This is a genomic window from Ferruginibacter sp. HRS2-29 (genome assembly GCF_024343615.1).
In the GTDB taxonomy this organism is placed as follows: domain Bacteria; phylum Bacteroidota; class Bacteroidia; order Chitinophagales; family Chitinophagaceae; genus Ferruginibacter.
Map to the genome: position 1 here is coordinate 1 of NZ_RJUB01000123.1, position 175,444 is coordinate 175,444.

The following is a 175,444-nucleotide window of genomic DNA, read 5'->3' on the forward strand; positions in this document are numbered from 1 at the left end:
TCTATCGGCGATTATGTACTGAGCGGCGGAGAACTGGCAGCCGCGGTACTTACAGATGCCATCGGCAGACTTATCCCCGGTGTGCTGAATGATGAAAGCTCAGCGCTAACGGACAGTTTCCAGGACAACCTGCTGGCACCACCGGTGTACACTAGGCCGGAAGTATTCAGGGGCTGGGGAATACCGGATGTGTTGAAAAGCGGCAATCACAAACTGATAGAAGAATGGCGGCACGAACAATCGGTGCAGCGTACCACGGAAAGAAGGCCGGATTTACTCTCCGAGTAAATTAATTACGAATTAACAATTACGAATTACGAATGAGTTCATTCAGGTGAAAGATATTAATTGCAAAACCTTTCTATAACTTGCACTGCCAAAAATCAATTCGTAATTCGTAATTCGTAATTCGTAATTCGTAATTCGTAATTCGTAATTCGTAATTCGTAATTCGTAATTCGTAATTTCCTTACTTACTAAATACCTTATCGTCTACCGGAATATTCGTCTCGATGGTGCTATACAGGATCGTTCCGCGATCATTGGTTACACTGTACGGGAACCAATATCCACCGGCATTTTGTTTATAGTCTGCAAATAAAAGTCCTTCTATTTTTTCTTCTCCATTTGCGGTAACGGCAGCTTTTGTTTTTGCTACGCGATAAGTATTTTTATCTATGAAATAATTCATCGTCTTGCCATTTTTATATGTAACCAGTAAATTCCAGGTATCGGCTCCCTCAACTTTTTCAGTACCTTTCAATTCTATCGCGATCCCTTTTTCTTTGTAATCAACAAATGGCCCCTGCAGGTCGAACAACACCTGTTTGGATGTTAATAACGAAGGTTCCATCGCTACCGGTTCCTCCATACGAAAGATCGGGAAGAACGTCCAACCTTCTTTATTATTAGCTACTTCGTAGTTGGAAGTACCCATTACTTCGATATCATTGCGGCTCCCTATGTTGTGCGACCTGGTACCCACGATAGATACATCGGCACCATTTACGCTCATACCACCGGTCAGTTTCACCGTTTTCAACATGAGCATTTTTTCTTTTCCGCCCATAGCATCCATATGTTTAGCTACGATCTCATCTACGGTTTGTGCAGAAAGATTGATGGTCAAAAAAGAGATGACGGTAGTCAGTAACAGTTTGAAAAAATTCATAGTATTCGTTTTATGATGATGCGTATGTATGCCTGATAAAGATATATTTTTTAGTTCAGATATTCTTTTTGCAAAATTAACTTTTACCTTGTGCCTGTACATAAAAAAACAGCAATGTCAGCAGCAACTATCAACGGGAATATAGTATCAATCATTGAAAAAAGGATCTTCTTCGGGGAAGTGACGATAGAAAACGGGAACATCGTCTCCATTATGGAACTGGGGGGAGAAAAAGCCGGCGAAAGCTATATTCTTCCCGGGTTCATCGATAGCCATGTGCATGTGGAAAGCAGCATGCTGGTACCTTCGGAGTTTGCCAAGCTTGCCGTTGTACATGGCACCACGGGTACCATCAGCGATCCGCACGAAATTGCCAATGTATGCGGAATGGAAGGGGTGAAATATATGATCGCGAATGGCAAAACTGTCCCTTTCAAATTTCATTTTGGTGCACCGAGCTGCGTGCCGGCCACAGTTTTTGAAACGGCAGGCGCTGCGCTTGACGCGGATGCGGTGGATGAATTATTGTCGTTGCCCGACATCAGCTACCTCAGTGAAATGATGAACTTTCCGGGTGTGCTGCACAACGATCCCGAAGTGATGAAAAAAATTGCTTCGGCAAAAAAATACAACAAGCCTGTAGATGGCCATGCGCCAGGCTTACGGGGTGAAACCGCCAAACAATATATAGATGCGGGCATCAGCACCGACCATGAATGTTTTACGGCTGAAGAGGCATTGGACAAACTTGGATATGGCATGAAAATATTGATCCGTGAAGGGAGCGCTGCTAAAAATTTTGAAGCGTTGATCGGCCTGATGAATGAGCATTATGAAAACATGATGTTTTGCAGCGATGACAAACATCCCGACAGCCTGGTAGAAGGCCATATCAATCTTTTGTGTGAAAGGGCGGTGTCAAAAGGGATCGATGTTTTTAAAGTGTTGCAGGCGGCCTGCATCAATCCTGTGCTGCATTATAAGATGAGCAACGGCTTGTTGCAAAAGGGAGATGCTGCAGATCTGATCGTGGTGAAAGACCTGAAGAAATTCCAGGTAACGCATACCTATATCGATGGGCAACTGGTGGCTGAAAATGGAAAATCTTTAATCACTACCAAACCTGCGGAGGTGATCAATGAATTCAACTGTGATAAAAAAACGATCAGTGACTTTGCGGTTCCCGCGAACGATCTGCAGAAAGAGATCCCGGTGATCGAAGCGCTGGAAGGGCAACTGATCACGAACAAACTGATGCTTGAGCCAAGCGTTGCCGATGGGCAGATCATCAGTGATCCTACGCGGGATATTTTGAAGATCGTGGTGGTGAACCGCTATAATAATGCGCCCGTGGCGAAAGCGTTCATCAAAAATATCGGGTTGAAAGAAGGCGCCATCGCTTCTACTGTTGCGCACGACAGCCATAATATTGTAGCAGTAGGTGTGGATGATGACAGTCTTTGCGAAGCAGTAAACTTACTGGTAACACAACGGGGAGGCGTAAGCGCAGTTTCGGAAGAAAAAATGATGGTGCTCCCGCTTCCGGTTGCCGGATTGATGAGCAATGAAGACGGATACAAAGTGGCGGCAGATTACACCGCGATAGATGCATTTGTAAAAGAAAGGCTGGGAAGCGGACTGGCCGCACCTTTCATGACATTATCCTTCATGGCATTGCTGGTGATACCGCATTTGAAACTGAGCGATAAGGGGCTTTTTGATGGAGACGAGTTTAAATTCGTATAATGGATAATGTAATAATTGATAATGGATAATGTTTTAGGCGTATCTGATTTTCTGCTATTTCACAGCACTTACGAGTGGAAGACATTGTTCATTATAACATTATCCATTGATTCAAAACTTCGCCGATAGCACTTTTATCGCCACACTATCCGTGCCCTTGGGGGCAAAATATTTTGTCTTGAAACTTTTGCTGCCACCCGGCTCTACGGTTTCATAGATGGTTTCATGGTCTTCTTCAAGAAGGGCGCCGGTTTTGCTGTAGAAAGATAATTTAAGGTCTACATCCTTATAGGAAACGATTTTTGCACTGTTGAATAAATTGCCTTTTATTACTGTCTGTCCCAGGAGATTGCGTTTATCCGAGCCCGTTACTTTAATAAACCGTTCCGGATTTTTTTGTTCGGTTACCGACAACTCTTCTTTAGTGCTTTCATATTTATCCTTCGCTTTCACATCGTATTTATTGTTGCTGGTACAGGCAAAGACCAGTATGGAGGCGCTGAGAAAAAGAACAGGCAATCGTTTCATATAACTGAATTTGGGGTGGGTTTGTAAAAAAGACATAACCAAAAATAAAGATACTGCGCTATTTTATTATAGATTTGTCGGCAGGAAAAGAAATTTAACTTATCGTTGCCGCAGGCTACATTCGAACAAAACAAAAACAGATGGTACACAATTTAAGCAAGGATCATTCATTGGTGAGTAACTGGGTGGCAGAACTAAGAAACGTAGATGTTCAGCAGGACCGGATGCGTTTTCGTCGCAACCTGGAGAGGATCGCTGAAGTGATCGGGTATGAGATCAGCAAACAACTGGAAACGGTAGATACGGAGATCACCACACCGATGGGAACGGCTACCTGCAAAATGCTGAAGGAACAACCGGTGCTGGCCACCATCCTGCGGGCGGGCCTGGCGATGCACAACGGGTTGCTGAGTTATTACGACCGTGCCGACAACGCATTCTTAAGCGCTTATCGTAAACATCATGCCGACGGGTCTTTTGATATCCAGGTAGAATACATGAGTTGTCCTGAAATTGATGGCCGGGTAGTGATCATCAGCGATCCGATGCTGGCTACCGGCGCTTCGCTGGTGAAATGCATCCGCTACCTGAAAGACGAAGGCAATATCAAAGAATTACATATAGTTTGTGCCATAGCCTGTACCGTGGGCATCGAATTTGTAAAACGCGAAGAACCCAAAGCGATCATCTGGTGCGGAGATATTGATGATGAACTTACGGCAAAAGGATATATTGTTCCGGGATTAGGTGATGCAGGGGACCTGGCTTACGGAGCGAAAATGCAGAGTTGAGTTTAGAGAACAGGGTTTAGGGGTTTAGGGCTTTAGAATATTCATGGGTTTGGATTGAAGGAGAATCTTTGTTCGCTTCCATCTAAACCTTTTGTTTTTTAATATTTCCGTATAGTTTAAAAATTTCTACTATAACAAACCTTCCTACCCCTGATCCCTGTTCTCTAAACTAATTAATAACCAGCCAATTGGCATTCCTTCCACTGTTAGCAAAAACTTTTGGCCAATTCGTGCAGCATTTTACCTCATTTCCTTATCTTTAATGCCTAAGAACTGTTTAGAAATGAGAAAAATACTATTAGTTGTTTTTGTACTACTGCTTACCGGTACCCTGAAAGCGCAAGACCCACATTTTTCGCAATTTTTTTCTTCCCCATTGACATTAAACCCTGCATTTACAGGTAAATTCGACGGTTTGTGGAGGCTCGCTGCCAACCACAGGGACCAATGGCCTTCCATACCAAAAGCATACGTAACTACCAGCGCCTCCATCGATTTCCCGATCCTCAAGAGTCGCATTCCGGAAGGGGATGTATTTGGTGTGGGCATATCAGGAGTGAGCGATCAGAGTGCAAATAACGCGTTGAAACTTAATTATGGTTCTGTTTCCATGTCGTATCACAAGGCATTGGATGAAAATGGTTACAATACGATCGGTGCAGGTTTCCAGGGAACATATTCCAGCATGAACCTCGATCTTTCCAAGCTTACTTTTGAAGATGAATTAAGGGCCAATGGCTTCGCACAAGGCACTTCACAGGATATTCCGATCATTCTTGCCAACGGCAATAAACAAAGTTATCTTGATCTGAATGCCGGTTTGTTATTCTCAGGTTCTACTAATGGGGAAAATAACTATTACCTCGGTGCTTCTATGTATCATATCAACAGGCCTAAGGTAAATTACACCGATAAAAGCTGGTACCTCAGTGGCAGGGTAACCATTCATGGTGGAGGTACTTTCCCTGTGTCGGATGTGGTTTCTGTAAATGCCTCGGTGATCCACCAGATGCAGAACAAAGCCAGCGAAACCACCTTGGGTGCTGCACTTTCACTGAATGCCGGTGGCGAAAGCACCAATCCTACAAATGTTTATATCGGTTCATGGGTACGCCTGAATGACGCAGTCATTCCTTATATCGGGCTTGAATTTGGCGGCCTCCGTATCGGCGCCAGTTATGATGTAAATATCAGCGACCTCAAAGCTGCAACCGGCAGCCGTGGTGGTTCTGAATTTTCTATCATTTACATCAAACGCCCATCGGATGTGAAGGGTATTCCTTGTCCTAAGTTCTAACTTTATTACACGAATTAAAGCGAATTACACGAATTAGCGAAGATTAAATAATTAGATTAAATGACAAACCCCACAGAAGTGGGGTTTGTCATTTAAAAGGTGGGCTACTTATAAAGCGGTCAACCTTTAAACCGTAATTCGTGTAATTCGCTTTAATTCGTGTAATAAAAAAATCAGTTTACCGGCCGCCCACTCACAAACTTATTCCCTTTGATATAAAACCTGTAAGGCAGCAACGCATCTTCACCGGCACTATCTATCCCTATTCTTTTACTTATGCCGATCTCGGCTTCTGCAACATTGGAATTCTTATCTTCATAAATACTGATCACATCATCCAGGAAGAGCAAACCCGAATGTTGTTTATTTATGCCCAATGCTTTCCCCACATTGCCGGGGCCTTTGGTAAGTGTATTGTCCGGCTTTGATTTGCCCGTACGTATCAGCATATCTTCTACTCCCTGCACCGGCTCCAGCGCCCGTATCAATACGGCATCCGGGATGCCCTTTTCATTCGTCACCACATTGAGCATCTGGTGCATGCCATAACATATATACACATATGCCGTACCCGCGGGTGAATACATATGCTCATTGCGGGCTGTCCGTTTACCCTTGTAAGAATGTGAAGCTTTGTCCGAAATAGCCATGTACGCTTCCGTTTCCACAATGCGGCCACTGGTGATAATACCTTCGATGTTGGTCACCACCACTTTGCCCAATAATTCGCGGGCAATGCGAACGACATCTTTGCGTTGGTAGAATTTGAGGGGAAGCTTCTTCATATGTCAATAGTGAATAGTCAATAGTCAAGCCTTCGAAGTTAATTCGTTTTATATAAAGTCTTTTCTGTCTGTAGTATAAAGTTCAGAGGTTTGACTATTGACTATTCACTATTCACTATCTTTATTCCCATGCTGAAGGAAATCATCATCTCCATACAGTCCTTTTTTGATGCGCACAAGTTTATCGTAAAAAATAAATTGTGGAAATGGATCATTGTTCCCGGGCTTATCTATACCATTCTTTTCATCGCCGGGCTTTGGTTGTTTCTCGTATCCAGCAATATGGCCATTGAATATATTTTTCTCAAAACAGGAGTAAAAGGCTGGCTCGATCGCAGCCAGGATGGTTTTTTAAGCTTCCTCTTCATCGTAGGCCAGGTGATGCTGCGATTGGTATTGCTGTTGTTTTATTTTTCCTTATTCAAATACCTGTTTCTCATCATCGGTTCGCCGGTATTCGCCTACCTGAGCGAAAAAACGGAAAGTATCATCGAAGGAAAAGATTTCCCGTTCAGCCTGGGCCAGCTGATGAAAGATATTGTACGGGGTATCCGGATCGCCTTGCGGAATGTGTTGTGGCAAACGGTTTACATCGTCACCATTCTGATCCTGTCTTTTATTCCGCTGGTAGGCTGGATCGCTCCGCTGGTGGCTTTCCTGGTGGAATGTTACTATTTCGGTTTTTCGATGCTCGATTATAGTTCCGAAAGAAACAAGCTGACGGCACAGCAAAGCATTCATTTTATCGGCAACCATAAAGGGTTGGCCATCGGCAACGGGCTGGTATTTTACCTGATGCACCTCGTGCCATTCATCGGGTGGTTATTTGCCCCCAGCTACGCTGTGATTGCGGCTACGCTCAGCCTGCTGAATGCCCGGAAAAACCATGTAATCATCTGACCTCCATCATGACGACAATCTACCTGATACCTTGTGTGCTCGCCGACGACGCTTTAGAAACCATTCCTCCATACATCATGGATGCGGTAAAAAAATGCACGGTGATATTTGCAGAAAACGAACGCACGGCGAGGCGTTTTTTGAAAAGTATGGACAAAAGCATCGTCATCGACGACTACGAATGGTATGCCATACATAAAGCTGAAGAAGAGCAGCTGCAACATTTCAGGCAAAAAATAAAGGAGAAAAAAACGATCGCGATCATCAGTGAAGCGGGCTGCCCCGGCATTGCCGACCCCGGGCAAATACTGATCAAAGCTGCACAGGAACTGAATTGCCTCGTAAAACCGCTTGTTGGGCCAAGTTCCATCTTACTGGCGCTGATGGCGAGTGGCATGAGCGGACAACAATTTGAATTTACCGGCTATCTTCCTATCGATAATGCTGAAAGAATAAAAAAACTGAAAGAACTGGAACTTGCTTCGCAAAAACACAACAGCACTAAGATCTTCATTGAAACTCCTTACCGCAATAACCAGCTGCTGGAATCCATCATCAAGACCTGCGATGGAAAAACGAAATTATGCATCGGTGTAAATATCACCGCTCCAAATGAAAGCATTCAGACACACACCGTTTGCGAATGGAAAAATAAAAAGCCGGAGCTTCATAAGCAACCGGCTATATTCCTGCTCTACGCAGGAAATCTATGATCTACGATGTATGATCTATGATACCTTTAATAAGTCAGTGTGTTTAATTATCGAAGACCTTCGAATTGAAGAAACCATAGATCATAGATCATCCATCTCAGATCATAGATTTATGGATTTATTTCCTTCATGTTCTTGATCTCATCCACAATGTATACCGTATAACCTCTCCAGGGCAGGGTGTGCTTGTATTCTTTGTAGTGCAGGTCAAAATATTTACCGCTGTTATTCATCAGTACAGTGGCGATGCTGTCGTTGGAAACGGAAAATTCAAATTCGTACGATTGCACCGTACCCGCCGCTTTCGACCTGAAACCTGACTGGATCAATTTGCCTTCGTATGTTTTGAAAACGTTTCCTTTTTTAACGAGATAATTCAATTCCCCGGATTTGACGCCTTCGCCAAATACATACCAGTATTGCCACCAGAGAAATACCCCGAGTATCAATACTATCACAAATGTAAATTTCCAGAAAAACCCTTTCCAGCCACTTTTCTTCTTTTCGGGCAAAGCACCTTTAAAATCTTCCATATGAATACTTTTTTATTACACGAATTTAAAATCGAATTACACGAATTACCTTAATTGGAATGCAACTTATACAACTTCCGGTTCTCTTATGACCTTCGAATATTTCACTATTCACTATTCACCATTCACTATTCACCATTCACTATTCACCATTCACTATTCACCATTCACAACCCATATTCACTTACCAGCCACATCAACGCCGCCATATTCACTGCACCCAGATCAAGCTCTCGTTTGCTCACTGCTTCAAACACATCCGTTTCAGCATGATGCAGATCGAAGTAACGCTGGCTATCCGGACTAAGCCCTGCCAGGGCCGTGCCGATATTTTTCAATGGCGCAATATCAGAGCCGCTGCCTTTGCCGGCAAAATCATATACGCCATAATCGTAAAACAAGGGTGCCCACTGTTTCACTTTATTTCTTCTGCCTTCACTCATATCCAGGTTGAACCCTCTCGGCGTATACCCGCCACCATCACTCTCCAATGCAAAAATATGCTGTTCATTTTTTTCCTTCGCCATTCTGAGATATGCCGCCCCACCGCCGCCGCCATTTTCTTCATTCATGAACAGCACGGCCCTTACCGTCCTTTTCGGGCGAAGGCCCAACGCTTTATATGCCCTGATGATCTCAATGCTTTGCATACAGCCCGCGCCATCGTCCTGCGCCCCTTCCGCCAGGTCCCAGCTATCGAGATGGCCGCCCACACTCAGTATCTCCTGCGGAAATTCGCTGCCCCTTATTTCGCCTATCACATTAAAAGACGGCACATCCGGAAACATAGTGCAGTTTGTTTTGAAATAACCGGTCAGCTGCATCTTACGCTTCAACTGGCTGCTGAGCCATTCCGCATCCTGCGTGCTGATAGCCACCGCGGGTATTTTTGGAAAAGAATCATTGTATTGGGTGGCCCCGGTATGCGGATGATCATCGATATTGCTCGCCAGCGAACGGACCATTACACCAATGGCGCCATACTTCGCCGCTTGCGCCGGACCGCTTCTACGCCCGCCACCATTGGTTCCGTAAGCCACAAACGTGCGCACATAGGTAGGGTTCATGGCGATATTAAAAAAGACGATGTTTCCTTTGATTACTTTTTCTCCCAAAGCCTGCAATTCTTCCATGCTGCGGACTTCGATGATGGAAGCCTTCACCCCATTTTTTCCTGTGCCAACACTATTTCCCAACGCAGTGAGCCTGAGGGGATATTTTGTGCCATTGGCCAGTTGAATGAACCCCGTTTCTTTTGCTCCCCGTTCCCAATGGGTCACCATACAGGGCTGGAGGTAAACCGTATCGGCCCCAGCCTGGCGAAGCATTTTTGCCGTGGCGTCAATGGCCAGTTGCGCATTGGCCGAACCGCTCAGCCTAGGGCCTATTTTTTTACAGAGATAACGCAGGTTTTCATAAGCGGTACTATTGCTCATTATTTCGTCGGAAAGTCTTTTGATAACCAGCGAATCGTTCTGCCGGCCATTTGCCATACCGGAACTGCAGAGGATGATTGTCGCGATAAGGAAAAATTTATTTCGCATAAGCGGGAATTAGTGAAACAAACTTAAACAATTAACCCTTCATCCTAATAATAAACTTATCTGATTATTTAATCGGTAAATTGCAGTCTCTTTTACAATTGAATATCATTCCTTATGAATATAGCGATCGTATGTTACCCTACATTTGGCGGCAGCGGGGTGCTTGCCACAGAACTGGGAAAAGCCCTTGCGGATAAAGGCCACAACATCCATTTTATCACTTACCAGCAACCGGTGAGACTCGGTGGTTTTCATGCAAATATTTTTTATCATGAAGTAAGGGTCCCTACTTATCCGTTGTTTGATTTTCCGCCATACGAAACTGCCCTGGCAAGTGCCATGGTGGATGTGGTGAACAATCATAAAATCGATCTTTTGCATGTGCATTATGCTATTCCGCATGCGTCAGCAGCTTATATGGCCAAGCAGATCCTGGCCAAACAAAACAAACGCATCCCGGTGATCACCACGCTTCATGGAACCGACATCACGCTGGTGGGCCGCGACAGCACCTACAGCCCTGTAGTGACATTTTCGATGGAAGAAAGTGACATACTCACCGCCGTATCGGAGAACCTGAAAGAAGAAACCTACAAAAATTTCACGATCGACAAGCCAATAGAAGTGATCCATAATTTTGTGGATGTAAAACGTTTTCACAAAAAGAAAGTGGATGCTTTTAAAAAGCTCATTGCGCCAAATGGCGAAAAGATCATTGTACATGCGTCCAATTTCCGCAAGGTGAAAAGAGTGGATGATGTATTGAAAACTTTCCTGCTCATCAATGAAAAAATACCGAGCAAATTATTACTGATAGGCGATGGCCCTGAAAGGCCGCATGTAGAGTCGCTTACAAGAGATTGTGTTCCTTGCGCCGAAGTGAAATTTTTGGGCAAGCAGGAACAGATGGAAGAATTGCTTTCTATCGCAGACCTCTTTTTACTCACCAGTGAATATGAAAGTTTCGGATTGGCCGCACTCGAAGCGATGGCCGCCGAAGTACCCGTTATATCTACCAATGCAGGTGGTTTGCCGGAAATAAATATCAATGGCTATTGCGGTTATATGAGCGACATCGGCGATGTGGAAGATATGGCGAAAAATGCCATCAGCATTTTACAGGATGAAGCCGTGCATGCGCAATTCCGGCATAATGCTTTGGCACAGGCGAAAAAATTTGATATACATAATATAGTTCCGAAATACGAGGCGTTGTATAAAAGCGTTCTGTAAATGTATGATGTGAAATGTATGATGTATGATTTCTTCAAATTTGAAGTTCGTTGTATCCATGCATAAGTCTTACAATCCGAAAGACATCATACATCTTACATCAAAGATCATACATTGCATTTATCTTCTTCTGAGCCATTTTTCTGCATCGAAACTGCTTTTTTCGTCGCTCATATAGAAGTCGATGGAGCCGGTACCATCATAGCCCGCAGCTACTTTGCCTAATACCTGGCCATATTTAACCTGTTGTCCTTTACTTACGTTTACTCCACTAAGGTTGGTATATGTGGTAAAATATTCTCCATGTTGTATTACAACAAACGGCTGCTCATCATTCGGAAAAGAAGCCACTACTTCGCCATCGAATATGGCCTTTACCGGTGTGCCAATCGCTGCCGCAATGGTAGTACAGGTTGTTACGATACTGCCTCCGCCAGGTAATGTATTCGATCCGAAATGCATGCTGACACCACCATTATCCACGGGCCATGGAAGGCTTCCCCGATTCTTTTTAAAGTTATTGTTTAACGTGATATTCTCCGCATTCAACAACACGCTCTCCACTTTTTTAGCAGGCGTTTTTGCAACCGGTGTCTTTACAGATTTGGTGGTAGTAGTTGTAGGATTACTGGTAGTTGGATTGTTTGTAGGCGTATTATTCTTTGCCGCAAGGCGGTCTGCTTCTTTTCTTCTGCGTTCATCTTCTGCAGCTTTTGCCAGTGCAGCTTTACGGGCTTCATCCTGCGCACGTTTAATAGCAGCAGTGATAGCAGAATTCACTTTTTTCATCTGCTTTTGCTTGGCCGCCATCTGGTTGCTCAATTGTTTTCCCTGCTTTTGCAATTCAGCCAGTATTCTGTCCTTTTCCTTTTTCTGTTCTTCCAGCGTCTGCATTTCTTTGCTCTGCACCTGCAGCGTACTGCTCTTCTTCACTTTTGCACCGCCAAGATCTTCAATCCTTTGCTTACGCAGATCCTGGGTACGCAAAATATTCTGTCCCTGCATTTCACGATAGTTGCGGTAACTTTTCAGATACGCGATACGTTTGATGGCATCATTGAAATTATCGGCGGAAAAAATAAAATTGAGGAAGTCGTAATTGCTTCGGTTCTTGTAAGCATACACCATGCTCCTGGCGTATTCCTGTTTCAATGTATCCAGTAAACGGTCGTACCTGTTGATGTCTTTCTGGATGCTGTACATATTGTTGTCCAGCACACGCAGATCCTTGTTCAGGTTTTCGATCACCCTGTCCTGCAGGTTTACTTTTTTGGTGATGGTCTGCCATTGAAAGAGACTGGCTTTGGTTTCCGTCTTGTTGGCCTTAAGTAATTTCTCCGTTTCATCTATCTCGCGTTTCAGATCCTGGCGCTGCTTTTCTAATTCTTCTCTTGTTTGTTGTGCAAACGAAAAAGTAGTGATCATACAAAAAAAAGAAAGGCAGAAAAAGGCTCTGAGCATAGTTGAAATTTAAATTAGGTTTTACAAATATAAATTTTACCCGCATAAGATGCCGTGTAAAATTCATACCTGCTTAAAAATAACGACTATTTCCTTTTATAATTTTTGGGGATAGTTAAACCCACCGATAAATCTTTGTTAAAGTCAAACTGTTTGTATTTCATCTGCACATCCAGTTTGTTTTTTTCGGAGATGCTGAGCTCTCTGTAAGTAGAGAAAGAAACATCATTCGACTTTTCATATTCATCATAGGAGATGTTGGCGGTCCTGTTGCGGGCCATATCCACATCATCGAGTTTGATGCGATAGAGAAGGCTATTATCAGGAGTCAGTGTCATGAGGTTTTTAAAATTCGCGTCGGATGAATTGACTAAAATATAATTATCTACTTTCTTAAACGTAGCGGATTGGTCGTTGAAAAAAATCGGGTTGCCGATCAGCAGATCCTGTAATGTTTTAAAATCGAAAGGGATCTTTGTCACTTCCTGCAGGTAATCCAGCGAACGGTATTGCACGGTCTTTTCGCGTTTGTCCATCAGTACCACACTATCCTTTGTAATGAGCGCCCTGTATACTTCTACGTTGAGGAAGGTAGCCGACAACGATATCCATATAGCACTGTCTTTTACTATACGCACCACCGCGGTGATGTCCGGATTTTTTCCTTTGCTATCCTGCGATTCCACTTTTATCTTAGCCGAAAAAGTCTTGAAATCGATGTAATTCTTCTGAAGGTTTTCACGGGTTGTCTGCGCCAGCTGGATGGCTTCCTTACTCGTCTGATCCCTGATCACATTTGTAGTGTCCTTCGGGGCTATCGCATTGTTGATCACCCGTTTTGTAGGGCTGCAGGAAAATAAAAAAATACTACTTAGTATCGTTAAATAAAAAAATGTCTTCATCTGTTGATTTGCTTGATTAATTTGTTCCTGTGTGGCCGAATCCTCCGGCACCTCTTACCGTTTCATTCAATTGTTGTACCAATATCAGCGAAGCTGTTTCCACTTTGGCCACAACCAGCTGCGCAATGCGGTCGCCGTTGACAATGGTTTGTTCTTCGTTGCTGAGATTTATCAGCAATACTTTCACTTCGCCCCGGTAATCGCTGTCGATGGTGCCTGGCGTATTAAGACAGGTGATACCGTTTTTTACCGCAAGCCCGCTTCTTGGCCTCACCTGCACTTCATACCCCACCGGAATTTCCATGAATATCCCTGTAGGTATCAACTGCCGCTCCAGTGATTTCAATACTACCGGCGAATCAAGTTTTGCCCTTATATCCATACCTGCCGATCCTTCTGTAGCATAGGCCGGTACAGGGTTTTCCGATTCATTGATGATGTTGATCCTTACCTCGTTCATTATTATTTTTTATCTGATTAATAAAACTGTTCCCTTTATTATTTGCTCAGGTCCGCTGCCCGTCCTGAAACGCATCAACCATACATATGTCCCCGTTGGTTGCTCTTTTGAGCGAGTTGTACCATCCCAGCGGATATTCTGATCATTTGATCTGAAGACCATTTCTCCGTACCTGTTATACACACTCAACTCGAATAATTTTGCTGAGGTATTTTGCAGCAATCCGAACTGATCATTCCAGCCATCCCCATTGGGAGTAAAGGCCGAAGGAAAATATATTTCACAATTACCATACGCGACTTTTATCGTATCGCTGATGATGCAATTAACATTACTTTCAAATGTAACCCAATATTTGCCAGGTTTTGTAATCGTTATCAACGGGCCTGTAGTGCCATCGTTCCATACAAACTTACTTCCCTGCAGGTTTGTTTGCAAAACAACAGGTTTTTCCACACATACGGTTGTATCGTTACCAAGATTTACATGGATGGATGGTTTTTGTGACAGGATGATCGTATCCCTGGAAATACAACCTGATAATTCAGCTTCCAGCCAATACAAGCCAGGCTGGCTCACCAATATGGAATCCGACACCTGGCCGCTACTCCAAAGATAATTTTCAGCCTTTGTTGATGGGCGGATGATGAGCGTATCGCTCCTGCACAACGCTTTGTCCTGCGGAAGTACAACTCCCGAGTTTTCGAGCACCAGCGACTGTGTATAAGTCAGTGCCTGCAATTCATTGAGGGCGCATCCCTTACGATAAATAATGAGTGTGATTGTGTAAGTGCCGTATGCCGCATATTCGTGCTGCGGATCCAGCTGGGTAGATTGCTGGCCATCGCCGAAATTCCAGCGGGCTGAATCTACATCTGCGGTATAACTGATAGTACATTGTATTTTTTTTGTAACGCAATCGTTACGTGTAGTCGAAAATTTATACTCCGCATATCGCGGCACAAGATCGCTGGCTATGAAATTAGGCAACCCGGATTCGGAAAGATAGCCTCCCGCTACATTGCGCCTGAGTATGATTGCATTGTAATTGAAATTGCAACCCGGGCCGGCTACATCCGGATCTTCTATAACAGATAATGCCGAGTCTTTCCAGAGTGTGAGGTAAATTTTCTGATCGGGGCCAAGCTGCATGCCGCCTGCAAACCAGTCGGCCCGCTGTGTGACCAATTGCCCGGATGCGATGATAGCCGCATTACCCGGCAGGGCTATATTGTACTGGTAAAGCGCCAGTGTTTGTGAAGCGCTGTTGTTGGAACTTACATACAACATATTGCCACCCGGCGAAAACTCAATTCCGTATACGCCCCTGTATGCGCTTTGTACTGGTGTTGGGTTGGGATCAAAATCCATCGAACCCGATATCACCCCGGTGGTATTATTGAACCTGGCCAGCTGAACCCGGTTAAGATTTCCGGCAAATGCCGCCGCCATCCATTGACCATCAGCAGAAAATTTTATGGCCCCGATCGAATTATTCTGAATGCCACCCACAACAAGTGATGTATTACTGATCACAGGGCTCGTGTTCAATCCGGCAGAAGTGAGCAGGTAACTGTAATACATGCTGCTGTTCCAGGCTTTGACCACTACCCACACATCTTTTTTGTTGCAATGGCGCACAGCAGCTATTTTTTCAAATATCGGTTCGTTTATTTCGATATTCTTTTCGGTTGGAATGACAGCCCCCAGACCACCATCGGATGTCATATCCACTACCGAATACGTGAGCGGCTGATAATCCACGCTGGCGGCGCTTACAATAAAAATATAATACCGGGTAGATGAGCCGGGCTGAAGTATGGCCACACTGTTGCTCGTGCTGCTCATGTCGCCATAAAGGCCATCACCATTCTGCATGACCTGATTTTTCCTGTTGTAAACTTTTACCCCATTGGTGTAAAAAAGCAGTCTGCCATTTCCATCAGAAACAGATGAACTGCCCTCGAAGCTGGACAATTGGCCATTCATGATCGCCTGAGGCGGCGATTGATTGAAAGTAATACCCGCCCTGTTGCCAAACAACCAGTTATTGGCCGTTTTTTGGGCACCCCCTTTCATTCCGGAAAACGAAAGGAGCAGGGTGGCAATATAAAAGGGCTTTTTCAATCAGAGTGATGATGACTTATTTTTTTAGCAGGATGCTTGCATAGGCAAACAATCCTTCCTCACGTCCTGCAAACCCCATCGTTTCAGTTGTTGTCGCTTTTATGGAAACATCTTCCTGCCCGATATTCAGGATGGAGGCAATGGCTTCCTGCATCTGCGGGGCGTGCTTCATGATCTTAGGCTCTTCCAGGCATACTGTACTGTCGATATTCACGATCTCATAACCTCTGGCCGCAATAAGGGCATATGTTTCTTTCAATAATATCTTGCTGTCGATATTCCTGAAGCGGTCATCCGTATTTGGAAAATGCTTGCCTATATCGCCCAGGCAGAGCGCCCCCAGCATTGCATCGCAAATGGCGTGAAGTAATACGTCGGCATCGCTGTGCCCAACGGCGCCTTTATGATGCGGTATCTTCACTCCGCCTATCCATAGATCCCTTCCTTCTTCCAGCTGATGGAAATCCACGCCTGATCCTATTCTATATGACATGTTGATTAAGTTGATTGTAAATATCGTGTTTATTATAATAAAAAAGCGCTCCGTAAATACGGAGCGCTTAATAAATATTTATTAAGTCAGCTTATTTTCCTTCGAAGATAAGGCTGAAACGCAATGTGTTTGAAAGTGGGTTACGGTTGATACCAGAACCTGAAGGCAGAAGGTATGCAAAGTTCAAACCAACAGTGTTGTATTTCAAACCAGCACCTACAGTGAAGTATTTACGGTTACCTTTCAGTGGGCTTTCGTAGAAATAACCAGCACGGAAAGAGAATTGATCTTTGTACCAGTATTCAGCACCGATAGCAGCAGTGATCTCACGGAATTCTTCGCTTCCTTTACCATCACCGAATGAGCTGAACCAGCTGCTAACAACACCTTTAGAACGGTAGTCAGCGATACCAGCGCTGTCATCTAATTGTGGAGGAGTTGGAACCAACAGTTTGTTTACGTCAGCTGCGAAAGTGATTTTGTTATCAGCATCGAATACTTTGGTGTATGCTGCACCGATTCCAAGGTTAGCAGGGATGAAATCTTTCTGATTGTCATCGCTGGTGTAACCAATTTTACCACCAAGGTTGCTCAAAGTAACACCCCAGTTCAAACCACCGCCGTTTTCTTTAACGCCATTGTGGAAGTAATGAAGGTCACCGGCAACAGTAGAACCTTTTTTATAGTTAACACCGTTTACAGATCCACCTGCGAGGTCAGAGCTGATATAACGTACCGCTACACCCAAACCGGATTTGGCACCCAGTTTCCTTGAGTAGCCGAGGTCAACCGCATATTCGCGTGGACGGAAGGTATTCAATTCTGTACCCTGGTCGTTTGTGAAAGTAATATTACCAAGACTGAAATACCTGAAACCAAGAGACAAAGCCTGGTTATCATCTAATTTATAAAAACCAGCGCCTGTAGCAAGATAAACATCTTTCAGGTCAAGATCGTTCAACCATGGAGTATAAGTAACACCAGCACCATATTTCTGAGATGAGAATGGAGTTTTTGCAAGGTTCCAGAAGCCAGAATAGGCATCAGGAGATGTTGCTATACCTACATCACCCATACCGCCTGCACGGGCATCTGGTGATATTCTTAAAAAAGGAACTGCGGTCGTTACCACGCTTGGGTTTCTTACACCTGTTCCGCTCTGTGCTTCAGCCACAGTTGCGGTGCCTGCTAATAATAACATTAAGGCAGTTAGTTTCAATGTTGCTTTTTTCATGCGTTTTGTTTGTCTTGGTTAGGTAGACTTACCTCTATAAGCGTTTATTTAATTGTTTTTGCTGTGTTTGTAAAAATAGTAGATTTCTCTTAATTAAGACAATAAAATTATAAAATCTTGTTAAAAATCACCTTCTATTATTCCTCAAATATAGTCGAATTTGCAATTGTCGGCAAAATTTCTTAAAATCTTTGTAAAATGCTGCCTGTGTTTAGAGAAACGATATTACGCAAAAAATATTATTTTAAAATTATTTTTCTTGCAATAATATCTTTATCAGGCAAATACCAAATCCTTTGCAGATTTCGTTTTTATGCTAAATATTTAAAATTGGGGATAACGAAAAACCGAAATCAATCAAAAACATTTATATTCGCAGCTAGTATTCCCCAAACAATAATAAAGAAAACCTTTCGTTAAAAGAATTGGAAAAACGAATGCACATGCAAAAAATCATTTCAGGTAAAAGTCTGATGCTGGTAGCGATAGCTGCCCTGTCTTTAAGCGCTTGTAAGAACGGTGGCTTATTTGGCAAGAAAAAAGGAAAGTCTGATGTAACAGGCTGGAACTACGATGACAAGAACATGGGTAATTTCCATGTGGCTAAAGTAAAGTACCCTAAAGCCGGGCCAGGACTTGTATTCGTACAGGGTGGTTCGTTTGTAATGGGTGCAAAAGATGAAGATGTTATGGGCGACTGGAACAATGTTCCCCGCCGTGTGACTGTTCCTTCATTCTTTATCGATGAAACTGAAGTAGCCAATGTTCACTACCGTGAATACCTCTACTGGCTGGAAAACACTTTCAGCAACGATACCAACATCATCAACAAAGCGCTTCCTGATACCCTGGTATGGAGGGAAGAGCTCGCTTATAACGAACCTTACGTGGAGTACTACTTCCGTTACCCTTCTTATAACTACTATCCGGTAGTTGGGGTAACCTGGCAGCAGGCTTACGATTTTTGTATCTGGAGAACGGATCGTGTGAACGAACTGAACCTGATGAAAAAAGGTTATCTGAAAAAAGATGCCGCGAAAAGGGAAATGAAAGGTGCAGGTGCTGATGGGTCCTTCAACACTGAAACTTACCTGATGAACCCGGAAATGATCCAGGCAAGGAACAAACCTAAAAAATCTGACCTGAAAGATATAAATGGTAAACCTCGTGCCAACATCCGTATGGAAGATGGTATCCTCAACATGGGCTACCGCCTGCCAACAGAAGCTGAGTGGGAATATGCCGCTTATGGTTTGCTGGATCAGAACCCTAATCCACGTAAAAAAGAAAACAAGTCCGGTGAAGAAAACCGTTCTAACCAGCAGATATATTCCTGGAGCAAAAACCCGAATGGCCTGAGGGACAACCGCAGGGGTTCATGGCAGGGTAAATTCCTGGCTAACTTCAAACGCGGTAATGGTGACAACATGGGTATCGCCGGTGGTCTGAATGACCGTGCTGCTATTCCAGGTAACGTAAAGACTTTTTACCCGAACGCATTTGGTCTGTATAATATGAGTGGTAACGTAAGCGAGTGGGTTGGTGACGTTTACAGGCCGATGACTTCTGTGGATGCACAGGATTTCAACTACTTCCGTGGTAACAAATTCCAGAAATACTACAAGAACAGCTCCGGCGAATACGAAAGGGACAGCCTTGGCCGTCTGAAGAAAACGGATATTTCTGATGAAGAAGTTAAGAACCGTGCTAACTACCAGCACAATAACGTGATCAACTACCTTGATGGTGATTCTTCAAGTGGTGTGTTCTACGGTTATGGTGTTACTTCCCTGATCAACGATTCATCAAGGGTGATCAAAGGTGGTAGCTGGAACGACAGGGCTTACTGGTTGTCACCAGGTGCACGCCGCTTCATGCAGCAGAACACCGGGGCCAGTACAGTTGGTTTCCGTTGCGCACAGACTTACCTCGGCCCTCCGGAAGGACCCGGGTTTAAAGAAGGTAACAACTTCGCTAAAAGAAAGCAAAAAGGTAAAAAGAAATAATATTGATCCCCCGGTTTACCGGGGGATTTTTTTGCCTATACTTTGCCGGGAAGACAGGAAGAAAAATAAATTCCTTCCTGTCTTCCCGGTATTATTTTATGTTCCTGAAATTTTTTCTTCCCGTCTTCCCGGCAAAAAAATTACTTTTGAAATATGCAAATCGAAGACCTCTATAAAATATATTTAGAATATCCCGGCATACAGACCGATACCAGAAAGATTAAACCAGGTGACATTTTTTTCGCATTGAAAGGCCCTAATTTCAATGGCAACGATTACCTGCAGAAAGCCCTGGAACTGGGAGCAGCCTATTGTGTAGGCGATGAGCCGCAGTCCGGAATCAATGACCGCATACTGATCTTTGATGACTCACTCGAGACGTTGCAGCAGCTGGCAAAATATCATCGCCAGCAATTCAAGATCCCGTTCATCGCCATCACCGGAAGTAATGGAAAGACCACTACTAAAGAACTGGTGCATGAAGTGTTGTCTGCAAAATATAAATGTTATACCACCGAAGGCAATCTCAACAATCACATCGGCATCCCGTTAACCATCCTGAAAATAAAACCCGATGCGGAAATTGCTGTAATAGAAATGGGCGCCAATCACCAGAAAGAAATTGAAGGTTACTGCCGCTATGCTTTGCCTACACATGGCAATATCACCAACATCGGCAAGGCGCACCTCGAAGGCTTTGGCGGCGAAGAAGGCGTAAAAAAAGGCAAGGGAGAGTTGTTGGTTTATCTCCGGCAAAATGGTGGCACCGCTTTTATCAATAATGATTACGCGGTTTTAATAGAATTATCAGCCGGAATCAGCGATATTATTACTTACGGCACATCCGCCGCAGACTATATTGGCGAAATCAGGCAAGACAGCGGATTGCTGGAAGTAGCCATTACAAAAGGCGCTGATCTGCCTTCCATAAAAACCCAGCTTGTCGGCGGCTACAATCTGCCGAATGTACTTACAGCGGTATGTATAGGAAAGACATTCGGCGTGCCGGATGAACACATCAGGACTGCCCTGGAGCAATATGTTCCGTCCAACAGCCGCTCTCAATTACTGCAGAAAGGAACCAACAGGATCATCCTCGATGCCTACAATGCCAACCCAACCAGCATGAAAGCCGCTATTGAGAATTTTGCAAAAATGGAAGGTGGAAATAAAGTACTGGTGCTGGGCGGAATGATGGAACTGGGTGATGCCAGCGAAAAAGAACATGCACAGATCGTGGAAACTATAGCAAAATACCATTGGACAAAAGTGGTGCTTGCCGGCAAAGACTATCAGCAACTTCCCGCCGGTTACCTGCATTTCAATAATTCAGCCGAAGCGGCGGAATGGTACAAAACGCAGCATTTTGAACATGCACAGATTTTGGTAAAAGGCAGCAGGAGCATGCAGATGGAAAAAATATTGGAGTGATTTTCCTTTACAGTGTAGAAAAGCCCTACATTTGCAACCCACAATAATAAAAGGAGACGTGTCCGAGTGGTTGAAGGAGCACGCCTGGAAAGTGTGTATATGGGAAACTGTATCGCGAGTTCGAATCTCGCCGTCTCCGCAAAAAGGTTCAATGTTGAAAGTTCAACGTTGAACCTTTTTTAGTTTTGAGTATTATCAATGCCCCCGTCAACCATCAACCATCAACCATCAACCATCAACCTTCAACCTTCAACCTCCGCTGCTTTCTTCAGTTTCCTCTCGAGAACAAAAGTGCCAAATGGCAGCAATGATGCGATAAAAGCCAGCACCACTTTGCCAAAGCTCCATTTATATTTTATCCATACCATCAGCAGCAATGCCATGAACGCAACGAACAGCACGCCATGCGCCCAGCCTACATATTTCACCGCATGAGGAAAATTGCCCCAGTATTTCAGCGGCATCGCAATAAGTAATAATACTAAATAGGAAACGCCTTCGGCGACTGCTACGGAGAGAAAGTTTTTTAGTAGGCTATTTTTCATAAAGTGAATGGTGAATAGTGAAACCGCCGAAGTTTGTAAATAGTTCTGGAAGGCTTATAAAATTGCAAGATCATATTTAACCTTCGCGAATTCCTGCCTGTTGCGGAGCAAAATTGTGGCTTTACCCAAATAGTTTCTCCGCATTTGCCGTGGTTGCCGCAATTACTTCCTCCTCTGTTATTTCTTTTGCTTCGGCGATCTTTTTTACTATATAACCGAGATAACTGCTTTCATTTCTTTTGCCCCGCATCGGCACTGGTGCCAGGTAGGGCGCATCAGTTTCGAGTACAAGATGCTGCAGATCCAAGTGCTTCAATACTTCCGCCAGCCCGGAATTCTTATACGTCACTACCCCACCTATCCCCAGTAAAAATCCTGCATCTGTTATCTGTTTTGCCTGGTCGGGTGTGCCGCCAAAACAATGAAAGATCCCGTTCAGGGATGTATCCCTATATTTTTTGATTATATCGATCGTTTCCTGCATCGCATCCCGGGTGTGCAATACCAACGGAAGGTCGTATTGAAGTGCAAGCCTGATCTGGTGTTCCAGCGCAAGATATTGTTGCTCAACAAAAGTTTTATCCCAGTAGAAATCCAATCCTGTTTCTCCGATGGCGGAAAACTTTCTTTCAGAAAGCCATTGTTCAATGATCTCCAGCTCCCGTGCATATCCTGCATTTACCGAGCAGGGATGCAAACCTATCATGGCAAAACATTTTCCGGCATATTCGTCTGCCAGCGATATCATGGCATCATGCGTGCCGCTATCGATTGCAGGAAGATAAAATTTATTCACTCCCGCCGCCTCTGCCCTCTGTATCATTTCAGTCCGGTCGCTGTCAAATTCCGACGAGTAAAGATGGCAATGTGTATCTATCATAACCACAAATTTATCAAAAGTTTTCCGTGTTGCTCGATGTCGAAACATTAAAAAATGCGGGAAACCATGTTTTCGCAAAAAAAATTTTGCTTGTATTATTTCCATGTTGTAACTTGTCGTCAGTTTTCATAGGGTACGGATTAAAAACGGGCCAGGGTTTCTACCCAGGCCCACTTTTTTTTAAGACATTTAAGCCGATAATTTTTCAAAAGAAAACCCTTTCCCCGAGAAATAATTCAACACCCGCGGCAACGCAAACTTCACTTTTTCCCCGGCTTTTTCACTATCATGAAATACGATCACCGATCCTTCTTTTGCATGTAGTACCACGTTTTGGAGACATCTTTCGTTATTAACAGATGTATCAAAATCACCGCTCAACACAGTCCACATGATCGTCTTCAATTCAAACCTGTCCGCCTTAAGTTGTTTTTGCTGAAAAGAAGATATCCTGCCGTAAGGTGGCCTGAAAAGTTTACTGTCAATATATTTTTTAGCTTCGGCTATATCATCCAGGTAAATGGCATCCCCTGTTTTCCATCCATTCAGATGGTTAAACGTATGATTGCCTACTGCATGGCCTTCGTCGAGTATCCTGCTGTAAATTTCAGGATGTGCCACCACGTTTTTTCCTATACAAAAAAAAGTGGCTTTGGCGCCCACTTTTTGCAATTCATCCAATACAAATGGCGTCACTGCAGGATGCGGCCCATCATCAAAAGTGAGGAACAATTGTTTCTCCGTAGTAGCTATTTCCCATACCCTGTCGCTGTAAATTTTTTTGAGCCAGCCGGGCGTTTTAACAAAATAAAACATGAGGCAAATTAGAATTAATAATTAATAATGTGTAATTAATAATTGCCTTACCCCTCAGGATGCTCCAACACCAATAAAAATGCAGTTTACAAAGTAATAGTTACTCTATAAACTGCATTCCCCATTTCAATTCTTAATTCTTAATTCTTAATTCAATAAGGTAGTATGTACGTACTCACAATACCGTTCGTCCCCGTCCATACGATCTTGAAGTAAAAGTTTCCTGAAGGGCACGAAACCGGGTTGCCCGCCGAATCCAGTCCGAAAGTGACTACCGTTGTCGCCAGCAGCCGCTGATGCGTCACCTGCCCGCTTACCAGCCTGAAATTGCAATCCTGGCGGATAACCATCGGCGTAGAGATGGAGGTAACAAATTCATTTCCAAACCGGTTTGTTCCCCATTCGGAAATACCGGTGATATTTCCATCCGTATGCGTTCCATTCGTAGTTATCACAACGCCGTTATTATAAGTAAATACCCTTTCTTTAGCGATCTGCCATACACGCTGCGACCCATTGTCAAATGTGATACTCATGCCCGTACTTGAAATAGTATGTTTGATAGTTCCCAGCGTTGCCAGGTCGCGAAGCCGGCCGCCCGACACGTTTGTGATGGTAGTGGTACCATTGATAGTGATACTTTTTCCATCTAAAATACGGGTGACTTTCAGCTGCTGAACATCCACTGTCAACACCGCACCGGCATCTTTCCAACGGGAAGCCAGTGGCATCGACAGCACCACAACACCGGTACGGGTGCGGGTTCCGCTGCAATTTTGTCCATTGTAAGTGATGGTGATCCTCCGTTTTCCATCGGCAGAATCCAGTACTGCCGTTGCATCGCAGATAACTCCCATGGTGCTTTCTACAAAGCCATCAAAAGCTACAAAATTGTCAATGGAGGTGTTGGCATCATTCGCCACCGCATCGATCTCCTGCGAAAAACGTGATTGATCATCTGAATGTTGCGCCAGGTCGGTGTTGTCCGCTACAGGGTTTGTATCATCTTTTTTACAGCTGGTAAAAAGTACCGCCACTGCCAGCAGGCAGCTTAAAAAGAATGGAATTACCTTTTTCATAAATTTAGTTTAAAAGTTAGTTAAATATTTCGGCCTGCTCATAGAGTCTGTTGGAGCGGGAAGGTTTAACGCTATCCGTAATTTATTTTTTCGGGGAGATCAAAAGGTTCAAAAGGTTCAAGAGTTCAACGGTTCAATGTTTGCGCCCCCCAACCTCCTGAACCTTTTGAACCTTTGAACCGTTGAACTCTTGAACTGGTGAACCTTTGAACTTTCAACCATCAACCTTCAACTTTCTTATCTTTGCCGCATGAGTAAAAAAGTAAGGGTACGTTTTGCCCCAAGTCCTACAGGCGGCCTGCATTTAGGCGGTGTGCGCACTGTTTTATATAATTATTTATATGCAAAAAAACATGGTGGCGATTTCATCGTGAGGGTGGAAGATACCGACCAGACAAGGTTTGTACCTGGTGCTGAAGAATATATTTTCCAGTGCCTGGAGTGGTGCGGTTTGCAACCGGATGAAAGTGTATTGCACGGAGGCGAATACGCCCCATACCGCCAGAGCGAAAGAAAAGAAATGTACAGGCAATATGCCGAGCAGCTGGTAAAAAATGGCCATGCCTATTATGCATTCGACACACCCGAAGAGATCGAAGAGATGCGGGAATCGCTGAAAGCCAAAGGAAGCCACAGCCTGCAATACGATTATAACATCCGCCATAAAATGAATAATTCCGTGCGCCTTTTGCCGGAAGAAACACAAAAATTACTGGATGCAGGCACTCCACATGTGATCCGTATCAAGATAGAACCTAACCAGACAGTGAGCTTCACGGATATGATCCGCGGAGAGATCACCTTCGATACCAATACGGTTGACGATAAAGTTTTACTCAAAGCAGATGGCATGCCCACTTACCATCTTGCTGTGGTGGTAGACGACCACCTGATGAAAATATCGCATGCTTTCCGTGGCGAAGAATGGCTGCCGAGTGCGCCTGTTCATATTCTTTTATGGAAGTATTTGTTCGGAGTAAATGAAATGCCCGAGTGGGCGCATCTCCCGTTGATATTGAAACCGGATGGCAATGGCAAGCTCAGCAAACGCGATGGAGACCGGCTGGGCTTTCCGGTGTATGCGATGGACTGGACAGATCCTAAAACCGGCGACCTTACCAAAGGCTTCAAAGAGATCGGATTTTTACCGGAAGCGTTCAACAACCTGCTGGCAGTGCTTGGCTGGAATGATGGTACGGAACAGGAAATTTTTTCACTGGAAGAACTCATTGAAAAATTCTCGATGGACCGGGTGCATAAAGGCGGTGCAAAATTTGATTTTGAAAAAGCCAAGTGGTATAACCACGAATGGATAAAAAAATTGCCCGCCTCCAATTATTCCGGCAGGGTGAAAGATATTTTTATCGCCAGCGGAATTGAAGTGAAAGATGAGGCATATTTCATCTCCGTGCTCGACCTGGTAAAAGACCGTTGCACCTTGCTTCCCGACTTTGTACAACAGGCCGGCTACTTTTTCTCTGCTCCGCAAACATTGGATACAGAAGCGGTAAAACCAAAATGGAGTGAAGCCAAAAATGATTTTTTCGAAGAATACATCCAACAGTTAACTGCTCTTGCAACATGGGATGTTGCTTCCATTGAAAATACCTTCAAAGATCTTGCGGCAGCAAAAAACATCAAGCCAGGTGAATTGCAACTACCGATGCGCATCATGCTGGTAGGTGGGAAATTCGGGCCCGCTGTATTTACGATTGCTGAAATGATCGGGAAGGAAGAAACGATTGCACGAATAAAAAATGCATTGGTTATATTTGGATAATTTTATGGCTTAGAGATCAGATTTTAGTATCCTCTTCATCCCTAAACCCTAATCGTTAAACTTTATGAACAGACCCATACGGATATTGGTTGCAAAAGTAGGATTGGATGGCCACGACCGTGGCGCCAAGGTGATCGCTACCGCATTGCGTGATGCAGGTATGGAAGTGATCTACACCGGCCTTCGGCAAACACCGGAAATGGTAGTGAATGCTGCCTTGCAGGAAGATGTGGATGCCATCGGCGTAAGCATACTCAGTGGAGCACACATGACTGTTTTTCCAAAGATCATGCAGCTGCTGAAAGAAAAAAATATGAACGATGTATTGCTCACCGGTGGTGGCATCATCCCGGAAGATGATATCAAAACATTGAATGAAATGGGTGCAGGAAAATTATTCGTACCGGGCACTACTACTTCTGAAATATCAGAATACATTAAAAACTGGGTGAAAGAAAATCGTAATTTTTAAATATCGGGCAGCATGATGCGTTTGCGCTTGCTGTAGATCCTCAGTGCCACTACAAATACTACACAGGTGGCAAGGTTGATATCAGAAGGAAGATTGAATCCTTTCAACAGAAGGTACACCACTCCACCCGCTGCACAAACCGTAGCATACAATTCGCCCCGTTTAAAAAGATTGGGGACTGCATTACAAAATATATCGGCGATCAGTCCCCCGAAAGTGGCAGTGATAACGCCCATCACCAACGCATAGGGATCGTTGAGCTGATTGCGCAGACTTACTTCTATACCTGCCGCCGTAAAGAGCCCTAACCCGATAGCATCTGTAAAAAATATCGTACGGTGAAATTTGTTCACGTTTGTTTTCAACAGGAAAGTAATCGCTGTACCGGCAAAAACCAATAGTAAAGCCCCATTGTTATTTACCCAATTCACCGGCCTTATCCCGATCAGCAGGTCACGCAGGGTACCGCCTCCATACGCTGTAGCAAAAGCCACCACAAGCCCGCCAAATATATCCATATTGTAGGCACGTGCTTTCAATGCGCCGGTGATAGCGAAAATGAATATACCCAGGTATGTAATGATATTTAATGCGCTCATGGACTTAAAAATACAAATTACGAATTACCAGCGAGTAATAAGGTAATCATTCGCAGAAAGCTTAAATTGCATTTCATAACTGTAATTCGTAATTCTTAATTCTTAATTATAATGTACCAGACTTTGCTATTTGATATCCGGGATTCCATCTGCACTATCACCATCAACAGGCCCGACAAGATGAATGCGCTTAATAAAGATGTATTTACCGAGCTCGATCAGGCGATGGATGAAGTGTACCGGAATGATGCTATCAGGTCGGTGATCATCACGGGGACCGGGGCGAAAGCTTTTGTGGCCGGAGCTGACATTACCGAGTTTTCGGCATTGAACAAAGATGAGGCGATGGCGCTCGCCAAACGCGGGCAGGATGTTTTTTTTAAGATCGAAAATTCTTATAAACCTGTAGTCGCGGCTGTAAACGGGTTTGCGCTTGGTGGGGGATGCGAATTGGCCATGGCTTGTCATTTCAGGTTGTGCAGCGAAAATGCTAAATTCGGACAACCGGAAGTGAACCTCGGATTGATACCCGGTTATGGCGGCACGCAACGCCTTACACAACTGGTAGGTAAAGGAAGGAGCATGGAATTGCAGATGAGCGCAAAGCTGGTAGATGCTGCTGAAGCACTGCAGATAGGCCTGGTTAATTACGTAACCTCACCCGAAGGGCTGCTCGAAAAAACAAAAGAAATACTAACCCTGATCAATACAAAAGCACCGATCGCAATCGGCAAAGTGATCGACTGCATCAACACTGCTGTGGTAAGCGACAGCGCCTATACCAATGGTAAAAGTGGCTACGATAAAGAGGTTGAAGCATTCGGCGATTGTTTTGACACAGCGGATATGAAAGAAGGAACCACTGCATTCCTCGAAAAAAGAAAAGCAGTTTTTACCGGCAAATAACCTTGATAAATGACCAAACGAATCCCTAAAACAACAATACCGGAAAACATTTCGGCACCCATTGTACATGTTCTGAATTATCTGCATCCTGTAAATCCCGGGATCATCGAATATTTCAACAAACATATTTACCCATGCAATTTTCGCAAGGGAAAAATGTTATTGAAGGCCGGCGAAAAATGTGATCACGTATATTTCATTCTCAAAGGCGCCATACGCGGATTTGTAAAAGAAGGCAACAGGGAGATCACCACATGGATTACGGCGGAAAATGAATTTGTGACTTCTATCACCAGTTACGCTCTGGATACACCCGCCATAGAAAATATGCAGGCGCTGGAAGACTGCCAGATGCTGTGTATGAAATTCAGCGATATGCAGGAGCTGTATGAGATAGAACCGGAATTCAACATCATTGGCCGAAAATTATTGCAGCGATATTACCGCGACGCGGAAGGAAGGGCCTTCATCGTACGCCTCACAAAAGCAGAATACAAATACAATTATTTCGTAAAAATGCATGGGGCATTAGCCAACAGGGTGCCTTTGAAATACATCGCTTCTTATATTGGCATCACGCTGGAAACCTTAAGCAGGGTACGAAAAAAGATCTCCATCGCCAACGGCACTAATAAAGAAACAATTTAGTTCAGCAATTGCTTTTTGAACTGGTTCGGGCTCAGGCCCGTTTCTTTTTTGAATAACCGTGAAAAATATGGAAGGTTGTCTAAACCCAGTGCGTATGAAGTATCAGCAATATTATTTTGTAATGAGCGTATAAGATTTTTCGCTTCCGAGATGAGAAACATATGAATGAGCCCGATGGCTGTTTTACCTGTTTCCTGTTTCAACACATCACTCAAATACCGGAAAGATATTCTTCAAGGGTGCCGAATAACCCAAAGCCGGCATTGTTGATCAGCACATCGATATTTGCGACATGCTCTTTCCCTTTGGCTACCGCGGCAAATGAATCTGCCCACCTGAAATAAAAATTGTCTTTGCTATTGTTATTGTTTTTAAACTTTGAAACAGAAAGCTATCAGGCCGCCGGTTGGATCATTTATACAAAAGTGGGCAATACTGATACGGAATTACGAAAACTTCAACCTGAAAGTATTGTACTTATGGGCGGAAAAATTGAGTTACGTCAATTTTGTCACAACATCGTTTTTTTAGGCAAAGAAAAACTGTTTGACTATTGTCAAAAATAAAACCCATCAGTCTACCGGTACCGCATACACGAAAAACTCTGAAACCTTTTACAATAAGGCATCACAGGAACCCTATGAGATAATATCTTTCCAGAATTAACATTCTTTGTGATTGACCCAAACATGACAAACCAATATTTATTCGTTACTTGCAGACCGGTCGGGATTAAAGCCTGGCTGGTCACAATTAATTCACTCGGGGGTTTACATATAATAGTATTCAATTGTTTAAATGCAACTATACTATTTTATAGAAAGGCTGCTTTTTTGAGCAGCTTTTTTTTTGGGGGACGCCGATGACGGACGGCAGACCACCATGGACGGACAACGGACAACTAACCACAGGCGACACACTACAGATAAACTACGACCGGCCGGCCAAGCCCACCAGCGGCGGCTGATGTTCACTTTAAAATAAATCAGTTAATTTTAAAGGAAAATGTCAGTATTAAACAATATTTTTCCTCAGCCTGAAGGTATCCCCGCCGAATGGCGACTCAATGGCTTTATCGAACAACGTGAATACTTAGTGAATGGTGAACTCAGGACCTGGCAGGGGCAGATGAATGAAGTTATCTCACCTGTTTCGCTCAACAATAGTGGATTGGTAGAAAAAAATATCATCGGCAGCACCCCTCTGCTTACAGAGGCTGAATCGCTGGAAGCATTGGATGCTGCAGTGAATGCCTATCAGAATGGTACGGGCGAATGGCCTACGATGAGTGTGGCGAAAAGGATCGGTCACATCGAGTTGTTTTTGAAAGAAATGAAAAACCAACGGGCGGAAATCGTGAAACTGCTGATGTGGGAGATCGGGAAAAACCTGCCAGACAGTGAGAAAGAATTTGACCGTACCTGCATTTACATCGAAGATACTATCAAAGGGCTGAAACATATCGACCACGGCAATTCTACTTTTGAAAACGAAGAAGGCATCATAGCACAGATCAGGCGGGTACCGCTTGGTGTGGCGTTGTGCATGGGGCCTTACAATTACCCGCTCAACGAAACATTCTCTACACTCATCCCGGCGCTGATCATGGGAAATACGGTGGTATTCAAACCGGCGAAATTTGGGGTATTGCTTTTAAAACCTTTGCTGAATGTATTCAAAGTTTGTTTCCCGAAAGGTGTCATTAATGTGATCTATGGAAAAGGAAGGGAAACAGTTGGGGCCATCATGGAGACCGGGAAGATAGATGTCTTCGCGTTTATCGGCACCAACAAAGGCGCCAGCGAAATTAAAAAGCAGCATCCGAAACCTCACAGGTTGCGTGGTGTACTGGGGCTTGATGCAAAAAACCCTGCCATCATTTTACCGGATGCGGATATGGATGTAACGCTGGCTGAATGTGTTGCCGGGTCGCTTTCGTACAACGGCCAGCGATGTACCGCACTCAAGATCATTTTCGTTCACGAAGATGTTGCGGAAGATTTTACAAAAAAATATGTGGAGGCTGTTTCAAAACTGAAGTGTGGCATGCCATGGGAAAAAGATGTGAAGATCACTCCACTACCCGAACCCGGTAAAAGTGCCTACCTCACCGGTTTGGTGGATGATGCAAAAAAATACGGCGCCGTTGTCATCAATGAAAATGGCGGTGAAGTAAATGATACTTTCTTTTATCCCGCCGTGCTTTATCCTGTGAATGCACAGATGAGAGTTTATTCTGAAGAGCAATTCGGCCCGGTTGTCCCGATCGTTCCTTATAAAGAACTGGATGAAGTGATCAACTATGTAGTACAATCTAACTTTGGCCAGCAGATCAGCATCTTCAGCAACGACCCAGCGAAAGTGGGGCACCTGATCGATGAGTTCGCCAACCAGGTTGGTCGTATCAACATCAATGCACAATGCCAGCGCGGGCCGGATGTATACCCGTTCAACGGAAGGAAAGACAGTGCAGAAGGCACTTTGAGTGTAAGTGATGCATTAAGGGCATTCAGTATCCGTTTGCTGATCAGCACAAAAGACAATGCTGCCAATAAAGCGATCGTAGGATCAATTGTACGGGAACACCAGAGTAATTACCTGCGGATGGATTATATTTTTTAACCAGGGTCTTATCGTTTCGTGGATATGGCCTGTTCACGAAACGATATTTTAAATTTCTCATTTCAATATCCGTATCACTTTTACAAAATGTGTTTTGTAATATCCCGTCAACGTATTGATGATGACGCCCACTGATCTGCCGGAGGCAGAATGAATGAATTTTAGCAGCGGGCCGCTTTCTGTTATGATGCCCATGTGGCCTACAATTCCTGATGAATTATCGGAACCTGTAAAGAGTATGATATCGCCGGGCTCAGCATCTTTCACATCGATCGTTTCTCCTTCATTGGTAAAATCGACTGAGGATCTTGGCGCTTTCACGTTAAAATGTCCAAATACATAATAGATGAATCCCGAACAATCCAGCCCGTTGGCCGGGATGGCCGACGCATATTTGTATCGTGTACCCAGCAAGGTTTTTGCGAAGCCCACAAATTCTTCCCGATCGATGTCCAATGGTTGTGTAAATGTTTTTTTACGGGTGGAAGTTGGTCTTGTAACAGCTGGATTGGTTTTCGTTGTTTCATTTTTTTCCACTGTCGTCTTACGGGAAGTGCTGCACGAAATCAATAAAAGGCAACATGATACAACAACAAGAGGTAGTTTAAAATTCATAGATATTTTTTCTCTCTGACTGATTGGTAAAACAATGGTTTAAGAGTCTGACAAATCGCAAACGATCAACAAACCCGCACCCCGCCACTCTCAACTATTTCTTTTTCCAAAGATATCAATCACTTTTACAAATCTACCCTGGTAATAATTATTTAAGGCAGTGATGGTCACCCCGTTTGCTTTACCCGAAGTAGAATGTATGAACCGTAGTGAATCGGTATTTTCAATAATGATGCCCATATGGCCCACAATACGCACCAGGCTATCCGTGCCGGTAAATAAGATAAGGTCTCCCGCAACTGCTTCCGCAGGTTTTATTTCTTTACCAACATTGGTAAAATCGACCGAAGAACGCGGAACGGTAATATTGAAATGATTGAACACATAGGTGATGAAACCCGAACAATCGAAACCCTGCGACGGATCTGAAGAAGCATATTTATACGGAACCCCTGATAAAGTTTTTGCATATTGTACCAATTGTATCCTTTCGGTAGCACCTGTGTTGATGACAGAAGTTTGCCCCGTAATGTGAGCAGAATCCGCTGGAATTTCAGCCACTGCCGTTGCAGTATCTTTTACGACAACGACTGTATCTGTTGATAACGGCTTCGTTTCCGACGGCATCCCATTGCAGCCCGTAAGCAGTATCAATGCGAAAATGCCCGTTTTTATTGACATGCCATAGTTTTTTTTCAAAAAAATCAATCCTTTAAGATAAGGGTAATTGGTGAAACTGTGATAATGCATTTTCATTTACACGTATCTTTGCACCTCAAAATCAATAACCTTTTTTATGGAATACAGAATAGAGAAAGACACGATGGGTGAAGTAAAAGTGCCCGTTGATGCCTATTATGGTGCCCAAACACAAAGGAGCATCGACAACTTCAAGATTGCACAGGACATCAACAAGATGCCGAAAGAGATCATCCGGGCATTTGCTTACCTGAAAAAATCGGCAGCACTTACCAACACGGATGCGGGCGTATTACCAAAAGAAAAAAGTGACCTGATAGGAAAAGTTTGCGATGAGATCCTGGAAGGCAAACTCGATGATTATTTTCCATTGGTGGTATGGCAGACCGGCAGCGGCACACAAAGCAACATGAATGTAAATGAAGTGATCGCTTATCGCGGACATGTTTTGAACGGTGGAAAGCTTGCCGACAAGGACAAATTTCTTCACCCGAATGATGATGTAAATAAATCGCAAAGCAGCAACGATACGTTCCCCACAGCCATGCACATTGCAGCTTATAAGATATTACTGGAAGTGACGATCCCCGGCATTGAAAAATTGCGTGATACGCTTGAAGCTAAAAGCAAGGCCTTCATGAAAGTGGTGAAGATCGGCCGTACCCATTTTATGGATGCTACGCCACTCACTGTGGGACAGGAGTTCAGCGGATATGTATCACAGCTTAATCATGGTTTGAAAGCGATCAAAAATACGCTTGCTCATCTGAGCGAACTGGCGCTGGGCGGCACTGCTGTTGGAACAGGCATCAACACGCCTGAAAATTATTCTGAAAATGTAGCGAAACACATCGCTTCGCTGACAGGCATTCCTTTCATTACTGCTGAAAATAAATTTGAAGCTTTAGCCGCACACGACGCGATCGTAGAAGCGCATGGCGCTTTGAAAACCGTTGCTGTAAGCCTGATGAAGATCGCGAACGATATCCGTATGTTATCGAGCGGACCAAGGAGTGGCATCGGTGAAATTTTTATTCCTGATAATGAACCTGGTTCTTCCATCATGCCGGGCAAAGTGAATCCAACGCAATGTGAGGCGCTTACCATGATCGCTGCGCAGGTGATGGGTAACGATGTTACAGTCGGTATCGGCGGAAGTCTCGGCCATTTTGAATTGAATGTATTCAAACCTGTGATGATCTTCAACTTCCTGCATAGCGCAAGACTGATCGGCGATGGTTGTGTTTCATTCAACGATAAATGTGCGACCGGGCTCGAACCTATCGAGGCTAACATTAAAAAACATGTAGACAATTCATTGATGCTCGTAACTGCTCTCAATACGAAGATCGGATATTACAAAGCGGCTGAAATTGCACAGACAGCCCATAAAGAAGGGACTACATTGAAAGAAATGGCAGTGAAACTCGGGTATGTAACTCCTGAAGAATTTGATGCCTGGGTAGTGCCGGCAGATATGGTAGGGAAGCTCTAAACCGTTTAACGTTCAAGAGGTTTAAAACGTTCAAAAGGTTCAAAAGGTTGTGACATTTTGAACCTTTTAAACCTTTTAAACCTTTTAAACCTTTTAAACCTTTTGAACGTTTTAAACCTCTTGAACATTTTGAACCTCTTGAACCTCTTGAACTTTAAAACCTTCTATTGAACCACAAACTTTTCCGTGGCCAGAAGCACATCCCTGCCGTTATACATCTTTATAATATAAGTTCCGCTGTTTAATTTTTCTACATTCAATTCAAAACGGTCAGTGAATTTTTTCCCTTCCATTATTTTCCTTCCGGTGATATCGTAAATGGTATACTGCACCGGTTTGGTGACATTCCGCTTATTTTCTACAAATAATATTTTGGTCGTAGGGTTCGGATATAATTTTATGGTAGACTTATCGGCTATTAACGGGGCAGGATTAGTCAGCGACAAAACCCCACCGATATAGCGGTATACCAATATGCTGCCGCGATTGTTGAGCACGTTCGTATTTCCATTGGTCGGCCCGGAAGTCTGCCCCACGCTATCGGTAATAAGATAAAAGCTAAGCCCGTCTTTGCCGATGGCAATATCGCGTATGCGGTTTTCTTCACGGAAATAACGGGCCGTATCGGAGCCGTTACTCATATTCACAAAGCCTGTTCCTGAGGCATTCAGTTTTAGTCGAAAGACTGTCCCTTCTTTCAAAGTAGTCATGAGTATTGAATTCTGCCAGCCAGGTATCCTGGTATCAAAGCCATAATAATCCATGCTCGATGGAGCCACGGTAGGATTGCTCAGCCAGTTGCAGGGAAGCGATGAGGTTGGCGTAAAAAAAGTACGCATAGGTGTTTTGAAATCAGGCAATACCGTATCCATTTCATTTTTTATTACAGCGCCTGCCGGCGGTGTCGAGCATTCAGGTTCGGAGGAAGGTGCTGCAGTTCCGCTGCAATTTATTGCCGAAGACCAGTTCTTATATTGATACCGGTTATTATCCTGGTAGCCTGAAATGTACGGCCAGCCATAGTTTTGGCCCGCTACCAATTCGTTGATCTCGTCATCTTCGGCAGGGCCGTTTTCGGCACTGTATAATTTTGCACCGGTATAATTTTGCTGAAGAAAATTCTTAGCGAATACCAGGCTGTTGGGATTGCGATGGCCAAATGTATAAATATGACTGCGGATACCTTTTACTACAGGGTTATCAGCAGGAATGCTTCCATCCATATTTATCCTTAATATCTTTCCCTGGTAAGCGGCAAAGTTATTCGCCGATAATTCCGCACTTGTTGGCACATCCTGCGAGCGGACAGGATTGCATCGCAATGAAAACTGATTGGCTCCCTGATCGCCTGCGGCGTAATATAATTTACGGTCCGGCCCTACCAATAATCTTCCGGAACTGTGATCGCTGCTGGCTGGTATGTTTTCGATGATGACCGTTTCATTTCCCGCTCTTGTAGTGATGGTGCTATTTTTTACGGGATACTGTGCAATACGGGCCTTTCGTACACCTGCACCGGCATCATATACATACACGATATAAAATGAATCGACCAATGGATAATCCGGATGTAATGCAAGCCCCATCATCCCGTCCTGGCTGATGGATGTAACGGGAGAACCCGAAGTCGTAAATTTTACCGAAGGTCTTATATCGAGAATAATTCTTCTTTTGCCTGTGGTGGGATCCACTTTGATAACCCTGCCTCTTCTTTCGCTGATCCAGAGAGAATCATCTGCACCGTATAATATTTCAAAAGGATGTTGGAGAAAATATCTGTCTCCCGGGATTGCAGGCGCCTGGTTAAGTACTTGCTTTACAGAAAACACTTCCTGCTGAGCTTTTGTTTCAGGGGCTAAAAAATATAATAAAAAAATTAAAAAAGGTAACGATTTGATCATAAATACGCATTTAAACTACAGGAATCTACGAAGTAATAATACCTTAAAACCCTTTTCAGTAAAGGATTTTACAAAACGGGCCACTTTGTAACGCATTAACAACCGGAAAAGTATATGCATATTCAAAATATTTCTTCCGGAATGAAATATTAAACATCAAACTACGTTATTATTAAGGACTATCCATCCAATCTATGTAATTTCTTTTAACTGCTTAAATCCAATACGCATGAAAAGACTTTTACGTGATGTAATTCTTTTAACTATATTCTTCCTGTCCATCGCCAAACAATCGGCCAATGCGCAGGGTGCAAACCGTGTTGACATTGGTAAAAGTTTTGCCAATATGAGCAAGCTTTCAACCGGCGGAACATTCAACCCCGGAGACACTATAGAAATTCGCGTAACCATCGCCGTAATTACACAGGGTACAAGAACGATCATTGATAGTGTACAGGTATTCGACCAGGTACCTGCCAATACGATCTACATTCCCGGCAGCATGCGGGTAGCCACCAACCAGGGGCTCACTTACAAAGGGCCTTTTACGGAAGGTATCGATGGTGATGCCGGCAGAAAAGTCGGGAGTAATATCACCATCAATCTTGGCAATGGTGCCAATGGTACCAAAGGGGGCAGAATACGTTCCGACTCCAGCCGTCCGAGTTTTTATAATTCACATTGCATCATGATGGCCTGTTACAAAGTGAGGATAGATCCGGCCGCGAATTATGGCGACACACTTTTCATCAATGGTTCTGTCAGGTACAAGATGATCACGCCGGCGAATGGCTGGACGATCACCACATTTCCTACTTACCATATCTTGCTTTTCCAAAACAACGGCTATTGCCAGAATGGCTCGAACATCAGCGCCGCATCCGATTCGTTGGGTACTTTTGCAAGCGGCAGCACGCAAAACAGGGTGGCACCATTGGCTTTCACCACGTCTTATATCAAGCAAAATGTTTCAACCGGTCAACCAAACGATTATTATTATTCGATCGTAAATAACAGCAGCGCCGATGGCTCGACCAATCCAAATTCGCCGATGCCCGAAGCTACTGTTGCACACCGGGTCTTTGGGTTATGGGATATCTGCGGCGATCACACAGGCGCTGCGAACCCTGCATTGGGCAATGCACCTGCAGCACCCGGCTCACGAAAAGGATATTTTGTGATGGTGAATGCCAGTTATAATACCAACATAGCTTATGAAGAAACGTTAACCAATCTCTGCCCGAATACTTATTACGAATTCAGTGCCTGGTTCAGAAATCTTTGTCCACGATGCAGCTGCGACAGTATGGGCAGAGGCAGTGGCAACTCCGGATTTTTGCCCTACCCGGGAAATGATTCTTCAGGTGTACGTCCCAACCTGAGTTTTGAAATTGATGGCCTCGCTTATTTCACATCAGGCGATATAAAATATGACCGTACTGCGCCATGGAAACAATATGGGTTTACATTTCTTACAAAATCCACGCAGACGACTGCACAATTTGTGATCAGGAATAATTCTCCAGGCGGTGGTGGTAACGACTGGGCGATAGATGATATCAAAGTGGCGCATTGCGGCCCATCGCTGAATATGAATTACACGCCGTATGCATCGGGCTGTAAGGAAGGCCCTTTTGTCGTCAATCTCTCTGATACCATACGTTTTATTTATAACAGCTACGTGTATTTCCAATGGCAGAAAAGTAATGTTGGCGGCACTATCTGGACTGATCTCACCGGCCCCGGCACCTCCGGAATTGGAAGCCCTGTGCTGGTAAACGGATTGTGGGAATATGTAACAAACCTTCCGCCATTTATTGCAAGCTATGCCGATAGCGGCACTTACTACCGTGTGATCGTGGCCACCACCGCCGCTAATCTCAGCAGTACCTCCTGTTCGTACCAGGATGGCAGTTCAACAATGGTAAGGGTGACCACCTGCGGACTTGTGCTCAATGGGAATTTCACCCAGTTCAAAGGATCGCTTAACGACAACAAAGGCTACCTTGTTTGGAATACTTCTAATGAAAAAGAGCTCAGTTATTTTGACATTGAAAAAAGTAATGATGGTGTACACTTTGAAAAGATCGGTTCGGTGTACGCGAAGAATACAACAGAAGCATCTTACAATTTCAGCGACCCGGAAGCAATCAATGGTAACCGCTATTATCGGTTGAAAATGGCAGACATCGATCAGCGCTACAAATACAGCAATACGATCGTACTCAATACAAACATGTCATTTGAATTCAAGAATATTCAAAACCCATTCAGTAATAAGATCACGGCTGATGTGATCGCTCCATCGGATGGATTGCTCAACATTGTTGTATATAATGATAAAGGGCAAAAGATATCTTCGCACCCAATGCTCGTAAAGAAAGGGCTGACAAGGGTTTCAACGGATAACCTTCCGGCGATAAGCAGCGGGGTTTATATTGTATCAGCAGAATTTAATAAAGAAAATATCAGGCAAAAAGTAATAAAAAGATAAATCGATGTATGATGTGAGATGTATGATGTATGATATTTTTTAAGAGAACGTACTAGTTACAAAATGCAAGTCCTTTCAACCGAAAGAAATCATACATCTCACATCATACATCATACATTTTACGAAACTTGCGTGGCATCATCCACTCTCGAATCCGTTTCCACTGTATGTACATCCGTTTGTTTGTTGCGGTCTTTGAAGAACCGTTTCTGAAACACCATGATGCTGATGATACCTGTGCTGATGGCTGCATCGGCTATATTGAAGATCGGACGGAAGAATTCGAAATCTTCGCCACCCCAGATCGGGAACCAGGAAGGGAAATGCCCTTTCAGTACCGGGAAGTATAACATGTCTACTACATTACCGTGAAGGAATGTTGCATATCCATGTTTGGAAAAATGAGCCAGCCCATTGTAGCCAACATATTCATTGATCTGCGGATCGAAGATCATTCCTTTATCGAATATCATTCCGTAAAAACACGAATCGATGAGATTACCCAAAGCACCCGCGTATACAAGCCCGGCGCAAATGATAAATCCGCGATGATATTTTTGTTTGATGATATTTCCGAGATACCAGGTACCGAAAACCACTGCCAACATCCTGAAAACAGTCAGCGCCAATTTACCCCAGTTACCTCCGAATTTCCAGCCATAAGCCATACCGGGATTTTCTACAAAATACAACTGGAACCAGTTACCTGCCACATGTTTGGAGGTGTTGATAGGAAAAGTCGTTTTGATATATATTTTCAGCAGCTGGTCAACGAGCACAACCAATGCAATGATGATGATCAGGTTTCTTTTTTTCATAATTAAGATTGCAAAGATAATGGTAATTGATAATGGTATAATGGATAATGCCAGCCGAACATTATGCATTATACAATTATCCATTATTTTTATTCTTCAAAATACACCCGCTTCACCCTCTGCGAAATGCTGGTAAGTATTTCATAAGCAATTGTTTCGGCGGCATTTGCCACAGTGTCTACCGGAAGCGCTTCCCCAAATACGATCACATCATCTTCTTCGCTGGCGGGGATATCTGTAATGTCCAGCATCGTCATATCCATACAAACATTTCCGATCACCGGCGCCAGTTGGCCATTGATATACATGTGACCTTTTCCGTTACCCAGCGAACGCCGATACCCATCGGCATAACCTATCCTTACTGTTGCTATCACTGAATCACGCAGCACAACTCCCTGCCGGTTATAACCTACGGTCTCTCCTTTTTTGATATGTTTGATCTGCGCAATAGTTGTTTTCAAAGTGGCTACAGTCCGCAGCTTTTCCTGCATGACAGGATTGGAATCGACGCCGTACAAACCGATCCCCAATCGTACCATATCCAGCTGCAATACCGGCAACCTCGCTATGCCTGAAGTATTGGAAATATGTTTGATGAAAGGCTCTTTGATCACTGCGGAGATTTTTTGCGAAATGTGTTCAAATATTTCAGCCTGCTGTTTTGTGAAAGCATCATGTTTGCTATCGCCGCTGGCGACAAGATGAGAGAACACCGATCTTATATGGAATACATCAGTGTCTTTTAATATTGTCACCAATCCATCGGCCTCATGCTCTTCAAATCCAAGACGGTGCATACCCGTATCCAGCTTGATGTGCACGGGATAATGAGTGAGTTGATGTTGCTGCAGGTACTGCCTGAAAGCATCGAGTATATTAAAAGAATAAAGTTCGGGTTCGAGGTTATATTTTACGAGACTATTGAACGTATCGCTTTCCACATTCATCACCATGATCGGCAAGCGAATGCCTGCTTTGCGCAGTTCCACACCTTCATCCGCATAAGCCACGGCAAGATAATCCACACCGGCATGTTGCAGGATATTCGCTATTTCAAAACTGCCGCTCCCATAACTGAACGCTTTTACCATTGCCATCAGTTTCACGCCGGGATTCAATTGACGCCGGTAAGCATCCAGGTTGTGACGCAATGCATTCAGATTTATTTCGAGTAAAGTCTGATGCGTTTTTTGCTCCAGCACATTGCTGATCCTTTCAAATTCAAAGACGCGGGCTCCTTTCAGGAGAATGGTTTCATCTCGGAAATTCAGCACAGGTACCTGCGCCAGGAATTCTTCGGTAGAAATAAAAAAACTATTGTTTGGGATCGTTGAAAAAAGATGTGCATTTTCCTTTATTTCCGGACCTACACCGATAAAACGATCAATGCTCTTTCCTGTTACCATGGTTGCAATCTGTTGGTACAATTCCCTTCCGTCCTGTCCGCCCTGCATCATGTCGCTCAATACTACTGTTTTCTTTTCATGCTGTTGTTGCTGCTGTAAAAAATCGAGCGCAATGCCAAGTGAATTGATATCGGCACTATACCCGTCGTTGATGATGGAACAGTTATTATTTCCCTGTTTCAGCTCCAGCCTCATCTCTACAGGCTTCAGTTGCGCCATACGCTGCGAGATTATTACCGCAGGGAATTTCAGATAAATCAATACACAGCAACAGGTAAGCGCATTATGGATGGAAGCATCGTCTGTAAATGGGATGGTAAAATCGAACACTTCATTTCCGTATGTACATTCAAGAAGAGTGTCGCCGTGCAATTTTTTTACAGATTGCAGCACTACAGATGCATCCTTATTTTTTCCCCAGGTAAATAATTGCAACCCCTGATTCTTATCCTGAACAAAAGCTTTTATCACATCATCCAGCAATTTTTCATCTTTGTTATAAAACAATAATTTACTCTTCGCAAACAGCGACAACTTCTCTTCTATTTTTTGCCTAATCCCTGAAAAGCCCGAAGCATGGGCATCTCCGATGAATGTAAATATCCCGGTGCCCGGATCGATTACTTTTTGCAGCTTTTCCATTTCACCCGGCAGGGAAATTCCCGCTTCAAAAATTCCCAGCGTATGTTCATTACTCATTTGCCACACACTCAGCGGCACACCGATCTGGGAGTTATAACTTTTCGGACTGCGTACAATGGTGTAATCACTGTTCAACAACTGGTAAAGCAATTCCTTCACAATGGTTTTCCCATTACTACCGGTAATACCGATCACAGGAAATGAAAAATTCCGGCGATGCCATGCGGCCACCTGCTGCAGTGAATTCAGTGTATCCGTAACCGTTATGAAGCGTGCTCCGGGAAATTCATCTTTTGCCACCGGCTGGCTCACCACAAAATTGCGGATACCTTTTTCGTAAAGTTCAGGGATATATGTATGACCATCTTTTACCGGCCCTGTCAAAGCAAAAAACAAGGAGGTTGCCGGAAAGTGCACTTTACGGCTGTCTATCAGCAATTGCTCGATAGGAGCATCTTCTTCAAAAATTTCTGAAGAACCTGTTGCCGCTGCAATTTGATTAATGGTGTACCTCACAAAGAAGGATTAAAATATTAATGCGCCTGGTCGTCTGATTGTCGTTGTTCCCGTCCTTCGGCTTTTTGTTTGTCGATGAACATGGAATAAAAAATAGAACCCGCCAGGCATATCATGATGATGCCAAGTGATATGAAGACCTGCGTGGTCTTGTCTACCCATTGGTTGATCCAATGTTCACCCAGCATTTTCAGCCCGATGAATACCAGCACGATAGCAATCCCTTTTGGCAGGTAATCGAATTTATTGACTGCTCCGCGAAGAAGGAAAAATAAAGAACGCAGGCCAAGCACCGCGAAAATATTGGAAGTGTAGATCACGAGTTTGGCCGTAGCGCCATAACCCGGTGTGCGGGTGTCTACAATACCCATCACCGCGGGAATGGAATCCAATGCAAATACGAGATCTATGCCTCCGAGCATCAGTACCACCACAAACAAGGTGGTGTAATGACGCTTCCCTTCGTGATGCACACTAAATTTACCATCCCCATCATGTGGTACCAATGGCAGCACACGTTTCAGGAATTTGTACCCTTTGCTTTTTTGCGGATCGAAGCCATCGTCGTCATCTTCCGATGCAAACATCTTGTAGCCGGTATATACCAGGAATACGCCGAAAATATAAAGTAACCAATGAAATTTTTCCACCAGCGTTACTCCAAGCGTAATGAAGATGATACGGAATACGATCGCCATCAGGATTCCCAGCAGCAACACCCTCCCGTAATTTTTTTCTTTCACACCGAAGGCGGAAAAAATGAGTATGAAAACAAATATATTATCGATACTCAGGCTCCATTCCATGAGGTAGGCGCTAAGGTATTCCAGCGCTGGTTTTTGCCCGTTCTCTATCCATAAAAAAATACAGAATGCCAGTGCCAGCCCTACCCAGAAGAAGGTCTGGTACAAAGCCTGTTTGATCGTGACCTTCTTGTCTTTTTTGCTCAGCAAACCAAGATCGAAGATTAGGGCCACGACGATCACGATGCCAAATACTAGGTATAATAATTCGGTTTTGCTCATGATAATTTATTTGGTATACCTGCGTTTGCGCAGCCATTGAAAAATGAATGCAAATAATAGCACCAACAGAACCGGCAAACCGATATTAATAAGCTGCCATTTCTTTTTTTCTTCTTCCACCTTTTTACTGTCCAATAACCTTACCACATAATCTTTCGATTTGGCTTCGCTGAGATCATTTTCATTGATGAGGTAATCCAGGCAGTTCTGGATAAAATCCTTATTGGCAAACGGGAAAGCCCTTTGTGTACCATATGTGTAAGGGTTCATTCCCATCGGGATCGGCTCGCCTTTGATCACGGAATTCAATACGATATCGCCATCCGACACGATCACCATTTTATTATCGCCGCTTTGCGGAATGAATGTAGCCCCATATTTTGTAATGCTGTCGTTCATCGCCTGCGTAACCCTGTTGGCATAAAGTGAACTGAATTTTCCTTCGAGCAATACCGCCACAGGTATATGCGGTTTATTGTATTTTGCATTTTCCGGTTCCACACTATTTTCTTTTCCGCTGATGATGGCAGGCGTGGCGATCGTTCTTGCATTGGGAGAAGAAGTGAGCAGGATCGTTTTTTTGATCCCTTCTGTTTCAATGGTATCAATGGAATTGACAAAACGCCCGGCTACAAAACCAAGATTTTTATTGATCGGGTTATTGGAAGGTGACTCCAGTACGGGAAAATAATTCCAGGGTAATAATTCAAACTGTCCATTGCCATTTACATCGAACGGAAGAAAATCGCATTGCAGATCCATCACCAGGTCAGGATTGATCCTTACCCCGTATTTGAACAGCAGGTCATTGAGATTCAATTCCCGATCATATGCCACCACTTCACCCTTTTGCAGACTATCCAGTTCGGCATTCAGCCTGTCTACAAACATGAGCAGTTTACCGCCACCCATCACATATTGGTCAAGTTTGAGTTTGGCTTCTTCGCTGAAACCTTGTGCTGGTTTCACCACCATCAACACTTTGAAATCCTCGGGTATGCGTGGCTGTGAGTTGGGGTCAAAAGTAAATACATCGTATTCGGGGCGGAGTATATTTTCTACCAGGTCGTAGGTGTTTATCTGAACCGGCTCACCGTTGCCGATGGCGTACCCCACGATGGGCCTGGTTTCCCGGCTGATCTTTGAGATCGCATCAGCAAATTTGTATTCGAGTGTAGCTTCGGCGCTGTTGAGCTCGCCGGAAGTGATCCGGTTTTTAAAGGAAGGATCGGCTACTGCTTTCTTTTCAAAAATCGTAACAGGAATGGTATCATTACCGTCATATACTAATGCTATCGGGTATACGACCTGCTGTTGCTGGCCTTGTTCTACCTGCGAAGTTAGATTGATATAATTGAAGCCCAGCGCAGGAAGTGTATCATTGTATGTAACCCCGGTACCCGGCACTACATCTTCCAGCGATTTAAAATTGAAGCGAACCCTGGCCCCTGCCACTTCCTTGAATTCCTGCAAAATATCGGCTGTGGAAGAAGCCAGTTTCTTAAACCCGCTCGGATAATTTCCTTTCAGAAAAACATCTATCGTTACAGGTTCCTTGATATTGCGGAGCAATTTCCTGGTAGGATGACTGAGCGTAAACCTTTTTTCATCGGTAAAGTCGAGCCTACTATGCCATACCGACGCGGCCCAGTTGAGCGACACCAATATCAGCAGTGCCACCGGCAACCATGCTTTTTTATATATGGATCTGAATATGCTCATTTATCTTTTTTGAAGATTTTTTACCGTGATCAATAAGGAAAGAAATATTATGCTGAAAAAATAGACGACATCGCGGCTATCGAGTACGGCACGGCTGATACTTCTGTAATGGAAATCGATACCCAGCATTTCAATATAATAATCAGCATTCCCCTGGAAAACAGGAAGATTGCTGAGTGCGTTGAAACCGAAATATAACAACAGGCAAACAAAGGCGCTTACCAGGAATGCTACTACTGCGTTGCTTGTAAAGCTGCTGCAGCAGAGGCTTATAGCGGCAAAAACAGCTGCCAGCAAAAACAAACCGATGTAGCTTCCGATGATGCCGCCCTTATCGATGCCCCCAGATGCGCTCAACGAACTGATGGTGATTATATAAATAAAAGTGGGGATGATGACGAATACCAACACGATCAATACCGCTACATATTTACCTGTAGTGATCTGTGCGCTGGTCAGTGGCTTTGTTTTTAATATTTCAAAAGTGCCTCCCCTGAATTCATCGGAAAACGAACGCATGGTGATGGCTGGTACGAGGAACAGGAGTACCCAGGGAGCCAGTTCGAAGAATTTATCCAGCGAAGCATACCCGTATTCAAAAATACTGCTGTCGGGCAGCATGAAGAGGAATACCCCGTTGACCAGGAGAAACAATACGATAGCGATATAACCTGTCAGGTTACTGAAAAATTGCGCCAGTTCTTTTTTACAAATGCTCCACATCAGGTTTAAAATTGCTGCAATTTACTATTTACCAAACTAATAGCGCCGTTAATCGTGGCAATACAAAAATTATTTTTTTAATACAAGCAGCGAATCCTGCCGGCGTTGTGTCATTATTCCGGACCTGATTGACACGCATACAAATTTATAACTGACCTAATTATTTGACCGGGTGGCATGCCACCTGCTTTTTGACAAACAATCGTAGTTTTCAGAAAGTTCAGATACCAAGTCGTTTACCAAACCCAACTGCCTCCCCCGTTACCAAGCGGGGGATTTTTATTTCCTTCTGCGTGGCAAAAAAATTTGTTCCTTTTCTCAAAACAGAATAACTTAAGCGTTCACAAATTTTTAACAAATTCAATTTATCTTGTATGAAGAAAATGATTGCCATTTTTTCCTGCGCTCTTGTATTTGCAGGATGTAGTAAAACTGCCGTTGAAAATATTGAAGATGAGAATCTTAGAACCAGTGAACCGCAAGGGGTTGTCATGCGTTGTGCCTCGGAGGAAGTATTACAGCAGCAGTTAAAAGCCGACCCTTCCCTTCGCCTGCGAATGGAAGCTATTGAGGAAGCCCGCCTTGCTTTTGAAAGAAATCCGGCAGCTGCAAGATTGTTGGCGGATGGTACTATCGAGATCCCGGTGGTGGTGAATGTATTATATAAAACCGCCGCTCAAAATATCTCGCTGGCACAGATACAAAGCCAGATTGATGTATTAAATAAGGATTATGCCGCAACAAACACTGATATAACCAAAGTGCCTACTATTTTCCAGGGAGTGAAAGCGGGTGATGTGGGGATTCGTTTTGTGCTGGACCAGGTGATCCGGAAGAGCACAACCAAAACCAGCTGGGGTACAAATGATGCCATGAAAAAAAACAGCGGCGGTGGACTGAGCCCTACCAGTCCTACCACAAAACTGAATATGTGGTGCTGTAACCTCAGCGGCGGAATTTTGGGATATGCACAGTTTCCTGGTGGCAGCAGTGCTACCGATGGCGTAGTGATCGACGACAACGCATTTGGAGTAACTACTGCCGGTGCGCCTTACAATAAAGGCCGTACAGCAACGCACGAAGTTGGTCACTGGCTTAACCTCCGCCATATCTGGGGAGATGCTCAATGTGGCAATGATCTTGTAGGCGATACCCCATTACATACCGGAGCTAACTACGGATGCCCTGCAAGCGGCGCCAAAAGTACCTGCTCAGGCACACCTGTAATGATGACCATGAACTATATGGATTATACTGATGATCTTTGCATGTATATGTTCAGTGCTGGTCAGAAAACAAGGATGAAAGCAACTTTTGCCTCCGGTGGCGGAAGAAACAGTTTTGCTCAATAATACTTACACATCGTTACCAATAGCCCCGCTGTATAGCGGGGCTATTGTTTTTATGGATAGTTTATGGATTTCTAAAAGGATTGCATCTCAGTGAAAAAATTATTGTTTATGAAAAAAATCATTGTTTTAAGTGCGGCGTGCATCGCGATTGTGGGTATATATGCACAAACAAAACAGGAGGGCAAAGGAAAGGGTACGGTCATTTCTTCTTCTGCCAATCTCCCGGTTCCACCACCACCACCACCACCGCCACCGCCATCCCCGATTCCTCCCGTTCCTCCAATTCCTCCCGTTCCTCCATTACCGCCGGCTCCTCCTGTTCCGCCTGTGATTGAAAATGATGGAAGCGATTACAATTATGCCGAGATCATCAACGGCAACGGCATGGAAATAAGTATCCGTAAAATAAACGGTATAGAAACAATCACCGTAAAAAAAGACGGAAATGTACAGCATATTAAAATGTCGACCTGGCAGGCAAACAGGAAATATTATGAAAAGAAGTATGGCCAGTTGCCGCCACCTCCTCCACCTCAATTACAAATAAAGGAAACCGACGAAACTCCTGCCGAAACCCCGAAAGAAAACTGACGATAAATAAAAATGCCTCCCGTTGTTACCGGGAGGCATACTTGTATAATATATATCTTAATTTAAACCGCGAAACTTTCACCACAACCGCAACTGCGGCTCGCGTTAGGATTATTGAAGTAAAAACCTTTACCGTTCAATCCGTCGCTAAACTCCAGTTCGGTATTTACGAGGTATAAAAAACTCTTCAGGTCAGTCACGATCTTGATGCCATTGTCTTCAAATACCTGGTCCATCGGCTTGGCTTCGTTATCAAAGTCAAGCTTATAGCTCAATCCACTGCAACCGCCGCCCACTACGCCTACACGCAGAAAGTAGCTGCTATCGTCCGCCACTCCGGCATCGGCCATCAATTGCTGAACCTTGGCTTTCGCCTTGTCGCTGATGTATATGCTGTTATCTGTTGCTACCATACCCCTGTCCCCTATAGGGGAACTTAGATTTATAGTGAATAATATTGTTAACCCTCCTAATAATAGAAACACTTTAATTATTGAGTCCAGTTCCCCCTTCAGGGGGCGGAGGGGGTTAATGTACTACGCTTTCTTCAAACTTAATCGCTTCCATACCATTCTTGGTACGGTAGTCGTTGATGGCGGCTTTGATCGCATCTTCTGCCAATACAGAGCAATGTATCTTAACCGGAGGAAGGTTCAATTCTTCTACGAAGTCCATGTTGTCTACTTTCAACGCTTCATCCACGCTTTTACCTTTCAGCCATTCTGTAGCCAGGGAGGAAGAAGCGATCGCGGATCCGCAACCGAAGGTCTTGAATTTTGCATCGGTGATTACGCCGGTAGCATCATCTACTTCAATCTGCAAACGCATCACGTCGCCACATTCCGGCGCACCTACCAATCCTGTGCCTACACTTTTGCTGGCTTTATCAAGCGTCCCTACATTCTTCGGGTTCTGGTAGTGGTCTATTACTTTTTCTGAGTATGCCATTGTCTTAGGTTTTAAATGTGCAAATCTGCTGATATGCAAATGTGCAAATATTTTAAATTGTTACTTTATTAATTCCAATGAACTTAATTATTCCGAGGCCTTTGCACGTTTGCAAATTCTATTAATGTGCTGCCCACTCAATCGTGCTCAGATCAATGCCTTCTTTGTACATTTCCCACAACGGGCTCATTTCCCTTAGCTTGATCACTGTTTCGCTGATCGCTTTCACAGTGTAATCAATTTCTTCTTCGGTGGTGAACCTGCTTAATCCGAAACGCAATGAACTGTGTGCGAGATCGTCGCCAAGACCAAGTGCTTTTAACACATATGATGGTTCCAGTGAAGCTGAGGTACAAGCCGAGCCTGAGCTCAGGGCAATATTTTTATTAAAGCCCATCAGCAAACCTTCTCCTTCCACGTGTTTGAAAGAGATGTTGGTTACGTGTGGCAGACGATGTGCTACACTGCCGTTGATATAAGCTTCTTCCAAAAGCATCAAAGCGCTTTCCAGTTTATCCCTCAGTTTGATGATGCGTTTGTTATCGGCTTCCATATCCAGCATACAGATTTCACAGGCTTTACCAAAACCAACGATACCCGGTACGTTCAATGTTCCGCTGCGCATTCCACGTTCGTGGCCGCCGCCGTCCATCTGTGCGGTAACTTTCACCCTTGGATTTTTACGGCGTACATACAATGCACCAACTCCTTTAGGGCCGTACATTTTATGAGCAGTAAAGGCCATCAGGTCAATTCCGTCTTTATTCACATCCACAGGTATTTTACCTACCGCCTGGGTAGCATCCGAAAACACTAACGCTCCGTGCCTGCGTGCTATTGCGCTTATCTCTTTAACAGGCTGTATAGTACCTATTTCGTTGTTGGCATACATGATGGCAACCAGAATAGTAGTCGGCCTCATGGCTGCTTCCAGCTCTTTAAGGTCGATCAACCCTTCCGCATTTACGGGCAGGTAAGTCACTTCGCCACCCAGTTTTTCAATGTGCTTACAGGTATCCAGAACCGCTTTATGTTCGGTAGTGGCGGTGATGATATGATTGCCCTTGCTGGCGTACATTTCAAATACACCCTTGATGCCCAGGTTGTCGGCTTCGGTAGCCCCGGAAGTGAAAATGATCTCTTTCGGATCAGCGCCTATCAGTTTCGCCACCTGCTCACGTGCATAGTCAACCGCTTCTTCAGCCTGCCAGCCAAAAGGATGGTTACGGCTCGCCGCATTACCGAAGTTCTGCATAAAGTAAGGTATCATCGCTTCCAGCACACGGGGATCCATGGGTGTAGTGGCATTATTATCAAGGTAAATCGGTAATTTCAACATAATCTTCAATATGAATTTAGTTCTTTATTATAATACAAAATTACTATAAAAGGTTCTATTTTAGCTATCTCATTTACAGGCCTCTCCCATTTTATCCAATTTCGTAAATATCTGGCCTAAAATTGTGATTTATATGCTAAAAGTTGAACATATCGGCATCGCCGTAAAGGATTTTGCAAATGCCGTTCCATTATTTGAAAAGCTGCTGAATAGTCAGTGTTACAAGACAGAAATGGTGGAATCGGAGCAGGTGAATACCGCTTTTTTTGCGCAGGGCGAAACCAAGATAGAGCTTGTGCAAAGCCTGACGGAAGACGGCGTGATTGCCCGCTACATCGAAAAAAAGGGAGAAGGCATCCATCATATCGCTTTCGAAGTGGAAGATATTCATGCGGAAATGGCGCGCCTGCAGCAGGAAGGATTCATTTTGCTCAACGAAACACCGAAAAAAGGCGCCGATAACAAACTGGTGTGCTTTTTACATCCCAAATCGACGAATGGGGTATTGGTGGAATTATGCATGGAAATAGTTTAGAGATTAGGGTTTAGAGATTAGGGTTTAATAGGGTCTCACGCACTAAACCCTAATCTCTGATCTCTAAACTTCTACTCAACACTCATCTCTAATCTCTAAACCATGCTCAGCATCACCACCAGCATCAACCTTCTCTGCCTTGGTGCCTGCATCCTTGCAACGGCCTATCATTCGGTGCTGTATACCTACTACCGCGATAAATTGTTGCTGCATTACGTGCTGTATCTCGCGTTCATGAGCGTTTTTATTTTTATCCGCAGTGATCTTTACGGGTTGCTTTTTGGCCAGCCGGCTGCTGACAAAACGCATTTTCTTTTCAATGAAGGGTTGCAGGTCATCTATTTTACCCTCTATATAAATTTCGGCGCCCATGCCGTGGAAGTACCTCGGATAAAGGGCTCGTTCGTGTATAAAGGCTGGGTATTCCTGAGTTTTGTATTGCTGGGATATGCTACATCCGTCATCCTTTTGCATGCCAATAACATCGTGTTACCGGTTCATTTTTTTGTGGCCATCCGCATCTTCATCCTTGCGATGAGTTGTGTGCTTTTGTGGCGTACTTATATGCTCAAAGTATCGGTGTTTCAACGGTGGATATTGTGGGGGTGCATCTATTTCCTGGTGTGCGGGCTCATGAGTTTTATCACCAACATCATTCCGGGGCAGCAACTTATTTTTTATCCCCTGGAATGGTTGCAGATCGGCAATTTCGGCGAGATCTTATTTTTTTCCTCCGCCATGGGCTACCGCCTGAAAAAGGTGAATGATGAACGTACATTGGCACTCAACCAGGCGCAGCAACTAAGGTTTGAAAAGACAAATGCCGTGATACAGACCCGGCTCGAAGAACGCAACCGCATTGCCCACGATATGCACGACGACCTGGGAAGTGGCCTCACCAAGATCGCCATCCTGAGCGAAGTGGCCAAAACACAACTCATGCAGCCCGAAAAAGCCAGGGTACAACTGGAAAGCATCGCTGTTTCTTCCCGCGAACTGGTAGACAGTCTCCAGGATATCATCTGGATCCTCAACCCCAAAAATGACACACTAGAGAGTCTGGCTTCCTACATCCGTGAGTATGCACTTAAGTTTTTTGAACCTACGGAAACAGTCGCTGTATTTGATTACCCGGATGAAATAGTGGATACAAAGCTTACAGAAGAGCAACGCCGCAATCTTTTTCTCGCGGTAAAAGAAACACTTAACAATACCGCCAAATATGCGCAGGCGGGCAAACTGAATATCCTGCTGTCGCAAACAAATGAGAAGATCCGTTTTGTCATAACCGATGATGGCAAAGGGTTTGACGTAAACAATACCCGTTCATTCGGCAACGGACTACAAAACATGCAGGAAAGGATGAAACGGGCGAACGGGGTCTTTTTGATCAACTCCGAATATGGAAAAGGAACTGTGGTAACTCTGGAGATAAGTTTAGAGTTTAGAGTTTAGGGTTTAGAGGAAGTCTAGAGATTTTAGTTTAGATGGTTAGTTGGTTCGACCTTCTAAACCCTAAACCCTTCATAACACTTTTTAGGTATTTCATCCGCATTAAAATTAAATACCTTAGCTGTATGCAAAACGACATGATCACGGTAGCGATAGTGGAAGACATCAGAGAGATCAGGGAAGGATTGAAATTGCTGATCGATAACAGCGATGGTTTTACGTGCAGCGAAGTGTATGTCAATGCAGAAGATGCCTTAAAAGGACTGGTGCTTTCGCGTCCCGATGTGGTGCTGATGGATATTAACCTGCCCGACATGAATGGCATAGAAGCGGTGAGGATACTGAAAGAAAAATGCGGCGATACACAGTTCATTATGAGTACCGTGTATGAAGACGATACCAATATTTTTGAATCGCTGAAAGCCGGTGCCAGCGGATACCTGTTGAAAAAGACCGCACCTGCCAACATTTTGCAGGGTATTACAGAAGTAGTGAACGGCGGCAGCCCGATGAGCACACAGATAGCCCGGAAAGTGATCGCTTCTTTCCAGAAAAAAGATTCGATCGACGAGAACGAAATACTCACGCCCAAAGAAAAGGAAGTACTAAAATCCCTCGCAAAAGGCTTACGTTACAAAGAGATCGCCGGTGAGTTGAACGTAAGCATGGAAACAGTACGTACACACGCCAGGAATATCTACGAAAAATTGCAGGTGCAAAGCAGAACGGAAGCGTTGAATAAGGTATACGGGAGATAATTACGAATGATCAATTACAAATTACGAATGGAGGACTTTATAAGCCTGATGACTTTCTTTGTGAAGGTTTTCATTCGTAATTAGTAATTTTTAATTGAAGAACGGGTTTTGCTTTTTTTCTTCCCCGATAGTCGTTTCTGGGCCATGACCGCTGTATACTTTTGTTGAGTCCGGCAAAACGAATAATTGCCCGCGGATACTGTTGATAAGGGTTTCATAATCGCCCCCCGGCAGGTCTGTACGGCCGATGCTACGCTTGAAAAGTGCATCGCCACTGATCACAAATCCATCTTTTTTACTATAAAAACTGAGGCTTGCAGGGCTATGCCCCGGCGTAAGCCGTATTTCCAGTTCATCTTCACCCAACCTGAGCACCTCGCCTTCCTGCAGAAAAACCAGTTCGCCGGCATAGCTATCAAAGGGCATCCCGTACATGAGCCCACGCACAGGCGAATCTTCCAGCACCACTCTCTCCCCTTCATGGATCTGCAGCGTCAATCCGTATTTTTCGGCAACAAACTTGTTACCAAACACATGATCCAGGTGACAATGGGTGTTAAGCAGCATTTTGGGGGTCAGTTCCATCTTGTTGATGAACGCGGCCAACCGGTCCTTTTCGGTATCCGAATAACATCCGGGGTCGATGATCACGCATTCGTTAAACTCATTGTAAAGTATATACGTATTTTCCTGTATTGGGCTAAATTCGAAAGATTTTACACGTAACATTTATAACTGGTTTTTATAATAAGACAGGCCTGATCATAAACTACTGTCAGGGTGAGCCTGTTGAATCCCGATTTTACCTTTGACAAGCGCAGGCTGACAACTTTTGGTTGCCCGGCAACGGTTTTCAAAATGATTTTTAACTATTAAAGCTAAACAAGTAATTTTATACTCAATATCAACATTATCAGTATGGCAAAGTTCAGTAGAATAATTTTCATTTCCTCACTTTTGATCATTGCGGCCACAGGTAGCTTTGCCCAGGTAAACGCGGTTACTTTTGGCAAGAACCGGCTGCAGTTCAAAAAATTCAAATGGCAATATTACCAGACGAAGAATTTCAATGTATACTTCTACGAGGGAGGTCAGGAACTTGCAAAATACGTAGCACAGGCGGCAGAAAAGGAATTGCCCGAAATAGAAGCCGCTACTGAATACAGTCTTCAGCGAAGGGCGAATATCATTTTGTATAATAATTATACAGACAGGAAACAAACGAATATCGGGCTTGAAACCGACATCATTGCTGCAGGGAATGTAACGAGGCTGGTGAACAATAAAATGGTTGTATTTTATGATGCCAACCATGCCAACCTCAAAAGGCAGGTAAGGCAGGGCATTGCAGATATCATTACCAAAAATCTTTTATTCGGTGATGATATAGGCGAAGTAGCCGGCAACCAGACTTTACTGGATCTCCCGGTTTGGCTTACGGATGGTTATGTAGCTTACGTGGGCGAAAACTGGAATACCGACCTGGATGATGAGCTGAAAAGCGAAATGCTGAGCGGTAATTATTCAAAATTTTCCAAATTCTCATTTGAAAAACCGTTGCTGGCCGGCCATGCTTTCTGGTATTTCATAGAAGAAAAATATAAAAAAGAGAATGTCACTTATTTCCTTTACCTGGCACGTACTTATAAGAACCTGAATAAAGCAAGTGTTCAGATCACGAAGAAAAAGTTCAACGAATTGCTGCAGGAATTCATGGAATACAATGAGGAAAAGTATTACAAGGATATCACCCGCCGCAAAGGTTATCCGAAAGGAAATTATATAGAAGGTTTCGACATCAGCAAAAGGCTTAATTATTATCGCTTCAATGTGAACCCCAATAAAAAAGATAATTCCTACGTGGTAACACAATTTAAAAAAGGAATTGTGAGGGTGATCCTAAACATTGATTATGAAAATAAGACCTTGTTGAAATACGGTATCCGCACGTACGAAAATTCCATGAACCCTAATTATCCGTTGATGGCCTGGGACCCGAAAGGCACCCGCATCTCGGTGATCTATTCCGAAGAAGGAAAGCTGAAATTATTTGTGTATGATATCATTACAAGGATAAAAACAAAGATCGACCTCACCGAACAATTCGACCAGGTGCAGGATGTGAAATACATGCTCAATAGCGGTACCCTGCTGCTTTCGGCAGTAAAGAACGGCCATGCGGATATTTTCACGCTCAATCTTCAGAATGAGAAAGTACAACAGATCACCAATGATGTGTACGACAACCTCGATGCATCGTTTGTAGCTTTTCCCAACAAGACCGGTATCATCTTCAGCAGCAACCGCCCATCGGCGAATGCAAAAAGCAGCGATACTGTTTTGCCGAGCAACAATCGTTACAATGTATTCCTGATCACAGATTTTGGCGACAAGCCGGAACTTAACCAGATATCGCAGCTCACCAACCTGAAATATGGCAATGCCCGTTTCCCGATGCAATACAACCAGAACCACTTCACTTTTGTAAGCGATGAAAATGGTATCAACAACAGGTATGCAGGTTTCTTCACCACCAAAAAAGCAGGGCTTGATACGTTGGTGCTGATCGGCGAAGAAATACTGAGGAACCCTTCTCCAAAAGATGTGGACAGCACATTGAGAGTGTATAAAAAAACAGATGTGGATTCAGTGGCGGTGGTTTCCGTTTCGGAAGATTCGGCTTATAGTTTCCCGCTCACCAACTACCCGAGCGGGCTTGCTGAAACGAGGATCGCGGGTGATAACAACCAGGTAAGTGAAGTGACCCGCCAGAGCGACGAAAAAGTTCTCTACAAGCTGAAGATAGACGAGATGACGCTCAATCGCAGGAACGTTACGGCGCAGCCTACTGAATATGCCAAAAAGCTGATGCGGGAAAGCAGGCTTACCAGCACACAGCCAGGGCCCATTACACCTAATAAACCTGTTAACAATACTCCTGAGCCTGTAAAGAAACAGGATGATTTTTTCCAGAATGAATTCTCTAACGAGAAAAAAGATACGAGCCAGGCCAATACTACAGCGAAGTCAAATGATCCGACAACAAACGAGGAAAATTTCTCCAACCTTACTCCCTACCAGGAAGAGAGTGTATTAAAATCGGCTAAGCTTTACCGTTATAAACCGTTGAAATTTTCTGCGGATTTCGGAGGTGCAAGCCTGACTAATAATATTCTGATCAACCGTTACCAGGTGTACGGTGGTGGTTCGGGCCCAATTCAGCTCACCAGTTCTTCGCCACTGAACGGGCTTTTCAAACTTGGTACATCCGATCTGATGGAAGACATAAAGATCAATGGGGCTTTCAAGATCGGGACCAACCTGAAAGACAACGAATGGCTGATGAATTACCAGAACCTCAAACGCAGGTTCGACTGGGGACTGACCTACTATCGTAATGTTCAGAATACGGATATTGGCCTTACTGACGCCAGTGGCAATCTGCTGGCCAGTTACCCTGGAAAGATCTTTACTAATCTGTACCAGGCAAATGTTTCTTATCCGTTTGATGAAGCAAAAAGCCTTCGCCTTTCAGGCGGGCTGCGGTCAGAAAATATACAGGTGCTGATCACAGATAATATCAGTCCATTCATTGATATCAGAAGGAGATTGTACTCCGTTTCACACCTTGAATTTGTATACGACAATAGTCTGAATACCGCTACCAATATCTGGAACGGCCTGCGTTATAAAGTTTATGCCGACTGGAATGTGCAGGTTGGTAAAAAAGAAACGATGGCTGGCCGCAATACTTACAATGTGGGGCTTGATGCAAGATACTACTACCCGATCTACCGCAACTTCATCTGGGCAGGAAGGGCCGCAGCTGATTTCAGCTTTGGTAATCAGAAGATCATTTATTACCTCGGTGGTACAGATGGCTGGCTGATGTTTGGCAACAATCAAAAAAGTAATGGCGGTTACCGTTATTTTAACGAAGCGAACAAACCTGCCAATGATCAGGAATATGCTTTCCAGGGACTGGCTGTAAATATGAGGGGTTATATCCAAAACCTTGCGAGTGGCAACAACGCGGTGGTCATCAACAGTGAATTCAGGTTGCCGGTTTGGTCTACGTTTTTCGACAAAACCGTAAATAATGCATTCGTAAGGGATTTCCAGATCGTTCAGTTCATCGACCTTGGTACTGCATGGAACGGAGGATATGAAGGCATCAAAAGACCAAGCAATACTTATGTTGATCAAAATGGCAGTGTAAGTGTAAAGGTGAAAGCCGGTGGTGTAGGGCCTTTCGCTGGCGGTTATGGATTTGGTGCAAGAAGCACGCTGCTGGGTTATTTCGTAAAATTTGATGCCGGATGGCCGATGGATGGTTTCTTCAAAGGAAAGCCGGTATATTATTTCAGCTTAGGGCTTGATTTTTAATTGATGTTATAAAATTTAAATCCCCGGACCAACCAGGTTCGGGGATTTTTTATTGGCCTGTATATTTCCTTTATTACAAATCGTACCTACGGAACAACATGATATTTTCAAACCTGTACCGGAAGGAGATCGTTCAGGTTACTTTTAAAATACACCCTGGCTGCGTGAATAGGCAATAAGTGAATGAATCAAAGAATTAAATTTACATATCTCCGGAAAACTTTCACAACTAATCACTAACCCCTACCCCATAAACCCTCTCCGTAGATACGGCTTGTACAAACGGATTTATCCCCGCCTTTCCTCAGACAACGCCTGCGGCAATTTTTTCAGGAAAAAATATAGCATTGTGTAAATGCCGGTAAATAAAATAGTGATCGCCCATGTGCGGTAATTGTCAACCGGCGAAATGAAATTGCTCAATATATCCATACTCAACGCCAGCGGATCCTGGATCACATCCCAACTGTTCCAGCGCTGAAACCTGCCAAGATAAACGCCAAAAGACGCCGTGAATAATATGATCGGGACCAGCGCTGTTACTACTTTTCTTGAAAAAATATTCCGCAGGTATGATTCCACTTTTGCGAGTGACACAAACGCCATCATGATGCCGATAAAAGAAGAGGCAAATAAAAGTATCGCATCATACCACACCGCGATGTCTTTATTGTCTTCAATATGTATGAGGTCTGTAACGATGTACAAGGCGTTTGGAAAAAACAACAGCCAGGTTATAAAAAGTACGGCCTGTTTCCATTTCGCTTTACGCAAGTATTCTGAAAAATACTGGCTGAGTATATATGGTATCCATGCCAGGAAAATATTCCAGCTAAGAAAAAGATGCTGCAAACTTCCGGTGTAAGCGATCCTGAAACCGATCAGCAACCCGATAAAGAACAGGAAAGTGATCAGTAATCGATTGAAAGAAGATATTTTTTTCATGGTGAAATGGATGAGTGGTTAAAAAGGTGAATGATTTTTGGAATGAAAATGATGGCTCCGCAAACCGCCGCCGCTATCGCGGTCAGCAATACCGCCCCGGCTGCCACATCTTTAATGATCTTTATCTGCGGATGAAAATCGGTTTGTTGTACATCACAAAAACGTTCGATGGCAGTATTGACCATCTCCATAGAAATAACGAGGCCAATGCTCAGCAGGATGATCATCCATTCGTTTGCAGAGCAATTAAAAAATTGCGCCATCAATATCGCGGCCAGCGCCGCAACAAGATGAATTTTAAAATTCTGTTCGTGCGCAAAACAATAACGGATGCCCTGTCCTGCAAAATAAAATGAGCGAAAAAATTTTTTCATATTTTAAATTTAAACTACCGGAATGATCTGCCGCCGTAGCCCCACCACAGGTTCTTCCAGCAATTCAAACCATTTCCAATCGCTGATGCGTACAGCAGCTTTACCCCTCCTGTATGCTTTCCGAAATAAGTGCCAATGTTCGGGCATCGTCAAAAAACAATAAACAACTGTTGCCGCCACCGGGAAGGAAAGATGCCCATTCCCCAGCATAAAACATTGCAGGCTCCCCTCGCCTTCGTCGGTGGTTTCATATTCCAGCAGGATGTGCTTTATATCGTGCCGGGCATAATAGGGCAACAGCTGTAAATTGTTTACATCTAAAAACTCCGCAAGTTGGTTCCCAAGGGTACCGGGTGCAAAAAAATGCAGCTCTTCTCCAGAGTACGGAAAAACGTCGTTCTTGCGGAGAAGCTTCAGCAAAGGCAAAGCCATATGATGTGTGAGATACACCAGTATCAACGACCTTAACTTTACGATCCGCTTGTACATTGTTTTATTATTTATTATTTAATTGTTTTATCGTTCACCCCTGTAAGGATCATCACTGATCGGTTGTCGGTGGTTGGTTGTGATTGATCTGTCGTCCGTCGTCTGCATTCGCTCCGTACCAATTGATCCGCCTGCTTGCAAACATCACCAGCGACAGCACGATGAACAAACCGATGCTTCCTACCAGCAACGCAGTATCTTCCAGGCTGATGAGGATGAATATGAATCCATAAAGGCAACCAAGTAGGGTGAAGAAAATCCCGCCCGTTTTCCAACTGTTGAAGTGTGCCTTTGCATAAAAACTGATGAGCAGTACCGTAGCCAGTGAAGCTATGATGTAGGCATGATTGAACAGGATATATTCGCTGATGGATAATAACAATGTGTAAAATATCACAAGTGCAAGTCCTACCAAAACATACTGCACCGGGTGAAAAGGTTTCTTTTGCATCAGCTCTATGATGAAGAAGAAGGCAAAAGTGAGGCCGATGAACAGGATCGCATATTTTACGCTCCTCATGGTTTTGTCGTACTGATCGGCTGTCTGTACAAGGCTTACACCAAATTCCATACTTTTAACCTGGGCCGAATTCGTTTTCATCACTTTTGCAAAAGGAAGGTTCGCCTGGTTAAAATTCCAGCTGGCAACAAAACCGCTATCGGAAATTTTCCTTTCGCCGGGTAAAGATTCTCCATTGAAAGATGCATTGGGCCACGCGGAACTCAATGTGTATTTACTGGCTGCAGCCAATGGCGTAAAATGCAGTTCTTCACTGCCTTTTATTTTTACCTGCATGGAAAATGGCATGCTGCCTGCCATCTGTTCCGCGGTCAGACTAACGGGAACGGATAGCCCAATATTTCCAAAATCATCCACAGGCAAACCCGGGCTCATCAGTAGTTTCTGCCCGTTGAAATTCACATATATCTCTTCTTCGATCCCTTTGAAATCGCTCAGTGTAAAACAAAGCCTTGCATTGGCATAATCGACGTTGGCTGCCTGAATATCCTGCGGCAGGCTTACTTTGAAGGAGCCGGCAAAACTGATATCTGTTTTATAAAGCAATACTTTATAGATCGATCTCGGACGTTGTTCAGGAATTATTTTCCCATTCACATTCAGATCATTTGCCAGCAGTAAAAGCTTTGTTTTGTTAGCAACGGCCTTGCCTTCACTATTGACAAATGTATCTGTATAGGGTACTACTAAAAACGGAGCCGAAAGTGTTTGAGCATTCGCCCATTTGCTGCTGACTTCTTTCACCACTTCTTTTTGCCTTTTCTCCCTCTCGGAAATGAGGCTGTTGATAAATACGGTCGGGATAAGCATCAGCAGGATCAGCCCACCCGTTACTAAGCCTTTGATGAGGATACGGTTGGGTTGATTGGACGCAGGAACAGGGTTGGGTGGTGTGGAATACGAAGTTTCCATGATGGTGTGTGTTTTAGATGTGTTATGAAAAAGAGTCTGACTGATAAATTGAAAGGAATCATCCGGTGCGGTATTGTCATACAGGTAATTAAAAATGCGCTTTGCAAGTAAAACAGCTGCCAGCAATGCGCTGCCAAATAGTACACCTATTACAATCACCATTGTTTCAAAAAAAGCCAGGTGGCCGGATCCATAGAATATATCTGAAATGACACTCGCTGATGCACCGAGCAATGCATAAGGTAGCGTTACCAGGAGAAGAAGTGCCAGCAGGCTGAAGCATCGTACCTGTATCGAAGAAAATATTCTTTTGATGAACTTTAAAGTTAAAACAAGGGTGATCAAAACCGGGGTCCTGCAGATGAGTGTCACCACGAATATTATCACAGGTACCCCAAGGTTGAAGTCGTGGGCATTTATCGACAGGCAAACATTGATGACCAGGGCCGTAAAAAAGGCTGTCAATACCCATATCCTTGCAGAGGTACCTAATGTTGAATATTCTTTTTTCATTTTAAAAGCACTTTGTTTTTCAAAGTATAAATACAAAAAAAATTATTTTGTAGAACGGATCATTTTTTCCAATGCTTCAATGTGCGCTTTGAATACTTTTTCACCTGCTTTGGTAATGGCATAAGTGGTGTTTGTTTTTCGGCCGATAAAGCCTTTATTGACTTTGATGATATTATTTTCTTCCAATGCCTTCAGGTGGCTGGCGAGGTTGCCATCCGTGATCTCCAGCAACTCTTTCAGCTCATTGAAATTCACCGCATCGTTCACCATGAGTGCGCTCATGATGCCGAGCCGAACACGGCTATCAAAAAGTTTATTTAAGTTGTTGATCGGATTCACTTACTTTTTATTACACGAATTTTATCGGATTACACGAATTCGCGAAGGTTAATTATCAAATTTGTGGGCTTTAACACTCTCAAAGAATGTATAAACTTCGAAGGTTTCACCATTCACCATTCACTATTCACTATTCACTATTCACTATTCACTTCTTTCATATTTATACCACATATATGTTCCGTACAAAATATGCAACACCCCAAAACCCAGTGCCCAGAAGTACAACCCATATCCTACAAATAAAAGATTGATGAGGCCCACTATGATCTGGCAATAGCCAAGGTATCGTATTTCATCGAGTGTGTATTTGCTGGCGTTGATCAGCGCAAGTCCGTAAAACAACAGGCATCCCGGGGCTACAAGCCCGAAAGTGCCAAACTGCAGCAACTTGAGTAAGAATATACCGCCCACAATCAAAGGGATACTAACGTTGAAGAGTAAACGCTTTGCTGTTTTACCCCAGATTGGAATACCTTCCTTTTTACTTTTCAGATACGTAAAGATAAAGGCGGTGATCAGGGCGGCAAAAAAAGTTCCCGCCGCTATCCAGAATAACCAGGTATTGAACAACACTTCTATCCCGGGATGAAAATCTTTATGGATATCTATGAACAGGGGGCGACAACCAAAAACATAAGGATACGCCAGCCACGCTCCTATCAATGCACAGATACCGGCACTGATACCACTAAGCCCGCTAAGGCTGATAAAACGGCTGCTGCGTTCCATCATCCTCTTGATGTCCTGCAGGGTTTCTAAAGATTGATCATGTTCGGTCATAAAAGCACTTTGAAAAACAAAGTAAATCTTTAAAATCCACATCCGCAAATAAATAAGGGGAAATTTTAAAGATTATCGAGGATTCGCAGGATCGTATTGCAGGCATCGGAAATTTCTTCTTCACTGATGTTTAACGGAGGTACGATACGAAATGCATTGGCCGCAAAAAGGAACCAGTCGGTAAAAACGCCTTGCTCTATCAGCAGGTCGATGACTTTCTTGTTGGTTTCAAAACTGTCAAACTCAACCGCCATCATCAAGCCATGGCTGCTGATATTCTGGATGGCTTTGTGTTGCAAAAGGTTGCGAAAAAGCTTTTCTTTTCCAGGAACCGTATCGATCATTTTTTCCTCCAGCAACACCTGCATGCCCGCCAGGCCGGCAGCACAGCTGACCGGGTGGCCGCCGAAAGTATTGATATGCCCCAGCACGGGATTGTTGGTAAATGAATCCATGATCTTTTTATCTGAAACGAATGCGCCCAATGGCATACCGCCACCCAATGCTTTGCCAAGTAATAAGATATCTGGTACCACATCAAACTGCTCAAAAGCCCATAACGAGCCGTTGCGCCCGAAGCCACATTGTATCTCATCCAGCACCAGTAAAGTTCCTGTGGCTGTACATCGTTCCCGCAATGCTTTCATCCAGCCATCTTTCGGTGCTATCACGCCGGCTTCGGCCTGAATGGTTTCGGCCACCACGCATGCTGTACGCTCCGTGATATTTTCAAGGCCTTCGAAATTATTATAGCACAGTTGCATCGTATCCGGCAACAACGGACGGAAAGCCTGCTGCCAGTATTCGCTACCCATGATGCTGAGTGCGCCTTGTGTGCTTCCGTGGTAAGAATTTTTGAAGGAAATGATCTGTGTGCGGCCGGTATAACGTTTGGCCAGCTTCATAGCACCTTCTGTAGCTTCTGCCCCGCTTGCCGTATAAAATACGGCATTGAGCGATGAAGGCAAATGCTCCGTAATGAGTTTTGCGTACTGCACCTGCGGGTTTTCAATAAACTCTCCGTATACCATGATGTGGAGGTATTCGTCTACCTGCTTCTTAATCGCTTCCACCACTTTCGGATGCCGGTGCCCGATATTGCAGACACTGATGCCCGCTATCAGGTCGATGTATTCCTTTCCCTCCGCATCCCACATTTTGCTACCCGAAGCTTTTACTATATTCAGGCACAGGGGAGCTGCGGAAGTTTGTCCTACATGGTTCAAAAAAAGCTGACGAAGGTTCATGGCTGCAAAATTAATGCTTAGTTTTGAGTAATGGATAATGGTATAATGGATAACGGATAATGATCTTCCGGATCTTATATCTTTCGGTAACCGAAAAACTTTCAGACGGGAAAATTATCCATTATCAATTATAAATTATCAATTATCATGAGTATAATTCTTCCTGTAAAAGGTATTCTCCCCATCATGGGTGAAGATTGTTTTGTAGCCCCGAATGCCACTATTGTCGGCGATGTGGTGATGGGCGATCAGTGCAGCGTATGGTTCAATGCGGTGATAAGGGGCGATGTGAACAGCATCCGCATGGGAAATAAGGTAAATGTTCAGGATGGCGCTGTTATTCACTGCACTTATGAGAAAACCAAGGCCATCATCGGAAATAATGTTAGCATCGGACACAATGCAATCGTACATGGATGCGTTATAGATGACAATGTTCTTATCGGGATGGGCTCCATAGTAATGGATAATGTGCATGTCGGGAGCAATAGTATAGTGGCCGCCGGGGCAGTAGTGCTTGAAAATACGGTGATTGAGCCGGGTTCGATATACGCCGGGGTACCCGCCAAAAAGGTGAAGGATATCAGCCAGGAACTGATCCGCGGGGAAATCAACAGGATTGCAGATAATTACCTTAAATACAGCGGATGGTTTAAATAGTGAATGGTCAATAGTGAATAGTCAACCCTTTAAAGGGTACAGGTTTGTCGAAAGTTTTTGCCCTTTGCCTATTGCCCATTGTCTATTGGTCGTTTTATCTTATTTTTAAATATGAAAAAGAATATTGTCGTTTTAGTGACTGTTTCTCTCGTGTTCAGTATGAGCAGTTGTTTTATTTTTCGTAAAAAAGAAAAATATGGCTGCCCCAATGATGCACGTAATATGACTGAAGAACAGATCAATGCGAAAGCGCAGAAAAGGAAATTCAAGAGTTAAGTTTCCCGGCCTGCAAAAAACAATACCCGACTAATCCTTTACCAGTAAAAACCAATAACCTATGTGTTACGAATTAAAAACCACTTTCGGTGGTGTAGAAGCTGTAATTGATGATAATTGCGGCGTTTCAAAATTCTATGCGATTGCCGACACACTCACAGAATTACTGCACATCAAATTCATGAACCAGGTCGACGACTCAGATACGCTCGACTGGGATTTCAGGTACAAAAATGAATTGCTCACTTTGCATTACAACATCTTCAATGGTGTAAGTATTTATCCTCAACAGGTAAGAAAAGCGTCCACGCAAAACCACCTGGCGATGGAAGTAGCTCATTTCCTGGAGAAACGTGCTTTTTAATAACTTTTTTCGTTGATGCTATCCCGGATGCTCAGGTAACTGACGTAGCGTTCTGCATGGATGCTGCCATCGTTTACAGCTGCCTTCACGGCACAGCCGGGCTCGTCTATGTGGTTGCAATTGTTGAAATGACAGTTGCCCATCACTGCACGCATTTCAGGGAAATAATGTGCGAGTTCCTGTTTGGAGATATCTACCAGCCCCATTTCCCTGATACCGGGTGTATCTATCACGCGACCACCAAAAGGCAGGTTGTACATTTCAGCAAAAGTGGTGGTATGCAAACCTTTTCCGCTCCAACCACTGACATCCTGTGTCTTCAATTTTTTTTCAGGGAAAAGATAATTGATGAAGGATGATTTTCCTACACCCGAATGCCCGCTCAAAAGTGTGATCCTATCTTTCAGCAATGCTTCCACTTCTTTCACCCCTTCACTTTTTTCAATACTCATCAGCTTGATGGTATAACCAATAGGTTCGTAAATTTCTTTTACCAGTTCAAATTTTTCGAGCTCTTTATCCTTATACAGATCTGATTTGTTGAAAACAATGATAGCAGGCACTCCATAAGCTTCAGATATTACCAGGAAACGATCAATAAAACCAAGGGAAGTTTTGGGATTTTTCAGCGTGGCGAAAAGCAACGACTGATCAAGGTTGGCAGCTACTATATGATGCTGGTTCTTATTATGCGGTGATACCCTGTTGATGTAATTCCTTCTTTCATATATTTCACTGATCACCGTATTCTCCTCTTCTTCTTCCTGGCTGATCTCCACGATATCTCCTACCGCAATCGGATTGGTAGACGTGATGCCATCGATCTTGAATTTACCTTTGATCCGGGCATTGTAAATCTCCCCCTTATCATTCTGGACTATATACCAGCTACCTGTACTTTTATAAACCGTTGCTTTCATTGATACGAAGATATGAGTTTAGAGACTAGAGATCAGGGTTTAGGTTTCAGATTGGTAATGCTCCCCTAAACTCTAATCACTAATCTCTGACCTTTCTATGGAAATTTTCGGAATACTAAATACCGGAACAGCACTTCCATGAACAAAAAGAAGATCGCTGCCATTACCAGCGGGAAAAATTTATCCTGGAAACGGATGGTTTTGGTGATCTCGACTTTTGATTTTTCGAGGCCGTCGATGGTAGTATAAATTTCGGAAAGCGAGTTGTTATCTTTTGCACGGAAATATTTGCCGCCGGTTTCAGTGGCGATCTCGGTCAGTAATTTTTCATCGATCGAAACTTTCTGGCTTTTCATCACTACTCCAAGAGGAGTATTTTCGGGTTGGGGCGCCATTCCATCCGTACCAACACCGATCGTGTATACTTTTATGCCGTATGTCTTCGCAATTTCCTTCGCGGTCTTGGGATCTATGAGTCCCCCGTTATTTTCACCATCAGTGAGCAACACCACCACTTTCGATTTGGAAGTGCCGGTACGAAGCCTGTCGACACTGGTGCTCAGCCCCGACCCTATCGCCGTACCGTCTTCCAGCAAGCCGTTGCGTATATTCTGGATCGCCGCTATCAATACGGATTGATCGGTTGTGAGCGGGCATTGCGTAAAGCTTTCGCCGGAAAATATTACGATCCCTATGCGGTCCGTAGGCCGCCTGTTTACAAAATCGATGGCCACATTCTTCGCAGCTTCCAACCTGTTGGGTGTGAGATCCTGCGCCGTCATGCTTCCGCTCACATCAATACAAAGGATGATATCGATCCCTTCACCTTCGGCACGTTGCTGCTCGTCCCTCGTCTGCGGCCTCGCCAGCGCTACGATGATCGCAGAAAGGGCGAGCAAACGCAATATGAATGGCAGATGTATAAAAGTTGCTTTCCACGAGCCCATTCCCTTTGCCGCCGTGGTGGATACAGTAATGGAAGCACTGCGTTTCCTGTTGGTAAGATAGTACCAGGTGATGAGTAACGGCAACAGGATGAACAGGCCAAAGAAATAGGGCTGCGCAAATTGTATATTATTGAAATAATCAAAAACCAAACTGTATGAATTAATTTTTATCGATCGACTTTTCTATTTGTTCAATGGTATTCCCCACCTGCGAAAGGCTTTGCCTGTTTTCGTCTTCGGCCGGTACATACTTTGCAAACTTCACCGCATCTGCCCTTCTCAAAGCTTCTGCAAGGCCTGATAAAGCGGAAGCGTCGAGGTTTGTTTGTTTGAGCGACAACAACACTTCCCCTGTTGTTTTATTCAAAAGATCCTGTTGTTTTTTTCTGCTGTAATATCGTTTAAAGATATTGCCCATCATCGTATAAAAAACTTTCGCTTCGTCTGAACCAACACTGGCGTGGCCCGCCAGCTTTTTCAATTCCTGCATCGCTTCTTCAAATGGCGAAAGAGCAGAATTGAATAATGGCGGTTGTCTTTTCGGCCTTCTCCTGATATAACGGTATAAAAGGAAGAGCAGTACCAAGAGGATCACTACGCCAATACCTACATAGACCCAGAACGGATCAAAATAAAACACATCCATTACCGGCTTGATATCCCGGAGCTGGCCGGTAGTATCTGCTTTCGCGTAACCGACATTGATGAGCACCTGGTCTGTATTAAGCGTATACACGGCATTGTCGGCGGTATTCCTGATCTTGATCGGAAAAGACGGAATTGCCCAGCTACCGGAATCCCAACTGGTAAGCACCAGTGTTTGCAACACCAGGTAATTGCCCCGGGCATTATTGGAATCCGATTTCACCTTGTCCATTATTTCGAAATGGGGGAAGGAATCAGGCACATTGAATTCTATTCTGTAAGTGGTGGTAGGTAAAGTAAATTGTAACCGGTAAGTTATCGGCTCGCCTATCAGGATATCCTTCCGGTCGATGGAAGTCTGGATACTTTGCCCGGCAACAGTTTGTATGCATAAAGTAAAACAAATCACTATTGCCATCCATGAAAGAGACCGCCTTAAGTTTTTGTTTACCATTAATTGTCGATTATCCTGTTATTGATTCCTATTTCCTTTTATGAAAAAACTGTTGTAAAATTTTCACGTAATCTTCGTCTGTCCTGATGTGCAGCAGATCGGCGCCCGCCTTTCTGAAATATTTTTTGGTGGCTTCGCTTTGCGAAAAAAAATGCTGTTGATAGTTATGCCTGACCAGTTCGTTGGAAGTATCGATCCAGCTGACTTTTCCCGTTTCAGCATCTTCTAGCTGCAACAAACCCGCATCGGGCAATTGCATGTCCATCCTGTCATACACTTTCAACCCGATAACATCATGCTTTTTGCCAATGATTTTCAGATCATCTTCGTAACCAGCGTCCAAAAAATCGCTCAATAAAAAAGCGATACTTTTCTGGCTGGTCGTGTTGTTGAAATATTTGATCGCTTCATCCAGGTTGGTGCCTTTTGCATGCGGTTCTATCGTCAGCAATTCGCGAACGATGTATAATGCATGCGCCCTTCCTTTCTTCGGTGGAATGTATTTTTCTATCCGGTCGCTGAAAAAGATCACTCCTACTTTATCATTGTTACTTACTGCACTAAACGTGATCACGGCGCCCATTTCGGTGATAAGGTCTTTTTTTCTCCGGCCAATAGTGCCAAACAAATTACTGGTACTCGTATCTACCAGCAGCATCACCGTAAGTTCCCTTTCTTCTTCAAATAACTTTGTAAATGGTGCCGAAAATCTTGCACTCACATTCCAGTCGATAAACCGTACATCGTCGCCTGCGCTGTATTCCCGCACTTCCCGAAAGCTCATCCCTTTTCCTTTGAAAGCAGAATGGTATTCACCGGTAAAAAGATGGGTAGTGATCTTTTTACTTTTGATTTCCAGCTCGCGGACTTTTTTTAATATGTCGTTTGTTGTCAACAAGAAAAGTAATGAGTTATAAGTGATAAGTTATAAGTTCTGTAAGTAACGAGTATAGGTTGTAAATTATAAGCAATGGTCTTTTAACTTATCACTTATAACCCATAACTTATAACTCTTAAGGTACATTCACCGTTCTCAAGATCTCTTCGATCACATCTTCCACGTTCACATTTTCCGCCTCTGCTTCATAGGTCAATCCGATCCTGTGCCGTAGTACATCTTTGCAGATATTGCGCACATCTTCGGGGATAACGTACCCTCTTTTGTTCAGGAAAGCATACGCTTTCGATGCCAATGCCAGATTGATGCTTGCCCGTGGCGATCCACCGAAACCTATGAGTGGCTTCAGTTTGGACAGATTGTATTTTTCAGGAAAACGTGTTGCGAATACGATATCAAGGATATAATTTTCTACTTTCTCATCCACATACACCTGGCGTACCAGTTCTTTCGCTGTCAATATTTCTGATGTAGAGGCAACCGGGTTGATCACCGGAGCCGCAAGGTTCATGGTATTCTGGCGGATGATCATCTGCTCATCTGATTTGGTCGGATAACCAACTACTACTTTCAGCATGAACCTGTCTACCTGTGCTTCGGGCAACGGATAAGTACCTTCCTGCTCTATCGGGTTTTGCGTAGCCAGTACAAGAAATGGCTCAGGTAATTTGTAACTCGTTTCGCTGATGGTTACCTGGCGCTCCTGCATGGCTTCCAGGAGGGCACTCTGCACTTTGGCGGGGGCACGGTTGATCTCATCGGCAAGGATGAAGTTGGCGAAGATCGGCCCTTTACGTACTACAAATTCATTTCGTTGCTGCTGGTAGATCATCGTACCGATGACATCGGCAGGCAGCAGATCCGGCGTAAACTGTATACGGCTGAATTGCGCCATGATGGTTTGGGAAAGCGATTTGATGGCAAGAGTTTTTGCCAGCCCGGGAACCCCTTCCAGCAGAACGTGCCCGTTGCTCAGCAATCCTATCAGTAATCGTTCGATCATGGTTTGCTGGCCTACGATCACTTTGCCTAATTCGTCGTTGATGCGGGTAACAAATCCGGCGGCGTTATTGATCTTTTCATTTAACAGGCGGATATCCTCTGCGGTTTGGAGCATACTTATATTATTTTTCTAATATTGCAAATTACGAACTAGTAGTAAACAAAAATGCTGCCATTAACATAAACGGCGAAAAACTATGTTAAAAGGAGTCGTATAAATTTATCATCAGTGAATTCCGAGTTGTCAACTCTTATGAGTTGTCAACTCATGGGAGTAGTCAACTCAATCTTGTGGTCAGCTTAAATACTTGGCTACGATCGGCAATCTCCTTCCCACTCCAAATGCCTTCGGCGATACCCGGATGATCGGACAAAACTGGTTACGTTTATATTCATTCATATTTACCATTTTAAGAATGCGGTCTGTAATTGCAGCATCAAAGCCTTTTGCCTTGATCTCATCAGGCCCTTTGCTTTGCTCGATGTATTGATAAAGTATTTTGTCGAGGATGCTGTAATCAGGCAGGCTGTCGCTGTCCTTTTGCCCCGGCCTTAGTTCAGCACTCGGTGGTTTGGTGATGATATTGACAGGTATGATCTCTTTTTCACGATTGATATATTTTGCCAGTTCAAATATCTGCAGTTTGTAACAATCTCCCAGCACACCAATACCGCCGGCCATATCGCCATATAGCGTTCCATAGCCGGTAGATAATTCACTTTTGTTGGACGTATTCAATAAGATATACCCGAATTTATTGGCGATCGCCATCAACAGGTTTCCGCGGGTACGGCTCTGGATATTTTCTTCCGCTACGCTGAATGGAAGATCTTTGAAGATAGGTTTCAGTTCTGCCAGGAAAGTATCATAGATATTGCGGATCGGAACGATGTCGTAAGGATTACCGAGATTGATGCTCAGTTGTTCAGCATCCTCCACCGAATGTGAGGTGGAGTATTCCGACGGCATCAGCACGGCCCGCACATTTCCCGCCCCCAGGGCTTCGCAGGCAAGCGCCAGGGTAACTGCACTGTCGATACCGCCACTGCTGCCAAGTATCGCTTTGGTGAAACCCATCTTTTTGAAATAATCGCTGATGCCCATCACCAGTGCATCATGCACCTGGGCAATGTTCAATTTTTCTTCCAGGTTTTCGGGATTAAGGTCTTTATCCCTGATCACCTGCGCAGGTTCAATTATTGCCGCATCAATAGTACCATCATCGTTGAGGACGAAACTTTGCAGGTCTTCCTTAAAACTCAGCAACCTCCCGCAAAGATTGGCATCCTTGTCAAACACCAGCGAAGTGCCATCAAACACCACTTCGGTCTGGCTGCCCACACAATTGCAGTAAAACATCGGTATCCTGTATTTCAATACATTCGCTTTTACAGCACCTTTCCTGTCTTCGTCGTGTGTATAATCAAACGGTGAAGCGGAAAGATTGATCATCACATCCGGCGAGTGATTGATAAGGTTGTCCATCGGGCAATAGGTGTACAACGGGTTATCACCGAGGTTCCAGATGTCTTCACAGATCGTTACCGCCAGGCGTTTATTTTTAAACTCCACGATATTCCATTCTGTAGCAGCTTCAAAATAACGGTCTTCATCAAACACATCATAAGTAGGCAGGCATGTTTTATGGATGACCTGCCTGATCATTCTGTTTTCGAGAAAATAAGCTGCGTTAAACAGGTCTTTTCCCTTCACCGAAGGGTTCCTGTGCGGGGCTCCTACCAATACCGCAATACCATCGGCGTATTCTTTGATCGTGTTGATGGCGGTGTAACATTTATCTATAAAATCGTTGAAATATAAAAAATCACGGGGAGGGTAAGCGCAGATGCACAGCTCACTAAAAACAATAAGATCGCCACCCTGCACTTTCGCCTGCTGTATGGCTTCGATGATCTTACGCGTATTATCTTCAAAATTGCCCACATGATAATTTTGCTGGGCGAGAAATATTTTCATCTGTTACTCTTTAAATTTTGTGATACAAAGACCTTTGCTTATCCTGTTAAATCGCGTGCAAAAATCTCATTCCCTAAAAATGATTCTTCGCAAATTCGTGTAATTCGCTTTAATTCGTGTAATCAAAAATGCATCTTTGCAAAGTTAAATCATCTCCTTATGCGCCTGTTATTTAGTTTGGTTGTGGCCTGTATTTTTTTTGCTTCCTGCAATAGTAATAATACCCCCAATGTAGACAATGTAAAAGTTAATCTTACCACCGAGCGTTTCGATAAAGACCTGTTTGCGATGGATACTACCCGCATGGTTTCCGAACTCGACAGGCTGATGGCGAAATATCCTACTTTCGGCAAGACCTTTCTTACACAGATCATCAATGTAGATCCGCTGTGGTCATCAGATACGATTGCCAATTATATCAAAAGTTTCATCGGCTCCTACCGGAACATTTACGACAGTTCGGAAAAGATCTTCGCCGATTTTTCAAAATATGAAAAGGAAATAAAGAAGGGTATGCAGTATGTAAAGCACTATTTTCCGGCTTATAAACTACCTTCAAAGGTATACACGTATATCGGCCCGCTGGACGGGACAGGCGATGGCCTGAATGAAGATGGATTCTGCATTGGCCTGCAGGCCCACCTGGGCGGCGATTTCAGCCTGTATAAAACTACCTGGGTACAGGAAACTTATCCGGATTATATGAGCAGGCGTTTTGAGCCATCCTATATCGCTGTCAATTCGATGAACAGGATCGTGGAGGATATGTTTCCCGAAAAAGGCAATGATGATAAGACGATGGTGATGCAGATGGTGGAAAAAGGCAAGCGGCTTTATTTGCTGAGCAAATTTCTGCCGGCAACGCCCGAGTTCAAACTGATCGGTTATACCGAAAAGCAGCTTAAAGAAAGTTATGATCATGAAGCTTCGATCTGGGCTTTGTTTGTGCAAAACAATATGCTGCAGACCATCGATTACAATGTGATCAAAAACTACGTTGGTGAAGGGCCCAAAACTCCCGAACTGGGCGAAGCTTCGCCGGGTAATATCGGCTCATTTGCCGGATGGCAGATCGTAAAAAAATATATGGATAAACATTCCGATACACAATTGAAGGACCTGATGATGATGGATGCGGAGAAGCTGTTTCAGGATGCGAAGTATAAACCTTAAGATGGATTACACGAATTAAAGCGGATTACGCGAATCAGCAGAGATAGAAGCGAATCATACAAACCATGCTAATGGAAGGATTTTAAATTAAGGAATGACCTTCTCAAATAAAGGTAATTCGTGTAATCCGCTTTAATTCGTGTAATAAAACCTAAGCTGCCTGCTGAGTTTCCAGCACTACTTTTTCAGGCTTTACCCCAAGTTGTCTCATCACACGGAAGTGAGAAGCCAGTGCTTCGGAGAAAGTTGGATATTGATTATAAGGCAAGCCGAATTCCTTACATTTTTGCTGAACGATCTTGCTGATCTCAGGATAATGTACATGGCTCACACGAGGAAAAAGATGATGTTCGATCTGGTAATTCAATCCGCCTACAAACCAGGAGATCACTTTGTTACCCATGGCAAAATTTGCGGTTGTTTTGATCTGGTGTTCCGCCCAGGCTGTTTCCAGGTGTTTGGTTTCATCCAGGGGAATGTGTTCAAATTCTGTATTTTCCACCACATGTGCCAACTGGAATACGAGCGATAAAGTCAGCCCCATAGCTGCATTCATTACCAGGAAACCCACCAGCCAACCCTGCCAGCCCCAAACATAAATCGGCAGCGCAATGAAAGTCACTGCATAATGCAATTTGGTCAGCCAGAAGATCACATGATTCTTCGCGGTCAATTTCCACGCTTCGGTGGTATAGATACGGCGGGTAAAATATTTGGTGAAATCCATAAAGAATATCCAGAAGATAGAAGATAATGCGTATACCGGTATCAGGTATAAATGCTGCACTTTATGGGCCGGTACCCATACCTGGCTTTCGCACTGGCGGATGATCGGGCTTTTAGCTATATCATCATCGATACCATCAATATTGGTATAGGTATGATGGATGATATTATGCTTTTGTTTCCAGAAATAAGAACTGGCTCCAAGCGCATTTGCCGAGAGACCGAGGAAATCATTTAACTTTTGATTAGGACTATAACTGCCGTGGTTTGCATCGTGCATCACACTAAAACCGATGCAGGCGCCTGTATAACCCAACACTACGCATAGCAACAAAGCAGGCAAAGCGCTCATATTTACCAGCATGAGAACGGCGTAAACTCCCAGCATCACGGAAGTCAAAACAATCGTTTTTGTAAAGAGACGCCAATCACCTGTACGTTCTATCTTATTATCTTTAAAATACGCATCAACACTGATTTTCAAGCTCGTGAAGAACTCATTATTCTTGTTGTTGAAAGTGATTTTTGCCATTGTAGATTACTGGTTTTTCCTAAACTGTGAACACTGTTTTTTAACCGGGGGTATCATATGAAAGCAGATGATGACCGATGATTTTTCTGAATGCTATATGGGTAAAAATAAGGAAAAAACGGTATAATAATGCGCTAATTCATTTTAAATGGCACGAGCAGGTTAAATGACGGAATAATGACCGTAAAAGTGGTCTTGTTCAGCACGTTTTCAATAAGATAGGTACCCGACATTTTGCCGAGCTCACTGCGTAGGTTGCAGCCGCTTACATACTGATAGGAGGTGCCGGGATTTATGACAGGTTGTACCCCCACCACGCCGTCGCCCTCCACTTCCCTTTTGCTGCCATTGCTATCGGCAATATCCCAGTGCCGGCTGATCAGTTTGATGGGAAAAATATTGTTGTTTTCGATAGTGATACGATACGCAAACATGAACTCGCTGTTCATCGGATTACTGTATTCCGGCTGGTAGAACGTTTCTACCGATACCTTTACACCTCCTGAAATTTTGCTTGTCATGTATCTTGGTTTTACTATAAAATTATTGAAATAAAGCTTATTTTTAAGCAGAAATCTTCAATTATTAAAATATTAACTATGCCGCTGGATAAACTTAGTTACCCGAAAGAAGATATAACGGTAATATGGCAACCAAAATTATGTACACATTCGGCTATTTGCTTTAAGGGGTTGCCTTCCGTATTCGATCCGAGAAGAAAGCCGTGGGTGATCACCGCAAATGCGGATAAAGAAACCATTGTGGCGCAGGTGGCGAAATGCCCGAGTGGAGCACTCAGCATAAAGGATAAATAAATCTCCTTCGTCATCCTGAGCTTGTCGAAGGATGGTTTCGTGAACGGATATCCTTCGACAAGCTCAGGATGACAGCCGTTTTACCCATCACACTTTCTTCGTCTTTGTGTACCCATTCTTCATCAGCCACTGCAGCACTTTATCCCGGTGATCGCCCTGCACGATGATCTCGCCATCCTTTACTGCTCCCCCGGTGCCGCAAAATGCTTTCAGCTTCTTTCCAAGTTCTTCTTTTTGTTCTTCGCTGCCGCGAAAATTATCTACCAATGTCACCGCTTTGCCTGCACGGTGTTTCGTTTCGAGTTTCACTTTAATAAGTTGCTGAGCAGGTTCTGGAAAGGCTTCATTGATCTCTTCTTCCGAAAAGCCCTTGAAATCAGGATCGGTGGAATAAACGAGACCGGAAGTGCTGATATGTTTTTTTGCCATCGTAAATTTTTTATTAATAAAATGGATAATAATTCAATGGATAATTGATAATGCTTACGATTCAAAATTACTACAGCAGTCTTTGAGATTTTAGGCTGGGGGCATTATCCATTATAACATTATCAATTATCAATTACCACCGCTTTCAAACTCAGGTCCAGGCTCACCGCCTGGTGAATGATCGATCCGCTGGAAATGAAATCAACACCTGTTGCCGCATAAGATTGAATGTTGTCGTAATGAATGCCCCCACTCGCTTCCGTTTCGTATTTTCCGTTGATCAGCTTCAACGCTTCGGTAATTTTTTCGGGAGTGAAATTATCCAGCATGATCCTGTCTATATGCCCGGTCTTCATCACTTTTTCCACATCCTCCAGGCTACGGGTTTCCACTTCAATTTTTAGATCCAACCCTTTGCTTTTTACATAATCATAAGCTTTGCCGATCGCTTTTTCAATGCCGCCACAATAATCGATATGGTTGTCTTTCAGCATGATCATATCGTATAGGCCAATGCGGTGGTTGATTGCCCCGCCGATACGCACCGCTTCTTTTTCCAGCAGGCGAAAATTGGGAGTGGTCTTTCTCGTGTCGAGGAGCCGGGTATGATAACCTTCGAGTTTGTCTACATATTTCCTGGTAAGTGTGGCGATACCGCTCATGCGTTGCATGGTGTTCAGCACCAGCCTTTCGCACATCAGTATTGTATGGATTTTAGCAGTTACTTCAAAAGCCTTTTCGCCAAAAGACATCATTTCGCCATCTTTTTTAAACGCTTCGAAAACGATGCCCGGCTCCACCTGGCTGAATATTTTTTCCGCCACATGCATACCGGCAAGAATACCGTCCTGCTTTACTTTCAGCACAGCTTTGCCTTTCAGCTCCGCATCGATGGTAGATAAGGTAGAATGATCGCCATCACCGATATCTTCCGCTAAGGCATTGGTAATGAGAAAGGTCAATTGTTCGTCGTAAGTCATAGTACAAATGTAGGATGTATGAAGTAAGATGTATGATATTTTTGGGATTGAAAGAGTATCCGAAATTAAAGAACATTTCAGACCAGGAGAAATCATACATCATACATCATACATCTTACATCATACATCCTGGCAAAAAAAAACTCCCTTCCGGGAGCAAACTATCATTCTTAAAAAACTATTTATTCTCAAATCTGATTTCCTGCAATAACTGCTTATCCCCCTTTTGTTTCATGTAAATGGTGGTACGGTAAGTGGCCGTTTTTGTAAGCAACGTACCGATGCAATATTGCGAGCCGGCATTATCGCCCTGGTGTATCAGTGTAAAACTTTTAACAGGATTATTGGTAAAAAAATCACGTAAAATCAATTCCGCCTGGCTCTTGCTGTAGCTGTTGCTTTTTTCGGGTAAAGTGATCTCTACAGTATTGTCGAAATATTTTGCGATCTGTGCGGAATTGCCGGCTTTTAATGCGCTCACCACATCATTTATACCTCCCAGAAGTGTAAAGGAAGCCAGTATCAACCCTGATAAACATATGAGTAAAAAACGTTTCATAATAGGTAAATTTGTCATCCCTGAATGGGCTAAAAACGTGCCAACAACCATGTTTAGTACATAGTGGCATTCTTTTTTCGGTCTTATTTCAGAGAAGCGGTGAATAAACTTTTCAAATATATAGCTTTGCAAAATGGAAAATAAAAAAACGATCTTAATTATTATGGACGGATGGGGTCTCGGACAGGTAAAATCGAGCGATGCCATCCAGAATGCGAACGTACCATTTGTCACTTCGCTTTATTCAAAATATCCCAACAGCACGCTCATCACCTGCGGTACCGATGTAGGGTTGCCGGAAGGGCAGATGGGCAACAGCGAAGTAGGCCATCTTAATCTTGGCGCCGGCCGCATCGTTTACCAGGAACTCGAACGCATCAATGTAGCGATCCGGAATAACGAATTTCAGCATCACCCCGTTTTGCTGGAAGCCATCAATTATGCAAAAACAAACAATAAGAAACTGCACCTGCTCGGCCTCGTAAGCGATGGTGGTGTACACTCCCATATCAATCACGTAAAAGCGATCGCCGACACCTGCGCTGCCAACGGTTTTCACAATATGCTGGTACATGCTTTCACCGATGGAAGGGATACCGATCCGAAAAGCGGCTTAGGGTTTATCCATGACCTGCAGAATCACCTGGCCGAATCAACCGGCAAGATTGCCACCGTGACGGGGCGTTATTATGCCATGGACCGCGACAAACGCTGGGAAAGGGTGAAGATAGCCTATGACGCCATGGTACATGCTACCGGTGAACCTACCAATGACCTGCTGGCGTCGATCAAAGAAAGTTACAACAGGAACGTGACCGACGAATTCCTCATGCCGCTGATCAACTCCTCCATCGGGAATACCAAAATAGAAGAAGGCGATGCGGTGCTTGCATTCAACTTCCGTACAGATCGTTGCCGCGAGATCACCGAAGTGCTTACCCAGCAAGCTTTCCCTGAGCAACATATGTACCCGCTGCAGCTGCATTATGTAACCATGACGATGTATGACCATAGCTTCAACAACATTTCCGTTATTTACCAAAAAGATGACCTGGTGAATACACTGGGCGATGTGCTGGCGCAAAACGGAAGATCACAGGTACGCATAGCCGAAACTGAAAAATATCCGCATGTGAGTTTCTTCTTCAGTGGCGGCAGGGAAACTCCTTTTGCAAATGAAAAAAGACTCATGGTCCCTTCTCCTAAAGTAGCCACTTATGACCTGCAGCCGGAAATGAGTGCTTACGAAGTGACAGACACCATTGTAAAGGAGATACACGAAAATCAACCCGATTTTATCTGCCTTAATTTTGCCAATGCCGACATGGTAGGCCATACCGGCGTGTGGAATGCGGTGATAAAAGCAGTAGAAACCGTAGACGCCTGCGTAGAAAAAGTGGTGGGTGCCGCTTTGCAACACGATTATGCCATCTTCCTGCTTGCCGACCATGGCAACGCCGATTACGAGATCAATGAAGATGGAACCCCCAATACAGCACATACCCTCAATCTTGTCCCTTTCTTTGTAATAGACAACAACTGGCGGGGAACAGTTTTGCCCGGCAAACTGGGGGATGTGGCTCCTACCATCCTCAAAATGATGAATGTGCCTATCCCCACGGAAATGAGCGGTAACATACTGATATAGTATAGATTAGGGATTAGGGATCAGGGGTTAGGCGATTAAAGTAGAAACTATAATTACTAACCCCTGATCTTTTATGTCGATGCAGCATCATTCATAGAAAATATGTCCTATATTTATTGGCATTAAATTATTCCTTATGACCGAAGAGCAAATGCTTGCCGGAGTTATAAAGAACAATGCAGCCGCCCAGGAAGCATTGTATAACCGTTTCAGCCCCCGCATGTTGGGGGTTTGCTATCGGTTTGCCAAAAACCGTGAGGATGCGGAAGACATGTTGCAGGAAGGTTTTATCAAGGTATTCACCCAACTGCATCAGTACCGCAACGAAGGAGCACTCGAAGGCTGGATACGCCGCATCGTAGTGCACACGTGCATCAACATCCTGAAGAAAAATAAAAAATTCACCGACAGCGTAGACATCATCCACGCGAATGGCATTCATATCAAAGAAGATATGATACCTGCGATCATGCAGGCCAAACAGGTGGTGGAATGCATCAGGATATTACCGATCGGTTATCGTACGGTGCTGAACCTTTATGCCATCGAAGGATTTTCTCACCGCGAGATCGGCCAGTTATTAGACATTGAAGAAAGTACCAGCCGCAGCCAGTATACCAGGGCAAAAGCAATGCTGGAAGAAATATTGGTGAAGAAAAGTATCATTTACAAAACAAGTGGCAAAAGTCTTTACGGCAAAACGGGTGTCGTAAGATAATATGAAGTGAAAAAGAAAATGACGATAAGGATCCCGTTCAACCAAACTAACTAAAAAGCTTTTTGTGAAACATGGAAAATAAGTTTTACACAGACGACGAATTCGAACAGTTTTTGAAGGAAACCACTGATAATTTCAGGATGTATCCTTCAAAGAAGGTATGGTACAGCATTTACAACGATCTGCACCCAAGCCGCAAATGGCCTTCGCTGGCGGTTTGCCTGCTGCTGATCTTCGCTATATTGTTTGTAGGCATCACCAATAATAATTCAATCAACAAATCAAAAAGATCCCTCAACGGAAATAATTATTTCGCTTCCACATCTGAAAATACTGCAGATGAAACAGAAAATGCTCAAGAAGAAAGAACTGTGGCGATATTGGGTACAAGCAAAAACCCCCGGTCTTCTGCCATTGACCAGGATGGAAATGTAACCGGCAGCAGGGTGTCCGGTATGCTTACGCAAAAGGATCTGTCTACCTATTTTTTCCAGGATAATGGGACTAACCTGGCGACGCCTGGCAGCAACATCTTAGTCGCACAAAATGACAACAACATAAATCCTGTCCTGTCTACAGCTTCCGCAAAAACTACTGCAACATCAAATCTTCCTGTTACAGCCAGCAGATCCGCAGCTATAAGCGGCGAAGAAAACAACACAACTGTTGATAACGATCTTACTGCGGCGAATGTTCAGCTTGAAGCCAACACACCTGAATCCAAAGAAGCCCTAAAAGCGACTCCAGACAAAGCCAATATCCTGAAAGACATGCTTTCCAAAGAGGATAAGGAATGGATTGAAAATTACGCTTACAACAATCAGGCTTCCATCAGCAAATTCAAATCCAGGGCTGCGATACAATATTATGTGACTCCTTCTATCGGCTTCCGTTTCCTGAAAAGAAATAACGACTTTCATCCCAATATGAACCAGCAGACATTGGTTTCATCCAATGGGCAACCCCAGCCAATATTGGATATAAATGATGAAGTGACACAAAAATCTGCCATCAACATGGAAGCGGGTGTGGTGGTATTGTACAACATTTCGAAAAGAACAAGGCTTAAAGGCGGTCTGCAATTCAACTATACCAGCTATATTTCTTTTGCCGATGGGCTGAAGCATCCGACTCAGAGTTATCTTTTGCTCAACAACAACGGAGGTTACACCATGGCACCATGCCTGAGCGGTTATTCCAACAGTATCACCGGTGATAAAAATGAAAGACTGAACAACAAGACTGTACAATTGTCTTTACCTCTTGGAGCCGATTTCAAACTGCTGGGGAAGGATAAGCTGAAATGGTATGCCGGTGCCACCGTACAACCAAGCTTTACTACCGGCGGCCAGGTGTACGCAATTTCCGCAGATACAAAAAATTATGTGGAACAAAACGACCTGCTTCGCAAATGGAATTTCGCCGCAGGTGTCGAAACATTCGTGAGCTTCAAAACCCCGGGCGGGATCACTATCAATGCGGGGCCGCAACTGAGGTACCAGTTCCTTTCTACTTATAAAAAACAATACAGCTATACCGAAAAATTGTACAACGTAGGTATCAAGCTTGGCCTTACAAAATCATTCTGATAACAGTTCATATTTCAAAAGCGCAACGTCAGATGTTGCGCTTTTTTTATGCCGGCATTAGTTGCGATAGCAGATAAGAGTTAATTTTGAAGAATGAAAATGATCCTTTCCATATTTTTAAGTACACTCATTCTATTCGGTTGCAAAGGCAAAAAATCCGCAGGCGACACTGCAGGCACTACTGCTACTGATACGGCAGAAGTTCTGCGTTATTTCCCTGTAACCAATTACATCAAAGGGCAGGTTGCCGACATTAAATCGATTGGTATAAACCCTTTAAAATATATCACCAGGGGGAATCAGCAGGATTCTGTATGGATAAAAGATGATGGATTATTGCAGGAAGTCACTGCTTTCCTGCAGCCTGTCATTGATACCGCGAATATGATACCCTTTTTCAGAGAAGAGAAATTTCTCGATCAGAGCGTGAATGCTTATACATTTACTTATTCCCCTATCGGAAAACTCCCCGACAGTATCCAGTTGCGGCATTGGGATGTGTATATAGATCCTCAGGAGGGTAAAGTGCGTAGGGTGTACATGGTAAAAGACCTGGGAAACGGCAGGCAGCAACAATTGACCTGGAATGCTTCGGAAAAATGGTGTAAGATACTTGAGCTTTCCACAAAACCTGATGGAACGGCTTTTGTAGATAGTGAACAAAAGATCATCTGGAATTTTTAAGATAACATGACAGCAGAACAATTTTCAGCGATTTCATCTACCATACCTGCTGCCCCGGGAATTTACAAGTATTTCGATGCTTCCGGCAAGATCATTTATGTAGGAAAAGCAAAGCACCTGCGTAAAAGGGTCAGTAGTTATTTTGCCAGGAATAAGACAAATTATAAAACGATCGAACTGGTGCACCGCATCAGCAAAATTGAATTCACCATAGTGAACAACGAGCACGATGCCTTCCTGCTGGAGAATACGCTCATCAAAGAACATCAGCCACAATTCAATATCGACCTGAAGGATGACAAGAGTTATCCTTACATCGTAGTGAAGAATGAAGCCTTTCCCCGCATTTTTCTCACAAGAAGAAAGATAAAGGACGGATCGCAATATTTCGGGCCTTATACATCCGTGGCCAAAGTCCGCGACCTGCTGAACTTCATCAAACAAAACATACAATTGCGAACCTGTAAGCTGAACCTTACGGATTCCAACATCAAGAAAAATAAGTTCAAAGTTTGTCTCGAATATCACCTGGGCAATTGCAAGGGACCATGCGAAGGGCTGCAATCGGCGGAAGATTACAATGATGGGTTGTTGCAGTTGAAAAGCCTGCTGAAAGGTAATATTTCGCCGGTGTTGCAAAATTTCAAAACCCGGCAAAAGGTACATATCGAAAAAATGGAGTTTGAAAAAGCAGCTTTCTACCAGAGTAAGATCGAACACCTGCAGCAATACCAATCCCGTTCTTCGGTGGTGAATACCAACACGGGAACTGTGGATGTTTTCAGCATAATTGAAGAAGGCGATACGGCTTATGTGAATTACCTGGCGGTGAGTAACGGCAGTATCATTCAGACAAAAACCATCACCCTCGAAAAGAAACTGGATGAAAGCCCGGAAGAGGTACTGGCATTCGCGATCATACAGCTAAGGCAGGTTTTTGAAAGTGAAGCCACGGAAATCATTGTGCCTATGCCGTTGGATTATGCGGAGCCGGGCATTACAGTTACTGTTCCTAAAGCAGGTGATAAAAAACGGCTGCTGGATCTCTCTGAGAAGAACGTGAATTATTTCACCGAAGAATTAAAGGCAAAGAAAATACTCAGGCTGGAAGGAAAAACGACTGATGAGAAGATGAAAGTGCTGGAGCAGCTGCAGGAAGACCTTCATTTATCGGCGTTGCCGGTGCATATAGAATGTTTTGATAACTCCAATTTCCAGGGAAGTTACCCGGTAGCAGCGATGGTTTGTTTTAAGAACGGGGAGCCGAGTAAAAAAGATTACCGGCATTTTAATATCAAAACAGTGGAAGGCATCAACGATTTCGCATCTATGTCTGAAGTGGTTTACAGGCGTTATAAGCGTGTGCTCGAGGAAAATGCGCCATTGCCCCAGCTCATTATCATTGATGGAGGTAAAGGGCAGCTGAGCGCTGCTATGCAAAGCATCGATGAGCTTGACCTCAGGGGTAAAGTAACATTGGTGGGTTTGGCAAAAAATGAAGAAGAATTGTTTTATGCCGGCGATACTTCGTCATTAAAGCTTGCCTGGGATAGTGAAAGCCTGAAGCTGATCCGCCGAATCAGGGATGAAGTGCATCGTTTCGGTATTACATTTCACCGGAACAAGCGTAGCAAAGGCACATTCAAAAACGAACTGGAAGGCATTAAAGGTATCGGCAAGGAAACTGCTTCTATGCTGTTGAAAATGTTCAAATCTGTGAAGAAAATAAAGGAAGCCGATACTGCTGAAATAGAAAAACTGATCGGCAAGTCAAAAACCCTCATACTTAAGGAAGGGCTGAAAGTTGAGTAATGTACGCTGAAGCCCTGTTTTGGCCGGGGCAATGGTCAATGGTGAAATCTTCGGGGGTGTTTTAGAAAACGCATGGTTAAAATAACTGCCCTTATTCGTGTAATTCGTGTAATTCGTGTAATTAGTTTAATTCGTGGTAAAAAAAAGGGCCAGGATAGAAATCCAGCCCCGTTTTAAAATCCAATATCCTATGAAAAACCGATGTAAAAGTAAGGTGGTTTTGTATATCTGCCAATACCCAATAAGGGGTATTTTTAAAATATTTCCCACAAATAAAAAACCCTCCGATAAATCGGAGGGTTCCTAAGAAATTAGTATTGGTATTTAATAACTCCACAGATCCTGTTCGTAATTAAATATTTTTTCCTTGATATTTTCACCTTCAAGTAGTTGAAGGATAGTGTTATCTGACAAACCTGGATAATTTTTGATCAGCCTGTCGTAAGGATTATCGATGGTGCTTTTGATGATACGGCCATAGAACATGCGGCTTTCGAACAGTTCTTCCCAGGTCATGCGTGCACCAAAGTTTTTACCATTGTATACTTCGTATTTGGCAAATGTTGCACGCATGTCAGGGTAGTAAACCCAGAACAATTCAGTTTCTCCTAAGTTAACACCTTGAGAAGTAATAACATTTTTTACCGGTGCTATCCCAAGTATCCTCCAGAATAACCTGGAGCTTTCCTTATCGAAGATCACTTCTTCCTTGATACGGAACTTGTAGAATGAATCATAACTGATATCATTATATTTCTTCACAGTACCAGTCAGGTTACCCAACGTGTCATACATTGGAACGTCGATCGGATCGCCAGTGATGGCTTTGGCTACTTCGCCTACAGTCATGGGGGTGGTGAACCGATCGTCAATATTGCTAAAGACAGTCACCGCACTATCCTGGATCGCCTGCAGGAGAATAGAAATGAAGCGCTGGTTACCGTTGCTCTCATCTGCAGAGTAGCGGAAAGGCAGGTTTATCTTTTCCCGGGTATCTATCTCACGCCAGATCTTGTGCCTGTATACCGCATCATCTGCACGCAGATGTTCGTATGGCAATGGGGTACGATCCCTCAAAACTGTTGTTTCCACAGCTTCATCCGGGCGTAACGACTTCAATACCTTTTTGATCGGCAAAGTATCTATTGCCGGAGCGGGAGCTGCTACCACTGCCGCGATAGTATCCACTACCGGGGCCGATTGCTGTATCTTAGCCTTTGTCTTGGTCTTGGTGGTACGTTTGGTTGATTTACGCGCCGGCGCTTTTTTCTTTTGGGCAAAAGCTCCGTCGGCAATACCGCCTAACAATACCATCAACAAAAGAATTCTCGAAAACTTTTTCATACTTATTATTTTAATACAGTGCGATGGATTTACCATCAATTGATCTTACGCCGTCTGGACCAGATACTTTGATATTGTCAAAAGAAATAACTGAACCCGGACCACATCTCTGCATGAACGCAGACAAACCACCCAGGCTGTTCCCGTTTATAGAAGCGGTAACTACGTTAGGGAAATTTGCACCGGAGAAATAAACAGTAGCACTTACTACGCTATACCTCAGGTCGAAATCAAAGTTTTCCAACTCTGCCCTGCAGCTTGTCTGGCTTTTAAACGCAACGGATGCCATCCTTATTTTACCGTCACCTACTTTAAATACCGGATCAGGAATCCTTTTCACCCTGAAATCGAACTTGCTTGGGTTACCATCAGCAACAACACTGATACTTGCAGCACCGATAGCGCTTACACGCACGGTCCTTTTAGAACCTGTTCCGATAATAGTACCGCCACTCATACTAACCGTTGTTTTATCCCAACCAGTCGGTGAACCGATAGTTACAGGATTATCCACGCCGATGTAGAATACGTTCATCTTATCAAGCATCACAGCGGCTCCACCAGGAGTACCTACGGTATACTCAACATTTTTAGTTTCTGTTTTTTCAATACCATCCTGGTCTTTGTAACGGATAGTTACAGGAACAGAATGTGAACCGCCGCCATTAGCTTTAACTTTGTAAGTACCTTGTCCATCAACAACTGGTACGCCAGAACCACCGATAGTGATCTGTGGAGCTGCAGCAGAGCTGTAAGCACCAATACCGGCTGTGATAGTAACTTCATCACCAGGCATTACATAGTTAGCGCTCTGCCCGAGCAAAACACCAGTTTTGTCGAAACGGATCGCCACCGCATCAATCTGGCTATGAGCATAAGCCACTACCTGATTTTCAGCATTCTTAATGTTATTCTGGTATTTACTAAGCAAAGTGATGGCTGCCACTGTTGGCATCATCCTGAAGCTTGCTGTTGTATTGTCTTTTCCATCAGCAGATACATCTACCGGAAAAGTAGCTTCGAATTGTTTTTTGATAGCCGGGTCGATGTTCAGCATCGCAGTACGATAAGCACGCAACCTGTCATCAAGATCTTTACCCTTTTTTTCTGTATCCATCAAACGGGAAGAAGCATTCAGATCATCTAATTTATAATCCTGTTCTCCGTGCTCGTTCAACACTATATTTCCAGCCGCATCCTTTTTCAAGCCTGATGCTGTTTTAAGTTCTGTTTTCAGAGTTTCCAAATAGTTATTCAGATCTTCAGAAAGTTTCTTTGCCTGATCGGCTTTAGGTTTCCAAATCTCAGCTTTCGCCTTTGTTTTCTCATCCGCCAATTTGCCATCTAATGACTTGAATAAAGTCTGATTCGAAGTCTCGATATTGTTGTTAGAAGTCATAAGACTTTTATCAACTGTTTTAAAGGCATCGATCACTTCCGCTGATACGTTCAATGCTAACAATGCTGTAAGCACCAAATACATCAGGTTGATCATCTTCTGCCGGGGCTCTTTAGGTAAAGCCATATCTGGTTAGTATTTTTGGTTTTGTTAAATATTGTTTGGATTAAGAGACAATCATTCACTGATTATCTGCCCTGCATAGCGCTCAACATGTTTCCGTAAACAGAGTTCAGTTTGCTCAGGTTGGTAGCCAATGCGCCGATCTGATCTTTTGCTTTGTTAGCATCGTCAACACTGCTCATCATAGCCTGGCTGGCTTCAGCCATTTTACCATAAAAACCATTCAATGCTTTCAGGTGGTTGTTGCTTTCTTTCAATTCCAGTTCGTAGATAGTGTTCAAAGAACCAAGGTTCTTGGTCAATACCTGTACTTGTTCGTGGAAACCTTTAGCGCTTTCAGAAGCGTTGTTGAAAGAAGCCATGGTAGTAGCGCTCGCACTGAATGCAGTTGCCATGTTACCGATAGCGGTAGTTGCTTCTTTTGTTTTTGTGCTGAAATCGCTGGTAGATTTTACAACATCACCAACTTCAGATATACCGGTTACAGTAGTTCCCAGTTTCTGGAAACCTTCGCCTAATTTTTTAAGATTTGCCGGAGTGATATCCGCTTCCTGCAGCATTTTATCCATGCTTTTCAGGGCAGGGTTGCCTGTTTCAACAGTAGCAACTGATACAGCTCCTTCCGGAGGCGGTGCCAACAGGTAAAGTAATGCGTATCCAAGGAAGATTGCAGCTTCCGTATAAAGACCTATTTTAAGCCAAAGATCAGCGCCTGGAGCGTGAGTGATTTTGAAAAGTGCTCCGAGAAGTACAGGTACAGCCGCAGCTGAAACTAGGATGTTAAGAACGCGATCGATTGGACGTGATTGACCAGCAGCCATAATTTAAAGAGTTTTAAGTTTTAAATGGGATTGTTATTGTTGATTAATTAGAGAAAAGTTCGGGAAATAATAACCCATTTCATTTTTAATTAAAATGGGTTATTACAGTAAGTTATGTTGAACTAGAATTGTTATCTATAGAATGATATTTATTATTACCTGCCGCGTTTGTTTGGAGCTGGGGGCAGATCGATAACACACCTGAATCCGATGTATGATTTTGAAGTATCCTGGTATTCGTAAGCGCGGGTGCTGGTCTGTAGGAAATAACCAACATCTTTCCAGCTACCGCCGCGTAAAACCTTACGTTTCATACGTGGAGGATCTGAGTCTTTGGCGTTGAAACGAACATCCGGGTTAAGATCGTGCTGGAAGTTATAAGAACCTTCGTAATATAAAGAAGAAGTCCATTCTGCTACGTTACCTGCCATGTTATACAATCCGAAGTCATTTGGCCAGTAAGCATCTGCCCTCACAGTATACAAACCGCCGTCTTCAGGATAGTTACCGCGGCCTGGTTTAAAGTTTGCCAACAGGCAACCCTTTTTGTTCCTCAGGTAAGGACCACCCCAAGGGTAAGACATCTGAGAACGGCCGCCACGGGCTGCATATTCCCATTGTGCTTCTGTCGGAAGACGGAAATCAGATTCTGCAGTGCGTTTTTTGCCTTCAAGCCATGCGTTCAGGTAATGGGTTCTCCATTCGCAGAAAGCAGTAGCCTGTTTCCAGCTAACACCTACTACAGGATAGTTTCCGTAAGCAGGGTGGCTGTAATATTTTTTCGCCATTGGCTCATTGTAAGAATAAGCGAAATCACGTACCCAGCAAAGTGAATCGGGGTAAACCGGTATCTGTTGCTTAACAATGAATGCGGAACGAGGTACGGTTACGTCCTTGTTTTGAGCAGCCGCTTTATAATCGAATATTTCTGACTGATAAACGATCTTTTTAGCGTCTAATTCTTTTTTACCGAAAATACGGTTATCCGGTGTAACGATGATCGCATCGATCTTTTCGATCGTTGCTTTATCACCCCATTTGATTGTGCTTGCTTTTTTCCAGTCGATATATTCGTTGCCATCCTGTCCTTGTTTAACATACCCCATCAGCTTTGCAGCGATAGAATCACGTACCCAATTGGTAAACTGGCGATATTCGTTATTGGTAATTTCGGTGGCATCCATCCAGAACCCGCTGATTGAAACCTGTTTGTTCCTTGCGGTATAGGCATAGTTAACATCTTCATCGCTTGGGCCCATGTGAAATGTCCCTGGTGGTACATATACCATGCCTGGCGGCTTGGTCAGGTTCCACCTGACGCCCGGTGCAACGCCGTGCAGCTGGCCGTCGTTTGGCAACCCAGATTTCTTTTTCCCACTTAGCATCTTGCAGCTGCTTGCGGAAGTAGCAATAGCAGCTACAGCTAATACGTAGAATAACCGATTGTTCATTTTTTTTAACTTTGAGGGTAATAGCAAATGTAATGATTATTTTGATTTAACATCAACTGCTCTTATTTGTTTTTTTGGGTATTTATCAACAAAATACCGTACTCTGAACTATAATAAACGAGCAAATTATTTAAATATTGTGAACAAAAAACATTCCCGTTAATTATTTTTCAGTTGATTAAGCAACTCAGCCACCGTTGAAACAGGAGCTTCGCATGCATAATTCCGGCATAAATATAAGGAACCTTTGTCTGAAAAGGACTTCCCGTTCAACAAAGACATATTAATATAATATTCACTGCTTTGCAAAACCCTGTTCGGGATGAAAGCCGAGAGTACTTCTTTTCGTAACATTTCAATCGCCCCGCCTGTGATCACCAACTCGTTGATACCAACCGACTCCTGCTGGAAGCCCAGCGCCCAGATGGAAAAAGACCCCGGATGTTTCAGGACCGCCCCCGATACCGTTTGTAGCATTTCGAGAGAACGGTTTCGCCATTCCTTTTCATCAAAGACTATGGACAAATAAGCAAGGTTGCCCGCCATCACCGCATTTGCCGAAGGCGTTGCCCCATCATAAAGTTCAATTTTCCTGACAATTACATCTCCCTGCCCTGCCCTTGTATAAAAAAAGAACGGGCTTTCCGTGTCGGAAAATTGTTCAACCACATACTCCGTAAGGCTTTTTGCCCTTAAAAGATAATCCTGGTCGCCGGATATTTCCTGCAGATGGAAGCACGCCTGAATATACCAGGCATGATCGTCGAGAAATGCGGGGAACCGGGCAACGCCATCTTTGTAAGTGTGTAGTAAAGTACGGTAGTTTTTATCGGCGAGATTTTTTTCGAGGAAATGAAAAAGTTTTTGGGCGGCTGCTTTGTAAGATTCTTCGCCGAGGCTGGAAAATGCCCTGCAGAAAGCCGTCAGTAATAATGCATTCCAGCCAAGCAATATTTTATCATCTGTGATGGGGCGGATGCGTTTGTTTCTTGCCTCCAGTATTTTTTCATTTGCGGACGCAATGATGTGTTGAGCCGCTTCCAATTCGATATCCAGTTGCTTTGCAACCGCTTCAAGTGGCCGGGTTACATGAAGGATATTCTGATGCTCCCAATTCCCTCCGGCGGAAACATTGTAATAAGCGCAATACAATGCTGCATCTTCTCCAAGCAACTGTTCCACTTCCTCTTTCTGCCACACATAGAACTTACCTTCCACGCCTTCACTATCTGCATCGATGGCCGCATAATAGCCCCCATCAGGATGTTTCATTTCCCGGGAAATAAAAGAAAGGATATCCCTGATGGCATCAGCATACAAATTTTTTTTAGTCATCTGGTAGGCATCGCAAAGCGTAAGGACCAACAGGGCATTGTCATACAGCATTTTTTCAAAATGTGGCACAAGCCAGTGAGCATCGGTACTGTAGCGTGATATACCACCGCCCACCTGGTCGTATATTCCGCCATTGATCATGCTTTGCAAAGAATGTTCAGCGTGTTGTAACGCTAACGGATAGCCGAAAAAATGTGCCTGCCGGAAAAGGTATTGCAACGAACCGGTTTGCAGGAATTTGGGGGGTGCGCCAAATCCGCCATCCTTACGATCCGCGTTCTTCAGGATGTTTTCTGCGATCGCTTCGCAATTATTCTTTGTAAAAAGCTGATCGCTTTCTGACTGCGGAACAATGTTTTTTATTGCAGCAAAATTGTTTGCTTTCGCAATATGAGTTGTCAACTGAGCAGCCTGTTCTTCTATCTCCTCCCGCCTGTTCTTCCAGGCATCGAAGATGGAAAGTAATACATCCGTCCACGAATTTCTTCCATATGCTTTTTGAGGGGGAAAATAAGTGCCCCCATAAAAGGGCTTTGCATCGGGTGTAAGAAAAACGTTCAACGGCCATCCGCCATTGCCGGCAATCGCCTGAACGGCATCCATGTAAATATGATCGAGGTCAGGGCGCTCTTCGCGGTCTATCTTGATGTTGATGAAATGTTCGTTCATTACCGCCGCCGTAGCTTCATTTTCAAAACTCTCTTTTTCCATTACATGACACCAATGGCAGGCTGCATAACCGATGCTCACAAGTATAGGTTTCTGCTCTTCTTTGGCGGCCTGCAAAGCCGCATCCCCCCAGGCAAACCAATGCACAGGATTATTGGCATGCTGCAAAAGGTACGGGCTGCTTTCGTATTTTAACTGGTTGCTGTGCATGAGGAAAGTTTTGAAAGTTCAAAAGGTTCAAATGTTCAAAAGTTAAACCAACCTTTTGAACATTTGAACCTTTTGAACAATTGACCTATTATATTTATTTTTTCTTTTCTGAAACTATATATTTCTCGAGAGCGCTTACCATACTCGGACTTTGGGGCATCGGTGCTTTGATGTCGAGAATGAGACCTGCATCTTCGGCTGCTTTAAATGTGTTTATCCCGAAAGCACCGATCCTTGTACCGTTTTGTTTGAAAGAAGGGAAATTTTCCATCAGGCTTTTTACTCCACCCGGAGTAAAAAAGCAGATAACGTCATAATTCCTCCCGATGACTTCCTTGATATCGTTGCTGACGATCTTGTACAAAACGGGAGTAGCGTAACCACAGTTATGACCGCGAAGCCAGTTGGTAATCTCACTATCGAAAGCTTCTGAGCAAGGGTAAAGGAATTTTTCGTTGTCCTTATGTTTATTGATCACGTCAAACAGGCTCTTGTTGGTACCATCGGCGCCATAGAAAACCTTGCGTTTGCGGTATAGGATGAATTTCTGGAGATAAAGCGCTACAGCTTCGGTTATGCAGAAGTATTTCGTATCCTGGGATACGGTCACTTTCATTTCATCACATATGCGAAAGAAATGATCGATTGCATTCCTGCTGGTGAAGATGACTGCTGTAAAAGCAGCTATGTCAATCTTTTGCTTGCGAAAATCTTTGGCTGGAATACCCTCCACGACTATGAAAGGGAAGAAGTCCAACGTAAGATTATATTTCTTAGCAAGATCGAAATAGGGCGATTTCAGACCTTCGGGCTTAGGTTGGGCAATAAGTACTTTTTTAACTTTTTTGGCTGATACACCAGCCTCTTTTACAGCGTTTTTTATCATACTCACATCCAAATGGTAATACGAAATTACCAATTTTTATTCAAAAAAAGCACCGCGGCCTTATAAATGATAAAAAGCGGCAATATCTCTACAGAGAATATATAGAGAAAAAAGTGAAACCTACTCACTTTTATCCTCGCTTCCAGCAAGCCATACGACCGGTAAAAACGCATAAGCAACAATACCCCTACCAGGATTGCCGATATCATCACGAACACAGAAGCTACCTGCATTTCGGAAAAAGCCAGTACGATCACTACCGGTAAAAGGCATATACCGATGATCTTATTGATGAGAAAAATTATAAAGGTATAAATATCCGCCTCCTGCTTGTAACCGGTGATCCAGCCTGTAAATTTCAATGTGATATATTTCACAAAATACACCGCCCCGAAAAGTAATACGCAAAGTCCCATCAGTTTCCAGTCTGTGGAAGAAGGGATCAAGCCATAAAAACGAATCAGGAAATACAAATAAAGTCCTCCACACAATACGAACAGCAAATTAAATATCAATGAAGGCAACTGATCCTGTACCAGCTGATCCGTGAGTTGGCTCTGCCGCAAAGAAGAGTTGAAGAATACTCTGAAAAGATTAGCAAAATATCTTGAATAAGCTGCCTTTACGATCCCAAACAGCAAGGTGATCCCCAGCAACAAATAAAAATAGCCGTCCTCACCCATTACTTTTCTCGGCCGTATAGCCATGGTTACCGGCTGTGCTTTACTGTTCAGGTAAATATTTTCTTCTGTCAATGATTTCTGAACAGATACCGGAATCTTTTCAACTACCGGCAGTGATGTGTCTTTACGCACAGCAGCTGTATCTACCACCTGGGCACCTGCGCTCAGTTGCAAAAGCAGGAACAATAAAAATAAGAGGGTGGTTAATTTCAATCTGATGGTCATTTGTGGCACAAAAATAATTGAATTAAATACTGCTTTAAAAGTAATTTATATACCCGAAATGTATTTTTGAAGATTCCCTCAGGTTAAACTTCACATCATTTCTCTTCCCCACAGCAAGACTTAAATTAAGCAAGCCTGCTTTTGTCTCAAATAATATCCCCAAGCCCCCACCGGTGAACTTGTTGTTGAGAGCAACATCCTGGTATTTGTTGTTCACCCATCCCACATCCACAAAAGTGAAAAGGTACGAGTTGAGCCCAATGAGGTACCGGTATTCTGCCGTGGCTACTGCATATTGAGTGGCATATATGCTTTCCTCGTCGAACCCCCTCAGCAGTTTATACCCGCCAATCTGAAAAAGTTCATTCCTGAATATTGACGGGCTGGTGTAATAGCCTGAATTCACTCCGAGTTTGAAAGTTCCTGCTTTGCCTATCGGGAAATAATGCGCTGCCGCTAATTTTACACGAAGCTGGTAACTTTTCAATTTGATAGAATCATACAGGCTTTCATAGTTGAAGGAAGGGTCTTTCAGGCTGGTGATGGTATTGTTTTTTTTAATGTTTTTGATACCTACTACCGAAACCAGGTTCACTTCATTTCCTTTCCGGGGATTGAACCTGTAATTCGTTCCCTGCCACTCATAATTGAACCCTACGTTTACCGCACTCACATCGATATTCAGCGGCAATGTTTTTTGAACCTTTATCACATTCGTATCTATGGCGCCCTCCAGCAGGCTGGCATTCTGCAACTGCACGAACAACTTCCCCGTCTGATTATTTGCCAGGCTAAACTGTACCCCTGCCTGTGCATTGACCTGTATGAAACTGGAATCTTTTTTAAAAAGATCAAACAGGAAATTGAATCCAAAAGGGGAATTGAAAATATATGGCTGATCAAAGCCTAAGTTCAATCTTGGTGATTTCGGCTGCAACTGCTGCCATTTCAATAAGAAATTTTCGCCCGTTCCCAACAGGTTTTTCAGATCCAGGTTCACATCACCAGTTACCTGCAGTTTTTTAGAATCATTTCCCGATGGCAGGAAACCGACCAGGAAATTGACCTGGCTGCTGCGTTTTGGCTGTACATATAAATTCAGTACTGCCCCACTCCCCAGCATAGTGAGATCCGATGACTGAACCGGTGTCAGATAGGGCAGCTCCAGCATTTTTTTATCCACCTGCCCCAACCGTTCTTTGGAATAGATGCTGCCATTAGGGATCGAAAGGTAACGCTGCAGAAACCGTTTATTGATCTTTATGTTGCCAAATACCCTGATGCTATCGATGTGATACAATACTCCTTTCTCCGTTTTGAGCGCCGCAGTTATCTTATCGTCTTCCACCCGGATACTATCCAGATAAACTTTCGCGAAAGGGTGACCGTTCTTTTCATAATAGCCCAAAATGCGTTGCTGCAACAATTGCAGCTGTGAAATATTCAAGGGCTTATTGGTGAAATTCTTTTCTATATAACCACCTGCTTCCAATGCCGCCGGCTCTACATTATTTACCTGTAATTGCACCAGGTTATATTTCGTTCCTGGGTAAAGATCAACATGCAATTCGTTATTCACCTCCCAGATGCTGTCTGCAGAAGCAACCGGATAACCCTTTGAAGCCAGCAATGCGGGAAGTTTTACGATATAACCATACGCTTCGGCACTATTTGAAAAACTTTGCTGTAGTCCAAGTTGCTCCACGTTAAACGAACTATCTTTGCCCACCAGATGATAATGCATGGGGAACCCTTTGTTTGGAGCATTCGCGTGCTGAGCCACAGCAGGATGCAGCAACAAGCAGGCAAGCACTAACACAGCAGCAGCTTTGGTGGTATACTTGCAGAAAAAGTTCATTCGTTCTGTAAACATTCTAAAACGTAAATCTACAATCTTTGACGGGCATTTATATACATATCCCTTTTTGTAAAAAAGCCTGCACTTATTGCAATTTTCATTTCTCTACTTCCTTGCAAACAAAAGGCACGTTGCTTGAAGCATTGAAGAAAGAAATATCCATAACTGAATTGTATGATTCTACAGGTAATGATGTGGCCACCATATATTTTGGCGGCGGTACACCAAGCCTGCTTTCGGCTGAAGAACTATCGTCGACCCTGGTTCAAATCCACTCAAAATTCCAGGTAAGGGATCATGCTGAAATAACCCTTGAGGCAAATCCCGACGACATCAATCCCGACACGTTGCAAAGCTGGCTGCAACTTGGCATCAACCGGCTCAGCGTGGGTATCCAATCCTTCAATGAAAAAGAACTGGGCTGGATGAACCGGGCTCACAACGCTACCGAATCCCTTCAATGCATTGAAGACATCAAAAGGGCGGGCTTTACCAATTTTTCCGTAGACCTGATTTACGGCTCGCCACTGCAAAGCAATGATGATCTTCATCGGAACCTCGATATCATCTTTTCAAATAATATCCCACACATCAGTTGTTACGCTCTTACTGTAGAGCCCAAAACCGCCCTGAATAAAATGATTGAATTGCACACTTCTCCCCCGGTAGATACCGACAGGCAGGCAGAACAGTTCCAGTTGCTTTTATCCAGGATGCAGCAAGCGGGTTACGAACAATATGAGATCAGCAATTTCGCAAAACCAGGGTTTCGCAGCAGGCACAATAGCAGCTACTGGCAAGGCAAGCCGTATTACGGATTTGGTCCGGCAGCACATTCTTTCGACGGCAACAACACGCGTCGCTGGAATGTTGCCAACAATGCACTCTACATCCAATCCTTATCCAAAGACATACTTCCTTTTGAAGCTGAAACGCTCACCGACACCCAGCGATTGAACGAATACATCATGACTTCACTACGCACTTCTGAAGGGCTGGATCTGAAAAGGGTAAGGGAAGAATTTGGCGAAAAACATTCCTCCCGGATCTCTGTACAAAGCATTGATTTTATCCGGCAGCAGCATATGATCCTGTCGAACGAATGCCTCATTCTTACCAATGAAGGCAAGTTTTTAGCTGACGGGATAGCCAGTGACCTTTTTGCTGACTGATCAGGTCTTATTATCCAGCACTTACCAACCCTTTTCCACTTTCTCCATTTCAATCCGTCCTTCCGTGGAAATGACGATCATATCCCCGTACCAGAAACTCAACTGCCCATTTCCAGGATACTCTTTTTTCAGGGATGTAACGAATCTTTTTAAAGCCTTGGAGGAAAGATTTATTACTACCGGCCCTTTCACCTTATAATAACGATAGGGAATAATGTATGACCTTAAACTATCAAAAGGCTCCGGCGTGATCTTTTTCAATTTTTCCCTCGAAAATCCACTGGCATCAAATAACATAAGATTATTGAAACTGGTATCTTTTGCAAAGTTTTCCTGCACGATCTTATACTTCCCCATACAAGGCGAACACCACAATGCAGTAAAGAATATCCGAACCGGCTTTGAATTATTAAAATGCAGATCCTGTATATCAAGTTCGCGAAATTGCGCTCTCACACCACAGTTGAGCAACATGCAAATAATCAATAAAAAAATTACCCTGGTTTTCATGTAAAGAGTTTAGAATTACGAATAGCAGCAAGATATCTCATTAATTATTCGACAGGAAGTCCCAATCCACCGGATTGATAAATTTAACAACAACGATCTTACCTACCACTTTCAATTCAACTTCCTGCTGCCGCGATCTTTGTGGATGCTTCAATTGCGGACCCGGACTTGGATTCATTGGACAGTCGAATATCCCGCACTTAAATCCTATACCACCCCGGCAATTTTTTTTCTGGCTACCGATAGTGATACATAAACGCCCGCTGAGCTTATCCGAAATTTCAGAGAATTCTTCCATGGAGAAACTTATCTCTGAACTACCGTCTTTATTAATGCTGACTTTCCGGATACCATCCTCCGTTTCTAATTGTCTGGTTGTTTGTGCCGTCACTCCATACGTTGCTATCAGGCATAGCGATGCCATTATGATCTTTTTCATTTTTTTTATTTTAATAATAAAGGATTGTACCAGGCCGCAGACATGCAGCCTGATGTTGAGTTTTTTTTTAATTTTACCAGCTGGTAAAATGAGCCGTACTATCTAGAATCATACAGCTCATTATCCCTACTAACCTTAACAGTTCAAAAGTAGCTCACTTGAAAAGAGTGACATAATTTTAGCGCTAAACAAAGTTTAGTCTGACTGCAATAAAGTTCAGTGTAAAAATTTGGTAGGGAGAAATGAAACTCTTATTGTATCAAATCATTATTTCCTCAATAGCGGCAAAACTTTCCTTCGCAGGTGAATTGTTCCAGAGAATGTTGAAGACGGCATTTGCGATCGGCATATCCGCTCCTATTTTTTTGTTGATGTGTTCCATACATTTGCTGGCAGTGTATCCTTCGGCCACCATGCTCATTTCGAGCTGTGCGGCTTTGACTGAATATCCTTTGCCTATCATGTTTCCAAAAGCCCTGTTGCGGCTATGCAGCGAATAACAGGTTACCAGAAGATCGCCAAGATAAACCGATGCCGCATAATTATTATGCAGCTGATTTTTCGCCGCACTGTGATCGATGTACCCTACTTCCGCATTGATGATCCCGGCTTTGCGAAGGAAACCGGCCATTTCATCGGCACTATTCGCGATGAGCACGCTCAGGAAATTATCGCCGTAATCCAGGCCATGTGCGATACCAGCACCCACTGCATAAATATTTTTAAGTACGGCTGCATATTGCACGCCATAGATATCTTTATTGAGCACAGTGTTGAGATAATCTGTTTTGAAATAAGCGGCGATCTGTTCTGTCAGCACTTCATTCACACCGGTAAAAGTGAGGTAAGATAATTTCTCCGCGGCCACTTCTTCCGCATGACAAGGCCCCAGCACTGCGAAATAATCTTCCAAAGGAATATTGAAAGCATCTTTCAGGTAATCGTTGAGTAAAAGATTATTTTGGGGGATGATGCCTTTGATGGCCGAAACGATCTTTTTCCCGGCGAGTATATTTTTATCGAGTTGATCCAGCGCATCCAATGCATAAGCTGATGGTACGGCAATTACAATGACATCCGAATTTTTGACCACATCATTGGGGCAGGTGGTGAGTGTAAGCTGCTTGATATCAAATTTTGCCGAAGGCAGGTATTGAGGATTGTGGTGGCGGTTGCGGAATTGCTGTATGGCAGTCTCACTGCGGTTCCACCAGTATATCGACTGGCCGTTATCGGTTAAGATCTTTGCCAGGGCTGTACCCCAGCTTCCGCTCCCTAATATACCAAACTTCATCCTAAAAAAATTACGAATTACGAATTACGAATTACGACTGAACGAAACCTAATTCGTAATTCGTAATTCGTAATTGATAACTAATTAAAGTCCTAATTTTTCCACCGCCAACTGCGCCGCAATCTGGCTGGCGTCTTTTTTGTTATATCCTTTCGCCTGGGCTACCAGTTCGCCATCTACTGTGGCGCCGATGGTGAAGAGCCGGCGGCCGTTCTCGAATTTCTCGTCGAGTGTCGCAAATTCAAGGGCTTTGCCATTCTTGTTTGCCCAGCCGTATAACCTGTTCTTGATATTTATTTCGAGCACTTCCAGGTCATCGGTAAAAAGATGCGGAAGGATGATGAATTTCTCCACCCAACCCTGCGTCTTTTTATACCCTTTATCGAGATAAACCGCGCCAATCAGAGCTTCCAGCGTATTGCCGAATATCTGCGAAACTTTAAGTGCGTTATCAAACTTATTGTAGAAAGTGATCTTTTTTAATCCCATTTTCAGTGCGATCTCGTTCAGCTTCTGGCGGTTCACCATCTTGCTCCGCATTTCTGTAAGGAAACCTTCGCCTTTGTAGGGATATTTTCTGAAAAGATAATGTGCGATGATGGAGCTCAATACCGCATCGCCCAAAAACTCCAGCCGCTCATTGTTTTCGTCCGCGCCTTCCCTCACCGAGCGGTGGCTGAGCGCAGTCTTATACAACGTAACATCGCCTGGCGTGAAACCCAGCACATTGTTGAGCTGTTTTTTGAAAGCCTTTTTTTTGGGCTCCGTTTCAAAAATATCTTTAATGAATTGTAGTGTACTGATAACCTAATTTTTTTGAAAATTACACGAATTTTCGCGAATTACACGAATTAGCGGAGATGTATTTTAAAGACATAAATTTAAAGACACGAATTTTAGTTCGAATTAAAAGAATTGAGTCGAATTCTAAACTCTAATCCCTAATCTCTAAACCAAAAGGCGCCACAGGCACGTTCCTAAGGAACATATTTCCTGATGATCACAGAAGCATTGTGTCCGCCGAAGCCGAAAGTATTGCTAAGGGCTGCGTTGACAGTTTTATGCTGTGCTTTATTGAAGGTAAAATTCAGCTTCGGATCCAGTTCAGGGTCATCGGTGAAATGATTGATCGTTGGAGGGATCACGTCTTTTGTAACCGCCATGATACAAGCCAGTGCTTCCAGCGCTCCCGCTGCACCCAGGCAATGGCCTGTCATGCTTTTGGTAGAACTGATGTTAAGGTCGTATGCATGATCGCCGAATACGCTGAGGATCGCTTTTGTTTCGGCAATATCGCCGAGAGGGGTGGAAGTACCATGAACATTGATGTAATCGATGTCTTCAGGTTTCAAACCGGCATCCGCCAGGGCTGCTCCCATTACATTTTTTGCGCCTAATCCTTCCGGATGTGGGGCGGTAATGTGGTAGGCATCGGCAGTTGCGCCGCCGCCGGCTATTTCGCAATAGATCTTGGCGCCACGGGCCAATGCATGTTCGAGGCTTTCGAGCACCAGCACGCCGGCGCCTTCTCCCATTACAAAACCGTCGCGGTCCTTATCGAAAGGCCGGCTGGCTGTTTTAGGATCGTCATTGCGTTCGCTGAGCGCTTTCATGGCGTTGAACCCACCCACCCCTGCGGCACTGATCACCGCTTCGCTGCCACCGGTGATAACGATATCTGCTTTATTAAGGCGGATATTGTCAAATGCATCGATGATGGCATTGGTAGAGGAGGCACAGGCGCTTACAACTGCGAAGTTGGGACCCCTGAAACCATGGCGCATGGATATCTGCCCTGCGGCTATATCCAATATCATTTTGGGAATAAAGAAAGGATTAAAGCGGGGGGTTCCGTCGCCGGAGGCGAAATTGACCACTTCTTCCTGGAAGGTGATCAGCCCACCAATACCGCTGGCGAAAATGACACCGACACGATCGGGGTTGACATTTTCCTTCGTGATACCGGCATCTTTTACTGCCTCATCGCTTGCTACGAGTGCAAACTGGCAGTAACGGTCCATTTTCCTGGCTTCTTTCCTATCGAAATAGTCGGTAGGCTCGAAATTTTTAACCTCACAGGCAAACCTGGTTTTGAATTTGGAGATATCGAATTGCTGAACCAGGTCGCATCCGCTAACGCCATCAGTTAATCCCTGCCAATATTCGTCAACAGTTTTACCCAATGGAGTAAGGGCACCCAATCCGGTAACGACTACTCTTTTTAAAGCCATACAATTTGCCTGTGATAGTTAAATGAGATGATGAATTACTTAGCGTTTTCTTCTAAATAAGAAACAGCCTGGCCAACAGTAGTGATGGTTTCAGCTTGTTCATCAGGAATAGAAATATTAAATTCTTTTTCAAATTCCATAATTAGCTCAACGGTGTCCAGAGAATCGGCACCAAGATCATTAGTGAAAGAAGCTTCCGGAGTAACCTCGGCTTCATCTACACCTAATTTGTCAACAATAATTTTCTTTACCCTTGTTGAAATGTCTGACATGATAGTAAAATTTAGTTTGTACTGGTTGCAAAAATATACTTTTTGATGTAATTACAAAGAAATACTAAAAAGCACCTGGAAATCACTGCGAAATTAATGCCGCTTTGGCACGAATCAGGTAGGAATTTAGGCTGTTTTTTTTACATAAAAAAGGGAAAAACAGGTCTGTGACTACGGAAAATGTTGGATTTTTTTTATATATTGTAATTTCTTCGGCAGCTGACACAATTATTTTAAATTTATTTAAACGATGGGACTAAAACAGATAGATCACGGAAGTAAGGAATATCAGCAGATGGTTCAGTTGAGGAGCCTCATATTGCGACAACCGCTGGGATTGTCGTTCTCACAGGAGGAATTAGACAGGGAGGTGAATGATATTTTGATCGCTGCTTTCGATGAAGAAGTGATGCTGGGGTGCTGTATTTTATCCAAACTCGACCCGCAAACGATGCGGTTGCGGCAGATGGCCGTCAATAATAATCTCCAGGGAAAAGGCATCGGCGCTTCCATCATGTCATTTACAGAAAGCATCGCTTCAGATAAGGGCTATCGCAAAATAATGATGCATGCACGGGATACTGCCATCGGGTTTTATGAAAAATTCGGGTATAAAGTGGTGGGAAACCAGTTTTACGAGGTAAATCTTCCACATTATATCATGGAAAAGCGGATCAGGTGAAGTAAAGACGACAGACCACGGACGACTGACCACGGACGGCTACTTCTTTATTTTGGATTGAAATATCTTCCTTGCTTCGTGCTCTTCGTCGCCATCAAATGCGTCTTTAGGCAGGATGAAAAAAGAACGCGGGTTGAAATAGAGATGAAAAAAATGCGGGCTTTCCGTCCAGCCACTGAAACTTTCCCATTCCCATCCCCTGCTGCTTTGTTCATTTTCCAGGGTAAAACTGGTATTGCTGAGGTATGCTTTGAACCTGTCGCGGAAAGTTTTGTTCTGGCGGTAAACTGTATTAGGTAATATATACCAGAAAAGTATCATCAGGAAAAACCACAGGATCGAACTCACCAAAAACGCAAACGGGCTGATCTCTTTAAAATAGAAAAGTGCCGCCGATCCGATCGCAAACACATTCACCAGTATCATCATGATCTTGATCTCCTTGCGGCTGATAAAATGGTACCGTAATGCCTGTATGACTTTAGCTTTTGTGTAAGTGAAGTAAGATGTGGTCATTATAATGCTGAAATTTTCTGCAAATTAAGCATCTATTTCAATTTGTCGTTCTCTTTATGGCGTTCCGCATCGCGGATCGTTTTCTTTTCCATGTTTTTCTGTAATGCTTCGGTAAGGTTTACGCCGGTCTGGTTGGCCAGGCAGATCAGCACCCAAAGCACATCCGCCATTTCATCGCCAAGGTCTTTACCCTTATCGCTTTCTTTAAATGACTGCTCACCGTATTTGCGCACCATCAACCGGCTGAGTTCGCCCACTTCTTCCATGAGGATACCAAGGTTGGTGAGTTCGGAGAAATACCTGACACCGATGGTGTTGATCCATTGATCGACGGAGGATTGGGCTTGCTGGATAGTCATAATATTTTTTTATTACACGAATTTTTCGAATTTCACGGATTACACCAATTATCTTTTACAAAATTACTCTTTGCCAGGTTAATGAACGCTCTCCAAAATTTATCAGCAAGCCTAACTTCAATCCTGTTACAGCAAGATAACTCAATGTTTGTGCTTTATGAGCATCAATGAGAACTGGAACAGATTTTATTTCTAACACTATCAAATCATTCAAAATAAAATCGGCGACGTAAGGATTTTTTAATTCGACATTTTTGTATTTGACAGCGAACCGTTTTTCCCTTTCATAAATAAATCCGTTTTCCACAAACTCAATTTCCATAGCATCCTTGTAGTTAATCTCTTTTAAACCCATGCCCAAATAACGATGTATTGACATGCAAATGCCTATAATTTTAAAAGACTCTTCGGGATATAAAATACTGGCCATTTCGAAACTACTTAAGTTCCGTAAACGTAGCCATTGAATTGCTTATCAACAAAGGTTAAACAACAACAAACAATGCTTTTTTTCTGAAAAAAATTCGTGTAATCCGTGAAATTCGAAAAATTCGTGTAATAAAAAAATTACTCTTTATTCTTCGAATCTATCACTATCGTCACCGGTCCGTCATTCAGTAACGCCACTTTCATATCAGCACCAAATTCCCCGGTGAAAATTTTCTTCCCGAGATCATTTTCCAGTTGCCCGATAAATTTTTCGTATTTGGGTATCGCCACTTCACCTTTACTCGCTTTCAGATAACTCGGCCTGTTGCCTTTTTTGGTAGAAGCCTGCAGCGTAAACTGGCTGATAAGCAGGATATCGCCGCCATTTTCTTTTACAGAAACATTGGGCACTTTATTTTCATCGTCGAAGATGCGGAGGTTGGCGATCTTGTTGCTGAGCCATGCAATGTCCGTATCGTCATCAGCGTCTTCGATGCCGGCTAATACTAACAGACCATTATTGATGGAAGATTTTACCGCCCCATTGATGGAGACGGAAGCCGATGTTACCCTTTGTATCACTACTTTCATGAAGCAAAAATAGTTCAAAAGTTCAAGAGGTTCAAAAGGTTCAAAAGGTTCAAAAGTTCAAAAGTTCGAAAGTTCAAAATGTTCAATGATTCCTCAACCTTTTGAACTTTTGAACTTTGAACTTTTGAAACCTACCTTAATGCGAGCGTTGGCAATATCGAACGCTGCTTCCCAAACTGTTCGCCGAACAGCCCCGCGATGGTTTGGGCAATTTGTTTCTGATAAAGCTGCCCCGGAGTTTTCACTTCGCCGCGAGGCTCAATATGTTTGCCCAGCAATACCAGCCATGCCTGCGAAGAACCTTTGATGAACGGCCCGTGGGATGTCCACTTATTATGCTGTCCGCGACCATGATCGGTGGTGATCACAAACGTAGTGTTATTTTTATATCCCGGTGTACTCTGGGCCCAGTGCCACAATTCGGCGATAATATGATCCGCTTCATTCGCCTTCTGCAGGTAAGTGGCATAGTCTTTCGCGTGAGCATATTCATCCGTTTCGCCGAGGCCAAGGTATAATATCTTCGGCTTCTTTTTCTGAAGATATTCTTTCGCAGCAATGTAGGTCAGCATGTCCTGGCGGGTGCCCGGTTTTACATCCATATCGTCCTGCACTTTGTTGAACGCAGCCATACACGTAGAATCCGCATGCCCGATATTTTCATAACCGCAATTCATTTCTATACCCGAGCGCTTTTCATTGAGCGCAAACGACAGTACATCCCATGAAGTAAAAATGCCGATCCTGCCTTTGTAAGGCTCCTTGCTTTCCAGAAATTCAAATACGTTGGTATTGGGATTGTATACCTTGTTGTTATTGGCGATCGTGATATCCGTAGTGCCGGTAAACATTTCGTTGTAACCCGGATAAGACACCGCATAAATATTGGCCACATTCACGTTGTTATCAAATTCCCTATTGCCATATAGCTGCCCTTTTTTTGCCACGACATTCCACATGAAGGGCATCAGTTTTTTACGCCTGGCTGTGGCGTCATCCGCCCAATACATCATATTGGCCATGGCTGTATCGGAAGTAAATTTTTCATCGTTGATGATGGATCCTTCGGCACCGTCGAAGAGTTCCTGCCAGCGCAGGCCATCGATAGTGATGATGAAGACATTGCCGCTGGTGTCCGCCGGATGATCTGCCCTGAATTCTGTGCCACCGGCTTCGGGGAGTTGTGAAATACCTAACAAAAGGAAAAGGCTTAATAGTCGTTTCATTAATAGAGGTTTTGCAAAACTCCCTCTGTTGCATGAACTCGACGTTAGGACATCGTTAATGAAATATTAAGGAATTATCTTTTTAATGTTAAGAAGAAAAAGGAAAGATAAACTCTTGAAAAATATAGAAGGTCATACGAATTATAAAAAGCCCGATAGTCAGGATAACAAGGCATTGCCTCCGGATACGGGATCTTGTTTTTTGCAATTTCACCGACTACGATATCGGCCTATAATTTATCTTCTGTCATAAAACAACCTTATTTTTCCTGTTTTCCACTACCCGTGCATAAATATTTTCATCCAAAGCATTTTCACTTTTTGCAATCACCACAGTCGCCACAGTATTCCCGATAAAATTCACGATCGCCCTTCCTTCACTCATAAACCTATCCACACCAATCAGCAATGCAAGCCCTTCCAGCGGTATTACTTTTAATGCAGTCAGCGTGGAGGCCAGCACGATGAACCCGCTGCCTGTAACGCCTGCAGCGCCTTTGCTGGTGATGAGCAAAATTCCGATGATGGTAAGTTGCTGCCCGATGGTGAGATCAATATTAAACACCTGGGCCAGGAAAATAATGCTCATGCTTAAATAAATTGTTGTGCCGTCGAGGTTAAAACTGTAACCCGTTGGGATCACCAGCCCTACCACTTCTTTTTCGCAACCTGCTTCTTCCAGTTTTTTCATCACCGAAGGCAAAGCCGCTTCACTGCTGCTGCTGCCGAGTACGATCAGGATCTCTTCTTTAATATACCCTAGAAGTTTCCAAAGACTGAAACGATATTTCCAGGCTATCAGGTTAAGGACCACAAATACAAATAACAATCCTGTACCATAAAAAGTAAGCAACAATTTTCCTAATAAATGCAGGCTTCCGAAACCGAACTTCCCAATCGTATACGCCATCCCGCCAAAAGCGCCGATGGGACTCAAGCGCATCACGATCTTCATGATGTTGAACAACACCTGGTTGATCTTTTCAAAAGTGATGATGAGAGAAGTACCATTGGGGCCCATCCATTTGAGCCCGATGGCAAATAAAATGCTGAAAAAAAGTATCTGTAAAATATCCCCTTTAGCAAATGAATCGATGATGTTGGAAGGCACGATATGTGAAAAGAATTCGCCCCAATTGAGCTCACCGGCTTTACTGCTGTATTCGGCTACTTTGGTTGCATCCAGCGATTCGTGCTGTATCCCCACACCCGGCTTAATAATATTGGCCATCAGCAACCCTATTACCAATGCAACCGTAGTTACGATCTCGAAATAAAGAATGGCTTTTCCCCCAATGCGGCCGGCTTTCCTGAGGTCGCCCGCGCCGGCAATCCCCAGCACGATGGTGAAGAAGATGATCGGCGCTATCACCATCCGTATCATATTGATGAATGTCTCGCTGATCAGCTTCGCCGCAGGCGCAAAAGCCGGAAAGTAATATCCTGCGGCTACACCGGCTGCAATGCCGATCAATACCTGTATGTAGAGTATTTTGAGATACTTCATAGAACGTTCAACAGTTTAAAAGGTTCAAGAGTTCAAAAGGTTCAAGAGTTCAAAGTTCAAAACGTTCAGAAAGATCATACCGTTTGAATAACGTTTTGAACCTTTTGAACTCTTGAACTTTTGAACTTTTGCTGAATTTAATTCTTTTTGATAAAATCTCTCAAATAACTGCAACTGGTAAGCGCTTCCTGATAGAATTTTGTGTTGCCGTATTCTTTTATAAACTGCGGAAAATATTTGTTATTCCTGAAATTATCGTAGTATTTTTTCGCGGCGGCATCATAATCATCATACTTGTCATAGCCGAAATCGCTGTACTGTGGCTGACGTAAAACTTTCTGATCACATTTTGCCATCATGAAAAGGCATTTCGCTTTAAACTCTGCATTGTTGCTTTCCTGCATCGCCCTTTTAAAATATCCGTGTGCCGTAAAACATCCGTAATATTCCTTCTGGAAACCGGTAGCGCCTTCCGGAATAAAATATCCGTCGCTGCCGCTGCGGTAATATTGCACCAGCTGCCACGCATGGCCATAATAGGTGGTATTATATAAACCCAATGCCATCTTGTAAAGATATTTAGCAGCATTAACTTTATCAGTTTCAGCAAGTTTTTTCAATCGCAGCATTTCCTGCGCAAAAGCAAGTTTGGTCGTTTTTTTTGTTTCAAAAGAAAACCGCTCTTCCCTGTCGTAAAGCAATTCGATGAACGGGTCTGTATCGATCTCATATTTTTTTGCCGTGGCCGACTTATTGAACCATTTGATCGCTTCGGCATACTTACGGTCACGTAGAAACGCAGTTCCGGCAAAGTCGGTCACATCGGCCATGCTGAGGGAATTATTGCGCACCAGATAATCTTCAAAAGCAGTTTTGTTTTTTGAGTTCAGCAATGCGTATAATTTTTCAACATCCCCGCTTACAAGGTTATTCCTCAGGTAATCCAATGCATTCTGATTATAACCATATTCTCTTTCGCGGTAGATATTGTCGGCACTGCCTATCGCCAACACTTCCTTCTGCAGATCGCCTTGCGCATGATATCGCTTGGAGATTATTTCACTCATCAGGTTGCGGTAAAATATTTTCCACTGCGATTGTTCGTAATAACCGTTTTTAAAAGGTTTATCCGATAAAGCTTTTTGCTGCAACCATTTCACTGATGGCAATATCTGCGCTTCAAAAGCCGCATCGATTTTCTCCTGTCGGTTGATGGCGACCAGCATATTGGTAAGTGACCATTGATCCTGAACTTTCGGCGTCAGCTTCATCCGCTTTGCATCTTCAAGTACAGACGTAGCGCCGCTGTAATCCCGCATCATGAACGAGAGATACGCCGCCGCCGTTTGAAAAAGCCCATCGTTACTGGTTTTCCCCGATTTTGCTGCGGAAAGGCAAATGTCTTTCAATTTTATCACCCGTCTTTCATTTACTTTCATGGCACTGTCGTTGGCCGGGCTACTCCAGGTGTAATAGAATTCTTTGCCGCCTTTCTGTTCGTTGAGCAGTGGTGTCAGGTATACTTCTTCCAGTTTGTTCACTTCCCGTGTCACCAGTACTTCAAGCATATTCAGCCCCGGCTGGAGATCATATATTTCTTTAATAGCCGCGTTCTGATCGCCGGTGTTGCCCATGGCAAATAACGACAGCATTGCCGCTTTCTCCGAATTATTCTTACACAGTTTCGTGTATTCCTTCACGTTATCCCTGCTATCTACGCTCCAGAAAAAGCTGAGGTAATTGGATATTCTTTTTACATCATTCTCCGAAAAAGCCTTGCTGAACAGATAAGCCGCTTCTTTCTGTTTTCCGGTTCGGTATAAAGCGCCGGCTTTCAATGCCAGGCACATCGGCTGAAGCACACTCTCCGTTTTGTTTTGCGGAATATAGGCATCATAAAACCGGATGGCTTCTTCGTATCTCCCGCTGTAGTGCGCCAGCCTGATAAGCTGGTAGGCATATTTGAGTTTGAACAGTTCCTGTTTTGCCGCAGCATATAGCTGCAACCCACCTTTTATCTGCTTTGCCATGATCACACTATCCCGTTTCATCGGCTCCCATTGGTTGAACTCCCCGGTAACGTTTGGTTGTACCTGCTTCGCAAAAAGGATATACCCCAACGCTTCCAGGTCTTTCTTTTCCTGGAAAAATTTTGTCATGCTGTTGCGCTTCACGCTATCGGGGATTTTCAAAGGCTGCGCTTTTTCGAGGTGGTAATAAAGATTATTGACGTCTTTGTAGCCATATTCCGTCACGAATTGCCTGGCATCTTTTTCATTCGCAACGGCGCCGGTGTAAGCCGACCACTCTTTTGCCAGCACATCAGTTGATTGTACCGGGTCATTTTCGTCGTATAAAAAATTATAGCCGGTATAATAAAACGGTTGAAACGTATTGCTGCCGGATATATGCTGGTAAAAAAATGAAGTATAATAATCGTATGGATCGATTTCGGGACCGCAGCCGATGATATTTTGCGGAAAGAAAATAATGGATGAGCTAACGAAGGCTGTTGTAAATATTTTCCAGTTCATACGAAGTGTATTTACTTAAAGTTAAAGAATCGAGGTGATAGAGAGAAACGTTGATGGCACCGGCTTTCAAACGGCCGGCCAGCATTTTCCCACTGGCCAGCACTACTTCGTACCCGCTAGTTTCGTTGCGGAGCACATCCTCTTTTTTAAATGAATACCCGTCCAGTGTTGTGTCGGCCAATACCCTGTACCGGTTCCCGCTTTTTGCGAAAGCGGCAGAATTCAGCTGCCGGGCATCAAAGTTTTGTATAAGCCCTGCAAATTGTCCTTTGCGCAACAATACATTCCATTCAAATACCGGTAACCCCACGTCCAGCGGCAATGGATACCTGTCAAGCTTGCCGATGTACTTTTCCAGCTCTGCTTTTTCTATAATGGAATTATCTGTCTTGATATTTTTCAGGTTGCCCATATTATAACACATCAGCAGTCCTTTATTTACCGGTGGAACTCCTGTCTTCTCCAGGTATTTCACCTGGTGCAGGCGTATGGTAGCCGATACGGTGAGTGCAGGGTTCAACTCACGGATGGCCGAAAGCAAGGCGAAATAGTTGTTTTTGGAAACAGATGTCCAGTCGCAATCTATCTGTATCTCCTCGATACCATGCAGATTATTTGCTGCCGCGATAGCATTCACCAGCCCGGAAATTTTCTGCGCAAAAGACCTCACTTTCAGGCTATCCGCCTGCTGTATGCATTCATTGGTGATAAAAACGGCAGGTATGATTTTTTTGTGCTGAAGAAATACCGTGTCAACTATCCTCACCTGTGCTACCGGCACTTCCGCCCGGGTCCTGGCATCCCATTCCACATCAAAAAATTTGAGATAGATCGTGTTAATGTCAAGATCCTGTATCGATTTCTTTTCCTGTGCGGATAATTTAAAAACGGATTTCCAGAAATAAACCGAGCGGTGGATGGTGCGTGGCGGATGCGTGGAAGTTTCCCGGCAGGAGACGATGGCTGCCAATAGCAGCAACATTATTATCTTTAAGCCGATATTTTTTTGCTGCATCATGGATGTAAATTAAAATAAAAACCCCGGAGGTTTTGTAAAACCTCCGGGGTTTGATCCGATTGCTTTCGGTAAATTTGTAACAAATCTCTTAACACAGCATCAAACCTCAAAATACTATCATCAATATGAATCTACTGGAAGTAAAAAATGTACAAAAATATTTTGCTACCCAAAAAGCGGTAGACGATATCAGCTTCACGATCGAAAAGGGCAGCATCTTTGGGTTGCTCGGGCCAAACGGTGCCGGCAAGACGACGCTGCTGAGGATGATCACCGGGATCTTTTACCAGGATAGCGGCGATATCACTTTCCAGGGCAAACCCTTCAGGGCACTGGAAGATGCCGCCAACATTGGCTACATGCCTGAAGAAAGGGGATTGTATAAAAAAATGAAGATAGGCGAGCAGGCCATTTACCTGGCAAGACTCAAAGGATTGAGCAAAACCGAAGCCACGGAAAGAGTGAAGGAATGGTTTGCCAGATTTGAAATGCAAAGCTGGTGGAACAAAAAAGTAGAAGACCTCAGCAAGGGTATGAGCCAGAAGCTCCAGTTTGTAACCACCGTGCTGCACAAGCCTTCCCTGATCATACTGGATGAGCCTTTCAGCGGACTGGATCCCGTAAATGCAAACCTGATAAAAGACGAGATATTCAAGCTGGCGAAGAATGGCAGCACGATCATTTTCAGCACACACCGTATGGAACAGGTGGAAGAGATCTGCGACCATATCATCCTGCTCAACAAAGGAAAGAAGATACTGGATGGCACGATCAGGAGTGTAAAACAAGAGTTTAAGGATAATGTATACCAGGTAGGCGTATCAACACGCCCCGAAGATCTCGCTACTTACCTTTTTGATGTGGTAGAGCATCAGCCCGATCAGCTGCTTATCAAACTGGCACACGATTCTACACCCAACGATGTGTTGAGTTACTTCATCGGCAAGAACATCCCGATCACTTCGTTCAATGAAGTGATGCCTTCGCTGAACGATATTTTCATCAAGCTGGTGGAAGGCACACAGGCGGCAAGACAATTTCAAAAGATCTGATAACTTTTTAAAGTATTATAATGAACAAGATTGGATTAATAATCGGCAGAGAATATTTTACCCGGGTAAAGAAAAAATCATTTTTATTGACTACCATATTGGTTCCCCTGGTGATATTGGGTTTTTATGTCGCTATTATCGCGATAGCAGTAAAAGGCGGTTCTGACAAACAGCTGATCGGCATCGTAGATGAAGGCGGGATCTTTTCCGATAGCAGCATCGTGGTACCGGGCAGCACTACTTCTTTCAAGTTGATAAAAAATGAAACGGAAAACAGTTTTATCCCTAAATACAAATCAGCAGGGTACAGCGCTTTCATATACGTACCAAAGATCGCCCTCGATGCGCCCTCCGGGATCGTGCTGCACAGTACAGCATCGGCCAGTATGAGCACTTTAAAAACGGTAAGGATGCTTGTAAACGGGGCGGTGCAAAACAAGCGACTGGTAGCCGGCGGCATAGATCCGGTAAAATTCAGGGCTATTTCAGCGCAGGTGAATGTGGAGAATACCATCGACACAAACGATGGCAGCAAAAAAGGTAATACCGGCGTGGCTTACGGGTTCTCACTGGCCTGCGGAATGCTGATCTACCTGATGATGATCATTTACGGTACACAGGTGATGCGTGGTGTTACTGAAGAAAAAACAAACAGGATCGCGGAAGTGGTGATCAGCTCTGTAAAACCATTTGAACTGATGATGGGTAAGATCATAGGCATCGGCGCCGTAGGACTTACACAATTCGCCATCTGGATATTACTGGCCACGGCAGGCACGCAGCTTGTGCCTTTACTGATACCTGCAGCAGCCGGACAGGGCTCCATGTTAACAACATTTTTCCAGGGATTGGCTTCCTTGCCATTATTAAAATCAGGCTTTTATTTCCTCTTTTATTTCCTTGGCGGATATCTTACTTATGCCTCTTTATTTGCAGCCGTAGGCAGCGTGGTAAGCGAAGACCAGCAGGAAGCGCAGCAGCTTATGTTCCCGATACTCATGCCGATCATCCTTGGCTTTGTGATCATGATGCAGGCCATCAATGAACCCAACAGCAGCCTGGCAGTCTTCGGCAGTCTTTTCCCACTCACCTCACCGATCGTGATGATGGGCAGGATCACTTCCGAAATACCTTTATGGCAGGTGGCTGCTTCTATGCTGCTGCTGGTAGGATGTTTCCTCTTCCTCACCTGGATAACAGGCAAGATATACCGCACCGGGATATTGATGTACGGTAAGAAACCAAGCTGGAAAGAAATGTTGAAATGGGCTTTTAGAAAATCATAAATTCTATGCTGTAGTGGCAGTAGTGGATGTAGCATCCGCTGCTGCCGTTGCAGTTTTTTCGTCCCCGAATACAGCATTGTTGATCTCATCGTTGATATATTTATAAACGATATCACTGATGAGAACGATGGCACCCAAAAAGCAGCCTAATGCAAAACCAAGCACTGCATAAACCATTGCCGAAGTCCTTTTTTCTTCAAATGGCGGATCGGGTTTATCCAGCGTTTCGATGATCGGTGTTACTTTCTGCCAGCGCCATAAAGCTTCTTCACGATTATTGGCAGCCGCATCGCGTTGATGCACCACACGACTTTTATCGTTGATGAGATTTTCTTTCGGGATGACGTATTCTATCTTTTCCGCCGGAACAAATAAAGTGGTATTGGCCATGTGAATGGCTTTTTTGTCATACGTATCCAGTACTTCGTTCAGAGAATCCATTTTACGCACGGTAAAATCATAATCAAAACGGGCCTTTTTTACTTTAAGGTCCTTATAGAATTGTGATATCTTATCGATCAACACATAGCTGATAGGTGATATGATATTCTTATCCGTACTGCTGAAAGTAAGTTCCAGAATTCCGTTCTTATTGATCTTTGCCGTCATGCCCAACTTGATGATCTCGCCACCAATGGCTCTCATGGCGGTATCGCTCCTGGGATTTTTAAATGTCTTGCCAAAGAATGATGTTGAATTATTCTCATTGTCCATCAACAGCTCCGCGATGCGTTTGTTGCCCAGTTCAGGCACTCTTTCCATCGCCACGGCTTCACGGGTGGTACGGCTTGTTGCCAGCTCCACGATGTTGATGGAAGCTTCCTGGCTGAAACTTTTTGGCGCATCGGAAATACCGGTAAGCGTACTGATAAGACTGCTGGTTGCAGAGTTTTCGTTGGAAGCAGTAAGGGGAAAAACAGATGCTTTTGCCGTGTAGACCACAGGGATTCGCTTGGCATATATATACAACGCACCACCCAGCAATATTCCTGCTACCAATATCAGCAACTTGAGCTTTCCGAGCCTTCTGACTATTTTTCGTGTAAGTTCTATTGTCGTCACCGGTTACAAGATTTAATTGATGCTTCTTAAAAGGATAGCTGTTAATACTACCGGTATTGCAGCTACCAGTACAGATTTGGTAAGGTCGCCAACTTCCTGGCCTTTAGGCCGTACAGGTACGATGATGACTGAACCTTCTTCCACCTTCGGGTAGAAGTTGAAGAAAAGGAAACTTCTCGTACGCCTGCTCCTTCCGTTTGCATAGGTTACAAAAACCCTTTTGCGCCATGGTCTTACACCAAAACCACCAGCCTTGTCTATATAATAAAGAAGGTTGGTATGTTCCTTATCAAACGTAATTTTCAATGGTGCCTGTACACTTCCTTCCACTGTTACGAAAGGATTGATCTCCGGAACGAATACCACATCTTTTTCCTGGAGGATGATATCGTATTTTGAATTGCGGTATTTCAGCGCTTTGTACAGATCGATGCTCACCGGCTCATCTATTGATTTGGCTTTTGCGATCAGCAAACTATCCACCCCTTTGCCCAGGCCGTTTGTATCGATCCGTGGCCTTTCCACAATGTTCTCCCTCAACAGGTCGGTCTTTGGCCTCATCAACACAGCGCCGCTAAGATTGGCATTGTCTTTAAGCCCGCCTGCCCTGTCGATGAAAGAAGAAAGCCGTTCATATTTACTCAGGCGTGGGTATAAACCCGGGTATTTCACCAACCCACTCAGCGTGATATTTTGTTGCAGTTCGAAAGACGGGTTCTTGCGCACAAATATCTGGTCATAAGGCTTCAGCTTTATCAATGCTGATGCTGAGTCCAGTTGCAGATCCGATGGGATCGCATAAGATTTTACAATCGTACGTGTAGGCTTGATGGCTTTTTTTGCAGAATCGATATCAACGATACTGGATATTTCCAGGCGGCCGTATTCTGCAGATTGTTTGATCCCCCCCGACAAATAGATCAGATCCTGCAAGGTCATGCCTCCGTATTTTTTTACTTTGCCTTCTTTGCGTACTTCACCAAAAATTTCAACGAATTGCTGCTCGCCAAAATCGCTTTGCGAAAACAATTGAATGACATCGTTTGCCTGCAGCAATACATTACTGCCGTTATTTACATTATCATCGTCAATACCTGTAAGATCTATTTCCAGCCTGTCGGATTGCAGGTTGGTAGAATCGCCCGCCCCGCGGAAAATATATGCTCTTGGCAGATAGGTATTACGTGTAACGCCACCAGCCCTATTGATCACATCGAATAAACGATCGCCTTTCCGCAATTCATAAACGGCCGGATAAGTGATCTCGCCGCGTACCTCCACCTTATTGGAAATACCGGCTTTGATAAGATCCACTTTCACGATATCACCATCCTGCAGTAAAAAATCTTCTCCTGAAAATTTCAGGATCGCATTGGCGTTCACGTCACGCTGCATCTGCTGTTCATTCTCTGTGCGGATAACTTTGAGATTGGAGGCCAACGCGTCTGCGTTGAAACCGCCGGAATATTTCAGCAATGCCTTTACCCCTTCATCACTTTTCAACTGGTAATACATCGGCCTTTTGAACTGTCCGGTTGCCAATACTTTCTTTTCTACAAAACTTACGATGACAAAATCGTTGTTCTGCAGGTAGATATGTTTACCAAAATCGCCACTGGTAAGATATTTATATACATCCAGCGTTTCGATCGTTACACCGGCTCTTTTGATCTGTATGTTGCGGAGGTTCCCGAACTGCGATACGCCTCCCGCTTTTGAAATAACATTGAACGCGTTGCTGAAGGCAGAAACCGTCTGGATGCCAGGCTGGTTTACTTCTCCCACCACGTTCACATTGATGGAACGCGGCTGGCCGATGGAAATGGAAATATTCGTCCCCACAGGCACCACGCTTTTGAACCTGGAGTACACGATGGCACGTGCATTTTCAAAGGTCATGCCCGCCACATTTATTTTCCCTAATCCCTGCGGGAAAATAGCGCCATCCCTTGCCACTACATAACTTTCCTGGAATTCCGCAGCGCCCCAGAGCGCCACGATGATATGATCGCCCACCCCCAATGGATAATCCAGCGGCGGAGTAGATAATTCAGAAAGATCGGTTACCGCCGCACTGCTGAAGATGTCTTCACCATAGGTTTTATCGGGAGAATAACCGCTTCTTTTGATATTATCCTTGATATTATCCTGCATTACGCTATCCTGATCTACCTTATTGTTGGTAGCCATTTTCGCATTCTTATCCTGGCCGGTCTGCCTGTTTTTATCGCTTAATAAAGTAGACAACTGGGTCTGCGTATAATTTTTGTAATCGGTTGGAAGTTCTCCAGGGTTCTGGATGTTCGGAATTTCTGGTGGTGGCTGGCAAAGCGCCGAAAAGGCTGAAAACATTAAAAGTGCCATGACAAAAAACCGATATAAAAAACTCCTTATTCCAAGTTGCATCTGAGTGGTGGGATTGGTGTTAAATTTTATTATGGGCAAATATAATGTTTTATTTGTGTGTCTGAGGCAGATACAGCCTGTACTCTTCCCAGATCTCCTTTACTATTTCCGCCGCAGGTTTTATTTCGCCGATCAGGGCGCTCACCTGCCCTATTTCCAGTTCGCCTTCTTCCAGGTCGCCGTCAAACATACCCTTTTTGGCCCTTCCTCTTCCGAGCAATTGCTCCAGCTCCGGTATGGCGGCCCCTGATAATTCGGCCTGGCGTACGGCTTCGTAAAATTTATTCTTCAATAAACGCACGGGAGTCAGTTGTTTAAGCGATAAGGCCGTATCGCCTTCTTTGGCCTTGATAACAAGGTGTTTAAAATTATCGTGATTGGAAGCTTCCCTGCTGGCCACAAAGCGGCTCCCGATCGAAACGCCTTCTGCACCAAGTACCATCGCTGCCATCATCTGCCGGCCTGTAGCTATTCCACCTGCGGCAATGACGGGAATCTCCACTGCCTGGCTTACCGCCGGGATCAATACCATCGTGGTCGTTTCTTCCCGGCCATTGTGCCCGCCGGCTTCAAATCCTTCCGCTACCACAGCATCGCAACCCGCATCCTGCGCTTTCAGCGCAAATTTTGAACTGCTCACCACATGCACCACTTTGATACCATGCTGCTGCAGTTGTGCAGTGTATGTTTTTGGGTTGCCGGCACTGCTGAAAACCACCGGCACTTGTTGCTCGATGATCGTTTGGATATGTTCGCCGATATCGGGATATAATAATGGTATGTTGACCCCGAAAGGTTTGCCGGTAGCAGCCTTACATTTGATGATATGTTCTTTGAGCACTTCGGGGTACATGCTCCCGCTGCCGATCACTCCCATTCCGCCAGCATTGCTGACGGCACTCGCCAGCCTCCATCCGCTGGTCCAGATCATTCCGGCCTGGATAATGGGGATTTCAATACCGAACAGATCGGTGATTCTTTTGGTGGAAATTTTCATGGGGCAAATTACGAATTACAAATTACGAATTACGAATTAAGGAGGAGAAGATGGAAGGGGGAAAAGGAGCACAGATTTTAAAGGGATGAAGGGGATTGCACAGATTGTTTTTCACAAAGTGAAAAACGGAAATGCAGTTTATAAATCTTTAGGCTTTAATAAAAATTACAATATTTATAAACTGGATTTCGGTTTTCTGCGAAGTAGAAAACAATCTGTGCAATCCCCTTCATCCCTTTGAAATCCGCGATCCACTCTCGCTTCGATCACATTCGTAATTCGTAATTAATAATTCTTAATTGATTTTATCTTCCGCTTCCTCCCAGGTCTATCGCTGTATTATCGCCGATATTCAGGTTTCGGCTCACACCTTTCACTTCGGCATCGCTGCCAATGAGGGAGTTGTTGAGTACGATCTCATAAAGGTTGGAATAGGCGCCAATGATAGAGTCTTTTATGATGGCATGGTTCACGATCGTGTGGTCGCCGATGGCCACATTGGGACCGATCACCGAATTCTGGATCACACAGCCTGTACCGATGCTTACCGGGGGAATAATGATGCTGTTAGAATAATCTTCTGAAGTCTTTGCGTTTCCGCCGAATTTTTTAAGCAGGATGGCATTGGATGCCAGCAGGGATTCTTTTTTTCCGCAATCGAACCAGTTCTGCACTTTAAACGCCTGGAATTTCGCCCCTTGCTGGATCATACATTCGAGCGCATCGGTGAGGTTGAATTCGTCGTAGCTCCTGATCTGGTTGTCCTGGATCTTTTTCAGGCAGCCGAAAAGCAGGTCGGTCTCTTTTATTTTATATACTCCCACCAGGGCCATGTTACTTTTGGGAATAGATGGTTTTTCTACTACGCGGCTGATGAAAAAACTGTCATCTTCCATTTCGGCCACGCCGAAATTTCGTGGATCATCCACTTTTTTCACCCCAAGCATGGAAAATGGGGTGCGGATCATTTCCGTTACATCATACTCGGCGATGGTATCCCCCAGCACGATGAGCACTTCATCGTGCCCCACAATTTCCCTGGTAAGGTCGATGGCATGACCTGTTCCATGGCGTTCGCTCTGTGTAACAAAGTGACAATTGAGGTCGGGGTAATTGCTGGTGACATAATCCTGGATCTTTTCGCCCAGGTACCCGATGATGAAGATAAAATCCCTGATTCCGGCATCGCGTAGCTGATCCACGATGATGCTGAGTATGGTTTTCCCGGCAAGCGGGATCAATGCTTTTGGTTGCGTGTAGGTATGTGGCCGGAGCTTCGTGCCTGCGCCCGCCACTGGTATGATAGCCTTCATTTATAAACGCGTCCGTTATTACGGAGTCTTTGGTTTACAATATAATTCTCTGCTTAAAACCCGGAAGATATGTTAGCCGGGAAGACGGGAAGAAAACTCAAAATATCTCACAACATTCCTGCTTTCTTCCCGTCTTCCCGGCTAAACGACTTCCGCATCAAAAGTGAAAGTAATACATTTTAGATAACAGCGTATCAATCGTCACTTTAATTAGACATTATTTAAAAATTGCGTAAAAACTATGCCATGCTTATATTTGCGCTACAAAAAAATCCTCCATGCAAAGAGATACCGTCATTTTCGACCTCATCGATAAAGAACTTGAAAGACAACGCAAAGGGATCGAGCTCATCGCCAGCGAAAACTTCACCAGCCTGCAGGTAATACAAGCCATGGGCACATCGCTTACCAATAAGTATGCGGAAGGTTATCCCGGCAGGCGTTATTATGGTGGTTGCGAAGTGATCGACCAGATAGAACAACTGGCGATCGACCGTATCAAAGAAGTGTTCAATTGCGAATATGCCAACGTGCAGCCACATAGCGGCGCACAGGCCAATGCCGCACTGATGCTGGCCATCCTTCAGCCCGGAGATAAGATCCTGGGGCTCGACCTCAGTATGGGCGGACATCTTACCCACGGCTCACCAGTAAATTTTTCGGGGAAATTATATCAGCCGCATTTTTACACAGTAAAAAATGATACCGGCCTCATCGATTATGAAATGCTGGAAGAAAAAGCACGTGCTGAAAAGCCAAAGCTGATCATTGCCGGCGCATCGGCTTACAGCCGCGACATCGATTATCCACGTATCCGCAAAGTGGCCGACGAAATAGGCGCCTTTGTAATGTGTGATATGGCACATCCTGCGGGATTGATCGCCAAAGGTTTGCTGAGCTCCCCATTCGATCATTGCCATTTCGTAACCAGCACTACGCATAAAACTTTACGCGGCCCTCGCGGCGGTATCATCCTCATGAAAAAGGATTTTGAAAACCCATTCGGGCTCAAAGATCTCAAAGGCAATACCCGTATGATGAGCAACCTGCTGGACATGGCGGTTTTTCCGGGTACGCAGGGAGGCCCGCTCGAGCATGTAATCGCTGCCAAAGCAGTCGCCTTCGGGGAATTGCTCACCGACGAATACACAACTTATATTACCCAGGTACAAAAGAATGCCCAGGCGATGGCTAAAGCATTTGTAGCAAAAGATTATAATATCATCAGCGGCGGTACAGACAATCACCTGATGCTGATCGATCTCCGCAATAAAAATATCAGTGGTAAAAAAGCGCAGGAAACACTGGATAAAGCACATATCACGCTGAATAAAAACGCAGTGCCTTACGATGATAAGAGCCCGTTCGTCACCAGTGGCATCCGTGTAGGTGTGCCGGCCGTTACTACCCGCGGCATGAAGGAAGAGCATATGCAGACCATCGTAGACCTGATCGACAAAGTGCTGATGAATGTTGATGACGAAGCTGTGATTAATTCCGTAAAAGAAGAGGTATTTACATTTATGGCACAATTTCCGCTTTATCCTGAACTACCATAATAAAAACAATTTATGTTACAACGTATACAATCCATCTGGTTATTACTTGCTTCTGCCTGTGCCTTCGCGGGATTGAAGTTTCCATTTTACAGCGGCACCGACAAAACCGGCATCCCCTCCTCTTTGCTGAGTGGCGCATCTAAAAGTGCCCCCATCTACCTGCTCATACTCACGGTAGCCGTAGCTGTGATCGCCCTGGTGACGATATTTCTTTTTAAGAACAGAACTTTGCAGATCCGCTTGTGCATTGTGAATCTATTGCTGCAGGCTGGTCTCACTTATCTGTATTATCATCAGTCCACCTTATTTACCGGGGGTACATTTGCCCTTACTTCCATCCTGCAACCGGCAGTACTGGTGTTCCTGGTTCTCGCCATCGGCGGCATAAGGAAGGATAGTAAGATCATTGCGGATAGCAACAGGCTTCGATAGAGTGCAGACTACCGATGACCGCTGGTTCTTTAGAGTTGACTATTTTTTTGGTATAAACCCTTTAATACAATTGATAAATGCCTGCATAATAGCGGGTATTTTTATTTATATGCAATTATAAAGCAAGAACAATGATCGATCGTCGGTTGTCTGTGGTCGGTCGTCCGTCGTTGGTGGTTGCAATCGCCGTTCAACATTTAAAAAATTTCTAACTGTTTAAGGTTTTTTCTGAAATATTTCCTACATTAGTGCTGATGTTTTACAACAACACACATATTTCCCCGCTTTTTACAGTAGTTTTTTCAACTACTGCCACAACAATTACAACCCGCTAAGGGTTGCACTTTTTCATATCACCCCATGGGCATAACGCTTTTCCCCCTTCAGGGATTCGGACAATTTTCTTATTCATTCTTATTCTTAAATCAACAACATGCAGGTATTGAAATTTGGCGGCAGTTCGGTTGCCAATGCGGAAAATATAAAAAAGGTGATCGCGGTCATCAGGGATAAAAGTAAAGACGAAAAGACGGTAACAGTGGTTTCGGCATTGGGTGGCATCACCGATCTTTTACTACATTGCAGCGAACTGGCGGCAGCGGGCAACGAAATTTACAAAGACAGGATCCGCGAAATAGAACAACGCCATCTCCAGGCCGTACGCGACCTCATCCTGGTTACCAACCAAAGCAGCGTATTGAGTTTTGTAAAAACACAATGCAACGAAATGGAAGACATCCTCAATGGTATCTTTTTGCTGAAAGAGTTATCGGCACGTACCAAAGACAGGATCGTGAGTTATGGCGAACTACTTTCATCAAAGATCATATCGGCTGCCTTAAATACCACTAACACTCCTGTACAATGGATTGATGCCCGTGAACTGATCGTGACTGATTCTAATTTCGGCAATGCCGTAGTTGATTTTGAAACTACCAATCAGAATATTTCGGCCTATTTCCAGGAGAGTACTGCAGGACTGTTTCTCGTTCCGGGTTTTATAGCTGCCAACAAAGAAGGCATTCAAACCACACTGGGTCGCGGGGGTTCAGATTACACCGCAGCTATTTTTGCAGCGGCCCTGGATGTTCAGGTCCTGGAAATATGGACTGATGTGTCGGGCATGATGACCGCAGACCCGAGGTTGGTTTCTACTGCAAAGATCATTCCCCAGATATCTTACCAGGAGGCTATGGAATTATCGCACTTTGGTGCAAAAGTCATTTATCCGCCCACTATACAGCCCGTAATGAACAAGGGTATCAGCGTATGGATCAAAAATACTTTTGCTCCCGGAGATGAAGGCACCGTGATAAGGCAATTGCTCGACACAAAAGAAGATTCCGCTATCACCGGCATTTCAAGCGTGAATAAAATTGCATTGATCAGCCTCGAAGGGAGCGGCATGATCGGCATACCGGGTTTTTCAAGAAGGCTATTCGCGGCGCTTGCCAGCGAAAAAATAAATGTCATCCTCATCACACAAAGCTCTTCGGAACATTCTATCTGTGTAGGTATCAGTGAAGATAATTCCGTGATAGCGAAAAGAGTGATAGATACGGCGTTCGAATACGAGATCGCTTCGAAAAAAGTAGAACCTTTGATCGTGGAGAATAATCTTTCCATTGTAGCACTTGTGGGCGACCGCATGAAAAACCACACCGGTATCAGCGGACGTTTGTTCAATGCCCTTGGCAAAAACGGTATCAATGTGAGAGCAATTTCGCAGGGCTCTTCCGAAAGGAATATTTCAACCGTGATCAGCAGCAATGATGTAAAAAAAGCGATCAACGTTATCCATGAAGCATTCTTCGAAACCGGGCTGAAGGAAGTAAATGTGTTCCTGGCGGGTGTGGGAAATGTTGGTACAAAACTGCTGACACAGATCAACAAACAACAATCTTACCTGCTCAATAAATTAAAACTTAAACTGAAGATCGTAGGTGTAGCCAATAGTAAAAAGTTTGCGATGAACGAAGACGGCATCGATCTTTCCAAATGGCAGGATGCTTTAAACGAAGGCCAGTCAGGCTCTACCAGCGATTATATAGATGTCATCAAAAGCAAAAATCTCCGCAACATGGTTTTTGCCGATGTGACGGCCAATGAAACCGTAGCGGCCTGTTATGACAGTTTGCTCGAAAAAACGATCGCTGTGGTGGCATGTAACAAGATTGCCTGTTCTTCTCCCTATCCTTATTACAAGAAAATAAAGGACCTGGCTACAGAATACAATGCTCATTTTCTTTTTGAGACAAACGTTGGCGCCAGCCTTCCTATCATTGGCACCCTGAACGACCTGATGCGCAGCGGCGATACAGTTCACCGCATGCAGGCGGTATTAAGTGGCACATTGAATTTTGTTTTTAATAATTACGATGGCCGGAAAAGTTTTGCTTCAGTGGTAAAACAAGCGCAGGAAGAGGGTTATACAGAACCTGATCCACGCCTGGATCTTGGTGGAAAAGATGTGATGCGCAAGATCATGATACTTGCCCGCGAAAGCGGTGAAGAAATGGAAATGGAAGATATCGAAAACAATTCTTTCATGCCGGAAGAATGTATGCAGGGAAGTGTGGAAGATTTTTATGCTTCCATGGAAAAACATGAAGCGCATTTTAAAAAGATATTCGACGAAGCGCATGCCGCCGGCTGCAAGTTGAAATTTGTGGCTAGCTACAATAATGGCAAGGCTTCGGTTGGTTTACAACACATTGATCCGCAGCACGATTTTTATCATTTGTATGGCAAAGACAATATCGTTTTATTTTACACAGACCGGTATGTAGATCAGCCTTTGGTGGTAAAAGGCGCAGGCGCAGGCGCGGATGTGACGGCATCGGGTATATTTGCCGATATAATCAGGGCATCGAAATCATAAATAATGGATAATGATACAATGGATAATGAATAATTTTCTCCAGAGGAAATTATTTCATGTAACTGGATAATTTTCAGATCAGACATATTATCCATTGTATCATTATCCATTACCTCAAGCTATGGCAAAAATAATTTTTGAAGAAGGCAAAAAAGTCACGGTAAAATCTCCGGCCACGGTAGCCAATCTCGTATGTGGCTTTGATGTGCTCGGCATGTGCCTCGAAGCACCATACGACATCATGGAAGTGCGGATGCTCAACGAGCAGAAAGTGATCATACAAAGCACGGATGGCTACCCGCTGCCTACCGATCCCATGCTCAATACCGCAGGTGCGCCCTTGGTTGAAATGATCGCCGAATTAAATGCAGGCATCGGTTTTGAAGTATTGATCACCAAACAGATCAAACCCGGCAGCGGACTGGGGTCCAGCGCCGCAAGCGCTGCAGGGTCCGTAGTAGCAGCCAATCATTTACTCGGAAATATCTTCAGCAAACCAGACCTCGTGCGCTTTGCCATGACCGGCGAGAAAGTCGCATCGGGGGTAAAGCATGCAGACAATGTTGCCCCCTGTATCTATGGAGGTGTAACATTGATACGCAGCATATTCCCACTCGATATCATCAGCATTCCTTCTCCGCGTCTGTACGTTACCGTTGTACACCCGCAGATAGAAGTGAAGACAGCTGACGCCAGGCAGATCTTACGTAAAGAAGTACTACTGAAAGATGCTATCAAGCAGTGGGGCAATATCGCCGGGCTGGTGGCTGGTTTCATGCAAAACGATCTCGAACTCATCGGCCGAAGCCTTGAAGATGTGATCATAGAACCCGTAAGGAGCATACTCATACCGGCATTCGACGATGTAAAGAATGGCAGCAAAGCCGCAGGGGCATTGGGTGGTGGCATTTCCGGCTCAGGGCCTTCTATTTTTATGCTGAGCAGGGATGAAGCGACTGCAAAAAAAATAGAATTGCTGATGCAGGATATCTATACAAATATTGAACTGCCTTTCTACACCTATGTTACAACCATCAATCAACAAGGCGTACAGATTATCGATAGCAATTCTTAATTTTTAATTCTTAATTCTTAATTGACTTGAACTATTACAGCACCAACAATAATTCCCCGGTAGTAAATTTCAAAGATGCCACGATCAACGGACAGGCACCCGACAAAGGATTGTACTTTCCCGAATTCATACCGGCATTACCGGAAGGCCTGATTGAAAACATCGAAGGGCTTTCGAATGAAGAGATCGCTTTTCGCATCATCCAGCCTTATGTGGGAAATACGATCCCGGAAGATGTGCTGAAAACAATCGTGACCGAAACCGTCAACTTTTCCATTCCGCTGGTACCCGTTACCGATAGTATCTCTTCGCTGGAATTGTATCATGGGCCTACACTGGCTTTTAAAGATATCGGCGCAAGGTTCATGAGCCGCTGCCTGAGTTATTTTGTGCGGAATGAAAATAAAAAAGTCACCGTGCTGGTTGCTACTTCCGGCGATACCGGAGGTGCTGTTGCCAATGGTTTCTACGACGTACCCAATGTAGATGTGATCATTTTATACCCTTCGGGAAAAGTGAGCAGCGTGCAGGAAAAACAGTTGACAACTCTTGGGAAAAATATCCATGCGCTTGAAATCAACGGCACTTTTGACGATTGTCAGCAGATGGTGAAAAATGCATTCATGGATGAAGAACTAACGGGCAAAATATTTTTGACTTCCGCTAATTCAATCAATGTTGCCCGTTGGCTGCCGCAACAATTCTATTATTTTTTCGCATACAAACAATGGGCAGACAAAACCGACCCTCCGGTAATATCCGTGCCCAGCGGCAATTTCGGGAATATCTGCGCGGGCATCCTGGCGCAGGCTTCGGGGTTGCCGGTGAAACATTTCATTGCAGCTTGTAATGCCAACGATGTAGTTCCTCGTTTTTTGGATACCAATCAATATCAGCCTAAAAAAGCCGTGGCCACCATTTCCAATGCGATGGATGTGGGTGAGCCAAGCAATTTTGTACGCATCCTGAAAATATTTTCAGAAAATGTTGCCGACCTGAAAACAAAACTTTCGGGCTGGAGCGTTTCGGATGAACAGACCAAAGCAACCATTAAATTAGTTTTTGAAGAAGAAGGTTATTTATTGGATCCGCACGGCGCTGTGGGTTACTTTGCATTGAATGAATACCTGCGTGATCATCCGGAAGAAAAAGGGCTGGTGATAGAAACAGCGCATCCGGTAAAGTTCTATGATGTGGTGGAACCGGTGATCGGCACCAAAGTAGTAATTCCTGCCGTTGTGGAAGAACAGCTGAAACTGGAGAAAAAAAGTGTTTGGATGGAAAATGATTATGAAAGTTTGAAAGGATATTTATTGAAGAAATAAAGTTGAATCAAGATGGCTTAAAAACAAGATGAAACATCCAGAACTTTATTTTTATGGTAAAAACCGTTAGGTTTTTAAAAGTTTTTAGGATCAGCGACTGTATATTCAATTGAAAAATCATTTACTTTTTTCATTCCATCAGGTTGTATGAATTCAATCTTTACAGGCACGATATATTTCCCTGGCCGTCCTGATGCTCTGATCTTTTTTGTAGCAGTGGCGCTACCATCCACAGCTACAATTTCTCCATTAATTATTACTTTAGGCTTCGCTGCAGCACTAAATGCACCTATGCCAGCTGTGATTTCAACGTCATCTCCTGGCTTGACAATTTTTGAACTTTGCCCAATAATAGCAGAAAAAACTTCGAAGCGTTCAATGGTCGCCCCGATCTGGTTGATAAAATAGGTGCTGATCTGATCTTCAAAAACCTTCATATTGCTTTTAATCATCGCTAAGCTTAATGCAGTTTCTTGAAGAGATTTATATTCAAAAATGGTTTTATAAAAAACCGCAGGCGGTACCATCGAGTCTTTCCCCCTGGGAATCACACCATTTTTTTGAAATATTTTTTTCAAATTACTATCCAGGCCAAAAACAGTCGCTTCGTAATTTTTCAGTTTTTCATAAAAAATGCTGGTAACATACTTTTCCGAGAATAGACTGGTAGCATCCGTTTCCTTCCAGTCGGAAATTAAAATCAAGCTATCAAGATATTTAGTGATAGCCTCCGATTCTGTCTGAATAGCTTTAAAATGACCAGCCTGTCTTGCAGCCTGATAGCTGTAATCCGGATCATTTTTTTTAGATTCAAACTCCTGGTAAGTTTTTAAAATCCCATAATTGATCGCTTGTGTAGAATTTTCAAATGACATTCTCAAAGAATTTGCCCTATTCTTTTCATTTTCGGAATCAGGGCTGCAAGAGGCGAATAGCAGGATAGAGCAGGCAAACAAAAAATATGTTCGTGTTATCATAGTGTAATGTTTTACCACAAAAGTTTCGCAGAATTATTTTCACAGAGTTCCACTAAGTTCTCTTTCTCTATGCTGCTCTGTGAAAATAACTCCTTTGCCTCTGTGGTAAAAATAAATTTCTTACGCCTTTGTAGTTACAAAAACTTCCCGGTATAACTTCCCTTCACCTTCTTCAGATCTGCTGGTTTCCCTTCAAACACCAGGTTACCCCCGTCGGCTCCTGCTTCAGGCCCGAGATCGATGATCCAGTCGGCGCTCTTCAATACATCGGTATTATGTTCGATCACAAAGATCGAATGCCCCTGTTCGATGAGTGCATTGAAAGAAGTGAGCAATTTTTTGATATCATTAAAATGAAGCCCTGTAGTAGGTTCATCAAAGATGAAAAGTATATGCCCCTGCCCTTTTCCTTTTCCTAAAAAAGATGCCAGCTTCACCCGCTGCGCCTCGCCACCACTGAGGGTATTAGACGATTGGCCAAGTTTCACATAACCAAGCCCAACATCACTCAAAGGTTGTATTCGCTTCGCTACATCAGCGCCCTGTTTTTTATCCTGGCTAAAAAATCCGATCGCTTCATCCACACTCATTTCAAGGATATCGTGAATATTTTTTTCCTGGAATTTCACATCCAGCACTTCCTCCTTGAATTTTTTTCCCTGGCACACTTCACACACCAGGTGTACATCTGCCAGGAACTGCATTTCCACTACCTGTTCGCCTTCTCCTTTGCAGGTATCGCACCTTCCTGCATCTACGTTGAAAGAAAAGTGTTTGGGTTGAAACCCCCGCATCTTGCTCAACGGCTGCTTCGCAAAAAGGTCGCGGATCTCGTCGTAAGCTTTTATGTAGGTAACGGGGTTACTGCGGCTCGATTTTCCGATTGGGTTCTGATCCACCATTTCAATCTGATCGATGTAATCCATATCCCCTTTCAATGCACGGAACAATCCGGGTTTATCTGTGCCCTCACCTTTCAGTTTTTGCAAAGCAGGATATAATATCTGTTTGATCAACGTTGTTTTTCCGCTGCCGCTCACGCCACTTACAGCGCACAGAATATTCAGCGGAAATTGAACTGTGATATTCTTCAGATTGTTCTGGCTGGCTCCTTCCACGGTGATGCTCCTGTTCCACTTGCGGATAGTTTTAGGTGGATCGATCGATAATTTTCCCGAAAGATATTTTCCTGTAAGGCTTTCGGGATTGGCAACAATCTGGTCATAATTACCTTCGGCGATCACCTCACCACCCAGGTGGCTCGCCAGCGGCCCCATATCGATGATATGATCCGCTTCCCGCATCATCATTTCGTCGTGCTCCACCACTACTACAGTGTTTCCAAGGTCACGCAGTTCTTTCAGCACCAATATCAGCCTTTCCGTATCGCGGCTGTGTAAGCCGATACTCGGCTCATCCAATATGTATAAGGAATTGGTAAGATTGCTGCCGAGACTTCTCGTCAATTGTATACGCTGGCTTTCGCCGCCACTCAATGAATTAGCCAGGCGATTCAATGTGAGATACCCAAGCCCTACATCCATCAACGTTTTGATACGATGGTGGATTTCCAGTAAGATCCTTTTTGCTACCTGCTCATCAAATTTGCTAAGCTTCAATTGATCAAACCATGCCTGCAGATCGCGGACGGGCATTTCGCATAATTCCCCGATATGCCTGCCGCCGACTTTTACATACAACGCTTCCTTGCGCAGCCGGTATCCTTCACATTCGGGGCACAGCGTACGACCGCGATAGCGGCTCAACAGAACCCTGTATTGTACTTTATATAAATTCTGTTCTACCTCTTTGAAAAAATCATTGATACCTTCTACATGGCTGTTGCCTTTCCAGAGATCATCCAGCTGTTTTTTGGTAAGATCCATGATCGGTTTGTGGATCGGAAAATCGAATTTCTTCGCGGCCCTGATGAAAGCTTCTTTCCACTCGCCGAGTTTTTCGCCTTTCCAGGGAGCCACGGCGCCTTCGTATAAACTTAAGTGCTTGTCGGGTATGATAAGATCCGGATCAATGCCCAGGATCATTGAGAACCCTTCGCAGGTAGGGCATGCGCCATAAGGATTGTTGAAAGAAAATAAATTGGGAACAGGTTCTTCAAACTGAATCCCGTCGAGCTCAAACTTATTGCTGAAGGGCAATTTTTTCTTTTCGTTTATTTCCAGTTCCATCACACCTTCGCCTTCATAAAATGCAGTGCCGACAGAATCGGCGAGGCGATGCAGATCATCTTCATCAAATTCTTTTTTCACGATCCTGTCTACTAGGATGAATGTGTGCGCTGCCAGCTTGACTGTCTTTTCCTCCAGCAGGTCTTCTATCCTCAGTATTTCTCCTTTGCTGTAAAGCCGTGAAAAACCTTTCTGCAAAAGAATGTTGAGTTCCTCCTTATTATCCCGGTTGGCGTGATTTTTAAATGCAGCCAGTATCAGTATTTTATCTCCATCCTTGCATTCTTCGATAGCTTTGAGCACATCGGCCACATCATCTTTTTTCACTTCCCTTCCGCTGATGGGAGATATGGTCTTCCCGGCACGGGCATACAGCAAACGCAGGTAATCATAAATTTCGGTCATACTGCCCACCGTACTTCGGGGAGTACGGGTGATCACTTTTTGTTCGATGGCGATAGCGGGGCAAAGTCCCTTGATATAATCCACATCGGGTTTGTTCATACGCTGCATGAACTGGCGGGCATAAGCGCTCAGGCTTTCAGCATAACGGCGCTGGCCTTCGGCGAATAAAGTATCGATGGTGAGCGAAGATTTTCCTGAACCAGAAACACCCGTTACCACCACCAGTTTATTCCTTGGTATGGTGACCGTTACATTCTTGAGATTGTGTACCCGTGCGCCTTTGATGAGAATATCGTTACCGGCAGGAACAGGGGCTGCCGTCTTTTTTTGGGGGGGAGTTTTTGCTTGCATATGATGTAAACAAAGTTACGGATTTTGCTACATTTTTTAGCTTTTCACATTACGTGCCGGGAAGATTTTTGCCGGGAAGACGGGAAGAAAATCTGAATCTTTAATGCTGGCCTTTGCTTTTACTATCAGAAACCTTAAAAGAGGGTGCCTTTACAAGACCTGGTATTCCCGTCTTCCCCGCTCTTCGCGGCAAAAACCATATTGGATCGTCAAATCCGTGCCAGAATCAAAAAAACAACTTTTCGGGCATCTGCTTTTTAACATTTGAAAGAGGTTTACCGACTAACTTTCAGTTTGAATCTACCATCCTTCAAACTTTTTTCAAAAAAAAGCGATTTGCATAACGTTCATTTTTAATTATTTATTGCAGAAAAATGTTTGGTGGAAAACATATTTTTAAAAAATATATAAAAAAATTTGGTGAATTAGTTTTTATGCTTAATTTCACACTTCCAATATCCAATTAAAGTGAAAAGCCGAAAAGCCTATCATTAGACTTCTACGCATTCTTCCTTCTAGTTGGACCAAACCAAACAATTATTGTCCAAACCAACAAAAACCGTAGAAGTTATGAAATTTCTAAACAATCTTACTGACCAACAGCTCGTACACCTGTACATGGATGGCGACGCAAATGCTCTTTCAACGCTTGTAGTGCGTTACAAAGACAAGATCTACACTTCGATTTATTTACTGGTAAAAGACAAATATCTTGCTGAAGATATTTTCCAGGACGTATTCATCCGCATCATCGACACTTTGAAAGGTGGCCGTTATACCGATGAAGGAAAATTTTTGCCATGGGCAATGCGTATTGCGCACAACCTGTGTGTAGATCATTTCAGGAAAGTTAAACGCAGCCCGCAGATCAAGACCAGCGACGACCGCGATATCTTTGAAGTGCTGAATTTTTCTGAAGCAGGTGTTGATCAGCGTATGATGGCTGAACAAAGCCATGAAAAAGTAAGGAAAATGATCGACATGCTTCCGGAAGACCAGCGCGAAGTGATCATCATGCGCCATTATGCTGATCTTAGCTTTAAAGAAATTTCAGCATTGACAGACTGCAGTATCAATACTGCTTTGGGCAGGATGAGGTACGGTTTGATCAACCTTCGTAAAATGATGACTGAAAAGCAGATCGCTTTATAAATTATAGGTTCTGATCCCCAAAGAGAACCAAATAAAAAAACTTCGCAGGTTAATTTCTGCGAAGTTTTTTTATGTTGTTAAGTTCGGGTTACGGGTTATTTGAAAGTTCGTGTAGTATATTTTTTAAACTGTTGAAGGTTAAATAACTTATCACGCGAAGCCCGCAATTTGTTTATTTCTTCAATGCAGCATCAGCGCCACATTTCAACCAGGCGAGATACTCTTCCGGCGAGTGCACATATCCCACCGGATGCGTCATTAGTTCTTCTTTCGTATTCAATATTGCATACCAGGGTTGAGCGTTGTTTTTAAAATTCTCTGTTTCAAATGTTGCCCATTTATCCCCTACCGTTACAATCTCACGTTCCGTTCCGTCTTTAGCTTTGTAAGTAAACTGTTGTGCCGCAGGCAATTTCTTTTTATCATCCACATACAATGAGATAACGATAAATTTTTCCTTCATCAGTGCATACACTTCCGGCTGGCTCCATACATTTTCTTCCATTTTACGGCAATTCACACAGGCATAACCTGTGAAATCGAGCAGGATCGCCTTGTTCTGTTCTTTTGCCATTTTCAGCCCTTCCTCATAATCTCTTGTTCCGGTCAACCCGAGTACAAAATCATCCCCGGATTTATAGATGCTATAATATAATGGCGGTGGAAATCCGCTTATCAGCGAAAGGTTCGCGTATTTGGTATTGGTAAGTCCGGGAATAAGGTAGAGTGTAAACAACCCTGTAATGATCGCAAGTATTACCCTCACTTTATGAAGTTTTTTTATTGGTGAATCATGCGGAAACTTCATTTTTCCAAACAGGTAAAGTGTCAGCAAAAAGCCGGTGACAACCCAAATGCCAATAAATATCTCTCTTTTTAAAATTCCCCAATGCATTACAAGATCAGCATTGGAAAGGAACTTGAATGCCAGGGCAAATTCTACAAAGCCGAAAACTACTTTCACCGTATTCAGCCATCCACCGGATTTAGGTAAAGAATTGAGCCAGTTCGGGAATAACGCGAATAAACCGAAAGGCAGAGCCAGTGCTAATCCGAAGCCGCCCATACCAAAGGTCAGGCGCATGGCACCGCCTGTTCCGGATAAAGATCCTGCCAACAAACTTCCCAGGATAGGACCCGTGCAGGAGAATGATACAAGCGCCAAAGTGAGCGCCATGAAAAATATACCTGCCACGTTCCCGCTGCCGGCTTTACTATCGGCCTTGCTCGACAGACTAGCCGGCAGGGTGATCTCGTAAAATCCGAAGAAAGAAAATGCGAAAAAGATAAAAATGGCAAAAAAGAAAATATTCAGGTAAGGGTTGGTCGAAATATTATTGAGTATATCCGGACTTAATTTTTGGATGAAATGGAATGGCAGGGATATCAGTATATAGATCAGAAAAATGAAGAAACCATACAAAAATGCGTTACGGATACCGGCTTTCCGGCTGGTAGCTTTTTTGGTAAAAAAAGAAACTGTCAGCGGGATCATTGGAAACAAACATGGAAGTATCAACGCTACAAGCCCGCCCAGGAAACCAAGTAAAAATATAGTGCCCAGGCCTTTGGAAGCAGTTTCAGTGACCGCGGAAGAAGAACCTGCGCCGCAGTTGGTTGCAGGTTTATCAAGGTTGATCATAGGTAACAATATCCGGTTACTTACCACCACTTCTTTTCCCCCTTCAAGTGGAATGATTAAGGATTGTTCTTCAGGGAGGAAGGTTTTGTTATCCGCTACATTATATACCAGCTTCAGTTTTATCTTCGAAGGCACTTCACCTGTTATCGTCAACTCCTGTTTGAAAGCCACTTCATCGGCGGTAACCTGCATATTCTTTTCAAAAATGGCGTCCTTGAACGACATCGTTTTTGAAAGTACCTCTTTATTGGTGAAAGACGTTGTGCTGTCATCGTCATCAGCCACCACTCCATCGATCTCGTCTTCCTTCACCACTAACGGATATACGTGCCAGCCTTTTTTGATAGTGCCGGTAAACAATAGCTCATATTTTCCGTCACCGGTTTTTTTAGAATCGGCTTTCCATTTTATCACAGCACTGTCCTGCGCATATGCGGAGGCGGAAAGCAAAAAAGAAATCAGCAAACAGAGGAATACATTTTTACGGAACTGCATACAATTAAACTTTAAAAAAAATCCCGATAAAATCGGGATATAAAAAGGTAAAATTAAAAAATTATTTGGCTGCGAGGTTTACGCTAAATGAAACTTCTTTTGGTGGAAGGCATTGATGATCGTTACATACCATATATTCAACACTACCCTTGAGCACTGTAGCCGCTCCTGTCTTTACTTTCACCGTCTGGCTGAATACCACCTGGTTGCTATAGAATTTCAAAACAGATTTAAAATTAGGATCATATTCCTTCAACATCTTTCCTTTCTCTTTCAGTTTTCCGCTTATGCCACCCACTAACGGGTTCTTGGTAAATTTAAAAGTTGTAGGAACAGGCCCTTCGCCTGATTCCTGGGCGTATAGATGCCAGCCGGCCCCAATAGATGCGGTGATCACTACTTCATAGGTTTTGTCGGCCGTTTTTTTTGCTACATATGACCATTTAACAGGATCAGAAATTTGCGCAAAAGTACCGGCGATACATCCAATTGCGAGCAACAGGGTAAGTGAAATTTTTTTCATACTATTTTTATTAGAATAGGGCAAAGTTATTCCCGTGTACGGATATCTGCTTGTTAAACTTTGTTAATAATACCCTTAAGAAAGGCCAAATAACTTACTAAAAACCACCCTTCCATCCTCATTGTTAAGGATATTGCTGCAAGCCCTTTCCGGATGCGGCATCATACCAAAAACATTGCGGCCTTCATTGCAGATCCCCGCGATGGCTTCCGTAGCGCCGTTGGGATTGCTGGTATCGGTAAGCTTTCCGTTCTCATCGCAATAACGGTACAAGACCTGGCCATTGTCGTTGAGCGACTTCAACACTTCTTCGCTGGCAAAATATCTTCCTTCGCCGTGGGCCACCGGAATTTTCAAAGCCGCCGGGTTGCCTTCTTCTTTTATAAAAACATTTTTACAAACGAATTGCTGGTGCGCATTGCGGAGCAACGCCCCTGGCAACAAACCGCTTTCGCAGAGTATCTGGAAGCCGTTGCATACACCCAGTACTTTACCGCCACTGTTGGCAAATTCTATCACGCTGTTCATCATCGGGCTGAAACGTGCTATGGCGCCGCAACGCAGGTAATCGCCGTAACTGAACCCGCCCGGAAGGACAATACAATCTTCTTTGCTGAACATGCTGAGATCTTTATCCTTGTGCCACAACGGAATCACTTCCTGTTTAAGGTCATCGCAGAGCGCCCCGATCATATCCCTGTCGCAATTTGAGCCTGGAAAAACTACCACACCAAATTTCATACGTAAAAATTTATTGATTGAGACCGCAAAGGTACAATTACCCTTTCACTTTTAAGGCAGGAAATAGCTTACAATTACCACAATTCCCACCATTGCCCAGTGGATAACCAATGGTATCCATTTTTTTTCCGGGTAAAAAAAGGCACTGGCCACTATCAGTGAGGCCGGTACGGCGGTCAGTATCCAATAAGTGAAGGATGAGGCGATATTAAAAAAAGGGATCGCGGCAGCCACCACCAGGTAAAGATATATCAGCTGCCAGCTTTTGCGGGTCTGCACCACCTGCCTGCGCAGATTATTCTGGATGAATACGATGCCGATCAGCATGGTGACCAGAATGAGCAGGATGGCGGCGAATGCCCATTTGGTTTCGTAAAAAGCAGGCAACATCAGCCCGGTCTGCGGCATCTGGTAACTGCTCCATTTTCCGGTAAGGAACAGCCATGCCCCGAAAAAATAAAAGGGCGTGAGTATACCCGTAAGCGCTATCAGCCATTCCGGCAGCTTAAAAGGCCGGGCAATTGCCAGCCCTACAAGTGCCAGCAGGGTAAATACAATGCTTGGGTAATAGAAAAATGTAGCAACACCTATCGCCAGTCCGATATTGAAAACCGTGGTTTTGGGTGCAGGATCAGTGTGCAAGAAACATAATTTCGACCATACCCAGATCAGGAATGTATTGACGATAAGCGGCGCCGATAAGCCGAACCAATCTCCAAACAACGAAGTTATCAGCAGATAACTCATGCCCACCAGGTAAGTAGGCCGCTGCAACATACGCTGGGTGTTAACGATGGTATTGAAACTCAACGCCTGTATGAATATCAATAAAAAACTGAGGATGCTATAGATCACTGGCGAACCTGCGCCAATGGGACTCAGCAATTGCAATAAATATTTGTAAAGCACCCCGGCCGACACCTGCGCTTTTGGCGTTACCGGGTGGAGGAAAATCACAAATTTCAACGCAAGCCCATACACAAAAAGCAGGAAGTTATTGGAAGGATTATTTGCTTTAAAGGTTTTGATCACGACGGGGTGGTTGAAGACTGTTGTTTGCGAAGATAAAAAGAATGAATAATTAATAATTAATAATGAATAATTCTTTAAACAGAAGGATACTCTTTGATGGGATTCTTTTCAAAACGACAGAATTATTAATTATTCATTATTAACTATTAATTAGAAAAGTCGATTTTCGCAAACCCTATAAAATTTCTGAATATACAAGGTACGATCACCTGCCTCGAACTCACCTGTTTCAGCAATCTTGGCATGAAAGTGTACCCGAGTTCGCCGCTCTTGATGGTGGCATATCGTTTCACTTCCCCATTCGGCTGCAAAGCAAAATCGTTGATCACCTGCTTGTTTTTATCTACAAAGAAATAATGTATCTCACTTCCCATATTCAGGGTGGCAAACGAAAGGAAATTATCGGTTTCCACGTCACTTTGTTTCTTATTGATCACGTTGCTCCATTCGATCTTCAGGTCTTTTGAAAAATTAAACACCATGAGGTCATTGTAGGTATATACAATATCACGATCTGTATTGCGGTATGGATCATTCCAGTAATAACTCGAATAGCTGCGCTGGAAACGATAGTAATTCGGCGATGAATAATAAAACGGATCGTAGAAATAACGGTTGAAGCGGTTATTCAATCCACGGCTCTGCGAGTAATAATCTTCCATCGTTACAAGGATGCCGCTATCTTTCTTCAACACCACACTTTTGATGTAAAAATTATCGTAAGCGGTGCGCCAGTCGGTGGAACTGATAAGCCTCGACCGAAGGCTGTCACTGAAAAGATTATAAGCCCTCTGTCTTTCACTGAGATCGCTTTTGTTGAGAACGGCGGTGAACAAACCATCCACGTTGGTATTATTTTTTTTGTAAGTGAAAGAGTTGATGAAAATTAATTTATTGAGATTGTCGATCTTAAAGGATACATCTACGATGCGCTTATCATCCAGGGGCAATTCTTTCAGCACAAATGCCTCGCTGTTCGGTTTATGAGAAATGATCTCGAGCCGGGTAATGAAATCAGAGCGGTTTTTATTGGTTTCTTTTGTGTAATAAAATGTGCCTTCGTTATCCAGTTCCAAGTCGCCATAGCTTTCCCGCCTGTCGTCATATGTAAAAACATTCGAAGTACTGTCGATCTTTTGCAGCGATGAATTGAACAACGAAGTGGTCAGCGAAAGTGTTTCATTTTTGCGCAGCATTTTATACAATAAGATCTTCTGTTTGTCTTCGCTGCTGGTGAGGTAATAAATTTTATTATCCGCAAAAAAACTGATCCGTGTAGTGTCCAGCGCCATTTCCGGACCGATCATGTTTCCGGCGCCATCCAGTTTTGCCGCATTGCAATAAATATTACTACCCTTCTGGTATTGATAAAAAAGAATGAAATAATCGGGGTAAGTAATAAAATCTACATTGAATGTTTTTTCGGAAATAAAATCCAGTTTCACCGTATTGGTGAGATTCATTTCTTTGTCATAGATCGCCAGCCGGTGTTTGCGCTGGGTATTTTTGTATATGAGGTAATTGCCGTTGAAGTTTCCTAATATTTCAAAATTCATATTACGGTTATCCTCCCGCAATATTTCCGAATACGTTACCCGCTGGCTCTGCACGCTGGTATAAACGAAAAGGAATAGGGCTAACAAAAAAAAGATGCGTTTCATTGTGCTGTCGGTTTTTATGCCAACATGAATAGCGAAGCAATGCAATCGGGCCGGTTCATGTCGGAGATGTTTATTTCACACTTGTTGTACGATAAATTTACGATTAAAATAAGTCATGAGGTTCAAATACGCCAACAATTCCCGTTAATATTTGTTGTAACTTCCATTGAACAATCCATTATGCAGACAGTATTGATCACCGGCGGAACGGGTTTGCTCGGGCATTCGCTGGTAAAGACGCTTACCCATCACGACTATCATGTGATCATCCTCACCCGTTCGCTCGGCAAAAAAGTGAACGACGACAAGGTAAGTTATGCCCTCTGGGATGTGAAAGCACGCACCATCGATGTAGCGGCGGTACAAAAAGCCGATCACATCATTCACCTGGCAGGAGCAGGCGTGGTAGATAAAAAATGGACAGAAGCCTATAAAAAAGAGATCATCGAAAGCCGTACTGAAAGCGCCCGGCTGATCGTTGAAACACTTGCCAATCATCCTAATTCTGTAAAGTCGATCATAAGCGCTTCAGCCATCGGGTGGTATGGTGAAGACAAGGTTCCGGGCAAAGCATTTACCGAAGACGATCCACCCGACAGCAGCTTTCTCGGCGAGACCTGCAGGCTTTGGGAACAAAGTATTTCAACGGCGGAACATTTGCGCATCCGTGTATGCAAGATCAGGATCGGCATTTTGCTGAGCACACGTGGCGGGGCATTTGCCGAATTTGTGAAGCCTGTAAAATTCGGCTTCGCCACCATATTGGGCAGTGGCAAACAAATGGTAAGCTGGATCCATGTGGAAGATGTGTGCAGGATATTTTTGCAGGCCATCCAAAACAATACCATGAGCGGAAGCTACAATGCAGTGGCTCCGGCGCCTGTAGACAACAAAACGCTCATGCTGAAGATTGGTGAAGCGGTCAAAGGAAAATTTTTCATCCCGGTGTATGTGCCCTCATTTGTATTGAAGATCATGATGGGGCAGCGGAGTGTAGAAATATTAAAAAGTTCCACCGTAAGTTGTACTAAAATAAAAGACACCGGATTTACCTTTTTATATCCCTCGCTGGAAGCTGCGCTTGAAGAATTGATGAATAAAAAAGGGGAATCGCAGATTTGAAAGGATAAAAGGATTTCGCAGATTGTTTTTACTTCGTAAAATGAAAATGCAGTTTATAGAGAGTTAAACTTTTCCCTAAACTGCATTTTCGTTTTGCGCCAGCAAAATTATCATCGAAATCCTTTTATCGCTTTAATCTGCCAGCATTGCATTTGCTTAAATCTTCGCATGAATTTGTAAGTCTTAATTAAGTCTTCAGATCAGATTTGCGGAAATAATTTATGATGACATATGCGTACACGCTGATGTATGCCACGGCTGCTATCACGAGTGCATAATCCGGCACTGTTCTTCTTTCGAGCACCTTCGGTTTGAAAGGATTGGGCACCAGCGAATCCGCTGCTTCGAGTGGCATGAAATACCCCAACTGACTACCCTTGAATGTGAGGCTCACCCAAAGAACGTTATCCACGATACACACTATCGCGAAGTAAATGATGATCGCAAGGCCGGTACGTTTTACCAACATACTGATCAGGAATGCGAGCATGAGATAAAGCAGCGCCATCAGTGCATAATAACCGATATAATGAATACCGTTAAAAATATTACTGGTTGAATTCGAGAATATCAGCCCCGTGGCGAGGCCAGTAAGAAAAACGAGCAGCGTGGAAACAAGCACGAAGAAAACGAGCAGGGAAAATTTCGCTTTCAGAAAATCCATGCGGCTCCAGCCATCGATGATGTTCTGCCTGTGAGTGCGGTATTGCACTTCGTTGGTGATAAGCAGGATATATAGCATCCCTATGAGGATGAAGAACAAACCGCCCATCCAGCTTGCTGCAAGCCACACTTTTGGAAAGGTGAACGGTACGTCGATCATCGAATTGACCATGGTACCTTCGATGCCAGAAGCTGCGGAAGTAGATTCCATATACTTGCTTGCAGAAAAAATAAATGCCAACGGGAAGAAAACGAGGAAACCGATAAATAATATCCAGAACGTCCGGTAGCTTTTGATCTTAAGCCATTCAATTTTAAAAAGATTCAACATAATATTTTCAGATTAATCGTTTATTTATCGCTTTTATTTCCGGTTATTTCCAGGAATTTGGTTTCGAGTGAAATGCGCTTCACCAACAGCTTGTTAAGCACAATACCATTGTCAAAACAATATCTATTAAGATCTGCACCTGAAATATCTTTGGAGCAGGTCACCTGCAATTCACCACCTTTTTGTTCTACACTGATAACCGAAGGATTATTGCGTAGCACTTCTGCGAGCCGTACCGGATCGGCGGAAGCAATCTCCACGGTAGCCTGTGCGGCGGGTATCCCGGAAGCGGAACTATCCAGTATCTCATTTACCGAACCAACTTTTTTGAGTACTCCTTTTTGTATGATCGCCACGTGTGTACAAACTTTTTCCACTTCATCCAGGATATGGCTTGCCATGATGATGGTCTTTCCTTTCTGATGAAGGTCTTTGATCAGTTCCCTGATCTCAGCGATACCTGCAGGGTCAAGGCCATTCGTAGGTTCATCAAACACGAGCACATCCGGATCGCCCAGTAAAGTGGAAGCGATTGCCAGGCGTTGTTTCATCCCCAGCGAAAATGTATTGAACTTGGAATCCTTGCGCTGGAAAAGATTTACCAGCTGCAACACACGGGGAATATCATCTTCGCCCCTGCCTTTTATTTTTGCCGCAATGCGGAGATTATCTTCTGCACTGAGATAGTGGTAAAAATTAGGGGTTTCCAGCAATGTCCCCATCTGCTTGCGCACCGCATCTGCCGACACATCCTTCAAGCCCCATTCAAAACTACCGCTGCTGGCATTCAGCACATTCATCACGATACCCAGCAACGTCGTCTTACCGCTACCGTTAGGCCCGAGTATCCCAAAGACACTTCCTGCAGGAACCGAAAAACTTACTTCATTCAATGCTTTGAGGTGGCCGTAGTTCTTCGAAAGTTTATCAACCGTTAATATGCTCATCGTAAATAAATTATTATTTTCCAAGATAATAGATTTTGCGCATGCGCACTACAAAAAATTACCGAAGGTCATTATCGCTGATGTGCATCATGCCACACCGAAGAAAAATCGCCTACCATGGCATACCCATGTTCATTGAAATGAAGACGGTCCAGCCTCAATCCATCGATATCCGTTTGCAATACTTTGCGGTGAAAAGGATTCAACGTGCCACCAACAGCGCCGGGTGCCGCCGCAGGATCGTACTGAAACGGAGGGTCCACAATTGTACCTCTCGGATACATGATGCCGGGTGCTCCTTCGCCGCGGATATCCAGCATTTCAGGATGATCGAGCCCGAGTGAATGTCCGAATTCGTGTGCGGCAGTGGTGGAATTATTCAAAAGGTTTTCCAGCAAAAAATACCCCGTATTGCTGTCGACCCCATCTACAAAAGAAATATTTCCATGAACGAATTCTTCCACCCGGAAAAAATTATAAGAAGCATTGTCGTTCTCATATACATCTTTCGGGAGCAACCCGGGAATATGTTCGCCCTTGATTTTAAACAACATCCTGCAGGTCGTTCCATTCACAAATGCAGTAGCCTTGGGTTCATTCCAATGCGTGGCGATATCTTCCGCCAAGGCAGTGGCCAGCACGGATGTAGCGGCATTTCCGTAGATGAAAATGCTCGCATGCAGCGTGATAATCCGTTCGGCGTCGTTGTATTCGGCAATACCCATATACAGGAGATTTAAACCCCGGAGATTCCAAACCCCGGAGGTTTTAAAAACCTCCGGGGTTTTGTTATTTGTTATTTCAAATTCGCTTCAAAATAATCCGTCACTTTCTGATACAGGTGTGCCCTGTCTTTTCCGATCACATTATGCTCGTGCCCCGGATAGATCATATAATCCACCTGCACACCGGCATCGATAGCGGCTCTCACAAAATTTACAGAATGCTGCTGCAATACCACAGGATCCTGCAGACCATGGATCAGCAGCAATTTATCTTTCAGTTTACCTGCTTGTTTGGTAAGATCAGTTGCCGAATAACCGTCCGGATTTTCCTGGGGTGTATCCATGTATCTTTCGCCATACATTATTTCATACATTCTCCAGTTCATCACCGGCCCACCGGCAACACCCGCTTTAAACACACCGGGATGATGCAATAAAAAATCGGTGGTCATAAAACCGCCGTAGCTCCAGCCGAAGAGACCCATATTTTTTGCATCCACATAAGGTTTGCTTTTGAGAAAATCCACCGCCGTCAGCATGTCTTCCATCTGTGGCTCACCTGTGTGACGGAAGATCGATTGCTCGAAAGCCTTGCCCCTGCTGCTGCTACCACGGGTATCTATTGTAAAAACCACATACCCCCTTTCCGCCATATACTGAAACCAGTAATCGCCTGCGCCACCATTCCAGCTGTTGAGGATCATTTGTGCATGTGGGCCGCCGTACCAGTATACCACCACAGGATATCTTTTTGTACTGTCGAAATTTACCGGGGTAAACATGCGGCAATACAGATCTGTGCCTTCGTTATTTTTTATGGTAAAAATGCTCAATGCACCTTTAGCATATGCTGCCAACGGATCGGTTGCCTGCAACAATTGTTTGGTCTTGCCGGTTTTTGTATCCACCAATTCGATCGTACGTGGATTGGTTGGTGTGCTGTAGTTATCCAGTACATAACTTCCGCTGTTGCTGATAAGTGTATTGTGCACAGCCGTAGCCGCAGTGACCCGTTTCTTCTTCCCTGTTTTTATATCCAGCAGATAAAGATTTTTGGTGACCGGCGATTCTTCTGTAGATACATAGGCCAGCTGTTGGCCTTTTGCGTCAAACCCCTTTACTTCCAGCACCTCCCATTGACCACCGGTAAGCTGTTTGATGAGTTTGCCGGAGATATCATAGAGATACAAATGATTCCAGCCATCGCGCCTGCTCTGCCAGATGAATTTCGCCGGGTCATTTTTTACAAACAACATCGGCACCAGGGGCTCCGTATATTTCGGATCGGTTTCTTCAAATAGTGTTTTGATAAAATCGCCCGAAGATGCATCATATTGATTGAGCCAGACATGGTTCTGCTGGCGGTTTTCAACCGCGATGTATACATATTTATCATCGGGGCTCCAGGCGATGTTGGTGAGAAATTGTTCGGCAGGCAACCCCGTTTTCAACCAGGTTGTGCGATCTGTTTCTGCATTGTACACACCAACCGTTACATGGTGGCTGCTATCTCCTGCCATCGGGTATCTGATGTTTTTATTTTTTGCCGGTATCGATGACCAATCGATGATGGGATAATCAGGGATCATCGATTGATCCATGCGGTAAAATGCCAGCAGTTTACCATTGTTGCTCCAGAAAGTACCTTTAGTAATACCGAACTCGCTCTGGTGTACCGCTGACGCATACACGATATTTTCCGAACCATCACTGGTAACCTTTTTTGCGACCCCATTTTTTGATACGAATAAATTGAAGGCGTCCAGGTACGCATTGTACCCATCAGCACTCTGATCGATATTTTCTTTTGTTCCCAGCTGTTTATCCAGCAATACTTTGTATTGATCATTGCCGGAATTGAACGAATATTTTGTGCCCTTCAGGCTCACTACCCAATTATCGTTGTTGAATTGTATCACCGGAAAAGTTGCCACCGTATCTATCGAACCGGCACGCAGTTTACTGTTGAATTGCGCGAGCGTAAGAAAAGTAACATCTTCTTTTGAACTGAAATTCCCTCTTACAAAAACATCGGCACCGTTTATTTTTTTCAGATAAATATAATCGTCCGTACCTTTTATAAACTGCAGCTGGCGAAGGTTTTCAGGAGCAAGGCTGGTACGTGCATTCAGCATCGCCTCCTGCATGGTAAGTATTTTTTGCTGCGCAAAAGTTTGCAACGAGCATATAAGTGCGAGTGCGAGGAAACATTTTTTCATTGACAACATGTTTAATTGAAACAAAAATAGATGAATTTCAAGCAAAGACATTAACCAAAACAAAACGGGATGACAATTTAATTATCATACAGAATTTATTTCTCATTGCCTATATTTATAACATCCAGATCAACAATTTAATCAAAAGATGCCGAAAACCGAACAAAGTTTTGCCGCCAATGCCGATAAAGAAACCATGCTGGCCGTGGCTTACGAAGCCTTTACACAGTTAAAATGGATACCAACCCACGCCGGTAATCAGCGGCTGCTTGGCGAAGAACAGGGAAAAGGATTTCAAAAACCCCGCCTCATAACCGTTGCGTATGATAATGGCAAAGTGATTGTCAGCAGCGAAACCGTCGATGACCAGGTATTTGATGTGGGAGGAAGAAACAAAAAGAACATAGCGGCTCTTATCAGGGTTTATAATGAGATACTGCCGGGCATTTCAAAAGAAAAAGTGCAGGAAAATGTTTCGCTGGTAGATCATATAACCGCCGCCACCGCCGAAACAATCCGGGAGCAGGAGAAAACGGCACAAGAAATATTGGAAGTGATGAAATTCGGCAGTGGAAAATTGTATGTCACTTACACGATCATTGCTATCAATGTCATTGTCTTTATCCTGATGATAATGGATGGCGCCGGCATAATGACTGCAAATGGTTTGGTGCATCTGAAATGGGGTAGCAATTTCGGCCCGCTTACTTTGAGCGGCGATTGGTGGCGACTAATCACCAACATCTTCATCCATTTTGGAATCATTCATCTGCTTATGAACATGTATGCTTTATACATGATTGGCATGTACCTCGAGTTAATGCTCGGAAAAGTAAAGTATGCCACAGCGTATGTATGTACGGGACTGTTGGCCAGTCTTGCCAGCTTATGGTGGCACAGCGGAACGCCGGCAAACAGCGCCGGTGCGTCAGGTGCGGTATTTGGTATGTATGGATTATTTCTTGCGATGCTCACCACAAAACTGATCCCCGGATCCATGCGTAAAGGATTACTCACCAACATCGGGATCTTTGTGGCTTATAATCTGGTGTATGGTTTAAAAGGCGGCATCGATAACTCAGCACATATCGGCGGTTTGCTGAGTGGATGTGTGATCGGTTATCTCTTTGTGCTTACGATCCACGAAGAAAATTCGGGCAAAAAAAACAGGTGGGTGCTGCCATTAATAATTTTAGTTACCGCCGGGATAGTAGTGGGTTACCTTGAAAAAAACAAAGTGCCTCTTAGTGAAAAGACGGCCATCATGAGAGAGATTGATGCCGCAGGATATAAGGACCAGGATGAGTTCAACAGTAAGTATGACACGATCATTTTTTTACAAAAAAAAGCACTCGAACCGATACAGGATACAAATGCAAAATTTGACCAGGCATTGTTTCAAAAACTAAATACTATCAGCATTCCGTCCTGGCAAAATGCTGAAGACATCTCCATCAGCATGGAAAAACTGAACGTGAGTATTGATACGAAAAAGAAACTCAAAACTTTACAACTCTACATTGCGCAGCGCCAGGAGGAAATAAATATCATCAAAGACATCATTCAAAATGGTGAAAACGAAACTATTCTTCAACGCAGAGATAGCCTTGCCCAAGAGCTGAACAATACTATCAGTACATTACAATCCAAATAACTCAAAAAGAATAGCCCCGGCTTTAGGCCGGGGCTATTCTTTTTGAGTTATGAACCTTTGAACTTTTAAACTTTTAATTCCTCAACGGCTTACCCGTCTTCAGAATACTCTGTATCCGTTCCAACGTTTTCTTTTCTGCTGTAAGGCTTAAGAACGCTTCCCTTTCGAGATCCAGTAAATATTGTTCGCTTACCAATGTCTGCTCGCTGAGATCGCCGCCGCACATTACATAAGCCAGTTTTTTAGCCACCGTCACGTCATGATCGGTTGCATATTTACCTCTGTGCATCCCATTGATACCCGCATACATCGCACCCAGGCCTGAGCGGCCAAGTACTTTGATATCGGTGCGTTGCACCGGCATGGTATACCCATCATCGTATAAATTGATCACGGCTTTCTTCGCTTCCGCAATGCGTCTTCCGATGTTCACCGAAACTTCGTCTGTGCCTTTCCGGTAGATACCCATTTCAAATGCTTCGAATGCCGAAGTAGCTACTTTGGCGGTAGCGATATTGAGGAACCTGTTTTGCAAAGTGATCGTTTCCGGCTCACCGTGGTGCATTTCATCCGCGGCACGCAGTACGAATTCTTTTGTACCGCCACCACCAGGTATTACCCCTATACCAACTTCCACCAGGCCGGTGTAAGTTTCCGCAGCGGCAATTACTTTATCGGCATGCAGACAGATCTCGCAACCACCGCCCAATGCCAGTCCGTGAGGCGCCAGTACAACAGGTATCGAAGAATAACGCACCCGCATCATTGTGTTCTGGAACATGCGGATCGCCATATCTATTTCGTCGTAATCCTGCTCGATAGCCAGCATGAAGATCATTCCCACATTTGCGCCGGCGCTGAAGTTGGCCCCTTCATTGGCAATCACCAGCCCTTTGTATTTATCTTCTGCCAGTGCGATAGACTTCTGTATCCCTTCGAGCACTTCGCCGCCGATGCTGTTCATTTTTGTGTACCACTCCAGCCCCAATACATCATCACCAAGATGATAAGCACGGCATGCGCTGTTCTTCCAAACCGTTTCGTTGGCAAAATTTTTCATCACCAGGAACGCTTCGCCACCCGGCAATTTTTTATATTCACCTGTACTAACGTCGTAGGCTAAACGCTTTCCGTTTTCTACTTTATAAAAAGATCTGTTTCCTTTCGCCAGCATTTCTTCTACCCATGGGGCTACGGAATAACCGGCTGCTTTCATGGCTTCCACGGTTTTGGCTACGCCCAATACATCCCAGCTTTCAAAAGCCCCGATCTCCCAGCCGAAACCTGCCATCATACCATCATCCAGGCGATACAGCTCGTTGCTGATCTCGGGTATGCGGTGGCTGATATAAGAGAATAGAGCATAATGGAATTGCCTGTAAAAATCGCCGGCTTTGTCTGTTCCGGAAACCAGCGCCTTAAGGCGACTGTTAAGGTCTTCAATAGATTTTGCTGCTTCCAGCGTTGCAAATTTCGGCTTGCTGCGTGGCTGATATTCCAATGTCTGAAGATTCAATACCTGGATATCTTTGGCGCCATCAGCACCTTTTACTTTTTTGAAAAACCCTTGTCCGGATTTATCTCCCAGCCAATTATTTTCAATCATTTTATTCAGCCACGACGGAATATTGAAGATATCTTTCGCTTCATCTTCCGTGCAATTATCATGTACGCCTTTGGCCACTTTTACCAGGGTATCGATACCCACAACATCGGCAGTACGGAAAGTGGCAGATTTCGGGCGGCCGATAACAGGGCCTGTGAGCGCATCGATCTCGTCTACACTCAGCTGCAGTTTTTCCATGGTGTTCATGATGGCCATCATGCCAAACACCCCGATACGATTGGCGATGAACGCGGGTGTGTCTTTTGCGAGCACGGTGGTTTTACCGAGATAGAGATCACCATAATGCATCAGGAAATCGATCACTTCAGGATCGGTAAATGGGGTAGGAATTATTTCCAGCAGGCGTAAATATCTTGGCGGATTGAAAAAATGCGTTCCGCAGAAATGTTTTTTAAAATCATCGCTCCTTCCTTCAGCCATCATGTGAATGGGAATGCCGGAGGTATTGGAAGTGATGAGTGTGCCGGGTTTGCGGAATTTTTCCACTTCGGTAAAAACAGATTGTTTGATATCCAGCCTTTCCACCACCACTTCGATGATCCAGTCGGCCATGCCGATATCTTTCATATTATCTGTAAAGTTGCCGGTACTGATCCTTTTCAACACGTCTTTGGTATACAACGGCGAAGGATTGGATTTTGCGGCTGCTGCCAAAGCATCGTTCACAATCTTGTTGCGCTCCGCGGGCTTTGCATCTTCCGGAAGATCTTTTGGTGCGATATCCAGCAGCAATACCTGTAAACCGATACCGGCAAAATGTGCAGCGATCCTGCTACCCATCACACCGCTTCCCAAAACGGCTACCTTTTTTATCGTTCTTTTTGACATGATCGAAAATTAGTTAGTTAAACAACTATTTTAAAAATCGAAGTTAGGGGTTTCATACAAAGTAGCAAAGGAAAATACAAAAGCGGGCAAAAAAGATATGAGTTGACGACTCAGGGGAGTTGACCACTCGCGGGAGTTGACGACCCAGGGGAGTTGACGACTCTGGGGAGTTGTCGACCCAGGGGAGTTGTCGACTCAGGGGAGTTGTCGACTCAGGGGAGTTGACCACTCAGGGGAGTTGACCACTCCTGAAAGGCGTAAAACCAATTGCCCCGGCTTTCAGGCCAGGGCAATTGGTTCAATCTTACAATTAAACTATTCTACAAAATATTCACTGCCGGAAGGGCTGATATACCCGGTTTTGCCCGCAAATGTGCGCACCTGCAGGTATCGCCCGCCAGGCATCATTTTCACTTCAGTATATTTGGGCTGGATATAAGTGTTGTTCAGGAAATAATAACCTTTCAATTTGTTATCGGCAGTTACTACAAAGCCGCCATCGTCATACACGATCTCGCTATAGCCTTTGTCTATGATATCTTTATTGTTGATGTCTTTTACAAATGATTTTCCATCATGCTGTACAATCACATACTCGGCATTGTTGCTGGCATTCACCAACGTCACATCCGTATTGGAAGGCTCTATGATCGATTGTCCGCCCGGCGCCAGCAAACCGCTCTTTCCGTCTTTTGTCACTTTCAGGTATTGGTTGCCGCCGGATTTCACCAGCTTGATCGCACTATAACCGAATGGCACAACGGTTTCAAATTTACTGTTGAATACCCCATAAGAACTGCCTTTTTGAGCGATGTAATAAGTTTCATCGCTGCCAGCGATCTTGTAATCGTTTTCGATCTTATCAAACAGGCCATCATTGTTTGGCAAAGAATATGTTTTTTGCTGCATCACTGTTTCCAGCGGTGCCCTGTTTTCCGCTACAGAATTTTCCGGTATGGCAGGGCATTTTGAAAGCGTAACACCTTTACTGTTGATGCATATTTCGTAACCACTGGCCTGGAGAGACGCCCCTGCAAAAAGAATGGAATCCCCGCCATTATCTTTACTATTAGGCATATATCCTTTTCTGAAAGATTTTGCTACGGTAAATTTTGCCGGGATAACCAGTTGTCCGGCCTTGTTGATATAGCCCCATTTGCTGCCAACTTTTACAGCTGCGTATCCTTCCGAAAACCAGCCGGCTTCGGCATATTTAGGTTGAATGACAACTTTGTTGTCGGGAGATGCATAACCCCATTTATCGCCGCTGCGATAAGGAACCATGGAAAAATCTATCTGTTGTGCAAAAGAACCCGTTGCTGCTACAAATAATAACACCACGAGCATACTTATCTTGTTCATAATCATTTCTTTTTATACTGTAAGGCAAATAACCGACCAAAGTGGGACATTAGGAGAAAACAAGTTAAATATTGGCTGCTGTGGAATTATTTCTGCATTGCGGGGAGTTAGTCAATAGTGAATAGTCAATAGTCAACTCTTTGAACTCCAAATGGTTTCTCCACCTCTTTATATCAGACTTAATGATCCAGAACAAAACAGATACCGAAAACACTTCGAAGGTTTGACTATTGACTATTCACTATTCACTATATTTAGTTAATAAATATGCTTCGCAGACTCAGCTATATCATTTTTCTAATCGGCCTCATCCAGCCTGCGTATTCTCAGCCCCCCTCCAATATTTTTTTCCGAAAACTCACCCAACAGGAAGGGCTAAGCAAAAACAGTATCTGGAGTACGTATCGCGATAAGCAGGGATTTTTGTGGATCGCCACTTCAAAAGGGGTGAATTGTTTTGATGGGGCAACGGTGACTTTACATGATTACAACAAAGCCGACAGCAACACCATCCCCGTAAATTCCGTGCGTTACATTACCGAGGATAAAGACGGAAAACTCTGGATGAGCAGCGAAACCAAGATCTTTTTCTTTCAAAAAAAGACCAGTCATTTTACCAACATCGACCTCTCCCCTTTTAAAAATAAAGTGGATCGCATTTCCCATCTTTTTTATGCATCGGATGGAAATATTTATGCCGGTCAGGGCAATTACCTGGTGTGCATCAACAGTGTCACGTTGCAGGCTAAGCTTATCCAAACCGAGCAGGATGCATCATTGCAAAAAAAATATGGCACTTATCATTTCATGGAAGATAAAGCCGGTGTGCTTTGGTTTTCGAGTTATCCGAATCTTTATGGATATGATCTCAAAACTGGCAACATAAAAAAATACCTCGTTTTACCAGGCAGGCCCAATAACGTGGAGCCCGTTGAAGCGGGTTCACTTACAGACGATGGAGATTTTATATGGCTTGGAATGTACAGCAGTGGCGGATTGGCGAGGTTTGATAAAAGAAACGGCGGGATTGAATATTTCGCCGCAGAAAATTATCATCAGTCTTATGCGGTAACCGCGATTGCGCAGGATGTGACCGATCCGCGTTTTTTATGGGTGGGCACCAAAATGCTCGGCCTCGGTTTATTCAATAAAGAAAAAAAAGCGTTCGTGCGTTTTTATACCCGTAACGATTCGAGGCCCGGAAGTATCATTTCCAATAACATTTCTGCTTCCATCAATTTTGATGCAGACCAGACCTGCTGGGTAAGCACTACGGATGGTATCAGTTATTTCAATCTCCGTAATCAGCTTCTGCAGACTTTTTACATAGAGCCGTACGATGGCAGAAATTTCAACCGGTACCAGTATGAGTACATGATAAAAGACAACCGGCATCCCAACCAGGTTTTGCTGAGTACAAAAGACAATGGCATCATCCGGTACGATTATGAGCTTTCCAAACCTACGCTTTCGATGAAAGGATTGTCTGCCGATCCTGAAGTGCGTTACAAACAAAAATTTATCGACTGGATGCATGCGAGTCCCGATGGGACCGTGTGGTACAGCAGCCTTGAAGGCGTTTCCATCCTGAATGAAGATGGCACTTCAAAAAAAATGCTCGACATACAGCAATTCAAAAAGGGGAATGCGGAAAGGTTACAGATCTATGAAGGGACGGAGGATGCGCTCGGCAATCTTTGGTTTGCTTCCAGCACTGGTTTATGGAAATATCAAAAAGACACTAAAAAATTCACGTTCGCCGATTCCCTTTCCCCGTTACTGAAAGAAGACATGTTTTATATCCGTGCGGATAAATACAACATCCTCTGGATCATCCTCAATAATCACTCGATCGTCCGTTACGACCCTTCCACAAAAAAGGTAAACGAATGGAAAATTTATCTTGACAGCACAAGCAAAACCGGCATCGTACCGCTGAGACTGGTGATAGATAAATATGAGAATATCTGGGCCACATCGGTAGAAGGGCTGGTACATCTCGATGTTGCAAAAAACATCATAACTATTTACAGGGAAAAAGACGGGCTTTGCAGCAGCAGCCTTTTGCAGATCGCTTATGACAATAACAATCTTGTGTATGCCGGAAGTGAAGGCTGTGTGATGGAGATCAATATCAACAGCAAAGCGATCAGGACGTATAGTGGCAATGATGGATTGATCGATAATATTGTAAGAGGGGGGCTTATTATCAATGATGAAAAATTATTTGTGGGCGGCCGGAATTATATACAGGTAATGAACACCGCAACAGCTTCTTTTAAAAGAACGGCGCCGCTGATGATCACACAATTGCTGGCGAATGATAAAAAAATAACTATCGGGCCGGAGAATTCTGTGAACCTCGCTTACAGCGAAAATTCAATACAGATCGACTATCGCCTGCTCGACCTGCTGGATGAATCGGGATATGAATATGAATACCGTTTGTTGCATTTTAAAAATGAGTGGGTAAAAGCTGGCTCTATCAACAAAGCCCTTTTCTTCAATCTTCCTGCCGGCGATTTTGATTTTGAAGTAAGGGCGGTGAACCGAAAATCGGGTGCTGTAGCCAGTTTCACCAATCTGAAGATCACCATTGAAACTCCGTGGTGGCAGACCTGGTGGTTCCGCACTTTTGTGGCGATAGCGATATTGGGCCTTTTGTATCTTTTCTACAACATCCGCGTATCCCGCCTGCTGGCGATAGAACGTACGCGGCAAAGGATCGGCAAAGACCTGCACGACGACATAGGCACAGCCCTCAGCAGCATCACACTGATGAATACCGTGTTGAAGAAAAAGATCGCTTCTAATCCTGATGATGCGGTGAAGCTCGCCGACAAAGTGGAAGATACATCCCGGCAGATGATACAAAACATGAGTGATATTGTATGGAGCATCAACCCCGGCAACGACACGTTGGAAAAGCTCACAAATCGCCTGCAACAATTTATGAACGATGCATTTGATGAAAATGAAACGGATTATTCATTGTCGGTTTCGCCCAATCTTTACAGCCGCAAGATAGATATGGAAACCAGAAAAGATGCGTACCTGATCTGCAAAGAGATCATTAACAACGCAGCCAAATACAGCAAGGCAAAGAATTTCAGCCTGAACCTGCACACCAAAGAAAACATGCTGCTCATAGAGGCCAGCGATGATGGCAATGGGTTTGACACCACCAGTGAACGCACAGGAAACGGATTGAATAATATTCAGCTGCGTACTCAACGGCACAAAGGCAAAGCGATATTGACTGCAAAAGACGGGGAAGGAACGAGTTGGAATATAAGTTTGAGAATCTGATTAATGGATTAATGGATAATGGACAATGTCTTCGGATTGAAGCAGGTTCTGCTAAAAGAAAAGACTTTCAACCACGAAGCATTATCCATTATCAATTATCAATTATCCATTAACTAACCCTGATGGGGTATTTTATTATAACCTTTAAAAGGATAATTTTAAAAAAACATAAAATTGAAAGTAATCATATTTGAAGATAATTTTCTTGTTCAGCAAAGCCTTTGTGAAGTGCTGCAATCAGATGAGCAGATAAAGGTTTGCGGTACTTATGAAAATGCCAAAGGGATCGACCGTATCTATGCGGAACACTCACCAGACCTGGTGATCATGGATATCGACATGCCGGAAGTAAATGGCCTGGCAGGGCTTTCGCTATTAAAACAAAAAAATCCGGATGCCAGGGTATTGATGTTTACCGTATTTGAAGAAAATGATAAAGTGCTGAATGCAATCTGCCTCGGCGCAAACGGATACATACTGAAAAGCAGCAGCGGCGACAAGATCATCGAATCCGTGAAAGATGTCATCAATGGCGGTTCTCCACTTACCCCGGCGATAGCGAGTAAGATACTCAAACATTTTCCTAAGAATAATGTAAGCAGCAAGGATGAATTGCTCATGCTGACGAGCAAGGAAAAAGAAGTGCTGGAATTATTGGTAAAAGGGTACAGCTACAAAAAGATTGCTGTTGAATTATTCAAAAGTGTAGAAACCATCCGCACGCAGATAAAAACGATTTACAGGAAACTGAACGTGAAGTCAAATGCGGAAGCGATCATTAAGGCGCTGGCAAGAAGTGAATAGTCAATAGTGAATAGTCAAATCTTCGAAATGCTTACAGTTCAAGAAAGTCATTATTTACAGAGATCATTATAGCAGAATAATCAAAGGCTCATGATTTTCATGAACCTTTGATTTAAAAAGTTAATTTCTGATTTTTTAAAGTTACTCAGTGTTACAAACTCCGAAGGTTTGACTATTCACTATTCACCATTGACTAACTTACGCCACTGCCGTTCTCCACCGCCACATCCGGGTTCACAAACTGCAATTTTCCGTTAGCATCCTCCGCCATCAGGATCATGCCATTGCTTTCAATCCCTCTCATCTTTCTGGGCGCAAGATTGATTACAACAGTTACTTGTTTGCCCACAATTTCTTCCGGAGAAAAATGAAGGGCAATGCCGCTAACGATCGTTCTTTTTTCAAAGCCAAGATCTACTTCCAGTTTTAAGAGTTTGTCGGCTTTATCCACTTTTTCCGCAGCCAGGATCGTACCCACTTTCAGATCTATCTTCGCAAAATCATCAAACTGTATGGTTTCTTTGATAACAGTTTCTTTCGCTTTTGCCTGTTGTCCGTTGTCGGTTGTCGGTTGTCCGTTGCCGGTGGTCGTTCCTTCCATTTTTATCTTCTGGCTTTTAAGTTTTAATTTTTCAATTTGCGCTGTTACTTCTGCATCTTCAATCTTCCTGAACAATAATTCCGGTGCACGCAGTGAATATCCTACACTCAGCAATTTCACCTTACCGGCATTTTCCCAGTCCAGCATCTTGTCCACCACTTTCATCATGTAACACATTTTTTTTGCTGCAAACGGCAAAAACGGGTGGATGAAAATCGCGAGGTTTGCCGTAAGCTGCAAACAGATATGTAAACAATTATCAATCCTGGCTTGCGCTTCGGGGGTTGGTTGCCCGGCATCGGTGACCGTTTTCGCTACGATCCAGGGTTCTTTTTCCTGCATGTACCTGTTGCCTTTTCTCGCCAGGTCAATTACTTCATACAGGGCGTCACGGAATTTATATCCTTCGATCAAACGCTCAATACTGTTTTTCGTATCGGTGATATCCTGCAGGAGTTGTTTGTCTTTTTCATCCATGATCTCGTTGTGAAAAACCGGCACCTTTCCCCCGCACAATTTATGCATCAGCACAAACGTACGGTTTACAAAATTCCCGAACACAGCCACCAACTCACTATTCACCGCATCCTGAAAACCTTTCCATGTAAATTCACTGTCTTTTGTTTCCGGTGCGATGGCTGTGAGATAATAACGTAATGCATCCACCATCTGTTCGCCACCATTTTCCGGTTTTACAAAATCGTTGATATAATCATCCATCTCTATGCTCCAGCCACGGCTGGTGCTCATCTTGTCGCCTTCGAGGTTCATAAACTCATTGCTTGGAACATTATCCGGCAGGATATTCCCATGCAGTTTCAGCATCACCGGGAAGATGATGCTATGAAAAACGATGTTGTCCTTCCCGATAAAATGTACCAGCTTGGTATCGTCATTGTACCAATAAGGTTTCCAGTCTTTTTCGTTGTCGATTGCCCATTGTTTGGTGGCGCTGATGTAGCCGATCGGTGCATCAAACCATACGTACAATACTTTCCCTTCTGCGCCCGTTACCGGTACAGCGATTCCCCAATCGAGGTCACGTGTTACAGCCCTTGGCTGCAAACCCATATCCAGCCAGCTTTTACATTGACCCAATACGTTTGCTTTCCAGTCTTCCTTATGATCTTCGAGTATCCATTGCCGTAAGAAAGCCTCGTGCTTATCCAGCGGAAGGTACCAGTGGGTAGTTGATTTTTTGATCGGCGGTTTACCACTCAATGTGCTATACGGATTGATCAGTTGTTCGGGACTGAGCGATGTACCACATCTTTCGCATTGGTCGCCATAGGCATTCGGATTGCTGCACACGGGGCAGGTACCTACGATGTAGCGATCCGCCAGGAAAGTATTGGCTTCCTCATCAAAATACTGTTCTGTTTCTTTTATTTCCAGATCACCTTTATCATTCAGCATCGTAAAAAATTCCTGCGCCGTTTCGTGATGGATCGGGGCAGAAGTACGGTGATAGATATCGAACGAAATCCCCAGGTCGGCCATGTTGCTTTTTAGCATCGCATGGTACTTATCTACAATCTCCCTCGGGGTCGTATTTTCTTTCATCGCCTGGATCGTAATAGCGGCGCCATGTTCATCGCTGCCGCAAACATATACCACGTCTTTTTGCTGCGCCCTAAGATAGCGCACGTATGTATCAGCAGGCAAATAAGCGCCGGCCAGGTGGCCGATATGTTTCGGGCCGTTGGCATAAGGAAGGGCACTTGTTATCAGGTATCTTTTTGGATCGGTCATTACTCTTTTTTTGCATATGACAGAAATGATTGTCATATTTTCCGCAAAAGTAAGCAAAATGGGGTTGAAACCTCCGGGGTTTTAGAAACCCCGGAGGTTTCCTAACCCGCAACAGTAAACACAAAAACCGGCGCAAATGCACCGGTTCAGCCTTCATTACCCCCAAAGGCTAATTATCCATCTTGCTCAGAGAAGCTTTTAAATCCGTAGGGGTGGTGGTTTCAAAGTGCAGACCGGTCAGGGTTTCTTCACTTACTTTAGTCTTTTTCATAGCTACAACGGCCTGCCCTTTTGCATCTATCCCGATGCTTACGATGGTGACAGGTTCCCCGAGCGGCAACATATTGTACCTGATCTCATTTCCTGAAATATATCCCGGCATAACAGACCGATAATTGTCGAACACCAGCACGGTGTAATAATTCTTTGCGGCATCGCCCAGGTTTACAGCATAGTTCACTTTTTTGCGGCTATCGTTGTAAAACCTGTCGCAATTGATCCAGCCAAGTGAAGAAATTTCCACCCCATATTTATCATTGATCTTTTCAATCACATCCGCGTTCACGGTTCTTGAAATAGCAGAATAGGTAGTTCCGTCAACACTTTCGCTTCGGGAAACGACCACCCGCGTTTTGCTAAAAGGCAGGTTGTATTTATCAGCCTGGCTTTTTCCCATCCAGATAGAGTCCCCGATCGGAATATCCGAATAAGTACCCGAGCGATTGAGATAGGTGGTTGTTCGTCCATGAAAAAAACTGTTTTGCCCGAACCCGAAACGGACTTTATAATAACCGTATTTTTCTTTCAGCATCTGCCTGATCTGCTCTCTTGGCAACTTAGGTTCGTGCACGATGTTAAATACAGCCACTTCCCCTTTTTTCCTGTTCTTAATTTTAAAAGGTTCATTTCGAAGATCCAGTACCCACACCTGCGTTTGAAATTGCTGAGTGGTAAAATTACTCGTTTGAGCAATCCAGTTTATCAGCCCTGCACCAGCTTCAGCCGTGTCTATGTTGCCTTGTGCTACCCGTCCGCCCCGTCCATTATCGCCATAAAACAGTTGCATATATTTCATGTTCGCAGTAGTATCCGGCAATATCAATCGTACCGGGTTATTCGATACAGTTTGTACCGGCTGCCCGTTTTTAGTTGCCCCGATGTGTACCATCCCGCCACTCACCAGCTGATCACTGTTGCTCATCGTGGTGAGTTTATTCAATACGATGTCCGACTTTTTGAAATATTCCCTGATGGAAATTTTTACCGCACCATTTCCAAGAGTGGCAGCAGGAATCAATAACGCAGCCCCTTCTTTGCAGAAGAGCAAAGTATCTTTTGAATTATCTATATCAAATTCCTGCGCTTCTTTCACCAGGCCATTGAACAACTCTTCCAGCAATCTTTGTCTGGAAATCGCAGGCTCATTTTCGCCTTGCGGCAAAATGTTTTGTGTGGAATCCGACCTTTCTGTTTTGGTGATGGAATTGTTTTCATTAAGCTGAAGTACGAATGGTTTTATATATGATGGTTTTAGTGTTTTAACCAGTGAATCTGATGTAGCCATTACAGGAACAATCAGCGTTGTATCTTCCGACAAAACTGTTTCAGGTTGATTTTTCTCCGCTGTTTGTTTCACCAGTGAAGCATTGGATTCAGCAGAAGTTGTCGTTTGTTTTTTATTGACCAAAACAACCACTGCAGCAATGATACATGCAGCCGCAATCAGCCAAACACCACCTTTAGGAAATGTTTTCGCCGGCGTGGCCTGTACCGGCTGCAACATAGCCTGCATCTGCTTCCAATGCTCATCCATCTGGCTGAGATCGGGCAACTGCTGATTCTCCAGCTGCTGAAGTTTATTTTTTATATAATTATCCTGCTGCATTTCTTTGTAATTCGGTTTCGGTAAAAGTTTCGAGTTTTTGTTTCAATAATTTTTTCGCTTCCGCAACATGCCATTTGCTGGTGCTGTCGCTGATGCCTATGTGCCCGCCGATCTGTTTGTGCGTAAACCCTTCGTACACGAACAGGTTGAAGACTGTGGCGGTGGCCGTTGGCAATTGGGCGATCAGTTGCTGCACTTCCTTCCCCGAAAGGCGGTCAAACGCTTCGGGGCGAATGACCGCTTCTTCCTGTCCGGTATAGGGTACGGACTGCTGAAAATTATTTTTTTGCCGGCAGAAATCGATGCAACAATTAACCACGATGGTTTTGATCCAGGCGCCCGGCTTGCCTTCATCCTTATATTGCCCGATGTATTTAAACACCCGCAGCATGGCATTGTTGTAGATCGTTCCGGCATCGCCGGCGTTTCCCGCATAGCGAAAACAGATCTTGATCATTTCAGCATAATACAACTTATACAATTGCTCCTGCGCATGCAGTTCGTTTTGCTGGCAACCTTTGATCAATATGTCGGTCTGTGCACTCAAAAATTTTCTTTTTTGTAAAAAATGCTCCATGTAATATATATAACTGTGGGAGAGATTAAAAGGGTTGGGTATTTTTAATAATTAATGGATAATGTGATAATGGATAATTCAGCACCGCCGAAATACCGTTCCGTTATGAACAATTATTATCCATTACCCTATTATCTATTACCCTATTATCCATTATCCATTATATTCTGTATTTTAGGATCATGAAACGAAAAAACTTCCTCACTTCCATCCTTCCTGCTGCCATTTCGTTTAATGCAGTGGCAAAAAGTATGGACGAGGGTTTGTTGAAACCTTTCAGGATACCACCAGCTTTGCAACCCGGCGACATTATTGCCATTACCTCCCCGGCAGGTTATATTACGCCGGAAGATATTCAGCCGGCAATAAAAAAAATGGAAGAATGGGGTTACCGCATCAGGATCGGCAGCACCATCGGCAAACGTGATTACACTTTCGGTGGAACGGACGCCGAGCGCCTCGCCGATTTTCAGCAGCTGCTGAATGATGATTCGGTAAAAGCCATCATGTGCGCCAGGGGCGGCTATGGTGCAGTGCGGATCATTGATGGTATCGACTTCAGCAGGTTTGTCAAAAAACCGAAATGGATCATCGGCTTCAGCGACATCACCGTATTGCATGCACATATCAACAGCAATTTCAACATCGCCACCATTCATTCCAAAATGTGCAATAGTTTCCCTTCGGACTGGTTGCTGGCTGAACCTGTGCAAAAAGAAACCATCGAAAGCATCCGCAAATGCCTGGCGGATGAAAAGATGCAATATCATGCCCTGCCCAATGCGGCTAACAGGCATGGTAATACCCGGGGCATACTTGTAGGCGGCAATCTCAAGACCATTGAATCATTGGCTGGCAGCAAAAGCGACCTCATCACAAAAGATAAAATTCTTTTTGTAGAAGATACCGGCGAATACCTCTACAGCATCGACCGCATGTTCTGGAACCTGAAACGCAGCGGCAAGCTTTCGCAACTGAAAGGCCTGATCGTTGGCGGATTTAAAATAAAAAAAGATGATGCGGGGGATGAGTTCGGGCAAACACTAGAGCGCATCGTGCTCGACAAAATATCCGGCTACAATTATCCCGTGTGTTTTGATTTTCCCGTTGGGCACCAGAAGAATAACTTTGCATTAAAATGCGGCGTAAAACATACGATGGATGTAAATGCTGATGGATGTACTTTGACAATTACGAATTGACAATTACGAATTACGAATGAAACCCTATTCGCTTCGGTCATTCGTAATTCGTAATTGTCAATTCGTAATTATTGAGTCCTATCTGATCAGCACAGTGGTCCCCTTTTGATACACCGGCTTCTTCGAGATCGGATCTACATAACTCAGCTGCCACACATACGTTCCAGATTCGGCGCCCTGCCCTTTCTGACGGCCATCCCAGCCTTCCAGAGGGTTGGTAGTACTGAACACCAGTTGCCCGAAGCGGTTGTAAACCTTCAACAGGAAGTTGGTAGCGAGGTCCGCGTTGATGGCTTTCAGTTGATCATTGCGGCCATCGCCATTTGGCGTAAATGCACCCGCCACTTTTATGAGGCAATTATCCAGCACATTTACGAAGAGGGCATCCGAACCTTTGCAGCCATGGTTGTCTGCGGTGAGGGTATAATTTTCCGATACCAGTTTGGTAGGAATGATAGAAGTGGTTGCACCCGTGCTCCACAGGTAGGTATACCCCGAACGTGATGAAACGCCTATCTGCGTGCTCATGCCGGGACAAAGGGTTTTATCCTCGCCCAACGATATTGCCGGAACTGCATAGACCTGCGTGGAAGCCGTTGCCACAACAGCATCACAGAAGCGATCGCTGACCGTTAGTTTTACCGTATAATTTTTTTCGCTGGCGTAAGAAAAGTTTACCTGGTTCGTATTGGAAAACGTTTTACCGTCACCGTTATCCCACACATAATTACTGATATGGCCCGTCACCGTGCCGGTAAGCGTAACCATATCTCCGGCGCAATATTTCGGATTGAGAACGCCGAAGGAAGCGGTGGGCAATGCGGTAACATAAAGTTGTTTTGTCGCCGTATCCTTACATCCATGATCATTCGTGGCAATGAGGCGTATCATGTAATCATTGCTCACAGCATAATTATGGGCAGGGGGCGTTTGCCCGGCAAATGTAGTATTGTCGCCAAACTGCCAGAGATACTGCAGGTTCCGGCCGGTTGAATTATTGACAAAACTTAATGGCTTGTCTTTACAGATGGTATCAACAGGATTGATGCTAAACAAAGGCTCAAACGCATTGTCGAGTGTATAACTTCTTTTTAAAGTATCCTTACACAAACCGTTTGAAACGATGAGTTCAGCAGTAGCAGTAACGGTTGATACCGGGAAAGTATGCGTAACGGTTGGCCCGTTGGCGGTAGTTCCATCACTGAATGTCCAGTTCCACGAATTGATGCCATTACCACCCGGATGCGAAAGCACAAGCGTATCTTTTTCGCAACCGAACCTTACCTGGTCGGTGAAAGCCGCGGAGGGTTTACCCAGTACATTGAATGAAATGGTATTGTTGGGGTTCTGTGTTGCAAAGCAGGTATCCGTAATCGTTAGTCCACCTGCAGTGGTATTATGTAAAACATAGGTACCAAAAGTGGTGACAGGCGCTGACAAATGCAGGATGAACCAACTGCTGTATCCGCCGGCATTTGACGTACAGGTAGCCGGATCACCGGTCACATTTGTAATACTTACCGCCGAAGGCCCGGTGATGTTCCATTGCTGGCCCCCGGTGATCACAGAAGCACAACGAATCGCTTTGCTGTAAAAAACTTTTATCTGGGCAGGCGTACATTTATCATACTGCAGGGAATCGAATACCGGTGCAGGCGACTGCGTAGTGGTAAATGCTCTCGTAGCGCCAACCGGCATAAACGCAAAACAGGTATCGGATAAGGTATTGTTATCCGAGCCATTCCGGATATTGACATTGAAATTGCCTGCCGGTAATTTTGTAGCCAAAGTCAGTGTCATTTCATCAGCATACAGTGCGCCCGAACTGCAATTGCTGCTTACAGACGTTACCGTGTAAGATCCGGGAGTGACGGTAAATTCATTAGTTGAAACAGAACCGCAACGGACAGGTTTGTCGAATTTCACTTTTACATTAAAAGGTTTGCACTCATCAAATGTTACCGCCTGTATCACAGGCGCCGTGGTTGTTTGAGGAATCACTACAGGAAATGAATGAGTAGCAAGCATCGTTACATTGCAGGTATCGGTCAGTGTATTTCCATCCGAGCCGGGAAATACATTCAGTTGATAATTTCCATAAGGCACCTGGTTTTGAAACGTCAGTTTTATTTCTTCCGTATAAGCAGTTGCTCCGGGTGTACAAACGAACTGTATATTGGTGATGGTATTTGTTCCGGGCGTCAGCGTAAACTCACTGCCGTCAGCCGAAATGCTGCTGCACAAAACCGGTTTGGTAAATTTAACCGTGAACACATTGGGCGCACAGCCAGAAAAGGTAACACCCGTCATCTTCAACGGTGGCGCTTGTGTAGCCACGAATGGTTTTGAATAACCCGCTACCATGTAGGAAAAGCAGGTATCGGAAATCGTATTGTTATCTGTAGGACTGCTGTTTACATTTACAGAGAAATTGCCCGCAGGTAATGGACTGGCGAGCGTAAGAGTTACCTGGTTGCCATAAGTATTCCCCCCGCAATTGGTGGTGGCGCTGATAACCGGGCTTCCAGACGGAATGGTAAATTCGTCGCCGGTTGGCGACAGCGATGCACAATTGATCACCTTATCAAAAGTCAGCACCAGTTTGGCAGGATGGCATTCATCGAACCCTACCGATTGGATGACCGGTGGTGCGGTAGCCTGCGGTATTACCAGCGGCGCTGAATACCCCACCGGCATAGCGATGCCACAACTATCGATGATAGTATTATTATCTGAGCCGTTTTTTAGCTGCAACTGGTAATTACCGTAAGGCAAAGGATTTTGCAGGGTCAGTCGCACAGTACGGGTGACACCGGGATTGCCGGTACAGATAGTGGTGGCCGATACGATCGCGGGATTGCCCGGCAATATGGAAAAATCGCTGCCGTTTGCGGCTATGCTGCCGCAACGTACCGCTTTCGACAATGTCACATCCAGCACTTTGGGTGCACAGCCCGAAAAAGCAATATTGGTGATGGCGGCCACTGTTTGTGTTGGAACGGAAAAAGGGATATTTGCCGGCAACATCTCGTCGAGGCAAACATCTTTGAATATATTATTATCGGTGCCGGATTTTATTTGCAGGCTGTAATTGCCGCCAGGCAAAGGATCCTGCAGGTTAATGGTGAGTTCTGTGGTAGAATTGGCTCCACCCGAACAGGTCGATGTGATCCCCGTAATCACATGTGTACCCGGTGTGATCACAAATTCACTGCCGGTTGGGGTGATGGTATTACATAAAATATCCTCCGAAAAAGTCAGCTTGATTTTATTCGCTTCGCAATTGGTAACAAGCACATTGGTGGTAGTCGGTGGTACCTGGTCGGTCAATTGTGCGGTACCAAAAAAATTGAGGTTATACCCTCTTCCTGATGCATCAAAGTTCGTCACCATCAACAGGTAATCATGGCCAGCGATCAGAGTAGGCATCCTGTTGTATTGTGTACCACTTCCGCCACCGGCGCAACGTACGTCTGAAGTTCCGGCAGCAGTACACCCGGTATTACCATCTACCCCTACATAACCACTTAAATTCAAAGACACCCGGAGATCCATTGTATACACGTCATTTGGATTATGACCGGTGATGTCCATCAATTCCCAGTCGAAATCTTCCGGCATCACCGGGCTTATCAAAAAGCCCAGTGTTCCGCCCACATAACAATGAAATTTGTACCAGTTTGAATTATCGCTGGTAACAATGTTACCACATCCTGATGTGTTGTTGGGAATATTGGGGCCATCACAATTTGGCAACGTTCCCAGGTTAAAAGTAAGGGTGCCACATACCGCCTGCGCCGTTCCGGCAGTCATGAACGGGCCGCTGCAAACCTGTGACTTTACCGAAAATGAAAAGCATAACAATAAAAAAACGAGTAATGATAAGCGCATAGTTTAATTTTGTGGCTCCTAAATTTAACAAAAAATGAACGTTCCTCCATATTTAAAAAAAGGCGATACCATTGGGATTACCTGTCCTGCCGGTTATATGGCTGCTGAAAAAGCAGAGACCTGTATCGCAACATTGCAGAGTTGGGGTTATAATGTTATGGTTGGCAAAACTTTAGGCAGCCAGAGCGAAAATTATTTCAGCGGTACGGATGAAGAGCGCCTGGATGAATTGCAGGCCATGCTGGATGACAAAAATATCCACGCGATCCTGTTTGGAAGGGGTGGTTATGGTATGGGGCGGATAGTGGACCAGCTCAATTTTACCCGCTTCAAAAAAAATCCGAAATGGGTGATCGGCTTCAGCGATATCACCGTGCTGCACACACATCTGGCGGGCAAATATAACACGGCATCGCTGCATGCGCCAATGGCGGCGGCTTTCAATGACGAAGGGTACAAAAATGAATATATCGCTTCGCTCAAAAATGCACTAGCCGGAAAAAAAGCCAATTATAAAGTTGAAGCGCATCCGTTCAACCGCGATGGAAAAGCCACCGGAAGACTGATCGGCGGAAACCTTGCACTGCTGGTCAATATGATCGGTACAGCATCTGATTTTGACACGAAAAACAAGATCCTTTTCATAGAAGATATCGGCGAATACCTCTACAGCATCGATCGTATGCTATACCAGCTTAAAAGAAGCGGTAAGCTGAAAAAGCTTGCAGGACTTGTGTTGGGCGGTTTTACCGATATGAAAGATACCGAGCGGCCATTTGGAAAAACAATCGACGAGATTTTAACTGAAGTGGTTGGAGAAGTGAATTACCCGGTTTGTTTTCATTTTCCGGTGAGCCACGATAAAGAAAATTATGCGTTGAAAGTGGGAGGGGAATATCAGCTGTCTGTAGGGAAAGAAGTGAGACTGAAAGAAATTTAATAACCCCTGTCAGCGGTCGCAGACCCCGATAGCCGATAAACAAAAAAGCCATCTCATTTAGAAATTAATTCTAACCGAGATGGCTTTCTTGTTTCTTTCCCAACCGCTGACAGGGTTTGCGACCGATGAAAGGGGTTGATTTTTCTTACTGTTTCATCACTTTTTGCGTAAGCACTTTATCCGCCTGTATCAGTTTCAGCACATACATCCCTTTAGCCAGATGATCCATCGTTATGCTTGCTTTGTTGCTGGAAGAATTGTTGCGGTAAGTATTGGTGCTGATCACCCTGCCGGAAATATCGGAAAGGATGATGCTGTAATCCGATTTATCCAGCCCGTTCAGGTAAACTCCTAATTCATTCACCACCGGGTTAGGGCTCAATACCATACCCAGTTTACCATCTTCATTCAGCCTGCCTTTGCGGATATCCGACAAAGAACTATGCCCATCGATATCTACCTGGCGCAGGCGGTAGAAATATTCAACCCCCTTGCGGATATTCCTGTCGCTGAAGCTATATTTCTTCACGCTGCTGCTGTTGCCGGCTCCGTTAACAAAACCAACTTTTACAAAGCCGGCAGCATTGCCTTCACTTTTCAGTATTTCAAAACCCTTGTTATTTTGCTCCTGCGAAGCAGACCAGTTGAGCTGCAATGCATCTTTCACGGCTGTAACATTAAAATCAAGCAAGGCGATCGGCAAAGGTGAAGTGATGGTCATGTTAACATCGGATATATCAAAGAAAATATTCCCGTTTGCTTTTACCATGAAACGAACGGTGGTAGAATTGATCGCAGGCACGGTGATATCCTCCGAACCGTCATTGGGTGTATTCGACAATACAACCGTATTGAAATTAAGTCCGCCATCGGTACTCATGAGGATGTCTACATTCTGGCAATTGATGCCCCCCGCCGCATTGGTATTGGCTACATCCCAGGTAATGGTTTGTGTGGAACCACCTTGCCATACCAGTGCAGTATTAGGACTGGTGAGTACAAATGGCCCATCGTCGGTAACGATCACATTGAACATGGCCGTGCTGCTGCAACCATCGCCACCGGTAGCAACACCACCACCACCGGGTTGGTTATCGCGAACGGTCAGCCTGAACTTAATGGTACGTGCAACAGTCGGCAAAGTTTCGCCTTTCAATCCGCCCATATCAGCAGTGGGGCTGGCAGGGTATCCGGCCAATATCACCGGCAATGCAGGAAAATATCTTCTCCCCACCGTTAATGGAACCCTCGATTTAAACAGCGGCCTCGTAGTATTGGCAGCGCCGGAATTCCAGGTGCCCGATGTGCCGAGATCCCACTCCTCCCAGTTATACGTAATGGCATCGCCATCGGCATCAAACCCGTTTCCGGTCAATACAAACGGAGTGCCCTTTGGTATCTGCTGGTTATTGGCAGGCATGATGACCGTAGGGGCAACATTTCCTGTGGATGTCACCACCGGGCAACCTGCCCCGTTTCCGCTGGTTGTATAGGCGATGATCTCATCGAAACTTTTTGTATGGAAATACGGGTCGCTGTGCGCCTGGATATTATCCGCTCCGCAAATTCCTGCATACGCCATGATGGTTGTACCGCTTCCTACCTCGTATGCGGTTGAAGCATTCCTATTTCCGCCACCACAACTGCTGGTCACGCTATTAAATGTATGGTTGCCGCCAAACTGATGGCCCATTTCGTGTGCTACATAATCGATATCGTAATTATCGCCTACCGGGTTTGTAGAGCCGGTTACACCTCTTGCCTTATTGCCACTGGAACATACCACGCCCAATCCTGCAACTCCGCCGCCACCGGTACTGAACACATGGCCAATATCATAATTGGCACTGCCTATCACCGAGGTCACATTGGTTTGGTTCTGACCCAGCATGGTAGATCCGTTTCCGTTACTGTATGGATCGGTTGCTCCATCGAGGTAGATCAATAAGTTGTTATTAGCGATCAACACCAGGCGGATGCCCAGTTCGGTTTCATAAACACCTACTACCCTGTTTACTGAAGTTACCATGGCACTTGCTGTCAATGGCATGCTAGGCGCACTCGGGGAGCTAACAGCCGTGGCATATTCGCCGGTGCATGCCAGCGCCAGGCGATAGGTTTTCAATTGAGAACCAATACAGGTGCCTGCTGCAACAAAGTTGGAAGTAGCGGCATCTTCCGTTTTACATTCAAAAGTTTCTTTCAGTGGATCACGGTAGTCTTTTGAAAAATAGCTGACATATAAACCTGTATTACTTTTTTGATAAGGGTCGATGAAAACATTTCCGTTAGGGCTTCTTACAAATGCGTGAAAACCCTGGTAAGTGTAATCGAGGCGGATAGTGGCATAAGGATCATCGATACCATACCCCACAAAAGTTTTGATACCCGGCAACTGCTCTGCCAGCCCATCTTCCATCAGTTTTGTTTCCTTGATATTGAAACGCTGAAAAGTGTTGTCGGGATAAGGTATCTCAATCACCATGCCGCTGCTTACCGAAGCAAATTCTTTCGGAGCTGCAGAGAGGTAACTTTTATATCCTTCAAAATCGAGCAGCAACGTCTTATAATTTTGCGGGATCAATACGCGTGCCGTGTTCAATTTATCGGCATCGTTTTCATTGACAAAAACCCATTGCCGGTTTTGGGCGGCCAGGTTGAGGGAAGAGCATAATAATACAAATAGAAGCAGGTAGAAATACTTGAACATACAGGTAGTTTTCCCTAAATATATAAAAGAAATCGCAAATAACTACCGGTTTAATAGACTATCTATGACCTGATAATATTTCATGGATTTATTAAGATCATGGTGGGTAGCACCTGAAATGCTGATGAACTGATCACCTGCCTTCAAAGATCTTTTCAACTTGCTGGCGCAACGATGTGGTATCACCCAATCGCTCGTACCTGCAAGGATCGTCACCGGTATGTGCACCTCCTGCAAATAATCCACCGTGGGTATCTTATAATTGATCATCCTGTTGACGGGATACATGAAGGCATAACAACCAAAGATATCGGGTATGCTGGAATAAGGCGTTTCCAGGATCAGCATTTTGTCTGTTGTTCCTGCCGCGGCATAAGCCGCTATACCGCTGCCCAATGACTTCCCATAAAGTATAATGCTATCGCTGTGATAAGCCGTCATGGCCAGCTTCTGCACCTGCAATGCCTGCTGGTACAGCTTTTCCTCGGTGAGTTTGCCGGTGCTTTTGCCATAACCCGGGTAATCGGGCATCCATACTTCGTATCCTTTTTTGGTAAACACATCTGCAAAAGGAGCGAACCGTTCTACATTTTTCATATTGCCATGAAAATAGATCACCACGCCACGGTACGGTTTTTCCTTCGGAAAAAATTTGACCATATTGATCGTATCCTCCTGGTTCATGGGGATGTTCACTTCTTCGAAAGGTTGATTGAATTTGAACTGGTACGAACGATCCAGCTTCTCGGGGTGAAATAGAAAATAATCCTGCAGGTAATATATCGCGATACCAATACTACAATAGATGAGGATGAGAATCCTTAGCCAGCGGAAGATCTTTTTCTTGTTGAAGTTCATGAGCGAAATTACGAATTACGAATTACGAATTAAAGCGAAGATGGAAGCGAAAGAAAAGGAATCGCAGATTTTAAAGGGATGAAGGGGATTGCACAGATTGTTTTCTGCAAGCAGAAAACGGAAATGCAGCTTATAATTCTTGCAACGTTATTAAAGATTCAAGATTTATAAACTGCATTTCAGTTTTTCACCTTGTGAAAAACAATCTGTGCAATCCCCTTCATCCCTTTAAAATCTGTGATCCCCCTTCTCTTTCATTTGTCATTCGTAATTCGTAATTCATCATTTGTCATTCTAACAAGATGTTCCTGATAAAATTATGATACTCATTAAACATCGGCAGGTTGTTATGTCGGCCACCGTGTATCCGTATCAACGTGATCCGTTTGGGATTGAGCGCCTGCAGTTGCTCGCTGTTGCTGATGGGTATAAGCCAGTCCTTGGTGCCATGGATGATATAGGTATGGCAGGTCACTTTTTTGATCCAGGTATCGGTACGTAATTGAAAACGGAGCAGGAAACGCAGCGGCAGTATCGGCAGGAAACGTTCTACTACTTTTTTAAAACTGAAATAAGGTGCATCCAGGATGAGGTAACGCGGATGATTATCACTCGCCACTTTGGTGGCAAACCCACTACCCAGGCTGCGGCCGTAAACAATGAGGTGTTGCTCGCCATATTGCTCCGCGAGCCTTGTGTATACAAATTGCATATCGTTGAGCATATCCACTTCGGTACGCTTGCCCGTGCTCTTGCCGAAGCCGCGGTAATCCACCAGCACCACATCATATTTATACCGAAAAAAATCTTTGGCATATTTCGCCCAACCCTTGATGCTTCTGCTGTTGCCATGAAAATAAAGGATCAGCCCCAGTGGCTTTTCCACCGTAAAATGGAGCCCGTTGATGCGCACACCGGGTTCAATATCGAAAAAAAGTTCTTTGAAAGGCGTATCGTACTTGTATTGAAAATCCTGGCGCAACTTCTCAGGCTTGAAGATGAAACGTTCCTGCACGAGGTATACGATGATCATGAGTAAGGCATAACCGACGATGATATAAAGCAGGGTTGGGTTCAAGAAGAATTTTTGCTTTAAGATAATACGAATTTCATGAATTACACGAATTATGCGAATTACACGAATTAGCGAAGAAGTGATGCTTTTTTGGTAGCGTTTCAAGAGCCGTTGTTGGTGTTATCACCAACAACCTTCAACATTCTGTGCTTCGGGGTTGTTGGTGAAAACACCAACAACGGCTTCAAAGCCTCACCCCAACCCCTCTCCAGGGAGAGGTACGTGGAGTTGGGCGTTTATAATTAAAGTTAGTTTTTTCTGATAGTGCCGTTCGGAAATTTCCGGCCAGTAAAGTAGCTGTAAAATCCTGAACTTCCCACTTCCAGTTCCCTCTCCTTTGGAGAGGGGTTGGGGTGAGGCTATGTTGGGGTAAGACCCGCTTTTTTCCACGCCTGGATACCTCCTGATAAATTAATAAGATTCTCAAACCCGTTTCTCTCCGCAAGGCGCTGAATGACAATTCCGCTGCGGATGCCTTTTTCGCAATAAAAAACCACCGGCTTGTCTTTGGGTATTTTGTTGATATGATCTGTTATATCATTCATCGGTATTGATATTCCGCCGATGTTGAAGAATTCCCTTTCCCAGGGTTCGCGTACATCGACCAGGAAAATATCCTCTCCGGAATCAATTTTTTGGCGGAGATCTTTGGCGTCGATTGATTGCATATACGTTCTTATTATCAAACCTCCGGGGTTTTTATAAACCCCGGAGGTTTTTCGTAAACCCCGGAGGTTTTTTGTAAACCTCCGGGGTTTTCGCTCAATACTTATAATCTGCTTCGTTCACATCATCTTCCTCATTCTGGTAAATACGCGTCAGCTTCAGTTTGCTCACAGGCGCCACTACCAGCGGGAATTTCTCGATCGCTACATTGCTTTGATCAAGGCCGAAACCTTTCTCTTCACTGATGCTTAATTCTTTCAACCAGAAATATATCTTCATGATCAGGTGCTCGAAGAAAGGCAGTTCGTTGTCCTGGCTGAGGAATTTTTCCATCACGATGAACTGGAAATCGCCCCGCATATTATTGCGCTGCTGGCTTTCGTAGCGGCTCAGGATATTTACTTCCCGATTGGCCACCAGGTCTTCCACCACTTTTTTAAACATGAGGTTGAGCCTCGGCGCTATACGGAAACCAAGCCTGAATTCTACGCGGATGATATCATTCGGAATGATGTGTTCTACCGAATACTCACTCGTATAAGGATCATCGAGCGTATCCACATGCACGAACCAATAAATATCGGCACGCTTTGGCTTGCCGCTCAGGATGCTGTAAATGATCTTATGCTCGATCTCTTTCGGGTTGTTGGCACTGGTGAGATACACCAGGTGGGTGGCATATTTAGGCACCGAAGTATCGTTGCTGAGTTCTTCCAGTTTGGGAATATATTCTTCAATGCGCACAAACTCCACATACCTGTTTTTGATCTTGCGTGCCCTGTACCATACATACATCACGGCAAATAGTCCGCCCCCCACAATCAGTGTCACATACCCACCGTGAGGAAATTTATCAAGATTGGCAATGAGGAAACTGATTTCAAGACTGATATAAACGGCCAGGAAGCACCATATCAGCGCAGGTTTTACTCTTTTAGAAACCAGGTAATTGGAAAATAAAATGGAAGTTGCCAGCATACACAAGGTGATCGCAAGGCCGTATGCAGCTTCCATGGCACCCGATGATTTGAAATAAAGTACGATACCGCAGCAGCCTACAAACAATAATGTATTTATCCCGGGTATGAATAACTGCCCCTTGGCTTCCGACGGATAATTGATCTTCATCCTCGGCCAGAGATTAAGACGGATAGCCTCGGCAATAAGCGTAAAAGATCCACTGATAAGCGCCTGGCTGGCAATGATGGCCGCGATGGTCGCGATCACTATCCCCCATATGAGAAACCATTCGGGCATAAGCGTGTAAAACGGGTTCTCCATGGTAATTGCCGTAGGATTGGCCTGCATAAAACTGGCAGATTTGAGCAACTCCGTATTGGCATACACCGTTCCTTTATGGTTGAGAAGCATAGCCCCCTGCCCCAGGTAATTCAATATCAGCGAAGCCTTAACGAAAATCCATGAAATACGGATATTTCCACGACCGCAATGTCCCAGGTCGCTATATAAAGCCTCTGCCCCGGTTGTACAAAGAAAGACAGCGCCTAAAATCCAGAAGCCGGAAGGATAGGCTACCAGTAACTTTAATGCATAGTATGGGTTGAATGCTTTTAAAATAGTCCAATCGGCAGACATATGCGTGATGCCCAGGATGGCCAGCATCAGGAACCAGATGCTCATCACCGGACCAAACATTTTTCCGATTGAATTTGTGCCAAACTGCTGCATGAAAAACAGTACACCCAGGATACACAGAACGATAATAATGATAGTGCTCTGTTGAATATCGGCAATCACCGGTATGTTTTTCAACCCCTCGATGGCAGAAGTGATGGATATGGGAGGTGTGATCATTCCATCGGCCAGCAGTGCGGCCCCGCCTATCATTGCCGGAATGACCAGCCATTTCTTTTGTCGCCTTACAAGTGTGTATAATGAAAATATGCCGCCTTCCCCTTTATTATCCGCCTGTAGCGTGAGAATCACGTACTTTACCGTGGTCTGTAGTGTGAGCGTCCATATGATACAGGATAACCCCCCAACGATCAATAATTCATCAATTGCTTTACCATTAATGATAGCGCTAAAAACGTACAATGGTGAAGTTCCAATATCACCGTAAATAATACCCAACGCTATAAGTAGTCCGGCGCCGGTGACTTTGTTAATGTGTTTACCCACGAAAAATAATTTTCAGTACAGCCTTTGCCATGTGTAAAGGCTACACAAATGTAAAATGAATTATAATATGAAGGGGAAGTATTTTGAAAGCCGATGCCATACGGCCTCACCCCAACCCCTCTCCAAAAGAGAGGGAACTGGAAGTTGGAAGTTTATTATGGCACAATTACTTTACCGGCACAAAATTGTAAACCCCAATATTAAAAAAAAATAACTTTAATTTTAACCGCCCAACTACGCGTTCCCTCTCCTATGGAGAGGGGTTAGGGGTGAGGCCTTTTTCCTTCGCGTTCCCTCTCCCTGGAGAGGGGTTGGGGTGAGGCCTTTTTATAAAAACTACTCTTATGCCAAAATATTGTTATCTGTTGTTGTCTTTTTTTTGCAGTCTGGGCGCTTCAGCGCAGCAAACATTGGGCAAGCTGACGGTGGAGCAGATCATGAAAGACCCCAAATGGATGGGCACTTCCCCTTCCTCGCCTTTCTGGGGTGCTGATGGAACTACCCTTTATTTTTCCTGGAACCCCGAAAAAGCGACCAGCGACTCCATATATTATATCACCACCGGCAATGCTTTACCGGTAAAAGCCACTATAGCGCAGAAGCAGCAACTGCTCGATGCCGGTGACCTCATCTACAATCAAAACCGCACGGCCTGCCTCTATACCCGCGATGCGGATATCTTCTATTATAACATTAAGACGAAAAAAACTGTCCGCATTACACAGACCACAGATTTTGAATTCAACCCGGTATTTAGTTTTGGCGACAATAAAGTGGTTTACACCCGCAGTCAAAACCTCTATGCCTGGGATATCGCCTCTGGCGAAACCCTGCAACTGACCAATATAAAAAACGAAAGCGGCGGAAACCGTAGCGGCAACAAGGCTTCGGGCAACCAGCAGGAAGAGTGGCTGAAAACCGACCAGCTGAAATATTTTGAAGTCCTCCGCTGGAGAAAACAAAAACGTGACGAAGCAGATGCTTATGGCAAAAATGTGAAACCCGCCGAAATGCGTACGATTGCCCTCGACGACAAAAACCTGCAGGGACTTTCTATCAGCCCCGATGGAAGGTTTGTGAGTTACCGCCTGTCGAAGGCCGGCAGCAGCCAGCGTACCATCATCCCGAATTATGTGACCGAATCAGGTTTTACCACCGATATCAATGGCCGCACCAAAGTAGGATCAGCGGCGGCTTCCAGCGATTTCTTTATCTACGATCGCCAGCGGGATACGGTGTATGCAATAAAAACAGATCTCATTCCCGGTATAAAAGATATCCCTGCTTATGTAAACGATTACCCGAAGCAACTGGAAGCACGCAAAAAAGATTCCGCCAAAAGAAATGTCATGATCCTCGGGCCCAAATGGTCGCCCAATGGAAAATATGCCTTGCTGGATATTTCGGCAGCCGACAATAAAGATCGCTGGCTGATGCTTTGGGATACCGCTTCGCGTAAACTCACACTGGTAGACCGTCAGCATGATGACGCCTGGATCGGCGGCCCCGGCATCGATTCCCGCACTACGGGCTGGCTCGACGATACGCATGTCTGGTTTCAATCCGAAGCCAGTGGTTATTCGCATTTGTATATACATGACGTTGCTGCAGCAAAAACAACTGCACTCACTTCGGGCAAATACGAAATACAGTCCGCGAAGTTATCCATCAACAAAAAATATTTTTACGTAACCACCAACGAAGTGCATCCCGGCGAACAGCAGCTTTACAAGCTATCTGTGGCCGATGGAAAAAAAGAACGTATCACTTCTATGACGGGCGCTAACCAGGTAGACATATCACCGGATGAAAAACAGGTGGCGATCCTTTATTCGTATTCCAACAAACCCTGGGAATTATTTCTCCAGGAAAACAGGCCGGGCGCTAAGCCAAGGCAAATCACCAACAAAGCACAAAGCGAATTATTCAAAACATACCCGTGGCGTGAGCCGGAGATCGTGACTTTTACTGCTGCGGATGGCGCAACTGTATATGCAAGATTGTATAAACCTGCCAACCCGCATCCCAACAAGCCTGCAGTATTATTTGTGCATGGTGCCGGTTACCTGCAGAATGCCCACAAATGGTGGAGCAGTTATTTCCGGGAATATATGTTCAACAATATGCTGGCCGACAATGGTTATTATGTAATGGACATCGATTACCGTGCAAGTGCTGGCTATGGCCGCGATTGGCGCACAGGCATCTATCGCCATATGGGTGGAAAAGATCTTACCGACAACGTAGATGCAGTAAACTATCTCGTAAAAAATCACGGTGTAAATCCTGCACACGTTGGTTTGTATGGCGGATCGTACGGCGGTTTTATCACGCTGATGGGATTATTTACAAAACCCGATGTATTTGCTTCCGGCGCTGCCCTTCGCCCCGTGACCGATTGGGCCAATTACAACCAGGGATATACCGCCAACATCCTCAACGAACCGGCTACCGATAGTATCGCTTACGCGAAAAGTTCACCGCTGTATTTTGCCGAAGGCTTAAAAGGCGATCTGCTTATCTGCCATGGAATAGTGGATGTGAATGTTCACTTCCAGGATGCGGTAAAGCTGAGCCAGCGGCTGATAGAACTCGGCAAAGACAATTGGGAACTGGCGGGATACCCCATGGAAGATCATGGATTTGTAGAGCCCAGCAGCTGGACGGATGAGTATAAGAGGATATTTAAACTATTCGAAAGGACTTTAAAGAATTAAAAATTACGAATTACGAATTACGAATTACGAATTACGAATTACGAATTACGAATTACGAATTACGAATTACGAATTACGAATTACGAATTTGAGCGAAGATTTAAGCGAAAGGGGGATCACGGATTTTAAATTGATGAAGGGGATTGCACAGATTGTTTTTACTTCGTAAAAACCAAAATGCAGTTTATAAAAAGCTTAATTACTTTATAAACTGCATTTCCGTTTTGCGCCAGCAAAATAATCTGTGCAATGCCCTTCATCTTTCTGAAATCCGTGATCCCTACTCGCTTAAATCTTCGCTCAAATTCGTAATTCCTAATTCGTAATTCGTAATTTATAAATGCGCTCCGCAAAACTTACAAAATTTCGCATCCGTCTCATGCCCCTGCTTCAAACATACCGGGCAGGTTTGTGTAGTTAATTTCTCTTTCCGCATCTCATTGGCAATGCTTGCCGAAAGTATCCCGGTTGGTACCGCGATGATACAGTACCCCAGCAGCATGATAAATGAAGCCAGCACTTTTCCTAAGGGAGTAATGGGGGAAATATCGCCATAACCCACGGTAGTAAGCGTTACGATGGCCCAGTACACACTTTGCGGAATGCTGTTGAAAGATTTGTTGACATTGTGCTCTATCACAAACATGAACGAGCCTGCGATGACGGTGATCAATATCACTGAAAAAAAGAATACCAATATTTTTCTTCGGGCTGCCCATAAGGCATTGACAAGGAAAAGGCTTTCGTTAAGAAAATGCACCATCTTGAAGATGCGAAAAACCCGTAGCAATCTCAATGCCCTTATCACCAGCAAAAAATGCAGCGAAGGGAATATGATGGCCAGGTAAGTAGGTACAATGGCCAGCAGATCGATGACGCCGTAAAAACTTTTGATATAACCCATTGGCCTGGGTACAGCTATCAGCCGCAGGATGTATTCGATGGTGAAGATAACTGTGAACATCAACTCGATCACTACAAAGAGGTGCCAGTATTTTGCATACAGGCTCTCCACACTCTCCAGGCATATGACCACGATGCTGGCGGTAATGAGCAACAGCAGGCATATATCAAATATTTTTCCGGCAACAGTATCCGACTCGAAGATGACTTCGTAGAGTTTGGTGCGCCAGGTTTTTGGGGGTTGCTGCATGGGGAAGATGTTTCAAGTTTTATACCGTTTTTAACCACTAAGGCTCAAAGGAACCAAGGTTCACAAAGTTTAATTCCCGCTTTGCGGGAAGGGAAGACGGAACGCAGATAGCTATGATACTTTTGATCTTAGCAGATAAATACCATTTTTTTCTCTTCTATCCTTTGTGAGCCTTTGTCCCTTCGCGTCTTTGTGGTTAAAAAAACGCGCCGCAGGCGCCGTTTCTACAACACTGGTAACAGGTCATACTTATCCATCACCAGCGCCGCCGCCCCTATCAGTTCCGCATCATACCGCAGCGACGATATCTTCACCTTCGTATTTTCCGCAATTGCCGCCAGGCTATGGTCGGCAATGGCCTGCTGCACCGGCGTTATCCAGATGCTACCTGCCACGGAGCCCCGTCCGCTCAATACGATCAGTTCGGGGTTGAGCACATGTATGAGCACCGAAATACCCCGCCCTATATGATACCCCGCCTCCGACAACAATTCTATCGCAAATTGATCGCCCAGCAATGCCGCTTCCATGATGGCTTTGGTAGCCGCTTCCACCTCGTCGATGGATATTCCTGCCAGCTTCGATTGCCTTCCTTCATTCAATCCTTTGATGGCTTTTTCGGCCACTACCAGCAGGGAAGTTTCCGTTTGCAGGCAACCCGTTTTGCCGCAGCTGCATTTTTTCCCGTTGTCAAATAGCGGGATATGGCTGAACTCTCCCGCAAATCCATTAGCACCTTTAAACAATTCGCCCTGTACGATCACCCCCAGCCCGATACCCCAGCCGATGTTGAGCACCATCACATTTTTTTTGCCGCGGGCAATGCCGAGCTTCAGTTCCGCCAGGGCTATCAACCCCGAATCATTATCGATCACCACGGGTATGCTCGTCTTCGATTGTATATAACTCACCACGCTGCTGCCCTTCTCCGGTTTGAGGAAGAGCAGGTTGATGCCTTTATTTACATCCACCAGCCCGGGCATACCGATGCCGATGCCGGCTATCTTGTTTTCGGGTACCCCACACTGTGAGATGAAGTCTTCAATATGATTGGTCAGTTCCTTCAGCGAATTCGGGTTGTCCGTAAGCGTCAGCGCAAAGCTTTTCACCTGGCTTACATAATTATTGCGCATATCGAGCAATACGATCCTCGTCACCAGCTGGTCCATCGCCACGGCTATCACGTACATCAGCTCCTGCTTGATGGAGTACATCTGCGGCCGCCTGCCGCCGGTAGATGCCGCCAGGCCGGTCTCCATCACTTTACCTTCTTCTATCAGTTCGTTGAGCAGCTTGGTAATGAGCGGTACGCTCTTGCCGTTGCTCTTGCTGAGGTCGGCACAGGAAAGGGCATCAGAGAAGTAAAGGTCTTTGATGATCCGGCGTTTGATGATGTTGTTTTTGTTGAGCATGGGGAGTGCGTGGGTGTGGGGCAAAGTTTGGGAAAGATGGGGGGATGGGGAAATTTATTTTTTTGGGCAACTTTAAAGTTACTTATAAGCTATAAAATAATAATTATACCTAAACCGCAACTTTTTTATGACACTATCCCATAAAGTGTGTAAGTAAAATATTAGGGTTTGGCTTTTTTATTAAAGCTGAACCCTTTTTTCAAATATTGTTAAGAACTGGTTTAGGATTAAGCCCCAGTTCTGTATGGGCATCGTCCATTTTTTCGTAGCCTCTCTCAGGGCCAAAAATACAGATTTTAAAACTGCCTCATCTGTCGGGAATGATAATTTGTTTTTGGTATACTTCCTTATTTTACCGTTCAGATTTTCTATAAGATTGGTGGTGTAAATGATTTTTCTGATTTCAAGCGGGAAGTCAAAAAATACGGTGAGTTCCTCCCAGTTATCCTCCCAGGATTTAATGGCATATGGATATTTATGGTTCCATTGCGAAGCAAAATGTTCCAGTGAAGCTTTAGCTGCCTGTTTGGTAGGCGCATCATAAATCTGCTTCATATCCTTTGTAAACTGTCTTTTATCTTTCCATACGACATACCTGGCTGAGTTACGGATCTGATGTACCACACATATCTGTGTCTGTGATTGAGGGAACACTTGCTTGATAGTTTGTGTAAATCCATTGAGATTGTCGGTAGCTGTAATAAGGATATCTTCCACGCCTCTTGCCTTCAAATCGGTTAATACACCCAACCAGAATGCGGCGCTTTCACTTTTGCCCAACCACATACCCAGTACTTCTTTTTTACCGTCCCTATTGAGTCCTACGGCCAGGTAAATGGTTTTGTTGATGACCTTACTATTCTCCCTCACCTTAAAAAC

Annotated in this window: 146 protein-coding genes, 1 tRNA gene and 1 pseudogene; 50 read left to right on the plus strand and 98 right to left on the minus strand. The window is 44.1% G+C overall.

Annotated features, from left to right (window positions below):
• Positions 1-288 (plus strand): annotated as a pseudogene (locus EGI32_RS11545) (tRNA (guanosine(37)-N1)-methyltransferase TrmD); the annotation flags it as partial.
• Between the two features lie 181 nt (positions 289-469).
• Here the strand turns inward: EGI32_RS11545 and EGI32_RS11550 are convergent.
• A complete protein-coding gene (locus EGI32_RS11550) occupies positions 470-1,171 on the minus strand; it encodes an outer membrane lipoprotein-sorting protein (RefSeq protein ID WP_255155510.1) in 702 nt (233 codons plus the stop codon).
• Between the two features lie 114 nt (positions 1,172-1,285).
• Here EGI32_RS11550 and ade point away from each other — a divergent pair, with 114 nt between their 5' ends.
• Complete coding sequence (gene ade / locus EGI32_RS11555; protein ID WP_255155511.1) at positions 1,286-2,917, plus strand: adenine deaminase; 1,632 nt, start codon at positions 1,286-1,288, stop codon at positions 2,915-2,917.
• A gap of 111 nt (positions 2,918-3,028) precedes the next feature.
• On the opposite strand, the gene EGI32_RS11560 is transcribed toward ade, so the two are convergent.
• Positions 3,029-3,445: a hypothetical protein gene (locus EGI32_RS11560; RefSeq protein WP_255155512.1), complete on the minus strand. Its 417-nt coding sequence runs from the start codon at positions 3,443-3,445 to the stop codon at positions 3,029-3,031.
• Between the two features lie 140 nt (positions 3,446-3,585).
• Here EGI32_RS11560 and upp point away from each other — a divergent pair, with 140 nt between their 5' ends.
• Entirely contained in the window at positions 3,586-4,236 is a 651-nt protein-coding gene (gene upp / locus EGI32_RS11565; protein WP_255155513.1) for a uracil phosphoribosyltransferase, read from the plus strand.
• Positions 4,237-4,519: 283 nt separating this feature from the next.
• Positions 4,520-5,533, plus strand: a complete 1,014-nt coding sequence (locus tag EGI32_RS11570; protein WP_255155514.1) for a PorP/SprF family type IX secretion system membrane protein — start codon at positions 4,520-4,522, stop codon at positions 5,531-5,533.
• A gap of 173 nt (positions 5,534-5,706) precedes the next feature.
• Here EGI32_RS11570 and EGI32_RS11575 read toward each other — a convergent pair whose 3' ends face one another.
• Positions 5,707-6,318: a DNA-3-methyladenine glycosylase gene (locus EGI32_RS11575; RefSeq protein ID WP_255155515.1), complete on the minus strand. Its 612-nt coding sequence runs from the start codon at positions 6,316-6,318 to the stop codon at positions 5,707-5,709.
• Positions 6,319-6,447: 129 nt separating this feature from the next.
• Here EGI32_RS11575 and EGI32_RS11580 point away from each other — a divergent pair, with 129 nt between their 5' ends.
• Together EGI32_RS11580 and EGI32_RS11585 are read left to right on the plus strand one after the other, a co-directional pair.
• Positions 6,448-7,218 (plus strand): EI24 domain-containing protein, encoded by a 771-nt coding sequence (locus EGI32_RS11580; protein ID WP_255155516.1) that lies wholly within the window; start codon positions 6,448-6,450, stop codon positions 7,216-7,218.
• Between the two features lie 8 nt (positions 7,219-7,226).
• Complete coding sequence (locus tag EGI32_RS11585) at positions 7,227-7,931, plus strand: SAM-dependent methyltransferase (RefSeq protein ID WP_255155517.1); 705 nt, start codon at positions 7,227-7,229, stop codon at positions 7,929-7,931.
• Positions 7,932-8,041: 110 nt separating this feature from the next.
• On the opposite strand, the gene EGI32_RS11590 is transcribed toward EGI32_RS11585, so the two are convergent.
• The gene (locus tag EGI32_RS11590) at positions 8,042-8,464 is read right to left on the minus strand and encodes a hypothetical protein (RefSeq protein ID WP_255155518.1); all 423 of its coding nucleotides are present in this window, start codon (positions 8,462-8,464) and stop codon (positions 8,042-8,044) included.
• Between the two features lie 167 nt (positions 8,465-8,631).
• Positions 8,632-10,008, minus strand: a complete 1,377-nt coding sequence (locus EGI32_RS11595) for a M20/M25/M40 family metallo-hydrolase (RefSeq protein ID WP_255155519.1) — start codon at positions 10,006-10,008, stop codon at positions 8,632-8,634.
• Between the two features lie 114 nt (positions 10,009-10,122).
• Between EGI32_RS11595 and bshA the strand changes: the two genes are divergently transcribed.
• Positions 10,123-11,241, plus strand: coding sequence for an N-acetyl-alpha-D-glucosaminyl L-malate synthase BshA (bshA, locus tag EGI32_RS11600; protein WP_255155520.1), 1,119 nt, complete (start codon positions 10,123-10,125; stop codon positions 11,239-11,241).
• A gap of 120 nt (positions 11,242-11,361) precedes the next feature.
• Here the strand turns inward: bshA and EGI32_RS11605 are convergent, their stop codons facing one another.
• From EGI32_RS11605 to porV, 6 genes are all read right to left on the minus strand, one after another.
• Positions 11,362-12,702, minus strand: coding sequence for a murein hydrolase activator EnvC (locus tag EGI32_RS11605; protein ID WP_255155521.1), 1,341 nt, complete (start codon positions 12,700-12,702; stop codon positions 11,362-11,364).
• 86 nt (positions 12,703-12,788) lie between these two features.
• Complete coding sequence (locus EGI32_RS11610) at positions 12,789-13,604, minus strand: DUF4292 domain-containing protein (RefSeq protein ID WP_255155522.1); 816 nt, start codon at positions 13,602-13,604, stop codon at positions 12,789-12,791.
• Positions 13,605-13,620: 16 nt separating this feature from the next.
• On the minus strand, positions 13,621-14,064 hold the full coding sequence (gene dut / locus EGI32_RS11615; protein ID WP_255155523.1) for a dUTP diphosphatase: 444 nt from the start codon (positions 14,062-14,064) through the stop codon (positions 13,621-13,623).
• Between the two features lie 9 nt (positions 14,065-14,073).
• Positions 14,074-16,191 carry a gliding motility-associated C-terminal domain-containing protein gene (locus tag EGI32_RS11620; RefSeq protein ID WP_255155524.1) on the minus strand — a complete coding sequence of 706 codons (2,118 nt, stop codon included), beginning with the start codon at positions 16,189-16,191 and terminating at the stop codon, positions 14,074-14,076.
• 16 nt (positions 16,192-16,207) lie between these two features.
• A complete protein-coding gene (ispF, locus tag EGI32_RS11625; protein ID WP_255155525.1) occupies positions 16,208-16,684 on the minus strand; it encodes a 2-C-methyl-D-erythritol 2,4-cyclodiphosphate synthase in 477 nt (158 codons plus the stop codon).
• 91 nt (positions 16,685-16,775) lie between these two features.
• The gene (gene porV / locus EGI32_RS11630; protein WP_255155526.1) at positions 16,776-17,918 is read right to left on the minus strand and encodes a type IX secretion system outer membrane channel protein PorV; all 1,143 of its coding nucleotides are present in this window, start codon (positions 17,916-17,918) and stop codon (positions 16,776-16,778) included.
• Between the two features lie 443 nt (positions 17,919-18,361).
• Between porV and EGI32_RS11635 the strand changes: the two genes are divergently transcribed.
• The 3 genes from EGI32_RS11635 to EGI32_RS11645 all read left to right on the plus strand — a co-directional run bounded on the left by EGI32_RS11635 (position 18,362) and on the right by EGI32_RS11645 (position 21,494).
• Positions 18,362-19,924: an SUMF1/EgtB/PvdO family nonheme iron enzyme gene (locus tag EGI32_RS11635; protein ID WP_255155527.1), complete on the plus strand. Its 1,563-nt coding sequence runs from the start codon at positions 18,362-18,364 to the stop codon at positions 19,922-19,924.
• 153 nt (positions 19,925-20,077) lie between these two features.
• Complete coding sequence (gene murF / locus EGI32_RS11640) at positions 20,078-21,355, plus strand: UDP-N-acetylmuramoyl-tripeptide--D-alanyl-D-alanine ligase (RefSeq protein WP_255155528.1); 1,278 nt, start codon at positions 20,078-20,080, stop codon at positions 21,353-21,355.
• Between the two features lie 52 nt (positions 21,356-21,407).
• Positions 21,408-21,494, plus strand: a tRNA-Ser gene (locus tag EGI32_RS11645).
• Positions 21,495-21,597: 103 nt separating this feature from the next.
• Here EGI32_RS11645 and EGI32_RS11650 read toward each other — a convergent pair.
• The 4 genes from EGI32_RS11650 to EGI32_RS11665 form a co-directional block, all read right to left on the minus strand.
• Positions 21,598-21,900, minus strand: a complete 303-nt coding sequence (locus EGI32_RS11650) for a DUF3817 domain-containing protein (protein ID WP_255155529.1) — start codon at positions 21,898-21,900, stop codon at positions 21,598-21,600.
• 121 nt (positions 21,901-22,021) lie between these two features.
• Entirely contained in the window at positions 22,022-22,780 is a 759-nt protein-coding gene (locus tag EGI32_RS11655) for a TatD family hydrolase (protein ID WP_255155530.1), read from the minus strand.
• A gap of 189 nt (positions 22,781-22,969) precedes the next feature.
• Complete coding sequence (locus EGI32_RS11660) at positions 22,970-23,596, minus strand: polysaccharide deacetylase family protein (RefSeq protein ID WP_255155531.1); 627 nt, start codon at positions 23,594-23,596, stop codon at positions 22,970-22,972.
• Between the two features lie 152 nt (positions 23,597-23,748).
• A complete protein-coding gene (locus EGI32_RS11665) occupies positions 23,749-24,675 on the minus strand; it encodes a hypothetical protein (protein ID WP_255155532.1) in 927 nt (308 codons plus the stop codon).
• A gap of 250 nt (positions 24,676-24,925) precedes the next feature.
• On the opposite strand from EGI32_RS11665, the gene gltX reads away from it, so the two are divergent.
• Together gltX and EGI32_RS11675 are read left to right on the plus strand one after the other, a co-directional pair.
• Entirely contained in the window at positions 24,926-26,455 is a 1,530-nt protein-coding gene (gene gltX / locus EGI32_RS11670) for a glutamate--tRNA ligase (protein ID WP_255155533.1), read from the plus strand.
• Between the two features lie 64 nt (positions 26,456-26,519).
• On the plus strand, positions 26,520-26,927 hold the full coding sequence (locus tag EGI32_RS11675; RefSeq protein ID WP_255155534.1) for a cobalamin B12-binding domain-containing protein: 408 nt from the start codon (positions 26,520-26,522) through the stop codon (positions 26,925-26,927).
• On the opposite strand, the gene EGI32_RS11680 is transcribed toward EGI32_RS11675, so the two are convergent.
• Positions 26,924-27,526 carry a trimeric intracellular cation channel family protein gene (locus tag EGI32_RS11680; RefSeq protein WP_255155535.1) on the minus strand — a complete coding sequence of 201 codons (603 nt, stop codon included), beginning with the start codon at positions 27,524-27,526 and terminating at the stop codon, positions 26,924-26,926. The genes EGI32_RS11675 and EGI32_RS11680 overlap by 4 nt on opposite strands.
• 111 nt (positions 27,527-27,637) lie before the next feature.
• Between EGI32_RS11680 and EGI32_RS11685 the strand changes: the two genes are divergently transcribed.
• Complete coding sequence (locus EGI32_RS11685; RefSeq protein WP_255155536.1) at positions 27,638-28,432, plus strand: enoyl-CoA hydratase/isomerase family protein; 795 nt, start codon at positions 27,638-27,640, stop codon at positions 28,430-28,432.
• 9 nt (positions 28,433-28,441) lie between these two features.
• Positions 28,442-29,080, plus strand: a complete 639-nt coding sequence (locus EGI32_RS11690; protein ID WP_255155537.1) for a Crp/Fnr family transcriptional regulator — start codon at positions 28,442-28,444, stop codon at positions 29,078-29,080.
• Here the strand turns inward: EGI32_RS11690 and EGI32_RS11695 are convergent.
• Positions 29,077-29,286, minus strand: a complete 210-nt coding sequence (locus EGI32_RS11695; RefSeq protein WP_369681656.1) for a helix-turn-helix domain-containing protein — start codon at positions 29,284-29,286, stop codon at positions 29,077-29,079. The genes EGI32_RS11690 and EGI32_RS11695 overlap by 4 nt on opposite strands.
• Positions 29,287-30,085: 799 nt before the next feature.
• Here EGI32_RS11695 and EGI32_RS11700 point away from each other — a divergent pair.
• Entirely contained in the window at positions 30,086-31,702 is a 1,617-nt protein-coding gene (locus EGI32_RS11700; RefSeq protein ID WP_255155539.1) for an NADP-dependent glyceraldehyde-3-phosphate dehydrogenase, read from the plus strand.
• A 57-nt stretch (positions 31,703-31,759) separates the two neighbouring features.
• Here the strand turns inward: EGI32_RS11700 and EGI32_RS11705 are convergent, their stop codons facing one another.
• The gene (locus EGI32_RS11705) at positions 31,760-32,317 is read right to left on the minus strand and encodes a C40 family peptidase (protein WP_255155540.1); all 558 of its coding nucleotides are present in this window, start codon (positions 32,315-32,317) and stop codon (positions 31,760-31,762) included.
• A gap of 90 nt (positions 32,318-32,407) precedes the next feature.
• The gene (locus tag EGI32_RS11710) at positions 32,408-32,998 is read right to left on the minus strand and encodes a C40 family peptidase (RefSeq protein ID WP_255155541.1); all 591 of its coding nucleotides are present in this window, start codon (positions 32,996-32,998) and stop codon (positions 32,408-32,410) included.
• A gap of 115 nt (positions 32,999-33,113) precedes the next feature.
• Between EGI32_RS11710 and fumC the strand changes: the two genes are divergently transcribed.
• Positions 33,114-34,511: a class II fumarate hydratase gene (gene fumC / locus EGI32_RS11715; protein WP_255155542.1), complete on the plus strand. Its 1,398-nt coding sequence runs from the start codon at positions 33,114-33,116 to the stop codon at positions 34,509-34,511.
• A gap of 164 nt (positions 34,512-34,675) precedes the next feature.
• Here the strand turns inward: fumC and EGI32_RS11720 are convergent, their stop codons facing one another.
• Complete coding sequence (locus EGI32_RS11720) at positions 34,676-36,412, minus strand: PQQ-dependent sugar dehydrogenase (RefSeq protein ID WP_255155543.1); 1,737 nt, start codon at positions 36,410-36,412, stop codon at positions 34,676-34,678.
• 229 nt (positions 36,413-36,641) lie between these two features.
• Between EGI32_RS11720 and EGI32_RS11725 the strand changes: the two genes are divergently transcribed.
• A complete protein-coding gene (locus EGI32_RS11725; protein WP_255155544.1) occupies positions 36,642-38,906 on the plus strand; it encodes a T9SS type A sorting domain-containing protein in 2,265 nt (754 codons plus the stop codon).
• Positions 38,907-39,025: 119 nt separating this feature from the next.
• Here the strand turns inward: EGI32_RS11725 and EGI32_RS11730 are convergent, their stop codons facing one another.
• The 5 genes from EGI32_RS11730 to EGI32_RS11750 all read right to left on the minus strand — a co-directional run bounded on the left by EGI32_RS11730 (position 39,026) and on the right by EGI32_RS11750 (position 45,761).
• Entirely contained in the window at positions 39,026-39,724 is a 699-nt protein-coding gene (locus EGI32_RS11730; protein WP_255155545.1) for a lipoprotein signal peptidase, read from the minus strand.
• An 89-nt stretch (positions 39,725-39,813) separates the two neighbouring features.
• Positions 39,814-42,291, minus strand: coding sequence for a bifunctional UDP-N-acetylmuramoyl-tripeptide:D-alanyl-D-alanine ligase/alanine racemase (locus EGI32_RS11735; protein WP_255155546.1), 2,478 nt, complete (start codon positions 42,289-42,291; stop codon positions 39,814-39,816).
• A 17-nt stretch (positions 42,292-42,308) separates the two neighbouring features.
• On the minus strand, positions 42,309-43,316 hold the full coding sequence (locus EGI32_RS11740) for a TerC/Alx family metal homeostasis membrane protein (RefSeq protein ID WP_255155547.1): 1,008 nt from the start codon (positions 43,314-43,316) through the stop codon (positions 42,309-42,311).
• 6 nt (positions 43,317-43,322) lie between these two features.
• Entirely contained in the window at positions 43,323-45,038 is a 1,716-nt protein-coding gene (gene gldG, locus EGI32_RS11745; protein WP_255155548.1) for a gliding motility-associated ABC transporter substrate-binding protein GldG, read from the minus strand.
• Positions 45,039-45,761, minus strand: a complete 723-nt coding sequence (locus tag EGI32_RS11750; RefSeq protein ID WP_255155549.1) for an ABC transporter permease subunit — start codon at positions 45,759-45,761, stop codon at positions 45,039-45,041. It lies immediately after the preceding gene.
• 374 nt (positions 45,762-46,135) lie between these two features.
• Here EGI32_RS11750 and EGI32_RS11755 point away from each other — a divergent pair, with 374 nt between their 5' ends.
• Both EGI32_RS11755 and EGI32_RS11760 read left to right on the plus strand, forming a co-directional pair.
• Positions 46,136-47,113, plus strand: a complete 978-nt coding sequence (locus tag EGI32_RS11755) for a zinc metalloprotease (RefSeq protein WP_255155550.1) — start codon at positions 46,136-46,138, stop codon at positions 47,111-47,113.
• Positions 47,114-47,221: 108 nt separating this feature from the next.
• Positions 47,222-47,704: a hypothetical protein gene (locus EGI32_RS11760; RefSeq protein WP_255155551.1), complete on the plus strand. Its 483-nt coding sequence runs from the start codon at positions 47,222-47,224 to the stop codon at positions 47,702-47,704.
• A gap of 62 nt (positions 47,705-47,766) precedes the next feature.
• On the opposite strand, the gene EGI32_RS11765 is transcribed toward EGI32_RS11760, so the two are convergent.
• From EGI32_RS11765 to EGI32_RS11775, 3 genes are all read right to left on the minus strand, one after another.
• Positions 47,767-48,117, minus strand: coding sequence for an iron-sulfur cluster assembly accessory protein (locus EGI32_RS11765; protein ID WP_255155552.1), 351 nt, complete (start codon positions 48,115-48,117; stop codon positions 47,767-47,769).
• A gap of 115 nt (positions 48,118-48,232) precedes the next feature.
• Positions 48,233-48,652, minus strand: a complete 420-nt coding sequence (gene iscU, locus EGI32_RS11770) for a Fe-S cluster assembly scaffold IscU (RefSeq protein ID WP_255155553.1) — start codon at positions 48,650-48,652, stop codon at positions 48,233-48,235.
• 121 nt (positions 48,653-48,773) lie between these two features.
• Complete coding sequence (locus EGI32_RS11775) at positions 48,774-49,988, minus strand: IscS subfamily cysteine desulfurase (protein ID WP_255155654.1); 1,215 nt, start codon at positions 49,986-49,988, stop codon at positions 48,774-48,776.
• Between the two features lie 136 nt (positions 49,989-50,124).
• Here EGI32_RS11775 and mce point away from each other — a divergent pair, with 136 nt between their 5' ends.
• The 3 genes from mce to EGI32_RS11790 all read left to right on the plus strand — a co-directional run bounded on the left by mce (position 50,125) and on the right by EGI32_RS11790 (position 52,736).
• Positions 50,125-50,526: a methylmalonyl-CoA epimerase gene (gene mce, locus EGI32_RS11780; RefSeq protein WP_255155554.1), complete on the plus strand. Its 402-nt coding sequence runs from the start codon at positions 50,125-50,127 to the stop codon at positions 50,524-50,526.
• Positions 50,527-50,628: 102 nt separating this feature from the next.
• On the plus strand, positions 50,629-51,981 hold the full coding sequence (locus tag EGI32_RS11785) for a sensor histidine kinase (protein WP_255155555.1): 1,353 nt from the start codon (positions 50,629-50,631) through the stop codon (positions 51,979-51,981).
• A 122-nt stretch (positions 51,982-52,103) separates the two neighbouring features.
• On the plus strand, positions 52,104-52,736 hold the full coding sequence (locus EGI32_RS11790; protein WP_255155556.1) for a response regulator transcription factor: 633 nt from the start codon (positions 52,104-52,106) through the stop codon (positions 52,734-52,736).
• 90 nt (positions 52,737-52,826) lie between these two features.
• Here EGI32_RS11790 and EGI32_RS11795 read toward each other — a convergent pair whose 3' ends face one another.
• Positions 52,827-53,465, minus strand: a complete 639-nt coding sequence (locus EGI32_RS11795; protein WP_255155557.1) for an MBL fold metallo-hydrolase — start codon at positions 53,463-53,465, stop codon at positions 52,827-52,829.
• A 189-nt stretch (positions 53,466-53,654) separates the two neighbouring features.
• Here EGI32_RS11795 and EGI32_RS11800 point away from each other — a divergent pair, with 189 nt between their 5' ends.
• The gene (locus tag EGI32_RS11800; protein ID WP_255155558.1) at positions 53,655-57,122 is read left to right on the plus strand and encodes a hypothetical protein; all 3,468 of its coding nucleotides are present in this window, start codon (positions 53,655-53,657) and stop codon (positions 57,120-57,122) included.
• A 288-nt stretch (positions 57,123-57,410) separates the two neighbouring features.
• Here the strand turns inward: EGI32_RS11800 and EGI32_RS11805 are convergent, their stop codons facing one another.
• The 7 genes from EGI32_RS11805 to EGI32_RS11835 all read right to left on the minus strand — a co-directional run bounded on the left by EGI32_RS11805 (position 57,411) and on the right by EGI32_RS11835 (position 63,244).
• Positions 57,411-58,067 (minus strand): DUF1361 domain-containing protein, encoded by a 657-nt coding sequence (locus tag EGI32_RS11805; RefSeq protein WP_255155559.1) that lies wholly within the window; start codon positions 58,065-58,067, stop codon positions 57,411-57,413.
• A complete protein-coding gene (locus EGI32_RS11810; protein WP_255155560.1) occupies positions 58,064-58,441 on the minus strand; it encodes a diacylglycerol kinase family protein in 378 nt (125 codons plus the stop codon). Before EGI32_RS11810 ends, EGI32_RS11805 begins: the two co-directional genes overlap by 4 nt.
• Positions 58,442-58,450: 9 nt before the next feature.
• Positions 58,451-58,930 carry a hypothetical protein gene (locus EGI32_RS11815; protein WP_255155561.1) on the minus strand — a complete coding sequence of 160 codons (480 nt, stop codon included), beginning with the start codon at positions 58,928-58,930 and terminating at the stop codon, positions 58,451-58,453.
• Positions 58,931-58,982: 52 nt separating this feature from the next.
• Positions 58,983-60,875 (minus strand): cell envelope integrity protein CreD, encoded by a 1,893-nt coding sequence (gene creD, locus EGI32_RS11820; RefSeq protein WP_255155562.1) that lies wholly within the window; start codon positions 60,873-60,875, stop codon positions 58,983-58,985.
• Between the two features lie 42 nt (positions 60,876-60,917).
• Entirely contained in the window at positions 60,918-61,214 is a 297-nt protein-coding gene (locus EGI32_RS11825) for a transcriptional regulator (RefSeq protein WP_255155563.1), read from the minus strand.
• A gap of 144 nt (positions 61,215-61,358) precedes the next feature.
• Entirely contained in the window at positions 61,359-61,997 is a 639-nt protein-coding gene (locus EGI32_RS11830) for a hypothetical protein (RefSeq protein ID WP_255155564.1), read from the minus strand.
• A 65-nt stretch (positions 61,998-62,062) separates the two neighbouring features.
• Complete coding sequence (locus tag EGI32_RS11835; RefSeq protein WP_255155565.1) at positions 62,063-63,244, minus strand: aspartate aminotransferase family protein; 1,182 nt, start codon at positions 63,242-63,244, stop codon at positions 62,063-62,065.
• Positions 63,245-63,391: 147 nt separating this feature from the next.
• Between EGI32_RS11835 and EGI32_RS11840 the strand changes: the two genes are divergently transcribed.
• From EGI32_RS11840 to EGI32_RS11850, 3 genes are all read left to right on the plus strand, one after another.
• Positions 63,392-63,904 (plus strand): gamma carbonic anhydrase family protein, encoded by a 513-nt coding sequence (locus EGI32_RS11840; protein ID WP_255155566.1) that lies wholly within the window; start codon positions 63,392-63,394, stop codon positions 63,902-63,904.
• Positions 63,905-64,015: 111 nt separating this feature from the next.
• Positions 64,016-64,180, plus strand: a complete 165-nt coding sequence (locus tag EGI32_RS11845) for a hypothetical protein (protein ID WP_255155567.1) — start codon at positions 64,016-64,018, stop codon at positions 64,178-64,180.
• A 61-nt stretch (positions 64,181-64,241) separates the two neighbouring features.
• Positions 64,242-64,544 carry a hypothetical protein gene (locus EGI32_RS11850; RefSeq protein WP_255155568.1) on the plus strand — a complete coding sequence of 101 codons (303 nt, stop codon included), beginning with the start codon at positions 64,242-64,244 and terminating at the stop codon, positions 64,542-64,544.
• On the opposite strand, the gene rsgA is transcribed toward EGI32_RS11850, so the two are convergent.
• The 6 genes from rsgA to EGI32_RS11880 form a co-directional block, all read right to left on the minus strand.
• Entirely contained in the window at positions 64,541-65,464 is a 924-nt protein-coding gene (gene rsgA, locus EGI32_RS11855) for a ribosome small subunit-dependent GTPase A (protein WP_255155569.1), read from the minus strand. The genes EGI32_RS11850 and rsgA overlap by 4 nt on opposite strands.
• A gap of 95 nt (positions 65,465-65,559) precedes the next feature.
• A complete protein-coding gene (locus EGI32_RS11860) occupies positions 65,560-66,561 on the minus strand; it encodes a VWA domain-containing protein (RefSeq protein WP_255155570.1) in 1,002 nt (333 codons plus the stop codon).
• A gap of 10 nt (positions 66,562-66,571) precedes the next feature.
• Positions 66,572-67,474: a hypothetical protein gene (locus EGI32_RS11865; protein ID WP_255155571.1), complete on the minus strand. Its 903-nt coding sequence runs from the start codon at positions 67,472-67,474 to the stop codon at positions 66,572-66,574.
• A 64-nt stretch (positions 67,475-67,538) separates the two neighbouring features.
• Positions 67,539-68,405: a DUF58 domain-containing protein gene (locus EGI32_RS11870; protein WP_255155572.1), complete on the minus strand. Its 867-nt coding sequence runs from the start codon at positions 68,403-68,405 to the stop codon at positions 67,539-67,541.
• Positions 68,406-68,523: 118 nt separating this feature from the next.
• Positions 68,524-69,525 (minus strand): MoxR family ATPase, encoded by a 1,002-nt coding sequence (locus EGI32_RS11875; RefSeq protein ID WP_255155573.1) that lies wholly within the window; start codon positions 69,523-69,525, stop codon positions 68,524-68,526.
• 180 nt (positions 69,526-69,705) lie between these two features.
• Positions 69,706-71,388 (minus strand): NAD+ synthase, encoded by a 1,683-nt coding sequence (locus EGI32_RS11880; protein ID WP_255155574.1) that lies wholly within the window; start codon positions 71,386-71,388, stop codon positions 69,706-69,708.
• 159 nt (positions 71,389-71,547) lie between these two features.
• On the opposite strand from EGI32_RS11880, the gene EGI32_RS11885 reads away from it, so the two are divergent.
• Positions 71,548-72,561 (plus strand): hypothetical protein, encoded by a 1,014-nt coding sequence (locus tag EGI32_RS11885; RefSeq protein ID WP_255155575.1) that lies wholly within the window; start codon positions 71,548-71,550, stop codon positions 72,559-72,561.
• Positions 72,562-72,712: 151 nt separating this feature from the next.
• On the opposite strand, the gene EGI32_RS11890 is transcribed toward EGI32_RS11885, so the two are convergent.
• Both EGI32_RS11890 and apaG read right to left on the minus strand, forming a co-directional pair.
• Positions 72,713-73,819, minus strand: a complete 1,107-nt coding sequence (locus tag EGI32_RS11890; protein ID WP_255155576.1) for an acyl-CoA desaturase — start codon at positions 73,817-73,819, stop codon at positions 72,713-72,715.
• A gap of 134 nt (positions 73,820-73,953) precedes the next feature.
• On the minus strand, positions 73,954-74,340 hold the full coding sequence (gene apaG, locus EGI32_RS11895; RefSeq protein WP_255155577.1) for a Co2+/Mg2+ efflux protein ApaG: 387 nt from the start codon (positions 74,338-74,340) through the stop codon (positions 73,954-73,956).
• A 78-nt stretch (positions 74,341-74,418) separates the two neighbouring features.
• On the opposite strand from apaG, the gene EGI32_RS11900 reads away from it, so the two are divergent.
• The gene (locus tag EGI32_RS11900; protein ID WP_255155578.1) at positions 74,419-74,634 is read left to right on the plus strand and encodes a (4Fe-4S)-binding protein; all 216 of its coding nucleotides are present in this window, start codon (positions 74,419-74,421) and stop codon (positions 74,632-74,634) included.
• Between the two features lie 87 nt (positions 74,635-74,721).
• On the opposite strand, the gene EGI32_RS11905 is transcribed toward EGI32_RS11900, so the two are convergent.
• From EGI32_RS11905 to EGI32_RS11915, 3 genes are all read right to left on the minus strand, one after another.
• On the minus strand, positions 74,722-75,063 hold the full coding sequence (locus EGI32_RS11905) for a translation initiation factor (protein ID WP_255155579.1): 342 nt from the start codon (positions 75,061-75,063) through the stop codon (positions 74,722-74,724).
• 122 nt (positions 75,064-75,185) lie between these two features.
• On the minus strand, positions 75,186-76,043 hold the full coding sequence (nadC, locus tag EGI32_RS11910; RefSeq protein ID WP_255155580.1) for a carboxylating nicotinate-nucleotide diphosphorylase: 858 nt from the start codon (positions 76,041-76,043) through the stop codon (positions 75,186-75,188).
• Positions 76,044-76,221: 178 nt separating this feature from the next.
• Positions 76,222-76,602, minus strand: coding sequence for a DUF4783 domain-containing protein (locus EGI32_RS11915; protein ID WP_255155581.1), 381 nt, complete (start codon positions 76,600-76,602; stop codon positions 76,222-76,224).
• A gap of 133 nt (positions 76,603-76,735) precedes the next feature.
• On the opposite strand from EGI32_RS11915, the gene gpmI reads away from it, so the two are divergent.
• The 5 genes from gpmI (at position 76,736) to uvrC (ending at position 83,053) form a co-directional block, all read left to right on the plus strand.
• Complete coding sequence (gene gpmI / locus EGI32_RS11920) at positions 76,736-78,250, plus strand: 2,3-bisphosphoglycerate-independent phosphoglycerate mutase (protein WP_255155582.1); 1,515 nt, start codon at positions 76,736-76,738, stop codon at positions 78,248-78,250.
• Between the two features lie 136 nt (positions 78,251-78,386).
• Positions 78,387-78,968: an RNA polymerase sigma factor gene (locus EGI32_RS11925; RefSeq protein ID WP_255155583.1), complete on the plus strand. Its 582-nt coding sequence runs from the start codon at positions 78,387-78,389 to the stop codon at positions 78,966-78,968.
• A gap of 71 nt (positions 78,969-79,039) precedes the next feature.
• Complete coding sequence (locus tag EGI32_RS11930) at positions 79,040-80,557, plus strand: hypothetical protein (RefSeq protein WP_255155584.1); 1,518 nt, start codon at positions 79,040-79,042, stop codon at positions 80,555-80,557.
• A 93-nt stretch (positions 80,558-80,650) separates the two neighbouring features.
• Positions 80,651-81,241, plus strand: a complete 591-nt coding sequence (locus EGI32_RS11935) for a hypothetical protein (protein WP_255155585.1) — start codon at positions 80,651-80,653, stop codon at positions 81,239-81,241.
• Positions 81,242-81,247: 6 nt separating this feature from the next.
• Positions 81,248-83,053: an excinuclease ABC subunit UvrC gene (gene uvrC / locus EGI32_RS11940; RefSeq protein WP_255155586.1), complete on the plus strand. Its 1,806-nt coding sequence runs from the start codon at positions 81,248-81,250 to the stop codon at positions 83,051-83,053.
• Between the two features lie 324 nt (positions 83,054-83,377).
• On the opposite strand, the gene gldN is transcribed toward uvrC, so the two are convergent.
• From gldN to EGI32_RS11980, 8 genes are all read right to left on the minus strand, one after another.
• The gene (gene gldN, locus EGI32_RS11945; RefSeq protein ID WP_255155587.1) at positions 83,378-84,397 is read right to left on the minus strand and encodes a gliding motility protein GldN; all 1,020 of its coding nucleotides are present in this window, start codon (positions 84,395-84,397) and stop codon (positions 83,378-83,380) included.
• 10 nt (positions 84,398-84,407) lie between these two features.
• A complete protein-coding gene (gene gldM, locus EGI32_RS11950) occupies positions 84,408-85,922 on the minus strand; it encodes a gliding motility protein GldM (protein ID WP_255155588.1) in 1,515 nt (504 codons plus the stop codon).
• 62 nt (positions 85,923-85,984) lie between these two features.
• Positions 85,985-86,557: a gliding motility protein GldL gene (gldL, locus tag EGI32_RS11955; protein WP_255155589.1), complete on the minus strand. Its 573-nt coding sequence runs from the start codon at positions 86,555-86,557 to the stop codon at positions 85,985-85,987.
• A 338-nt stretch (positions 86,558-86,895) separates the two neighbouring features.
• Positions 86,896-88,191: an SUMF1/EgtB/PvdO family nonheme iron enzyme gene (locus EGI32_RS11960; RefSeq protein ID WP_255155590.1), complete on the minus strand. Its 1,296-nt coding sequence runs from the start codon at positions 88,189-88,191 to the stop codon at positions 86,896-86,898.
• A gap of 159 nt (positions 88,192-88,350) precedes the next feature.
• Positions 88,351-90,405, minus strand: coding sequence for a thioredoxin domain-containing protein (locus EGI32_RS11965; protein ID WP_255155591.1), 2,055 nt, complete (start codon positions 90,403-90,405; stop codon positions 88,351-88,353).
• Between the two features lie 94 nt (positions 90,406-90,499).
• A complete protein-coding gene (locus EGI32_RS11970; RefSeq protein WP_255155655.1) occupies positions 90,500-91,291 on the minus strand; it encodes a uroporphyrinogen-III synthase in 792 nt (263 codons plus the stop codon).
• A gap of 26 nt (positions 91,292-91,317) precedes the next feature.
• Positions 91,318-92,199, minus strand: coding sequence for a DUF4271 domain-containing protein (locus EGI32_RS11975; protein WP_255155592.1), 882 nt, complete (start codon positions 92,197-92,199; stop codon positions 91,318-91,320).
• Positions 92,200-92,233: 34 nt separating this feature from the next.
• A complete protein-coding gene (locus tag EGI32_RS11980; RefSeq protein ID WP_255155593.1) occupies positions 92,234-94,057 on the minus strand; it encodes a BamA/TamA family outer membrane protein in 1,824 nt (607 codons plus the stop codon).
• 38 nt (positions 94,058-94,095) lie between these two features.
• On the opposite strand from EGI32_RS11980, the gene hemW reads away from it, so the two are divergent.
• Positions 94,096-95,229: a radical SAM family heme chaperone HemW gene (hemW, locus tag EGI32_RS11985; protein WP_255155594.1), complete on the plus strand. Its 1,134-nt coding sequence runs from the start codon at positions 94,096-94,098 to the stop codon at positions 95,227-95,229.
• Between the two features lie 21 nt (positions 95,230-95,250).
• On the opposite strand, the gene EGI32_RS11990 is transcribed toward hemW, so the two are convergent.
• The 6 genes from EGI32_RS11990 to EGI32_RS12015 all read right to left on the minus strand — a co-directional run bounded on the left by EGI32_RS11990 (position 95,251) and on the right by EGI32_RS12015 (position 99,975).
• On the minus strand, positions 95,251-95,739 hold the full coding sequence (locus tag EGI32_RS11990) for a hypothetical protein (protein WP_255155595.1): 489 nt from the start codon (positions 95,737-95,739) through the stop codon (positions 95,251-95,253).
• Between the two features lie 40 nt (positions 95,740-95,779).
• Positions 95,780-96,178: a hypothetical protein gene (locus EGI32_RS11995; protein WP_255155596.1), complete on the minus strand. Its 399-nt coding sequence runs from the start codon at positions 96,176-96,178 to the stop codon at positions 95,780-95,782.
• Positions 96,179-96,437: 259 nt separating this feature from the next.
• Positions 96,438-97,472 (minus strand): NAD(P)H-dependent glycerol-3-phosphate dehydrogenase, encoded by a 1,035-nt coding sequence (locus EGI32_RS12000; RefSeq protein ID WP_255155597.1) that lies wholly within the window; start codon positions 97,470-97,472, stop codon positions 96,438-96,440.
• Positions 97,473-97,556: 84 nt separating this feature from the next.
• A complete protein-coding gene (gene rnc / locus EGI32_RS12005; RefSeq protein WP_255155598.1) occupies positions 97,557-98,198 on the minus strand; it encodes a ribonuclease III in 642 nt (213 codons plus the stop codon).
• A gap of 251 nt (positions 98,199-98,449) precedes the next feature.
• A complete protein-coding gene (fabF, locus tag EGI32_RS12010; RefSeq protein ID WP_255155599.1) occupies positions 98,450-99,703 on the minus strand; it encodes a beta-ketoacyl-ACP synthase II in 1,254 nt (417 codons plus the stop codon).
• 35 nt (positions 99,704-99,738) lie between these two features.
• A complete protein-coding gene (locus EGI32_RS12015) occupies positions 99,739-99,975 on the minus strand; it encodes an acyl carrier protein (protein ID WP_255155600.1) in 237 nt (78 codons plus the stop codon).
• 250 nt (positions 99,976-100,225) lie between these two features.
• Between EGI32_RS12015 and EGI32_RS12020 the strand changes: the two genes are divergently transcribed.
• On the plus strand, positions 100,226-100,657 hold the full coding sequence (locus tag EGI32_RS12020; RefSeq protein ID WP_255155601.1) for a GNAT family N-acetyltransferase: 432 nt from the start codon (positions 100,226-100,228) through the stop codon (positions 100,655-100,657).
• Positions 100,658-100,696: 39 nt separating this feature from the next.
• Here the strand turns inward: EGI32_RS12020 and EGI32_RS12025 are convergent, their stop codons facing one another.
• From EGI32_RS12025 to EGI32_RS12060, 8 genes are all read right to left on the minus strand, one after another.
• The gene (locus EGI32_RS12025; protein ID WP_255155602.1) at positions 100,697-101,173 is read right to left on the minus strand and encodes a YcxB family protein; all 477 of its coding nucleotides are present in this window, start codon (positions 101,171-101,173) and stop codon (positions 100,697-100,699) included.
• 32 nt (positions 101,174-101,205) lie between these two features.
• Positions 101,206-101,532, minus strand: a complete 327-nt coding sequence (locus tag EGI32_RS12030) for a nucleotide pyrophosphohydrolase (RefSeq protein WP_255155603.1) — start codon at positions 101,530-101,532, stop codon at positions 101,206-101,208.
• A gap of 55 nt (positions 101,533-101,587) precedes the next feature.
• A complete protein-coding gene (locus tag EGI32_RS12035; RefSeq protein WP_255155604.1) occupies positions 101,588-101,962 on the minus strand; it encodes a GxxExxY protein in 375 nt (124 codons plus the stop codon).
• A gap of 137 nt (positions 101,963-102,099) precedes the next feature.
• Complete coding sequence (dtd, locus tag EGI32_RS12040) at positions 102,100-102,552, minus strand: D-aminoacyl-tRNA deacylase (protein ID WP_255155605.1); 453 nt, start codon at positions 102,550-102,552, stop codon at positions 102,100-102,102.
• A 131-nt stretch (positions 102,553-102,683) separates the two neighbouring features.
• On the minus strand, positions 102,684-103,778 hold the full coding sequence (locus EGI32_RS12045) for an alkaline phosphatase family protein (RefSeq protein WP_255155606.1): 1,095 nt from the start codon (positions 103,776-103,778) through the stop codon (positions 102,684-102,686).
• Positions 103,779-104,025: 247 nt separating this feature from the next.
• Complete coding sequence (gene dctA, locus EGI32_RS12050) at positions 104,026-105,285, minus strand: C4-dicarboxylate transporter DctA (protein ID WP_303626643.1); 1,260 nt, start codon at positions 105,283-105,285, stop codon at positions 104,026-104,028.
• A 137-nt stretch (positions 105,286-105,422) separates the two neighbouring features.
• Entirely contained in the window at positions 105,423-107,819 is a 2,397-nt protein-coding gene (locus EGI32_RS12055) for a hypothetical protein (protein ID WP_255155607.1), read from the minus strand.
• Positions 107,785-108,837 carry a hypothetical protein gene (locus tag EGI32_RS12060; RefSeq protein ID WP_255155608.1) on the minus strand — a complete coding sequence of 351 codons (1,053 nt, stop codon included), beginning with the start codon at positions 108,835-108,837 and terminating at the stop codon, positions 107,785-107,787. Before EGI32_RS12060 ends, EGI32_RS12055 begins: the two co-directional genes overlap by 35 nt.
• 125 nt (positions 108,838-108,962) lie before the next feature.
• Here EGI32_RS12060 and EGI32_RS12065 point away from each other — a divergent pair, with 125 nt between their 5' ends.
• Positions 108,963-109,889, plus strand: coding sequence for an ABC transporter ATP-binding protein (locus EGI32_RS12065; protein WP_255155609.1), 927 nt, complete (start codon positions 108,963-108,965; stop codon positions 109,887-109,889).
• A gap of 20 nt (positions 109,890-109,909) precedes the next feature.
• Complete coding sequence (locus EGI32_RS12070; protein ID WP_255155610.1) at positions 109,910-111,175, plus strand: ABC transporter permease; 1,266 nt, start codon at positions 109,910-109,912, stop codon at positions 111,173-111,175.
• A 3-nt stretch (positions 111,176-111,178) separates the two neighbouring features.
• Here the strand turns inward: EGI32_RS12070 and EGI32_RS12075 are convergent, their stop codons facing one another.
• From EGI32_RS12075 to EGI32_RS12090, 4 genes are all read right to left on the minus strand, one after another.
• Positions 111,179-112,237: a hypothetical protein gene (locus tag EGI32_RS12075; protein ID WP_255155611.1), complete on the minus strand. Its 1,059-nt coding sequence runs from the start codon at positions 112,235-112,237 to the stop codon at positions 111,179-111,181.
• Positions 112,238-112,249: 12 nt separating this feature from the next.
• Complete coding sequence (locus EGI32_RS12080) at positions 112,250-114,484, minus strand: SLBB domain-containing protein (RefSeq protein ID WP_255155612.1); 2,235 nt, start codon at positions 114,482-114,484, stop codon at positions 112,250-112,252.
• 208 nt (positions 114,485-114,692) lie between these two features.
• Positions 114,693-115,640 carry a nitronate monooxygenase family protein gene (locus EGI32_RS12085; RefSeq protein ID WP_255155613.1) on the minus strand — a complete coding sequence of 316 codons (948 nt, stop codon included), beginning with the start codon at positions 115,638-115,640 and terminating at the stop codon, positions 114,693-114,695.
• A 305-nt stretch (positions 115,641-115,945) separates the two neighbouring features.
• On the minus strand, positions 115,946-116,953 hold the full coding sequence (locus EGI32_RS12090; protein WP_255155614.1) for a sugar phosphate nucleotidyltransferase: 1,008 nt from the start codon (positions 116,951-116,953) through the stop codon (positions 115,946-115,948).
• Positions 116,954-117,231: 278 nt separating this feature from the next.
• On the opposite strand from EGI32_RS12090, the gene glyA reads away from it, so the two are divergent.
• From glyA to thrC, 5 genes are all read left to right on the plus strand, one after another.
• Positions 117,232-118,512, plus strand: coding sequence for a serine hydroxymethyltransferase (gene glyA, locus EGI32_RS12095; RefSeq protein WP_255155615.1), 1,281 nt, complete (start codon positions 117,232-117,234; stop codon positions 118,510-118,512).
• 12 nt (positions 118,513-118,524) lie between these two features.
• Positions 118,525-118,944, plus strand: coding sequence for a DUF4293 domain-containing protein (locus tag EGI32_RS12100; RefSeq protein ID WP_255155616.1), 420 nt, complete (start codon positions 118,525-118,527; stop codon positions 118,942-118,944).
• A gap of 433 nt (positions 118,945-119,377) precedes the next feature.
• On the plus strand, positions 119,378-121,825 hold the full coding sequence (gene thrA / locus EGI32_RS12105) for a bifunctional aspartate kinase/homoserine dehydrogenase I (RefSeq protein WP_255155617.1): 2,448 nt from the start codon (positions 119,378-119,380) through the stop codon (positions 121,823-121,825).
• 121 nt (positions 121,826-121,946) lie between these two features.
• Positions 121,947-122,900, plus strand: coding sequence for a homoserine kinase (locus tag EGI32_RS12110; RefSeq protein ID WP_255155618.1), 954 nt, complete (start codon positions 121,947-121,949; stop codon positions 122,898-122,900).
• Between the two features lie 26 nt (positions 122,901-122,926).
• On the plus strand, positions 122,927-124,225 hold the full coding sequence (thrC, locus tag EGI32_RS12115; RefSeq protein WP_255155619.1) for a threonine synthase: 1,299 nt from the start codon (positions 122,927-122,929) through the stop codon (positions 124,223-124,225).
• Positions 124,226-124,299: 74 nt separating this feature from the next.
• Here the strand turns inward: thrC and EGI32_RS12120 are convergent, their stop codons facing one another.
• Together EGI32_RS12120 and uvrA are read right to left on the minus strand one after the other, a co-directional pair.
• A complete protein-coding gene (locus tag EGI32_RS12120) occupies positions 124,300-125,202 on the minus strand; it encodes a hypothetical protein (RefSeq protein ID WP_255155620.1) in 903 nt (300 codons plus the stop codon).
• 134 nt (positions 125,203-125,336) lie between these two features.
• On the minus strand, positions 125,337-128,147 hold the full coding sequence (gene uvrA / locus EGI32_RS12125) for an excinuclease ABC subunit UvrA (RefSeq protein ID WP_255155622.1): 2,811 nt from the start codon (positions 128,145-128,147) through the stop codon (positions 125,337-125,339).
• Positions 128,148-128,717: 570 nt separating this feature from the next.
• Here uvrA and EGI32_RS12130 point away from each other — a divergent pair.
• Positions 128,718-129,299 carry an RNA polymerase sigma factor gene (locus EGI32_RS12130; protein ID WP_255155623.1) on the plus strand — a complete coding sequence of 194 codons (582 nt, stop codon included), beginning with the start codon at positions 128,718-128,720 and terminating at the stop codon, positions 129,297-129,299.
• 172 nt (positions 129,300-129,471) lie between these two features.
• Here EGI32_RS12130 and EGI32_RS12135 read toward each other — a convergent pair whose 3' ends face one another.
• The 5 genes from EGI32_RS12135 to EGI32_RS12155 all read right to left on the minus strand — a co-directional run bounded on the left by EGI32_RS12135 (position 129,472) and on the right by EGI32_RS12155 (position 135,393).
• A complete protein-coding gene (locus tag EGI32_RS12135; RefSeq protein WP_255155624.1) occupies positions 129,472-131,436 on the minus strand; it encodes a protein-disulfide reductase DsbD in 1,965 nt (654 codons plus the stop codon).
• A 61-nt stretch (positions 131,437-131,497) separates the two neighbouring features.
• Entirely contained in the window at positions 131,498-131,959 is a 462-nt protein-coding gene (locus EGI32_RS12140) for a protein-disulfide reductase DsbD domain-containing protein (protein ID WP_255155625.1), read from the minus strand.
• Positions 131,960-132,034: 75 nt separating this feature from the next.
• Positions 132,035-132,700 (minus strand): phosphoribosylformylglycinamidine synthase subunit PurQ, encoded by a 666-nt coding sequence (gene purQ / locus EGI32_RS12145; RefSeq protein WP_255155626.1) that lies wholly within the window; start codon positions 132,698-132,700, stop codon positions 132,035-132,037.
• A 51-nt stretch (positions 132,701-132,751) separates the two neighbouring features.
• Entirely contained in the window at positions 132,752-133,732 is a 981-nt protein-coding gene (locus EGI32_RS12150; protein ID WP_255155627.1) for a DUF6427 family protein, read from the minus strand.
• A gap of 146 nt (positions 133,733-133,878) precedes the next feature.
• Entirely contained in the window at positions 133,879-135,393 is a 1,515-nt protein-coding gene (locus EGI32_RS12155; RefSeq protein ID WP_255155628.1) for a hypothetical protein, read from the minus strand.
• A gap of 180 nt (positions 135,394-135,573) precedes the next feature.
• On the opposite strand from EGI32_RS12155, the gene EGI32_RS12160 reads away from it, so the two are divergent.
• Positions 135,574-136,515: a TIGR01777 family oxidoreductase gene (locus EGI32_RS12160; RefSeq protein ID WP_255155629.1), complete on the plus strand. Its 942-nt coding sequence runs from the start codon at positions 135,574-135,576 to the stop codon at positions 136,513-136,515.
• Positions 136,516-136,702: 187 nt separating this feature from the next.
• Here the strand turns inward: EGI32_RS12160 and EGI32_RS12165 are convergent, their stop codons facing one another.
• The 4 genes from EGI32_RS12165 to EGI32_RS12180 all read right to left on the minus strand — a co-directional run bounded on the left by EGI32_RS12165 (position 136,703) and on the right by EGI32_RS12180 (position 141,400).
• On the minus strand, positions 136,703-137,509 hold the full coding sequence (locus tag EGI32_RS12165) for an ABC transporter permease (RefSeq protein ID WP_255155630.1): 807 nt from the start codon (positions 137,507-137,509) through the stop codon (positions 136,703-136,705).
• Positions 137,510-137,529: 20 nt separating this feature from the next.
• Complete coding sequence (locus EGI32_RS12170) at positions 137,530-138,456, minus strand: ABC transporter ATP-binding protein (RefSeq protein WP_255155631.1); 927 nt, start codon at positions 138,454-138,456, stop codon at positions 137,530-137,532.
• 71 nt (positions 138,457-138,527) lie between these two features.
• Positions 138,528-139,181, minus strand: coding sequence for a peptidase M10 (locus EGI32_RS12175; protein ID WP_255155632.1), 654 nt, complete (start codon positions 139,179-139,181; stop codon positions 138,528-138,530).
• A 71-nt stretch (positions 139,182-139,252) separates the two neighbouring features.
• Positions 139,253-141,400, minus strand: a complete 2,148-nt coding sequence (locus EGI32_RS12180) for a DPP IV N-terminal domain-containing protein (protein WP_255155633.1) — start codon at positions 141,398-141,400, stop codon at positions 139,253-139,255.
• Between the two features lie 148 nt (positions 141,401-141,548).
• Here EGI32_RS12180 and EGI32_RS12185 point away from each other — a divergent pair, with 148 nt between their 5' ends.
• Positions 141,549-143,054, plus strand: coding sequence for a rhomboid family intramembrane serine protease (locus tag EGI32_RS12185; protein ID WP_255155634.1), 1,506 nt, complete (start codon positions 141,549-141,551; stop codon positions 143,052-143,054).
• A gap of 73 nt (positions 143,055-143,127) precedes the next feature.
• On the opposite strand, the gene EGI32_RS12190 is transcribed toward EGI32_RS12185, so the two are convergent.
• Positions 143,128-145,509, minus strand: coding sequence for a 3-hydroxyacyl-CoA dehydrogenase/enoyl-CoA hydratase family protein (locus tag EGI32_RS12190; RefSeq protein WP_255155635.1), 2,382 nt, complete (start codon positions 145,507-145,509; stop codon positions 143,128-143,130).
• 315 nt (positions 145,510-145,824) lie between these two features.
• Positions 145,825-146,871 carry a WG repeat-containing protein gene (locus EGI32_RS12195; RefSeq protein ID WP_255155636.1) on the minus strand — a complete coding sequence of 349 codons (1,047 nt, stop codon included), beginning with the start codon at positions 146,869-146,871 and terminating at the stop codon, positions 145,825-145,827.
• A gap of 267 nt (positions 146,872-147,138) precedes the next feature.
• On the opposite strand from EGI32_RS12195, the gene EGI32_RS12200 reads away from it, so the two are divergent.
• Positions 147,139-150,180, plus strand: a complete 3,042-nt coding sequence (locus EGI32_RS12200) for a two-component regulator propeller domain-containing protein (RefSeq protein ID WP_255155637.1) — start codon at positions 147,139-147,141, stop codon at positions 150,178-150,180.
• 174 nt (positions 150,181-150,354) lie between these two features.
• A complete protein-coding gene (locus EGI32_RS12205; protein ID WP_255155638.1) occupies positions 150,355-150,984 on the plus strand; it encodes a response regulator transcription factor in 630 nt (209 codons plus the stop codon).
• A gap of 193 nt (positions 150,985-151,177) precedes the next feature.
• Here EGI32_RS12205 and metG read toward each other — a convergent pair whose 3' ends face one another.
• From metG to EGI32_RS12220, 3 genes are all read right to left on the minus strand, one after another.
• On the minus strand, positions 151,178-153,337 hold the full coding sequence (gene metG, locus EGI32_RS12210) for a methionine--tRNA ligase (RefSeq protein ID WP_255155639.1): 2,160 nt from the start codon (positions 153,335-153,337) through the stop codon (positions 151,178-151,180).
• Positions 153,338-153,506: 169 nt separating this feature from the next.
• On the minus strand, positions 153,507-155,222 hold the full coding sequence (locus EGI32_RS12215) for a hypothetical protein (RefSeq protein WP_255155640.1): 1,716 nt from the start codon (positions 155,220-155,222) through the stop codon (positions 153,507-153,509).
• Complete coding sequence (locus EGI32_RS12220) at positions 155,209-155,799, minus strand: RNA polymerase sigma factor (protein ID WP_255155641.1); 591 nt, start codon at positions 155,797-155,799, stop codon at positions 155,209-155,211. Before EGI32_RS12220 ends, EGI32_RS12215 begins: the two co-directional genes overlap by 14 nt.
• Positions 155,800-155,981: 182 nt before the next feature.
• Between EGI32_RS12220 and EGI32_RS12225 the strand changes: the two genes are divergently transcribed.
• The gene (locus EGI32_RS12225; RefSeq protein WP_255155642.1) at positions 155,982-157,001 is read left to right on the plus strand and encodes an LD-carboxypeptidase; all 1,020 of its coding nucleotides are present in this window, start codon (positions 155,982-155,984) and stop codon (positions 156,999-157,001) included.
• Between the two features lie 78 nt (positions 157,002-157,079).
• Here EGI32_RS12225 and EGI32_RS12230 read toward each other — a convergent pair whose 3' ends face one another.
• Positions 157,080-160,892, minus strand: a complete 3,813-nt coding sequence (locus EGI32_RS12230) for a gliding motility-associated C-terminal domain-containing protein (RefSeq protein ID WP_255155643.1) — start codon at positions 160,890-160,892, stop codon at positions 157,080-157,082.
• 34 nt (positions 160,893-160,926) lie between these two features.
• On the opposite strand from EGI32_RS12230, the gene EGI32_RS12235 reads away from it, so the two are divergent.
• The gene (locus EGI32_RS12235) at positions 160,927-161,832 is read left to right on the plus strand and encodes an LD-carboxypeptidase (protein ID WP_255155644.1); all 906 of its coding nucleotides are present in this window, start codon (positions 160,927-160,929) and stop codon (positions 161,830-161,832) included.
• Between the two features lie 145 nt (positions 161,833-161,977).
• Here EGI32_RS12235 and EGI32_RS12240 read toward each other — a convergent pair whose 3' ends face one another.
• From EGI32_RS12240 to EGI32_RS12260, 5 genes are all read right to left on the minus strand, one after another.
• Entirely contained in the window at positions 161,978-164,542 is a 2,565-nt protein-coding gene (locus tag EGI32_RS12240) for a zinc-dependent metalloprotease family protein (RefSeq protein WP_255155645.1), read from the minus strand.
• A 42-nt stretch (positions 164,543-164,584) separates the two neighbouring features.
• A complete protein-coding gene (locus tag EGI32_RS12245) occupies positions 164,585-165,400 on the minus strand; it encodes an alpha/beta hydrolase (RefSeq protein WP_255155646.1) in 816 nt (271 codons plus the stop codon).
• Positions 165,401-165,689: 289 nt separating this feature from the next.
• Positions 165,690-166,478: an alpha/beta hydrolase gene (locus EGI32_RS12250; protein ID WP_255155647.1), complete on the minus strand. Its 789-nt coding sequence runs from the start codon at positions 166,476-166,478 to the stop codon at positions 165,690-165,692.
• 356 nt (positions 166,479-166,834) lie between these two features.
• Positions 166,835-167,143, minus strand: a complete 309-nt coding sequence (locus tag EGI32_RS12255) for a rhodanese-like domain-containing protein (protein WP_255155648.1) — start codon at positions 167,141-167,143, stop codon at positions 166,835-166,837.
• Between the two features lie 94 nt (positions 167,144-167,237).
• On the minus strand, positions 167,238-169,283 hold the full coding sequence (locus EGI32_RS12260) for a KUP/HAK/KT family potassium transporter (protein WP_255155649.1): 2,046 nt from the start codon (positions 169,281-169,283) through the stop codon (positions 167,238-167,240).
• A 344-nt stretch (positions 169,284-169,627) separates the two neighbouring features.
• Here EGI32_RS12260 and EGI32_RS12265 point away from each other — a divergent pair, with 344 nt between their 5' ends.
• Positions 169,628-172,000: a prolyl oligopeptidase family serine peptidase gene (locus EGI32_RS12265; protein ID WP_255155650.1), complete on the plus strand. Its 2,373-nt coding sequence runs from the start codon at positions 169,628-169,630 to the stop codon at positions 171,998-172,000.
• A 334-nt stretch (positions 172,001-172,334) separates the two neighbouring features.
• Here EGI32_RS12265 and EGI32_RS12270 read toward each other — a convergent pair whose 3' ends face one another.
• The 3 genes from EGI32_RS12270 to EGI32_RS12280 form a co-directional block, all read right to left on the minus strand.
• Positions 172,335-173,153 carry an ion transporter gene (locus tag EGI32_RS12270; RefSeq protein ID WP_255155651.1) on the minus strand — a complete coding sequence of 273 codons (819 nt, stop codon included), beginning with the start codon at positions 173,151-173,153 and terminating at the stop codon, positions 172,335-172,337.
• A gap of 224 nt (positions 173,154-173,377) precedes the next feature.
• Complete coding sequence (locus tag EGI32_RS12275; protein WP_255155652.1) at positions 173,378-174,565, minus strand: ROK family protein; 1,188 nt, start codon at positions 174,563-174,565, stop codon at positions 173,378-173,380.
• Positions 174,566-174,745: 180 nt separating this feature from the next.
• Positions 174,746-175,444 (minus strand): IS256 family transposase (locus tag EGI32_RS12280; protein WP_255155653.1); only part of this gene is annotated, 699 nt, incomplete at its 5' end.

Coding starts and splice junctions, on each gene's coding strand:
- EGI32_RS11550 (WP_255155510.1), bottom strand. CDS start 1,171: ATGAATTTTTTCAAACTGTTACTGACTACCGTCATCTCTTTTTTGACC.
- ade (WP_255155511.1), top strand. CDS start 1,286: ATGTCAGCAGCAACTATCAACGGGAATATAGTATCAATCATTGAAAAA.
- EGI32_RS11560 (WP_255155512.1), bottom strand. CDS start 3,445: ATGAAACGATTGCCTGTTCTTTTTCTCAGCGCCTCCATACTGGTCTTT.
- upp (WP_255155513.1), top strand. CDS start 3,586: ATGGTACACAATTTAAGCAAGGATCATTCATTGGTGAGTAACTGGGTG.
- EGI32_RS11570 (WP_255155514.1), top strand. CDS start 4,520: ATGAGAAAAATACTATTAGTTGTTTTTGTACTACTGCTTACCGGTACC.
- EGI32_RS11575 (WP_255155515.1), bottom strand. CDS start 6,318: ATGAAGAAGCTTCCCCTCAAATTCTACCAACGCAAAGATGTCGTTCGC.
- EGI32_RS11580 (WP_255155516.1), top strand. CDS start 6,448: ATGCTGAAGGAAATCATCATCTCCATACAGTCCTTTTTTGATGCGCAC.
- EGI32_RS11585 (WP_255155517.1), top strand. CDS start 7,227: ATGACGACAATCTACCTGATACCTTGTGTGCTCGCCGACGACGCTTTA.
- EGI32_RS11590 (WP_255155518.1), bottom strand. CDS start 8,464: ATGGAAGATTTTAAAGGTGCTTTGCCCGAAAAGAAGAAAAGTGGCTGG.
- EGI32_RS11595 (WP_255155519.1), bottom strand. CDS start 10,008: ATGCGAAATAAATTTTTCCTTATCGCGACAATCATCCTCTGCAGTTCC.
- bshA (WP_255155520.1), top strand. CDS start 10,123: ATGAATATAGCGATCGTATGTTACCCTACATTTGGCGGCAGCGGGGTG.
- EGI32_RS11605 (WP_255155521.1), bottom strand. CDS start 12,702: ATGCTCAGAGCCTTTTTCTGCCTTTCTTTTTTTTGTATGATCACTACT.
- EGI32_RS11610 (WP_255155522.1), bottom strand. CDS start 13,604: ATGAAGACATTTTTTTATTTAACGATACTAAGTAGTATTTTTTTATTT.
- dut (WP_255155523.1), bottom strand. CDS start 14,064: ATGAACGAGGTAAGGATCAACATCATCAATGAATCGGAAAACCCTGTA.
- ispF (WP_255155525.1), bottom strand. CDS start 16,684: ATGTCATATAGAATAGGATCAGGCGTGGATTTCCATCAGCTGGAAGAA.
- porV (WP_255155526.1), bottom strand. CDS start 17,918: ATGAAAAAAGCAACATTGAAACTAACTGCCTTAATGTTATTATTAGCA.
- EGI32_RS11635 (WP_255155527.1), top strand. CDS start 18,362: ATGCAAAAAATCATTTCAGGTAAAAGTCTGATGCTGGTAGCGATAGCT.
- murF (WP_255155528.1), top strand. CDS start 20,078: ATGCAAATCGAAGACCTCTATAAAATATATTTAGAATATCCCGGCATA.
- EGI32_RS11650 (WP_255155529.1), bottom strand. CDS start 21,900: ATGAAAAATAGCCTACTAAAAAACTTTCTCTCCGTAGCAGTCGCCGAA.
- EGI32_RS11655 (WP_255155530.1), bottom strand. CDS start 22,780: ATGATAGATACACATTGCCATCTTTACTCGTCGGAATTTGACAGCGAC.
- EGI32_RS11660 (WP_255155531.1), bottom strand. CDS start 23,596: ATGTTTTATTTTGTTAAAACGCCCGGCTGGCTCAAAAAAATTTACAGC.
- EGI32_RS11665 (WP_255155532.1), bottom strand. CDS start 24,675: ATGAAAAAGGTAATTCCATTCTTTTTAAGCTGCCTGCTGGCAGTGGCG.
- gltX (WP_255155533.1), top strand. CDS start 24,926: ATGAGTAAAAAAGTAAGGGTACGTTTTGCCCCAAGTCCTACAGGCGGC.
- EGI32_RS11675 (WP_255155534.1), top strand. CDS start 26,520: ATGAACAGACCCATACGGATATTGGTTGCAAAAGTAGGATTGGATGGC.
- EGI32_RS11680 (WP_255155535.1), bottom strand. CDS start 27,526: ATGAGCGCATTAAATATCATTACATACCTGGGTATATTCATTTTCGCT.
- EGI32_RS11685 (WP_255155536.1), top strand. CDS start 27,638: ATGTACCAGACTTTGCTATTTGATATCCGGGATTCCATCTGCACTATC.
- EGI32_RS11690 (WP_255155537.1), top strand. CDS start 28,442: ATGACCAAACGAATCCCTAAAACAACAATACCGGAAAACATTTCGGCA.
- EGI32_RS11700 (WP_255155539.1), top strand. CDS start 30,086: ATGTCAGTATTAAACAATATTTTTCCTCAGCCTGAAGGTATCCCCGCC.
- EGI32_RS11705 (WP_255155540.1), bottom strand. CDS start 32,317: ATGAATTTTAAACTACCTCTTGTTGTTGTATCATGTTGCCTTTTATTG.
- EGI32_RS11710 (WP_255155541.1), bottom strand. CDS start 32,998: ATGTCAATAAAAACGGGCATTTTCGCATTGATACTGCTTACGGGCTGC.
- fumC (WP_255155542.1), top strand. CDS start 33,114: ATGGAATACAGAATAGAGAAAGACACGATGGGTGAAGTAAAAGTGCCC.
- EGI32_RS11720 (WP_255155543.1), bottom strand. CDS start 36,412: ATGATCAAATCGTTACCTTTTTTAATTTTTTTATTATATTTTTTAGCC.
- EGI32_RS11725 (WP_255155544.1), top strand. CDS start 36,642: ATGAAAAGACTTTTACGTGATGTAATTCTTTTAACTATATTCTTCCTG.
- EGI32_RS11730 (WP_255155545.1), bottom strand. CDS start 39,724: ATGAAAAAAAGAAACCTGATCATCATCATTGCATTGGTTGTGCTCGTT.
- EGI32_RS11740 (WP_255155547.1), bottom strand. CDS start 43,316: ATGAGCAAAACCGAATTATTATACCTAGTATTTGGCATCGTGATCGTC.
- gldG (WP_255155548.1), bottom strand. CDS start 45,038: ATGAGCATATTCAGATCCATATATAAAAAAGCATGGTTGCCGGTGGCA.
- EGI32_RS11750 (WP_255155549.1), bottom strand. CDS start 45,761: ATGTGGAGCATTTGTAAAAAAGAACTGGCGCAATTTTTCAGTAACCTG.
- EGI32_RS11755 (WP_255155550.1), top strand. CDS start 46,136: ATGAAGAAAATGATTGCCATTTTTTCCTGCGCTCTTGTATTTGCAGGA.
- EGI32_RS11760 (WP_255155551.1), top strand. CDS start 47,222: ATGAAAAAAATCATTGTTTTAAGTGCGGCGTGCATCGCGATTGTGGGT.
- EGI32_RS11765 (WP_255155552.1), bottom strand. CDS start 48,117: ATGGTAGCAACAGATAACAGCATATACATCAGCGACAAGGCGAAAGCC.
- iscU (WP_255155553.1), bottom strand. CDS start 48,652: ATGGCATACTCAGAAAAAGTAATAGACCACTACCAGAACCCGAAGAAT.
- mce (WP_255155554.1), top strand. CDS start 50,125: ATGCTAAAAGTTGAACATATCGGCATCGCCGTAAAGGATTTTGCAAAT.
- EGI32_RS11785 (WP_255155555.1), top strand. CDS start 50,629: ATGCTCAGCATCACCACCAGCATCAACCTTCTCTGCCTTGGTGCCTGC.
- EGI32_RS11790 (WP_255155556.1), top strand. CDS start 52,104: ATGCAAAACGACATGATCACGGTAGCGATAGTGGAAGACATCAGAGAG.
- EGI32_RS11795 (WP_255155557.1), bottom strand. CDS start 53,465: ATGTTACGTGTAAAATCTTTCGAATTTAGCCCAATACAGGAAAATACG.
- EGI32_RS11800 (WP_255155558.1), top strand. CDS start 53,655: ATGGCAAAGTTCAGTAGAATAATTTTCATTTCCTCACTTTTGATCATT.
- EGI32_RS11805 (WP_255155559.1), bottom strand. CDS start 58,067: ATGAAAAAAATATCTTCTTTCAATCGATTACTGATCACTTTCCTGTTC.
- EGI32_RS11810 (WP_255155560.1), bottom strand. CDS start 58,441: ATGAAAAAATTTTTTCGCTCATTTTATTTTGCAGGACAGGGCATCCGT.
- EGI32_RS11815 (WP_255155561.1), bottom strand. CDS start 58,930: ATGTACAAGCGGATCGTAAAGTTAAGGTCGTTGATACTGGTGTATCTC.
- creD (WP_255155562.1), bottom strand. CDS start 60,875: ATGAAAAAAGAATATTCAACATTAGGTACCTCTGCAAGGATATGGGTA.
- EGI32_RS11830 (WP_255155564.1), bottom strand. CDS start 61,997: ATGACCGAACATGATCAATCTTTAGAAACCCTGCAGGACATCAAGAGG.
- EGI32_RS11835 (WP_255155565.1), bottom strand. CDS start 63,244: ATGAACCTTCGTCAGCTTTTTTTGAACCATGTAGGACAAACTTCCGCA.
- EGI32_RS11840 (WP_255155566.1), top strand. CDS start 63,392: ATGAGTATAATTCTTCCTGTAAAAGGTATTCTCCCCATCATGGGTGAA.
- EGI32_RS11845 (WP_255155567.1), top strand. CDS start 64,016: ATGAAAAAGAATATTGTCGTTTTAGTGACTGTTTCTCTCGTGTTCAGT.
- EGI32_RS11850 (WP_255155568.1), top strand. CDS start 64,242: ATGTGTTACGAATTAAAAACCACTTTCGGTGGTGTAGAAGCTGTAATT.
- rsgA (WP_255155569.1), bottom strand. CDS start 65,464: ATGAAAGCAACGGTTTATAAAAGTACAGGTAGCTGGTATATAGTCCAG.
- EGI32_RS11865 (WP_255155571.1), bottom strand. CDS start 67,474: ATGGCAATAGTGATTTGTTTTACTTTATGCATACAAACTGTTGCCGGG.
- EGI32_RS11875 (WP_255155573.1), bottom strand. CDS start 69,525: ATGCTCCAAACCGCAGAGGATATCCGCCTGTTAAATGAAAAGATCAAT.
- EGI32_RS11880 (WP_255155574.1), bottom strand. CDS start 71,388: ATGAAAATATTTCTCGCCCAGCAAAATTATCATGTGGGCAATTTTGAA.
- EGI32_RS11885 (WP_255155575.1), top strand. CDS start 71,548: ATGCGCCTGTTATTTAGTTTGGTTGTGGCCTGTATTTTTTTTGCTTCC.
- EGI32_RS11890 (WP_255155576.1), bottom strand. CDS start 73,819: ATGGCAAAAATCACTTTCAACAACAAGAATAATGAGTTCTTCACGAGC.
- apaG (WP_255155577.1), bottom strand. CDS start 74,340: ATGACAAGCAAAATTTCAGGAGGTGTAAAGGTATCGGTAGAAACGTTC.
- EGI32_RS11900 (WP_255155578.1), top strand. CDS start 74,419: ATGCCGCTGGATAAACTTAGTTACCCGAAAGAAGATATAACGGTAATA.
- EGI32_RS11905 (WP_255155579.1), bottom strand. CDS start 75,063: ATGGCAAAAAAACATATCAGCACTTCCGGTCTCGTTTATTCCACCGAT.
- nadC (WP_255155580.1), bottom strand. CDS start 76,043: ATGACTTACGACGAACAATTGACCTTTCTCATTACCAATGCCTTAGCG.
- EGI32_RS11915 (WP_255155581.1), bottom strand. CDS start 76,602: ATGAAACGTTTTTTACTCATATGTTTATCAGGGTTGATACTGGCTTCC.
- gpmI (WP_255155582.1), top strand. CDS start 76,736: ATGGAAAATAAAAAAACGATCTTAATTATTATGGACGGATGGGGTCTC.
- EGI32_RS11925 (WP_255155583.1), top strand. CDS start 78,387: ATGACCGAAGAGCAAATGCTTGCCGGAGTTATAAAGAACAATGCAGCC.
- EGI32_RS11930 (WP_255155584.1), top strand. CDS start 79,040: ATGGAAAATAAGTTTTACACAGACGACGAATTCGAACAGTTTTTGAAG.
- EGI32_RS11935 (WP_255155585.1), top strand. CDS start 80,651: ATGAAAATGATCCTTTCCATATTTTTAAGTACACTCATTCTATTCGGT.
- uvrC (WP_255155586.1), top strand. CDS start 81,248: ATGACAGCAGAACAATTTTCAGCGATTTCATCTACCATACCTGCTGCC.
- gldN (WP_255155587.1), bottom strand. CDS start 84,397: ATGAAAAAGTTTTCGAGAATTCTTTTGTTGATGGTATTGTTAGGCGGT.
- gldM (WP_255155588.1), bottom strand. CDS start 85,922: ATGGCTTTACCTAAAGAGCCCCGGCAGAAGATGATCAACCTGATGTAT.
- EGI32_RS11960 (WP_255155590.1), bottom strand. CDS start 88,191: ATGAACAATCGGTTATTCTACGTATTAGCTGTAGCTGCTATTGCTACT.
- EGI32_RS11965 (WP_255155591.1), bottom strand. CDS start 90,405: ATGCACAGCAACCAGTTAAAATACGAAAGCAGCCCGTACCTTTTGCAG.
- EGI32_RS11970 (WP_255155655.1), bottom strand. CDS start 91,291: ATGATAAAAAACGCTGTAAAAGAGGCTGGTGTATCAGCCAAAAAAGTT.
- EGI32_RS11975 (WP_255155592.1), bottom strand. CDS start 92,199: ATGACCATCAGATTGAAATTAACCACCCTCTTATTTTTATTGTTCCTG.
- EGI32_RS11980 (WP_255155593.1), bottom strand. CDS start 94,057: ATGAACTTTTTCTGCAAGTATACCACCAAAGCTGCTGCTGTGTTAGTG.
- EGI32_RS11990 (WP_255155595.1), bottom strand. CDS start 95,739: ATGAAAACCAGGGTAATTTTTTTATTGATTATTTGCATGTTGCTCAAC.
- EGI32_RS11995 (WP_255155596.1), bottom strand. CDS start 96,178: ATGAAAAAGATCATAATGGCATCGCTATGCCTGATAGCAACGTATGGA.
- EGI32_RS12000 (WP_255155597.1), bottom strand. CDS start 97,472: ATGAAGTTTGGTATATTAGGGAGCGGAAGCTGGGGTACAGCCCTGGCA.
- fabF (WP_255155599.1), bottom strand. CDS start 99,703: ATGGCTTTAAAAAGAGTAGTCGTTACCGGATTGGGTGCCCTTACTCCA.
- EGI32_RS12015 (WP_255155600.1), bottom strand. CDS start 99,975: ATGTCAGACATTTCAACAAGGGTAAAGAAAATTATTGTTGACAAATTA.
- EGI32_RS12020 (WP_255155601.1), top strand. CDS start 100,226: ATGGGACTAAAACAGATAGATCACGGAAGTAAGGAATATCAGCAGATG.
- EGI32_RS12025 (WP_255155602.1), bottom strand. CDS start 101,173: ATGACCACATCTTACTTCACTTACACAAAAGCTAAAGTCATACAGGCA.
- EGI32_RS12030 (WP_255155603.1), bottom strand. CDS start 101,532: ATGACTATCCAGCAAGCCCAATCCTCCGTCGATCAATGGATCAACACC.
- EGI32_RS12035 (WP_255155604.1), bottom strand. CDS start 101,962: ATGGCCAGTATTTTATATCCCGAAGAGTCTTTTAAAATTATAGGCATT.
- dtd (WP_255155605.1), bottom strand. CDS start 102,552: ATGAAAGTAGTGATACAAAGGGTAACATCGGCTTCCGTCTCCATCAAT.
- EGI32_RS12045 (WP_255155606.1), bottom strand. CDS start 103,778: ATGAAACGACTATTAAGCCTTTTCCTTTTGTTAGGTATTTCACAACTC.
- dctA (WP_303626643.1), bottom strand. CDS start 105,285: ATGAAGTATCTCAAAATACTCTACATACAGGTATTGATCGGCATTGCA.
- EGI32_RS12055 (WP_255155607.1), bottom strand. CDS start 107,819: ATGAACTGGAAAATATTTACAACAGCCTTCGTTAGCTCATCCATTATT.
- EGI32_RS12060 (WP_255155608.1), bottom strand. CDS start 108,837: ATGATGCAGCAAAAAAATATCGGCTTAAAGATAATAATGTTGCTGCTA.
- EGI32_RS12065 (WP_255155609.1), top strand. CDS start 108,963: ATGAATCTACTGGAAGTAAAAAATGTACAAAAATATTTTGCTACCCAA.
- EGI32_RS12070 (WP_255155610.1), top strand. CDS start 109,910: ATGAACAAGATTGGATTAATAATCGGCAGAGAATATTTTACCCGGGTA.
- EGI32_RS12085 (WP_255155613.1), bottom strand. CDS start 115,640: ATGAAAATTTCCACCAAAAGAATCACCGATCTGTTCGGTATTGAAATC.
- EGI32_RS12090 (WP_255155614.1), bottom strand. CDS start 116,953: ATGAAGGCTATCATACCAGTGGCGGGCGCAGGCACGAAGCTCCGGCCA.
- glyA (WP_255155615.1), top strand. CDS start 117,232: ATGCAAAGAGATACCGTCATTTTCGACCTCATCGATAAAGAACTTGAA.
- EGI32_RS12100 (WP_255155616.1), top strand. CDS start 118,525: ATGTTACAACGTATACAATCCATCTGGTTATTACTTGCTTCTGCCTGT.
- thrA (WP_255155617.1), top strand. CDS start 119,378: ATGCAGGTATTGAAATTTGGCGGCAGTTCGGTTGCCAATGCGGAAAAT.
- EGI32_RS12110 (WP_255155618.1), top strand. CDS start 121,947: ATGGCAAAAATAATTTTTGAAGAAGGCAAAAAAGTCACGGTAAAATCT.
- EGI32_RS12120 (WP_255155620.1), bottom strand. CDS start 125,202: ATGATAACACGAACATATTTTTTGTTTGCCTGCTCTATCCTGCTATTC.
- uvrA (WP_255155622.1), bottom strand. CDS start 128,147: ATGCAAGCAAAAACTCCCCCCCAAAAAAAGACGGCAGCCCCTGTTCCT.
- EGI32_RS12130 (WP_255155623.1), top strand. CDS start 128,718: ATGAAATTTCTAAACAATCTTACTGACCAACAGCTCGTACACCTGTAC.
- EGI32_RS12135 (WP_255155624.1), bottom strand. CDS start 131,436: ATGCAGTTCCGTAAAAATGTATTCCTCTGTTTGCTGATTTCTTTTTTG.
- EGI32_RS12140 (WP_255155625.1), bottom strand. CDS start 131,959: ATGAAAAAAATTTCACTTACCCTGTTGCTCGCAATTGGATGTATCGCC.
- purQ (WP_255155626.1), bottom strand. CDS start 132,700: ATGAAATTTGGTGTGGTAGTTTTTCCAGGCTCAAATTGCGACAGGGAT.
- EGI32_RS12155 (WP_255155628.1), bottom strand. CDS start 135,393: ATGAAACGCATCTTTTTTTTGTTAGCCCTATTCCTTTTCGTTTATACC.
- EGI32_RS12160 (WP_255155629.1), top strand. CDS start 135,574: ATGCAGACAGTATTGATCACCGGCGGAACGGGTTTGCTCGGGCATTCG.
- EGI32_RS12165 (WP_255155630.1), bottom strand. CDS start 137,509: ATGTTGAATCTTTTTAAAATTGAATGGCTTAAGATCAAAAGCTACCGG.
- EGI32_RS12170 (WP_255155631.1), bottom strand. CDS start 138,456: ATGAGCATATTAACGGTTGATAAACTTTCGAAGAACTACGGCCACCTC.
- EGI32_RS12175 (WP_255155632.1), bottom strand. CDS start 139,181: ATGGGTATTGCCGAATACAACGACGCCGAACGGATTATCACGCTGCAT.
- EGI32_RS12180 (WP_255155633.1), bottom strand. CDS start 141,400: ATGAAAAAATGTTTCCTCGCACTCGCACTTATATGCTCGTTGCAAACT.
- EGI32_RS12185 (WP_255155634.1), top strand. CDS start 141,549: ATGCCGAAAACCGAACAAAGTTTTGCCGCCAATGCCGATAAAGAAACC.
- EGI32_RS12190 (WP_255155635.1), bottom strand. CDS start 145,509: ATGTCAAAAAGAACGATAAAAAAGGTAGCCGTTTTGGGAAGCGGTGTG.
- EGI32_RS12195 (WP_255155636.1), bottom strand. CDS start 146,871: ATGAACAAGATAAGTATGCTCGTGGTGTTATTATTTGTAGCAGCAACG.
- EGI32_RS12200 (WP_255155637.1), top strand. CDS start 147,139: ATGCTTCGCAGACTCAGCTATATCATTTTTCTAATCGGCCTCATCCAG.
- metG (WP_255155639.1), bottom strand. CDS start 153,337: ATGACCGATCCAAAAAGATACCTGATAACAAGTGCCCTTCCTTATGCC.
- EGI32_RS12215 (WP_255155640.1), bottom strand. CDS start 155,222: ATGCAGCAGGATAATTATATAAAAAATAAACTTCAGCAGCTGGAGAAT.
- EGI32_RS12220 (WP_255155641.1), bottom strand. CDS start 155,799: ATGGAGCATTTTTTACAAAAAAGAAAATTTTTGAGTGCACAGACCGAC.
- EGI32_RS12225 (WP_255155642.1), top strand. CDS start 155,982: ATGAAACGAAAAAACTTCCTCACTTCCATCCTTCCTGCTGCCATTTCG.
- EGI32_RS12230 (WP_255155643.1), bottom strand. CDS start 160,892: ATGCGCTTATCATTACTCGTTTTTTTATTGTTATGCTTTTCATTTTCG.
- EGI32_RS12235 (WP_255155644.1), top strand. CDS start 160,927: ATGAACGTTCCTCCATATTTAAAAAAAGGCGATACCATTGGGATTACC.
- EGI32_RS12240 (WP_255155645.1), bottom strand. CDS start 164,542: ATGTTCAAGTATTTCTACCTGCTTCTATTTGTATTATTATGCTCTTCC.
- EGI32_RS12245 (WP_255155646.1), bottom strand. CDS start 165,400: ATGAACTTCAACAAGAAAAAGATCTTCCGCTGGCTAAGGATTCTCATC.
- EGI32_RS12255 (WP_255155648.1), bottom strand. CDS start 167,143: ATGCAATCAATCGACGCCAAAGATCTCCGCCAAAAAATTGATTCCGGA.
- EGI32_RS12265 (WP_255155650.1), top strand. CDS start 169,628: ATGCCAAAATATTGTTATCTGTTGTTGTCTTTTTTTTGCAGTCTGGGC.
- EGI32_RS12270 (WP_255155651.1), bottom strand. CDS start 173,153: ATGCAGCAACCCCCAAAAACCTGGCGCACCAAACTCTACGAAGTCATC.
- EGI32_RS12275 (WP_255155652.1), bottom strand. CDS start 174,565: ATGCTCAACAAAAACAACATCATCAAACGCCGGATCATCAAAGACCTT.